This window comes from Pseudomonas neustonica, assembly GCF_003797945.1.
Lineage (GTDB): Bacteria > Pseudomonadota > Gammaproteobacteria > Pseudomonadales > Pseudomonadaceae > Halopseudomonas > Halopseudomonas neustonica.
In genome coordinates this window covers 1-230,686 of sequence record NZ_RKKU01000003.1, presented here as the reverse complement: position 1 = coordinate 230,686, position 230,686 = coordinate 1, and the positions used below count along the sequence as shown (strand labels likewise).

At 57.3% G+C, this 230,686-nt stretch carries 210 protein-coding genes, 4 tRNA genes, 1 other RNA gene, 2 pseudogenes and 2 riboswitches (1 of these 219 cut by a window edge); of the genes and pseudogenes, 117 read left to right on the top strand and 100 right to left on the bottom strand.

All coding sequences use genetic code 11. The annotated features are described in order from the left end of the window. The 6 genes from urtB to EF096_RS04715 all read left to right on the top strand — a co-directional run. Nucleotides 1–1,154: the 3' portion of an urea ABC transporter permease subunit UrtB gene (gene urtB / locus EF096_RS04740; RefSeq protein WP_123888461.1), read on the top strand. The gene continues 514 nt to the left of window position 1, outside the view; only the last 1,154 of its 1,668 coding nucleotides appear in the window; its start codon lies off the left edge, out of view; it ends in the stop codon at nt 1,152–1,154. A gap of 81 nt (nt 1,155–1,235) precedes the next feature. Beyond that, nucleotides 1,236–2,291: an urea ABC transporter permease subunit UrtC gene (urtC, locus tag EF096_RS04735; protein ID WP_235869632.1), complete on the top strand. Its 1,056-nt coding sequence runs from the start codon at nt 1,236–1,238 to the stop codon at nt 2,289–2,291. Then, nucleotides 2,291–3,127: an urea ABC transporter ATP-binding protein UrtD gene (gene urtD, locus EF096_RS04730; protein WP_123888459.1), complete on the top strand. Its 837-nt coding sequence runs from the start codon at nt 2,291–2,293 to the stop codon at nt 3,125–3,127. Before urtC ends, urtD begins: the two co-directional genes overlap by 1 nt. Nucleotides 3,128–3,130: 3 nt before the next feature. Continuing rightward, nucleotides 3,131–3,826 (top strand): urea ABC transporter ATP-binding subunit UrtE, encoded by a 696-nt coding sequence (urtE, locus tag EF096_RS04725; protein ID WP_123888458.1) that lies wholly within the window; start codon nt 3,131–3,133, stop codon nt 3,824–3,826. Between the two features lie 239 nt (nt 3,827–4,065). Continuing rightward, nucleotides 4,066–4,971, top strand: coding sequence for an SDR family oxidoreductase (locus EF096_RS04720; protein ID WP_123888457.1), 906 nt, complete (start codon nt 4,066–4,068; stop codon nt 4,969–4,971). A 115-nt stretch (nt 4,972–5,086) separates the two neighbouring features. Then, the gene (locus tag EF096_RS04715) at nt 5,087–8,287 is read left to right on the top strand and encodes a DUF3427 domain-containing protein (RefSeq protein ID WP_218565701.1); all 3,201 of its coding nucleotides are present in this window, start codon (nt 5,087–5,089) and stop codon (nt 8,285–8,287) included. A gap of 50 nt (nt 8,288–8,337) precedes the next feature. Here the strand turns inward: EF096_RS04715 and EF096_RS04710 are convergent, their stop codons facing one another. The 3 genes from EF096_RS04710 to EF096_RS04700 form a co-directional block, all read right to left on the bottom strand. Then, entirely contained in the window at nt 8,338–8,622 is a 285-nt protein-coding gene (locus tag EF096_RS04710) for a hypothetical protein (RefSeq protein ID WP_123888456.1), read from the bottom strand. Nucleotides 8,623–8,815: 193 nt separating this feature from the next. Beyond that, on the bottom strand, nt 8,816–9,088 hold the full coding sequence (locus EF096_RS04705) for a hypothetical protein (protein ID WP_123888455.1): 273 nt from the start codon (nt 9,086–9,088) through the stop codon (nt 8,816–8,818). A gap of 180 nt (nt 9,089–9,268) precedes the next feature. Next, entirely contained in the window at nt 9,269–10,432 is a 1,164-nt protein-coding gene (locus EF096_RS04700; RefSeq protein ID WP_123888454.1) for a type III PLP-dependent enzyme, read from the bottom strand. Nucleotides 10,433–10,905: 473 nt separating this feature from the next. Here EF096_RS04700 and EF096_RS04695 point away from each other — a divergent pair, with 473 nt between their 5' ends. From EF096_RS04695 to EF096_RS04610, 18 genes are all read left to right on the top strand, one after another. After that, nucleotides 10,906–11,721, top strand: a complete 816-nt coding sequence (locus tag EF096_RS04695) for a MotA/TolQ/ExbB proton channel family protein (RefSeq protein WP_218565702.1) — start codon at nt 10,906–10,908, stop codon at nt 11,719–11,721. Then, nucleotides 11,711–12,106, top strand: a complete 396-nt coding sequence (locus EF096_RS04690; protein ID WP_158611237.1) for an ExbD/TolR family protein — start codon at nt 11,711–11,713, stop codon at nt 12,104–12,106. The genes EF096_RS04695 and EF096_RS04690 overlap by 11 nt, the downstream gene beginning before the upstream one ends. Further along, entirely contained in the window at nt 12,103–12,531 is a 429-nt protein-coding gene (locus EF096_RS04685; RefSeq protein ID WP_123888452.1) for an ExbD/TolR family protein, read from the top strand. Before EF096_RS04690 ends, EF096_RS04685 begins: the two co-directional genes overlap by 4 nt. Next, entirely contained in the window at nt 12,528–13,280 is a 753-nt protein-coding gene (locus EF096_RS04680) for an energy transducer TonB (RefSeq protein WP_123888451.1), read from the top strand. Before EF096_RS04685 ends, EF096_RS04680 begins: the two co-directional genes overlap by 4 nt. A 148-nt stretch (nt 13,281–13,428) precedes the next feature. Beyond that, a complete protein-coding gene (locus EF096_RS04675; protein WP_123888450.1) occupies nt 13,429–15,681 on the top strand; it encodes a TonB-dependent receptor in 2,253 nt (750 codons plus the stop codon). A 70-nt stretch (nt 15,682–15,751) separates the two neighbouring features. Then, on the top strand, nt 15,752–16,435 hold the full coding sequence (locus tag EF096_RS04670) for a Fe2+-dependent dioxygenase (protein ID WP_123888449.1): 684 nt from the start codon (nt 15,752–15,754) through the stop codon (nt 16,433–16,435). Continuing rightward, nucleotides 16,435–17,556, top strand: a complete 1,122-nt coding sequence (locus EF096_RS04665) for an alpha-hydroxy acid oxidase (protein WP_123888448.1) — start codon at nt 16,435–16,437, stop codon at nt 17,554–17,556. Before EF096_RS04670 ends, EF096_RS04665 begins: the two co-directional genes overlap by 1 nt. Nucleotides 17,557–17,782: 226 nt before the next feature. Further along, a riboswitch (guanidine-I (ykkC/yxkD leader) is annotated at nt 17,783–17,884 on the top strand. Between the two features lie 174 nt (nt 17,885–18,058). Next, the gene (locus EF096_RS04660) at nt 18,059–18,877 is read left to right on the top strand and encodes an ABC transporter permease (protein WP_123888447.1); all 819 of its coding nucleotides are present in this window, start codon (nt 18,059–18,061) and stop codon (nt 18,875–18,877) included. Beyond that, nucleotides 18,877–19,659: an ABC transporter ATP-binding protein gene (locus EF096_RS04655; protein WP_123888446.1), complete on the top strand. Its 783-nt coding sequence runs from the start codon at nt 18,877–18,879 to the stop codon at nt 19,657–19,659. The genes EF096_RS04660 and EF096_RS04655 overlap by 1 nt, the downstream gene beginning before the upstream one ends. Nucleotides 19,660–19,687: 28 nt before the next feature. After that, on the top strand, nt 19,688–20,404 hold the full coding sequence (locus tag EF096_RS04650) for an urea amidolyase associated protein UAAP1 (RefSeq protein ID WP_123888445.1): 717 nt from the start codon (nt 19,688–19,690) through the stop codon (nt 20,402–20,404). 11 nt (nt 20,405–20,415) lie between these two features. After that, nucleotides 20,416–21,057 (top strand): urea amidolyase associated protein UAAP2, encoded by a 642-nt coding sequence (locus EF096_RS04645; protein ID WP_123888444.1) that lies wholly within the window; start codon nt 20,416–20,418, stop codon nt 21,055–21,057. Nucleotides 21,058–21,144: 87 nt separating this feature from the next. Further along, nucleotides 21,145–24,759, top strand: coding sequence for an urea carboxylase (gene uca, locus EF096_RS04640; protein WP_123888443.1), 3,615 nt, complete (start codon nt 21,145–21,147; stop codon nt 24,757–24,759). Beyond that, nucleotides 24,756–26,558 (top strand): allophanate hydrolase, encoded by a 1,803-nt coding sequence (gene atzF, locus EF096_RS04635; protein WP_123888442.1) that lies wholly within the window; start codon nt 24,756–24,758, stop codon nt 26,556–26,558. Before uca ends, atzF begins: the two co-directional genes overlap by 4 nt. An 86-nt stretch (nt 26,559–26,644) precedes the next feature. Then, nucleotides 26,645–30,472, top strand: a complete 3,828-nt coding sequence (locus EF096_RS04630; protein ID WP_123888441.1) for a DUF1631 family protein — start codon at nt 26,645–26,647, stop codon at nt 30,470–30,472. A 359-nt stretch (nt 30,473–30,831) separates the two neighbouring features. After that, entirely contained in the window at nt 30,832–32,421 is a 1,590-nt protein-coding gene (locus EF096_RS04625; protein ID WP_123888440.1) for a peptide chain release factor 3, read from the top strand. A gap of 180 nt (nt 32,422–32,601) precedes the next feature. Further along, a complete protein-coding gene (locus EF096_RS04620) occupies nt 32,602–33,396 on the top strand; it encodes a TatD family hydrolase (RefSeq protein WP_123888439.1) in 795 nt (264 codons plus the stop codon). Nucleotides 33,397–33,454: 58 nt separating this feature from the next. Next, nucleotides 33,455–33,919, top strand: a complete 465-nt coding sequence (locus EF096_RS04615; protein WP_123888438.1) for a hypothetical protein — start codon at nt 33,455–33,457, stop codon at nt 33,917–33,919. Between the two features lie 19 nt (nt 33,920–33,938). Continuing rightward, on the top strand, nt 33,939–34,757 hold the full coding sequence (locus EF096_RS04610) for an SDR family oxidoreductase (RefSeq protein WP_123888437.1): 819 nt from the start codon (nt 33,939–33,941) through the stop codon (nt 34,755–34,757). A gap of 23 nt (nt 34,758–34,780) precedes the next feature. On the opposite strand, the gene EF096_RS04605 is transcribed toward EF096_RS04610, so the two are convergent. Beyond that, nucleotides 34,781–35,812, bottom strand: a complete 1,032-nt coding sequence (locus tag EF096_RS04605; RefSeq protein WP_123888436.1) for a Leu/Phe/Val dehydrogenase — start codon at nt 35,810–35,812, stop codon at nt 34,781–34,783. Nucleotides 35,813–35,935: 123 nt separating this feature from the next. Between EF096_RS04605 and EF096_RS04600 the strand changes: the two genes are divergently transcribed. Then, nucleotides 35,936–36,766 (top strand): Tim44 domain-containing protein, encoded by an 831-nt coding sequence (locus EF096_RS04600; RefSeq protein ID WP_235869629.1) that lies wholly within the window; start codon nt 35,936–35,938, stop codon nt 36,764–36,766. Nucleotides 36,767–36,900: 134 nt separating this feature from the next. Here the strand turns inward: EF096_RS04600 and EF096_RS04595 are convergent, their stop codons facing one another. Both EF096_RS04595 and EF096_RS04590 read right to left on the bottom strand, forming a co-directional pair. After that, nucleotides 36,901–37,455, bottom strand: coding sequence for a response regulator transcription factor (locus tag EF096_RS04595; RefSeq protein ID WP_123888434.1), 555 nt, complete (start codon nt 37,453–37,455; stop codon nt 36,901–36,903). Continuing rightward, on the bottom strand, nt 37,445–38,722 hold the full coding sequence (locus EF096_RS04590) for an ATP-binding protein (protein ID WP_123888519.1): 1,278 nt from the start codon (nt 38,720–38,722) through the stop codon (nt 37,445–37,447). Before EF096_RS04590 ends, EF096_RS04595 begins: the two co-directional genes overlap by 11 nt. A gap of 152 nt (nt 38,723–38,874) precedes the next feature. Between EF096_RS04590 and EF096_RS04585 the strand changes: the two genes are divergently transcribed. Then, entirely contained in the window at nt 38,875–39,582 is a 708-nt protein-coding gene (locus tag EF096_RS04585; RefSeq protein WP_123888433.1) for an SIMPL domain-containing protein, read from the top strand. A 72-nt stretch (nt 39,583–39,654) separates the two neighbouring features. Here EF096_RS04585 and EF096_RS04580 read toward each other — a convergent pair whose 3' ends face one another. Both EF096_RS04580 and EF096_RS04575 read right to left on the bottom strand, forming a co-directional pair. After that, entirely contained in the window at nt 39,655–39,870 is a 216-nt protein-coding gene (locus EF096_RS04580; RefSeq protein WP_123888432.1) for a hypothetical protein, read from the bottom strand. 62 nt (nt 39,871–39,932) lie between these two features. After that, the gene (locus EF096_RS04575) at nt 39,933–40,619 is read right to left on the bottom strand and encodes an energy-coupling factor ABC transporter permease (protein ID WP_123888431.1); all 687 of its coding nucleotides are present in this window, start codon (nt 40,617–40,619) and stop codon (nt 39,933–39,935) included. Nucleotides 40,620–40,864: 245 nt separating this feature from the next. Here EF096_RS04575 and EF096_RS04570 point away from each other — a divergent pair, with 245 nt between their 5' ends. Next, nucleotides 40,865–41,041: a DUF3094 family protein gene (locus EF096_RS04570; RefSeq protein ID WP_123888430.1), complete on the top strand. Its 177-nt coding sequence runs from the start codon at nt 40,865–40,867 to the stop codon at nt 41,039–41,041. Nucleotides 41,042–41,218: 177 nt separating this feature from the next. Beyond that, nucleotides 41,219–42,541 (top strand): NAD(P)/FAD-dependent oxidoreductase, encoded by a 1,323-nt coding sequence (locus EF096_RS04565; RefSeq protein ID WP_123888429.1) that lies wholly within the window; start codon nt 41,219–41,221, stop codon nt 42,539–42,541. 241 nt (nt 42,542–42,782) lie between these two features. Here the strand turns inward: EF096_RS04565 and EF096_RS04560 are convergent. The 6 genes from EF096_RS04560 to EF096_RS04535 form a co-directional block, all read right to left on the bottom strand. Beyond that, a tRNA-Lys gene (locus EF096_RS04560) sits at nt 42,783–42,858 on the bottom strand. 15 nt (nt 42,859–42,873) lie between these two features. Next, nucleotides 42,874–42,950: transfer RNA gene (locus tag EF096_RS04555), tRNA-Pro, on the bottom strand. Nucleotides 42,951–42,964: 14 nt separating this feature from the next. Further along, nucleotides 42,965–43,040, bottom strand: a tRNA-Asn gene (locus tag EF096_RS04550). Nucleotides 43,041–43,241: 201 nt separating this feature from the next. After that, a complete protein-coding gene (locus EF096_RS04545; RefSeq protein ID WP_123888428.1) occupies nt 43,242–44,789 on the bottom strand; it encodes a phosphoenolpyruvate carboxykinase in 1,548 nt (515 codons plus the stop codon). 174 nt (nt 44,790–44,963) lie between these two features. After that, nucleotides 44,964–45,845 carry an Hsp33 family molecular chaperone HslO gene (hslO, locus tag EF096_RS04540; RefSeq protein WP_123888427.1) on the bottom strand — a complete coding sequence of 294 codons (882 nt, stop codon included), beginning with the start codon at nt 45,843–45,845 and terminating at the stop codon, nt 44,964–44,966. 35 nt (nt 45,846–45,880) lie between these two features. Continuing rightward, nucleotides 45,881–46,288: an RNA-binding S4 domain-containing protein gene (locus tag EF096_RS04535; RefSeq protein WP_123888426.1), complete on the bottom strand. Its 408-nt coding sequence runs from the start codon at nt 46,286–46,288 to the stop codon at nt 45,881–45,883. 102 nt (nt 46,289–46,390) lie between these two features. Between EF096_RS04535 and rimB the strand changes: the two genes are divergently transcribed. After that, nucleotides 46,391–46,852, top strand: coding sequence for a retropepsin-like aspartic endopeptidase RimB (gene rimB / locus EF096_RS04530; protein WP_123888425.1), 462 nt, complete (start codon nt 46,391–46,393; stop codon nt 46,850–46,852). A gap of 44 nt (nt 46,853–46,896) precedes the next feature. Then, the gene (gene rimK, locus EF096_RS04525) at nt 46,897–47,802 is read left to right on the top strand and encodes a 30S ribosomal protein S6--L-glutamate ligase (RefSeq protein WP_123888424.1); all 906 of its coding nucleotides are present in this window, start codon (nt 46,897–46,899) and stop codon (nt 47,800–47,802) included. A gap of 260 nt (nt 47,803–48,062) precedes the next feature. On the opposite strand, the gene yrfG is transcribed toward rimK, so the two are convergent. Then, the gene (gene yrfG, locus EF096_RS04520; protein WP_123888518.1) at nt 48,063–48,725 is read right to left on the bottom strand and encodes a GMP/IMP nucleotidase; all 663 of its coding nucleotides are present in this window, start codon (nt 48,723–48,725) and stop codon (nt 48,063–48,065) included. A 64-nt stretch (nt 48,726–48,789) separates the two neighbouring features. On the opposite strand from yrfG, the gene nudE reads away from it, so the two are divergent. From nudE to EF096_RS04500, 4 genes are all read left to right on the top strand, one after another. Then, on the top strand, nt 48,790–49,356 hold the full coding sequence (gene nudE, locus EF096_RS04515) for an ADP compounds hydrolase NudE (protein ID WP_123888423.1): 567 nt from the start codon (nt 48,790–48,792) through the stop codon (nt 49,354–49,356). 87 nt (nt 49,357–49,443) lie between these two features. After that, complete coding sequence (msrA, locus tag EF096_RS04510; RefSeq protein WP_123888422.1) at nt 49,444–50,088, top strand: peptide-methionine (S)-S-oxide reductase MsrA; 645 nt, start codon at nt 49,444–49,446, stop codon at nt 50,086–50,088. A gap of 112 nt (nt 50,089–50,200) precedes the next feature. Continuing rightward, nucleotides 50,201–50,977: a helix-turn-helix transcriptional regulator gene (locus tag EF096_RS04505; RefSeq protein ID WP_123888421.1), complete on the top strand. Its 777-nt coding sequence runs from the start codon at nt 50,201–50,203 to the stop codon at nt 50,975–50,977. 56 nt (nt 50,978–51,033) lie between these two features. Beyond that, nucleotides 51,034–51,900 (top strand): DMT family transporter, encoded by an 867-nt coding sequence (locus tag EF096_RS04500; protein ID WP_123888420.1) that lies wholly within the window; start codon nt 51,034–51,036, stop codon nt 51,898–51,900. Between the two features lie 7 nt (nt 51,901–51,907). Here EF096_RS04500 and EF096_RS04495 read toward each other — a convergent pair whose 3' ends face one another. Genes EF096_RS04495 through EF096_RS04480 form a run of 4 tightly spaced genes read right to left on the bottom strand, consistent with a single transcriptional unit; the run spans nt 51,908 to nt 54,120 of the window. Next, a complete protein-coding gene (locus tag EF096_RS04495) occupies nt 51,908–53,113 on the bottom strand; it encodes an AI-2E family transporter (protein WP_218565703.1) in 1,206 nt (401 codons plus the stop codon). Beyond that, nucleotides 53,110–53,382: a hypothetical protein gene (locus EF096_RS04490; RefSeq protein ID WP_123888419.1), complete on the bottom strand. Its 273-nt coding sequence runs from the start codon at nt 53,380–53,382 to the stop codon at nt 53,110–53,112. Before EF096_RS04490 ends, EF096_RS04495 begins: the two co-directional genes overlap by 4 nt. Beyond that, nucleotides 53,360–53,821, bottom strand: coding sequence for a hypothetical protein (locus EF096_RS04485; protein ID WP_123888418.1), 462 nt, complete (start codon nt 53,819–53,821; stop codon nt 53,360–53,362). The genes EF096_RS04490 and EF096_RS04485 overlap by 23 nt, the downstream gene beginning before the upstream one ends. Beyond that, nucleotides 53,818–54,120, bottom strand: coding sequence for a hypothetical protein (locus EF096_RS04480; protein ID WP_123888417.1), 303 nt, complete (start codon nt 54,118–54,120; stop codon nt 53,818–53,820). Before EF096_RS04480 ends, EF096_RS04485 begins: the two co-directional genes overlap by 4 nt. A 360-nt stretch (nt 54,121–54,480) precedes the next feature. Between EF096_RS04480 and EF096_RS04475 the strand changes: the two genes are divergently transcribed. Continuing rightward, nucleotides 54,481–55,659, top strand: a complete 1,179-nt coding sequence (locus EF096_RS04475) for a saccharopine dehydrogenase family protein (protein ID WP_123888416.1) — start codon at nt 54,481–54,483, stop codon at nt 55,657–55,659. A gap of 45 nt (nt 55,660–55,704) precedes the next feature. On the opposite strand, the gene EF096_RS04470 is transcribed toward EF096_RS04475, so the two are convergent. After that, on the bottom strand, nt 55,705–56,547 hold the full coding sequence (locus tag EF096_RS04470; protein WP_123888415.1) for a 23S rRNA (adenine(2030)-N(6))-methyltransferase RlmJ: 843 nt from the start codon (nt 56,545–56,547) through the stop codon (nt 55,705–55,707). A 262-nt stretch (nt 56,548–56,809) separates the two neighbouring features. Here EF096_RS04470 and EF096_RS04465 point away from each other — a divergent pair, with 262 nt between their 5' ends. Continuing rightward, entirely contained in the window at nt 56,810–58,036 is a 1,227-nt protein-coding gene (locus tag EF096_RS04465) for a ubiquitin-like protein (protein WP_123888414.1), read from the top strand. A gap of 27 nt (nt 58,037–58,063) precedes the next feature. Here the strand turns inward: EF096_RS04465 and EF096_RS04460 are convergent, their stop codons facing one another. Next, nucleotides 58,064–59,863, bottom strand: coding sequence for a GspE/PulE family protein (locus tag EF096_RS04460; protein WP_123888413.1), 1,800 nt, complete (start codon nt 59,861–59,863; stop codon nt 58,064–58,066). Between the two features lie 68 nt (nt 59,864–59,931). Beyond that, a complete protein-coding gene (locus tag EF096_RS04455) occupies nt 59,932–61,335 on the bottom strand; it encodes a CYTH domain-containing protein (RefSeq protein ID WP_123888412.1) in 1,404 nt (467 codons plus the stop codon). A 126-nt stretch (nt 61,336–61,461) separates the two neighbouring features. Between EF096_RS04455 and EF096_RS04450 the strand changes: the two genes are divergently transcribed. The 6 genes from EF096_RS04450 (at nt 61,462) to EF096_RS04425 (ending at nt 69,880) form a co-directional block, all read left to right on the top strand. After that, the gene (locus EF096_RS04450; RefSeq protein ID WP_123888411.1) at nt 61,462–62,139 is read left to right on the top strand and encodes a TIGR00153 family protein; all 678 of its coding nucleotides are present in this window, start codon (nt 61,462–61,464) and stop codon (nt 62,137–62,139) included. Between the two features lie 39 nt (nt 62,140–62,178). After that, nucleotides 62,179–63,438 carry an inorganic phosphate transporter gene (locus EF096_RS04445; protein ID WP_123888410.1) on the top strand — a complete coding sequence of 420 codons (1,260 nt, stop codon included), beginning with the start codon at nt 62,179–62,181 and terminating at the stop codon, nt 63,436–63,438. Nucleotides 63,439–63,499: 61 nt separating this feature from the next. Beyond that, nucleotides 63,500–64,648, top strand: a complete 1,149-nt coding sequence (gene argE / locus EF096_RS04440) for an acetylornithine deacetylase (RefSeq protein ID WP_123888409.1) — start codon at nt 63,500–63,502, stop codon at nt 64,646–64,648. A 76-nt stretch (nt 64,649–64,724) separates the two neighbouring features. Beyond that, the gene (argA, locus tag EF096_RS04435) at nt 64,725–66,008 is read left to right on the top strand and encodes an amino-acid N-acetyltransferase (RefSeq protein ID WP_123888516.1); all 1,284 of its coding nucleotides are present in this window, start codon (nt 64,725–64,727) and stop codon (nt 66,006–66,008) included. 128 nt (nt 66,009–66,136) lie between these two features. Further along, nucleotides 66,137–67,975, top strand: coding sequence for a dihydroxy-acid dehydratase (ilvD, locus tag EF096_RS04430; RefSeq protein WP_123888408.1), 1,839 nt, complete (start codon nt 66,137–66,139; stop codon nt 67,973–67,975). A 213-nt stretch (nt 67,976–68,188) separates the two neighbouring features. After that, nucleotides 68,189–69,880, top strand: a complete 1,692-nt coding sequence (locus EF096_RS04425) for an EAL domain-containing protein (RefSeq protein ID WP_123888407.1) — start codon at nt 68,189–68,191, stop codon at nt 69,878–69,880. Nucleotides 69,881–69,931: 51 nt separating this feature from the next. Here EF096_RS04425 and EF096_RS04420 read toward each other — a convergent pair whose 3' ends face one another. Genes EF096_RS04420 through EF096_RS04405 form a run of 4 tightly spaced genes read right to left on the bottom strand, consistent with a single transcriptional unit; the run spans nt 69,932 to nt 72,836 of the window. Further along, entirely contained in the window at nt 69,932–70,495 is a 564-nt protein-coding gene (locus EF096_RS04420; protein ID WP_235869627.1) for a dihydrofolate reductase, read from the bottom strand. Next, complete coding sequence (locus EF096_RS04415) at nt 70,459–71,253, bottom strand: thymidylate synthase (RefSeq protein WP_123888406.1); 795 nt, start codon at nt 71,251–71,253, stop codon at nt 70,459–70,461. The genes EF096_RS04420 and EF096_RS04415 overlap by 37 nt, the downstream gene beginning before the upstream one ends. Further along, entirely contained in the window at nt 71,250–72,044 is a 795-nt protein-coding gene (gene lgt, locus EF096_RS04410; protein WP_123888405.1) for a prolipoprotein diacylglyceryl transferase, read from the bottom strand. The genes EF096_RS04415 and lgt overlap by 4 nt, the downstream gene beginning before the upstream one ends. A 9-nt stretch (nt 72,045–72,053) precedes the next feature. Next, nucleotides 72,054–72,836, bottom strand: a complete 783-nt coding sequence (locus EF096_RS04405; RefSeq protein ID WP_123888404.1) for a sulfite exporter TauE/SafE family protein — start codon at nt 72,834–72,836, stop codon at nt 72,054–72,056. A gap of 166 nt (nt 72,837–73,002) precedes the next feature. On the opposite strand from EF096_RS04405, the gene EF096_RS04400 reads away from it, so the two are divergent. Beyond that, on the top strand, nt 73,003–73,776 hold the full coding sequence (locus tag EF096_RS04400; protein ID WP_123888403.1) for an NRDE family protein: 774 nt from the start codon (nt 73,003–73,005) through the stop codon (nt 73,774–73,776). On the opposite strand, the gene ptsP is transcribed toward EF096_RS04400, so the two are convergent. Both ptsP and rppH read right to left on the bottom strand, forming a co-directional pair. Next, on the bottom strand, nt 73,764–76,031 hold the full coding sequence (ptsP, locus tag EF096_RS04395; RefSeq protein ID WP_123888402.1) for a phosphoenolpyruvate--protein phosphotransferase: 2,268 nt from the start codon (nt 76,029–76,031) through the stop codon (nt 73,764–73,766). The two genes, EF096_RS04400 and ptsP, sit on opposite strands and share 13 nt — an antisense overlap. Before the next feature lie 2 nt (nt 76,032–76,033). Continuing rightward, nucleotides 76,034–76,522, bottom strand: coding sequence for an RNA pyrophosphohydrolase (rppH, locus tag EF096_RS04390; protein ID WP_123888401.1), 489 nt, complete (start codon nt 76,520–76,522; stop codon nt 76,034–76,036). A gap of 168 nt (nt 76,523–76,690) precedes the next feature. Here rppH and EF096_RS04385 point away from each other — a divergent pair, with 168 nt between their 5' ends. Continuing rightward, the gene (locus EF096_RS04385; protein WP_123888400.1) at nt 76,691–77,344 is read left to right on the top strand and encodes a histidinol-phosphatase; all 654 of its coding nucleotides are present in this window, start codon (nt 76,691–76,693) and stop codon (nt 77,342–77,344) included. Between the two features lie 179 nt (nt 77,345–77,523). On the opposite strand, the gene EF096_RS04380 is transcribed toward EF096_RS04385, so the two are convergent. After that, nucleotides 77,524–78,717, bottom strand: a complete 1,194-nt coding sequence (locus EF096_RS04380) for a class I SAM-dependent rRNA methyltransferase (RefSeq protein ID WP_123888399.1) — start codon at nt 78,715–78,717, stop codon at nt 77,524–77,526. Nucleotides 78,718–78,842: 125 nt separating this feature from the next. Between EF096_RS04380 and EF096_RS04375 the strand changes: the two genes are divergently transcribed. Both EF096_RS04375 and EF096_RS04370 read left to right on the top strand, forming a co-directional pair. Then, on the top strand, nt 78,843–79,706 hold the full coding sequence (locus tag EF096_RS04375; RefSeq protein ID WP_123888514.1) for an HDOD domain-containing protein: 864 nt from the start codon (nt 78,843–78,845) through the stop codon (nt 79,704–79,706). 69 nt (nt 79,707–79,775) lie between these two features. Further along, on the top strand, nt 79,776–80,297 hold the full coding sequence (locus EF096_RS04370; RefSeq protein ID WP_123888398.1) for a glycine cleavage system protein R: 522 nt from the start codon (nt 79,776–79,778) through the stop codon (nt 80,295–80,297). A gap of 62 nt (nt 80,298–80,359) precedes the next feature. Here EF096_RS04370 and EF096_RS04365 read toward each other — a convergent pair whose 3' ends face one another. The 11 genes and pseudogenes from EF096_RS04365 to EF096_RS04320 all read right to left on the bottom strand — a co-directional run bounded on the left by EF096_RS04365 (nt 80,360) and on the right by EF096_RS04320 (nt 91,018). After that, nucleotides 80,360–80,647 carry an encapsulin-associated ferritin-like protein gene (locus EF096_RS04365; protein WP_123888397.1) on the bottom strand — a complete coding sequence of 96 codons (288 nt, stop codon included), beginning with the start codon at nt 80,645–80,647 and terminating at the stop codon, nt 80,360–80,362. 87 nt (nt 80,648–80,734) lie between these two features. Next, nucleotides 80,735–82,117 (bottom strand): Trk system potassium transporter TrkA, encoded by a 1,383-nt coding sequence (gene trkA, locus EF096_RS04360; protein WP_123888396.1) that lies wholly within the window; start codon nt 82,115–82,117, stop codon nt 80,735–80,737. Between the two features lie 39 nt (nt 82,118–82,156). Next, nucleotides 82,157–83,605: a TrkH family potassium uptake protein gene (locus EF096_RS04355; protein WP_123888395.1), complete on the bottom strand. Its 1,449-nt coding sequence runs from the start codon at nt 83,603–83,605 to the stop codon at nt 82,157–82,159. 315 nt (nt 83,606–83,920) lie between these two features. Next, nucleotides 83,921–84,676 carry a substrate-binding periplasmic protein gene (locus EF096_RS04350; RefSeq protein WP_123888394.1) on the bottom strand — a complete coding sequence of 252 codons (756 nt, stop codon included), beginning with the start codon at nt 84,674–84,676 and terminating at the stop codon, nt 83,921–83,923. Between the two features lie 279 nt (nt 84,677–84,955). Further along, nucleotides 84,956–85,486 (bottom strand): annotated as a pseudogene (locus EF096_RS20865) (methyl-accepting chemotaxis protein); the annotation flags it as partial. Nucleotides 85,487–85,813: 327 nt separating this feature from the next. Beyond that, a pseudogene (locus EF096_RS20860) lies at nt 85,814–86,896 on the bottom strand (HAMP domain-containing protein); the annotation flags it as partial. A 231-nt stretch (nt 86,897–87,127) separates the two neighbouring features. After that, nucleotides 87,128–87,445: a DUF6482 family protein gene (locus EF096_RS04340; RefSeq protein WP_123888392.1), complete on the bottom strand. Its 318-nt coding sequence runs from the start codon at nt 87,443–87,445 to the stop codon at nt 87,128–87,130. 26 nt (nt 87,446–87,471) lie between these two features. Further along, complete coding sequence (locus EF096_RS04335) at nt 87,472–88,173, bottom strand: SDR family NAD(P)-dependent oxidoreductase (protein ID WP_123888391.1); 702 nt, start codon at nt 88,171–88,173, stop codon at nt 87,472–87,474. Between the two features lie 246 nt (nt 88,174–88,419). After that, complete coding sequence (locus EF096_RS04330; protein ID WP_123888390.1) at nt 88,420–89,457, bottom strand: DUF2955 domain-containing protein; 1,038 nt, start codon at nt 89,455–89,457, stop codon at nt 88,420–88,422. Between the two features lie 8 nt (nt 89,458–89,465). Further along, on the bottom strand, nt 89,466–90,530 hold the full coding sequence (locus EF096_RS04325) for an HlyD family secretion protein (RefSeq protein ID WP_123888389.1): 1,065 nt from the start codon (nt 90,528–90,530) through the stop codon (nt 89,466–89,468). Next, nucleotides 90,527–91,018 (bottom strand): MarR family transcriptional regulator, encoded by a 492-nt coding sequence (locus EF096_RS04320; protein ID WP_123888388.1) that lies wholly within the window; start codon nt 91,016–91,018, stop codon nt 90,527–90,529. Before EF096_RS04320 ends, EF096_RS04325 begins: the two co-directional genes overlap by 4 nt. Nucleotides 91,019–91,291: 273 nt before the next feature. Between EF096_RS04320 and EF096_RS04315 the strand changes: the two genes are divergently transcribed. Continuing rightward, complete coding sequence (locus tag EF096_RS04315) at nt 91,292–91,702, top strand: PH domain-containing protein (protein WP_123888387.1); 411 nt, start codon at nt 91,292–91,294, stop codon at nt 91,700–91,702. A gap of 11 nt (nt 91,703–91,713) precedes the next feature. On the opposite strand, the gene mgtE is transcribed toward EF096_RS04315, so the two are convergent. Next, nucleotides 91,714–93,342: a magnesium transporter gene (gene mgtE, locus EF096_RS04310; RefSeq protein ID WP_123888386.1), complete on the bottom strand. Its 1,629-nt coding sequence runs from the start codon at nt 93,340–93,342 to the stop codon at nt 91,714–91,716. 313 nt (nt 93,343–93,655) lie between these two features. Between mgtE and EF096_RS04305 the strand changes: the two genes are divergently transcribed. The 4 genes from EF096_RS04305 to creC are packed head-to-tail and all read left to right on the top strand — an operon-like array spanning nt 93,656 to nt 98,418. Next, nucleotides 93,656–95,632, top strand: coding sequence for a marine proteobacterial sortase target protein (locus EF096_RS04305; protein ID WP_158611236.1), 1,977 nt, complete (start codon nt 93,656–93,658; stop codon nt 95,630–95,632). After that, complete coding sequence (locus EF096_RS04300; protein WP_123888384.1) at nt 95,625–96,188, top strand: class GN sortase; 564 nt, start codon at nt 95,625–95,627, stop codon at nt 96,186–96,188. The genes EF096_RS04305 and EF096_RS04300 overlap by 8 nt, the downstream gene beginning before the upstream one ends. A gap of 59 nt (nt 96,189–96,247) precedes the next feature. Further along, the gene (creB, locus tag EF096_RS04295; RefSeq protein WP_123888513.1) at nt 96,248–96,943 is read left to right on the top strand and encodes a two-component system response regulator CreB; all 696 of its coding nucleotides are present in this window, start codon (nt 96,248–96,250) and stop codon (nt 96,941–96,943) included. After that, nucleotides 96,940–98,418 (top strand): two-component system sensor histidine kinase CreC, encoded by a 1,479-nt coding sequence (creC, locus tag EF096_RS04290; protein ID WP_123888383.1) that lies wholly within the window; start codon nt 96,940–96,942, stop codon nt 98,416–98,418. The genes creB and creC overlap by 4 nt, the downstream gene beginning before the upstream one ends. Here creC and gcvP read toward each other — a convergent pair. From gcvP to EF096_RS04245, 9 genes are all read right to left on the bottom strand, one after another. Next, complete coding sequence (gene gcvP / locus EF096_RS04285) at nt 98,415–101,300, bottom strand: aminomethyl-transferring glycine dehydrogenase (RefSeq protein ID WP_123888382.1); 2,886 nt, start codon at nt 101,298–101,300, stop codon at nt 98,415–98,417. The genes creC and gcvP overlap by 4 nt on opposite strands. A 96-nt stretch (nt 101,301–101,396) precedes the next feature. After that, nucleotides 101,397–101,777 (bottom strand): glycine cleavage system protein GcvH, encoded by a 381-nt coding sequence (gcvH, locus tag EF096_RS04280; RefSeq protein ID WP_123888381.1) that lies wholly within the window; start codon nt 101,775–101,777, stop codon nt 101,397–101,399. A gap of 29 nt (nt 101,778–101,806) precedes the next feature. After that, entirely contained in the window at nt 101,807–102,892 is a 1,086-nt protein-coding gene (gcvT, locus tag EF096_RS04275) for a glycine cleavage system aminomethyltransferase GcvT (protein ID WP_123888380.1), read from the bottom strand. Nucleotides 102,893–103,032: 140 nt separating this feature from the next. After that, complete coding sequence (locus tag EF096_RS04270; protein ID WP_235869626.1) at nt 103,033–104,661, bottom strand: ABC transporter permease; 1,629 nt, start codon at nt 104,659–104,661, stop codon at nt 103,033–103,035. A 187-nt stretch (nt 104,662–104,848) separates the two neighbouring features. Further along, entirely contained in the window at nt 104,849–105,850 is a 1,002-nt protein-coding gene (locus EF096_RS04265; protein ID WP_123888379.1) for an extracellular solute-binding protein, read from the bottom strand. Between the two features lie 86 nt (nt 105,851–105,936). Further along, nucleotides 105,937–107,190, bottom strand: coding sequence for an FAD-dependent monooxygenase (locus EF096_RS04260; protein ID WP_123888378.1), 1,254 nt, complete (start codon nt 107,188–107,190; stop codon nt 105,937–105,939). After that, complete coding sequence (gene ubiH / locus EF096_RS04255) at nt 107,187–108,377, bottom strand: 2-octaprenyl-6-methoxyphenyl hydroxylase (protein WP_123888377.1); 1,191 nt, start codon at nt 108,375–108,377, stop codon at nt 107,187–107,189. Before ubiH ends, EF096_RS04260 begins: the two co-directional genes overlap by 4 nt. After that, entirely contained in the window at nt 108,374–109,714 is a 1,341-nt protein-coding gene (pepP, locus tag EF096_RS04250) for a Xaa-Pro aminopeptidase (RefSeq protein WP_123888376.1), read from the bottom strand. Before pepP ends, ubiH begins: the two co-directional genes overlap by 4 nt. Nucleotides 109,715–109,725: 11 nt before the next feature. Next, nucleotides 109,726–110,298 (bottom strand): UPF0149 family protein, encoded by a 573-nt coding sequence (locus EF096_RS04245; RefSeq protein WP_218565704.1) that lies wholly within the window; start codon nt 110,296–110,298, stop codon nt 109,726–109,728. 251 nt (nt 110,299–110,549) lie between these two features. On the opposite strand from EF096_RS04245, the gene EF096_RS04240 reads away from it, so the two are divergent. The 4 genes from EF096_RS04240 (at nt 110,550) to EF096_RS04225 (ending at nt 111,998) form a co-directional block, all read left to right on the top strand. Then, nucleotides 110,550–110,768: a TIGR02449 family protein gene (locus EF096_RS04240; RefSeq protein WP_372237842.1), complete on the top strand. Its 219-nt coding sequence runs from the start codon at nt 110,550–110,552 to the stop codon at nt 110,766–110,768. Next, on the top strand, nt 110,765–111,067 hold the full coding sequence (locus EF096_RS04235; RefSeq protein WP_123888375.1) for a cell division protein ZapA: 303 nt from the start codon (nt 110,765–110,767) through the stop codon (nt 111,065–111,067). The genes EF096_RS04240 and EF096_RS04235 overlap by 4 nt, the downstream gene beginning before the upstream one ends. A 118-nt stretch (nt 111,068–111,185) precedes the next feature. Next, nucleotides 111,186–111,364, top strand: a non-coding RNA gene (gene ssrS / locus EF096_RS04230) — 6S RNA. A 4-nt stretch (nt 111,365–111,368) separates the two neighbouring features. Further along, entirely contained in the window at nt 111,369–111,998 is a 630-nt protein-coding gene (locus EF096_RS04225; protein ID WP_123888374.1) for a 5-formyltetrahydrofolate cyclo-ligase, read from the top strand. Here EF096_RS04225 and EF096_RS20725 read toward each other — a convergent pair. Then, nucleotides 111,989–112,117, bottom strand: coding sequence for a hypothetical protein (locus tag EF096_RS20725; RefSeq protein WP_256671245.1), 129 nt, complete (start codon nt 112,115–112,117; stop codon nt 111,989–111,991). The genes EF096_RS04225 and EF096_RS20725 overlap by 10 nt on opposite strands. Before the next feature lie 165 nt (nt 112,118–112,282). On the opposite strand from EF096_RS20725, the gene EF096_RS04220 reads away from it, so the two are divergent. Next, a complete protein-coding gene (locus tag EF096_RS04220; RefSeq protein WP_123888373.1) occupies nt 112,283–112,732 on the top strand; it encodes an EVE domain-containing protein in 450 nt (149 codons plus the stop codon). Between the two features lie 101 nt (nt 112,733–112,833). Then, nucleotides 112,834–114,693 (top strand): diguanylate cyclase, encoded by a 1,860-nt coding sequence (locus EF096_RS04215; RefSeq protein WP_123888372.1) that lies wholly within the window; start codon nt 112,834–112,836, stop codon nt 114,691–114,693. On the opposite strand, the gene ilvA is transcribed toward EF096_RS04215, so the two are convergent. Continuing rightward, nucleotides 114,690–116,204 (bottom strand): threonine ammonia-lyase, biosynthetic, encoded by a 1,515-nt coding sequence (gene ilvA, locus EF096_RS04210; protein WP_123888371.1) that lies wholly within the window; start codon nt 116,202–116,204, stop codon nt 114,690–114,692. The two genes, EF096_RS04215 and ilvA, sit on opposite strands and share 4 nt — an antisense overlap. A 125-nt stretch (nt 116,205–116,329) precedes the next feature. Here ilvA and rpiA point away from each other — a divergent pair, with 125 nt between their 5' ends. Further along, nucleotides 116,330–117,004: a ribose-5-phosphate isomerase RpiA gene (gene rpiA / locus EF096_RS04205; protein WP_123888370.1), complete on the top strand. Its 675-nt coding sequence runs from the start codon at nt 116,330–116,332 to the stop codon at nt 117,002–117,004. A gap of 7 nt (nt 117,005–117,011) precedes the next feature. Here rpiA and EF096_RS04200 read toward each other — a convergent pair whose 3' ends face one another. The 3 genes from EF096_RS04200 to EF096_RS04190 form a co-directional block, all read right to left on the bottom strand. Further along, nucleotides 117,012–117,905, bottom strand: coding sequence for an SdiA-regulated domain-containing protein (locus EF096_RS04200; RefSeq protein ID WP_123888369.1), 894 nt, complete (start codon nt 117,903–117,905; stop codon nt 117,012–117,014). A gap of 62 nt (nt 117,906–117,967) precedes the next feature. Beyond that, nucleotides 117,968–118,636, bottom strand: a complete 669-nt coding sequence (locus tag EF096_RS04195) for a fumarylacetoacetate hydrolase family protein (protein WP_123888368.1) — start codon at nt 118,634–118,636, stop codon at nt 117,968–117,970. 74 nt (nt 118,637–118,710) lie between these two features. Next, a complete protein-coding gene (locus tag EF096_RS04190) occupies nt 118,711–120,102 on the bottom strand; it encodes an FAD-binding oxidoreductase (protein ID WP_123888367.1) in 1,392 nt (463 codons plus the stop codon). Nucleotides 120,103–120,277: 175 nt separating this feature from the next. Between EF096_RS04190 and serA the strand changes: the two genes are divergently transcribed. From serA to EF096_RS04175, 3 genes are all read left to right on the top strand, one after another. Beyond that, nucleotides 120,278–121,507 (top strand): phosphoglycerate dehydrogenase, encoded by a 1,230-nt coding sequence (gene serA / locus EF096_RS04185; RefSeq protein ID WP_123888366.1) that lies wholly within the window; start codon nt 120,278–120,280, stop codon nt 121,505–121,507. A gap of 223 nt (nt 121,508–121,730) precedes the next feature. After that, complete coding sequence (locus EF096_RS04180) at nt 121,731–123,035, top strand: ATP-binding protein (protein WP_123888365.1); 1,305 nt, start codon at nt 121,731–121,733, stop codon at nt 123,033–123,035. Nucleotide 123,036: 1 nt separating this feature from the next. Then, the gene (locus tag EF096_RS04175; RefSeq protein ID WP_123888364.1) at nt 123,037–123,978 is read left to right on the top strand and encodes a response regulator; all 942 of its coding nucleotides are present in this window, start codon (nt 123,037–123,039) and stop codon (nt 123,976–123,978) included. A 6-nt stretch (nt 123,979–123,984) separates the two neighbouring features. Here the strand turns inward: EF096_RS04175 and EF096_RS04170 are convergent, their stop codons facing one another. After that, nucleotides 123,985–124,464 carry a DUF523 domain-containing protein gene (locus EF096_RS04170; protein ID WP_123888363.1) on the bottom strand — a complete coding sequence of 160 codons (480 nt, stop codon included), beginning with the start codon at nt 124,462–124,464 and terminating at the stop codon, nt 123,985–123,987. A 67-nt stretch (nt 124,465–124,531) separates the two neighbouring features. Beyond that, complete coding sequence (locus EF096_RS04165) at nt 124,532–125,317, bottom strand: 2OG-Fe(II) oxygenase (RefSeq protein ID WP_305955052.1); 786 nt, start codon at nt 125,315–125,317, stop codon at nt 124,532–124,534. A gap of 65 nt (nt 125,318–125,382) precedes the next feature. On the opposite strand from EF096_RS04165, the gene EF096_RS04160 reads away from it, so the two are divergent. Beyond that, complete coding sequence (locus tag EF096_RS04160) at nt 125,383–126,129, top strand: DUF2059 domain-containing protein (protein ID WP_158611235.1); 747 nt, start codon at nt 125,383–125,385, stop codon at nt 126,127–126,129. A gap of 65 nt (nt 126,130–126,194) precedes the next feature. Here EF096_RS04160 and EF096_RS04155 read toward each other — a convergent pair whose 3' ends face one another. Further along, complete coding sequence (locus EF096_RS04155; protein ID WP_123888361.1) at nt 126,195–127,127, bottom strand: phospholipase BipL; 933 nt, start codon at nt 127,125–127,127, stop codon at nt 126,195–126,197. A gap of 183 nt (nt 127,128–127,310) precedes the next feature. Here EF096_RS04155 and EF096_RS04150 point away from each other — a divergent pair, with 183 nt between their 5' ends. Beyond that, complete coding sequence (locus EF096_RS04150; RefSeq protein WP_123888360.1) at nt 127,311–129,488, top strand: malate synthase G; 2,178 nt, start codon at nt 127,311–127,313, stop codon at nt 129,486–129,488. A gap of 196 nt (nt 129,489–129,684) precedes the next feature. Further along, a complete protein-coding gene (locus EF096_RS04145) occupies nt 129,685–129,999 on the top strand; it encodes an antibiotic biosynthesis monooxygenase family protein (RefSeq protein ID WP_123888359.1) in 315 nt (104 codons plus the stop codon). 21 nt (nt 130,000–130,020) lie between these two features. On the opposite strand, the gene EF096_RS04140 is transcribed toward EF096_RS04145, so the two are convergent. Further along, nucleotides 130,021–130,560 (bottom strand): DUF3087 family protein, encoded by a 540-nt coding sequence (locus tag EF096_RS04140; RefSeq protein ID WP_123888358.1) that lies wholly within the window; start codon nt 130,558–130,560, stop codon nt 130,021–130,023. A 125-nt stretch (nt 130,561–130,685) separates the two neighbouring features. Here EF096_RS04140 and EF096_RS04135 point away from each other — a divergent pair, with 125 nt between their 5' ends. The 7 genes from EF096_RS04135 (at nt 130,686) to EF096_RS04110 (ending at nt 137,704) form a co-directional block, all read left to right on the top strand. Continuing rightward, nucleotides 130,686–131,366: a hypothetical protein gene (locus EF096_RS04135; protein ID WP_123888357.1), complete on the top strand. Its 681-nt coding sequence runs from the start codon at nt 130,686–130,688 to the stop codon at nt 131,364–131,366. A 142-nt stretch (nt 131,367–131,508) separates the two neighbouring features. After that, nucleotides 131,509–131,667 carry a hypothetical protein gene (locus EF096_RS20250; RefSeq protein WP_158611234.1) on the top strand — a complete coding sequence of 53 codons (159 nt, stop codon included), beginning with the start codon at nt 131,509–131,511 and terminating at the stop codon, nt 131,665–131,667. A 186-nt stretch (nt 131,668–131,853) separates the two neighbouring features. After that, a complete protein-coding gene (locus tag EF096_RS04130) occupies nt 131,854–132,678 on the top strand; it encodes a hypothetical protein (protein ID WP_123888356.1) in 825 nt (274 codons plus the stop codon). A 135-nt stretch (nt 132,679–132,813) separates the two neighbouring features. After that, nucleotides 132,814–134,685: a diguanylate cyclase gene (locus EF096_RS04125; protein WP_123888355.1), complete on the top strand. Its 1,872-nt coding sequence runs from the start codon at nt 132,814–132,816 to the stop codon at nt 134,683–134,685. Continuing rightward, nucleotides 134,663–135,427 carry an esterase/lipase family protein gene (locus EF096_RS04120; protein ID WP_218565705.1) on the top strand — a complete coding sequence of 255 codons (765 nt, stop codon included), beginning with the start codon at nt 134,663–134,665 and terminating at the stop codon, nt 135,425–135,427. The genes EF096_RS04125 and EF096_RS04120 overlap by 23 nt, the downstream gene beginning before the upstream one ends. 38 nt (nt 135,428–135,465) lie before the next feature. After that, nucleotides 135,466–136,233 carry a phosphatase PAP2 family protein gene (locus tag EF096_RS04115; protein WP_123888354.1) on the top strand — a complete coding sequence of 256 codons (768 nt, stop codon included), beginning with the start codon at nt 135,466–135,468 and terminating at the stop codon, nt 136,231–136,233. Between the two features lie 163 nt (nt 136,234–136,396). After that, nucleotides 136,397–137,704 (top strand): sensor domain-containing protein, encoded by a 1,308-nt coding sequence (locus EF096_RS04110; protein ID WP_372237843.1) that lies wholly within the window; start codon nt 136,397–136,399, stop codon nt 137,702–137,704. 27 nt (nt 137,705–137,731) lie between these two features. Here the strand turns inward: EF096_RS04110 and EF096_RS04105 are convergent, their stop codons facing one another. Further along, the gene (locus EF096_RS04105) at nt 137,732–138,271 is read right to left on the bottom strand and encodes a cytochrome b (protein ID WP_123888353.1); all 540 of its coding nucleotides are present in this window, start codon (nt 138,269–138,271) and stop codon (nt 137,732–137,734) included. Between the two features lie 238 nt (nt 138,272–138,509). Here EF096_RS04105 and EF096_RS04100 point away from each other — a divergent pair, with 238 nt between their 5' ends. The 5 genes from EF096_RS04100 (at nt 138,510) to EF096_RS04080 (ending at nt 142,574) form a co-directional block, all read left to right on the top strand. After that, nucleotides 138,510–139,496: a diacylglycerol/lipid kinase family protein gene (locus tag EF096_RS04100; RefSeq protein WP_123888352.1), complete on the top strand. Its 987-nt coding sequence runs from the start codon at nt 138,510–138,512 to the stop codon at nt 139,494–139,496. Then, nucleotides 139,493–140,302, top strand: coding sequence for a metallophosphoesterase family protein (locus tag EF096_RS04095; RefSeq protein WP_123888351.1), 810 nt, complete (start codon nt 139,493–139,495; stop codon nt 140,300–140,302). Before EF096_RS04100 ends, EF096_RS04095 begins: the two co-directional genes overlap by 4 nt. 3 nt (nt 140,303–140,305) lie before the next feature. Then, nucleotides 140,306–141,025 carry an extensin-like domain-containing protein gene (locus EF096_RS04090; protein ID WP_123888350.1) on the top strand — a complete coding sequence of 240 codons (720 nt, stop codon included), beginning with the start codon at nt 140,306–140,308 and terminating at the stop codon, nt 141,023–141,025. 119 nt (nt 141,026–141,144) lie between these two features. Further along, nucleotides 141,145–141,927 (top strand): sulfite exporter TauE/SafE family protein, encoded by a 783-nt coding sequence (locus EF096_RS04085; protein WP_123888349.1) that lies wholly within the window; start codon nt 141,145–141,147, stop codon nt 141,925–141,927. A gap of 41 nt (nt 141,928–141,968) precedes the next feature. Then, on the top strand, nt 141,969–142,574 hold the full coding sequence (locus EF096_RS04080; protein ID WP_123888348.1) for a glutathione S-transferase family protein: 606 nt from the start codon (nt 141,969–141,971) through the stop codon (nt 142,572–142,574). A gap of 22 nt (nt 142,575–142,596) precedes the next feature. Here EF096_RS04080 and gtfA read toward each other — a convergent pair whose 3' ends face one another. Beyond that, a complete protein-coding gene (gene gtfA / locus EF096_RS04075) occupies nt 142,597–144,039 on the bottom strand; it encodes a sucrose phosphorylase (RefSeq protein ID WP_123888347.1) in 1,443 nt (480 codons plus the stop codon). Between the two features lie 105 nt (nt 144,040–144,144). Further along, nucleotides 144,145–145,359 (bottom strand): MFS transporter, encoded by a 1,215-nt coding sequence (locus EF096_RS04070; protein WP_123888346.1) that lies wholly within the window; start codon nt 145,357–145,359, stop codon nt 144,145–144,147. Nucleotides 145,360–145,580: 221 nt separating this feature from the next. On the opposite strand from EF096_RS04070, the gene EF096_RS04065 reads away from it, so the two are divergent. Further along, nucleotides 145,581–146,048: a YqaA family protein gene (locus EF096_RS04065; protein ID WP_123888345.1), complete on the top strand. Its 468-nt coding sequence runs from the start codon at nt 145,581–145,583 to the stop codon at nt 146,046–146,048. On the opposite strand, the gene EF096_RS04060 is transcribed toward EF096_RS04065, so the two are convergent. Next, nucleotides 146,045–146,275, bottom strand: coding sequence for a VF530 family protein (locus EF096_RS04060; RefSeq protein WP_123888344.1), 231 nt, complete (start codon nt 146,273–146,275; stop codon nt 146,045–146,047). The two genes, EF096_RS04065 and EF096_RS04060, sit on opposite strands and share 4 nt — an antisense overlap. Before the next feature lie 134 nt (nt 146,276–146,409). Here EF096_RS04060 and EF096_RS04055 point away from each other — a divergent pair, with 134 nt between their 5' ends. The 3 genes from EF096_RS04055 to EF096_RS04045 all read left to right on the top strand — a co-directional run bounded on the left by EF096_RS04055 (nt 146,410) and on the right by EF096_RS04045 (nt 150,089). Then, nucleotides 146,410–146,937: an RNA methyltransferase gene (locus EF096_RS04055; protein WP_123888343.1), complete on the top strand. Its 528-nt coding sequence runs from the start codon at nt 146,410–146,412 to the stop codon at nt 146,935–146,937. Between the two features lie 9 nt (nt 146,938–146,946). Beyond that, a complete protein-coding gene (locus EF096_RS04050) occupies nt 146,947–148,173 on the top strand; it encodes a BaiN/RdsA family NAD(P)/FAD-dependent oxidoreductase (RefSeq protein ID WP_218565706.1) in 1,227 nt (408 codons plus the stop codon). A gap of 170 nt (nt 148,174–148,343) precedes the next feature. After that, complete coding sequence (locus EF096_RS04045) at nt 148,344–150,089, top strand: amidohydrolase (protein ID WP_123888341.1); 1,746 nt, start codon at nt 148,344–148,346, stop codon at nt 150,087–150,089. Here the strand turns inward: EF096_RS04045 and lnt are convergent. After that, nucleotides 150,086–151,714 carry an apolipoprotein N-acyltransferase gene (gene lnt, locus EF096_RS04040; protein WP_123888340.1) on the bottom strand — a complete coding sequence of 543 codons (1,629 nt, stop codon included), beginning with the start codon at nt 151,712–151,714 and terminating at the stop codon, nt 150,086–150,088. The two genes, EF096_RS04045 and lnt, sit on opposite strands and share 4 nt — an antisense overlap. A 214-nt stretch (nt 151,715–151,928) precedes the next feature. Here lnt and EF096_RS04035 point away from each other — a divergent pair, with 214 nt between their 5' ends. Continuing rightward, nucleotides 151,929–152,819: an acyltransferase gene (locus EF096_RS04035; protein ID WP_123888339.1), complete on the top strand. Its 891-nt coding sequence runs from the start codon at nt 151,929–151,931 to the stop codon at nt 152,817–152,819. A gap of 26 nt (nt 152,820–152,845) precedes the next feature. On the opposite strand, the gene ald is transcribed toward EF096_RS04035, so the two are convergent. Then, on the bottom strand, nt 152,846–153,970 hold the full coding sequence (ald, locus tag EF096_RS04030; protein ID WP_123888338.1) for an alanine dehydrogenase: 1,125 nt from the start codon (nt 153,968–153,970) through the stop codon (nt 152,846–152,848). A 94-nt stretch (nt 153,971–154,064) separates the two neighbouring features. Next, complete coding sequence (locus EF096_RS04025) at nt 154,065–155,114, bottom strand: GGDEF domain-containing protein (RefSeq protein ID WP_123888337.1); 1,050 nt, start codon at nt 155,112–155,114, stop codon at nt 154,065–154,067. Between the two features lie 245 nt (nt 155,115–155,359). Here EF096_RS04025 and EF096_RS04020 point away from each other — a divergent pair, with 245 nt between their 5' ends. The 4 genes from EF096_RS04020 to EF096_RS04005 all read left to right on the top strand — a co-directional run bounded on the left by EF096_RS04020 (nt 155,360) and on the right by EF096_RS04005 (nt 160,783). Further along, entirely contained in the window at nt 155,360–156,364 is a 1,005-nt protein-coding gene (locus EF096_RS04020; RefSeq protein ID WP_123888336.1) for a response regulator, read from the top strand. 14 nt (nt 156,365–156,378) lie between these two features. Then, nucleotides 156,379–157,332 (top strand): sensor domain-containing diguanylate cyclase, encoded by a 954-nt coding sequence (locus tag EF096_RS04015; protein ID WP_123888335.1) that lies wholly within the window; start codon nt 156,379–156,381, stop codon nt 157,330–157,332. Between the two features lie 118 nt (nt 157,333–157,450). Further along, nucleotides 157,451–158,833 (top strand): ATP-dependent RNA helicase DbpA, encoded by a 1,383-nt coding sequence (dbpA, locus tag EF096_RS04010; RefSeq protein ID WP_123888334.1) that lies wholly within the window; start codon nt 157,451–157,453, stop codon nt 158,831–158,833. A 51-nt stretch (nt 158,834–158,884) separates the two neighbouring features. Continuing rightward, nucleotides 158,885–160,783 (top strand): SLC13 family permease, encoded by a 1,899-nt coding sequence (locus tag EF096_RS04005; RefSeq protein WP_123888333.1) that lies wholly within the window; start codon nt 158,885–158,887, stop codon nt 160,781–160,783. On the opposite strand, the gene EF096_RS04000 is transcribed toward EF096_RS04005, so the two are convergent. Next, entirely contained in the window at nt 160,778–160,948 is a 171-nt protein-coding gene (locus EF096_RS04000) for a rubredoxin (RefSeq protein ID WP_123888332.1), read from the bottom strand. The two genes, EF096_RS04005 and EF096_RS04000, sit on opposite strands and share 6 nt — an antisense overlap. After that, nucleotides 160,945–162,147, bottom strand: coding sequence for an alkane 1-monooxygenase (locus EF096_RS03995; RefSeq protein WP_123888331.1), 1,203 nt, complete (start codon nt 162,145–162,147; stop codon nt 160,945–160,947). Before EF096_RS03995 ends, EF096_RS04000 begins: the two co-directional genes overlap by 4 nt. 144 nt (nt 162,148–162,291) lie before the next feature. Between EF096_RS03995 and EF096_RS03990 the strand changes: the two genes are divergently transcribed. Then, entirely contained in the window at nt 162,292–163,338 is a 1,047-nt protein-coding gene (locus EF096_RS03990; RefSeq protein ID WP_123888330.1) for a helix-turn-helix transcriptional regulator, read from the top strand. Between the two features lie 2 nt (nt 163,339–163,340). Here the strand turns inward: EF096_RS03990 and EF096_RS03985 are convergent, their stop codons facing one another. From EF096_RS03985 to tkt, 7 genes are all read right to left on the bottom strand, one after another. Next, nucleotides 163,341–164,441: a PQQ-dependent sugar dehydrogenase gene (locus EF096_RS03985; protein ID WP_123888329.1), complete on the bottom strand. Its 1,101-nt coding sequence runs from the start codon at nt 164,439–164,441 to the stop codon at nt 163,341–163,343. Between the two features lie 26 nt (nt 164,442–164,467). Then, entirely contained in the window at nt 164,468–164,941 is a 474-nt protein-coding gene (locus EF096_RS03980) for a hypothetical protein (protein ID WP_123888328.1), read from the bottom strand. Nucleotides 164,942–164,979: 38 nt separating this feature from the next. Further along, complete coding sequence (locus EF096_RS03975; protein ID WP_123888327.1) at nt 164,980–165,264, bottom strand: hypothetical protein; 285 nt, start codon at nt 165,262–165,264, stop codon at nt 164,980–164,982. Between the two features lie 58 nt (nt 165,265–165,322). Further along, nucleotides 165,323–166,387: a class II fructose-bisphosphate aldolase gene (gene fba / locus EF096_RS03970; protein WP_123888326.1), complete on the bottom strand. Its 1,065-nt coding sequence runs from the start codon at nt 166,385–166,387 to the stop codon at nt 165,323–165,325. A gap of 144 nt (nt 166,388–166,531) precedes the next feature. Continuing rightward, a complete protein-coding gene (locus EF096_RS03965) occupies nt 166,532–167,692 on the bottom strand; it encodes a phosphoglycerate kinase (RefSeq protein WP_123888325.1) in 1,161 nt (386 codons plus the stop codon). A 55-nt stretch (nt 167,693–167,747) separates the two neighbouring features. Then, the gene (gene epd / locus EF096_RS03960; RefSeq protein ID WP_123888324.1) at nt 167,748–168,782 is read right to left on the bottom strand and encodes an erythrose-4-phosphate dehydrogenase; all 1,035 of its coding nucleotides are present in this window, start codon (nt 168,780–168,782) and stop codon (nt 167,748–167,750) included. Between the two features lie 113 nt (nt 168,783–168,895). Further along, on the bottom strand, nt 168,896–170,896 hold the full coding sequence (gene tkt / locus EF096_RS03955; RefSeq protein ID WP_123888323.1) for a transketolase: 2,001 nt from the start codon (nt 170,894–170,896) through the stop codon (nt 168,896–168,898). 224 nt (nt 170,897–171,120) lie between these two features. On the opposite strand from tkt, the gene EF096_RS03950 reads away from it, so the two are divergent. Together EF096_RS03950 and metK are read left to right on the top strand one after the other, a co-directional pair. Continuing rightward, on the top strand, nt 171,121–172,137 hold the full coding sequence (locus tag EF096_RS03950) for an ArsR/SmtB family transcription factor (protein ID WP_123888322.1): 1,017 nt from the start codon (nt 171,121–171,123) through the stop codon (nt 172,135–172,137). Beyond that, a complete protein-coding gene (metK, locus tag EF096_RS03945; RefSeq protein ID WP_123888321.1) occupies nt 172,134–173,318 on the top strand; it encodes a methionine adenosyltransferase in 1,185 nt (394 codons plus the stop codon). Before EF096_RS03950 ends, metK begins: the two co-directional genes overlap by 4 nt. Nucleotides 173,319–173,344: 26 nt before the next feature. Here the strand turns inward: metK and EF096_RS03940 are convergent, their stop codons facing one another. Further along, the gene (locus EF096_RS03940) at nt 173,345–173,806 is read right to left on the bottom strand and encodes a c-type cytochrome (protein ID WP_123888320.1); all 462 of its coding nucleotides are present in this window, start codon (nt 173,804–173,806) and stop codon (nt 173,345–173,347) included. A 102-nt stretch (nt 173,807–173,908) separates the two neighbouring features. Then, nucleotides 173,909–173,991: riboswitch (S-adenosyl-L-homocysteine riboswitch) on the top strand. 20 nt (nt 173,992–174,011) lie between these two features. Between EF096_RS03940 and ahcY the strand changes: the two genes are divergently transcribed. From ahcY to EF096_RS03890, 10 genes are all read left to right on the top strand, one after another. After that, nucleotides 174,012–175,421: an adenosylhomocysteinase gene (gene ahcY / locus EF096_RS03935; protein ID WP_123888319.1), complete on the top strand. Its 1,410-nt coding sequence runs from the start codon at nt 174,012–174,014 to the stop codon at nt 175,419–175,421. A 205-nt stretch (nt 175,422–175,626) separates the two neighbouring features. Beyond that, nucleotides 175,627–176,478 (top strand): methylenetetrahydrofolate reductase [NAD(P)H], encoded by an 852-nt coding sequence (metF, locus tag EF096_RS03930; protein WP_123888318.1) that lies wholly within the window; start codon nt 175,627–175,629, stop codon nt 176,476–176,478. 20 nt (nt 176,479–176,498) lie between these two features. Then, nucleotides 176,499–177,227 carry a substrate-binding periplasmic protein gene (locus tag EF096_RS03925; RefSeq protein WP_123888317.1) on the top strand — a complete coding sequence of 243 codons (729 nt, stop codon included), beginning with the start codon at nt 176,499–176,501 and terminating at the stop codon, nt 177,225–177,227. A gap of 61 nt (nt 177,228–177,288) precedes the next feature. Next, nucleotides 177,289–178,041 (top strand): substrate-binding periplasmic protein, encoded by a 753-nt coding sequence (locus EF096_RS03920; protein ID WP_123888316.1) that lies wholly within the window; start codon nt 177,289–177,291, stop codon nt 178,039–178,041. 213 nt (nt 178,042–178,254) lie between these two features. Next, complete coding sequence (locus EF096_RS03915; protein ID WP_123888315.1) at nt 178,255–179,787, top strand: DEAD/DEAH box helicase; 1,533 nt, start codon at nt 178,255–178,257, stop codon at nt 179,785–179,787. Between the two features lie 90 nt (nt 179,788–179,877). After that, nucleotides 179,878–180,480, top strand: coding sequence for a DUF3617 domain-containing protein (locus EF096_RS03910; protein ID WP_123888314.1), 603 nt, complete (start codon nt 179,878–179,880; stop codon nt 180,478–180,480). A 151-nt stretch (nt 180,481–180,631) separates the two neighbouring features. After that, entirely contained in the window at nt 180,632–181,057 is a 426-nt protein-coding gene (locus tag EF096_RS03905; protein WP_123888313.1) for a hypothetical protein, read from the top strand. Next, the gene (locus tag EF096_RS03900; protein ID WP_123888312.1) at nt 181,050–181,712 is read left to right on the top strand and encodes a CDP-alcohol phosphatidyltransferase family protein; all 663 of its coding nucleotides are present in this window, start codon (nt 181,050–181,052) and stop codon (nt 181,710–181,712) included. The genes EF096_RS03905 and EF096_RS03900 overlap by 8 nt, the downstream gene beginning before the upstream one ends. 1 nt (nt 181,713) lies before the next feature. Continuing rightward, complete coding sequence (locus EF096_RS03895) at nt 181,714–182,670, top strand: phosphatidate cytidylyltransferase (protein WP_218565707.1); 957 nt, start codon at nt 181,714–181,716, stop codon at nt 182,668–182,670. 7 nt (nt 182,671–182,677) lie between these two features. Next, the gene (locus EF096_RS03890) at nt 182,678–183,340 is read left to right on the top strand and encodes a lysophospholipid acyltransferase family protein (RefSeq protein WP_123888311.1); all 663 of its coding nucleotides are present in this window, start codon (nt 182,678–182,680) and stop codon (nt 183,338–183,340) included. A 113-nt stretch (nt 183,341–183,453) separates the two neighbouring features. On the opposite strand, the gene EF096_RS03885 is transcribed toward EF096_RS03890, so the two are convergent. The 7 genes from EF096_RS03885 to EF096_RS03855 all read right to left on the bottom strand — a co-directional run bounded on the left by EF096_RS03885 (nt 183,454) and on the right by EF096_RS03855 (nt 192,837). Beyond that, nucleotides 183,454–184,224: a nuclease-related domain-containing protein gene (locus tag EF096_RS03885; protein WP_123888310.1), complete on the bottom strand. Its 771-nt coding sequence runs from the start codon at nt 184,222–184,224 to the stop codon at nt 183,454–183,456. Nucleotides 184,225–184,359: 135 nt separating this feature from the next. Continuing rightward, nucleotides 184,360–185,511, bottom strand: a complete 1,152-nt coding sequence (locus tag EF096_RS03880; RefSeq protein WP_123888309.1) for a Fic family protein — start codon at nt 185,509–185,511, stop codon at nt 184,360–184,362. A 91-nt stretch (nt 185,512–185,602) separates the two neighbouring features. Beyond that, nucleotides 185,603–185,773, bottom strand: coding sequence for an XRE family transcriptional regulator (locus EF096_RS20535; protein ID WP_235869625.1), 171 nt, complete (start codon nt 185,771–185,773; stop codon nt 185,603–185,605). Between the two features lie 282 nt (nt 185,774–186,055). Continuing rightward, nucleotides 186,056–186,697 (bottom strand): CHAP domain-containing protein, encoded by a 642-nt coding sequence (locus EF096_RS03870; protein ID WP_123888308.1) that lies wholly within the window; start codon nt 186,695–186,697, stop codon nt 186,056–186,058. A gap of 381 nt (nt 186,698–187,078) precedes the next feature. Continuing rightward, on the bottom strand, nt 187,079–189,907 hold the full coding sequence (locus tag EF096_RS03865) for an FAD-binding and (Fe-S)-binding domain-containing protein (RefSeq protein WP_123888307.1): 2,829 nt from the start codon (nt 189,905–189,907) through the stop codon (nt 187,079–187,081). Nucleotides 189,908–189,919: 12 nt separating this feature from the next. Further along, nucleotides 189,920–191,074: an FMN-dependent L-lactate dehydrogenase LldD gene (gene lldD / locus EF096_RS03860; protein WP_123888306.1), complete on the bottom strand. Its 1,155-nt coding sequence runs from the start codon at nt 191,072–191,074 to the stop codon at nt 189,920–189,922. A 68-nt stretch (nt 191,075–191,142) separates the two neighbouring features. Next, on the bottom strand, nt 191,143–192,837 hold the full coding sequence (locus EF096_RS03855) for an L-lactate permease (RefSeq protein ID WP_123888305.1): 1,695 nt from the start codon (nt 192,835–192,837) through the stop codon (nt 191,143–191,145). 206 nt (nt 192,838–193,043) lie between these two features. Here EF096_RS03855 and EF096_RS03850 point away from each other — a divergent pair, with 206 nt between their 5' ends. Next, the gene (locus EF096_RS03850) at nt 193,044–193,820 is read left to right on the top strand and encodes a GntR family transcriptional regulator (RefSeq protein ID WP_123888304.1); all 777 of its coding nucleotides are present in this window, start codon (nt 193,044–193,046) and stop codon (nt 193,818–193,820) included. Here EF096_RS03850 and EF096_RS03845 read toward each other — a convergent pair. Together EF096_RS03845 and EF096_RS03840 are read right to left on the bottom strand one after the other, a co-directional pair. After that, complete coding sequence (locus EF096_RS03845; RefSeq protein ID WP_123888303.1) at nt 193,810–195,012, bottom strand: CaiB/BaiF CoA transferase family protein; 1,203 nt, start codon at nt 195,010–195,012, stop codon at nt 193,810–193,812. The genes EF096_RS03850 and EF096_RS03845 overlap by 11 nt on opposite strands. Nucleotides 195,013–195,171: 159 nt before the next feature. Next, nucleotides 195,172–196,356 carry an acyl-CoA dehydrogenase gene (locus EF096_RS03840; protein ID WP_123888302.1) on the bottom strand — a complete coding sequence of 395 codons (1,185 nt, stop codon included), beginning with the start codon at nt 196,354–196,356 and terminating at the stop codon, nt 195,172–195,174. A 291-nt stretch (nt 196,357–196,647) separates the two neighbouring features. On the opposite strand from EF096_RS03840, the gene EF096_RS03835 reads away from it, so the two are divergent. Next, on the top strand, nt 196,648–197,550 hold the full coding sequence (locus EF096_RS03835) for a LysR family transcriptional regulator (RefSeq protein WP_123888301.1): 903 nt from the start codon (nt 196,648–196,650) through the stop codon (nt 197,548–197,550). Between the two features lie 103 nt (nt 197,551–197,653). Here the strand turns inward: EF096_RS03835 and EF096_RS03830 are convergent, their stop codons facing one another. The 8 genes from EF096_RS03830 to rpe all read right to left on the bottom strand — a co-directional run bounded on the left by EF096_RS03830 (nt 197,654) and on the right by rpe (nt 204,445). Next, nucleotides 197,654–198,229, bottom strand: coding sequence for a YceI family protein (locus tag EF096_RS03830; RefSeq protein ID WP_123888300.1), 576 nt, complete (start codon nt 198,227–198,229; stop codon nt 197,654–197,656). Between the two features lies 1 nt (nt 198,230). Then, nucleotides 198,231–198,800, bottom strand: coding sequence for a cytochrome b (locus EF096_RS03825; RefSeq protein ID WP_123888299.1), 570 nt, complete (start codon nt 198,798–198,800; stop codon nt 198,231–198,233). A 152-nt stretch (nt 198,801–198,952) separates the two neighbouring features. After that, nucleotides 198,953–199,747: an indole-3-glycerol phosphate synthase TrpC gene (trpC, locus tag EF096_RS03820; RefSeq protein ID WP_123888298.1), complete on the bottom strand. Its 795-nt coding sequence runs from the start codon at nt 199,745–199,747 to the stop codon at nt 198,953–198,955. After that, a complete protein-coding gene (trpD, locus tag EF096_RS03815; RefSeq protein WP_123888297.1) occupies nt 199,744–200,790 on the bottom strand; it encodes an anthranilate phosphoribosyltransferase in 1,047 nt (348 codons plus the stop codon). Before trpD ends, trpC begins: the two co-directional genes overlap by 4 nt. 30 nt (nt 200,791–200,820) lie before the next feature. Continuing rightward, a complete protein-coding gene (locus EF096_RS03810) occupies nt 200,821–201,417 on the bottom strand; it encodes an aminodeoxychorismate/anthranilate synthase component II (RefSeq protein ID WP_123888296.1) in 597 nt (198 codons plus the stop codon). A gap of 12 nt (nt 201,418–201,429) precedes the next feature. After that, complete coding sequence (gene trpE / locus EF096_RS03805; RefSeq protein WP_123888295.1) at nt 201,430–202,908, bottom strand: anthranilate synthase component I; 1,479 nt, start codon at nt 202,906–202,908, stop codon at nt 201,430–201,432. 180 nt (nt 202,909–203,088) lie between these two features. Next, nucleotides 203,089–203,769 carry a phosphoglycolate phosphatase gene (locus EF096_RS03800; RefSeq protein WP_123888294.1) on the bottom strand — a complete coding sequence of 227 codons (681 nt, stop codon included), beginning with the start codon at nt 203,767–203,769 and terminating at the stop codon, nt 203,089–203,091. Between the two features lies 1 nt (nt 203,770). Further along, complete coding sequence (gene rpe / locus EF096_RS03795) at nt 203,771–204,445, bottom strand: ribulose-phosphate 3-epimerase (protein ID WP_123888293.1); 675 nt, start codon at nt 204,443–204,445, stop codon at nt 203,771–203,773. 107 nt (nt 204,446–204,552) lie between these two features. Here rpe and EF096_RS03790 point away from each other — a divergent pair, with 107 nt between their 5' ends. After that, nucleotides 204,553–205,533 (top strand): DUF3530 family protein, encoded by a 981-nt coding sequence (locus EF096_RS03790; RefSeq protein WP_123888292.1) that lies wholly within the window; start codon nt 204,553–204,555, stop codon nt 205,531–205,533. On the opposite strand, the gene djlA is transcribed toward EF096_RS03790, so the two are convergent. The 3 genes from djlA to EF096_RS03775 are packed head-to-tail and all read right to left on the bottom strand — an operon-like array spanning nt 205,507 to nt 207,965. Further along, nucleotides 205,507–206,295: a co-chaperone DjlA gene (djlA, locus tag EF096_RS03785; protein WP_123888291.1), complete on the bottom strand. Its 789-nt coding sequence runs from the start codon at nt 206,293–206,295 to the stop codon at nt 205,507–205,509. The genes EF096_RS03790 and djlA overlap by 27 nt on opposite strands. A gap of 3 nt (nt 206,296–206,298) precedes the next feature. After that, entirely contained in the window at nt 206,299–206,964 is a 666-nt protein-coding gene (gene murU / locus EF096_RS03780; protein ID WP_123888290.1) for an N-acetylmuramate alpha-1-phosphate uridylyltransferase MurU, read from the bottom strand. Then, a complete protein-coding gene (locus EF096_RS03775; protein ID WP_158611233.1) occupies nt 206,961–207,965 on the bottom strand; it encodes an aminoglycoside phosphotransferase family protein in 1,005 nt (334 codons plus the stop codon). Before EF096_RS03775 ends, murU begins: the two co-directional genes overlap by 4 nt. A 273-nt stretch (nt 207,966–208,238) precedes the next feature. Here EF096_RS03775 and EF096_RS03770 point away from each other — a divergent pair, with 273 nt between their 5' ends. The 11 genes from EF096_RS03770 (at nt 208,239) to EF096_RS03720 (ending at nt 222,217) form a co-directional block, all read left to right on the top strand. Further along, nucleotides 208,239–210,899 (top strand): LPS-assembly protein LptD, encoded by a 2,661-nt coding sequence (locus tag EF096_RS03770; RefSeq protein WP_123888288.1) that lies wholly within the window; start codon nt 208,239–208,241, stop codon nt 210,897–210,899. Then, nucleotides 210,889–212,178, top strand: coding sequence for a peptidylprolyl isomerase (locus tag EF096_RS03765; RefSeq protein ID WP_123888287.1), 1,290 nt, complete (start codon nt 210,889–210,891; stop codon nt 212,176–212,178). The genes EF096_RS03770 and EF096_RS03765 overlap by 11 nt, the downstream gene beginning before the upstream one ends. Continuing rightward, nucleotides 212,178–213,170 carry a 4-hydroxythreonine-4-phosphate dehydrogenase PdxA gene (gene pdxA / locus EF096_RS03760; protein ID WP_123888505.1) on the top strand — a complete coding sequence of 331 codons (993 nt, stop codon included), beginning with the start codon at nt 212,178–212,180 and terminating at the stop codon, nt 213,168–213,170. Before EF096_RS03765 ends, pdxA begins: the two co-directional genes overlap by 1 nt. After that, nucleotides 213,167–213,976, top strand: a complete 810-nt coding sequence (gene rsmA, locus EF096_RS03755) for a 16S rRNA (adenine(1518)-N(6)/adenine(1519)-N(6))-dimethyltransferase RsmA (protein ID WP_123888286.1) — start codon at nt 213,167–213,169, stop codon at nt 213,974–213,976. Before pdxA ends, rsmA begins: the two co-directional genes overlap by 4 nt. Then, nucleotides 213,973–214,356 carry a Co2+/Mg2+ efflux protein ApaG gene (apaG, locus tag EF096_RS03750; protein WP_123888285.1) on the top strand — a complete coding sequence of 128 codons (384 nt, stop codon included), beginning with the start codon at nt 213,973–213,975 and terminating at the stop codon, nt 214,354–214,356. The genes rsmA and apaG overlap by 4 nt, the downstream gene beginning before the upstream one ends. Before the next feature lie 41 nt (nt 214,357–214,397). After that, a complete protein-coding gene (locus EF096_RS03745) occupies nt 214,398–215,210 on the top strand; it encodes a symmetrical bis(5'-nucleosyl)-tetraphosphatase (RefSeq protein ID WP_123888284.1) in 813 nt (270 codons plus the stop codon). 87 nt (nt 215,211–215,297) lie between these two features. Further along, nucleotides 215,298–215,618, top strand: a complete 321-nt coding sequence (gene glpE, locus EF096_RS03740) for a thiosulfate sulfurtransferase GlpE (protein ID WP_123888283.1) — start codon at nt 215,298–215,300, stop codon at nt 215,616–215,618. A 309-nt stretch (nt 215,619–215,927) separates the two neighbouring features. Continuing rightward, the gene (locus EF096_RS03735) at nt 215,928–217,850 is read left to right on the top strand and encodes a PrkA family serine protein kinase (RefSeq protein WP_123888282.1); all 1,923 of its coding nucleotides are present in this window, start codon (nt 215,928–215,930) and stop codon (nt 217,848–217,850) included. 141 nt (nt 217,851–217,991) lie between these two features. Continuing rightward, nucleotides 217,992–219,266: a YeaH/YhbH family protein gene (locus EF096_RS03730; RefSeq protein WP_123888281.1), complete on the top strand. Its 1,275-nt coding sequence runs from the start codon at nt 217,992–217,994 to the stop codon at nt 219,264–219,266. Beyond that, complete coding sequence (locus tag EF096_RS03725) at nt 219,263–220,816, top strand: SpoVR family protein (RefSeq protein WP_123888280.1); 1,554 nt, start codon at nt 219,263–219,265, stop codon at nt 220,814–220,816. The genes EF096_RS03730 and EF096_RS03725 overlap by 4 nt, the downstream gene beginning before the upstream one ends. Nucleotides 220,817–220,978: 162 nt before the next feature. Beyond that, on the top strand, nt 220,979–222,217 hold the full coding sequence (locus EF096_RS03720) for a multifunctional CCA addition/repair protein (protein WP_123888279.1): 1,239 nt from the start codon (nt 220,979–220,981) through the stop codon (nt 222,215–222,217). Here the strand turns inward: EF096_RS03720 and folK are convergent. Both folK and folB read right to left on the bottom strand, forming a co-directional pair. Then, nucleotides 222,196–222,738, bottom strand: coding sequence for a 2-amino-4-hydroxy-6-hydroxymethyldihydropteridine diphosphokinase (folK, locus tag EF096_RS03715; RefSeq protein WP_123888278.1), 543 nt, complete (start codon nt 222,736–222,738; stop codon nt 222,196–222,198). The two genes, EF096_RS03720 and folK, sit on opposite strands and share 22 nt — an antisense overlap. Beyond that, entirely contained in the window at nt 222,735–223,097 is a 363-nt protein-coding gene (folB, locus tag EF096_RS03710; RefSeq protein WP_123888277.1) for a dihydroneopterin aldolase, read from the bottom strand. The genes folK and folB overlap by 4 nt, the downstream gene beginning before the upstream one ends. Nucleotides 223,098–223,147: 50 nt before the next feature. Here folB and plsY point away from each other — a divergent pair, with 50 nt between their 5' ends. Further along, nucleotides 223,148–223,732, top strand: a complete 585-nt coding sequence (plsY, locus tag EF096_RS03705; protein WP_123888504.1) for a glycerol-3-phosphate 1-O-acyltransferase PlsY — start codon at nt 223,148–223,150, stop codon at nt 223,730–223,732. On the opposite strand, the gene tsaD is transcribed toward plsY, so the two are convergent. Beyond that, a complete protein-coding gene (tsaD, locus tag EF096_RS03700) occupies nt 223,722–224,759 on the bottom strand; it encodes a tRNA (adenosine(37)-N6)-threonylcarbamoyltransferase complex transferase subunit TsaD (RefSeq protein WP_123888276.1) in 1,038 nt (345 codons plus the stop codon). The two genes, plsY and tsaD, sit on opposite strands and share 11 nt — an antisense overlap. Nucleotides 224,760–224,979: 220 nt before the next feature. Here tsaD and rpsU point away from each other — a divergent pair, with 220 nt between their 5' ends. The 4 genes from rpsU to EF096_RS03680 all read left to right on the top strand — a co-directional run bounded on the left by rpsU (nt 224,980) and on the right by EF096_RS03680 (nt 229,589). Then, nucleotides 224,980–225,195: a 30S ribosomal protein S21 gene (rpsU, locus tag EF096_RS03695; protein ID WP_092286121.1), complete on the top strand. Its 216-nt coding sequence runs from the start codon at nt 224,980–224,982 to the stop codon at nt 225,193–225,195. 234 nt (nt 225,196–225,429) lie between these two features. After that, on the top strand, nt 225,430–227,340 hold the full coding sequence (gene dnaG / locus EF096_RS03690; RefSeq protein WP_123888275.1) for a DNA primase: 1,911 nt from the start codon (nt 225,430–225,432) through the stop codon (nt 227,338–227,340). Between the two features lie 87 nt (nt 227,341–227,427). Beyond that, nucleotides 227,428–229,293, top strand: a complete 1,866-nt coding sequence (gene rpoD / locus EF096_RS03685; protein ID WP_123888274.1) for an RNA polymerase sigma factor RpoD — start codon at nt 227,428–227,430, stop codon at nt 229,291–229,293. 219 nt (nt 229,294–229,512) lie between these two features. Beyond that, nucleotides 229,513–229,589: transfer RNA gene (locus tag EF096_RS03680), tRNA-Ile, on the top strand. Between the two features lie 674 nt (nt 229,590–230,263). On the opposite strand, the gene EF096_RS20855 is transcribed toward EF096_RS03680, so the two are convergent. Continuing rightward, nucleotides 230,264–230,425, bottom strand: a complete 162-nt coding sequence (locus tag EF096_RS20855) for an antitoxin Xre/MbcA/ParS toxin-binding domain-containing protein (protein WP_158611232.1) — start codon at nt 230,423–230,425, stop codon at nt 230,264–230,266. Nucleotides 230,426–230,686: the final 261 nt, after the last annotated feature.

Sequence of the window (230,686 nt, the reverse complement as noted above, 5' to 3'; positions counted from 1 at the left end):
ACGAAACCGCCGCGTTACTGCGCGCCCATCAGCAAGTCGAAGATTCCGGCCGGGTGCAGGACGCGATCACTACCGCACTTGCGGTCTACCAGCTGCAATCGGATGACCGCGCCATCCGCCTCGCCGCCATCGATGAACTCAGCGGCTCGCTGGAGCAGGAAGCGCGTAACGCATTGCGCGGCATTGCCGAGAACGATGCCGACGCTGAGCTACGCAGTGCCGCTGCCGAGGCCATCGAGTCGATTCAGAGTCGCATCAGCTTCTACCGCTTTGTCGAGAACCTGTTCTTCGGCCTGAGCCTGGGCTCCGTTCTATTACTCGCCGCTATCGGCCTGGCCATCACCTTCGGCGTGATGGGCGTGATCAACATGGCGCACGGCGAACTCATCATGATTGGCGCCTACACCACCTGGGGCGTGCAGGTGCTCTTCCCGGATCTGATCGAGTGGAGCCTGCTGATTGCCGTACCCGCCGCCTTTCTGATTACCGCGCTGGTGGGCATCGCCATCGAACGCGGGGTGATTCGCTTCCTTTATGGTCGCCCGCTGGAAACCCTGCTCGCTACCTTTGGTTTGAGCCTGGTGTTGCAACAAGCCGTGCGGACCCTGTTCAGCCCACTCAACCGTTCGGTCAGTTCGCCGGAATGGATCAGCGGCACGCTGAGCATCAACCCGGTGCTGTCGATCACCTATACCCGTCTTTACATCCTGATCTTCGGGCTGATGGTGTTCTTTGCGCTGATGCTGGTCATGAAGCGCACAACGCTCGGCCTGAAGGTACGCGCCGTCTCACAGAACCGCGCCATGGCTCGTGCCGTCGGTGTGCGCTCCAGCTGGGTCGACGCCCTCACCTTTGGCCTTGGCTCGGGCGTGGCTGGCGTCGCCGGTGTCGCGCTCTCACAGCTGACCAACGTGGGACCCAATCTCGGCCAGGCCTACATCATCGATTCCTTCATGGTGGTGGTGTTTGGCGGCGTAGGTAACCTCTGGGGCACGCTGGTCAGCGCCATGAGCCTGGGACTGATCAACAACTTTCTTGAGCCCTATGCCGGCGCCATGTTGGCCAAGGTACTGGTGCTGATCATGTTGATCCTGTTCATCCAGAAAAAGCCCAAGGGACTCTTCCCGCAAAAAGGACGGGCGGCGGCTGACTGATCGCCCCGCCTTCCATAAGCAAATAAATTTAACGAGGGAAGTATGCTAACCCAACGACTGTTACTCAGTGATCGGGGCGGAATGCTGGTGCTGGGCCTGGTGGTCCTCATGGCGATTATCGTACCCATATGTAATCTGGCGGTGCCCGGTGATTCACCGCTCCATGTCTCCAACTTTACTGTCGGGCTGCTCGGCAAGTTTCTCTGCTTTGCCCTGCTCGCACTCTCGGTGGACCTGATCTGGGGCTATGCCGGCATCCTGTCGCTCGGCCATGGCGCCTTCTTCACCCTCGGCGGCTACGGCATGGGCATGTACCTGATGCGCCAGATCGGCGACCGTGGTGTCTATGGCCACCCCGAGCTGATGGACTTCATGGTGGTACTCAACTGGCAGGAACTACCCTGGTACTGGCAGGGCTTTGATATGTTCTGGTTTGCCATGCTGATGGTGCTGCTGGTGCCCGGCCTGCTGGCCCTCGCCTTCGGCTGGCTGGCGTTTCGCTCGCGGGTAACCGGGGTGTACTTTGCCATCATCACCCAGGCCCTGACCTATGCGCTGATGCTGGCCTTTTTCCGCAATGAGATGGGCTTTGGCGGCAACAATGGCCTGAACGACTTCAAGGAAATACTGGGCTTTGATCTCGCCGCGCAAGCTACCCGCGTGGGTCTCTTTATCGCCTCAGCCATTGCCTTGGTGCTCGGTTATCTGGCCTGCCGCTATATCGTCACCTCCCGTGCCGGGCGCGTCATCGTCTCGATCCGCGACGCCGAGAGCCGCACACGTTTTTGCGGTTATCAGGTAGAAAGCTACAAGCTCTGGCTGTTCGTTTTCTCCGCCATGCTGGCTGCCGTGGCCGGTGCGCTTTATGTGCCGCAGGTCGGCATCATCAACCCTGGCGAATTTGCGCCACTCAACTCGATCGAAATGGTGGTCTGGGTCGCAACCGGTGGGCGCGGCACCCTGTTTGGCGCCATTGTCGGGGCGTTCAGCGTGAACTACGCCAAGACCTTCTTTACTACCTACTCGCCGGAAACCTGGCTGTTCATCCTCGGCGGCCTGTTCGTACTGGTTACTCTGCTGCTGCCCAAAGGCATTGTCGGCCTGTTTGATCGCTTCCGCCGCAAGGGAGAAAAATAATGAATCCACTAAACCGCCTGCGCGAAACCTGGCGCCCGGACCAGGTATTCGACCTGGTCCAGCCAACGCCGACGTTCGACAAGTCACTGGATACCAAACACGGCCCGATCCTCTACGTTGAGGATGTGAGTGTCAGCTTTGATGGGTTCAAGGCGCTGAACAACCTCAACCTGTACATCGACGATGGTGAGCTGCGCTGCATTATCGGCCCCAATGGCGCCGGTAAAACCACCATGATGGATGTGATTACTGGCAAGACCAAACCCGATAGCGGCAGTGTCTACTTTGGTCAGCGCATCAACCTGCTCAAGCTGTCGGAGCATGCGATAGCGCGCGGTGGTATCGGCCGCAAGTTTCAGAAACCGACCATCTTCGAGGCGCTCTCGGTGTTCGAGAATCTGGAGCTGGCCACTGCCTCCAACAAACACGTCTGGTACACCCTGAATCATCATCTCAGTGGCGAGCAGCGTGACCGCATCGATGAAGTGCTTACCCAGATCGGCCTTACCAACCACTACCAACAGGAAGCCGGCGCACTCTCCCACGGCCAGAAGCAGTGGCTGGAGATCGGCATGCTGCTGGTGCAGAACCCACGCGTGCTGTTGGTGGATGAACCGGTGGCAGGCATGACCGGTGAAGAGGTCGAGCACACGGCGCAGCTGCTTACCTCGCTAAAAGGCCGTCACTCGGTGATCGTGGTGGAACACGACATGGCGTTCGTACGCTCCATCGCCAACAAGGTCACGGTGCTGCACCAGGGCTCTGTGCTAGCCGAGGGCAGCATGGATCAAGTACAGAGCGATCCGCGTGTGGTCGAAGTTTATCTGGGGGAATAAGGCGTGCTGAATATTCAAGGCATCAACCAGTTTTACAACCAGAGCCACATTCTCTGGGATCTTGATCTGGAACTGAAAGAAGGTAGCTGCAGCTGTCTGCTGGGGCGCAACGGCGTGGGCAAAACGACGCTGCTCAAATGCATTACCGGCCTACTACCGGTGCGCGACGGACAGCTTAGCCTCAAGGGGCAGGACATCACCCGCATGAGCACCGAAAACCGCGCCCGCTCGGGCATCGGTTACGTGCCACAGGGGCGTGAGATTTTTCCGCTGCTGACCGTCGAGGAGAACCTGAAAATCTCGCTCGGCGCGCGCCCCGACAAGGCGCGACAGATACCACCGCACATCTACGAACTGTTCCCGGTACTCAAAGAAATGAAGCACCGCCGTGGCGGTGACCTGTCCGGTGGGCAACAGCAGCAGCTGGCGATTGGCCGCGCACTGGTGCTCGATCCCAAGCTGCTGATTCTGGATGAGCCGACTGAAGGCATTCAGCCGAATATCGTGCGCGACATTGGCGAGGTGATCCGCAAGCTCAACAGCGAGCTGGGACTGACCGTCCTGTTGGTCGAGCAAAAGCTGCCCTTCGCCCGTCGCGTAGCCGAGCACTTCTTTATCATGGAGCGTGGCCGGGTGGTCGCTAACGGCGAGATGGAGACGCTGGATGATGAGCTGATTCAGCGTTATCTCACCGTTTAACAGGCTGACGGCTCGGGCGCCTGAATCACGCCTGATCCGTCATTGTTACCGACAATCGATATCTGCATGATAAAGCCCTGCCGCTAATCAACTCACGTAAAACCCGATCAAAGACTCACTTGGTAGACTGAATACGGTTTATATCAAGCTATTCACCCGTCAGGCTGCCCTTGCCTTAATCAAACGACTGTTCGACACTGAGCTCCGATTTTTCATCCGCACACTGAAGGGAACACCCCATGAGCGATATTCGTTTTGACGACAAAGTTGTCATCGTAACCGGCGCTGGCGGCGGTATTGGCCGCGCGCACGCCCTGCTGTTCGCCAAGCATGGCGCCAAAGTCATCGTTAACGATCTGGGTGGCAGCACCCAGGGTGAAGGCTCCAACAGCGATGCAGCACTCAAGGTTGTTGAAGAAATCAAAGCCGCTGGCGGTACTGCGATTGCCAACCCTGACAACGTGATCGACGGCGAGAAAATCGTTCAGTGCGCCATGGACAACTTTGGCCGTGTTGACGTTGTCGTCAATAACGCCGGTATCCTGCGTGACAAGAGCTTCGTCAAGATGAGCGATGCCGACTGGGACCTGGTTTACAAGGTTCACGTTGAAGGCGCTTACAAAGTGACCCACGCTGCCTGGCCGCACATGAAGGACAGCAACTTCGGTCGCGTCATCTTCACCGCGTCCACCTCCGGTATCTACGGTAACTTTGGCCAGGCCAACTACGGCATGGCCAAGCTGGGCCTGTACGGCCTGACTCGCACCCTGGCCATCGAAGGCCGCAAGAACAACATCTTCGTCAACGCCATCGCCCCCACCGGCGGCACGCGCATGACTGAAGGCCTGTTCCCGGAAGGCGCTTTCGAAAAGCTCAAGCCTGAACTGGTCAGCCCACTGGTTGCCTTCCTCTGCTCCGAAGACTGCAAGGAAACCGGCAGCCTGTTCGAAGTCGGCGGCGGCTGGATGGGTAAAGTACGCTGGGAGCGTTCACTGGGCATCGGCTTCAACCCCGACGAAGGCTTCACCCCGGAAGACGTTGCCGCCAACTTCGAGCAACTGTGCAACTTCGAAGGCGCCGTGCATCCGAAGGACAACATCGAAGCACTGCGTGAGTTGATGGCCAACATCCAGAAGTTTGCCTAACGGCGCTTTAAGCTTTAAGCCGCAAACGCTAAGCTGAAGGTCGAAAGCTGGAAACAAGTCTGAAGAGCCCGTCTCCTTGCAAAAGGGGCGGGCTTTTTGTTTGGGTGGATACTGTTTGTGCTCGATCCTACAAACGAAAGCTATTAACCTGGTCGCCGCTGTTAACGACAAGGACGCCTGTATGTCAGACCACTTATTGCCAGGACTCTATGACGCACTAATCACAACCGACATACAGGAAAAACTCGTTGATTCTCCGCTATATCAGCAGACGGAGCCTCTTGCACCAGAGTGGAGCCACGAACGACTTGCAGAGTTACTCACTGAGCTGCTGTCACGTACTCTCGCGGAGACTAGAGTAACCGAGAACAATAAATCACTCGCTCAAGCTGAGCTGATCAATGAGCTAGTCCGCTTCTTGCAGCTACGTGCAATGCATTTGGGTCTGCCCGAAGTTGCGCTACCCCCTTCCTTGCTAAAGGCCGTATCACCCGTCGCGGCAATGCCTGATTTACCGAGTATTGGCTTGGCCCAGCCATGGCTGTTCACCGCAGGCAGGGACTCCCCGCCCCTACTACATGAGCTGCAGGCAGAGCTGGCTTGCTGCGATCAGGTAGACATCTTGGTCAGCTTTATAACCGTCTCCGGCGTTCGCAAGATCATCGACACCTTGAAGCGCATAACCAGCGCAGATGCCCAAGGTAGGTCACAAACCACACTTCGCGTTCTAACTACTACCTACACCGGCGCAACTGAGCAAAAAGCGCTCGACATGCTCGCACAGCTGCCCAATACGGAAGTACGCATATCGCTCGACGGCAGGCGCACTAGACTGCACGCCAAAGCGTGGATTTTTCAGCGAGAGACCGGGTTCGGTTCTGCCTATGTAGGTAGCGCCAATCTATCAGGCGCAGCCCTCATGGGTGGGCTGGAGTGGACAGTAAAGTTCACAGAAAAAGGCCAGAACAATCTATTTCACCGGGCCCAGGCACACTTTGAAACCCTCTGGGAAGACGGCGAATTTCAGCACTACAACCCTGATGACCCTCAACACCGTCAACTCCTGAAGGCCTCTCTCAAGCGAGAGGATAGTCACGGCTTCGGTCCAGCTGTAACCACCTTTCTGGAAGTCACACCTAAGCCTTTCCAACAGGAGATCCTTGAGCAGCTTGAAAGCGAGCGCGCTATGGGAAGATGGCGCAACCTGCTGGTGGCTGCAACCGGTACAGGTAAAACGGTCATGGCTGCATTCGACTACAGGGCAAACTGCAGATCAGTCGGAGGTCGGCCGCGCTTGCTTTTTGTCGCACACCGATCCGAGCTCTTACGGCAAGCCCGTCACGTGTATCGCCAAGTACTCAACGATGCTAATTTTGGCGAGCTCCTAGACGGCAACCATGAGCCTGACAACCACAGCCACTTGTTCGCCAGCATTACCACTGTCAACAATCGCGATTTGATAGCCACACTCGGCCCTGACTATTGGCACACTGTCGTTATTGATGAGTGCCACCACATAGCAGCGGCGAGCTTTCTAAAACTGATTTCAGCAATCCAACCAAAGATTCTGCTCGGCCTTACGGCTACTCCCGAGCGGGCAGACGGACAAAACATCCTCCACCACTTCAATAACCGTCCTGACGGCTCTCCCGCCGCAGAACTGCGCCTTTGGCGCGCGCTAGATTTGCAGTTGTTGTGCCCATTTGAATACTACGCTTGTGATGATGAGACCGACCTGAGTTCCGTACCGTGGCAACGCGCGGAAGAAACAGCTGCACTAGGCATGCTTATTAGCCACAACGTCCAACGCGCCAAATCCGTCGTTAAAGCGTGGAATGAGCTTGTCACCGACCCTCGCGATTGCCGCACCTTGGTATTCTGCGTAAACGTCGCGCATGCAGAGTTTATGAGTCAGTTATTCAACGAACTGGGCATCATTAGCAAAGTGATTACCGCCGGCACATCTCAGCAAGAACGTGCACAGATCCCCAAAGATTTGGAAGCTGGAAGCATTCACGCGATCGTGACCGTGGACATTTTCAACGAAGGTGTCGACCTGCCCTTTGTAGACACCTTGCTATTACTGCGGCCCACGCAAAGCGCCACGGTATTCCAGCAGCAGCTAGGGCGCGGCTTGCGTTTGCACGACCGAAAAAAGAGCTGCTTGGTGCTCGACTTTGTCGGCCAACATGCTGAGCACTATCGCTTTGACCTACTGTATAGCAGTATCACCGGACTAAACAAGCGCGAGCTTCTTGAAGGAGTCGAGAAGGGCTTTGCACGACTGCCTAGCGGCTGCCATATGCAACTGCAGAAGCAAGCCCGAGAGCAAATCCTGCGTAGCCTTCGCAACACACTCAATCAGAATTGGAAAAAGCTACAACGCGAACTAAGCGGCTACGCACAGCTAAATTCAGGCCGCCCCCCAAACCTGGCAGACTTTCTTAAAGACCAACATCTCGATATCAACGATATTTACCGCGATACAAGCAGCGGTAACACAGGTTGGACGAACTTGAAGCGCGCTGCAGGCTTACTCACAGAACCAGTAGACGATGAAGAAAACTATTTCAGCCGCCGCTTCTCCAGCCTTTTGCATGTCAACGACGTCCAACAACTTACGTTATTGCACAAAGTGGGCGAAAAACGAGGGCGGTATAGCCTTAACACCCCCCAAGAACACCTAAGAGCCCAGATGCTCGCGTATCAAATCGATGGGCAACACATGCAGACAGGTACAGGCGCCGAATTCCTAGACCGCCTGCAAAAGACCCCAACAGTATGCCAAGAGCTGGTAGAGCTAAGTGAGTACCTCCTCGCGCATGTAGATCGCCAAACTAAACCCCTCCGTCAAATGGAACACACACCGTTGCAGCTACACGGTGCTTACCAAATACGCGAGATCCTCACCGCAGTCGGCTTTCTGACTGGGGCCCAACGTGCCCCATTCCAAGCAGGGGTTCTAGCGCTAAAGGACATCAATACCGAGCTGCTTTTTGTAACCCTGGACAAGAGCAACGCGTTGCATGAAGGCGTGGCTTATCACGACTATGCAATTAGCAATGACCTATTTCACTGGCAATCACAGAACTCGGCTGGCCCAATGACCAAAACAGGTCAACGCTACCTGCAAAGCCCAGATAACGGTTGGCGTTTTCAGTTGTTCGTCAGAACCAACAAACAGTCGCCTTATATAGCGTGCGGCCCGGCCGTTTTGGAAAAGTCGCATGGCAATAAACCAATGAGCATTACCTGGCGGTTGCAAGAACCGTTGCCTGCGGCAATGTTTAAAGAATTCTCCGTGTTGGTTGGCTAATTTATCAAACCGCGCACCCGGCAGGTGCGCCTGCATTATCAAATCCGTCATCAAGCCTGACCGAGAAGCCTTCGCCGCCGCCACCTCCCCACAGCAGCAAGAATCACCCTCCCCGGCCACACCGACCGCCAGGTCATCGCGAAGGCGCCGTGGAGTGTTAGTGAGCGCTTGCCATTCGTGTCGACCTCAGGTTTCAGCAGCCCTTTGGCCAGCAGCAAATCTGACTCTTCACGCAGGAAGGCGGCGATCTCGGCAAAGCCTTGATCGGCCTGGTAGGCAACGGGTTGCTTGTCGCGCTTCAGGCGGTGCCGCAGTTGAGCATGGCGTGACAACAACTGCCCAACCTCGAGAACATCCGGAAACCGAAAGCTCTGTTTGATCGACAGTTCAGGGTAAGCTTCCGGACTGCTGCTGTTGGAGACGTTCAGCCAGCGGCCATCGGAGAATTTTTGCGAGAGTTCGCAGTAAGTGAAATCCGGCTGGTTGGTGGCAGTGGTACCAACAACCGTCCCAGCCAGTTTTAACTGCTCATGCCAAATAGACCCGAAAGTAAGTTGCGGTGTGCGTGTCGCTCAACGACGAGTTACCTACCACCACAAACCCAGCATCGCCCATCTGCTCATCCAAATAGGGGACAGCTTCTGTGCATTGCACAAAAAACTCGTCATCGGATAGTGGTTCAAACTGGACACTGGTTGGAATTTTTTGCGTGCGCCAAACGATAAAGGGGCCAACAGTATTCATAAACAATGGTCCGATCAGCACCAACCCGAGCAAACCCCACAAAGCAAACTCAAGCATACGACTCCCTATATGCAGTTGTGTCTATCCTGCGCGGACTCTAACAAACTCCAGAGCCGCCTGTTAGGCACAAGCCACACGACCTATCAAAACTGCGACCCATGCCTGCAACAAAAAACCCCGCGCCGTTACCGACGCGGGGTTTCTCTTGCAGCTTAAAGCTTGCCGCTACCTGCTACGTCAGACGTAAAACGCCTCCAACGGCGGAAAGCCATTGAACTCAATGGCGCTGTAGCTGGTGGTGTAAGCACCGGTTGAGAGCCAGTACATGCGGTCGCCGATAGCCAGGTTCAGCGGCAGGCCGTACTTGTAGTTTTCGTACATGATGTCGGCGCTGTCGCAGGTCGGGCCGGCGATCACGGCGTCTTCCAGTTCGCCCTGCTTTTCGGTCCAGATCGGGAACTTGATGGACTCGTCCATCGTTTCGATCAGGCCGGAGAACTTGCCCACGTCGGTATACACCCAGCGCTCAAGCGCGGTGTGCGACTTGCGCGAGACCAGCACCACTTCGCTGACCAGAATACCGGCGTTGGCGATCAGAGAGCGGCCAGGCTCAAGGATGATCTCGGGCAGTTCATCACCAAAATCTTCCTGCAGAAAACGGGTAATTTCTTCCGCGTAGGTCTTCAGGGTATTGGTCTTGGTGATGTAGTTGGCCGGGAAGCCACCGCCCATATTGATCATCTTCAGGGTGATATTGTCTTCTTCCTTCAGGCGCTCGAAGATCACTTTGACCTTGGCGATGGCAGCATCCCAGGCGCCGATATCGCGCTGCTGCGAGCCCACGTGGAAGGAGATACCGTAGGGCTCCAGGCCCAGTTCCTTGGCCAGCACCAGGAGATCCATAGCCATGTCAGTCTGGCAGCCAAATTTGCGCGATAGCGGCCAGTCAGCGGTGGTAGAACCTTCGGTCAAAATCCGTACGTAGATTTTGGAACCCGGTGCGGCCTTGGCAATGTTGCGCAGGTCGGCCTCAGAATCAGTGGCGTACAAACGCACGCCCTTCTCGTAGAAGGCGCGGATGTGGCGTGCTTTCTTGATGGTATTGCCAAAGCTGATCTGCTCGGGCTTGACGCCCAGCGCCATCACTTTTTCCAGCTCGTAGATGGAGGCGATGTCGAAGTTGGAACCCTTGTTCTTCAGCAGCTCAAGCACTTCGTTGGAGGGGTTGGCTTTGACGGCGTAATAGACCTTGCCGAACGGGAAGCCGCTGACCAGTTCGTCGTAGGCGCGGTCAATGGTTTTCAGGTCTACGACCAGAAAGGGGGTTTCGAGTTGCTCAGCACGCTCTTTGATGCGGCTGAAGGTCTCACGGTCGAAATAATCATCAAGCTTGATAGACATGGCGTCGGCTCCAAAGCGTAAGTTCTGGTTGCGGACCGCGTGGGGGCAGGAAGATCAGATGCAGGGCAGGCACGCGTACCAATGCCCCTGCGCAGTGCAGAAACCATACGGCACGCTTTCCGACGGAAGCGACTCTGAACGCTGTTAGCCAACACACAACCCGGGGGTGCGAACGTCTGATCAGTATCCCCACTTTGGTTCGCCTACTTCCCAAGGCGTGCGCCGAAAGCAATAAGCCCGCTATAACCCGCGGCCTTGCTGTCTCGTCGTCAGTACTTGAGCCGTATGGATCGTGCCAGCCTCAACGTTCGGAGCGAACCATAAAACCAAGTGACCTTAGGGTCAATAGTAGCTAATCAAATTGGCCTTACAGAATAGAAACAGGGAAAGCGCGACACAGGTTCAATAAAGGCATTGCCAATGAAAATGCGAACATCTATCATTTGCGCCTCTAATTTTATCTGGAGTCTCCCGTGAGCACTGAAGCCGCTACTACTGACGCCTCAGGCGCAGCCGTCACCAACGCCTCCACTCTTCCTGCAGGGCCGGACACTGCCGCCGCTGTTGCTGATCCCTCGCAGCTGCCTGCTGAACAGATAGTAAACGGGCTGCATGACAATGCCGTTGCGGCGACCACTGTCGCCGAGACGGTTAAGGGCTGGTTAGTCGTTGGCGGTCCCGTGGTGTGGATTCTGCTCGCCATGTCGATAGTCGCGCTGACCATCCTGCTGATCAAATTGTGGCAGTTCAACCTGCCCCGCCCCGAGGGCGCGCGCGCGGTGAACCGCAGTCTCTCGCTGTGGCACAAAGGCGAAACCGAGGCAGCAATCGAACAACTGAACACCCGCCAAACAGTGCCGGCGGTACTTCTGTTGGCGATGCGCGGAATGCGCAAGGGTGCCGATCAGACGCTGCTACGCGAAGAAGTCCAGCGAGTAGCCAGCTATCGGCTGAATCAACTCAAATTACTGCTGCGCCCGCTTGAGGTCATTGCCAATCTGGCGCCCCTATTGGGTTTGCTGGGCACGGTCTTGGGCATGATCGAGGCATTCCAGCAGATGGAGTCTGCCGGCAGTCGGGTCGACCCTTCTATTCTGTCTGGCGGCATCTGGCAAGCACTGCTGACCACCGCAGTTGGCTTGGCTGTAGCCATTCCTGTGGTAGCTATTCACAGCTGGTTGGAACGACGCGTTGAGCGCATCGCCGCTAGCTTGAACGATGCGGTTACCCAGGTATTCACGCACCAGCCCAAGCCACAGCAGAGCGGAAAGATCGCCAATGCTGCTTGAGGCCTTTCCTGGCAAGAAGCGCCGCGGCATCAGCCTGACACCGCTGATTGATGTGGTGTTTATTCTGCTGCTGTTTTTCATGCTGTCTTCGGATTTTATGCACTGGCGGCAAATAAGCCTGTCATCGGCCAATGAGACCGAGAGCAACCCCGACAGCGTCGAGTTGATCCGTATTGAAAGCGATTCGGGTGAGCTCAGCCACGACGGCAAGCGCTTTGCGTTGCAAGACCTTGCTGGCTTGACCGCGCTGGTCGCCGCCGAGCCGGATGCCGTGTACGCGGTTGAGGCAGTCGCCGGAGTAAAAACACAGACGCTGGTTTCCGTGCTGGACCAATTGCATAAAGCCGGTGCCGACAAAGTCTCCATGACCGGAGTGTTGCCATGAACTTCACTGGTCAGGAAGCGCCGCGCAAGGACAACAGCGACGACCAGCTGATTCCGCTGATCAATATCGTGTTTCTCATGCTCATCTTCTTTATGGTCGCCGGCCAGATCAGCGAGCAGGATGCGCAGTACATCGCGCCGCCCGAGTCGATCAGCGAAACCCCCATCGACCCCGACGCACCAAGGGTCTTGATCGACGCCGATGAGGTGCTCTGGCTGAACGATCAGGAAATCACCCTGGAAGCGCTCGAAGCGCCGCTGGTTGCCGCATTTGAGCAGGCCACCGACCCGGAAAGCTTCAGCATTGCCGTCAAGGCCGACGGTGACGTGCCGGTAGAGACGTTGCAGGCGGTGATGCGCAGCATCAAGGCAGCCGGTTTCCGGCGCATTACATTGCTCACCCAGCCCAGCGGGGAGGCATCATGATCCGCCCCCATCACTGGCTGATTGCGCTGTTGATCGCGGCCGGCGCGCACCTGATTACGTTTGCCGTACTGGCTTATACCCAACCCGTGGGCGATGCGGCAGAGGCTGGCTTGCACGGGATCGAGATCGACTTGGGTATGCTCGGTGACCTGGGTGAAGCCCAGGAAACCGAACAGCCCAAAGAGGTCGCACCACCCAAACCGCAGGTCACCCCACCGACGCCACCTCCGCCGCCGCCCGCACCGCCGCGCCAACAGGCCGTAGCCCAGGTGAAAACACCGCCAAAGCCCAAACCGGAACCCGAGCCGGTGCGTGAACCCGTGCAGGAAGAAATCAAACAGGAAGTTAGCGCAGCCGCGGCCGTCGAGACCGGGCAGAGCCAGACCGACACCAGCCAGCTCAAGCAGACCACCGGCTCCGGCAACGCCAGCACCGCCGGCGGCACCAGCAGCGCGACCAAATCCTACTATTCAATGCTGGCGTCCAAGCTCGCGCGCTATAAGCGCTATCCGTCGGCCGCGCGCCGGCGCAACGAGCAAGGCACGCCGGTACTGTTTTTTGTCGTCGCCCGCGACGGCTCGGTCACGCAGGCGAGCATTCGCACCAGCTCGGGTTTTCAGCGTCTCGATGACGCGGTGCTCGATATGCTCAAGCGCGCCACGCCGCTACCTGCCTTCACCGACGAGATGACCGAACAGCAACTGACCATCACCATTCCGGTGGAGTTCAAGCTGACCGACCGCCGCTAGGGCCGTCACTGATAACAACAAGCCTGATAAACAGAAACCGTAAATCGCGGCCCGCCCGCAGGCAAGCCCGACCCCTGACAGCTCCATTAGAGAGCCCGCAGCGGCTACCGTCCGGGCAAGCCAGGACCAACCAGCAAGGAAAGAGAGCATGTCACAGAACACACGTATTGCAGCCGCTGGCACCGCCAGCACTGACTTGACCCTTCGCAAGAGCAACGGCCACCGCGTTATGGCCACCTCACTGGCATTGGCGATTTCCGGCGCCATGGCCGGCCACCTTCAGGCCGCCGATGAAGAGGTGAGCCTGGATACTCTGGTGATCGAAGACTCAGGCATTCAGGCCGAAGCCAACCCCTACGCCGAAGAGGCTGCGCCCTATAAGGCCCGCGTGTTGTCTGACAGCCGCCACACCCGCGAGATTGCCGATACGCCGCAGACCATGACGGTGATCACCAAGAGCGCCATCGAAGACTCCGGCAAGACCGAGCTGAAAGACATTCTGGCCGCGCAGCCCGGCATCACCCTGGGCACTGGCGAAGGTGGCAACTCCTTTGGCGACCGCTACATCATTCGTGGTTATGAGGCGCGCAGCGACATCTACACCGACGGCCTGCGTGACCCGGGCCTGATCACCCGTGAAACCTTCGCACTGGAACAGATCGAAATCGCCAAGGGCCCCAGCTCCACCTTTGCTGGCCGCGGCTCCACCGGCGGCGCCGTCAATAGCGTGACCAAGAAAGCCAACATTTGGGACGACTTCACCACAGTCGAAGGCGGCCTGGGTACCGATGCTTTCCAGCGCTATACCCTCGACACCAACAAGGTGCTTTCTGACGAGGTGGCCATTCGCTTCAACGGCCTGTACACCGAAGCCGAAGTGCCCGACCGCGCCCCTGCGGAAAAGCGCCGTGAAGGCGCCCTGCTGTCCGGCGTGTATCAACCGCTGGACGAGTTCAAGGTGCTGGCTGACTATTACTACGCCCGCAGTGACGACCGTACCGACCCCGGCACCTTCATGAACAACGGCAAGCCCGATGACGACGCCAAGTACGTTGGCCAAAGCGGTCTGGATTTCCAGGAAACCGGCGCCGACATTTTCACCCTGGGCTTCGAGTGGGAGCTGGGTGACGGCGTCAAGCTGGAAAACAAGAGCCGGGTCGGCTCAACCGAGAACAGCTATATCGTGACGGCCTACAGCTCGCGTAGCGGTGGAACGCGCAGCTTTGGTGGCTGGCAGGAAAACGACTACATCGGTAACCAGACCAACCTGACTATCGACAAGATGTGGGGCGACGTACGCCACACCGTAATCGTCGGTGGCGAGTACGCTAACGAGCAAACCGATGCCGGCGGCTATTCCGCTACGCCCAGCAGTGTTGTGGTCGACCCCTACAACCCCGACAACAACGCCTGGAGCGGCACCAAAACTCGCAGTGACAAGCTCAGTGCACTGGAGCTGGAAACCATCTCGGCCTACGTGATGGACACGGTAACCCTCAATGAAGACTGGGAAGTCTTCGGTGGCGTGCGCTACGACCGGTTCGACTACGCACTGGACACCGAAGAGCGCACCGGCCGTGGCGGCGTGATTATTCCTGCGGCAACCTACGAATATGACGATGGCTTCTGGAACGGCCACCTGGGTGTGGTCTACTCGCCTTGGGAGCACGGTAATGTCTACGTCAGCTGGAGCACGTCTTCCAACATCAACGGTGGCGAAGCCGACGCCGGCACCAACTGCGGTTATGGTGGCATCTGTGTCGACGACGCAGGCAATTACGCGTCCGCTGATCCAGAACAGTCGACCAACTGGGAACTGGGTACCAAATGGAACCTGCTGGATCATCGTCTGCTGCTGACTGCAGCCGTGTTCCAGACCACCAAGGATGACGTCATTGAGGGCGGTAACGACTCTTATCAGACCGGCGGCAGCCTGAACACCGGCAAGAACCGCGTCCACGGCGTCGAACTGGGCCTATCCGGTAACATCACCGACAACCTGAGCGGCCAGATCGGGGCGGCGGTAATGAATTCGGATACCCTCAAGTCCTTTGACGAAGAAAACGAGGGCCGCTCCAAAGCCAACTTCGCAGAGAAAAGTGCCAACGCCCAATTGCGTTATCAGTTGACGCCCGCTTTCGCGTTTGGTGGCACCATGACCTACTCCAGCGAAATGCTCGGCGGCCAACCGGATGAGGGCGCCAGCGGCAGCATCAAACTGGACGGTTACACCGTGTACGATCTGTTTGCCAGCTACCAGGTCAACGAGCAGCTCGACCTGCGCGCCAACCTGCAGAACGTCTTTGATAAAGACTATTACACTGCCGTTTATCGCGGCGGCAGCATTGTCTACAAGGGCGAAGCCCGGAATGCTCAGCTGACGGCACGTTACAAGTTCTAGCGCCTAAAGTAGAGTTAACAACAGCGGTGGGGGCAACTCCGCCGCTGTTTTGTTTCAGGGAGAGGAAGACATGATCATCGTTATTCCGGCGGTCTTCTCCGCCAGCGAGGTCAGCAAGATCCGCAGTCATCTGGACGCAGCCGAGTGGCAGGATGGCAGCACTACCGCTGGCAGCCAGGCGCAGCAGGTGAAACACAATCAGCAGTTGGCACTGGACAACAAGATTGCCCAACAACTGGGCGATGTGATCATCAATACCCTGTCGCAACAGCCAACCTTTGTCTCTGCGGCACTGCCGCTCAGAATCTTTCCGCCGATGTTCAATCGTTACCGCACCGGCAACACCTACGGTTTGCACGTGGACAACGCCATTCGCTACGTACCCGGCAACCCCACCCCGATTCGCACCGACCTGTCGGCTACCCTGTTTCTGTGTGATCCGCAGGAGTACGAGGGCGGCGAACTGGTCATTGAAGACAACTTCGGCAGTCAGCGTATCAAGCTGAACGCCGGCGACCTGGTGCTTTATCCGTCCACCAGCCTGCATACCGTCACCCCTGTCAGCGATGGTGCACGTACCTGTGCCGTGTTCTGGCTGCAGAGCATGGTGCGCAGCAACCAGCAACGCGAAACCCTGTTCGAGCTGGATCAGAGCGTGCAATCGTTAACCGCCGAACTAGGCGCGGGCCATGACGACGTGGTGCGGCTATCCGGCGTCTATCACAACCTTATCCGCCAATGGGCCGATACCTGATGTCTGACAGCACCCAGCTCCGTAAGCCACTAAGTAGCATTCCAACCGACCTGGTCAGCGTGGCTGACTACGCGCGCTATGCACCGTCCTTTATCCCGCACGCAATCATGGAATACGTTGCCGGTGGCGGCGCCGATGAAATCAGCCTGCGCCGCAATCGCACGGCACTGGATGCGCTGCACATTCTGCCGCGCGCGCTGGTCGACTGTACCGCTGGCGGTACACAAACCCAAGTACTGGGCGAAACATTGCGCCACCCGTTATTACTCGCGCCCGTTGCCTTTCAGACGCTGGTGCATCCAGAGGGCGAGTTGGCCACAGCCGATGCCGCCAGCGTGCTTGAAACCGGCATGGTTGCCAGTACCCTGTCGAGTTACAGCCTTGAACAGATCGCCACGCGTTGCAGCGCGCCCAAATGGTTTCAGCTCTATATGCAGCAAAGCCGCGACTTCACCCTGAGCCTGGTGCGCCGGGCCGAGGCGGCAGGTTATACGCAACTGATGGTCACCGTGGATGCGCCCCTACATGGCATTCGCAATCGCGCGCAAAGGGCCGGTTATGTGCTACCGCCTGGCGTTGAAGCGGTCAATCTTAAGGATCGCCCGCCACTACCCAGCGCCAGTTTCGATCCCAGTCAGAGCATCGTATTTCAAGGGATGATGAGTGAAGTCCCACACTGGGACGACATCGCCTGGCTGCAGCAGCAAACCCGCCTGCCGATTACCCTGAAAGGGCTACTACATCCGGCCGATGTACAAAAAGCGCAGCAAATGGGCTTGGCTGGCGCGGTTATTTCCAACCACGGCGGCCGCACGCTGGACTGCGTACCCTCACCCATCGATCTGCTGCCATCCATTCGACAGGCAGTTGGGGCGGATTTTGCCCTGTTGATGGATGGCGGTATCGAGCGTGGCACCGATGTATTCAAAGCCATCGCGCTGGGCGCCAATGCTGTGTTGCTTGGGCGACCACAGCTCTACGCACTGGCGGTTGCTGGCAAGCTGGGCGTCGCGCATATGCTGCGCATCCTGCGCGAAGAACTGGAAGTCAGCATGGCGCTGGCGGGCACGCCAACCATCGCCGACATCACTCCCGCCTCCCTCTGGCGAGCCAGCCCGTAGCTGCCGGTTAGCCTGCCCGCACCCGACGGGCAGGCGCTCAGCAGCGCTGAGCACCAATTCAGTGCGCCACACAAAAGCGGGCGCCCCACTAACGAGCACTTACTCTGCTAATCCCGCCGACTACAGCCCTGTAGGGCCTGAATAAACGCATGGTCAGGTTTTTGGTCTGTATATTGCTTTGAGTAATGTGTTCGCACTCCGTTTTATTGCGCGACACCACAATTTGCAAATAGAGCGCTAGGGTTCCGGCTGAGCTGTTCAGTGACTGGTCCAAGAGCACTCGACCTTTCAGACAAAGGTTACACGGCGGGACAAAAGCCCGGGAGACTATTGGCGAAAACGCCAGGAGTGCTCCGCGTGTCACTGACTGAGAGGTTCAAGATGAAGAAGCTATCCGCGCTATCCCACCTGCTTTGCACCATCGCAACGTTAATGACCGGCGAGCGGCTTTAATTCGTCCCGCTGAACCCTTTGGGGCACTACCCCACCGCAAGGAAACACCATGAAGCGACTGATCAATCTGTCCCCCACGCCAGTCACCCGAGTCTTTATCGGATTGCTGCCGTTCGTGCTCCTGTTGCTGGTTTACATCGTGGCCTCCGACGCGCGCCTGGAGGCCAACCCCAACGACAAGCTGCTGCCAGCCTTCAGTCAAATGGGCGCGGCCATTGATCGCATGGCACTGGAGCCCAGTAAGCGCAGCGGCGATTACATCTTTTGGGTGGATACCGCCAGCAGCCTGAAACGGCTCGGCATGGGTGTTGCCATTGCCGCCAGTATCGGCCTGGCAATCGGCCTGCTAACGGGCGCGCTGCCCGTGATCAACGCCAGCATGAGCCCGCTACTGACGGTGGTTTCGCTTATCCCTCCGCTGGCGATCCTGCCGGTGCTGTTCATCATCTTCGGGCTGGGCGAGCTATCCAAGGTGATGTTGATCGTGCTCGGCATTACCCCCTTCATCGCCCGCGATCTGCTGCGGCGCACGCAGGAGATACCGAGTGAGCAACTGGTCAAGGCACAGACGCTGGGCGCCAACACCAGCCAGATCATGGTCAGAGTATTACTGCCACAGTTGATGCCCAAGCTGATCGATGCCGTTCGTCTGTCGCTGGGCGCTGGCTGGCTGTTTCTGATCGCCGCTGAAGCCATTGCCTCTACCGATGGTCTCGGCTATCGCATCTTTTTGGTCCGCCGCTATATGTCGATGGACGTCATCCTGCCCTATGTCGCCTGGATCACCCTGCTGGCCTTTCTCTTCGACTGGCTGCTGGCGACCCTGAGCCGCCGACTGTTCCCCTGGAACGTACAAGGAGGCAACTAATGATTGAAGTGAACAACCTGGGCAAGAGCTACGACGGCAACCCGGTGCTTGAGCGCTTGAACGTCAAGGTCAAGGAAGGCGAGTTCGTCACCTTGGTCGGCGCCTCCGGCTGCGGCAAGAGTACCTTTCTGAAAATGCTGTTGGGCACCGAATCACCGACCAGCGGCGAGTTGCTACTCGACGGCAAGCCTATCGCCGACGAGCCAGGCCCGGATCGCGGCATCGTATTTCAGCAGTATTCAGTATTCCCGCACATGACCGTTCTGGACAACGTCATGTCCGCCGTTGGCTTTGCCCAACGAGGCCTGACTGGTTACCTGTTCGGCGCCAAGCGCAAACAGGCGCGGCTGGACGCCGAGGCAATACTTGACGAGGTCGGCCTGGGGCATGCACTGAAAAAGTACCCGCACGAGCTATCAGGCGGCATGAAACAACGCTTGGCGATTGCCCAGGCGCTGCTCGGCAAACCGCGCATTCTGCTGCTCGACGAACCCTTTGGTGCCCTCGACCCCGGCATACGCGCCGATATGCACGAACTGGTGCTGCGCCTGTGGAAAGAACACAAACTGACCATCTTCATGGTGACCCACGACATCAAGGAAGGCTTTTACCTCGGCACCCGTCTCTGGGTATTCGACAAGGTGCGGCAGGACCCACACGCCCCGCAGGCGTTTGGCGCCACCATCACATACGACCTGCCGGTCGATAGCAGCGCGCGGCAACCGGCAGCTAAAACCACTGCAGAAGCCATAGCGCCGCTGCTGGCCCACAGTGCCAGCTGAGCGCTAAACAGCCACGGAGACAAGGGTAATGAGCATGACTCACTACAACACAGAAATTCCCGGCGCCAGCCACTGGTCCCTGCGCGTGCGCAAGGGAGTGCAGATGCGCCTGACCGATATCAACGGCGGCGCCAACGTTGGCATGCTGTTCTACAACCCGGAGAACCTGCTGGAGCGCTACAACGCACCGGATACGCTCAAGGGCCAGCACACCTTCAAGCTGAGCAAGGGCAACTGCCTGTACTCCGATATGGGGCGGGTGTTTGCCTCCATCGTTGAAGACAGCCTCGGCTGGCACGAAACCGTGTGCGGCAACAGCAATGCCGAGCAGGTCAAGGCGCGCTGGGGCCAACGTGATTATCAGCACGACCGCAACGACTGGCATCAGAATGGCTATGACGCCTTCCTGGTCGAGCTGGCCAAATACGGGCTGGGCCGTGCCGACATGGCCGCCAACCTCAACCTGTTCAGCAAGATCGCTACCGACGACGACGGCAACATGACGCTCGACGGACAGCACAGCAAACCGGGCAGCGAGGTCGTGTTGCGCTTCGAGATGGACACTCTGGTGCTGCTGCACACCTGCCCACACCCACTGAACAATGCCGCAAGCTATCCCTACACGCCGGTGCAGATTGATCTGACACCCGCCGACCCGGTGGACGATGACGACTACTGCCGCAACTTCCGCCCGGAAAACCAGCGCGGCTTCATGAACAACGCCCTGTATCACCTGGGCAAGTAAGCGAGGACACCATGATCAAGACCAGCTCACGCCAACCCGAGACGGCCTCGCAACGCAGCACCATCGGCGCCGGCGATTACTACATCGGTACCGTCAAGGCCGGACAGACCCTGCGCCTGCTCGACCTGGAAGGCAATCAGGCCGCCGACACCCTGTTCTTCAGCGCCGCCAACCCGGTCGAGCGTTACAGCGTGACCGACACCCTGCGCGAACAGGGCAATGTCTACCTCACCGCTGGTTCGGTGATCCGCTCCAATGAAAACAACCCCATGCTGGAGATCGTCGCCGACACCTGTGGCCGCCACGACACCCTGGGCGGCGCCTGCGCCAGCGAAAGCAACACTATCCGTTACGACCTGGAAAAACGCTGCATGCACTCCTGCCGCGACAGCTGGATGCTGGCAGTAGCCGAGCATCCCGAATACGGCATCAGCAAGCGCGACATTACCCACAACATCAACTTCTTCATGAACGTTCCGGTTACCAGCGACGGCGGTCTGACCTTTGAAGACGGTATTTCCGGCGCCGGCAAGTACGTTGAGCTGACCGCCCTGATGGATGTGGTCGTGCTGATTTCCAACTGCCCGCAGTTGAACAACCCGTGCAACGGTTACAACCCGACGCCGGTTGAGCTGCTGGTCTGGGATAACTGATTCGCCGCGAACACCAAGATTCACCTGCTTCAGTGGACGACCACTGTCGTACTTTATGTCTGGGACGGCCCGGCAAAGGCTAGAGTGATGTTCAATAAAGTATTGATTGCCAACCGTGGCGCCATCGCCACGCGCATTATTCGCACCCTGCGCCATATGGGCATTGGTTCGGTCGCGGTCTACGCCGAGTGCGACGCTGAAAGCCTGCACGTGCGGCTGGCCGATGAAGCCTTTTGCCTGGGTGACGGCGCCGCAGCCGATACCTACCTGAAGGTCGATAAGCTGCTGGCGATTGCGGCCGAGTCCGGCGCTCAGGCCATCCATCCCGGTTACGGCTTTCTCAGTGAAAATGCCGACTTCGTGCGCCGCTGCGAGGCGGCCGGCATTGCCTTTATTGGACCCACACCGGAACAGATGGTGGAGTTTGGCCTCAAGCACCGTGCCCGCGAGCTGGCCGAACAGGCCGGCGTGCCTCTGCTGCCGGGTACCGATCTGCTGCAAGACCTGAGTGCCGCGCAAGCAGCCGCCGAGCGTATTGGCTACCCGGTGATGCTGAAAAGCACCGCCGGTGGTGGTGGCATCGGTATGCAGCTGTGCCACAGTCTGGAAGAGCTGAACGGTGCGTTCGATAGCGTCAAGCGGCTTGGCGCCAGCAACTTCGCCGATGATGGCGTGTTCCTGGAAAAATTTATCGCTCGCGCCCGGCATATTGAAGTGCAGATGTTCGGTGACGGCGCAGGCAAGGCGTTGGCGCTGGGCGAGCGCGACTGCTCCAGCCAGCGCCGTAATCAGAAAGTGGTGGAGGAATGCCCTGCGCCCAACCTGACTGACGCGATTCGCGCCGAGCTGCATAGCACCGCCGAGAAGCTGCTCTGCAGCATCGGCTACCGCAACGCCGGAACCGTAGAATTCATCTACGACGCCGACAGCCACGAATTTTACTTTCTTGAAGTGAATACCCGCCTGCAGGTTGAGCACGGCGTGACCGAAGAGGTTTACGGTGTTGATCTGGTCGAGTGGATGATTCGCCTGGCCGCTGGCGATGCGCCGGATCTGGATGCCCAACGCGCCAACCTGCAAGCCCAAGGCCATGCCATCCAGGTGCGTCTGTATGCCGAAGATCCTTACCGCGACTTTCAGCCCTGCGCGGGTTTGCTGAGCGAGGTTGTCTTTCCGTCAGGTGACGGCATTCGCATCGACCATTGGGTCGAATCCGGGCTGGAAGTACCCGCTTACTTTGATCCCATGCTGGCCAAGGTGATTGTGCATGCTGAAACTCGCGAGCAGGCACTGAGCAAGCTGCAAAGCACGCTGGACGCCACCCGCCTGTATGGCAGCGAAACCAACCTCGATTATCTGCGTGCGCTGAGTCGCGACCCGGTGCTGGCTGCCGGTGAAGTGACCACACGCTACCTGAACAGCTTTCGCTACAGCCCGGCACGCATCGACGTGCTGGCCGGCGGCACCCAGACCACCATTCAGGATTTTCCCGGCCGCGCCGGTAGCTGGGATGTGGGCGTGCCGCCCTCCGGCCCGTTCGACAGCTACGCCTTCCGGCTCGGCAATCGTCTGCTGAACAACACCAAAGACGCTGCGGGCCTGGAAATCACCCTGCAAGGCCCGACCCTGCGGTTCGCCCAGGCGACCCAGATCGTGCTCAGCGGTGCGCCGCTGGACGCACGACTGGATGATCAGGCCGTTGCCCTGTGGCAGGTCATCGATGTTGCCGCTGGCCAAACCCTGACCCTGGGCCGCATCAAGGAATCCGGCACCCGCGCCTACCTGAGCGTGCTCGGTGGCGTGCAATGCCCGGACTACCTGGGTTCCAAGTCGACCTTTACCCTCGGTAAATTCGGCGGGCACAACGGCCGCGCCTTGCGTACCGGCGACGTCTTGCATCTGGACAGCAGTGCCAGCACTGTGGCGAGCGCCAGTGTGCCGGACGCCCTGCGCCCGAACCTCGACAACCAGTGGGAAGTACGCGTCATTTACGGACCGCACGGTGCGCCAGACTTTTTCACGGACGAGGATGTAGCGACCTTCTTCAATACCGATTGGGAAATTCACTACAACTCCAGCCGCACCGGCGTGCGCCTGATCGGCCCCAAACCCGACTGGGCGCGCAAAGACGGCGGCGAGGCGGGTTTGCACCCTTCCAACATTCACGACAATGCTTATGCCTTCGGCACCGTGGATTTCACCGGCGACATGCCGGTCATTCTGGGTCCGGATGGTCCTTCGCTGGGCGGCTTTGTCTGCCCCGCTACGGTGATCACCGCTGACCTATGGAAGCTGGGCCAACTGCGCGCCGGTGACACCGTGCGCTTCGTTCCAATCAGCATCGAGCAGGCGGTCGCACTGGAGGCGGCCCAAATCAGCGCTATCGATAATTTGCAGGCGCAACCGCTGGAGTGGCAGCCCGTCGCGCCCCAAACGCCTATTATCAAGCGCTTGCCCGCTGAGCAATTTGGCGACGAGATCGTCTATCGCGCCGCCGGCGATCATTTCCTGCTGGTCGAGTATGGCGAGCAGATGCTGGATATTCGCTTGCGCTTCCGTGCGCACGCGCTGATGCAGTGGCTGCAGCAAAACCCGCTACCCGGCATGCGCGAGCTGACGCCGGGGATACGCTCTTTGCAACTGCATTTTGACAGCCAGCAGTTGAGCCATACAGCGCTGCTGGAGCATCTACTCAAGGGCGAGCAGGCGCTGTCCGAGCGGCTAAACGAGCTGTCCGTGCCTTCGCGCATCGTGCATATTCCGCTGTCCTGGGATGATGAGGCTTGCCAGCAGGCCATTGAGAAATATACCCAATCGGTACGCAGCAACGCGCCCTGGTGCCCGAGCAACCTGGAGTTCATCCGCCGAATCAACGGGCTGGATAGCATCGACGACGTCAAGCAGGTGCTGTTCGACGCCTCCTACCTGGTCATGGGCCTGGGTGATGTGTACCTCGGCGCGCCGGTCGCCACGCCAACCGATCCACGGCACCGCCTGGTAACCACCAAGTACAATCCCGCGCGCACCTGGACAGCAGAGAACTCGGTCGGTATCGGCGGTTCCTACCTGTGTGTTTACGGCATGGAAGGCCCCGGCGGCTACCAATTCGTCGGCCGCACCTTGCAGATGTGGAACCGCTACCGCAAGACCTGCGAATTCAGCAAGCCCTGGCTGCTGCGCTTCTTCGATCAGATCCGGTTTTATGAAGTCAGCCACGACGAACTGCAGCAGATTCGCCGCGACTTCCCGCAGGGCAGGTATCCGCTGCGCATTGAAGAAAGCCACTTCAGCCTGGCCGAGCACGAGGCCTTCATTGCCGATAACGCCGACGAAATCGACACCTTCAAGCAACAGCGTAACGCCGCGTTTGCCGAGGAGCTGCGCCAATGGCACGCCAACGGCCAGTTCAACTTCGCAAGCGAGGAGCTGGAAGACGCCGCTGATGACATTAGTTGGCCCAAGGATAGCGTGGGCGTCGATAGCCCCGTATCCGGCAGCCTGTGGCAAGCAGCGGTCAAGGTCGGCGATCAGGTCAAGGCGGGCCAGGTGTTGTTGATTCTTGAATCCATGAAAATGGAAATCCCTTTACAGGCGCCGTGCGACGGCGTCGTCACCCACGTATTGCAGCAGGCCGGTGGCCGCGTACACGCCGGCCAGCCGCTGGTGGTATTGCAGGACGCTGCGCAGGAGAACCCAGCATGAAAATTGATATGAGCATCAGCGGCCTGAAGCAGGCCTACCTAGAAGGCAGCCTTACCCCGGCCAAACTGCTGGCCAGTATTCGTGAGCAAGCCGTCACTTTATCCGACCACAACATCTGGATTTACCTGCTGACCGAAACCGAGCATCAGCCTTATCTCGATGCGCTGGCAACCAAGGACCCGGCTACCACGCCGCTCTGGGGTGTACCCTTTGCCATCAAGGACAATATCGACCTGGCGGGTGTTGCTACCACCAACGGCTGCGACGCCTTTGCTTATACGCCTGCCGAGTCATCGCAGGTAGTGCAGCAGCTGATCGACGCAGGCGCCATCCCGATCGGCAAGACCAACCTGGACCAGTTTGCCACCGGTTTGAACGGCACGCGTTCACCGCACGGCCCCTGTCACAATGCCTTTGATTTTGACTACATCAGCGGCGGCTCCAGCGCCGGCTCCTCGGTTTCTGTCGCCAAGGGCCTGGCCACCTTCAGCCTGGGTACCGATACCGCCGGCTCAGGCCGAGTACCCGCGTGCTTTAATAACCTGGTAGGACTGAAACCCACACGTGGTCTACTGTCGGCCAGCGGGCTGGTACCGGCGTGCCGCAGCCTGGATTGCATCAGCATCTTTGCGCTGAACAGTGATGACGCCAACAGCGTTCTGGCCTGCGCCGAAGGTTTCGATAGCCGCGACGGTTATAGCCGCGCTAATCCGTTCAACAATCAGAACCGCCAATACGGTCGCCGTGGTGGTGCGCTAAAAATCGGTGTACTGACCGAGGAGCATTTACAGTTCTTTGGTGACCAGGCCTACGCCGCCACCTATGCCGCGACCCTGGAAAAGCTCGCCGCTACCGGTATCGAGCTGGTCACCATCGACTACACACCCTTCAACGAAGCCGCCCTGCTGCTGTACGAAGGCCCTTGGGTCACCGAACGTTACCTGGCTGCACAACCGCTGATCGATGACAACCCCGAGGCCATCTTCCCGGTAGTTCGCGAGATCATAGCGCCCGGTGGCAAGCCACCCGCTACCGCGCTGTTCAAGGCGCAGTACCGACTGGAGGAGTTGAAAAAGGCCTGTCATGATCAGCTCAAGGGGCTCGACTGCCTGCTGACGCCTACCGCTGGCCGCCTGTTTACCATCGCCGAAATGCTCGAAGAGCCGATTCTGCGCAACAGCCAGTTGGGCTACTACACCAATTACATGAACCTGGTCGACATGACCTCGGTCGCGGTACCCACGGCATTCACCGAAGCCGGCCTGCCCTTCGGCATCACCCTGGTCGGCCCGGCGTTCAGCGACCGTGCGCTGCTGTCCATCGCCAACCGCATACAGCAGACGCTACCCTTGCCCCAGGGTGCGCTGGATCTGCCACAACCGGCCCTTAGCGGCCAGGCAGTCGGCAACCCCGACAGCATCGACGTACTGGTCTGTGGTGCGCACCTTGAAGGGCTGCCGCTGAACTGGCAACTGATCGAGCGCGGTGCAGTACTCAAACAACACACCCAAACATCGGCGCACTATCTGATGTACGCGCTGGCCGGTGGTCCACCGTTCCGCCCCGGATTGATTCGCGATGAAGCAGCAGGCGTGGCCATTGAGGTGGAAATATGGTCTATGCCGAAGAGCGAGTTCGGCAGCTTTGTCGCTGGCATTCCGGCACCGCTGGGCATTGGCAAGGTGCAGATTGCCGACGGTAGCTGGGTCTGCGGCTTTATCTGTGAACCCTACGGACTCGAAGGCAGCAGCGATATTTCTGCCCTGGGTGGCTGGCGCGCTTATATGGCACAACGCTGAACAAGGGATAAAAAGGGGAAACGAGACTTTTACCAACACAGCACATAAACTGATTTCAGACCAAGTAGTCGATCTGGGTGCAGTTTATGGAAAAGCGGAAGTTCCCTCGCCAGATATGTAACGTTGATGCCGTGCTCTCGGTGGCGGAAGGAGACAGTCACCACTGCACCATCGTCGAGTACAGTCAAGGCGGCCTGCAAGTTAGCTTTGATGCCGCCATCGCCGGCGGCATCATCAACAGTCTCAGGCGCGTGACGGCAGACCATAGTAATGCCAGCATCAGTTTCCGCCAGGCGCAACAATATCTGCGCTTACCCGTTGCTATTGTTCGCCTGACCCCACAAGGCGCTGGTCTGCACGTTCCCAACCCCGACCCCGCCGTCTACCGAGTGTTGCAGCATCTCTCGGTCGCGCAGGCGCAAGAGAACAAACAATCCACCAGACTGGCCAGCAGTCAGCCGGCACTCAGCGAGCGACACAAAAAGAGCCTAATGCAGTCCGCCTGTCGGGTGCTGCACGACTTTTTGCGGCAACAGTACGCAGGGTTTTGCCATCAACTCGAGCATGAACTCTTCGCCGCCGCAGACCAGCAACACGACACCAGTGCGCAGCAGCACTTTCTTATTGCCACCAGACAGTTTCGCAAGGACCGCCAGCGCATTTTTGCCAGCCTTAGCCAATGCATCATTGCTGACGCCATGGCACTCAGCAAAGGCATTTACCCGCTAGCGGGCATATCCGCGGCTGACCAAAGCAAGAGAGCTTCGCCACTGGAGCTGATCACCAAGGACGACTTTGAAGACTGGCTACTGGTGAGGGTTGCCATCTCCAAGGCTGAATTGAAACAACGTGACGCACTGATAGAGCTGCAGGTTCGTATCGATGCAGCCTTTGGCAAACGCGATGGTCAGCGCCCGCCCAACCCTTTTTCCCCGGCGGCGCTATGTAACGGTTTTTTTGAACAAATTCACCACCTGCAGTTGCCGCACGCCCAGTTACAGGTGGTTTATGCCGTATTGCAGAAAACCCTGCTCGGCGAACTCCAGGCTTTCTACCAGCAACTGAATCAAGTGTTTATTGATGCCGACATTCTGCCGGACATTGACATAGCTCAGTATCTGGCCGAACAGGCGCTGCTGAATCGCCCCGAGTCAGCAGCTGAGGCCGAAGAAAGCAGCAAGGCTACCGCGCCGCCCAGCAAATCACTGGCGGCAGAAGAAAACGTCACCGGCACGCTGGAGAAAGAGTCGGATACAGCGGCGTCTGCCGAGCCGCCTTCAGCCTACGGCACTGTTAGTCAGCTGATGGGCCTGCGCCGCCAAGCGACAGGTGAAACGGTCGCTGCCAGCGATAGCGATGGACACCACAGCCAAGCCACCGCACAACAACTTGGCCAATTGCAGGAAAGCCTGATTAGAGGTGATGTGCAGCTAGTGCAGACTGGCGCACTGAAAGAACTACTGCGGCAAGCCAAGGGCAGCGCTCAACCGCTATCCGAGCAGGAACAGGACGCCGCCGATACCATCGAAGGTTTATTCGACAGTATCCTGCAGAGCGACCGCATCAACGCCGATCTGCGTGATGAATTCCGCAAACTGCAGGTGCCGCTGCTGCGCGCCATTTTGCAGGACCCTGAGCTGTTTTCAGCCGAAGCTCATCCCGCCCGTCAGGCACTGAATTACATTGCCCTGCTGGCCGATAAAGGCAGCAGCAATCTAGCCGCGAATACCCCTGCTATTCGCGAGGCCATCGGCGGGATTCTGGCGGACAAAACCGACGGTAAAGGCTTCAGCCAAAGCATCGACAGACTGGATCAACTGGTCGGCCGCGAAAAACGCCTGATCGAACGTAACCTGCAGCGCATTCGTCAGGGCTGCGATGGGCAGCAACGGCTGCGCCATGCCAATAGGCAGATTCAATGCGAGCTGGAGCGCGTCCTGACTGCCCCCATACCGCAAACGGTTATCTCGCTTCTGGAAAATGGCTGGCGCGACCTGATGCGTCTGAGTTACCTGCGTGAAGGGATGTCCAGCCGCTCCTGGGAAATAACGCTGCAGGTCATTGAGCAACTGGCGGCCAACCGCGATAGCACCCGTTTAACCTCAATGGAAAAACCGCTCAACGAAGCGGACTTGCTGCTGCTGGTCGAAAGAGGGCTTTCCAAGATACCGGAAGGCCAGTTGAGCCACCGCGAACTGGTGGCGCAGGTCAGGCAGATGCTGGATACCGACCCCAACGACATCAGCATCGGCACCTATCAGGCCCCCCTGGGGGCAGAACCTAGCCTACAAGACCGCCTGGATGCCTTGCCCGATGGCGGGCTATCACTGCAACGCTGGATCAAACGCGCGCGTGGCCTGAAAGTATCCCAGTGGTTTGAACTGAGTCACGGCCAACTACAGGAAAAACTGGTGCAACTGGCCTGGACTGCCGATGACCACAGCCACTATGTATTTGCCAATCACCAGGGCACACAAAAACTCGAACTGCCGCTGGAGCGAGTGGCCACCCTGCTGCGCGACGGTAACCTGGTACTGCTCAGTGATGCGGCACTGCCCGCCGTTGAGCAAGGGTTCGATGCGCTGGTGCAGAAAGTCTACGACAAGCTGGCCTTCGACTCCTGTCACGATCCTCTTACCGGATTTCTAACCCGCAAAGAATTCTGCCGAACACTGGCACAAACTGTAGCTGGCGCTAACGAGGAGACCGAGCGGTTCAGCCTTATTTTTATCGACATAATGCAGTTCAAGGTGATCAACAACACCTGCGGCTACGAAGCCGGGGATCGCTTTCTCAGCACGCTTGCACAGCGCCTGCGCAGCTTTCTCAAGCAGGGTAGTCTGGTTGGTCGCATGGGGGCTGACCAGTTCGCCATATTACTGCAGGAAGATGCCGAAACCCTTGGCTACAGCAGCGCACGCGAACTCAAGGGCGTCGTCGAAGAAAAGCGTTTTGAGTACGAAGAGCATAGTTTTGTTATCAAGACCGCGCTGGCACTGGTCGGCTTGAACCGCAGCAACCACAAGGTCATGGAGTTATTACGTGCAGTCGAGTCGGCGACCAGCCTGTCCAAGAAAACCGGTTATAAAGACGTGCAGGTAGTGCGGCCGGGCGACCAGCGGCTGGAAGCTCTGGACGAGGTAATGGCCTGGGTCACCCGCATCAATCGTGCACTGGACAACGATAACCTGAAGCTACGCTGCCAGAAGATCGCGCCGATCAACGGCAGCGCGCGCACCCTAGCGCACTACGAAGTACTGCTCACCGTGCTGGATGAACATGGTGAAGACTCGCCACCCGCCGAGTTCATCAAGTTTGCCGAGGAGTACAACCGCATGGCCGCGGTAGATCGCTGGGTGATCGAGCATGTATTGCAGTGGATGTACGACCACCTGGACGAACTGCACCTGTTTGGTGGCTTTTCGGTCAACCTGTCGGGCCACAGCATGAACGATGAAACCTTCCTGGATTTCATTTTTGACGCACTGGTGCGCTACCCGGTCCCGCGCAACAAGCTGGTATTCGAGATAACCGAAACCACAGCGGTCACCAACCTCGACGACGCTGCTGATTTCATCAAGGAAATGCGCAGCATCGGTTGTCGCTTCTCGCTCGACGACTTTGGTGTAGGCCAATCGTCCTACTCTTACTTAAAGCGCCTGCCAGTGGACTTCATCAAGATCGACGGTGCATTTGTGCGCGATATCAATACCAACGATGTCGACTACGCTCTGGTCAAATCCATCACCGAGATGGGCCATTACCTGAAGAAAAAGGTTATCGCCGAGTATGTCAGCAGTGAAGCGATTCTCAACACCGTGACGCATATCGGCGTGGATTATGCGCAAGGCTACCAGTTTGGTATGCCAGTAATGCTTGATCAACTGGATCTGCGCAGCAATCCACGCTTCTGAGAAACCGCCTAAATAATCCGCCCAACGCTAAGGGTCCCTGACACATCCCCGAGTGCGCAGGTCACTGCCGGAATCAGCTATCGCCCGGTGGATTAGCAGCAACGGCACAGCAGGCGCAGATTATTACCCGGATCGTCGCGCATAAAGCCTTGTCGACTTGCGTCATACCGGAGACAGAATAGGCGCTTAAAAAGCTGAAGATGCCCGAGCTTCGGGGGGGGCTACAGCCGATGCATTTGTGTCCTGTCGATTGTGTATACCGCGCGGATCAGGGAAAATGACCACCACTTTTCGCTTAAAGCCGCCCGCCACGCCAATCAGGCTGCGCCGGCAGCAAAAAATCTGGAATACCTCTGCTGATGTCGAACGCTCCAATCGCACAGGAAGTCGGTAAACGCCGCACTTTCGCCATTATCTCTCACCCTGACGCTGGTAAGACCACCATCACCGAGCGCTTGCTGCTGATGGGGCAAGCGATCAGCGTAGCCGGCACCGTCAAGTCGCGGAAATCCGACCGCCATGCTACGTCCGACTGGATGGCAATGGAGAAGGAACGGGGTATCTCGGTGACCACCTCGGTGATGCAGTTCCCTTATCGTGACGGCATGATCAACCTGCTCGATACCCCCGGCCACGAAGACTTCTCGGAAGATACCTACCGCACCCTGACCGCCGTCGACTCGGCGCTCATGGTACTCGACGGCGGTAAAGGGGTTGAGCCACGCACCATCGCCCTGATGGACGTATGCCGTCTGCGCGATACGCCCATCGTCAGTTTCGTCAACAAGCTCGACCGCGATATACGCGACCCGATTGAGCTGCTGGATGAAATCGAAGACGTGCTCAACATCAAGGCCGCGCCCATCACCTGGCCGATCGGTTGCTACCGCGACTTCAAGGGTGTGTATCACCTCAAGCGCGACTGCATCATCGTTTATGAGGCAGGGCATGGCCACGAGCGCACGGAAACCAAAACCATCGACCGGCTCGACTCGGACGAAGCGCGCGCTCACCTGGGCGACCTCTACGACGACTTTGTCGAGCAGCTGGAACTGGTGCAGGGCGCCTGCCACGAGTTTGACGAGCAAGCGTTTCTCAAAGGCGAAATGACCCCCGTATTCTTCGGCACCGCACTGGGTAACTTTGGCGTCGACCAGGTACTCGATGCCATCGTCGACTGGGCTCCACGACCACAACCTCGCGATAGCCACGAGCGTACAGTTCAGCCGACTGAAGCCTCGTTCAGCGGTTTCGTGTTCAAGATTCAAGCGAATATGGATCCCAAACACCGCGACCGTATCGCGTTTCTGCGTATCTGTTCCGGCCGTTACGAAAAAGGCATGAAGCTGCATCACGTGCGCACCGGCAAGGATGTACGTATCGCCGACGCCCTGACCTTCTTCGCTGCCGAGCGCGAGCATCTGGAAGAGGCTTGGGCTGGCGACATCATCGGCTTGCACAACCACGGCACCATTCAGATTGGTGACACCTTCACCGAGGGCGAGAAGATCGGGTTCACCGGCATCCCGCACTTCGCACCTGAGCTGTTTCGCCGCGTGCGCCTGAAGGACCCGCTGAAATCCAAGCAGTTGCGTCAGGGCCTGCAGGAGCTGGCTGAGGAAGGCGCCACCCAGGTATTCTTCCCGGAGCGCAACAACGACATCATCCTTGGCGCCGTTGGTGTGCTTCAGTTCGATGTAGTTGCCTCACGGTTGCAACAGGAATACAAGGTCGAGTGTATTTATGAGCCGATCAATGTCTGGTCAGCGCGTTGGGTCGAGTCCAGTGATCGCAAGAAACTGGAAGAATTCAGCAACAAGGCCACCGACAACCTGGCGATTGACGGCGGCGGCCACCTGACCTATCTGGCCCCTACCCGCGTTAACCTCAGCCTGACCGAAGAACGCTGGCCCGACATCGCCTTCCGCGCAACCCGCGAGCATCACTGACGCGCTACGCTAAGCGCAGCTGCAAGCTGCAAGCTGCAAGCAATTAGAAGCCCGTTCCAGTGTTTTGGTTCGGGCTTTTCGCTTGAAGCTTGAAGCTTGAGGCTTGAGGCTTGAGGCTTGAGGCTTGAGGCTCGAAGTCTGCGGCTTGCGGCTTGCGGCTTGCCAGCGTAGCGTTAACCAATGCGCTACATAGATACCCATACCCACCTGGACTTCGCCGCCTTTGACCCCGACCGTGACGCGGTGCTGGATGATTGCTTGCAGCTGGGTGTCGAACGACTGGTAGTACTGGGGGTGGCCGTCAGCAACTGGCAAAAAGTATGGCAACTGACTCAGCAGCAGCCCATGTTGCACGCAGCCTTCGGCCTGCACCCGATGTTCTGTGCCGAGCATCAGCCGCAGCACCTGGATCAACTGCGCCAACAACTGCAGAACTGCAGCGGCCACCGCCAACTCTGTGCCGTAGGCGAGTTTGGTCTGGACTTCTACCTCGACAATACCGACCGCGACGCCCAACAACAGCTGTTTGAACAGCAGTTGGCACTGGCGGCCGACTTCTCGCTACCCGTGCTGCTGCACGTGCGTCGCGCACATGCGCAATGTATTGCTACCTTAAAGCGATTCAAACTCCAGCGCAGCGGCATCATCCACGCCTTTTCTGGCAGCCTGGAAGAAGCGCAGGAGTATCTCAAGCTGGGCTTCAAACTCGGTATTGGCGGAGCCGCAACATGGCCCCAGGCCAAACGAATGCATCGCACTATCGCCCAACTGCCTGCCAATAGCATCGTATTGGAAACCGACTCACCCGATATGCCGCCCAGCTTCGCGGTGTCGCAACGTAATAGCCCGCAAAATATTCCTGCGATCGCCAGGCACTTGGCTGAGCTGCGCAAACAACCAGTGCAGCAGTTCGCCGAGCAGTGCTGGCATAACAGCTGTGAATTATTCGACTGGGCCACCACGCCAGTGTCTTGAGCAGGGCGGTCTGTTACAGTCGAGAGTCTTTCCAAGTGGCAAACCGAGGAGAAACCCCATGCCTTTTCTAGGCGTTGCCATTTTTCTGGTCTGGCTGGTTCTACTGTTGCGCTTCCCCAGGGTGATGCTGCCGGTAAGCGGCGTGCTGGCGGGTCTGGGCCTGCTGCTGGGCCTGGTCATGGGCCTGCTGCAGTGGCAACAAGCCCAGCGAGTAGAGCAACTGGCTTTCGACCTCGCCTACCAGCCTGAGCAATGTGAGTTTGGCAAACCACTGGTGGTGCGTATAAGCAACCAGAGTGACTCAGCGGTGCAGCACATTCACTGGCAGCTGGTGGCTAGCCAACCGGGCTACAACACCAATTTGCTGGATGCTGGCGTGGCGCTGGACTTCAGCAGCCCTACTCGCCTGGCACCCGGTGAGCAGGTAAAGCTGTGTTTCAGCGTGCCGCGCCTGCGACGCGGCTACCGCGAAGCCGAGCTGGACTACCAGGCCGATGAGGTCAGCGCAGAATTCATCAACTAACCAACAAGGATAATAAAAGATGCCACAAGAAGTCGCGTTGATCACAGGCTGTTCCACCGGTATCGGTCAAGCACTGGCCCATTGCTGCCTGGATGCCGGTTATCAGGTCTGGGCCACGGCCCGCAATCCGGAAACACTGGCACCGCTGGTCGCTCGGGGCGCCATTGCCGTGCAGTTGGATGTGAATAACGCAGAGCAGCGGCAAGCCTGCGCAGAGCGCCTGCGCACCGAGGCCGGCCGCCTGGACCTGCTGATCAATAACGCTGGCTACGGTGCCATGGGACCGATCATGGATGCGGATCGCGACACCCTGCTCAAGCAATTCGACACCAATGTCTTTGCGCCGCTGCAACTGGTGCGCGACACCGCACACTTACTACGCGACAGCAAAGGCCTGATCGTCAATATCGGTAGCGTTTCTGGCGTAACCACGACGCCGTTTTCCGGCGTGTACTGCGCCTCCAAGGCCGCGCTGCACGCGATTTCCGATGCCCTGCGGATGGAGCTGCACCCCTTTGGTGTTCAGGTACTGACGGTGCTGCCGGGCGCTATTGCTTCGGACTTCGGTAATAACGCCAGCGCCGCCATCACCATGGCAGAAACATCCTGGTTCAAGCCTTGGGAAAAAGCCGTGCAAGCACGCGCCAAGGCGTCGCAGAACGCCCAATCCACCAGTGCTGCAGACTTTGCCAAGGAGTTGCTGGGTTACGTGAAGAATCCGGTCCGCCCGGAACAGGCGCTGATTGGCCACAGCGCACGCAGCATGGTGCGCCTGAAGCGTTGGTTACCGCTGTCCATGCTCGACAAACGCATGCGCAAACGCTTCAAGCTGGAATAATGCGCTGTTACTGAGCTGAAGCCTTAACCCGAGGCGTCAGGATAGATTATGCGCTCTGCCTGGCGATCAGCGACTTCTGCCGGCGAGCGCCCTTCGCTTTGACTCTGCGTAAAGATGCTATCCAGCCGCTCACCTATGGCCTTGACCCGTGCCGCTATTTCGCCGTGCGCCACACCTCGATGCGTCAACGCCACATGTAACAAGCCGCCGGCATTGATCACATAATCCGGCGCATAGAGAATGCCACGCGCATCCAGTTGATCGGCCATATCAATGTCTATCAGCTGATTGTTGGCTGCGCCCGCCACCGCAGCGCAGCGCAATAACGAGATGCTGCGCTGATTGATCGCACCACCGAGTCCACAGGGTGAAAAGATATCGCAAGGCGCTTCGTATACCGCATCCAGTGCCAGCGGCTGCGCATCCAGTTCCTCTTCAGCCAAGCGTACCTTACCCTGATCCAGGTCACTGACCATCAACTCGGCTCCCTCAGCGTGCAGTAGCTGGGCCAGCGCATAACCCACATTGCCCAGTCCCTGCACAGTTATACGAACGCCACTGAGGCTTTCCTGCCCCAGGCGCGCCCGCACGGCAGCCCTTATGCCAGCCAATACACCCAGGGCGGTGTGGGGTGAGGGATCACCCGCTTCGGTAGTACTGGTTACATGGCCCGTTTGCTGGGCAATGCAGTCCATATCAGCGCTGCTGGTACCGCTGTCCATGGCGGTGATATAGCCACCGCGCAAGGATTCGATACAGCGGCCAAAGGCCTCAAAGAGAGCCGCGCGATTGGCAACGTGGGGCTGTCGCAAGATGACGGCTTTGCCCCCGCCCTGTTCAAGCCCAGCAAGCGCGGCTTTGTAACTCATACCACGTGCCAAACGCATGGCGTCGGCAACCGCCTCATCAAGGCTATTGTAAGGAAGGTAACGGCAGCCACCCAGCGCCGGCCCAAGGTGAGTATTGTGGATAGCAACGATAGCCTCCAGCCCGCTTGCCTGGTCTGAAAAGAAATGCAGCCCCTGCATACGCTCCGCCCGCATTGCTGTGAACATTTAGGCCTCTCCTGCTTTGCTGGTTGTCTGAAACAACAATACACACTAATCCTATTCGTTACCCGTGACGCTTTGGCAAACTGGTAGTCCTTTTATTCGGAGAAGTAAAACATGCGCTGGCTAATGCCGTTTCTAACTGTTTTGTTGATGATCACCGTTAGCGTTCCCGACGCCGAAGCCCGTCGCATGGGCGGTGGTAAAAGCTTCGGCAGCACCCCAAGCCATCAAAGCCAGCCAGCTCAGCGCCAGCAGGCTCCGCGCGATCAGCAAGCCGCACCAGGCAAACAACCGGGCGCGGCCGCAGCCAGCTCCGGTGCCAACCGCTGGCTCGGCCCCCTGGCCGGTATTGCTGCCGGCGGATTATTAGCATCCATGTTTTTCGGCGATGGCTTCGAAGGCTTTCAGCTATTCGACATTCTGATCCTCGGATTGATTGCTTTCATGTTGTTCAAATTGTTCAGCCGCCGCCCGCAGCCACAGTTACAGCCGGCCGGTGGCGCACCCGTGCAGCGCGAGGCAACGCCGCAGTACAAGGCAGCGTCAGCCGCCAGCACTCAGTTTCGTGCTGACCCCGCCCAACAGGACGCGCCGGCCTGGTTTGACGCGGAGCTGTTTCTGCGTGCAGCCACAGAGCACTTTTACACCCTGCAGCGTCATTGGCGCGATGGCGACACTGCCGGCATGGCCGAATATCTCAACCCGCAGCTGCTGACACAACTGATGCAGGCACGCGAGGAGCAACCACCTACCGCGAACGGCTTTGTCGACGACCTCGACGTTCGCTTGGATGGGATTACCCAGACCCAGGGCCGCACACTGGTCACGGTTAGCTTTACCGGCCTGGACCGCGATAGTGCTGAAGACCCCGGACATCGGTTTGACGAAAGCTGGGCGCTAGAACGCGCCGACGGTGAAGGTCAACCATGGATCATTACCGGGATCAGGCAGAACTGAGCGCGCAGCGGGCGCGTTCGTATCAAGCTAGAAGCTAGAAGCTAGAAGCTAGAAGCTAGAAACAGTGAGAAGCCCGTGCCGGAGATCGGTTCGGGCTTTTTTTATTGCTTGAAGCTTCAAGCCTGGAAAGCTTATCAGCGCCTGACAGGCCGCTTCTGCAACTTGCGCTGTAGCGTTCGACGGTGCATACCCAGGGCTCTGGCTGTGGCAGAAATATTGCCATCGTGCTCTGCCAATACGCGCTGGATGTGCTCCCACTGCAACCGGTCAACCGACATGGGGTGTTCCGGCACCAGGGTGTCGGGGTCGGCCTGTTCGGACAGTAACGCAGTTAATACGTCATCCGCGTCGGCAGGCTTGCACAGATAGTTACAGGCCCCCCGCTTGATCGCTTCAACAGCGGTCGCAATACTGGAATACCCGGTCAGTATGACAATTTTTAGATCGGGATAGAGTTCCAGCAAGCGTGGCATCAGCACCAAACCGGAGTCACCCTCCATCTTCAGATCGAGTACGGCGAAGTCCGGCTGACGCTCACGGGCGATCTGCATTGCTTCCTCGGCACCACCGGCGGTATCTACCCTCAGGCCGCGACGACTCAGTGCACGCGCCAGTACCCGCGTAAAAGTGGGGTCATCATCTACCAACAACAACAGTGGCTGCTCTTCCGGGCTTAATTCATCGCTCATGCCTGATCTCCTGTGCAATCGGCAATATCACTTCAGTCAAGGTACCACCCTCATCCTGATTGAACAGTCTTACCGTGCCACCGATGCGCTCAACGGCGGCCTGGCTCAAAAACAAGCCAAGACCAAAGCCCTTCTTGCCCTTGGTCGTCAAAAAAGCAGTGCCCAGTTGTTCAGCGATATGCAGCGGTACACCCGGTCCACGGTCAAGTATGCGCAGGGTAATAAAGCGCTGGTCCCACTCAAGACTGATACGGATACCCTCAGCACAGGCATCCGCCGCGTTATTCAGCAAATTAAGCATGGCCTGCCCCAACTCCGGACTGGCCTGCAAACTGGGTACGTCACCGGCAGGCAGTGGCTGCCATTGCCAAGAGACCTCGGGACGCATCAACTGCCAGCGCGCCAGCATGGCTCGCAACCAGCTGTCCGCAGGCTCAATCCGCTCTGGCTGACGCCGATTGTCTTCCGCGCTACGCACCATGTGCTGCAAGCTCTCCTTGCACAGTCTGACCTGCTCTTGGAGTACAGCCAGGTCCTCCTGTAACTCTGGCTCGGGATAGTCCTTGCTCAGATCCTTGAGTAGCACACTCATGGTCGATAACGGCGTTGACAGCTCGTGTGCGGCACCTGCTGCCACACTGGCGATGCCCAGCAGTTGAGCGTCGCGGATGCTTTGCTCACGACGCTCAGCCAACCGTTCAGCGTGCTGGCGCAGCGCGTCGGCCATACGCACAACAAACAGGCTGATCAGACCGGCGCTCATGGCAAAATTAAGCCACATACCAATAACATGCAGGCTAACCAGGCCACCGCCCAAGGGAATATCAAATGCCGTCAGCGGCTCATACCAGACCAGCAACGCACTGTAGGAAGTGACCGCGACCACCGCCAGTACCGCAGTAAAGAACCAGGGCAAAGTGGCCGCCGCAATGGTCAGGGGCACGAGATAATAGGATACGAAGGGATTGGTTGGTCCGCCTGAGTAGTAGAGCAGCACGCTGTGGATAAACATGTCGAACAGCAACTGCAGGCCGTACTCCAGACTCGTTACCGGCCAACCTCGTCCCAGCCGCAACAGCGTTAGGATACTAACCAGCGCAGAGCCGCCGAGCGCTAACAGCAAGGGCCCCCAGGGCAAAGGGAACCAGCCGCTGAGGTACGCGGCCAGGACCGACACACTCTGCGCCAGCAATACCAATAAACGGATAAGGATCAAGCGCCACAAATTCTGACGCGAGGGCGATAACGCCAATGTATTAGGGCTCATGAATGATCGCGTGGACATACCAAACTCCAGTATAGGCGGGCGAGGCTAGCGCCTCGCGCGACACAGGGTCGCACAAAGCACGGATTCTTGGGAGAGCGGAACCTGTGCGCTAGTATCGGGTCAGATTACGCAAGATCAAGGAGACCTACTTTATGCGTTCACTTCACCTTCCCCTGTCCGGCCTGTTTCTGGGTATGAGTCTACTCGCCGCTGGTGCTCAGGCAGAGCCCCTGCGCTACAACCAGGTTTCTCTGCACGCGCAGGTCGAGCAGTCGGTTAACCATGACACCATGAGCGTGACCCTGTTCACCGAAGCACAGGACGAGGATCCGGCCAAACTGGCAGAGAAGATCACTCGAACCCTGAACGCAGCGCTGCAAACCGCACGCGCTGAAGACAAAGTCAGTGTCAGCAGCGGTAACCGCAGCAGCCAACCGGTTTATGACGAGAAGCGTGAGAACATCATCGGCTGGCGCGAACGTGGCGAGATGGTTATCGAAGGTAGCGACTTCGCCGCGATTTCTGCCCTTACCGGCGAGCTGCTGGGCGATCTGAGCCTGGCCGACATGCAGTTCAGCCTATCTGCTGATAGCCGCAGCAAAACCGAAGATACTCTGGTCGCCGATGCCATTGAGGCGTTCAAGTCACGCGCCAACATTGCTACGCGCAGCCTTGGCGGCGCTGGCTATAAAATCGTCAACCTGAACCTGAACACCCAGTACATGCAGCCCATGCGCTACCGCGGTCAACAGAAAATGATGATGTCCGCCGATATGGAAATGAGCACACCTGAAGTGGCTGGCGGTCAGTCTGACGTTACCGTGAGCGCCGATGGCACCATCGAAGTTCAAGGCCTGTAAGCACGCTTCCCAGCCACGCCCTTTTCAATCCTGAATCGGGCGTGGACTACCCCGCCAGCAGACACTTCATCATCATGGCCGCATGAAGGCGTAATCTTCGTCATCGTTGAGGTTGTCAGCAAGAAAAGCCAACTCGCTGGCGATATCCGCATGGCTACGCCCGCGCTTGTAAACATTGATCACTTCAGTCATTAATCCCCGCGCCAGCGCCTGCTCGTCATAACCAGCCGCTGCAGCCTGTTCAATTGCCTGCGCCATCACTTCCTTCGCTATTTTGTATGCGGACATTTACGCTCTCCTGTGTAAAACACCAATTATGCATAATCCGGTATCGCGGGCATTGATCTGTCTCAGGATTTTCCGTCGTGATCGAATGGCTCCTGAAGATAACGGTCGGTATCAAAAGTATCGACCCAATCCGGATGAAACACGATCAGCGCAGTCACTGCCGTGCCATTGATGAAGCCCTCCGGGAACATCACCAGCAGCAGATAACCACACAATTCGAGAAAACTGGCGGGCGGCTGCAGGGCACCCGACCAATGCAACAGCCCCATGCCCACCAGCACTGTGGCCGCTGCCGCCAGGCCGGCTGCAAAAAAACCGCTGACAAATATGTAGAGGAAAAGATTGCGTGGCTGAAAAGACTCCAAAGCGCGGCTGAGCAATAGCGTGATACCAACGGGCACCAGAATGCGCAGCAGCCCATTGGCGCCCAACGCGGCGAGGTCATCCAGCCCCAACAGGCACAAAGCCAGCTGCGCCAGGCTGCCGGCGACAATTGCCAGCGGCCAGTCGAGCATCAGCATTACCGCAGTCAGGCCAATGAAGTGCACCGTTAGCCCGTTATCGAACTCGCGTCGCACCAACCAAAGCACGAAAAGAGCAAAAACACTGCCGAAGAACAGGTGATGACGTCGCGTATCGGCTATCAATTCAACCCAACGCACGCGCATCAATGCCCACAGCAACGCCACTGCGTAAAGCAGCGCACAGATAACAAGCTGACCGGGTGTCAGCAAATCGGCAGAGAGCATGCGCAACCTCCTGATCAACAGCTGGACATAATAGCAGCCAGCGACGCGAATCTCAGCCTTGGCAACAGCGCAGAATTCTGCCGGCCGTGACTCAATTTCAGTGCAGCTCCGGCAATGTCACCAGTTTACCCGCCCACTAGCAGCGACTGATGCAATAACCGCAACAGAGGGCTAGAATGATGAAAAAGTCAGTCAAGCCCCCCGCGCAGCAATGTACTGCGCCGCCGACAAAAAAAGGTCATCGCATGTCCAGTCGCCTGAACCCGCAAGATCAGCAACGGGTCGACAAGTACCTCGAGTCACCCATACACCAGGTGCCACGCAGACCGTTCAAGGTCTGGATTCTGCTCGCATTGGTCGCCGGATCGGTTGTGGTCCTGGGTCTGCTCTCGCGCATGCTCGGGCAGTTAGTGGTCGCCTAGCGCAGACTGGTTCGCCAGCGCATAACGCGCAAGACAAGGACATGCATAGCAACAGGACGTAGCGTTGCAGCGACGGTTTCAAAGCCGCCATGACACGTCAGATCGTCCCGATACCGATCTTTGGCCCTGCAGAGCCTGACTGACGCCGGTTTCCTATACTTCCGTGAGTAAACACCTATGTCAGATGCATCACAGGCTAGCCCGCAACCCCGAATCCTGATCGTCGGCGGCGGCGCAGGCGGCCTTGAACTAGCCACCACGCTGGGCCGCAAGCTGGGCAAGAAAGGCAAGGCCAGTGTCACCCTGGTCGACACCAACATGACCCATATCTGGAAGCCACTGCTGCACGAGGTAGCAGCTGGCTCGCTGAACTCCACCGATGACGAGCTTAACTATGTTGCCCAAGCCAAGTGGAACCATTTCCGCTTTCAACTGGGCGCCATGACCGAGCTTGACCGGGAACAGCGCAACATTACCCTGGCGCCCATTCTCGATGAAAAGGGCAACGAGCTGATCGCCAGTCGACAACTGGACTACGATTACCTGGTCATTTCGGTCGGCAGTACCACCAACGACTTCAACACCGCCGGCGCTGCTGATCACTGCCTCTTTCTGGACACCCGTGCGCAGGCTGAGCGCTTTCACCGCGCACTGCTAAACCAGTACATGAAAACCCAAACAACGGACTTACAAGGCCCTGGTCAGCCGATCAACGTCGCCATTATCGGCGCCGGCGCGACCGGTGTTGAATTGGCTGCCGAACTGCACCACGCGGCGCAGATGCTCAAGGCCTATGGTTTCGACCGTATCAACCCGGAAGATCTCAACATCAACATCATCGAGGCCAGCGAACGCCTGCTGCCCGCACTACCCGAGCGCATCAGCGGCCCGGTCACGCAGGTGCTCAAGGACCTGGGCGTCAAACTGCACACCGGCTCGGCAGTGAAAGAGGTGAAGGAAGACCGTCTGGTGCTGGCCAATGGCGAGGAGATTCCGGCGACGCTCAAGGTGTGGGCGGCAGGCATCCGCGCACCGGCCTTTCTGACTCAGCTGGGCCTTCCGGTAAACCGCATCAATCAACTTGAGGTTGAACGCACTTTGTTAGTGAAAGGCGAAGATCGGATATTCGCCTTTGGCGACTGCGCTGCTTGCCCTATGGGAGATGAAGGTCGCTTTGTGCCGCCACGCGCGCAAGCGGCTCATCAACAGGCCAGCCTGCTCGCCAAGAACCTGCGCAAGCTGCTTGAGGGCAAACCACAGGAAGAGTACCGCTATCGTGACTACGGCTCACTGATCTCACTGTCGAGCTTCAGTGCGGTAGGCAATCTGATGGGTAACCTGACTGGCAATGTCATGCTGGAAGGTCGGCTGGCTCGCATGTTCTACGTCTCGCTGTACCGTCTGCACCAGATAGCCCTGTATGGCCTGCCAAGGACCATGATGCTGATGCTCAGCGATAGGTTCGGTCGCTCCACAGAGCCACGCCTGAAGCTGCACTAAGGCTTTGCAAAAGGAAGGGCTACACTGCCCTTCCTTTAACGCTTCAAACTCGCCTGAAAGCCCACATGCACCCTTGCACGAAGAATAGGGGCCTGGGTCATGCCTGGACGCTCAAGACAACGATGAAGCCTATCAATCAGACACGAAGAAGCCCCGACGAATCAGGTCGAGAAGCAAAAGCATAAACAGAAGGGTAATTACGGAGACTAGCGAAATACGGAGGGTCTTGCGAGGGATTGAGTGGTGGGTCGTGTAGGATTCGAACCTACGACCAATTGGTTAAAAGCCAACTGCTCTACCAACTGAGCTAACGACCCAATGCTCAAAAAAAATGGTCGGGGTAGAGGGATTCGAACTCTCGACATCCTGCTCCCAAAGCAGGCGCGCTACCAGGCTGCGCTATACCCCGAACTTGCTTAGAAGTGGCTCCGCGACCAGGACTCGAACCTGGGACCCAATGATTAACAGTCATTTGCTCTACCAACTGAGCTATCGCGGAATTACCTTCAAAACATCTCAGCCTGGGTAGTGGTTGGTGCTACATATCCCCTGCTGAGGCGCGCCATTTTACCTGCCAGCGCAAAGCTGTCAACCTTTTTTATGTCTTTTATTTCAATGTGCTATGTAAACACCCATACAGTCACCCAGAAACACAAAACCCGCCGTGCGGCGGGTTTTGTCAAGCGCTACAGCACAGGCTTCAGCTCAGCTGAGGACCCGCTGCAACGATGCTGTCAGCAACGTCGAACTTCTTGAAGTTCTCAACAAACAGCGCGGCCAAATCGGTTGCAGCCTTGTCGTAAGCAGCTGAGTCTGCCCAAGTGTTACGTGGGTTCAACAACTTGGTCTCAACGCCAGGTACGGCCTTTGGCACGTCCAGGTTGATACCTGGCAGGTGCTCAGTCTCGGTACCGATCAGCGCGCCCGACTGAATGGCAGAAATGATGCCACGGGTAGTCGGAATACTGAAGCGCGTACCTTCGCCGTAAGAACCGCCAGTCCAGCCGGTATTGACCAGATAAACCTTGCTGCCGAATGCATTGATACGTTTGATCAGCAACTCAGCGTACTCGCCCGCCGGACGCGGGAAGAAAGGCGCACCAAAGCAGGTAGAAAAGGTGGACTTGATACCGCTGCCCGATCCCATCTCGGTAGAGCCAACCAGTGCGGTGTAACCCGACAGGAAGTGATAGGCAGCCTGCTCGTTATTCAGAATGGATACCGGAGGCAATACGCCGGTCAAATCACACGTCAGGAAAATGATGGCGTTAGGCTCGCCGGCACGGTTGGCTTCAACGCGCTTCTCGACGTGCACCAGCGGATAAGCCGCGCGGGTGTTCTGCGTCAGGCTAACATCGGCGTAATCTGCGGTACGAGTGACGGGATCAATCACCACGTTCTCAACAATGGAGCCAAACTTGATGGCATTCCAGATCACCGGCTCATTCTTCTGCGACAGATCGATACACTTGGCGTAGCAGCCACCTTCAATATTGAAGACGCTACCTTCGGCCCAGCCGTGCTCATCATCGCCAATCAAATTGCGCGACTCATCGGCAGACAAGGTGGTCTTGCCAGTACCGGACAAACCGAAGAACAAGGTGGTATCACCGTCATCGCCAACGTTGGCGGCGCAGTGCATTGGCAATACATCCTTGGCTGGCAGCAGGAAGTTCTGCACGGAGAACATCGCCTTCTTCATTTCACCTGCGTACTGCATACCCGCAATCAACACCTTGCGCTCGGCAAAGTTGAGGATCACACAACCATCGCTGTTGGTACCGTCTCGCTCTGGCTCACACTCAAAGTGAGGCGCATTGAGGATCTGCCACTGGCCCTTCGCAGACGGGTTATAGCTTTGCGGATTGATAAACAGAGTACGGCCAAAGAGGTTATGCCATGCTGTCTCGGTTTCCATCACTACCGGCAGGTAATGCTCAGGGTCAGCGCCGACGTGCACATGTGACACAAAACTTTCACAGTTGCCGAGGTAGGCTGCAACACGATCCCACAGGGCAGCAAACTTGTCGGCCGGGAACGGACGATTGATTGGGCCCCAAGCGACGGCATCCTGAGTGGAAGGCTCTTCAACAATGAAACGATCCATTGGCGAGCGGCCTGTACGTGCGCCGGTCTTGACTACCAATGCGCCGTTGTCAGCCAACTGGCCTTCCTTGCGCTGAATAGCCAGCTCAATAAGCTGAGCGATGCTCAGATCGGTGTACACAGTATTGGTAGCTTGTGTCATCAAACATAGTCCTCTTCGACTTAGACCGAATATTCCAGAAAGACCGACAATTCGGCCTCAGCGCGTGGGGGTATAGGGTTTATTGATCATCCATTGATACAGCGCTGACTCAGCGCGCAGGCGCGCCATTATGCCAAAAAAATACCTGCAGCGCTAAATCTGATCGTTCATCTGTCAGTGCAGCTGGCGCGCATGCTCGTCTACGGCACTAAAAAGTGCCTCAATTGCATCAGCATCGTACTCGTAGCGAGCGTTACAGAACTGGCAATCAACTTCGATGCGACCACCCTGTTCCTGCAGCAACGCGAGCAAATCGTCTTTACCCAGACTGACCAGCGCATTACTGGAGCGCTCTGCCGAGCAACTGCATTCAAAGCGCACAACCTGTGCGTCAAAAAGCCGCAGATCTTCCTGGTGAAACAGACGATGCAGCACAGTCGCATTGTCCAGCCCGATCAGCTCTTCCGCGGTGAGGGTGTCTGCCAGCACATTGAGGTGCTGCCAGGTAGCAGCGCGATCCTCGGGGTCGAGCTGGCGATCGGCCGGCAACGCCTGCAGCAGAAAGCCACGCGCTATGCGGCCATCGGCCTGCAGCCGGAAACGGGTGGGCAGTTGCTCGGAGTTGGCAAAGTAGCCGTCCAAAGCTGCCGCCAGCGAGCCGCCTTCAAGGGACACTATGCCCTGGTAGCGCTGCCCGTTGGCAGGATCAATGGTAATCGCCAGCACGCCATCGGGCATGAGCTCCGTCAGGTTGCCTTCTTGCAAGTCATCGGCGTAACGGGCGATGCCGCGAACCGCCTGGTCGCTGGAGCACTCAACCATCAGCGTAGAGAGCGGTCCCTCGGACTTTGCCTGCAGAATCAGCAAGCCGTCGAACTTGATCGTGGTGGACAGCAGCACCGCTGCTGCGAGCATTTCGCCCAACAGCGCCTTTACCGGCTCGGGATAGTCGTGTTTGGCAAGGATCTCGCGATAGCTCTGATCTGCCGATACCATTTCGCCGCGCACGTCGGCGTTCTCGAACAGAAAGCGCTGGGTAATGTCTTGCGACGCCATGCTGGACTCCTCGCAAAAGGCGGAATTATACCCAATCAATCATCACTAGGTGCATTACGTTCATCGCGAAAGCGATGAATTTGCCGGCGCTGCTTCTTATTTGGCCGATGCTCGCTGATCAAACCACCCGCACCCAGGGCTTTGCGCTGAGCGATAGCCGCTTCGCGGCGACTGATACTGTCATCCGTCTCGGCATATAACGCTTGCGCTTCCGGCGCGCCCCGGCGCTGCTCGCTAAGCACCAGCACATCCACGTCGCGCACATCGAAGCCCTGGCGAACCTGTAGCCGATCACCGACACGAATCTCCTTGCTCGGCTTGCAGCGCTCGCCCTGGCACTGCACTTTGCCGCCCTCGATAGCGGCCTTGGCTAGCCCTCGCGTCTTGAAGAAACGCGCGGCCCAGAGCCATTTATCCAAGCGTAACTTGCCATCCTGCTGCATAACGTCTGTACTCCCCTTTCGCCCTGCAGTTTAACAGGCTTGTCGAAAACCTTGCGTTAACGCATGATGCGCGCAATTGGCCCAAGGTCTGGAGAACAAAGTGTGAAAACCTTTGACCATTTAACCGTTATCGGTCTGCGTGAATGGGTGGGTTTGCCTGCTCTTGGCATTGATCAGATTCTGGCAAAAATCGACAGCGGCGCCAAAACCTCTTCCCTGCATGCCAGCGACATCGAGACATTTGAACGCGATGGTGAAACCTGGGTCCGCTTCAATGCGCACACGGGCAGCCGCAACAAGCAGCGAACCACAAAATGCGAAGCACAACTAATAGAACTCAAACGCGTTAAAAGTTCGAACGGCCATCTGCAGGAGCGACACACCATTCGCACGCAAATGGTCCTCGGCGATCGAAGCTGGCCTGTCGAGTTTACGCTGACCTGTCGCAAGTCCATGCGCTATCGCATGCTGATGGGCTGCACTGCCATGCTGGATGGCAACCTGGTCATAAACCCTGGGTTACGTTTCGTGCAAGACAAGCCACAAACCAAAGAATTTGCCTGAACTATCGGCACCCCAACACCGCACCAATGCTTTAAGGAAACACCATGAAAATTGCGGTTCTGTCACGCAACGCAAACCTCTATTCCACCCGTCGCCTGGTGGAGGCTGCGACCGAGCGCGGCCATGAGATACGAGTCATCGATACGCTGCGTGCCTATATGAATATCGCCAGCCACAAGCCGTCAATTCATTACAAAGGGCAAGAGCTCGAAGGCTTTGACGCCATCATTCCGCGTATCGGGGCCTCAATTACTTTTTACGGTGCGGCGGTACTTCGCCAATTCGAGATGATGGGCGTCTACCCCCTCAATGAATCAGTGGCCATCAGCCGCTCGCGCGACAAGCTAAGGTCCTTGCAGTTGCTGTCACGTCGCGGTGTTGGCCTGCCGGTAACCGGCTTCGCGCATTCGCCGGACGACATTCCCGACCTGATCAACATGGTCGGCGGCGCTCCTCTGGTGATCAAACTGCTGGAAGGCACCCAGGGTATAGGGGTCGTCATGTGCGAAACCGAAAAGGCGGCCGAGTCCGTCCTGGAAGCCTTTATGGGCTTAAAAGCCAACATCATGGTGCAGGAATACATCAAGGAAGCAGGCGGTGCCGATATCCGCTGCCTGGTCGTTGGCGATAAGGTGATCGCGGCGATGAAGCGCCAGGCCAAAGCCGGCGAGTTTCGCTCTAACCTGCATCGCGGCGGTAGCGCCAGCCTGATCAAGATCACGCCGGAAGAACGCATGACCGCAGTGCGGGCCGCCAAGGTGATGGGGCTGAATGTAGCCGGGGTCGACATCCTGCGCTCCAACCATGGTCCTGTGGTAATGGAAGTCAACTCCTCGCCCGGCCTCGAAGGCATCGAGTCGACCACCGGTAAGGACGTTGCAGGCCTGATCATCCAGCATATAGAAAAGAACTGGCGCCCAAACAAGACCAGCACCAAGGGCACCGGCTAAGTCGGCGCCAGCTCAAAGCTAGAAGCGGCAAGCGGCAAGCGGCAAGCGGCAAGCGGCATCAGTGTAAACCGATCAACCGCAAGCATCGCAACCCGCTCCAAACACCTAAAATAAGCTGCCCACGCTTCTAGCTTCTAGCTTCTAGCTTCTAGCTTCTAGCTCTAAGCCTGCCCCAACACCCGACACCCGCAACCCACACCCATCAGCTTTTAGCTTTTAGCTTGCGGCTTGCAGCTTGGCTGCTTGCGACTTAGCGAAACTCAAAGCCCCGCGATCAAGGCCGCGTAGTCTTCAACAGCGTCAAACTCTTCAGTATCGCGCGCGCTGCCGCGACTATCTGGTTCGCGTACTGCCAATAGATGACCAATGCCGTAATCACGCGCGGCGCGCAGCACGTTGAGGCTATCGTCAATAAAGAGCGAGCGCTCGGGATCAAAGGGCATATCTGAACGCAGCGCCTGCCAGAAGCTTGGGGTTTCCTTTGGGTAACCGTAATCATGCGAGCTGATCATCCGTTGAAAATACGTCCGCAGCTCGATGCGCTCCATTTTGAGTGATAGCGAGTCGCGGTGTGCGTTAGTAATCAGCACCACCTGCTTGCCGCTGCGCTGCAATGCCTGCAAAAACAGGTCGGCTCCGGGGCGCAGGCTGATCAGGTGCGCAATCTCGCGCTTCAGTTCGATGATCGGCATACCCAGTTCACGCGTCCAGTAATCCAGGCAGTACCAGTCAAGCTGGCCCTGGATAGTGCGCATCATGGGATAAACCTCAGCTTTGGCCCACTCCAGCGACTGGTCATGATGACGCGCGTAACGGGCAGGCATGTGCTCAAGCCAGAAATGATTATCGAAGTGCAAATCCAGCAAAGTGCCGTCCATATCGAGCAGGACGGTATCAATATTGTTCCAATTAAGCATGGGCAGTTGGGCTTGGGCTAAAGGTGCGGCTATGATACCCAAGCACCAGGCCAATCACCACGGAGTCCGCATGCCGCAAAAGCCAGAAACCCTCGAAGCCAGCATTGTCGCCAAGAGTCGCCTATTTACCGTTGAACGCGTGCAGTTACGCTTTAGCAATGGCGTCGAACGCACTTACGAGCGCTTGGTCAACAAGGGCCAGGGCTATGGCGCTGTGATGGTTGTTGCCATGCAGGATGAACGCACTGCTGTGTTGATTGAGGAATACTGTGGTGGCATGGACAACTACCAATTGTCGCTACCCAAAGGATTGGTCGAGCCAGGAGAAGACGTCCTAGAAGCGGCCAACCGCGAGCTGATGGAAGAAGCAGGCTATGGCGCTGAGCAGCTAGAGCTGTTAACTAAACTCTCACTGTCGCCAGGGTATATGAGCCAGGAAATCAGCGTAGTATTGGCTCGCGGGCTCTACGCCAAGCGACTGCCCGGCGACGAGCCAGAGCCAATTCGCATCGACAGTGTCGACTTGTATCAGCTAAGTGAGCTAACCCAGCGCGACAACTTCACTGAAGGTCGCGCCCTGGCAGCGCTCTATCTGGTGCGTGATCTGCTGGAGCAGCGCGGCGAGCTGACGCGCTGAGCCTGTAACAAACCAGTCTCGAACTGGTCCAAGCAATACCTGCGGCGCCCTGAGCGCTGCTGCCCATTTCCGCAACGGGAGCCGACTATGTTCTTCCACAGCACACCCGAATACAAAGCACGTATGCCCAGCGCAGAACAGGCGCTGCCCGGCCGCTCTGAGCCTATGGAAACCAGCTCGGTACATACCGTGCTGGGTACACCGATCAAGCCGCCCTTCCCTGAGGGTATGCAACAACTGATTATCGGCATGGGCTGTTTCTGGGGCGCCGAGCGCCTGTTTTGGCGCGTGCCCGGCGTTTACAGCACAGCCGTCGGGTACATCGCAGGCATGACGCCCAACCCAACCTATGACGAGGTCTGTTCAGGTCGCACAGGGCATACTGAAGCCGTACTGGTGGTGTTTGATCCTGAGCAAGTCAGCCTGGAGCAATTACTCAAGATATTCTGGGAATCCCACGACCCGACGCAGGGCATGCAACAGGGCAATGACCGCGGTACCCAGTACCGATCAGGCATCTACGTCAGTGATATGGCTCAACGCGCCAAAGCCGAAGTAAGCAGACTGAACTTTGCCAACGCCCTGGACGAAGCCGGCAAGGGCGGCATCACCACCGAAATAATGGAGGCACCGACCTTCTACTACGCTGAGTCCTACCATCAGCAGTACCTCGATAAAAATCCGAACGGCTATTGCGGCCTAGGCGGCACCGGCGTTTGCATGCCGGGATAAATAAGCTGTTGCCCATGAACGCGGGTATAGCAGCAAAACCAACCGGGGCTTGGCCTGATGGACCAGTCCAGCCTACAAAAACGGTCACTGCGGCCTTATACCAGATAGCCAGATGAATCCGACTCAATTAAACATTCACCACTATGCCAGCGCCGCAGCCAGCCACGCGCACGCGGATCACAGCCAGCTAGTGTTTGGATTACATGGCAGCCTGGAACTGGAGATCGAAGGACGCGGAGCACTGGTTGATAGTGCTGCGGTTGTCATCATAGCGCCCGGTGACGATCATACCTTCCTCAGCCGAGACAACGGCCGCTGCCTGGTACTGGATATTCCCCCGCAGCAGGCACTCGCCGGACTGGAACTGACCGCTGGTACGCAAGAACGCCTGCTTGAAAGCACTCAGCTGCGCTCACTGACGCCCCAGCAGATGGGGCTGGTGGGTAGCCTCGCCAACACCATAAGCATACAACCGGGCCTTGCCGAGGCTGGTGCCAGCCTACTGCTGGCCAGCCTGCTGCATCACCCAGCAGAAACCAGCCGACTACCAATGGCTGCACTCGATGCCTACATAGATGCGCACCTGGCCTATCCGATCGAAATAAGTGACCTGGCCAAGCTGGCACACACGTCTAACTCGCGCCTGCGTCACTGGTTTGCTCTGGAGTTGGGCTGCAGCCCAGGTGAGTATGTGCGCCGCAGGCGGCTATGCTTTGCACGTCAGCAACTTGAGCAAAATCGAGACCCCATTGCCTTGATTGCCGAGCGCGCAGGCTACAGCAGTCAAAGCGCCTTCGCGCAGGCATTCAAGCAGCGCTGGGGCGTATCGCCGCGTGACGCCAGACGGCAGGCAAAACACGACAATATCCGCGCAACAAACAACACTTAACACAGCTGCTGATCGTTACACTGGGTGCCCACGCCAACGCACCCAGCAGAGTTGAAATGTCAGTGTTAACCCACCAACGCGCCCTGATCTACATGCATATCGCCGCATTGCTGTTCGGCCTTACCGGTATTTTCGGCAAGCTGGCCAGTGCGGCACCCGACGTTATTGTATTGGGCCGTGCGCTGTTCGCCGTGTTGGCTCTACTGGTATTCGCGCGCTTCTATCGCCGTTCGCTCATCAAGGGGCTCAACAGCCAACGATTGATTCAATTGGGCGTCTGCGGCCTGCTCTTGGGCGCGCACTGGATCACCTTCTTCCATGCCATCGACCTGTCAGGCGTAGGTATCGCTACCCTGGGCTTTGCCAGCTTTCCCGCGTTTGTAGTGTTACTGGAGTGGGTACTCTGGCAGGAAAAACCCAGCCGCCTGGACCTGCTCAAGGTGGGACTGGTCTGTATCGGTTTGATGCTGGTACCGCCCAGTTTCGACTTACAGCAGAGCGGTGCCGAGGGGTTGATCTGGGCGCTGGCATCCGGCTTTTGCTTTGCCGCGGTATCGGTTGGCAATCGACTCACCAGTGGCAAGCTCAACCCGATACAAATCGCCTGCTGGCAGAATGTGGTGATTGCCCTTTGCCTACTCCCCATTAGTAGCAAAGCCATGCTGCAGATGCCCGCGCTTGACTGGCTGTGGATTGCCCTGCTGGGCATGCTCTGCACCGGTGTCGCGCACGGCCTTTTCGTTACCAGTCTAACCGTACTCAAGGCGCGGGTAGCGTCACTGTTCTTTGCGCTCGAACCCGTATACGGCATTCTGTTTGCGTGGTACCTGTTCGGCGAAGAGCCCAGCCTGCGCATGCTATTGGGCGGCATTCTTATCGTCAGCGCGCTGATGCTGGTGCAGCGCGCACCCAAGCCTGCCTAGTGTATTGTCAGCCTGGGGTCTCGATCAGCTTGACCCAGTGCGGCAGCACCTTGAGCCGCGCTGCAGTCAACTTGAGACACACCAGCAAGGGCACTGCGATCAGTACACCTACAACGCCCCACACCCAGCCCCAACCAATAAGCCACAGCATGAGGATGAGCGGATTCAGGCGCATATGCCGACCAAGCACCATAGGCGTAACAAATTGCGCTTCGAGCAAATTGATGGCAAAAAAGATGACCACTGGCAGCAGCGCCATCAGAGCCGGCCCGTATTGCACCACACCAGCCAAACAGAGCACCGCCATCGCAATGATAGGGCCGATATAGGGCGCAAAGTTTAATAGCGCGACCATGACGCCCCATAGCAAGGCATCCTCAACGCCGGCCGCCCAAAGTGCAAGCCCGGTTATCACGCCTAGCGCCGTGTTGATGACGCTCACTGTCAGAATGTAGCGCGACAGCTCATGCTGAACGTCTGCCAATAGCTCATTTGCCGCTTCCTGATCCCGAATCTGTGGAAAGACGGTAATGAAATTGCTGTAAAGCAATGGCCCAAACACCAGCATAAAAATGACCAGGATAATAAAGGTCACGAACTGGGCCAGTACTACAGGTGTAGCACCCAATAACTGCACCATCAGCTCGACCCCACCCTGCATTACGCGATCGGAAACCGCGCTATCGGAGGACCGCTCTGGAGCCGGCGCGGGTACGCGTGCAGTCGGTTGTTCGTCCTGCTCATCGTTACGAAACCAACCGAACAACCTGAAGCTTTCTTTCTCCTGCACTTCGATTGCCTGCGGACGATGAGCCTCTACTTTGGATGGCGACAGTTTCTCGCTGAACTCATCCAGCTCGTCCGTTAACTGCGCAGACAACTCTGGTATCCGCGTCGCCCATTTCTCCGCGGGCTCAGCCAGTTGCACGCCCAGCAGGGTAAAGGGTACGCCAATCAACGCCAGCAGGAGCAACGCCGAGAGCACACGAGGAACGTGAAATCGTTTAAACACGCCAACCAACGGGCTCAACAGCAACGCGAATAACGCTGCCACCACCACCGGCAGGAACAAGGTTTTGGCAAAATACATGGTGTACATAACAGCCAGCGCCAGCAGCCAATAGAGCGCCATCTGGATGGGCGGCACTTTCTTGCGTGGCCCGGTTATTTCTTCAATTTCATTTTGCGGAGCATCCTGCTCCAGTCCGCTCATTCGCCGGCCCCAAAGTTACGCCCAAGATTGAACGCGTTTTGCGCCAGCGGGAATAAGCGAACACCCGTCATGCCCAGAGTGTAGGTACTGCCGATGCCCAGCCGATTAGCGAGCACACCAGCCAGAGCACCGCTACCCAGCAGCCAGGCAGGATTGATGCATCCCAGCGTGTGCTGCGCGTGTTGCGATACCAGGCTAATGACTTCAGCGCGCAGACCGAGCTGTCGGTCGAGGCTATCAATTTTCTCAATCAGTTGTCGGCGGCTCACCTTGCACTCCTTGCAACAAACGTTTCGCGTGCGCTTGGGTTCGACGGAAGCCAAGCTGCCGACGATAGCGCGTTGCCATGAATGAGAGAGCTCCGGCCAACAGCAGCTGTAATAGCGTAAAGGTGACCAGACCCCAGGTTACGGAAGCAGAGGCGTCGTAAACCAGCCACGCCGCCAATACGCCCAGTGATACCCAGGAAAGCAGTAGCACCGGAAGTAAGGCAATACTTACCAACAAAAGACGCCGGGCATCGCCCAGCGTCAATTGCAGTTCCAGCTTGAACAAGTTTGCAAGCTCACCGCCAGCCGCCATCGAGTGCTTGAACATCGCTGTCAGCTGCTGCAGGAGTTCCTGCAACGATGCGTCCTGCATATGATCCTGGCTGGCAGTTTTATCCTGCGCTTCTTGCTGCTCTTCAGCGGCTGGTTCTGCGCTCATTTGCGCGACATTACCTGTGAGATAACAAAGCCTGCAACAAAGGCGATGCCCAAGGTAGCCAGCGGCTTCTCACGCATGTAAGAGGTTGCCTGGCTGCCGAGCATTTCGGCTTTCTCACGACCTTTCAGCATTTGCTCTACAGCATCATGCTTCAGATCTACGCCAGCGGATTCAGCGGCCGATTTAAAGTGGCTCTTTGCTTCCAACAGCTTCTCATAAGCCTCGGCTACAGCCTCCTTGCTTGCCGCGAGTTCCTTTTCCTTGCTGGTGGTAGTCGCTGCGGTATTTGAAGTCGCCATGGTCGTTCTCCTTGTTAGTACAAACTGGAATTGGATAACCCTGTTAAGACCATCCGCTGACATCCAGACTCAGCCTGATACAACAGTTCAGCATGCACCATAGACCGACCCGAAGCCAGTCATGCACACACCTTATCAGCTACCATTCGCAGCGGCGAAATCCGCGCTTTGGCCTTTACCCGCCACTGATAAAAAATCAACCTGAGGCTAGATGTACATGCACGGGTGACAAGCTGTGCCAGACTATCTGACGAACAACTTGATCACCGCACAGAGAATATGACCGGATACCGGCAGACGAGTTCAGCTTTTAACTTGGCGGCCGGGTTCGACACAGCCAAAGAAACACAGGACACAAGTATGAAAACCGCTACTGAGTTTGACATCATCGTTTACGGAGCCACCGGCTATACCGGGCGACTGGTCGCAGAATATCTGAGCCAGGAATACGCCAATGATGGCCAGTTACGCTGGGCCATGGCCGGTCGCAGCCAAGCCAAACTCGAAGCCGTGCGTGATGAGATTGGCGCACCGGCGAATACGCCGCTGGTAGTAGCGGACACCGAAGATGCCGCCAGCCTGAAAGCAATGGCAGAGCGTACCAAGGTAATTCTCACTACCGTCGGCCCGTATCAGCTATACGGCTCCGAACTGGTTGCCGTTTGCGCCGCTACCGGGACTGATTATGTTGACCTCTGCGGTGAGCCGGCGTGGATGCGCCAGATGATCGATGCGCATGGCGAAGCAGCCAAGCAGAGCGGCGCACGCATCGTCTTTTCCTGCGGCTTCGACTCCATCCCCTTCGATCTGGGTGTCTACTTCCTGCAACAGGCCGCAAAGAAACAACTGGGTAAGGCCCTCCCTCGCGTCAAGGGACGCGTCCGCAAGATGAAGGGCACTTTTTCTGGCGGCACTGCAGCCAGTCTGAAAGCCACCCTGATCGCCGCCAAGCAGAATCCGGAAATATACCAACTGCTCGGTAATCACTTTGCCTTGACACCTGGCTTCACCGGTCCAGCGCAACCACCAGCGGCCAAGCCCGAATTTGACGAGTCGCTGGGCAGTTGGGCTGCGCCTTTCATCATGGCCGCGATCAATACCCGCAATGTGCACCGCTCCAACGCCCTGCTAGGCCACGCCTATGGCGAAGACTTTGTGTATGACGAAATGCTGCTGACCGGCCCAGGCGAGCAAGGTGAGCAAATCGCCAATGCCGTCGCTGGCGACAAGTCCCTATCCGGCGATTCCGCGCCCAAGCCCGGTGAAGGCCCAAGCAAGGAAGAGCGTGAGAACGGTTTTTACGATGTACTGTTCATCGGCGAAGACGGTGCGGGTAAAACCTTGCTGGCCAGCGTTTCCGGTAAGCGCGACCCAGGTTATGGCTCTACCTCACGCATGATTGCAGAAAGTGCCATCTGCCTGGTACGCGATGCAACCGATACCGCCGGCGGTATCTGGACGACCGCACCGGCAATGGGCGACAAGTTGATCAAGCGCCTGCAGGAGCACGCTGGCCTGACCTTCAAACTGGAATCCTGATCCAGCCGAGCGGAGGATTCCTTCAGGGAGCCCTCCGCTCACACCTCAAGGCTCGCCAGCCAACCAATCCAGCCGATAACTCCCCTCCCCCGACTGCGCTAACGTCCGCGCCAGCCAAGGCAGCACCTGCTCAAGCTCCTCCCATATCGGCCAGGGCGGATTGACCAGAATAAGTCCTGACCCATTCAACCCCATCTGGTTATCGGCCGGTCGAATATTCAACTCAACTCGCAACGCCTTGGGCAAACCGGCATCAGCGATTTGCTGGTAGAAGTCGCGCAACAGTCGTTGATCCTTGATGGGATACCAAAGCGCGATAATCGTTTGTCGCATCCGTTGAATAGCAATTTGCAGAGCACTGATGCACCGCTGCAATTCATCAGGCTGCTCGAACGGCGGATCAAGTAGCCAGAGCGCGCGTTTCTCGGCCACCGGCAGAAATGCCTTGGGCAACTGATAGCCATCACGCTGATGCACGGCCACCTGCTCCTGATCCGCAAAATACTGTTTGAGCGTCTCCGCATCCACCGGATGCAGTTCGCTAAGAATCATCCGGTCTTGCGGGCGCAGCAGGTCGGCAATTAACTGGGGAGAACCGGGGTAGTAACGCAGCTCATCAGCAGTGTTATGACCTGCTACGGCAGCACGAAAATCATTCAGCCACAGGGGCAAGTCATCACGCTGCCAAAGCCGCCCGATGCCATCCTGATACTCGCCCGTCTTACCGGCGGTTTCACCCTGTAAGTCATAAAAGGCGGTACCCGCGTGACTATCCAGGTAGCACAGCGGCGTGTCCTTGCGCTGCATAAGCTCGAGCAGTCGGCGCAGGAGCGCGTGCTTGAGGACATCGGCGTGGTTACCGGCGTGGTAGCTGTGACGGTAGTTCATGGGTATTCCCGCGTAAGAGCATAATGTAAAGCGCGCATTCTAACAGGCTGACCGCCTTTTTTGCCCAGCGACTCTCTGCACCGAGCTGCCGAGGCCGAGCTGATGACGAGAGTGTTTTTATCGCTGCAACTAGCCTATGGCTGGGCTGGATTCACCAACCATAAATAAAAAAAGTATCAAGGTGGCTAAAATAGGCTTTAACATCTCTCGTACAACATCAATAACGCTGTCACCGCCAGCCCCTACCTGAGTCAATCTCTCCGTGAAACAACCCCTTAAGCTTGTAAGCCTGGTGTTACTGCTGTCTTTTTCCCTGCCTAGCTACGCGTTGCAGATTTTCGTTAAAACACTGACCGACAAGATCATCTCGCTGGAAGTAGAGGCGAACGACACTATCGAAAACGTCAAAGCCAAGATCCAGGACAAGGAGGGAATCGACCCGGCTGATCAGAACCTGGTCTTTGCGGGCAAGCTGCTGGAGGACGGTAAGACGCTGGCCGACTACAACATCCAGAAAGAGGTGACGCTATTTTTGCGCCGAGCAACGCTGCTTACCCCAACGACGCTGCAAAGTCTGACCGAGCAAACGCGATTATTGCAGGCAGCAGTCACCCGAGCGGGACTGGTACTGCACGGCAGCCATGGCAACCCACTGGATATGCGTGCCGAGCCTGGCAGCGACTCCTGCCTATGGGCGTCAGGCGATTGGGCTGCGGACAACCATGAGCAGCGGGACGGCTCGATCAAACTCGCAGAAATCGGCGGTTGCTGGGTTATCGACGATAACCGCACGCAAGTCGGTTTGGGGCTGGGCAAGTCCTGGAGCGATCAGAGTACCGTCTTCAATGGATCACAGGAACAGACGGGACAATACGCGGTGCTGGAACTGATTACGCCCGCACCCGCCCTTGGCGCCAATGCATGGGGCACAGTAACCGCTTATTACAGCGACGCTGACCTCAAGATCAAGCGCGGTTATCTGACCGCTGACGAACGCGACCGCTCGCTGGGTAAAACCGATGCTGCAACTTGGGCGCTGCGCGTGCGCACCGACTGGGAGCGCGCAGGCGTAATAGCGGGCGCAGCGATCTCCCCTTTTGTTGACCTGTCGCATATCAAGAGCGAGATGGACGGCTACACGGAGCACTCAGGCGCCGCACCCGCCGCCTTTGATGATAGCGACCTTTCTACCTCGGAAGGCCGTGTTGGGGTCAATGCGCTCAAGCCGATCAGCACGGTCTTCAGTCTGACGTCAGGACTGGAAGCAGTGCACCGATTCAACCAATCGAGCTCGACTATAACCGGCGCATTGAACGGCAGCGAGCAATTCAGCGTCAAGGCTAATAGCGAAAAACGCAGCTGGCTGAAGGCATCCGTGGGCGGTATCTGGACCTTGTCACCGCTCAAATTTATTGTCAGCGCCAGCGCCACCAGCGAAGGGCAGGAACCGGATGCCTGGCTGGCGGCGCATGTTGTAGGCTCATTTTAACGGTCTGCCAACGAGAGTCAGCGGCGCTCAGCTCTGCTGACTCTGAGGCGTAACCCGTAACACTTCCTCGATGGTCGTCAAGCCGGACGCTACTTTCTGCGCCCCCGACAACCGCAGACTGTGCATACCTTCTTTATAAGCCTGACGACGCAAAGCGCCCAGATCGGTATCAGCGTGAATCAATGATTTGATGCCCTCACTAATGGGCATCAGTTCATATACGCCCGCGCGTCCACGGTAGCCTGTCTCCCGGCACTCCACACAGCCTACAGGCTGCTGGGCCTGGGTCGGGACGGGGGCATTCCAGGGCTTGGTGAGATCGACCCAGCCCTCTTCGTCCACCGTGATGGGAGCCTTGCAGTGCGGGCAAAGTGTGCGCACCAAGCGCTGCGCCATCACTCCCAGCACCGTCGCCTTGATCAGATAGGCAGGCACACCCAGCTCAATCAAACGGCTTACCGCGCTGGGCGCATCGTTGGTGTGCAGGGTAGACAGCACCAGGTGCCCGGTCAGTGCTGCCTGAATTGCCATCTCGGCGGTTTCCAGGTCGCGAATCTCACCGATCATGATGATGTCCGGGTCCTGGCGCATCAGCGCCCGCACTGCGTTGGCAAAGTTCAGATCAATATTGTGCTGTACCTGCATCTGGTTGAAGCTGTCCTCAACCATTTCAATCGGGTCTTCCACGGTACAGACGTTGACTTCGGGTGTGGCCAACTGTTTGAGGGTGGTATAGAGCGTTGTCGTCTTGCCCGAGCCGGTGGGACCGGTCACCAACACAATACCGTTGGGCTGCGACACCATACTCTGCCAACGACGTTGATCTTCGCTGGAAAACCCCAACTGATCAAAGGTGCGCAGCAAAACGTCCGGGTCGAAGATACGCATCACCATCTTCTCGCCAAAGGCGGTAGGCAAGGTTGATAGGCGTAGCTCAATCTCGTTGCCCTTAGGCGACTTGGTCTTGATACGGCCGTCTTGCGGCTTACGCTTCTCGGCCACATTCATTCGGCCCAGAGTTTTCAGGCGACTAACCACAGCAACCGTCACTTGAATAGGGAACTGATACACCGTGTGCAGCACACCATCAATGCGCAGACGAACACTGCCAGTATCTCGGCGCGGCTCGACATGAATATCACTGGCGCGCTGCTCGAACGCATACTGAAATAGCCAGTCGACAATATTCACCACGTGGGCATCATTGGCGTCCGGCTCCTGACTCATGCTGCCCAGATTCAGCAGCTGTTCAAAGTTACCGATGCCGCTTATTTTCTGATCGCCCGCATTAGCGCCGGTGACCGAACGAGCCAGCCGATAAAACTCTACCGTATAGCGTTGCAGATCCGCAGGATTGGCCACCACGCGCTTGATGTCGCGGCGCAGCACATGACGCAGATTGTCCTCCCAGGCGCTGACAAAAGGCTGCGCACTGGCAATAACGGCTTCTTTCTCGTTTACATCCACCGCAAGAATCTTGTGCCGCTGGGCGAACGCAAACGACATCAGCGGCGTTACCGCCGATACATTGATCTTGAGCGGGTCAATGCGAAAGAAAGGCTGATCGGTTTCAACCGCCAACCAGCGACTCAGCGTATCCAGATCCAGCTTCTTACCGGGGCGCGTAAGATCAGCCACCTCTTGCGCCGCGATAAACTGCAGCGGATGTAGCTTGGCGGTATCACCGGAACCTGAGCGCCTGAGCGTCACCAGGTGGTCAACCGTTTCAGGGTCGATCTTCCCTTGCGCCGCCAATACGTTGAGGAAATCACCCAAATCCAATGGGCGATCACTACCAGGTATCGCCAGATCCGCCAAACGCTTCATACCGCCTCTCCCTTGTTACTGGGCTGTCCCTGCCCCGTCCGACCTAGCGGCCAGTCCTGTTATGACTTTTACTGATTCAGCTCACGCCAGGCATTCAACTTGCGGACCCGCTGTCCCTGCTTGCGCAGCGCTGCCAGCAATAGCTCGCGTTGCTCATCATCTATCTGCGGATATTGCTCCAACAAGGCCTGCAGCTTGTTCAACTCGCCAAACAAACGGTCCGGTTCGGAGACATCGAGAAAGGAGCGGAAGTTGCCCAGCATCAGCTGCAAGCGACCTAGTCGTGGCAGTTGATCCAGCCACTCATGGACCTGATGGTCGGTATCATTATGATGCGGCACCCGCAGCTCTTGAATCTCCTTGCCGACCGCGCCAAGCATCCAGCGAGACAGCGGCAGCGCGGCAATACGGTCACCGCGTGGTGGCCGCTTGGTCTGCCAGCGTTTATCCAGCAGCCAGAGCGCCAGCTCGACAAACAACTGCCCCCAGGCAGGGTCTGCCAACTGCTTGTCAAACACTTCGCTGGCTTGCTTGCGCGCAGCTTCACCTTCAACATCGTCAGCCCAGCCCGCGAGCACCAGCGGCTGAAACCTCTCGAGAAGTTGGTCCAGCGGCACAATGAAAGGCTGTGCAGATGAGCGTGGCAAGGCGAGATCGAACACGCCGAAACAGGCACGCAAGGCAGCCAGGTTGGTCGTCATCTCGCGGAACAACTTCCACTGACGGGCAAAGCGGTATTGCTCGGCCAGCCGCTGCACGCGTCCCAATAGTTGAGTAATCAAGCCTTCAATCACAGCATCGACGCTCGAGTCGGGCTGCCATTTTGGCGCGTCCAGGCGCAGCGCGTAACTGCTCTGGTCAAACAGCCGATAGCCACGCTCAGCCTTGCTGATATCGCATGGCATCAGCACCTGATCGCGACACAGCTCCAGTGCCAGTTCCAGCAGCGCCTGCGGCGAACCGGAGCGCACCTCGAGCTCAAGCTCACTTATCGGCTCTACGCTGTCGCCAGCGGAAACCTCACCCTGATCCAGCGCCGCCTCGATTTCCACCTGTTCGCCATCACGCTCCCAGCGCAGCAGTGCGCGGGTACGCTGAAAGTCTGTGGTGAAAACCGGCTGTAACGCAGATTTGTCGAGCTCTGCCAGCGAGGCCGGCCAGCAACTGTCATCCAGCAGCGTAAAGTCCAGCTCCAGCTTTTGCAGGTTCCAGTCCCACTCGTTGCGCTCGGACAATCCCGCTACGCTCTGGCCGCGGCTTTTCAGCGTCTGGATGATGGCATCACCGTCACGCCGCAGGCGCAGCGCCACCTTGGCCGCAGCCAGATCCCGGTTCTCGGTATCGTAATACTGGTTATAGAGCGTGCCGGTTTGCCAGTCATCAACCAGACGACTTTTTACCAGCGGGTGTTCACGTAAAGCGGTCAGTACGTCGGCACTGGCGCGCAATTTGATTTCGGTTTCTTTACCCATCGGATTTCTCTGCCATACCACTGCTTCAGGAGCAAGCGGTAAAAATGTGTTCTTTTCATGTCAATCAGATGACGATCAGGCATGCAGGACCTATACTTTGCGGCCTAAACTCCCGCTGGAGGCGCTATGCCTAACAACCCATTTCTCAGCCTGTTCGGTCGCTCCCCCATAAAGCCGATGCAGCAGCACATTGCCAAGGCACATGAGTGTGCAGCGCAGCTACTGCCGTTTATTGAGGCAGTCATTGCCAACGACTGGACCGAAGCCGAGCGCATACAGCAACACATCGCTCAGCTCGAACGGGACGCCGACAAACTCAAAAAGGATGTCCGCGTCAATCTGCCCAAAAGCCTGTTCCTGCCGGTGCCTCGTTCGGACCTGCTGGAACTGCTCAGTGTACAGGACAAAGTCGCCAACCGCGCCAAGGATATCGCCGGCCTGATGCTGGGTCGCAAGATGATGATTCCGGTCCCGCTAAGCGGTTCATTCAAAGCCTTCGTTCAACGCTCTATCGATGCTGCAGCTCAGGCATTAACGGCCATGAACGAACTTGACGAACTGCTGGAAACCGGATTTTCAGGCCGTGAAGTTACGCTGGTAGAACGTATGATCGAGGAACTCGACAGCATCGAGCACGACACCGACAACATGCAGATCAAGCTGCGCTCGGAGCTGTACAAACTGGAAAAGGACCTGTCACCAGTAGACGTGATGTTTTTGTATCAGATCATCGAATGGATTGGTGATGTCGCCGACCGTGCTCAGCGCGTAGGCAACCGCCTGGAATTGCTGATGGCCCGCTAAGGGCCGGCTGAACCATGCACCCAATAGAGTATTAAGAATATGACGCTGATTGCAGAGTACGGCACTGTCCTGCTCATTCTGGCCTGCCTCTTCGGCTTTTTTATGGCCTGGGGGGTAGGCGCTAACGACGTGGCTAACGCCATGGGCACTTCGGTTGGTTCCCGCGCGCTAACCATCAAACAGGCGATTGTGATCGCCATGGTATTCGAGTTTCTTGGCGCTTATCTGGCCGGCGGCTCGGTTACCCAAACTATTCGCAGCGGCATCCTTGATGCTGACCTGATCAGCCCGGACCAGATGATCTTCGGCATGCTGGCCGCTCTGCTCGCAGCCGGAACCTGGCTGCTGATCGCATCCATCAAGGGCTGGCCAGTTTCCACCACCCACTCCATCATTGGTGCCGTTATCGGTTTTGGTGCAGTCGGTGTATCCATGGACGCAGTCCATTGGGGCGGCGTAATCCCCATTGTGTCCAGCTGGGTAATTTCTCCCCTGCTGTCCGGGACAGTTGCATTCCTTATCTTCATGAGCGTTCACAAGCTGATCCTGGACACTGAAGACCCCTTCACCAACGCCAAGCGTTACGTCCCTTACTACATGTTTGCGGTCGGTTTTATCGTCACTATTGTCACCCTGACCAAAGGCCTCAAGCACGTTGGCCTGCATCTGAGTGGCTGGCAAAGTCTGGGCCTGGCACTACTGTTTGGTGCCATCATCTGCGCCATCGGCATCATGCTGCTCAGACGCATCAAGCCTGACCCTGTCGCGGACAAGAGCTTTCACTTCGCCAGCGTGGAAAAGGTCTTTGCCATCCTGATGATCTTTACCGCCTGCGCCATGGCCTTTGCCCACGGCTCCAATGACGTCGCCAATGCAGTAGGTCCGCTGGCCGCTATCGTTGGCGTGCTTAGCTCAGGCGGCGATATCGTGGATAAATCAGTCGTGCCTGGCTGGGTATTGCTGCTCGGCGGCGTCGGCATAGTAGTCGGCCTGGCCACCTACGGTTATCGTGTGATTGCGACCATCGGCCAGCACATCACCGAGCTGACCCCCAGCCGCGGCTTCGCTGCCGAACTGGCGACGGCTACCACTGTAGTAGGTGCCTCCAGCATTGGCCTGCCGATCTCCACCACTCACACCCTGGTGGGCGCGGTACTTGGCGTAGGTATGGCGCGCGGCATCGGTGCGTTGAACCTGCGCGTGATCGGTACCATCTTCAGCTCCTGGGTAGTCACCCTGCCTGCTGGCGCCGTACTTTCCATCATCTACTTCTTTACCCTTTCCGCCATTTTCAGCTGACGAACGGCTATGGGCGGCGTAAGCTGAACACCACTGTTCGCATACGCCGCCCGGAGTTTCCATGGCTTTGCCCTCGCTGAAAGCGCAATTCGACGCCCTGCTCAAACTACCTTCTATCAGCTGCACCCAGGACGATATGGATCAATCCAATCTGCCCGTGGTGCATTTACTGGCCAGTTGGCTCGGCGACCTGGGCTTTGCCTGCGAAATCCAACCAATTCCGGGGGAAGCTGGCAAGGCTAACCTGATTGCCACCCTCGGCAGTGGTCCCGGCGGCCTGGTAATGGCTGGTCATACCGATACCGTGCCCTGCAACCCGGAACGCTGGCAGCACGACCCGTTCAAGCTGACCGAGCAGGATGGCCGCTGGTACGGGCTGGGCAGCTGTGACATGAAGGGCTTTTTTCCGCTGATTATTGAAGCGGTACGTAGCTATGTGGATCAGCCTTTCAAGCAGCCACTGATCGTACTCGCGACCGCCGACGAGGAGAGCTCCATGAGCGGCGCCCGCGCGCTGGTCGCCAGCGGCCTGCCAAAAGCTCGGCACGCGGTGATTGGCGAGCCTACCGGTCTCAAGCCAATCCGTGTACACAAGGGCATCATGATGGAGCGGATCGACATTACCGGTCAGGCTGGCCACTCCTCGGACCCGGCGCTGGGCAACAATGCAATGGAAGCCATGCACAACGTCATCAGCGAACTGATGACGCTGCGCAGTGGCTGGCAGAAGCGCTGGAACAACCCGCTGTTCGGCGTACCGACGCCTACATTGAATCTTGGCTGCATTCATGGTGGCGACAACCCCAACCGCATTTGCGCCAAATGCGCCCTGGAGTTTGATATCCGCCCGTTGCCGGGTATGGACCCGGATGCCCTGCGCGCCGACATCCAGGCCCGGCTGGACCTGATTGCCGCCGAGCGTCAGGTCGAGATTGTCTACTCACCGCTGTTTCCGGGCGTGCCGCCCATGGACACCGCCGCCGACGCGCCACTGGTCAAAGCATGCGAAGCGCTTACCGGACACAGTGCCGGCAGCGTGGCCTTTGCCACCGAGGGGCCGTACCTAAATCAAATTGGCATGCAGACACTGATTCTCGGCCCAGGCGATATTGATCAGGCGCATCAACCAGACGAGTTTCTGGCTATGGACCGCCTCAATCCGACCGTGGATATTCTGCGCCAGTTGATCAAACAATTTTGCCTGCAGTAGCCGGACCGGCGACAGAGGACTTGAAGCTGGCAGCGTAAAACCCTTTTAATAGATCTTTTGCATGGAAATGCCGCGAATGCACGATTACGTCAATTGGTTCCGCCACTCGACGCCCTACATCAACTTGCACCGGGACTGCACTTTCGTGCTCATGCTGCCCGGCGAAGGCCTGGCGCACCCCAACTTCAGCAATATCGTCCACGACATCATGCTGCTCAACAGCCTGGACGTGCGACTCGTGCTGGTACATGGTTCGCGCCCACAGATTGAAGAACGCTTGAGCGCTCGCGGCATCACTTCGCGCTATCACAATGACCTGCGCATCACCGACATAGATACCCTGACCTGTGTAACCGAAGCGGTTGGAGCGCTGCGCATCGCAATCGAGGCACAACTGTGCACGCAGCAACAGGGCGCGCATCTGCGAGTGACCGGCGGCAACATGGTGACCGCCAAGCCGATTGGCGTGGTCGATGGCGTCGACTTTCATCACACCGGCGAAGTACGCCGCATAGATCGCAAAGCCATCAGCCGCCACCTGGATGAGCACGACATAGTGCTGCTCTCCAGCCTCGGCTACTCGCCCACTGGCGAGGTGTTCAACCTGGCCTGTGAAGATGTCGCCACCAGCGTGGCCGCCGCGCTGGGCGCCGACAAGCTGATTCTGTTTGGCGAAGACGCTGGCATCAAGGACGAAAACGGGCTACTACTGCGCGAGCTGAAGCCGACCCGCGCAGCACCACTGCTCAATAGTCTGGGCAATTCGCTACCGGGCAACCTGCTGCGCGCAGCCTGTAAGGCATGCAACGCCGGCGTACGGCGCTCGCATATTGTCAGCTTTGCCGAAGATGGCGCGATGCTGAATGAGCTATTCACCCGCGACGGCAGCGGTACGCTGGTGGCGCAGGAAGCCTTTGAGCAGATCCGCTCGGCCACCATTGAAGATGTTGGCGGCCTGATCGACCTGCTGCGCCCACTGGAAGACGCCGGTATTTTGGTACGCCGCTCGCGCGAAGTACTGGAAACCGAAATCAGCCAGTTTGCTCTGGTTGAACGTGATGGCACCATCATCGGCTGCGCGGCGCTTTATCCACTGGAAGGATCAACGTCAGCCGAGTTGGCCTGCGTAGCCATTGACCCCAACTATCGTCAGGGTGGCCGTGGCGACCAGTTACTGCAGCACATTGAATCGCAGGCCCGCAGCCTGAAGATCGACACCCTGTTCGTGCTCACCACGCGCACTGCGCACTGGTTCCGCGAGCGGGGCTTTGTGCCCAGCAGCGTGGAGCGTTTGCCCGCCAAAAGAGCAGAGCTGTACAACTACCAACGCAACTCCAAGGTGTTTGAGAAAGCACTTTAGCGCAGCCAGCACAAGACAAAACCCCAGGCCACCCAGGCAGGGAGACAACACACTGACGCCGCACGGCTGCAAGCCGAGCGGCGAATTGGTATGCTTGCCCGATTGCAACACATCACGAGAGTACCCTCATGCCAGATTATCGCTCAAAAACCTCCACCTTCGGTCGCAACATGGCCGGCGCTCGCGCCCTGTGGCGCGCCACCGGCATGAAGGACGAAGACTTCAAGAAGCCCATCATCGCCGTTGCGAACTCATTCACCCAGTTCGTTCCGGGGCACGTACACCTGAAAGACATGGGCCAACTCGTCGCCCGTGAAATCGAAAAGGCCGGCGGCGTAGCCAAGGAATTCAACACCATCGCAGTCGATGACGGCATCGCCATGGGTCACGATGGCATGCTGTACTCACTACCCAGCCGCGAGATCATCGCTGATTCGGTCGAGTACATGGTCAACGCCCACTGCGCTGATGCCATCGTCTGCATCTCCAACTGCGACAAGATCACCCCCGGCATGCTGATGGCCGCACTGCGTCTCAACGTACCTGTGGTTTTTGTCTCTGGCGGCCCGATGGAAGCCGGTAAGACCAAGCTGGCCAGCCATGGCCTGGATCTGGTCGATGCCATGGTAATCGCCGCCGACGAGAGCAGTTCAGACGAAAAAGTCGCCGAGTATGAACGTTCCGCCTGCCCAACCTGCGGCTCCTGCTCAGGCATGTTTACCGCCAACTCGATGAACTGTCTAACCGAAGCGCTGGGCCTGGCACTGCCGGGCAACGGTTCGCTTCTGGCCACCCACAGCGACCGTGAAGAGCTATTCCTGCGCGCGGGACGTACGATTGTTGATCTGTGCAAAACCTATTATGCCGACGGCGACGATAGCGTCCTGCCCCGCAGCATTGCCAACTTCAAGGCATTCGAAAATGCCATGACGCTGGACATCGCCATGGGCGGCTCAACCAATACCATTTTGCATTTGCTCGCTGCCGCTCAGGAAGGCGAGATCGAATTTGATCTGCGCGATATCGACCGCCTGTCACGCTCCGTCCCGCAGCTGTGCAAGGTCGCGCCAAATATTCAGAAGTACCACATGGAAGACGTGCACCGCGCCGGCGGCATCTTCAGCATCCTCGGCTCATTGGCGCGCGGCGGTTTGCTACACACCGACCTGCCCACCGTACACAGCCCGAGCATGGCGCAGGCGATCGCCGAATGGGATATCACCCAGACTGACGATGAAGCCGTTCATACCTTCTTCAAGGCAGGTCCGGCAGGCATCCCCACCCAGACCGCGTTCAGCCAATCCACACGCTGGGATACGCTGGACGACGATCGCGAAAACGGCTGCATCCGCAGCGTCGAGCACGCCTACTCCGCCGAGGGCGGCCTGGCGGTGCTTTATGGCAACATCGCAATGGACGGCTGCGTCGTGAAAACCGCTGGGGTAGACGAGTCTATCCACGTATTTGAAGGTCGCGCAAAAATCTTCGAGAGCCAGGACACCGCGGTCAAAGGCATTCTCGCCGATGAAGTCAAAGCCGGCGATATTGTCATCATTCGCTATGAAGGCCCCAAGGGCGGCCCAGGCATGCAGGAAATGCTTTACCCAACCAGCTACTTGAAATCCAAGGGACTGGGTAAGGACTGCGCGCTACTGACCGACGGCCGCTTTTCTGGCGGCACGTCAGGGCTGTCTATCGGCCACGCTTCACCCGAGGCAGCGGCTGGCGGCGCCATTGGCCTGGTGCGCGACGGCGACAAAATACTGATCGATATCCCCAATCGCAGCATCAACCTGCTGGTCAGCGATGAAGAGCTCTCCCATCGCCGTATTGAGCAGGACAAACTGGGTTGGAAGCCAGCCGAAAAGCGCCCGCGCAAAGTCACTACAGCACTCAAGGCTTATGCCTTGCTGGCTACCAGCGCCGACAAGGGTGCAGTGCGCGACAAGGCCATGCTTGAAGGATGAAATCGTCGTGGAGCGGGCAACCCGCTCCACGCCAAAATACGGTCAAAATGCAAAAAAAGACGGTAAAACGACATAATTACGCCACTAAAGGCGTTGTGCCATACCACTGGTCGGGGATTATCCCCACTTCCTACATCAAAATGATGTAAGCAGTCTGTGATGGCGTTAACATCGGGTCGTCATTGAATTGTGCATGGACGACCACTAACGCAGATGCCTGGCACGGATCCGATCGAAACAACCACATTTAAGTTGCTGCTGGTTGAAACAGACCCCGCGAAGCGCGAGCGACTGCTCGAGCTGTGTCGTGCCCATTCCCCCGCCGAACTGCAAGTCGAAGTCTGCACTCGACCCAACGAGGCCATAGCGCGCCTGGCCAAAGGCAGCTTCCAGGCGAGCCTGCTGCCCAATGACATCGACCTGCTGCAAACCGCGCGCCGTGCGGCGCCCGATACGCTATATCTACTCATCAGCGATGGAACTACGCCAGAGCAAGACAGTAAAGCCATCCACGAAGGCGCTGACGACGTCCTGGCCTATGCCAATCTGGATACCGAGCAATTACAGCGTGCACTCATACACGCAGCACTAAGGCGAAGCAGCGGCGAGAAGCTGGCGCAACTCGCACGCCAGGACCCACTAACCGGACTAGGCAATCGGGCACTGCTAGAAGATGAGCTCGAGCGCATGATCATTCGCGGTCAGCGCAGCCCTACCGGCTTTGCACTGCTCTACATCGACCTGGACTATTTCAAGCAGATCAACGATAGCTTTGGCCATGGCCTTGGCGACCTGCTTCTGGCGGTTATAGCCAATCGACTAAGGCGCACCATGCGTCAAGACGACCTGATTGCGCGCATTGGCGGCGATGAATTCGTTGCTTTGCTCAATGACCTGCACGATCCAAATGACGCCGCGCTGATTGCCAGCAAGATAATACACACGCTCAGCGAGCCTATTACCCTCAGCGGTCATCATCTACTCATTTCAGCCAGCATCGGCATAGCTACCTTCCCCTCGCATGGCGCTTCCGCCGCAGAGCTTTTGCAGCACGCCGACCAGGCCCTGTACCGGGCCAAGGCGAATGGTCGCAACGCCTACGCGTTCTACAACCCCGAGGAAAAGGCCCACACCCGCCACAATATTGATGTTGAGCAGGGGCTACGCCATGGCCTGCTGGAAGGTCAGTTCCGCCTGCACTACCAACCCATAGTCGATACCCAGCATGGCGATACTGTGGCGTGGGAAGCACTGCTACGCTGGCAACATCCGACCTTGGGACTGCTATCGCCGGATGCCTTCTTGAAATTGGCGGAGCATAGTGGCCTGATTCTGCCCATGGGGCACTGGGTGATAGGCCAGGCACTGGAGGCTGTGCGCGAGTGGCAGGAGGCAGGCGTCAATTGCCGGCTGTCAATCAACCTGAGTGATCGCGAACTGAAACAACCTCGTTTTGCCGATCAACTCCAACAGCTGCTGATCAAAAGCAAGGTGCCTCCTCAATTGCTACAACTTGAACTGCGTGAGGATGCGTTGTTAAAACACGCCAGTCAGGCCGCCAAGCTATGCAATGCCGTAGCCGCGCTTGGCGTTGATATATGGCTGGACCATTTTGGCACCGAGTACGGCGCCTTTGGCTACTTGAACCGACTCCCCATCAAAGGCGTCAAGATCAATACCAATGATCTTGATCCGCAGCGCGACCCGGAGCAGGCCGCGTACGTAAAGAATCTGATCAAACTCACGCGCAGCATGGACAAACATGTTACCGCTAATTGCGTCGAGGATGCTCACAGTGCTGAACAGCTTTCAAGCTGGGGTGGTAACTTCCTGCAAGGTTATTGGATTGGCAAGCCGCGCCCGCTAGAGTCGATCATTGCTGGCGCCAATAACAAGGGCCAGTAAAGCGCCCTTTCATTGCGTCATAGCAAGCCATCCCGGAAAATCGGCAATCAATCAGGCTGCAGTGCAGCGCTCCAGCACCTGATAGCAATGCGCCGGATACTCCTCCCCCGCAGCGACCGCGCGCTCGCTTACCAGGCGCCACTGAGCGTCAACAACCTCAGGAAACCAGGCATCACCATCGGGCTCAAGCTCAACGCGAGTCAAATACAGCCGATCAGCCAGGTCGAGACACTGCTCGTATAGATTGCCGCCGCCTATAATCATGATTTCATCGACCGCGTCCAGCTCAGCCTGATGATGCGCCAACGCCAGCGCCTGATCGATATCACCCACTACCTGCACCCCAGGAATGAGAAGACCGGGCTGACGACTGATCACAATGTTGGCTCGCCCAGGTAAGGGCCGACCCAGCGAATCAAAGGTCTTTCGGCCCATGATGATTGGCTTGCCCCAAGTGGTCGCACGGAAATACTTGAGATCTTCCGGCAAGTGCCAAGGCATCTTGTTATCCCGACCAATAATCCGATTACGCGCCATAGCCGCAATCATGGCGACCTTTACGCTCCGCTCCGCCACACTCATACCGCCACCGGTGCCTTGATATGCGGATGACATTGATAGCCTTCCAGGGTGAAGTCATCAAAGGTAAAGGCAAACAGATCCTTGATCGCCGGATTCAAGCGCATCGTTGGCAGCGGCAGCGGTTCACGCGACAACTGCAGGTCCGTCTGCTCAATGTGATTGGAGTACAGGTGGCAATCGCCACCGGTCCAGACAAAGTCGCCGGGCTCCAGCTCACAGACCTGAGCAACCATAAGCGTCAGCAATGCATAGCTGGCAATATTGAAAGGCACACCAAGAAAGATGTCGGCTGAGCGCTGATACAGCTGGCAACTCAGTTTTCCATCGGCCACATAGAACTGGAACAGCGCATGACAGGGCGGCAGGGCCATCTCATCAACCAGGGCGGGATTCCAGGCTGACACAATCAGCCGCCGCGAGTCAGGGCTGGACTTGATCATCTGAATCAACTTGCTGATCTGGTCGATGGACTCCCCATTCGGCGCCGGCCATGACCGCCACTGATAGCCGTAAACCGGCCCCAGATCACCATTCTCATCAGCCCATTCATCCCAGATGGAGACGCCATTTTCCTTCAAATAGCGGATATTGGTGTCGCCCTGCAGGAACCACAACAACTCATGAACAATAGACTTGAGATGGCACTTCTTGGTGGTCACCATGGGGAACCCGGCAGCCAGATCAAAGCGCATCTGATGACCAAAAACGCTGTAAGTACCGGTACCGGTGCGATCACTCTTGTAGGTGCCGGTTTCGCGCACCAGGCGCATCAGATCGAGATACTGTTTCATAGTTGGCGCCCCTCACGACGGTAAGCCAGGCCCATCATCAGGGCTCCAAGAAGAATCATGGGTATACATAGCAGCTGCCCCATGGTCAGCCAGCCAAAGGCCAGATAACCCAGCTGGGCATCCGGTACTCGAACGAACTCGACCGCAAAGCGGAAAATGCCGTAACAGATGGCAAACAACCCACTGACCGACATGGTCGGACGCGGCTTGCTGGAGTAAATCCAGAGGATGGTAAAGAGCGCCACGCCCTCCAAAGCAAACTGATACAACTGCGAGGGATGACGTGCCAGTTGCGCCGGGTCATTGGGAAACACCATAGCCCAAGGCAGATCGGTCGCTTTGCCCCATAGTTCGGAATTAATGAAATTACCGATACGACCTGTTCCCAAACCTATGGGCACCAAGGGGGCAACGAAGTCCATCAGGCGAAAGAAAGGCGCCTTCTGCTTATACGAAAACCATAGTACCGCCAGCAACACACCCAGCAACCCACCATGGAAAGACATACCCCCTTTCCAGATTTCCAGAATCAGCAACGGGTTGTCGATATAGGCCGACAAATCATAAAACAACACATAACCCAGCCGCCCCCCGGCAATCACACCGAGCGCCACCCAAAACACCAGGTCAGATAGCGTCTCTTTAGTCCACTCAGGAAAGTGTTCAGGTAGCCTGCGTTTGGCTAGCCACCAGGCTCCACCGATGCCGATCAGATACATCAGTCCGTACCAGTGGATCTGCAACGGACCCAGCGAAACCGCAACCGGGTCGATATTCGGGTAGGTCAACATAAGGACTCTCTAGACAAGGAAATTGATACCCACACACAACAGCAGGAGTGCGAATAATCGTTTCAACAACGTCTGTGACAGGCGATGCGCCAAGCGCGCACCAAAGCCTGCAAACAGCATACTGGTTGCCGCGATGCCAATCATCGCCGGCAGGTAAATATACCCAATACTCCACTCCGGCAAGGGCGCAGCAGACCAGCCAGTCCAGACAAAGCTTGCTGCACCCGCCAGCGCGATAGGCATGCCGCACGCAGATGAGGTGGCTACCGCCTGCTGCATCGGCACACTGCGCCAGACCAGAAAGGGCACGGTCAACGAACCGCCGCCAATACCGAAAATAGCCGAGGCCCAACCAATAAAGCCGCCGGCTAACGTCAGCGTCGGCTTGCCCGGCACATCAAGCGCGGCCTTGGGCTGCAACTTGAAGGCCATCTGGGCCGCCACCAGAATGGCGAACACACCAATAATTTTCTGCAACGCGGGACCAGAAATATAGGCTGCAGTCAGCGCTCCCAACACGCTACCCACCACAATGCCCAGGGTCATCCAGACAAACAGTGGCCAGCGCACGGCGCCGAGGCGATGGTGAGCACGTACGGCGTTGATTGACGTAAAGACAATAGTCGCCAGCGAGGTACCCACAGCCATGTGGGTCAATACCTCAGGCGAAAACCCCTGCAGGGCAAAACTGTAGACCAGCACCGGCACTATGATCATGCCGCCGCCCACGCCAAACAGCCCGGCGAGGGTACCAGCGAAGCCGCCCAGTATCAGGTAGATCAAAAATTCCACAGAGCCCCCAGCCAAAACCGATTCGGATGCGCTGCCGGCATCCGTCGAGTGCGCTAGTTTAGCGGAAAACACGTCGCCACCATAACCACGCATAGCCAACAACTAATGTCCCACCCACCTAATGGCGACAACGGGTAGACTAATCAGATTCAAATAGGAGAACCGCATGTGTTTGCTCGCCCTGGCCTGGCAGGTGGCCGCTGACTATCCGCTGACCCTGATCGGCAATCGCGATGAATTTCACCACAGACCTACCCGCCCGGCACAGCCATGGCAGGAGGAAGGCATGCCCGAGCTGCTGGCCGGCAAAGACTTGGAGGCTGGTGGAACCTGGCTCGGTGTCACGCGTAGCGGGCGCTTTGCAGCACTAACCAATATTCGTTCCCCCGGTGCCATACGTGGTCCTCTGTCACGAGGGAAGTTGGTGCTCGACTACCTGGCAGGAACCGACACTGCGGCAGACTACCTTAGCCAATTAAGCGAGAAGTCCGCTGACTTTGCCGGCTTCAACCTACTGGTGGGGGATCGGCATAGGCTATGGTATTTAAACAGCCAGGAGGGCCAACCACGTGAGCTGCTGCCAGGCGTCTATGGGCTCTCCAACGCCGCGCTAAACACCCCATGGCCAAAGCTGACGCAATTGCGCGAGCAGCTCACAGCCATGCCGCAGGCAGCACCCGAACAGCTTCTGCACCTGCTGCATGATGAGCATATTTATGCTGATGAACTGCTGCCGCAGACCGGCGTGAATTCTGATCTGGAACGCATGCTCTCAGCCTGCTTTATTATTGGCAACCAGGACTATGGTACCCGCGCCAGCAGCTTGCTGCGCCTGCATGCCAATCATGACGTGGAGTTGATAGAACAGCGCTTCGGCCCACTGGGCCAGAAGGAAGGAGAGAACCGCTGGCTACTGCCAGCGCAAACTCAACGAGCCTGACTGAGCACTTTGCCAAGCCCCATGCGGCGCAGTGCCAGGTGCAGGGTACTGAGCACTAAATGCGGGTTATCCAGCTCGATAACCTCATCCAGCAGCGCCTTAGCGTCGCTCAGCTTGATCTGCCTGAGCAACCATTTAACTTTGGGCAGATTGGTCGCATTCATCGATAGCACATCACAGCCCATGGCCATCAAAAGTACAGCTGCTGCGGGGTCGCCGGCCATCTCACCGCAGACACTCATCGGCTTGCCCGCTTCACGGCAAGCGGTAGCAACCTTGATCAGCGCCTGTAATACCGCTGGGTGCAACGAGTGATAGAGATCGGCCACCCTCGGATTGTTGCGATCCACCGCCAGCAAATACTGCGTTAGGTCGTTGGTGCCAACGGAGAGAAAGTCGACCATCTGAATCATTTCACGTGCCTGATAGACCGCTGCCGGCACTTCAATCATGACGCCAATCGGCGGCATCGGCACATCAACGCCCTCGTCCAGCACCTCACCATAGGCACGATGAATAAGATGCAGAGCTTCTTCAACCTCAAACACACTGCTGATCATCGGCAACATGATGCGCAGGTTATTTAGCCCCTCGCTGGCCTTGAGCATGGCACGGGTCTGAACCAGGAAAATTTCCGGGTGATCGAGAGTAACTCGAATCCCTCGCCACCCGAGGAAGGGGTTGTCTTCCTTGATCGGAAAATAGGTTAACGCCTTGTCACCGCCAATATCCAGGGAACGCATGGTCACTGGCAGTGGGTGGAATGCCTCAAGCTGCTCACGATAAGTTGCCTGCTGTTCTTTCTCGCTGGGAAAGCGATCCTGAATCATGAAGGGCACTTCAGTGCGATAGAGCCCTACCCCCTCGGCACCGCGATCCAGCGAACGGGCAACGTCGGCCAACAGGCCAGTATTGACCAACAAAGGCATACGGTGGCCGTCCAGGGTGACACAGGGCACATCACGCAGCTTCTCCAGCCCCTGTACCAGCTCACGCTCTTCGCGCACCAGCTCAAGATACTGACGCCTCAGTTCCGGCGACGGATTGGTGTATACCTCGCCACGGTTACCGTCGACGATCAACTCCATACCGTCTACCCGGGTGTAGGGCAGATCAACCGCACCCATCACTGTGGGTATCCCCATGGCCCGGGCCAAAATAGCGACGTGAGAGCTACCGGAGCCCAGCACCGAGACCAAACCGACCAGCTTTTCCTTGGGTACCTGGCCGAGCATCACCGGTGACAGCTCTTCACTCACCAGAATCGTATGCTCAGGAAACACTAGCTCCTGCTGACCAACCGCCTGAAGGTAGGCCAGAATACGACGCCCGAGATCCTTGACGTCTGCCGCACGCTCGCGCAAATAGGGGTCATCCATTAGCTCGAAACGACCCACGTGCGCACTCACCACCTCACGCAGCGCACCCTGCGCCCACTGGCCAGCGCGAATAGCCTTGCTCACCTCATTACCCAGAGCCGCGTCGTCGAGCATCATCATGTACACGTCGAACAACGCGAGTTCTTCCGGACGTAGCTGACTTGAGAGCTTGGCAGATAGCGCCTGCATATCGGCACGCACACTATCCAGCGCGCCACGGAACAGGCGGATCTCCGCTTCAATGTCTTTCGCCGGTTTGTCCGGAACTGCCTTTAAATCGGCTGGCGGCAGGATAACCACGGCATGGCCGATGGCGACGCCGGGAGCACCAGCAACCGCGTCAAAGCGCGTGTCCTGAACGACCTCACCGCCCCAGCCAAGGCCGCCAATAGCACCAGTAGCTTCTGCGTGGGCAATAACACCTGAGAGCTGAGCGCTCATAGTCACCAGAAAGGCTTCTTCGCCTTCGTCGAACTGACGGCGCTCTTTCTGCTGAATAACCAGAACACCCATCACCCGCCTGTGGTGAATGATCGGCACACCCAGAAAGGAGGCGTAACGCTCTTCGCCTGTTTCGGCAAAGTAGCGGAAACGCGGGTGGGAGGCAGCATCTTCAAGGTTAACGGGCTCTTCACGGGTGCCAACGTAGCCAATCAAACCCTCGTTGGTAGCGAGCGTAACCGTGCGCACGGCGTCCTTGTTCAAACCCTCGGTAGCCATCAGCACGTAGCGGCCAATATCGGGATTCAGCAAGTACACCGAGCAGACCTCGGTGCCCATCGCCTCGCGTACACGCTGCACGATAATGTCCAGAGCCGCTGCCAGATCCCTGGCAGAGTTCACCTCTTGGACAATTCGGCGCAACGTGTTGAGCATATTCAACAACCTGGAAGACTGGTGAGTAGACGCGGCGCCAGCTCTTTCATGGCACGCCGGTAAACATCACGCTTGAATGGAACTACCTGTCCCAGAGGATACCAATAACTGACCCAGCGCCAGCCATCGAATTCAGGTTTTGCGGTCTTGGTCATACATACCTGCCGTTCTTCAGCCTTAAGGCGCAACAGAAACCACTTCTGCTTCTGACCAACGCAGACCGGCTGCGAGTGATTACGGATCAAGCGCTGTGGCAAGCGATAACGCAACCAGCCACGCGTACAGGCAAGAATTTCGACATCTTCCGGCAACAGGCCAACCTCCTCGTGAAGTTCGCGATACAGTGCCTGCTCGGGGCTTTCGTTACGCTGAATGCCCCCCTGTGGAAACTGCCAGGAATCCTGCCCGATACGTCTGGCCCAAAGCACCTGTCCCAACTCATTAGTCAGGATGATGCCAACATTGGGTCTAAAACCATCGAGGTCAATCACAGCCAGTATCCTTCTTTTTATATCGTCTGCATTGTTCCACAAAGACAGCTGAAGCGGCAATTATAGAAACAGGCAATACTGCCAGCGCAGCTCGGGAGCGCATTTCTCCCTTCAGTGCATTATCCTAACAGCTGTTTTTAACCATATCCGACTTTCCAGGAGCCTCTTTTGAGCCTTGCCATTTTTGATCTCGATAACACTCTGCTCGGCGGCGATAGCGATCACGCCTGGGGCGAATTCATTGTTGCCCATCAGATTGTCGATCCCGAGGCCTATCAGGCCCAAAACGACAGGTTCTTTAATGACTATCTGGCCGGCAAGCTGGATATTCAGGTTTATCTGAATTTCTGCCTGCAGCTACTTGGCGAGCATGAGACGGCCCAGCTGAATGCCTGGCACGAAGCGTTTATGGCCGAGAAGATTACGCCCATTATACTGCCCAAAGCCCTGGCCTTGATCGAAAAGCACAGTGCCGCAGGCGATACCCTGATGATCATCACCGCAACCAACCGGTTTATCACTGCGCCTATCGCACGCAAACTCGGGATTGATATCCTGCTGGCGACCGAGTGTGAACGCGATGACAAAGGTTTCACCGGCCGCACCACCGACGTGCCCTGCTTCCGCGAAGGCAAGGTAACTCGACTGCAACGCTGGCTGCTGGAAAACAATCGAACACTGAACGGCAGCTACTTCTACAGCGACTCGCACAACGACCTGCCACTGCTAAGCATGGTCGAGCACCCGGTCGCGGTTGATCCGGACGAGACACTGAAGGCACATGCCGAAGCGCAGGGTTGGCCCGTCGTCAGTCTCCGCTGACACCACAGCCGCAAGCTTCAAGCCCCAAGCTTCAAGCTACAAGCTACAAGCAGCCCAGGTTGGCCTATGGGTTGGGCCTCAAGTAAAACAGCCAGCGGCCCGAGACAAAGCTCCCATCACACCACTCGGACCGCTTCCAGCTTCTAGCTTGCCGCTTGCAGCTCGCAGCTCGCTGCTGATCAGACCGGCGTGACACGGCAGAAAAGTGCCTTGATATAAGCGGTTTCTGGAATCGCCGGATGCACCGGATGATCCGCGCCTTGATAGCCGCGCTCGGTAATCACCAGATTGCGATCCAGGTGTCGACTGGCACCCAGGAGCGCTTCTTTCAGCTTATCTTCTTCCAGATGCATCGAGCAGGACGCCGAGACCAGAATGCCGTCTTTGTTAAGCAAGCGCATGGCCTGTTCGTTCAGACGACGGTACGCCGCTTCGCCGTTACGAATATCCTTGCGCTTCTTGATAAAGGCTGGCGGATCAGCAATCACCACATCAAAACGCTCACCCGCGTTCTTCAACTCTTTAAGGGCCGTCATCACGTCGCCCTCGACCACGACCATTTTTTCCGCTACGCCATTAAGCTCGGCATTGGCTTCTACCCGATCGAGCGCCGGCGCGGAACTATCCACACACATAACCTCGGTCGCGCCAAAAGCCGCGGCCTGCACGCCCCAGCCACCAATATAGCTATACAGATCCAGGACGCGCTTGCCCTCTACATAAGGCGCAAGGCGTGCACGATTGTTGCGGTGGTCATAGAACCAGCCGGTTTTCTGTCCATCACGGACCGGTGCCTGAAAAGCGACGCCATTCTCTTCCAAAGCTACCAACTCGGGCATGGTGCCAAAGGCGTCTTCAACATAGGAAGGCAGCCCTTCCAGCTTGCGCGCCCCGCTGTCATTCTTGAATAGCACCGCCTGCGGTTTAAATACCTGAACCAGAGCCGCAACGATGTCATCGCGCACACGCTCCATCCCGGGCGTGCCAATCTGTACGACAAAGTAGTCACCAAAGCGATCTATCACCAGTCCCGGCAACAGATCAGATTCACCGTAAACGAGACGATAGAAAGGCTTGCCGAACAGACGTTCGCGCAGGCTCAACGCAATCTTGAAACGATGTACCAGCAATGATTTGTCCAGCAAATGGCTGGTATCGCGGCTGTGCAAACGCGCGCAGATCAGGTTGTTGGGACTAACGCAGGCGAGACCCAGCGGCTTGCCCGTCGATGTCTCAAGCTGCACTTCCTGGCCCAATTGCAACTCGGTCAAGGGGGTCTGAGCGGTATCGACTTCATTACTGAAGACCCACAGATGGCCTCCGCGAATGCGTCTTTCGGAATTATGTTTGAGACGCAGGCTTGGCAGTGTCATGGGGTACTCCGGGTAGGATTCAGCTGAAAAATATAGCAGCATACAATTATACAGGGTGCCAAGCGCACTAGTCTCCGGCTAAACTCAGCAGTCAGACAATCGAGACAGTAATGGATCAGAAAACCATGACCCCGGACCTTACGGATGAGCAAATAGCCAGAGCCCTGCAGGGCATCAGTGTGCCGCCGCAGCCGCAAATCATGGTTGACCTGCAAATGGAACAGGTCATGCCAGACCCTGATCTTAAATCCATCGCACGGCTGATAAGCCAGGACCCAGGGCTCTCGGGTAGCCTGCTGAAAATTGTTAATTCACCGTTCTTTGGCCTAGCCAACCGAATTACCTCCATCCAGCAGGCAGTGAACCTGCTGGGTGTCAGCCGCGTCATCAACATCGTCAATGCGCAGTCAATTCGTGGCGAACTGACGGATGAGAATATCGTCAACCTGAACCGATTTTGGGACAGCGCGCAGGACATCGCCATGACCTGCATGACACTCGCCAAACGCATCGGCTGCGTTGAGCCCGATGAGGCCTACGCCTTGGGTCTGTTTCACAACTGTGGCATTCCCTTAATGCTCAGTCGTTTTCCCTACTACATCGAAGTGATGGAAGAGTCCTACGCACAGGACCAGACCCGCATAGTCGATGTGGAAAACCAGCGAATGAATACCAACCACGCCGTCATTGGTTACTACACAGCAAAATCCTGGTTACTGCCCAAACACCTCTGTGAGGCTATCGCCAGCCACCACAATGCTCAACAGCTGTTTCTCACACCAGACAACGTTGATGCCGTACAGAAAAACCTGCTGGCGATTCTGAAAATGGCCGAGCACATCTGTAAAGCCTACCGGGTGCTGGGTAATCAACAAATTGACCATGAGTGGAATGCGGTTGGCGGCGCCATCCTCGAATATGTTGGCCTATCCGAGTACGATTTTGAAAATCTGGAAGCCGTTTGCCAGGAACTGACAACCACCAGTTAAGGTTGCTATCTTCACGCTTGAGCAAACAACTTCAGCAGCTGCTATCTGCAGACTCACAGGAGATAACGCATGACCACCCCGCTCGTGATCACCGTAATGTCAGCCGACAAGCCAGGCTTGGTAGAAAGTCTGGCCAACGTCATCAGCAACCAGGGCGGTAACTGGCTGGAGAGCCGCATGGCGCGCATGGCGGGACAATTCGCCGGTATTCTGCGTGTGGATATTGCCAGCGATCAGGTTGAGGCACTGCGCATTGAACTCGACAACCTGACGCATCTTGGTATTAATGTGCAGGTAGCTATCAGCGGTCTCGCCGCTGAACCAGAGCAGCAGACGCTACTGCTTAACCTGGTGGGCAATGATCGCCCAGGCATCGTACATGAGGTTTCTCAGGTACTGGCCAGCCACGGCGTCAATGTGGAGTCACTGGAAACAGAATGCTCACCTGCACCGATGAGCGCAGACCTGCTGTTCAAGGCGCAGGCGCAACTTGGCGTGTATCCACAAACCGACCTGGATGCTCTGCGTGACGCGCTGGAAAATCTTGCTGACGACCTGATGGTCGAATTGCAGGCGCTACCGGAAAGCTGAGACGAGGCCTGAGCGCCACTGCACCGAAGCCCGGGGCAGTGGCAAAAGAGCGCAACAAAACCTCAGTGCTTGCCGAGTTTCTTTTCGGTAAACAAATATTCGCGCAGTTGCTCATCGAAAACAGGATCACGGCGTCGAATCCACTCGATCGTCATTGCCGCGTGCTCCTTCTCTTCATCACGGTTGTGGACCAGAACCGCTTTCAGCTCTTCATCCTTGCAGGCGTCAACCCGCTGGTTGTACCAATCGACCGCCTCCAACTCCTCCATCAACGACACCACGGCACGATGCATGTCACGGGTTTCGTCGCTCAGCTCCGCGACGGGTTCATGGTAGCCTTCACTCGACATATCGATTTCTCCTCAGAATTAACACTTCAATACATACTCACGGGAAAAGTCGGCCCTTCTTGTTGAGGGCCTGTTTACTTCTCTGCACTACAGCAAAAAGGTTAGTCCAACCTGGAATAGACGCTCCACCGCCGGAACATCCCGCTGATCCGGGACAAACACAATGATGTGATCGCCATCCTCAATGACCGTGCTGTCGTGCGCGATAATCACATTCTCACCACGCACCACTGCGCCCACTACCGTTCCTGAAGGCAGAGCCAACTCGTCCAGACGCCGCCCCACGACCTGGGAGCTCTGCGCATCACCATGAGCCACTGCCTCCATAGCCTCGGCAGCGCCGCGCCGCAGCGAATGCACAGCGACGACGTCGCCTTTACGCACATGCGTCAGCAACGCGCCTATGGTCGCTTGTTGCGGCGAAATCGCGATATCAATATCACCACCCTGCACCAATTCGGCGTAGGCCGGATTGCTGATCAAGGTGATAACGGTACGCGCACCCATACGTTTGGCCAGCATGGACGCCATGATATTAGCCTCGTCATCATTGGTCACCGCCAGGAAAACATCGATACTCTCAATACTTTCCTCGATCAGCAGTTCGCGATCCGAGGCGCTGCCATGCAGCACCGTTGTGTGCAGCAGCTGTTGCGACAACCATTGGCAGCGCGGCAAGTCATGCTCAATCAATTTAACCCGATAAGCACTTTCAAGCGATTGCGCCAGACGCGCACCAACACTGCCGCCACCGGCAATCATGATGCGCTTGTAAGGCTTTTCGCGCCGCCGCAGCTCGGTTAGTACCGCACGAATATCCGACTTGGCAGCTACGAAAAAGAGCTCATCACCCTCCTCGATCACCGTATCGCCCTGCGGAGTTACCGAGCGATCACGGCGAAAGATCGCAGCCACACGAATTTCGACAGAGGGCAATAAATCTCGCAGCGAGGAAATCTCATGACCAATCAGCGCGCCCCCTTTGAGCGCGCGTACCGCAACTAGCTGCGCACGGCCGTCAGCAAAGTTGATGACCTGCAGTGCGCCGGGGTAACGAATCAGCTTCTTCAGGTTACGGGTAACCAGCGCCTCCGGATTGATCAACACATCAACCGGTACCGACGCCTTGGCGAATAGCGCCTGCCCCTGCTCCATATAGCCGGGCTCTCGCACACGGGCGATTTTGCGCGGCACATTGAATAGCGATTGCGCGACCTGACAGGCGATCATATTGATCTCATCGCTATTGGTCACCGCGACCAGCATATCGGCATCCTCGGCACCCGCTCGTGACAGCGTTACCGGGTGCGAGCCGGGGGCACAAATTACCTTGATGGATGGGAAGCGCTCTTGCAGGAGCTGCAGGCGCTGTTTATCGATGTCCACCACAGTGATGTCTTTGGCCTCACCGACCAGATTTTCTACCAGGCTGCGGCCAACCTGCCCCGCGCCCAGTACTATGATTCGCATCAACTATCTCCGACCATTTTACTGCGCGTCTGAAAGTCCTCAGCCGCGCCAGAACATGGGGGTAAAGAGTACCATCAAGGTCAACAGTTCCAAGCGTCCCATCAACATCGCCAGTGACAGCAACCATTTGGCAGCGTCAGGCAAGCTGGCAAAGTTGCCGGCAGGCCCAATAATCTCACCCAGCCCTGGCCCCACGTTGGTCAGCGCGGTCGCTGCTGCCGTCAGACTCGTCAGCAAATCCAACCCCATCATCGCCAGTAGCAAGGTAACTATCGCCAGCGTCAGGAAAAATAGAAAAGAAAAAGCGATAGCCGACAGTATGATGTCGTCTTGCACCGGTTTGCCGTTGTACTGAGTGACAAAGATACCGTTAGGGTGCACCAATTTACGAATTTGTGTACGCAGGAACAGGTAACTGAGCTGGAAGCGAAATACCTTCATACCGCCGCTGGTCGAGCCGGAGCACCCGCCGATGAAGGTCACGACAAAGAACAGCGCAATACCGAAGGTTCCCCACTGGGTGTAGTCGTCAGCGGCAAAGCCGGTGGTGGTGATCACCGAAACCAGATTGAAGGCCGCCTTGGTGACGGCCTCATAGGGGGTAAACAGGTTAAGGTTGATCAAATCAACGGTCAGCAGCAAGGTCACCGCGACAATAATGCCGAAAAAGCCCAGCACCTGCTGATTATTAAGCAATGCTAACGATGGCCGACGAGCAAAGCCAATCAGGAGCGTAAACGGCAAAGCGCTAAGGATCATGAACAAAATAGAGACCCAGAGTATCGGCGCATCAAAGCGGCCCATCGAGCGGTCATCCGTTGCAAACCCGCCGGTAGAAACCGTCGCCATGGCGTGGTTCACGGCATCGAAAAACGTCATGCCAACCAACCAATAACTGGTAATGCAGGCGACCGTCAGCGTCAGATAGGTGAGTACAAGCAGACGGGCCAACGACTGAATTCGCGGAATTGACTTATCCGACCAGTCAGACGACTCGGTATGGAACAAGCGCATGCCACCAATACGCAAAAACGGCAGGATGGATACCGCCATGCCAATGACCCCCAGACCACCCAACCATTGCAGCAGCGAGCGCCACAGTAGCAGACTGGGAGAGAGATTTTCGATGCCACTGAGGACAGTAGAGCCTGTAGTGGTAATACCTGAGACAGCCTCGAATACCGCGTCTACCGCGCTAAGCTGAAAGTGGCTGAAGAACAGAGGTAGCGCGCCGACCAAAGACATCATTACCCAACTGAGACTGGTCAGCAGATACAGCTGCCGCGAGATCAGATGAAACCCACTAGCGCGACAACCAAGGACCAGCATCAATCCAAAGGCCAGCGTAATACCACAGGAGATCAGAAAGACCTCCATTTCAGGATCCTGGCGAACCCATGCAAACAGGGCGACACAAGCCATAAGCCCCGACATGATCAAAACGAGAATGCCACAGACAAACAATACCGGACGCAAAAACCGGAACATGTAAAGGCCCCTAACTACCCTATTAAGTCGACACATGATACCCAAACACACAGGTGTTCGCCGAAAATCTCTGCTGCCCAAGCTCACTAAACAGACAACAGCCGAATGGCAACCTGCCAGATGAGCAATGGATTCAACAACCCCATAGTGGAGCACTCCGACTACCTTCTGCATAAGCGTCAGATACCACGCTTGCAAGAGTAACCAGAACACCTGACTTGTTGCTATTGCTCGCCGTATTACTCGCTTTGGAAGAATGGCAGCAGCTAAATCGGCGCTAACCCTCTCCAGGGCCGCAGACTGATAGGGAGTCGCTTAAGGTGCTGGTGATGACACCATCTCATAACGACGCTTTATGCGTTCCACCTCACCCGACTGACGCAATTGCTCCAAAGCGCTAGCCCATGCGGCGACCACCTCACCCTCAGAGTCCAGGCTAAAGGCGATATAAAGCGATGAGCGATAGATTTCGATAGGTATCTGCCGCAATGTGCCAGGCGCTATACTCAATTTGCGGCTGTAGTGAGCCACCCCTGCAGCTGTATCGCCGACAATAATCCCGGTGCGCCCAGCCAGCAGCATCCGGTAAAGCTGACGATTGTGTGTAGCGCTTGTATCGAGATTGGTGAATCCCAGCGACCGCAATAAATCCGGCATCAGGCCAGCATGACGCGTCGTGATCCGCGGAGCGCTAAGTAACTGCTGCAAGGTATTGACCGGCTCTTGAGCAAAGGCAAGCTGATAGGGGTAAATAGACTCTTCCACTATGGGGCCGACCCACTTGTAGAGGGCTTCACGCTCCTGCGTGCGAAACATCGAATAAAAGATCGTTTTGGGTCGCACGCTCAAGGTGCGACTGCCTCGCATGCTCGGTAGGAGCACCAGGTCGAAGTTATCACCGGTAACGGCCATGATGGCGCGCACTATTTCAGTCGTCATACCGGTAATTTGATTGTTCTCCTCATAATTATAAGGAGCCCATTCTTCGGTCACGATCTGATATTGCTCTGCCCTAAGAGACGTACTTAGGAGCAGAAAGGCCAGCGTTGAAATAACGGTTGAATATTTCAAGTATTCTGCCTGATAGGCTGAACGGTGAATGCAAAGGATCTGGCTAAAGTGCCACTATTCAGTATAGCCTTTGCTCAAGATAACGCTCGACGTACCAAGGCAGAGAGTACAGAGCCCTCCACGCCGTGGAGTGCGCATCCTGGCGCGAAACATCGCCAGCGCAATCAGCACCGCGCCGGCGTCAGTACCTGAACACGAAGGCTAATAGCCTCGCTGTTCCAGACCATGAGGCAACCTCCAACAAGGCACGCCTCCTGCAAGAGCGCTACCCCAGCTAAGTCAGGCCTTAAAGCGACTCACCAGCCCATGTAGTTGCTCGGAGAGCTGAGCCAGCTCCTGCGAATCACCGTGAGCGGACTGCGCCAGCGTTTCTACCAGCAAAGCGTCGCTCTGAATCTGCACGATATGCCGATTGATATCCTCCGCGACCGAATGCTGCTCCTCGGCAGCAGCAGCTATCTGAGTGTTTTGATCTCGAATATGGTCCACGGAACTACGAATTTTCTCAAAGCTTTCGCTGGCCAGACTAATACGCTCGACGCTGGACTGGGACATATCAAGACTGCTTTGCATCTGCTTGGAAACCTCCTGAGTGCGTCGCGCTAGAGCACCCAGCAAGCTATCGATCTCGCCGGTTGATTCAGCAGTGCGCTTAGCTAGCGCCCGCACTTCGTCGGCGACAACAGCAAAGCCGCGTCCCTGATCACCAGCACGGGCTGCCTCGATGGCCGCATTAAGCGCAAGCAGATTTGTCTGCTCGGCAATCGAGCTGATGGTACTCAGAATGGCGTAGATATTCTGGCTGTCTTTCTCTAACGCCTGGAGCGCAGTAGCGGATTGCTGAAGATTACCGCTCAGCCGAGATACGCTGTCAGTGGCATCAACAATTTGCGTCTGCCCGGTGTGCACTTGACGCTGCCCATCATCAGCAGAAGTGGCGGCTTCACTGCACGACCTGGCCACTTCGTTCGCTGTAGCGACCATTTCATTAAAGGCAGTCGATACCATTTCCACCGCTCCACGCTGTCGCTCAGCCACATCCGTCATGTCTTGTGCCACACGAGTCGAATCCTTGGAGGTCTTCTGCAGCGCTACCGATGCATCAATAATGCTCTGCACCAAGTTGCGAATAGTGCCGAGAAACTGATTAAACCAGCGCGCTAGCGTCGCCGTTTCGTCCTTACCCTGTACATTGAGGCTATGGGTCAAATCACCTTCGCCTTGGGCGATATCCTCGAGGCCGTTGGCGACACTGCGGATGGGGTCTACGATCAACTTGGCAAACACCGCACCTACGACGGCGAATACAACGGCCAGTATCAGCACGATAGTGCCAATCTGCCAAGCCAGTGAATTTGCTTCGGCCATCACCTCGCTACGCTCGATCAAACCAATAAACCGCCAGCCCAACTCTGGCGATGGCATGATATTGGCCATGTAGCGTGTGCCGTTCAGCTCGACTTCAAGCAACCCGTTACTGCCCACCATTTTGGCAAAGTCACCGCCAAGATCAGTGAGCGACTTGAAGTTATGCTCTGCGTTACTCGGATCGACCAAGACATTGCCGCTATCTTCGACCAGCATGAGATAACCAGTCTCACCAATCTTGATCTGCTTTACCAGATCGGTGAGCTGCTTGAGCGAAACATCAAGCCCAACCACCCCCGCCAGATTTCCGCGCGCGTCTTCGACCGTCCGCACCGTACCAATCAGTACTGCATCATCGGGTGCCCAATAATAGGCAGAGGTGCGCTGGGTAACACCCGGATTGCCCATGGCAGTCTTGTACCAGGGCCGCACTCTGGGGTCATAGCTCTTGAGGCCAGGATCACTCGGCCAAATGGCATAACCGCCATCGACTCGCCCATAAGAAAGATAAGCGGTGGTAGGATGCGCCTTGGCAAAGCGATCGAAGATACTCTCCAATGCCTGGTTACTCTGCGGCAGAGGTTCACTCGGCGCATCCGCCGATGAGTAGTTTTTCAGGATAGGCGCAGCAACCACTTCCGGGAGGCTCGCTATATACTCGACATTTTCACTAATGCCTTTGAAAAACATGCCCATCGCATTATCAATCTGGCGGATCTCTCTGGCGCTGCCATGCAAAAAATCCGTTTCTGCCTGAGCACGCAGGTTGTAGATAACAAGCGCGGCAACCAGCAAAATAGGAATACAGGCGATAGCCGCAAAGGCCCAGGTCAGCTTCTGCTTGATATTCATACCAAATAACCTCAAAGGTTTAAGCTAAACCGCGCTTGCGGGAGCGGCGTGACGCGTCTCTAACTGATGATATCGACAGTTGAACACCTCTCTTTAGTAACGCTTCGCTATAAAGAGCCAAAGAAAACGGTAGCAGGCGAGATGTTTAAGCTGACCATTTCAGCTTAGAACATAAATGGGGAGCAGGGCATCAAGAGCCTTGATACGGGTTCAAGCAGTTAATAGCACAAATCACCAGGTAGAGGTCAGCGAAAAGGGCATACGTAGCGGCTCAATGGGGCCTTCACGGGCACCACACATTTCATCATGTACAACGTGCTGCACCAACACGCAAGACAGTGGCGGCGCGGATGCCGGAAGGTCACTCAACAGATCTCGCAGATGCGTAGTCGAGCGCAGCTGCATGGTTTGCCCCTTGTTATCCAGCAAGGTGCAGCATGTCTCCTGTAGCTGCGCACGCAAAATATAAAAGCCACCTTCCAGTGACAACAACTCCAGCTCACAAATCTTGCCTTCGGTAGCCAGCTTTATCATGTCCTGCAGGGTCATAAAGACCTCCTGTGTAGCGCCTTTCATCACCAAGGCAGTCGATCGCCGTTGTAGGAAAGGAAACCACCACTGTCGTGCGCAGTGCTTTCATCAACCACCGCCAGCAGCTCGGCCGCGGCCTGAGCCGCTGGCCGAGCATTGGCAGCACCGCGAAAGGGTTGCGATAAGGGGGAAACCACGGTTCCCGGATGCAGACTGAGCAGGCGCGCCTTGGGCCACTGACGCCTCAGCTCGATAGCTGCCGTCTTGATCAGCATATTCAGCGCCGCTTTCGACGAACGATAGGCATACCACCCACCCAATCGATTATCGCCGATACTGCCGACCTTGGCCGATAACACAGCCATGGCACCGTCAGCAGACAACAAGGGCAAAAAATGCCGCAACACCAGCGCCGGGCCCAAGGTATTGATCTGGAAAACGCGCCGCAGAGCCTCCGCCTCTATCGCAGCCAACGACTTCTCCGGCTGCACCGCTGGACCATGCAAAATACCGGTGGCCAGCAGGATTAACTGAAACGGGCCCTGCTGCGCCAAAGTGTCGGCTGATTCAGCAATACTGACCGGGTCTTCCAGATCAAGCCGCGGCGTCGTGTTTCGGCCTAACTCGGTTACCTGCGCACAGGCCGAATCGCTCCGCAGAGCAGCACAAAACGCCTGTCCGAGCGCACCGCTACCGCCAATCACCAATACGCGGTAATTGTCTCCCAGAGAGTGCATACGCAGCATCAGCGTAGCCCTGACAGCGTTAAGTTCAGCATTTTAAACCTGTTCATTTCTTAGCCATTCACTGCGTTCAGTTCCGCTAATAAAAGCAGCAAAATAATTGTACAAAGCAAACTATACACAACGGCAGGCGACTGACCATTACGCTTGGCAGCCGCTGCCTGCATAACTTAACGCCATACGCGCAAACAATCTATACACAACTTATACACAAAGCGAACAACCTGCTCACCTAACGCCCTGTTAGCTCTAGATCTGAAAACGAGTAGCAGCAAAGCGGTTGAGCAGCAGATGCATAAGGTAGACCGCAGTCAGTGACAACGTCACCGCGATAGATAACGAGAAGAAGCGATAAAGATCGCTATAGAAGAGGTCCTGGCGTGGCGACAGGTACTGGCCAAACAGGATGGCCATGGTGGTTAGCGCGGCGAAACCGGCACCAGAGCCACCTTCCAGAAGATGTATCCGGGCAAACAGCATGAGGCAGATCCATAGCCCTGCGGCGATAAATGGCAGCACATCAAAGTGATCCATCAGTACAAGCTGTACAACCAGCCCCACGTTGCAACCAACCAGCGTGCCAAGTGCGCGGTTCCAGCCTGCCGGACCAGCTCCTCTCCAGTTCAACGGAAAGAGCACCAGAATACTGGCAACCTGAGCAGACAAGCCGCTCTGCAGGTTAAAAACCTGAAATACGACAAACGACAATGTTGCCACTGTCGTTGCGAGTATCACCTCATGACGCTGGTTGGTCAGCGGTTTGCTTGGCATCTGGCGTGGCTGACGCGGCTCAACGTCGGCAAACAGTACGTGCATCAGCATGGCAATGAACAGCGTTGTCAGTACCGAAACGATATTGGAAGCCACGATGTCGCCGATATCTGCAGTCGGGTAACTGGCAAAGTGCAGCTGCATGGACATGTTGACTATCGACATGGCACCAAACAGAAAGTTAGGCCCGCGACTCATCTCACGAAACAGCAGCGCAAACATGGCCATCACCATGATCGTCATAGGCACTGGCTTATCACCAAACATGCCCTGAATGATCAATACCGAAAAGCTGACCACCAGCATATTGCCCACAAACTGACGCATGACGTGGGAATTCAGTGTCGGAACCATGCCCAACAAGAGAATGGGCTGCACCACAAAAAAAGCGCCATAGTTCCAGCCAGCCAGTTTGCAAATAATAAAACCCAGCACTCCGCCAAACGCGATACGCAGGCACTGGCGTACATCGTTGGGTTCGAGCTGTCGCTTGCTGGTCAGTAGTATGGGTCGCATGGCAAGCCTCAGTATATGTAATGCATGAGGCTGACCAGACGGATCTGCAGGCCACCGAATAATCTGGCCAGGCCACCAACGGGGTACAACTGCACGGTAGCCCGTGAACCTGAGGGTAACTGCGCCAGCAAGTCATGCTCGTCTTGCAGGATCAAATGAATACGCTGGCGCTGCGCATCCCGCACCCAGCGATCAGAGGTCTCGGGCGCCGCAAGGCTGCCATCAGGCAAGAGCTGGCCCTGTGAGGTACCTGCATCGACCGCCGTTACCTGAGCCGCAAACACCTTGCCGGGCAAGGCATCAAATACAATCGCTGCGTCTTCACCCTCATCCATGTGAACCAGGGATTTTTCACGGAAGTCGGCGATGACATCAGCCTCATCACTGACCAGTGCGGCTAGCGAATTACCTACTGCCGCATAGGTGCCTGGCTTGATCTGCAAGTTGGAGACCACGCCGTTTTCTTCGGCACGTACCTCGGTATAACTCAGATTCAGCTCGGCGCGTTCCAGGTCGTTGCGCGCCTGGCGCAAACGCAGATTGTCATCATCAGTCATGCCGCGTTGCACGCGCAATTGCTCTGCGCGCGCCTTGGCACTGGCAAGACTCGACTGCGCCGCGTGATACTTGGCCTGGGTCTGATCATATAGCTGCTGCGCGACATTGCCGCTGCTCAACAATGTTGCCAGACGCTTGTGTTCACGCGACAACTCATTGACCTGAACCTGCGCCGAACGAACCTCGCCTTCCGCTGCAGCCAGGGATGCGTCGTATCCAGAGTTATCACGCTCGGCCGCCTCCAGCGCCAACCTAGCCTGATTGACCGCCAGCTCATAGGGACGTGAATCGATGCTGAATAGCAGATCACCGGCGCGAACGTGCTGATTATCCGTGACCCGCACCTCGACGATCTGGCCGCTGACCTGCGGTGCAACGCGAATAACGGGATGCATGACCCGCGACTGCGGGGTCAGGGGCATCCACAAATCAGCGGCAAGAAAGTAAATAAAGACCACCGCAAAGACGATGAGCGCAGCGCGCACCCAGCGCGCAAAAACCTGATCGGGTGTCATGCGCCCTCCTCCGTATGTTTATCGAGCAGGGTCCGCACATTACCTTCCATGCTCAGTAACACGCTGGCAAAAGCGTCAAGCTGCTGGTGCGATAGTCCGTGATAGATTTCCTCACGGACCTTTGCAATGTGCTCTTCCAACGTCTGCACCCGCTGACGTCCCTGTGCGGTAAACCACAAACAATGCACTCGCCGATCAGTGGCGTGGCTACGTCGCTCAATCAGCTTTTGCTGCTGCAGCTGATTCAGTGTGCGTGTCAGTGAAGGCATCTCTATTGCCAGCTCGGTCGCCAGCGCCTGTTGCGTACAGCCCTCACCTACTTTATCCAGGTGCATCATCACCGCCCAGCGCGCCTCGGTCATTCCCAAATCGCCCACCGCCTGGTTGATTGCGTTACGCCATAGGCGATGTACACGCCCCAAGGCAGAACCCATGGACGGTTTGAGGGTCTGATACAGGAACAGATCGGGGGCAGCGGGCGTGGTCATCAATATCTCCGGGTATGCCTGGCGGAAAAACTAGTTAGCTTGCTAATTAATAGTCTAACTTCGTGCATTTATTTAGCAAGCTAAGTTAATAGGCATTACGGAAACACTGCGTATCCCATCAGAAACAATGCTGCCGACGCATCAGCTCGGCTAAAGCGCCAGAGAAAAACAGATGACACCGCTGTCGTCACACCATGCTTTTGGTTAGAGTTCCGTTAACACGCGAAAGATAGAAGTCTGTCTCTTCGCGCCATCATCCTTAATGAGTGAATCATGTCTTATATCGAAGAATCGCTGTCCACCGGTGAAGTAGTCCACAAGGTCTTTCAACTGCACTGGTTCGCCAAAGTGCCCATGTACTGCTGGATTGTGCTGGGCATTCCGACCTTGGGTATTACCTGGTTGGTCGCGATCTACGAGTACTTTCGCCTGCGCTCGATTGAGCAGGGCGTGACTAACAAGCGGGTTATTCTCAAGAAGGGCATCATCAGCCGGCAGACAGAGGAAATGAAACTGACCTCGATCGAAACCGTGGAGATCGAGCAGAGTGTCTGGGGCCGCATGTTCGGTTATGGCACAGTCAAGCTCACCGGCCGCGGCATCAGCGATGTGACCTTCAAGAACATTGATGAGCCAATGGCGGTCAAACGAGAGATCGAGAGCATCAGCAACCCGATCGCTTGAGCAGCCAAGCGTTAGAGCAAAAAGACGGTCGCAAGCCCCAGGAAGGCAAGAAAGCCAATCACGTCGGTTACTGTGGTCAGTATCACACTGCCTGCCAGTGCCGGATCAATGCCCAGACGGCGCAGCAAGAGCGGAATAAGCAGACCAGCAAAGGCTGCACACAGCAGGTTGAGCAGAATGGCGGCGCCGATGATGGCGCCGATCTGCCAACTACCAAACCAGAGAATCGCTAGTGCAGCAACTACGCCTGCCCACAACAGGCCATTGAGAAATCCAATCCCCAACTCCTTGGCCAGCAGCAGGCGCGCGTTACCACCTTCTACCTGCCCAAGCGCCAATCCGCGAATCACCAGTGTCAGAGTCTGACTGCCAGCAATCCCGCCCATACTGGCAACAATCGGCATCAGCACCGCCAGCGCCACAATCTGCTCCAAAGTGCCCTGAAACAGACCGATAACCCAGGCGGCAAGAAACGCGGTTACCAGATTGATCCCTAGCCAGACAGCCCGGCGACGCGCGCTGGTCAGTACCGGGGCAAACATATCCGCCTCATCATTAAGACCCGCCATGTTCATCATCGCGCGCTCTGAGTCTTCGCGAATGATGTCCATCACGTCATCCACCGTGATACGCCCGAGCAGAATATTATTCTCATCTACAACGCCGGCAGAAAGAATGTCGAGATCTTCAAAGCGACGAGCGACTTCACTACTGGACAGGGTTACATCAAGCGCTTTGAATTCTGCATCCATCACATCGCCGACATGAGCCTCAGGCAAACTGGTGAGCAAGCGACTGAGGCGCAGAACGCCCTGATAGCGGTTTTTACGATCAACCACCATCACCTTGTCGGTATGGTCAGGCAGGTCTTCCAGCAAGCGCAAATAGCGCAGCACCGAGCCAACCCGCACGTCTGCTCGCACCGACAGATGGTCAGTATTCATCAAGCCGCCAGCGGAGTCCTCCGGGTAGGACAGCATCGAGAGCAGCTGCTGACGCTTACGCACGTCCATGGTCTGCAGCAATTCGCGGCCGGTATTTGACGGCAGGTCCTGAATCAGGTCGACCAGGTCATCCAGATCCAGATTCTGCGCAGCGGCTGCCAGCTCCTCCTCTTCCATTTCCAGCGCCAGCCGAGCACGTACCTCATCGTGCAGATGCACCAGAATCTTGCCCGCACGCTCGGCGTCCAGCATATCCCACACGCTGGTCCGCTCTTCCGGCGGCAGTGCTTCCAACAGACCTGCAGCCTTGGCCGGGTGCATTTGCCGAAACGCCTTGCCCACCCGCTTGAACTTGCCCGCTTCCAACGCGTCACGCACACGGGCAATCTGAGTCGTAGCACCGTGTTCGTCATCCTCATCCAGCTCGTCGGATAACGCATCATCCAGCGGGTCGCGCAGCAAGGCCGCAGCCATCAGCGCATCCAGATGGCGTAAGACCTGCTCTTCTGTGTTGTCATCCACCTGCTGCCAGACAGCTTGCCGCTGCTCTGGATCGAGTGCTTCCAGAACGCTGGCCACTTTGCCCGGATGCATGGTCCGCAGCATTTTACGCACACGCTTGCGCTTGCCCTTGGACAGAGCTTCGGCAATGGCATCAAGTTCAGTATGAATGGCGCGGCTACCGTTTTCACTCATGGGCGGGTACTACTCCTGTGGCTGAATAGGACAACGGACAGTCAAGGCCCCGCACAACATCCAACGCAGTGAAAGCCTGCGCTCAAATAAGGTGGTGACGGCCAAAGCCGTCTGGTGGCAGGTGCTGTTGCAGACAGGTTCTAATGTACTCTTGGCAGACGCTCTGCACCAGAACACAGTCACGCCTCTGACTGCTCTCGGCTGGCTTCGCAGGTCGCCAGAAGCAGAAAATAGCCGACCACACACAAACCACATCATGCTCACAAAGAAGCTCTCGATACTGGCACTCGTTAATCAACCAGGGAGACTCAGCATGAAACGCATGATTGGATGGCTACTCATCATAAGCAGTCTGTTTGGCCAGCAGACCTTGGCCAACGCAGCCGATCCGGACCAACCACAGACCGGACTGCTGTTAATGCGCAACGGCGCTGAATCAGAATGGCAGGCCGCTCTGCTACTCAACACCGACATTGACGTGCAGATCAATGGCCCCGTTGCCGAAGTGCGCATACGCCAACGTTTCACCAACCCAGGCGAGCATTTCAGCGAAGGCGAGTACGTACTACCGATGAGCGAAAACGCCGCTGTGCATGCGATGACGCTGGATATCGGCGAGCGTCATATCGTCGGTGAAATTCATGAGAAAGCCGAGGCCAAAGCCATTTATGAGAGAGCCAAAGCCAATGGTCAGCAGACCGGTTTGACCGAGCAGCGACGCCCCAACCTGTTCAGCACCTCGGTCGCCAACATTGCCGCAGGCGAGACCATCAGCGTCACTCTGCAATACACCGAGCTACTCATCCCCGATGCCAACCAGTTCAGCCTGCGCCTGCCGCTGACCATGACACCGCGCTATACCGCGGCGCAACCGCTGGAATTTGGCGAAGCACCCGCACCGGCGGTGGAAGGCCGCATTGTGCAGCAGCAGTGGACCGACGCACCTTCGCATCAGGCACGACTAAACATCTACCTGGATGGCGGCATGGAACTGCAACAGATTCACAGCCCCAGCCATCCACTTACTGCCAACTACGACGGCCGTGGTTATCAAGTGGAGCTGGCTAACAACACGGTGATCATGGAGCGCGATTTTATTCTTGAGTGGCAACTACCCACTAACGCCGGCAATCAGGCATCGATATTTACCGAAACAGTCAACGGCGAGCAGTACGCCATGCTGATGCTCTCCCCCGCTGCGCGCGAGGCGATCAGCCAGCGACAGCCACGCGAGGTAATACTGATCATCGACACCTCCGGCTCCATGCAGGGTTCACGCATGCGTCAGGCCAGAGAAAGCCTGCTATACGCTATCCAGCGCCTGGAGCCGGAAGATCGCTTTAACGTACTGGAATTCAATAGCGATTACAGCGAGCTATTCCAGGAGCCCCGCCAGGCCAGCAAGGCAAATCGCGATACCGCTACTGAATGGGTGGCGCAACTGGAGGCCAGCGGCGGTACCGAAATGCTGCCTGTGGTCGCCAACGCGCTGGGCCAACAAGGCGAGCAGGGGTATCTGCGCCAGCTCATTTTCATTACCGATGGCTCGGTCAGTAATGAGCAGGAAGTCCTGACGCTGATCGACCTCCGCTTGGACACATCACGGCTGTTCACCGTGGGTATCGGCGCGGCGCCCAACAATTACCTGCTGCGCAAAGCGGCGGATATTGGCCGTGGCCAATTTACCTCGGTCAATGATGGGCAAGGCGTCAGCGCGGCGATGAACCAACTGTTCAGCAAGCTGGAAGCACCGGTGCTGACCAACCTGCGCATTGCAATGGATGAAGGCGTCAGCGCTGAAATCTGGCCGGAAAAACTGCCCGACCTCTACGCTGACCAACCGCTGGTGGTCGCTATGAAACTCAACCGCTTGCCGCGCAGCATCATCCTCTACGGCAACCAGCCCGAGCCCTGGCAGCAAGAATTAGATGTGCCACAGGCACAACAGCACAAGGGCGTATCCACACTCTGGGCGCGCAGCAAAATAGAGTCACTCATGGATCGTATAACCCAAGGTGAGCCAGAACCCATCATCCGTGAAGCGGTACTTGAGGTCGCCTTGCGCCATCAACTGCTAAGCCGTTACACCAGCTTCGTGGCGGTCGATAAAACACCGGTACGTCAAGCGCAGGAGCCGCTGAACAGCCAGCAGATACCCAACCTCAACCCGATTGACCACCAGGCCTACCCGCAAACCTCGCTCGGTCTGCTGCAGATCTGGCTGCTGGCAGCAATGCTGCTGATGGCTGGACTGGCTATGCTGTATTGGCAACGGCCACGTCATGCGTAAATTGATCGCGGTAGCTCTCTTGCTGGGTGCCCTCGGCTTTGCTGGGCAAGGCACCTGGCTGCAGGGCAAAGCCATAGTGGCCCAGTGGCTGATTGCACAGGCCTGGGAGCAGCAACTCAGTAGTGGCGAGCAGGTGCGTCCATGGTCCTGGGCCGATACCTGGCCGGTGGCCAAACTAACCGCGCCCGATGGCAGCATCAGCTATGTGCTGTCCGGCGTCAGCGGGCAGGCACTGGCTTTTGGTCCTGGCAAGCTCGACAACGGGGTGGGTCCCGGCGATATCGGCACCTTGGTGTTAGCCGGCCACCAGGACAGTCATTTCGCCTTTATGCAGCGCCTGAAAACCGGTGACCGGCTGCGCATACAAGCTGCCAACGGCGAGGAGTATCAATACCGTATCGACAGCCAGCGCGTGGTCGACAGTCGCGAGGAACGTATCGAGCTACAGCACAGGCGCGCTGAATTGCGCCTGGTCACCTGTTATCCGTTTGCCTCGCTTACTAGCGGCGGGCCGATGCGTTATGTGGTCAGCGCCTCACTTGAACCATACCTATGATTGCGCTGCCGGTGCCTGAGCAGCCACAATCAGCGCTCGATGGTGAGTGCGAACAGGTCATGGCTGACAACATACTGATAATTGAAGACGAGCCGGCAATTGCCGATGCGCTGCTCTATGCGCTGGGTACCGAAGGCTTCGCCACCCAATGGTGCGCACTGGCAGGTGATGGCATGCAGTGGCTACAGAACAATCCCGTAGATTTCGTGATACTGGATGTCGGCCTGCCGGACGAGAGCGGCTTTGAACTATGCCGCCGGATTCGCCAATTCTCATCAGTGCCCATCATGTTTCTGACCGCGCGCAAGGAAGAAGTGGATCGTATTGTCGGCCTGGAAATCGGTGCCGACGACTACGTGGTAAAGCCCTTTAGTCCGCGCGAGATATCGGCCCGGGTGCGCGCCATCCTGCGGCGGGCGCGCCCGGAACCAGCCAACACTGAAACCGCGTCGCTGTTTGTCGACGATTCGGCACGGCGACGCATACGTTATCAGCAAGAGTGGCTGGACCTGACCCGCTATGAGTACCTGATACTCAGCACCCTGCTGCAGCATCCTGAGCACGTACGCAGCCGCGATCAATTAATGGACGCCGCCTGGGATGACCCCGCTGCCAGCCTGGACCGCGTAGTCGATACCCATATAAAGGGGATTCGCACCAAGCTGAAACGCATATTGCCAGGTCACGATCCCATCATCACTCACCGCGGGTTGGGCTACAGCATCAAGGTGCGACCACCCGGTGACCACGCGTGACCCTGAGTACCCGGTTACTGGTCGCCTGGTTTCTGATTGCCGGGCTGGCCACGGTGCTGTTTCTCAGCAGCATCCTTAATCAGGTTCCTTCCTCGGTGCGTCAGGCCAGCGAGGAGGTCATGGTCGATAGTGCCAACCTGCTCGCAGGTATAGCTGAGCTGCACTGGAACGACGGCTTTACCAGCGACAGCCCATTCAGTAACGCGGTCAAACGGTACCTGGCAAGGCCTCTGGACGCCCAGATCTGGTCACGCCACAAAACCCAAAACGAGCTAGTGTTGTACCTGACAGACACCCAAGGCAAGGTCCTCTTCCACACAGACGCAAGCCAGATCGGCGCGGACTACTCAAAATGGCGCGACGTATCCATGACTCTGCGTGGTGAATACGGCGCGCGCACGACGCGCAATGATCCGGAGGATGAAACAACCAGCTTCATGTATGTCGCAGCACCGGTGTATCAGGGCGATGAATTGGCTGGTGTGCTCACCCTGGGCAAGCCAAACGCCAGCCTGCACCCCTTCATCACCCTGGCACACGGCTATTTTTGGCAGCGTGGCGGCATTATTCTGCTGGGCGCACTGTTGCTGGGTGCGGGCATGGCCTATTGGCTTACGCGCTCGGTGCGGCAGTTGGTTGATTATGTCGAGCGGGCGCGCAACGGCGAACGGGTCAGCCCACCGGAGCTGGCGGACCGCGAGCTGGCCCGATTGGCCAGCGCGACCGAAGCCATGCGTCAGGAAATTGATGGTAAGGCCTATGTCGAGCAATACGTGCACACGCTGACACACGAGATGAAGTCGCCGCTGTCCGCCATTCGCGGTGCCGCCGAGCTACTGCAGGAAGACGATGTGCCCGCACCCATGCGCAGCCGCTTCCTGGCCAATATCGACAACGAGTCAGAACGCCTGCAGCGTCTTATCGACCGCCTGCTGTCACTCGCCAGCGTGGAGAAACTAAAACATCTGGAACACCCCGAAATCATCGACCTGGCTGAAATTGCAGGCAAGGAGCTGGAAGCCAAGGGTCCGCTGGCGCAAAAGAAATTCCTCCGTCTATCGCTGACCTGCGCAGCAGCCAGCCAACTGCAGGGCGACGCCTTCCTGATTGAGCAGGCGATCAGCAATCTACTGGACAACGCCATCGAGTTCAGCCCGCCAGAGGGCGAGGTAACGGTCAGCATTGAGGAACAGGACGCGAACCTGCTGGTACGCATCGGCAATCAAGGACCGTCAGTACCGGAGTACGCGCTGGATAGGGTATTCGAGCGTTTCTATTCCTTGCCGCGCCCGGACAGTCAGCGCAAGAGCACCGGGCTCGGGCTGAGCTTTGTCAGTGAAGTTGCCAAGCTACATCATGGTCACATTGAACTGCACAACTGCAATATCGGCGTCGAGGCCGTACTGACCCTGGCTCGCGGCCAGCGCCCGGCAATCGAAGGCAACGCCTCGACCACCGGGCGCACGCGCGCTTAATCCTCGTAGGACTCGATCGGCGGGCAGGCGCAGAACAGGTTGCGGTCGCCGTAGACGTTATCGATACGGTTCACACTCGGCCAGAACTTGTTGGCGGCAACCCACGCCTGCGGGAACACAGCCTCTTCACGGCTATAAGCGCGCTGCCAGTCACCAGTGATATCCGCGAGGGTATGCGGCGCGTTGTGCAGCGGGTTGTCCTCTGCCGTCCACTCGCCCTGCTCGACCTTGCGGATTTCGGCACGGATGGTCAGCATCGCATCAACAAAACGATCCAGCTCCGCTTTGGATTCGCTTTCGGTCGGCTCGATCATCAGCGTACCCGCCACCGGGAAGGACATAGTCGGTGCGTGGAAGCCAAAGTCCATTAGCCGCTTGGCCACGTCTTCCTCGGTAATACCGGACGCCGCCTTGAGCGGGCGAATGTCGATGATGCACTCGTGCGCGACGCGGCCATTGCGGCCGCTGTAGAGCACCGGATAAGCATCACCCAGGCGCTTGGCCAGATAATTGGCATTGAGAATGGCCACGGCGGTGGCCTGGCGCAGACCGATAGCGCCCATCAGTGCGATATAGGTCCAACTGATCGGCAGGATGCTGGCACTACCCCAGGGCGCAGCGCTAACTGCGCCGTTCTGCGGGTTCGGGCCATCCAGCGGTACTACCGGGTGATTAGCAACGAAGGGCGCCAGGTGCGCCTTGACGCCGATCGGGCCCATGCCGGGGCCACCACCGCCGTGCGGAATACAGAAGGTCTTGTGCAGGTTCATGTGCGACACGTCAGCCCCAATATCGGCCGGACGGGTCAGACCCACCTGCGCATTCAGGTTGGCGCCATCCATGTAAACCTGGCCGCCGTGCTGGTGAACGATCTCGCAAATCTCGCGAATACCCTCTTCGTAAACACCATGGGTCGACGGATAGGTAATCATCAGGCAGGACAGCTTCTCGGCGTTGTCTTCAGCCTTCTGGCGCAGATCGGCTACGTCTACGTTGCCCTGATCATCACAGGCGACCAGTACCACGCGCATGCTGGCCATCATCGCTGAGGCTGGGTTGGTGCCGTGCGCCGAGGTAGGGATCAGGCAGACATCGCGATGCGCATCGCCATTAGCTTCATGGAACTTGCGGATCGCCAGCAGACCGGCGTACTCACCCTGCGCGCCCGAGTTGGGCTGCATGCAGATAGCATCAAACCCGGTAATGCCGCGCAACATGGCTTCCAGCTCGTCAATCATCTGCTTGTAGCCCTCGGCTTGCGCCAGAGGAACAAAGGGATGCAGCTGACCGAACTCCGGCCAGGTGATGGGAATCATCTCAGTCGTTGCGTTCAGCTTCATGGTGCAGGAGCCGAGCGGGATCATCGAATGGTTAAGCGCCAGGTCCTTGTTCTCCAGCGACTTGATGTAACGCAGCATCTCGGTTTCCGAGTGGTAGCTGTTGAACACTGGATGGGTCAGAAAATCGGAAGTACGACGCAGCTCGGCGGGGATACCCGGCTCAGTGCCGATAATTTGTGCGTCCAGCGCGGACAAATTCTGCCCATGCGCCTCACCGACAATTACGGCCAGCAGCGTTTCAACCGTAGCACGGGTAGTGGTTTCATCCAGGCTGACACCCACCGCATCACCGTCGATCATACGCAGGTTTACACGCGCGGCGCGTGCGCGTCCGACAATCTCGCCAGCCTTACCCGGCACATTCAGGGTCAGGGTGTCGAAGAAGCTCTGATTACGCAGAGTGACACCCGCCGCCTGCAGGCCTGCAGCCAGAATGGCAGTCAGGCGATGTACCCGGTCGGCAATGACCTTGAGGCCCTGCGGACCATGATAGACCGCGTAAAAGCTGGCTATGTTGGCCAATAGAACCTGAGCGGTACAGATGTTGGAGTTGGCCTTCTCGCGGCGAATATGCTGCTCGCGGGTCTGCAGCGCCATACGCAGTGCGCGGTTGCCACGGGCGTCGACCGACACGCCAATAATGCGGCCAGGCATGGCGCGTTTGTAGGCATCACGCGTTGCAAAGAAGGCCGCGTGCGGTCCACCGTAGCCCATAGGCACACCGAAACGCTGGGCAGAACCAAAGACCACATCGGCGCCCAGCTCACCCGGCGAGGTCAATTTCACCAGCGCTAACAGGTCAGCGGACACACACGCCAGACCCTTTTGCGCCTGAACCCGCTCGATCAGTGGCTTGAGATCGCGAATCTCACCCCAGGTAGTCGGGTACTGGAACAAGGCACCGAACACCTCATGCTCGCCCAGCGTCGACACATCATCCACCACCACGTCAAAGCCAAAAGCTTCGGCACGAGTGAGTACGACTGAAATCGTCTGTGGATGGCAGTCCTCATCGACAAAGAACAGGTTGCTCTTGCTCTTGGCCACCCGCTTGGCCAACGCCATGGCCTCCGCTGCGGCAGTAGCCTCATCCAGCAGCGAGGCACTGGCCAGCTCCATACCGGTCAGATCGATAGTCAGCTGCTGGAAGTTCAACAAGGACTCCAGGCGGCCCTGGGCAATCTCCGGCTGGTAAGGTGTGTAGGCGGTATACCAGCCCGGATTCTCCAGCACATTGCGCAGAATCACCGTCGGCGTCAGGGTGCCGTGGTAGCCCATACCGATACAGGAGGTAAACACCTGATTGCGCGCGGCGACCTGCTTCAGGTAGCTCAGCACTTCGGCTTCGCTACGCGGCGCGCCCAGCTCCAGCAGCTCATTACGCAGAATACTCTGCGGCACGGTCTGACCAACCAGATCCTCCAGCGAGTTGGCGCCGAGGGCGTCGAGCATGGCTTGCTGCTCGGCGGCATCGGGGCCGATATGTCGGCGGATGAAGTCGTCGGTCTGTTCCAGATCAGTGAGGCTGAACGCGTTACTCATGAGTGGTTACCTGCAAAAGACAAATGAAGCAAAAGAAGGAAAGCAAAAAGCCCTGAGGCGACTCAGGGCTTTTACTGCAACAGGACAGACCGCAGATCAGATGGCAGCGCCATAGGCGTCAGCATCCAGCAGTTTGTCCAGCTCGCTAACGTCGCTGGGCTTGATCTTGAAGAACCATGCCGCACCGTATGGCTCGCTGTTGACCAGCTCGGGAGAATCGGTCAGCGCTTCGTTGACCGCAATGACTTCACCGCTGATAGGTGCGTAGATGTCGGATGCAGCCTTGACTGACTCAACCACTGCACACTCTTCACCGGCACTGACCTGGCGGCCCACATCGGGACATTCGACAAAAACCACGTCACCCAGCAAGTCCTGGGCATGGTCGGTAATGCCCACGGTGACAGTGCCGTCAGACTCAAGACGGGTCCATTCGTGGCTGGAGGCGTAACGCAATTCAGCGGGAATATTGCTCATTGATAGGTCCTCAAAATTGAAACGTAATCTTATTCAACAACGGCCTGGCCGTTGCGCACGAAGCTGGGCTTGACCACTCGTACATCGAGTAACTTGCCGCGAATCTCGACTTTGGCCGTGCTGCCTGTACCGCGCGGCACTCGGGCCAGAGCGATCGAGTAGCCAAGCGTTGGCGAGAAGGTGCCGCTGGTGATCTCACCTTCACCCACCCCCTCGACAATAACTTTCTGGTGACCACGCAAGACCGCACGCTCGGACAGGACCAGCCCAACCAGCTTGGGTTGATCGCCGGCTTCTTTCTGCTCGGTCAGGGCCGCGCGACCGATAAACTCGCGGTCGGCTGGCTCCCAGGCAATGGTCCAGGCCATATTGGCGGCCAATGGCGAGATATTTTCGTCCATATCCGAGCCGTACAAATTCATCCCGGCCTCCAGTCGCAGCGTGTCGCGTGCGCCCAGGCCACAGGGCTTGCAGCCAGCAGCCAGCAGCGCATCCCAGAACGCCGCAGCTTCGGTACCGGGCAGCATGATTTCCAGACCATCCTCGCCGGTATAACCGGTCCGGCCGATGAACCAATCGCCGTCAGGCAGGCCCTGAAAGGGTTTGAGATCGACAATAAGTGCTGCACGGGCGTCGGTGACCACTTGCTTGGCAACCTCGATAGCGCGAGGCCCCTGCACGGCGATCATCGCCAAGTCGGGGCGTTCAGTCAGCGTTACGGCAAAGGACTCAGCCTGGCGATTCATCCACTCCAGGTCCTTAACACGCGTCGCGGCATTGACCACTACACGATAGCCATTCACGGTCAGATAGACGATCAAATCATCAATCACGCCGCCCTGCTCGTTCAGCATGCCGCTATACAGCGCCTTGCCAGAGGACTTGAGACGGGCAACATCGTTGGCCAGCAAAAACTGCAGGTAGTTCTGCGCTTCGGTGCCGGTCACGTCGACCACTGTCATGTGCGACACATCGAACATGCCGACGTCACGTCGCACTTGATGGTGCTCTTCCAGCTGAGAACCGTAGTTGAGAGGCATGTCCCAGCCACCAAAATCGACGATTTTGGCGCCAGCGGCAAGATGCTGTTCGTACAGGGGAGTCCGCGAGGCCATGCAGCAGTCCTTCATTCTGTAGGATTTCAAAGCCCGGATTGTAGCCCCAAACCGCATCACTTTGCAGTACTTCACCCAAAGGTAAGATCTGCAGGCGATTTAAAACGGCTTCAGGCTGGCAATGCCGCCTGAAACCGGGCCTAACCCGGGCGCCCTGCCGAACGCCGAATCAACACAATGACCGGTAGTAGCCCTGCCAGCACCAGGCTCAAAGCGGGCAAGGCGGCACGCGCCCAATCACCTTCTGCGGTCAGGCTGTGGATACGCACAGCCAGCGTGTCCCAACCAAAGGGACGCATCAACAGCGTAGCAGGCATTTCTTTCAGTACATCGACAAAAACCAGTAGCGCAGCACTGAAAATACCGGGCAGCAGCAAAGGCAGATAAATACGCCACAGCACGCTGATGCCGTTATGCCCGAGACTATGCGCAGCCTCAGGCAGCGCCGGCCTGATCCGCGCCAGCGAGGAGTCGAGCGGACCACTGGCAACCGCCATGAAACGTATCAGGTACGCCAGTAACAGGGCGAAAAGACTGCCGAGAAGCAATGGCGCAGGATCCTCGGCGCCCCACCACTGCCGCAGCGGAATAATCAGTTGATTATCGGCAAAGCTGAAAGCAAACATGATACCGACGGCCAGCACCGATCCCGGCAGCGCATAGCCCAAGTTAGCCAACGCGACGGCAGAGCGTACCCGGCGCAGCGGCTGCAATCTGCGCGCCAGCACCAGCAGCAAAGCAACCGTCACTGTCACCAGAGCAGCAATCGCGCCCAGCAGCAGCGTGTTGCGAATAAGCGTCCAGTACCGGCTATCGAAGTCACTCTTGCCGCTGCTGACCAGCCAATACAGCAACTGCATTACCGGAATGATGAAGGCAATAGCCAGCACCAGCAGGCAAAAGCCGAAGGCCAGCCAGCCACGCACACCTTGCAGCCGGTAAAGCGCGCCCTGGCGGGGGCGCTCAGCGCCGGGGAAGCGCTTGCTGCCTTGCGCGCGGCGCTCGGCGTAAAGCGCGAGCAACACAAATAACAGCAACAAACTGGCCAGCTGCGTCGCCGTCTGCAAGCTGAAAAAGCCATACCAGGTCTTGTAGATCGCGGTAGTAAAGGTGTCGTAGTTGAACACCGAGACAGCCCCGAAATCTGCCAGCGTCTCCATCACCGCCAAGGCAGCACCAGCACCGATGGCCGGACGCGCCATGGGCAAGGCTACACGCCAGAAGGCTTGCCACGGGGTATGCCCCAGCACCCGCGCCGCATCCATCAAGCCGCGACCCTGAGCCAGAAACGCCCCGCGCGCCAGCATGTAAACGTAGGGATAAAAAACCAGTACCAGCACCAGAATCACGCCGCTGGTAGAGCGAATCGACCACATACGAAAGTCGTTACCCAACCAATCTCGCAGCAGAGTCTGCAAAGGACCAGCAAAATCCAGCAGACCGATCATCACAAAAGCGAGCACATAAGCAGGAATAGCAAAGGGCAGCATCAGTGCCCAATCGAACCAACGGCGGCCAGGAAACTCGCAGAGACTGGTCAACCAGGCCAGACTCACGCCTAACATCACCACCCCGGTGGCGACACCGATAATGAGTATTAACGTATTACTCAGCAGTCGCCCCATCTGCGTTTGTAGCAGGTGCGTCCAGATATCTACATCCAGGCTATTCCAGCTGAGCACCAGCACCACGAGCGGCAAAAGCACCAACACAGCGGCGGCATAGGCAACCAGACGCCAACGGCGTTTATCGGCAATGGAAGGGCGCACTACAACAACTCCTGCCAGCAGGCTGTTGAAAAATAAAGGCGAAGCAGCCAAGACAAGGGCCAGTTCAAACACAGCATTGGCCAGACAACTAGTCTTTCAACCGGCTGCCCACCCAGATACAACAACGCCCGGTCTAGCGACCGGGCGTGCAGTATATCGACAAATAGCGCTCAGAGCTGCGCCAGGATCAATGCCAGCCAACGCGATCCATCATCATGATGGCTTCCGCCTGACGACGACCAGCAACCTCAACATTGACGTTGTCAGCCTTGAAGTCGCCCCAGGACGCCACTTCGGCAGAGGGTGCGACCGACTCATTCGCCGGAAACTCCTGATTCACATCAGCAAAAACTCGTTGCGCTTCCTCGGTGGTAAGCCACTCAAGGAACTCGATCGCGCCCTTGCGGTGCTTGGCGTAATGCGTCACACCGGCACCAGAGATATTGACGTGCACACCACGGTCATCCTGATTCGGCCAGAACAGCTTGACCGGCAAGTCGGGATTGGCCACTTCAAGGCGCCCGAAATAGTAGCTATTGACGATACCCACGTCGCACTGACCCGCTGCGATGGACTGCAGCAACGCCGTATCATCCGGGAATACTGGAGTCGCCAGGTTATTGACCCAGCCCTGCAACACCTCGGAAGTCCGCTCCGCCCCCAGGGTCTCGATCATCGTGCCGGTTAGAGACTGGTTGTACACCTTTTTCGCGGTACGCAGGCACAAGCGACCCTGCCACTCACTGTCAGCCAGCGCCTCATAGGTACTCAACGTCTCGGGATCAACTCGTTCGGTTGAGTAGGCAATGGTACGCGCACGCAGCGAAAGACCGGTCCAGTAGCCGTTGGCCGAACGATACTGAGCGGGGATATTGGCTTCAATTACGTCGGATTTAACCTCACGCAGCACACCCTGTTGCTCTGCCTGCCAGAGGTTGCCAGCATCAACCGTAATCAGCAGGTCTGCCGGCGTGTTGGCGCCCTCTGCCTTCAGTCGCGCCAGCAGCGGCGCTTCGCTGTCAGTAATAAACTGGATATTGGTGCCGGTCTTTTCGGTGTACAGATCGAACACCGGCTTGATCAGGTGATCTTGACGGGAGGAATAGACAACCAGCTCCTTGGCTTGGGCCAGGTTGCCCAGTGTGCTCAGCGCGAGCCCGATGACGGCTGCATTGCGAATCACTGACATGGAAACGCCTCTTGGTCGAGAAATTGAAGGCAGATGATAATGATTAGAGTTTAGCTTATCAAACTATTAGTGCTGACTGCCCAGTCTTATGGCCGGGCCAGTGAGGGCAACTCACCACTCACGCCCATAGCGCGTCGCATCACTTCTGCCTTGATCAACGGAGCCTGATCAAAGATCGTCATACCCGCATTGCGCAACCAGCGCAGCGGCAAGGCCTGCGCATGAAACAGTCGTTCAAAGCCTTCCATCGCCGCCATGACCGCCAAATTACTACCCATGCGTGCACGCTCATAGCGCTGCAGTACCGCGAGCTCGGCCAGGCTTTCTCCGCGCGCTAACGCCTCATGCAATACATCACTAAGCGCAGCCGCATCGAGAAAACCCAGGTTCACGCCCTGCCCCGCCAGCGGATGAATGCTGTGCGCAGCATCACCAACCAATACCAATCCCGGCATCGCATAATGCTTGGCATGGCGTTGGCGCAGCGGGATGCTGACTCTTTGATCAACTGACAGGACCGGCCCCAGGCGCGCTTCCAGCGCCTCGGTGATGGCTGCGCAGAACGCCGTATCATCCAGCGCCATCACCTCTGCGGCCGCGTCTGGCAAAAGCGACCATACAATGGAGCAGTAGTGTTTTGCGTCCTGAGAGGGCAAAGGCAGAAACGCCAGGGGGCCGCTCGGCAAAAAGCGCTGCCAGGCCGTGTGCTGATGTGGCTCAGACAGTTCAACCGTAGTAACCACCGCATGATGCAGATAATCCCACTCGCGCATGGCAAAGCCAGCCAACTCGCGCAGTCGAGAGCGCGCACCATCGGCGGCCACGACCAAAGGTGCCTGCAGGCGCTGGCCATCATTGCCGTCAATTCGCCAGCCGCTATCTTCACGCACCAGACCGCGAACCTTTACGCCCGGCAACAAGGTTACCTGGCTGGCGTGCAGTTGCTGCAGCAAGCCATTCTGCACCCGGTAATTCTCAACAATATGACCCAGCCGCGACTCACCCAGCGCTTGCGCGTCAAAATGCACCTCACCAGTGCCTTCTGCGTCCCACACGCACATACTGCGGTAGGCCACGCCCGCATCAGAAGCAAACCGCTGCCAGGCACCCAAGCCCTTGAGTATTTGTTCCGAGGCCGCACTCAAGGCGCTGACGCGGGGATCAAAGCCCGAACCGGTAACCGGAGCCGGAATTAGCTCCAGCGCCTGGCTGTCGAGCAAGCCGATGCGCAGCCGAGTATCAGCCAGGGCGCAGGCAAGTGCCGAACCCACCATACCGGCACCGACAATCAGTACATCGAAGTGCTGTGTTGAATCCGTCTGCTGCGCTGCTGTGCTCATCCCTTCAACCCCATGGCCTGACGCGCAAAAACCGTTTTCAGTGGCGAGACTATATCCATTCCCAGCAACCCCAGATTGCGACCAGCCGCCAGGACCGGCCGTTGATTACTGAACAAGCGTGTCAGCCAGTCGCTAACTGCAATGGTCTGCCGTTGATCGGCTTGCTGCCGTTGCAGGTAATGCTGCAGCAAGCGCAAGTCGCCCGGCGACTGCGCCTGACCGGCACCAACAAGGGTATCCGCCAGCGCCATGGCATCGCGCAGCGACAGATTAAACCCCTGCCCCGCAATAGGATGCAGACTGTGCGCAGCATTACCCAGCACGACCAACCCGGAGCGCACCTGCTCCTCGGACTCGGTCAGGCTAAGCGGATAACTGTGTCTTGAACCCACCTTCTTCAGCGCGCCCATGCGAAAGCCAAAAGCGTCCTGCAATCGTGCCAGAAAGGCAGCATCCGACAACTCAGCGACCGCAGCCGCTTCGTCTGCAGGCAACGTCCAGACCAGGGCGCTGCGCTTCTCTGACATCGGCAGCAAGGCCAACGGGCCGCTTTCGGTAAAGCGCTCGTAAGCCACACCCGCGTGTCCGTCAGCGCTGGTAATGTTGGCAATGATCGCCGTCTGCCCATAAGGCCGACTCTGGCGATGAATACCTAGCTGCTCTAGCAAGCCAGAGCGTCCGCCATCGGCGATCACCAGCAAATCAGATTGCTGCTGATGCTCGCCCTGTTCTGCCGCCACTGTCAGTTGGTAGCCTTGCGGCGCAGCGGCCACCCGAGTAACCCGCGCTGGTGCTTGCCAGCTCACCACCGAATGATCCAGCGCGCCAAGCAAGGCCTCGCCGAGCACCGCGTTCTCAACGACATAACCGAGAGCTGGCACGCCTTCGCGCTGCGCCGCTAAACGAGTCACCCCAGGATGGCCGCGATCCGAGACGTGAATATGCGCAATAGGCTCAACCCGCTGCGCCAAAGCAGGCCATAGGCCTAGTCGCTCAAGCAACAAGCGGCTGCCATGGGACAGTGCAGTGGAACGCGCATCGTAGCTGGGTTGATCATCAACAGCGCCGGGCGGGTGACTTTCAATCAACTGCAGCTGCCAGTCATGCTGCTGCGCATGCGATTGCAGTGCCAGCGCCAGACTGGCGCCAACCATGCCACCACCGACAATGCTGATCACCTTGCTCACGCGGGCTCCGCCTCCGTCTGGCGTGCGGCTGCCATCAGTGCTTCTATCTCGTCCGGCTCCTTAACGACATTGCCGGTCAGCACCTGACAACCCGTTTTGGTGACCACCACATCATCTTCAATACGAATGCCGATACCGCGCCACTTACGGGGCACGCTGTCATCGTCTGGCGAGATGTAAATACCTGGTTCAACGGTCATTACCATCCCCGGCTCGAGTGCGCGCCAGACGCCGCCGACGCGGTACTCACCCACGTCATGCACGTCCATACCCAACCAGTGACCAACTCGGTGCATGTAAAAGCGGCGATAGGCTTCAGCGGCAATCAGCTCGTCCACATCGCCCTTGAGCAGCCCCAATTCCACCAGCCCTGCGGTAATGACTCGCAGACTGGCATCGTGCGACTCGTTCCAACTACGATCCGGCCCAATCGCCTCGATTGATGCGTACTGCGCGGCCAGCACAATGTCATAAATAGCGCGTTGTTCAGGGCTGAAGCGACCGTTGGCTGGAAAGGTGCGGGTAATATCACTGGCATAGCAGTCAAGCTCGCAACCAGCATCAATCAGAATCAGGTCGCCGTCGCGAATCTGCGAGGTGTTTTCGGTGTAGTGCAGAATACAGCCGTTGCGGCCCGCAGCCACAATCGAGGAGTAAGCGGGCGAACGGCTGCCATGGCGCATGAAAGTATGCTGCAACTCGGCTTCCAGCTGATACTCATACATGCCTGGACGGCAGACTTGCATGGCACGGGTATGCGCCTCACAGGAAATATCGGCTGCACGCTGCATGACCTTGAGTTCACCAGCGCTCTTGTACAGCCGCATATCATGCAGCAAGTGATCCAGCGCAACGAACTCGCTGGGCGGCTGCGCACCCAGGCGCGCCTTGCTGCGAATCTGATTGATCCAGTTGGTCAAACGACGATCAAACTCAGGATTGGCGCCCATCGCGTAGTAGACACGCGTGCGCCCTTCGATCAGCCCCGGCAGAATGTCATCGATATCCGTAATCGGGAACGCATCACTGGCACCATACTCACTGACAGCGCCATCCTGCCCGGCACGATAACCATCCCACAGCTCGCGTTCCTTGTCCTTCTCCCGGCAAAAAAGCACGTAATCGCCATGCTCACGGCCCGGCACCAGGACGGCAACCGCTTCCGGCTCGGGAAAGCCTGTGAGGTACTGGAAATCGCTATCCTGTCGGTAATTATGTTCTACATCACGGTTGCGCACATAAACTGGCGCGGCCGGCAAAATCGCAATGCTGTTGGGTTCCATCTGATTCATCAGCGCCTTACGGCGGCGGGCGTAATCCTGCTTGCTGATTTGCATGAAGACCTCGATCAATGCAGTGATGCGGGTGGGGTGTCCTGCTCGCTGGTAGCTGGCTGGCACTCACTAAAGACCATGAGCACAGCCATACGCACGTACTCCATGACTTCCATAAAGTCGACCTCATTGGCCTCCGACTCATCCAGATCGGTTTGCACCTGCGAGATCGCCACAAAGTCACGTAGCACGCTATCCGCCTCTTCGCTCAGCTCGCCGCTGCGCTCGACCAGACCAAAGCCCGCCAGAAAACCTTCACACCAATGCCCGAGAGCTTCGGTGCGGTGATCAATAGTAGCGCTATCGTCGGGCAGCACCAGACTGAGATCAAAACCGCTGCCGGTGAGTTCCGCCAAACTGGCGTCGTAGAGCTGAATCAGTGCGACCTTGCCGGCCTCGGGCAAACTACCGGAACCATCCAGCAGCTCGTTGGCAACGGCAAGCCAGGTAGTATGATCAAGGCGCGCACCTGCAGACAGGCGGCCGACCAGATGGCCGTGCAACTCGGCCGGGTGAGCAACGGCCCCCACATCGCTGCAGATCTGGGCGTAGCGGTCATAGTCAAAAACGGCGGGCATCAAAGCCATAGTGGTTTCCGGGCCTCTTGGAAGTGAGAAACAGGCACTGCCGCGAGTCGTGAATACAGGTATGCTATGGCCTGCACGCGGACGCTCGAAGCAGATGAACTAATGTGGGTCTATTGTGCCTGCCCAGCAAGGGGTAAATCTACCGCCCTGCTAGCGGCAAGCCCAATCCGGACACCGGTCAATAGTGCATTGCGCGAGGTTTGACCACCTTGCGGGCCGCCTCTATAGTGGCTCAACACCGGGAAGACAGAATGGCAACAATGGACGCACCCGATATCGACGCACTCACACAACGCATTACCCAACTGATTGACCTCTGCGACCAACTTAAACTGCAGAATCAGCACCTGCTTGCGCAGGAGCGTTTGTGGCGAGATGAACGCGTACAGTTAATTGAAAAGAACGATTTGGCCCGTCAGAAGGTCGAAGCCATGATATTGCGACTCAAATCCCTGGAGCACGACTCATGAGCCAACCCCTGACAGTCACCCTGCACATACTCGACAAAGAGTATCGTGTCAGCTGCCCGGCAGAAGAACGAAGCAACCTGGAGCAGGCCGCGCGCCATCTTGATACCACCATGCGCGACATCCGCAATAGCGGTAAGGTGATCGGCGTTGAACGCATTGCGGTCATGGCTGCGCTCAATATCAGCCACGAAATGCTGACCGGCAGTCACGATCAAAGCGGCGCACTGAACGAACAGCAAGCACAGATCAGCGATTTGGTTAAACGCCTCGATCAAGCGCTGGAAAACCACCAAAGCTGAACTGGTGCCCGCTGCTTTAAATGCTTATACCAGCCAGCTCAACGCTTAAAACCAAGCCTTTTGAAAGACAAACTGCGACTGACATCGAACTCGCATCGGGTTTTCTGTATAGTGGCAAACATCCCTGGGGTGTTTGCCAGTCGGAGATGTCCCTGAGCCGATACTCCTGTACCAGGAGGCCACGCGTTGTTGCCAGTGTGCATGTCCGCATGACGGAAAGCCTGAGGCAGCGCCGTGTCCCCCACCTTGAACTTTCGGGTTCAAGGGCTAACCCGACAGCGGCACTCTGGGGACCTTTTCCATGACGCCCGACTCCCGCAAGCAATTACGCAAGCAACTGCGCAATGCTCGCCGCGGCTTGAGCCGGGCTGAACAAAAAAACGCCAGCAAACGCCTTGCGCGCCGACTCGGCCAAAGCGCGCTTTTTCTGCGCAGTCGTCATATTGCCTTTTACCTGGCGGCCGACGGCGAGATAGATCCGGCACCGTTAATGTCTCGCTGCCGTCGCCTGCGCAAGCAGTGCTATCTACCCGTATTGAATCGCTGGCCAAGCACTCGCATGAGTTTCCAACGATTGCTGCCGGGGCAGCGCTGGACACGGAATCGCTATGGCATACGCGAACCCCTACTCAACCGCCGTTTGCAGGTAAAGCCTTGGCGTTTGGGCCTGGTATTAATGCCGCTCGTTGGATTTGATGCGCAGGGTAATCGCCTCGGGATGGGCGGAGGCTTCTATGATCGCGCCTTTGCGTACAGGCACAGAAGGAATACCTGGCGGTCGCCGGCACTCATCGGACTTGCTCATGACTGCCAAAAGACCCGTTCACTACCCACTGCCAGCTGGGATATCCCGCTGGACGGCATTGTGACTGACCAAGAGCAGCTGATGCTGCGCCCACACCTGAAGTGTTGGGCCGAATATCAGGGGTAACTGGCGTCCACTTCACGTTCCGAGGATTTATCCAGATAACTCTGCGTGTACCCGGTAGTGACCACCCCCAAACCAAAGACAATAACCAATACCCACAACAAATCTGGCTTACGTCGCACGCGTTGCCTCCTTCTCTATCCGGCAATCTATATTATTATTCAGTACCCAACCCCTGCCGAAATCCAACCTGATGGATTCCGAGACACTTCAAGCTGGCGTATCAGTTTATCTCATATAATATTTATAAAACCCAATGTCAATATTCGAGACAAAAGGACCTATTGATGAACTACTGGCTAATGAAGTCAGAACCAGACAGTTTTTCCATCGACGATCTAGCCTGTAACAGCCCGTCCCCATGGGATGGCGTTCGTAACTATCAAGCTCGCAACTTCATCCGCAACATGCAAGCAGGAGACAGTTTTCTGTTCTATCACTCCAGCTGCAAACCACCGGGCATCGCAGGCATAGGCACTATTGTCAGTAACCCTTATCCAGACCGCGCAGCACTGGACCCAAGCAGCCCGTACCACGACCTTAAAGCCAGCGCAGAAAACCTGCCTTGGCTGGCGGTTGACGTCGCCCTGTCAAGAAAGTTCCACAAGCTTCTATCGTTGGCGGAAATAAGGCTGATGGACGGCCTTGCGGAGCTGCCTCTCCTGCACAAAGGCAACCGCTTGTCGGTCATGCCTATCACCGAAAAACAGTGGGCAATACTGACAAGCGTCGACTAGAACGATTAATCCGAAGGGGCTACCCCCCCAAAGCGGCAAAACCGGCTACTACAAAAGCCAGCAATGTGCTATCAGTAAGGCAACATCAGTAGAGTGCAGCCATGCTACTTAGCTCAGCCACCCACAATGCGAAAAAAACCTTTGCCCTGATCATAGCTTTGTTCGCACTGCTGTTAATTGCTGTTTTCTATGCCTGGCAGGCCCTACTCACTGCCGAACAGGAACAAGCGCGCGCGCGCTTGCAGTTAGAGTCCAATAGTCTCGCCAAACAGATCGAGTCCCGTTTTCAGCAACAGGCAACGACGTTAGTGCGTATGGCGCAACGCTGGGAATTTCAGCACGGCAAGCCAGACTTGTGGCAAAGCGACGCAAAAAGATTGCTGCGCGACTTCGAGAACTTCCAGGCCATCGAATGGCTCGACGCTGACTACCACATGCGCTGGATTGAGCCACTGGCGGGAAATGAAGCAGCGGCGAACTTCGCCTATCCGAAGGCGCACCCCAATTACCCACTACTGGTCAAAGCACAAGCTACAGGCCAGCCGCAACTTAGCAACTCATTCAAGTTGATACAGGGTGGCCAGGGCCTGGCTTACTACGTACCTATTTATCGGGATGGCGAGACCAAAACCCAATTTGACGGCTTTCTTCTGGGTATCTTTCGCGTTGAAGTGCTCATGGCAGACCTACTCAGAGACCTCCAGGCCAACCGCTTAAGCATCGAACTGAAAGAACTCGGCCAGACACTGATAAACCGGCCTACCACTGACCAAATCGCCAACAGCTGGCGCGTTACCAGCCCGGTTATGCTCGGTGAAAATCGTAATTTTGTTCTGGTTGTTCATCCCACCCAGCATCTGATGAACAACACCAGTACCCGCCTACCCCTGATCGTCATGCTCAGCGGGACGCTAACGGCGCTATTACTGTGCTGTTCCCTATACCTGGCGCTGCTGGGCGCTCGCCGCAACACCATCCTGAGAAAGACCAATCATCAACTACAGGCAGAGGTAGTCAGGCGCCAGACTATTGAACAGAGCCTGAAACGAACTCAGGCTCGTACCAAGCTGATTATCGACATGACCGATCACAGTCACGACGCGCTTTTCATTATTGGCCTGGAGCCGCAGGAATTGGTGTATCTCAACCGCACATGCTGGCAAAGCCTGGGCTATAGCGAAGAAGAGTTGCGCAAGCTGATCAGCACCGCACCGCAAAAGATCATGCCGGACGCCAGCACCTGGATAGGTGCAGTCAAAAGCCTTATTAACAATCAGGGTAACGCCATTTTTCAGCAACACGTGGTCAACCGTGAAGGAAAGTCCACGCCACTGGAGATCAGTGTACGACACCTCCAACGCATGGGCCGCGACTACCTGATCTGCGTCGGCCGCAACAACAGCGAGCAGCTGGATATCGCTGATCGCCTGAAAAGACTATCCAACCAGGATGGCTTGACCGGCCTCTACAATCGGCGCTATTTCGACAAGACGTTACAGGGAGAGTGGCGCAGATTACGACGCGACAAACTTGCGCTAGGACTTTTAATGCTGGACGTTGACCACTTCAAGGATTTCAACGATCGGCTCGGGCACCAGGCCGGAGATGATGCCTTGCAACGCCTGGCCAGAGCGCTGACTGGCTGCCTCACCCGAGAGGGAGACAGTGTCTGTCGCTATGGTGGGGAGGAGTTCGCTGTGATTTTGCCGGGCGCAGACCTGAAGCAGTGCCTGCAAGCGGCCGAACGTATCCACGAATCGGTCGCCAGCATGGGCTTACCACACCCGCAAACCAGCAATCCCAGCGGCTTACTCAGCGTCAGTATCGGCGCAGCAAGCAAGCAACCAGCGCCGGAGTGGCGCCCTCACGACCTGATTAAATTGGCCGATGCGGCGCTCTACCGCGCCAAAGAGCAGGGCCGGAACCGCACATGCAGCGCCGACGAGAACACTGCGCTCTAACCTAAATACAGACGGTAGGCTGGGTTATCGCTTTCATCCCAGTACTGATAGCCAATAGCATCCAGTGCTTGCGAGACGAGGTGCCGCTCACTCTTTGGCACTTGCAGCCCCGCCACCACTCGACCGTAAGCTGCGCCATGGTTACGGTAGTGGAACATCGAAATATTCCAGCGCCCACCCAACTTGTTTAGAAAGTTAAACAGCGCGCCCGGCCGCTCGGGAAACTCGAAGCGGAACACAACTTCATCAGTGACGTGCTCGGCATGGCCGCCCACCATATGGCGCACATGCAGCTTGGCCAGCTCATTGTCTGTCAGGTCCAGTACCGGAAAGCCTTCCTTTTCCAGCTGAGCTACCAACACGTCTCTTGGGTCCAGCTCTGGATGCGTTTGCACACCGACGAAAATATGCGCCTCGCTGCCACTGTGATAACGATAATTGAATTCAGTGATGGCGCGCTTACCAATAGCCTCACAGAAATTCTTGAAGCTGCCGGGCTTCTCCGGAATGGTTACTGCCAGCAAGGCTTCACGCTTCTCGCCAAGCTCCGCTCGCTCAGCAACATGCCGCAAACGATCAAAGTTCACATTGGCGCCCGAATCGATCGCTACCAGCACCTGGCCGGTACAGCCTTCGCGCGCTACGTACTTCTTGATACCCGCTACGCCCAGACACCCAGCCGGCTCACAGATCGAACGCGTATCGTCATAGATATCCTTGATCGCCGCACACATTTCGTCGGTCGTCACCGTCACGACCTCATCGACGTAGTGACGGCAAACCTCAAACGTATGCTCACCAATCTGGGCTACCGCGACGCCATCGGCAAACAACCCCACCTGACTCAGCACCACCCGCTCATCAGCGGCCATGGCCGCCTTCAGGCAGGCGGAGTCTTCCGGCTCAACGCCGATCACCTTGATATCCGGACGCAGGTACTTCACGTAAGCCGCAATACCGGCAATCAGCCCACCGCCGCCCACTGGTACAAAAATAGCGTTCAACGGCCCCTGGACCTGGCGCAGTACCTCCATCGCCACAGTACCCTGACCAGCAATGGTGTCGGGATCATCATAGGGGTGGATGTAAACGAAGCCCTTTTCCTTGACCAGCTTCTGCGAATAGGCCAGCGCCTCATCAAAGGCATCACCGTGCAATATTACCTTGCCGCCACGTGCACGCACCGCCTTGACCTTGATCTCGGGCGTCGTGCGGGGCATTACGATAGTCGCCTTGACGCCCATATGCCGGGCGGCGTAGGCCAGCCCTTGCGCATGGTTGCCGGCAGAGGCAGCCACCACACCACAGGCACGTTGCTCATCAGTCAACTGCGCCAGCTTGTTATAGGCCCCACGAATCTTGAAGGAAAAAACCGGCTGAAGATCCTCGCGCTTTAGCAGCACGGTGTTACCCAGTCGCTCAGACAAAAAAGGCGCGGCGTGCACAGGGGTTTCAACGGCCACATCGTACACGCGTGAGGAGAGGATTTTCTTGACGTAGGTTTCCAGCATGGGCGAGGTCAGCTTGTTCCGGGTGAAAAGCCGCCAGTCTAGCGAATCCCTGCCTGCGCGACTACACGTGAGCCACCGCAAGCCCGTATAATCGGTATTTCACTAGCGCCCCAAAGGAGCCGACCATGACCCAGGACGAACTGAAACAGGCCGTAGGCCAAGCTGCCGTAGACCGCCTGCTGCCACACCTGGACGCCCAAAGCATCATTGGCGTAGGCACCGGCTCTACCGCCAACTGCTTTATTGATGCGCTGGCCAAGCACAAACTGGCCTTTGAGGGCGCCGTCGCCAGCTCAGAAGCGACGGCTGAACGGCTAAAAAGCCACGGTATTGCTGTGTATGAACTCAACAGCGTTGCCCACCTGGACTTTTATGTCGATGGTGCCGACGAGAGCAACGAACGTCTTGAGCTGATCAAGGGCGGCGGCGCAGCCCTGACCCGCGAGAAAATTGTCGCCGCGGTCGCCAAAACCTTTATCTGCATCGCCGACGCCAGCAAACTGGTGCCGGTGCTAGGCAATTTCCCGCTGCCGGTCGAGGTCATTCCCATGGCGCGCAGCCACGTGGCCCGTGAAATCGTCAAACTCGGCGGTGACCCGGTGTATCGAGAGGGCTGTGTCACCGATAACGGCAACGTGATTATCGACATCTACAACATGTCTATCGTCGATCCGCAGCAGCTGGAAAGCGACCTGAATGCCATTGTCGGCGTGGTATGTAATGGGCTGTTTGCCGCTCGTCCAGCAGATGTTCTGCTGCTCGGCACCAAGGATGGGGTAAAGACGCTGGAACGTGACTGAACCCGGTTCAGCGCCCCGGCACAAAGCGATAGAACAAATTAGGCTCGCTGACCAGGTATAGCCTCCGCTGGTCATCCATCGCCAGCCCCTCGGCCTGCGGAACCGTCTTCTGCAGGCCGCTCATGCCACGCCAGAGCCCCAACAGACTGAGCGGTTCACCGCTCTCCGCATACTCCACCACCATATGTGACTCGTCGCTCAGCAATAGCAGATGACCGGTCTCATCATGCAGGCTCAACGAAGACAAATCGTGCATAAAAAGGCGAGGCGAACCTGGGGACGTTAACTCCTGAATCTGCACCGCCATCGGCCCACCAGCCAATGCATCAACAAAGCCGGTAACCGACAGCACCCGCAGCGGATCACGCTCCTTGACCACCAAGAGGCGCTTGTCCTTATCATCCCAGGACAAACCCTCAAACCCCTTGTTGCCGTTCAGATCCAGCCCGATGACCAGACTCGGCACATTCGATACGTCGATCCGCTCAGCTTGCGGCGGCACGTCAATAACCAAAAGGCGCTGACTGCGCTCTTCCGCAACCACATAGCGGTTGCCGCTGACATGGGTCAGCCCTTCCATATCCTGCACACCATCGATCCGCAGCTTACGCAGCAGAGCGCCCTCTAAACTCAACTCGACCAACAAGGGTTCGCCATTGAGCACGGCAAACAAGGTATTGGTTTCGTTGTTATAGGTCAGCGCAGAGACATCGTCACGGAGCCCTTCAATCGCTCTCTCCTCTACATCAACGCGGTAGTCGTTAAGCAAAAGCCCACCGTGCTGGTGAGCTTCACCATTCAGACGCCAGGCATGCCAGAGCAGCGCATCCAAGTGCAGATAATGCAAAACGGCCGTGCCCAGAAGGAGCAGAAACAGAAAGCAAGCAATCACTTTTTTCATTAGAGCCGCCAGCAATTAGTGGCATCTGGGGCATCTAGAGCGCTGCCTTGTCGCACTGCGCCTCAGCCAGCGATACGCGTAGTGACCTGCAGCTTACCCGGTATCGACAGCGTCAGGGTGTCACCCGCATGCAGCACCCCCACACCAGCCGGCGTGCCGGTAATGACGACATCACCCGGCAACAGGGTGAACTGGGTAGCGATATGCTTTATCAGCGCCAGGATAGGCGTAATCATGTCAGCCGCCTTGCCCTGCTGACGAAGCTCACCATTGATATCCAGCTGCAATGCCAGAGCATCCAGTTCGCCGATGTCGGCGCCCGGCACAAAATGCGAAAGCGGGCAAGCGCCATCAAAGCTCTTGGCACGCTCCCACGGATGCGACTTGGCCTTGAGCTCATCCTGCAGCTCACGCAAGGTTAAATCCAGCGCCAGGCCAACCCCGAAGATAGCCTCTTCGACTTCGCCGTCGCTTACCTCACCGGAAAGCACCTCACCGATCAATAGCGCAATCTCGGTCTCGTAATGCACCGGGCCACGGCCTTGCACCAACTCGATCTCGCCTGCCATGCCAACCACAGAGGTTGCCGGCTTGATAAACAGAAGCGGCTCAGTCGGCACCGGATTATTCAGTTCGCGCGCATGCTCGGCGTAATTACGACCGACGCAGACCACCTTGCCCATGGGCAGGTTTGCCGCTGAGCCATCCAGATAACGATGGTGATAGATCATGCCATTCCTCCAGATTCAAGAGTGGGTAACGCGGTTGCAACAAGTATGCACATTCACAGGCAGACGTTCTCGACTCAGGCAAAGATCTTGCCCGGGTTCATGATGCCGTTCGGATCAAACACCGCCTTGATCGACTTCATCACGGCAATTTCAGCCGGACTGCGGCTGTAGGTGAGATAATCACGTTTGGTCATCCCAACACCATGTTCAGCGGAAATCGAGCCGTTGTACTTCTCAACCACCTCGAATACCCACTTGTTGACGGTCGCGCACTTGTCAAAGAACTCGTCCTTGGACAACGCTTCCGGCTTGAGAATATTCAGATGCAGATTGCCATCACCGATATGCCCAAACCAGACAATTTCAAAGTCGGGATAATGTTCGCCTACGATAGTGTCAATTTCATGTAAGAAAGCTGGCACTTTGCCCACCGTTACCGAAATATCGTTCTTGTAGGGCGTCCAGTGAGAAATGGTTTCGGAAATAAACTCGCGCAGCTTCCATAGATTCTGCAATTGCTGCTCGCTCTGACTCATCACACCATCGACCACCCACCCCTGCTCCACGCAGTGCTCAAAGGTAGCCAACGCATCGTTGGCTATGTCTTCACTGATCGCCTCAAACTCCAGCAGAGCGTAAAACGGACAGTCCGTTTCAAAGGGCGCAGGCACATCGCCACGGCCCATAATTTTGGCCATGGCTTTATCGGAGAAGAATTCAAAGGCAGTCAGGTCGAGCTTATCCTGAAAAGCATGCAATACCGGCATGATGGAGTCGAAGTCCGGCGTACCCAGCACCATGGCGGTCAGGTTCTTGGGTGCGCGTTCCAGCCGCATGGTCGCCTCGACGACGAACCCGAGCGTACCTTCGGCACCGATGAACAACTGACGCAGATCGTAGCCTGTGGCGTTCTTGATCAGGTCTTTGTTCAACTCCAGCAGCTCGCCAGTACCGGTCACTACCTTCAGGCCAGCCACCCAGTTACGTGTCATGCCGTAGCGAATAACCTTGATACCGCCGGCATTGGTACCGATATTGCCGCCAATTTGGCTAGAGCCGGCAGAAGCAAAGTCAACCGGATAATACAGCCCCTGCTCCTCGGCAAACGACTGCAGCTGCGCCGTCACCACACCAGGCTGACACACGACCGTGCGATCAAACTGATTAAAGTCACTGATCTGATTCATGTAGTCGAAGGACACCACGATCTCGCCATTGGCAGCAACAGCCGCCGCCGACAGGCCGGTACGACCACCGGAGGGCACCAGCGCCAAGGTGTGCTCATTGGCAAAGCGCACCACGGCCTGCACCTGCTCCACTGTCTTGGGGAAAACGATGGCGAGAGGGGCTGGCTCAAAGTGTTTGGTCCAGTCCTTGCCCCACGTATTGAGCGACTCGGCGTCAACCCGAACCTTGTCCGGTTCAACCAGGGTTTTTAGGGTTTCGATCACGGCTTCTGGGGTCATGGCGGGCTCTCAAACAGAATTCATGCAAGCCTGAGTACATTTCATGCAGTGACAGGCATCAAAAAAGGCAGATTATGCTAGCATACGCGGCTTCCGAAACAGGACACTTCTGTCGGACTAAATCGCAGAAGGTTTTGCTCGGCTCATCTCAAACAGCATTCGGGTAACTGACACCATGGCCAAAACCTCGCTGGACAAAAGCAAAATCAAGTTTCTGCTCCTCGAGGGCGTACACCAGACTGCCGTCGACACACTGAAGGCAGCCGGTTACACCAATATCGAGTATCACTCTGGCTCACTGCCAGAAGAGCAACTAAAAGAAGCCGTTGCCGACGCACATTTCATCGGCTTGCGCTCGCGCACCCAGCTCACTGCTGAGGTATTCAGCCACGCCCACAAACTGGTCGCGGTCGGCTGTTTCTGCATCGGCACCAACCAGGTTGATCTCGATGCCGCTATGGAAATGGGCGTTGCCGTATTCAACGCGCCTTATTCCAACACCCGTTCGGTAGCCGAGCTGGTGCTGGCCGAGGCGATCCTGCTGCTGCGCGGCATTCCTGAAAAGAACGCAGCCTGCCATGAAGGCGGCTGGATGAAGAGCGCAAACAACTCCTACGAAATTCGTGGCAAGAAGCTGGGCATCATCGGCTACGGCTCAATCGGCACGCAGCTGTCGGTTCTGGCCGAAAGCCTGGGCATGCAAGTTTACTTCTACGACGTAGTCACCAAGCTACCGCTAGGCAATGCCACTCAGGTTGGCTCACTGACTGAGCTGCTGGGCATGGCTGACATCGTCACCCTGCACGTACCGGAAACCGCCGCCACCAAGTGGATGATGGGCGAGAAGGAAATCCGCGCAATCAAGCAAGGCGGCATTCTGATTAACGCCGCGCGCGGCACCGTAGTTGATATCGACGCCCTGGCCGCCGCCCTGCGCGACAAGCACCTGAACGGCGCCGCCATTGATGTGTTCCCGGTTGAGCCACGGGCCAACGGTGATGAGTTTGTCAGCCCGCTGCGCGAGTTCCAGAACTGCATCCTGACCCCGCACGTTGGCGGCTCCACCATGGAGGCTCAGGCCAATATCGGTCTGGAAGTGGCCGAGAAGCTGGTGCGTTACAGCGACAACGGTACTTCCATCACCTCGGTCAACTTCCCGGAAGTGGCGCTGCCTTCGCATCCGGGCAAGCACCGTTTGCTGCACATTCACCAGAACGTGCCCGGCGTCATGAGCGAAATCAACAGCGTGTTTGCCGCCAATGGCATCAACATCTGTGGTCAGTTCCTGCAGACCAACGAGAAAGTCGGTTACGTCGTAGTCGACGTTGACGCCGACAACTCTGATCTGGCGTTTGAAAAGATCCTGCAGGTCAAGGGCACTATTCGCGTCCGCGTATTGTTCTAAGCGAAGCCTATAGCCGGGCTTGCCTGGCTATGCTTGAAAAGGGGTGCGACTTCGGTCGCGCCCCTTTTTTATGGCGCAAGAGCGGGGCTGGCCCGCAGGCAGTAGCGCGCTGAAAGTTAATCCATTGATACCCCGGATTCCCAAAACAGAGCCCTTCACTGTCATACGCTGGAAACCTCGCGCTGGTTGAATGACGCTTCAACCCGGCAACCGAAGCCAGACCATGTCCAGCATCCAGTCCCTCGCCGCCCTGATCAAACCCGTAGGCTCATTGAGCCCCGAGATGACCATCAGCGATGTAGCCGACCAACTGCTGCAACCTAGCCACAAGGCATTTCTCTCCTTGCCGGTGGTAAACAGGCAAGGTCGGCCGCTAGGTCTGATCAGCCGCTACCGCCTGCAGGATATTTTTATGCAGCGCTTTGGCCGTGACCTCTGGGGTAAGCGCTCGGTCACCGAGGCGGTCAATACCGAATCCCTGGTGATCGCGCTCGACACCTCACTCGATGAAGCAGCACGTATTGTCACCGCGCAGCTGCAATACCCCATTACCGAAGACTTTATCCTGGTCGATAAGCACGGCTGTTATCAGGGACTGGGGACGGTACTGGACCTGCTCAAGGCGATGGAAAGCCGAATAGACCAGCGCAACCAGGCACTCAGCCGCGCCCTGCAGGAGCTGAAAAATTCACAGGCACACTTGATCCAATCGGAAAAAATGGCCTCGCTGGGCCAGATGGTAGCGGGTGTTGCACATGAACTGAATACGCCGCTGGGCTATGTGAAAAACAATGTCCAGCTGCTGCGCGACCTGGTTCAGCCACTGCTGGAGCTAGCCGCGGCGCAAGCGCAATTAAGCCAGTGTTTGCAAGACCCGGCGACTCCGACCGACACCGTCGAGGCGATATTTTCTCGGGTACAGCAGGCGACTGATCAAGCCTCACCCGCCACGTTTGAAGAAGACTTCACTCCGCTGCTGGAAGACACTCTGTACGGGCTTGAGCAGATCGGCGAGCTGGCGGTCAGCCTGAAGGACTTTGCCCGCCTCGACCGCGCCATGAGCGAGGATATCGACCTGAACGACTGCGTGCGCAGCGCGCTGGTCATTGCACGCAACGCGCTCAAAGACAAGGCACTGGTGACAACCCGGCTAGGTGAGCTGCCGCTACTGACCTGCACGCCATCCCAGATCAATCAGGTATTGCTGAACATTCTCAACAACGCCGCGCAGGCCATGACCAACAGCGGTCAGATTTTAATCAAAAGCTGGGCCGATACGCGCTGCGCCTATCTATCCATTCAGGACAACGGTGCAGGCATCCCGAACGACATCCAGCAGCGTATTTTCGACCCCTTTTTTACCACCAAGGCGGTGGGCGAAGGCACCGGGTTAGGGCTGGCGATCAGCTACAAAATAGTACAGCAGCACGGCGGCACTATTCGCTTTGCCTCTGAACCTGGTCGCGGTACCCGTTTTGTCATCAGCCTGCCACTGAGCCAACCGTCCCCTCTGCAACGGAGCGCCTGAAATGAACGACAATGACGCAGTACGCATTTTGTTTGTGGACGATGAAGAACGCATATTGCGCAGCCTGGCACTGCAGTTTCGGCGCCAGTATCAGGTCGCCACCGAGACCAATCCGGCAAAGGTAATGGAGCGTCTGGCGGGTGACACGTTCGACATCATCGTCAGCGATCAGCGCATGCAGCAGATGACCGGTAGCCAACTGCTCAGCCAGATACAACACGCCCACCCCGATAGCCTGCGCATTCTGCTGACCGGCTACTCTGACCTGGACGCCGCCGTCGACGCCCTCAACAGTGGCGGCATTTTCCGCTACCTGACCAAGCCGTGGGACCAGCAGGATCTTGCCAACACCCTGGCACAAGCGGCAGAAATAGTGCGCCATCGCCGACGTTACCTGAAGCGCAACCCCGTCGCTGCGCCAGAACCTGCAAGCTTAGTGGAGGAAAAACGGATACGCCTGCTGCTGATCGATGACGACAGCGAAACCCTGCAACTAAGCCGGGACATCTGTGCGAGACTGGGTGTTGGGCTGCAGGCGGTCAGCAGCCTGGACGGCGCAATGGCCAGACTTAACGAAGACGAAATCGACATTTTACTTAGCGATATTCGCTTGGGTGACGACGACTTGCGGCCACTGCTAATGAGCCTGGCGCAGGCTCACCCGCAACTACTCACTGTCGTGGTAACCCCTTTCCAGGACACCCAACTGCTGCTAAAGCTGATCAACCAGGCACAAATATTTCGCTATTTACCCAAGCCGGTTCGCCGCGGCATGCTGGAGCGTGCGATCAAGACCGCAGTGACCCAGGTGGCTGAGTCAAGACGGCAACCCCACGCGCCATCGCTGCGCCAAGCCGAGGCGCCACGCGCTGAAGAAGAACAGAGCCGGGTGAACAACTTTATGGGCATGCTCGGGCGTTTGCGGCAACGCCTGACAGCCTAAGCACCCCTATTCGCCGAGCAGCGTGGCCAACTGCTCTATTTCACTCTCATTGAAGACCCTCACACCCGCTCGGCGCAGCGCGGCGGCAGTAACGCCCTCTCCCCTCACGCGGGTACCGGTAAAGCTGCCATCGTAATTTTCGTGATTACCACAGGAAGGGCTGCGCGCCTTGAGCAGCGCGAAGCGAATAGCCTGGCTATCGGCCAGTTGCACAGCTTGTTCAGCGCCGCTGACAAAAGCGCGGCTAACGTCCTGGCCTTCAATTGTCCGCACGGGTAACAGACCGTCGAGTACCATCGCGCCTTGCCCACCCAGAATCTCTGCAGGCGGCCTTGGGGTCGGGAGCCCACCTGCCACTTCAGGACAGACCGCCACCACCCGCCCCTCGTCCTGCCAACGCAGCAACTGCGCCTGCGGATCAAACCCACCACCGTCATAACGCACCGGATGGCCAAGCAGACAGCGACTGACCAGAATCTTCTCCATTAAAGCCCCCTGAATTCAACGCACATCAACGCCAAAGTGCAGTCGGCGCGGGGTCGCAGCAAAACCGTCAACGCAGCAGCGGGTTGTCGGGCCGACGGCGGAACCAGCCCGCCAGACTTGCCCGCTCCTTCGCAGCCGCCAGCACTTCATGCTCAATATCGGCACTGGTAAATATAGCGACCGTGCCAGCCCGCGGTGCGAAATCTTGCATACCTGCGTCCAGATGCAGGCGCAGCTCACCGCCGTCGCCCGGTTGCCAGGCGTGGTTCAGGTAGGAGACTACAGAGATGGTGCGGAGCGGGCTATCAGCAAAACGATCCAGGTGCCGCTGATAACCGGCACCTGGCGGGTAAAGCGCGTAATGGGTTTCAAAGCTGTCGAGCCCGAGAAACAGGCTACGATTCAATACACTACGCAATTCAGCCATCAGTGCCAGGTAAGCCGTATTGGCCGCACAGGGGGGGCAATCATCCAACCAGCGCGTGTAATCACCCCGAATACGCGGAACCACTACTTGCTCGGCACCCCGGCCGATCGCAGCGGGAGTGAGGTCTGCCTGCTGCCATAGTGCCCGGCACTCACGCCCCAGGGCCTGGGCCAAAGCCTCGGGCAGCAATTGCTCCTGTACGGACCAGCCGCGTTCAGCCAACTCGTCTGCTATCCGCTCAAAGCGGCTGACCGGCACCTCGGGGAACTCGAACATGGCTGTGACACTCGAACTGGATACGACGGCTTGCCGCGAGCCCGCACCGAAGAGTGCAAACGCCCAACCAACACCACCGCCAGCATTCCATTGCGCGCTGCCGGACGGCGACGCGCCCCAACAAAAATGGGCGCGGGCATTGTATGTCATGGTTACACTCTGGCAAGATTTTTTCCGCGCGGGCAGACGCCCGCTCGTCATCACAAGAGGCTTCTATGCGTCACACCCTGTTCTCCGCCGCTCGAACAACCCTAATGAGCGGCCTGTTGGCACTCAGCATTCCGGCCTTCGCCAACACCAACGAGCTGTATCAGCTCTCCGGCATGCAAACGCATCAGGAGCACTTTCAACAGGCATTGAAAAAAGCCCAGCAGCGTTACGCTTCGCAGCTACCCGCCGCTGTGGCCGACAACCTCATGCGCCAAAGCACCGCGCGCTTCGAGCCAGACCGGATGCACGCGCGCGCTGCTGCCACCATGCAGGTCAACCTCAGCGACAACGAGTTGGAACAGGCGCTGACGTTTTACCGGAGCGAGATAGGCCAGCAAGTCGTCGCTGCCGAAACGCGCGCAACCTCCCCCGCAGAAGTCAGCGCCATGCAAAATGGGGTACCCCTGCAGAAGGTCAGTGCCGAGCGCCAAGCCATGATAGATCGACTGGCCAGCCAGCTACCCGCACTGGACATGGGCGAAGAGGTGTCCATGGCCTTAGCCAACATGGCGACGCAAAGCGCCAACCAGATACTGGGCGGCCTGTTCCAGATTCCTGATGGACTGGCGACACAGCAACGCGGCGCACTGCGCGCGCAGATGGAGCCAAACCTGCCGCAAACGCTGCTTTACGTTTATCGTGACCTGGATGACAACCAGTTAAAAAGCTACGCAGACTGGAGCGAATCCGACAACGGCCGCGCCTTTTTCAAGGCCGCCAACGCAGCGGCGCATGATGCTCTGAATCCCTGATTGTCAGCATTTAGACCACAAGAAAAGGGGCGCAAAGCGCCCCTTTTTCTTTTTCGAGCCAGCCCCTAGCCGCCTAAGCGCGGCGCTAGCCAGGCCAGATATGTCTCACGGAGTTTTAAATCTTCATTGGCCAAATGATGCCTTGCGGTAGGCAGATAAAGCGTATCGGGTTCAGCAAATTTGCTTTCCAGTATGCGGATATTGTGCTGCCAGTCTACCGTACCGTCGTCCTGCCCCTGAATGATCAAGGGCCGATGCCCCACTGCCTCGGCCGACTCGATACGCGGAATCCAGCGCTCAAGTGCCTGCACCCAGGCCACCGGCAACACCTGCGGCTGCAACGGATCATGTGTGCGAATAAAATCCAGGAACGCCTGATCACTGGAATTATCGGTGAATTTACGCCCCAACTGTTGCACAAAGCCGCCCAGCAGGCGCAGCCCCATCTGCGAAAAACCCCACTGCCTGGGGCGAACCAGCGGCGCCATTAGAATGGTTTGGCCCAACTCCTGCGGTAAAGGCCCGTGCAACAGGCGATCAATCAGAATAGCCCCACCCGTACTCTGACCGAGCATGTGCCAGGGCGCTGGCAGCTCCCACAACATCGCCTGTTCGAGCACGCCATCAAGCACTTTCTGATAGCGCAGAAAGCAATCGATACTGGCGCGTTCGCCGCTGGACAAGCCGTGACCGGGCAGATCAAAGGCCAACACGGCAAACCGTTGTTCCAGCGCCCACTCGATCAAATGCCGATACAGCCCCATGTGGTCATAGTACCCATGCAGAATAAGCAGGGTGCCGCGCGCCACCGGCGGTTTCCAGACCTGCACTGCAACGCTGAAACCGTCCACCTCAATAAGGCCGAGATGCTGTGCCGAACGCTCGCTGAAATCGATACCGTAGTAACCGGCATAACGTCGCGCAGCCGCGTCCACCGCCCGCCCCGGCTCAAGGCCTGGCAGTTGGTCGACAAAGGAAGTAATAAAAGCCTGGTCCATTAAGTGTCCAGTCAGAAAAAGGGATACGCGCCCGCACCAGCGATCTTGACGCCGCGCGGCCACACAGAATTCCACGTTATGAGCATGATTTGCAACCGATCATCGTGTAACATGCTGCCTCTCCAAATTCCACGTCCTGATGCGCAAAGCGCGCAGGTTGTTAGCAGAGTGAGGGTTTTCAAAATGACAGAGCGCGTCCAAGTTGGCGGTTTGCAAGTTGCCAAGGTTCTCCACGACTTCATTAACCAGCAAGCTATCCCCGGCACCGGCGTTGACGCCACTGCCTTCTGGGCTGGCTTTGAAGCCCTGATCAACGACCTGGCACCCAAAAACAAGGCCCTGCTGGCCAAGCGCGATGACTTTCAGGCGCAAATTGACGCTTGGCATCACGCGCACAAGGGGCAACACCACGACGCTTCTGCCTACAAAACCTTCCTGCAACAGATCGGTTACCTGTTACCCGAGCCTGCAGACTTCCATGCCACCACAGAGAACGTAGACGACGAAATCGCCATCATGGCAGGTCCGCAACTCGTGGTACCGGTCATGAATGCACGTTTCGCGCTGAACGCTGCCAACGCTCGCTGGGGCTCGCTGTATGACGCGCTCTACGGTACCGATGCCATCTCCGAAGAAGGCGGCGCAACCAAAGGGCCGGGATACAACGAAATCCGTGGCAACAAAGTCATCGCTTTCGCTCGTAGCTTCCTCGATCAGGCAGCGCCGCTGGCAAAAGGTTCCCATGTCGATTCAACGGCTTACGCCATCAAGGATGGCCAGCTCACTGTTGCCCTGAAAGATGGCAGCAGCACTGGCCTGAAGACGCCAGCTCAGTTTGTCGGCTTCCACGGCGCCGAAGACGCACCTACCGCGGTGTTGCTCAAGCACAACGGCCTGCACTTTGAAATCCAGATCGACGCGACCAGCAACGTTGGCCAAACCGACGCTGCGGGCGTAAAAGACGTACTGATGGAGTCCGCGCTGACCACCATCATGGACTGCGAAGACTCTATTGCCGCTGTCGACGCTGACGACAAAACCGTGGTCTACAGCAACTGGCTCGGCCTGATGAAAGGCGACCTGGCTGAAACAGTCAGCAAGGGTGGCAGCAATTTTACCCGCACCATGAACCCCGATCGTGAGTACACCCAGGCCGACGGCTCCAGCCTTACCCTGCACGGGCGCTCTCTGCTGTTCATTCGTAACGTTGGTCATCTCATGACCAACAACGCCATCCTCGACAAGGAAGGCAATGAAATACCAGAAGGGATCATGGACGGCGTTGTCACCAGCCTGATTGCCATGCATAACCTGAACGGCAACACCAGCCGCAAGAACACCCGCACCGGCTCGGTCTATATCGTTAAGCCGAAGATGCACGGACCAGAGGAAGTGGCCTTCACCACCGAAATCTTCGGTCGCGTGGAAGACCTGCTGGGCCTGACCCGCAACACGCTGAAAGTCGGCATCATGGACGAAGAGCGCCGCACTACGGTCAACCTGAAAGCCTGCATCAAGGCAGCCAGCGAGCGCGTTGTATTTATCAACACCGGCTTCCTGGATCGTACCGGCGACGAAATCCATACTTCTATGGAAGCTGGCGCCTTCATTCGCAAGGGTGAAATCAAAGGTGCGGTGTGGATCGGCGCCTATGAAAACAACAACGTTGATATCGGCCTGGCCACTGGCCTCAAGGGCCGTGCCCAAATCGGTAAAGGCATGTGGGCCATGCCCGATCTGATGGCGGCCATGTTGGAGCAGAAAATCGGCCACCCGATGGCCGGTGCCAACACTGCCTGGGTACCTTCACCGACTGCAGCTACCCTGCACGCACTGCACTACCATCAGGTTAACGTTGCCGAGCGTCAGGACGAACTGGCCAAGCGCACGCCGGCTTCTGTCGATGACATCCTGACCATTCCGCTGGCCGCCAGCACCGACTGGTCCAAGGAAGATATTCAGCAGGAGCTGGACAACAACGCCCAGGGCATCCTCGGTTACGTTGTGCGCTGGATCGACCAGGGCGTAGGCTGCTCCAAGGTGCCGGACATCAACGATGTGGGCCTGATGGAAGACCGCGCTACTCTGCGTATCTCCAGCCAGCATATCGCCAACTGGTTGCGCCACGGCATCTGCAGTGAAGAGCAGGTGATGGAAACCATGCAGCGCATGGCGGCGGTTGTTGATCGTCAGAATGAAAGCGATCCGGCCTACAAGCCGATGGCACCCAACTTTGATGACAGCGTAGCTTTCCAAGCAGCGGTTGAACTCTGTGTTGAAGGGACCAAGCAGCCAAACGGCTACACCGAGCCGGTTCTGCATCGCCGTCGCCGTGAGTTCAAGGCGAAGTTCGGCCTGTAAGCACAGCGCAGCGATAAAAAGAACCCGGCCTTGAGCCGGGTTCTTTTGGTTTGGGACAGGCAATAAAGAACAGCAAAAGGCTATTGGCCGCGACAAAGAAAAACGTCGCTGCTACGGTGGTGCGCAATAGGGGTGTTGTTAACACAACGCAAAATGCCAGGTTCACTAGCGCCCTACTGCAACAGGAGGCACTCGCATGAAATTTATTTTCGAGGTAACGATCAAGGAGGGCTACCGGGCTGAGGATTACGCCGAGGCCTGGGTTCGCGCCAGCCAGCTGATTCAGCAGGCGCCGGGTGCGCGGGGCACAGAGCTTCATCGCAAGATAGGGGATCCGCGCACATTGATCGCCATTGCCCACTGGGACAGCAAGGCCAATCGCGACGCTATGGAGGGCAAGCCGAACCCGGAGATCGCCAGCATCATCAAAGGCGCTTCGCGTTACTGCGATATCCGGCTGATTGGCGAATTTGAAGATCCAGAATGGCGGGTCATACCACCCGCCTCTTGAGCTTGCACTAACTTGGCTAGCTCAAGCGCGCGCTGACGCCTTGACTGACTCCAGCCACTCGCTGTGCAATTGATAACAGTCGCTGGCCAACCCCTGCGTCTGCATGGCCTGGGCCAGTTGCTCACGCTCCGCCACCAGATCTTCCAGCGCGCTGGTGTTGCCGTCCAGGCGATGCATCTCCAGCAGCCCAAGATGATAGAAACGCAGTAACTGCATAGCAGCTGGATGATTACTTGCCACACCATCTTTGACCTGATGCATGATATTGGTAATCCGCATCAGACTGCGCTTCAAACCCCAGCCATAGGCAGCTGGCCGCATCAGCTCAAGATGCCACAGCCCATAGCGCACAATCAGCGCAGTCAACGTCAGGCCCAAAATCACCCCGGTCAGATTCCACTTGAAATTACTCACCTCTGGCTGCCCAAACAAAGCCACCAACAGAGCGGATAATGACATCGCCAGCAAGACAAACAGGCAAATGACCACCAGCGTGCTTTTACGCGTCTGCTGGCGATAAACCACCGGATCGCGCTGTTCAATTTCAAATAGAATCGCCATGCTATACCTCTATGCTTTATCACTGCGCTGCAGTGTACGCAGTCCGAATGCAAAAGGCAGCTGCGCGCCCGCTATACTGTACTCTGAACTTAGCCCTCCAACCCAAACTACAACATGGTCTGCTCATGCCTATTTATCGCCTCCGCTCATTCAGCTTGCGCTTGCTGACGACCACCTGCCTGGCCTTTTTGCTAAGCGCCTGCGCAATACAGCAAGCAGATCAAAGCGAAACCGAGCAGATGGTCAACAGCGTGATAACCGGCAAGCTGCACAATGGGCACTACCGCGCAGCGGACAACAGCTTCCAGGCTGACGCGCCCTTCCGACCCGGTACTGGCAGCTATCGCAGCATGCACATTGCCGAGTCCTTCGATATCAGCGAAAGCCAAGTACAATTCACCTCCTCGGCAGCCCCTGTCGAGGTTTACCGCGTGCACCTGTTCAAGGGCAATATACCCGCGGAGGGCGAGCTTTACCGCCAGGCTACCGCCCAGTATTTTGAGTTGTTTGAGGAACGCTACAATACAACGCTGGAGCCTATCACCCTGCAGGACCAGCAAATCAGTGGTGTAACAGCGACCAGCGCGACCTTCGGCCAACACATCCCGCAGCGCAGCGCGCTGGGTATGACGGCCGATGAAGTGGATATCTGGCACAGCTATTACTACCTGGAACGCGGCGATAACGCGGCTTTTATCTGGATCAACCGCCCACAACCTGATCAGGCAGGCGCCACGCCAGGGGCAGAGCAACGCATCCGCGACTTTATCGACTCGTTTCAACTAAACGCCAAAGCGCTGCGTTAAATATCTGCCGGGCTGATCTCAGAGCGACTTGCCATTAATCGCTTACTGCCACGCCGCCAAACCAAGGAATCACGGATGTCAGTCAGGAGCGCAAGGAAAACAGGCCGCAAAGCAGCCAGATCAACTGGCACTCCAAAGCAGCATGAGCAGCACCGACCACAAGGGTCGAGTGATCCAGCTCTTCAGGCTGCAGCTCAGCCAGGAAGGTAAACCCCTGATCCTCGCTGAAGGCATCGCAGGGAAAAGCGCTCCCGAGCAGCTGCGAGAAGATCTGATCGAGAAATTGTTTGCCCCCAATTAAGTTATCTGGCCCTTGGTAGCCGGGGGGCAACAGGATAAGATTCGCCTACGAATATTCGCGTAGCGAACCAGGATCGCGCCGCGAATGTGCCGTGCGCCCTTGCACACTCTTTATTGCTCATCATCCAGCTCACGCCACTCCTATAGACGCGAGCTGGATTAGTCATATTCAATCAGGACTACCATCATGTTTCGCCAGTTGCCCGCCCTCGCCCTGACGCTTTGCCTTGCCGTTATCCAAGGCTGCGCCACCTATACAACGCCTGCTGGCGGGGTCAATATTCCATCGCTTGGCGATGGTGACATCGCCGAACTCATGGCGATCGAGCCTGCCGCCAGGTTCCCTGCTCGCCTTGCCGTAGCGCGAGTGCAATCTCCCGGCTACAGCTCACGAACTACCGACAGCTATGGTATCGGCCGCTACAGCGTCGTAACCACCCGCGACATTGAAGACGAAGCCGACTTCAGCACGCTGGCGAGCATGGATAGAATTGCCGGTGTAGCCCCAATAGGCCGACTACTGCTACCCGAGCAACTGGATAGCATCAAGGATCTGCGACTGTCAGCGGCGCGCTTGAAGGCCGATATGCTGCTGATTTACTCGATCGATACCGCCTTCCACGTTGAAGGCAAGGCATTGGGGCCTCTCACTGCCATCACACTGGGCTTCCTGCCCAGCAAGAAAGCCTTTGTATCTTCAACCACCTCGGGCCTGCTGGTCGACGTGCGGACTGGTTATATCTATGGCGTAGCCGAGGCGACCGAACGCAATGAGCAACGCACCAGCGTGTGGGATAGCGCCGACGCCGTGGACCGGGCCCGAGTCGAATCAGAAGCCGCCAGTTTCGATCACTTCGTGGGCGAAGTGGGGACGCTATGGAGCAATACGCTCCGCCAGTACGCCGTCAGCGCGCCAGCGCCGCAGTCGGTATCACCACCCCCGAGTAAGCCGACACCCACCGCGCCCGCCATACTGGAACCCACCAAGGCGCACGAAACCTACACCTTTTAGCGCAATAACCCGTTTGCTATAAGTCACGCCAGTCACTGACGGAGGACTCGCAGCTAATTTCGCCAGTCTGCTCAAGCTCCGTTACACTGAAGGTCAACGCACTCTGCTGCCACAAGGCAAACTGGGTGCCTATGCATGGATGACAAAAAAAGCACCAAACGGACTCTTATGCCCAACCGTTATCGCAGCCTGCCCACATTTTGCCTGATGCTGACTTGCTGTCTGTTGGCACTGCTGCTCAGTACCGGCGCAAAAGCCTATGAGCTGGAATCAAAGCCACATATCAATCTGTCACCGCAACTGTCGGTATATCAGCATCAAGGCTCCCCCACCGATCTGCATGGCGCCCAACTCGCCTACTCCCGACAGGCTTTCGCTCCCGCCAGCAGTAGCGCCAAAGCCAGTAACTTTGGCCTGACCCAGGCACAAATCTGGTTACGCACAGAGCTGGACACACCCAGCGATACGCCAACCACCTGGCTGCTGGAAGTAGCTCATGCCTCACTGGACGATGTTGACCTCTACCTGGCCCGCGAAGGAGAACCTTTTCAACACCAGCACTCTGGCGACCATATCGCCTTTAGCGCCAAACCCATCCAGCACCGCAATCATGTATTCGAGTTACAACTACAACCGAACAGCCACTACATCCTGTACCTGAGTGTCGACTCAGAAGGCACGCTGGCTGCGCCGGTCAGCCTATGGCAACCCTATGCGCTCTGGCACCAGGACCAATTAACCTACTCAATGCTGAGCGTCTACTACGGCCTGCTGCTTGCTCTACTGGTCTACAACCTGTTTCTTTACCTCTCACTGCGCGACCCGCTATACCTGATCTATGTCGCCTTTATCAGCTGCCTGGCAATCGGCCAGGCCGGGCTTTCAGGACTGGTTGGGCAGTTCATCTGGCCAGATAATGCGTGGCTTACCAATCTGACCCCTACCACTGCCGTTGCTGCGGCCGGTTTTTTTGGCGCCATGTTTGTGCAGCGCTTTTTAGCACAAACGCCTCGGCGTATTCATTTGCAGTGGCTGATGCCATCGATCAGCTGCGCCTACGCGGCGACCGCTATCTGCGCGATATTCTGGTCTTACCATCTGGCCGCCGTTGCGGTGAATCTGATTTCCCTGCTATTCGCGGCTAGCGCCTTTCTTCTGGGCGCAGTAAGTCTTTACTTCAAAGAGCCGGGGGCGCGCTTTTTCGTCCTTGCCTGGGTATCCTTTTTGTCCGGCGTAGCCGTTATTTCACTGCACAATCTCGGCATATTGCCGTCTAATGCACTAACTGCGAACGCGCTAGCTATTGGCTCTGGACTCGAGATGTTGCTGCTATCGCTGGCACTCGCCGATCGGATCAGTGACATTCAGCACTCACGCGACCAAGCGCAAGCATTAAGCCTGCACATTCGTCAGCAGATGCTGGAGAACGTCCGCGAAAGCGAGCGCCTGCTGGAAGCACGAGTAACCGAGCGCACACTCGAACTCGAGCAGGCCAACAAGCAATTACAACAAAGCCAGCAACTACTGGAACAGCAAGCCAAATATGATCCTCTTACCGGGCTTGGCAATCGCTCGCTGCTGGCTGAGCGACTGCAGGAGGCACAAGCTCGTGCTGATCGACGCCAGACACGCTTCGCGCTATTGGTTGCAGATCTGGACAGGTTCAAAAATATCAATGACAGACTCGGTCATGCGGCCGGCGATGAAGTGCTGGTCGAAATAGCAAGGCGGCTAAACGCATCAGTGCGCGCCACTGACGTGGTAGCGCGCATGGGTGGCGACGAGTTCATACTGGTGCTTGAGTCGGTTGGCGATCACGCTGACTTGCCAAAACTGCATACCAAGATACGAGAAGCGATCTGCACCCCGATTGTGCTGAGCGGTGGAGAGACAGTGAGCGTGGGCGTCAGTATTGGGTCCGCCTTTTATCCAGACGATGCAGCCAACGCAACGCTGCTGTTCAACCATGCCGATAGAGCCATGTATGACGAAAAGCCAACTATCTGAGCTGCAAATGCCTACCTTGCGATTCGGATTGCGCTTGCTGGTCATCATCGTGCTGTGCACTGTTGCCGTCGCGCAGGCGCGCGCCAGCGAATGTGTTGTTCTCCTGCATGGACTCGCGCGTACCAGTAACTCCATGAACGATATGCAAGAGGCGCTCAATAAGGCGGGCTATCAGGTGGTCAACCTCAACTACCCGTCACGCGACTTTGCCGTAGCCAGGTTAGCCGAGATAGCCATACCACCCGCATTGCAAGCCTGCGCACCGGACGTCACCGTGCACTTCGTTACCCATTCGCTGGGAGGTATTCTGGTACGTTATTATCTGGCGCAGCACGAGCTTGGCCAGCTGGGCCACGTGGTGATGCTGGCACCGCCAAATCAGGGCAGTGAGGTGGTTGATAATCTTGCCGATGTAGCCGGTTTCAGTTGGTTAAATGGTCCTGCCGGACTAGAACTGGGCACCGGAGCTGAAGACGTACCCAAGCAACTGGGACAACCGAACTTCAGTCTGGGCATTATTGCCGGCACCCAAAGTATCAACCTGATTCTTTCAACCATGCTGCCCGACCCGGATGATGGCAAGGTTTCAGTACAAAGTACCAAACTCGAAGGTATGACCGACCACATCAGCTTGCCTGTCACCCATACCTTCATTATGCAAGCACCCGACGTCATCGCGCAGACGCTGCACTTTCTCGCCAACGGCAAATTCAACCATTCAGAACACGCCTCGGTACGTTAATATCACGTCGCAACATCATTCAAACAACAAGGCCCAGCATGCTGACAGACAGCCTAATCGACTTCGGCGGGGTGCTCCTGAGCATCGCACTGCTTTACTTCAGCTTGTTGAGCTACGCGCGCTGGCGGCGACCCCATTGGCACACCCGCTTACAGGAAAGGCGAGCGGTAACGCTGTTGCTGCTGTCCTTATCGGTGATCGCAATCCAGGTCAGCCAAGAGGTGCTAGGCGGTGAAACCAGTGAGCTGGATATTGCGATCCTCGAGTTTCTTCACCAGCACGCCTCTGCCACGACCGTCACCTTCTTCCAATGGGTCACCCTGGCGGGGTCTTCGCACTTCCTGACACCGCTCGGCGCAGTACTTACCGCCGTATTGCTCGTTGCTCGTCACCGCCGCGAAGCGCTTTTATTGGCGACCTCAATGATCAGTAGTGGATTACTGATCTACCTGATCAAGATGGCAGTCGCGCGCGAGCGGCCGGCACTCTGGGATACCGCGTGGTATTGGGGCTACAGCTTTCCCAGCGGTCATACCATGGGGACCGCAGCCTGCGCCACCGCGCTGGCTCTGTGCGCGACTAGCTTTTGGCCAGCGGCGCGCCTGCCAGCAATCATATTGGCAGGCCTATGGATAGCGCTGGTGGCGTTATCACGCCTGGTGCTGGGCGTACACTGGCCAACCGACGTACTGGTTGCAGCTTGCCTCGGCACGGTTGTGCCCATACTGCTGCAACTCACGTTTAATGCCATAAGGCCCGCAGAAAGACGCATCCCCGGGGTGAACGAGCAAAGTCAGGAGAATTGATCTTGCGTTCACAATGCGCGCCAAGAGCGCGCCACTTCAGTGTAAAGTTGAGCGACTAACCGTCGTAACATGACTATAATGCCATCATAACATCAGGATACGGACGTCCTTCCAAACACCAGTCCATAGGCCTTATTTCATGCACAATGCGTAAGCCGCACCCATGAGCTCAACGATTCCGATGTCACCTGCGACCCATCTTGTCGACATGTTGCTTGATGCCGTTTGCATGGTCGACGAACATGGCACATTCGTTTACGTCAGCGCCGCGTGCGAGCGCATTTTTGGTTATACCCAGGATGAGTTGATCGGACGCCACATACTCGGTCTGCTTCACCCCGATGATATTGATGCCACCCTGCTGGCGGCGCAGCGCGTGCGTAACGGTGAGTTGATCCCGCACTTCGAAAATCGCTACCTGCGCAAGGATGGCAGCGTCGTCCATATCATGTGGTCGTCGCGCTGGTCCGAAGAAGACCAATTACGTATCGCCGTCGCGCGCGACATCACTGAACGCAAACAATACGAAGTCATGCAGTCGGCGGTATACGCCATTTCAGAAGCAGCCAACAACGCTGAGGATCTGAATACGCTGTGCAGTCACGTCCATCAGATTGTTGACCGGCTACTCCCCGTCAGTATTTTCAGCCTGGCGCTGCACGACCCCGGTAGTGGCGAGATTCATTTTCGCTATCACGGCAGTGACAGCAATCTAACCCCAACAGAGCTGGCTTCAAGAACCATCGCGGATGGCAAACAACAGCTATTTACCGCTGGCGACGAAACCGACACAACCGAGGCCAACTGGCTAGGCGTGCCACTGCTGGCCAGAGAAACCGCCTTTGGTGCACTGGTTCTGCATCGTCAAGCGGGCGGCGCTACTTTTAGCGAAGAGGACCGCGCACTGCTGCAATATGTCTCCACGCAGATAGCCACCGCCGTTCAGCGTGTGCAGATGCAGTCCAGGCTACAATTTCTGTCACATCACGACCAGTTGACCGGCCTCCCCAATCGAGCACTGTTAAACGATCGACTGGTAATGGCGCGCAGCCGCGCAGAGCGCGAGGGCAGCGGAATCGCACTCCTTTTTCTCGACCTGGACCGCTTCAAGGAGATCAACGACAGCATGGGCCATGCGATTGGCGACTTGCTACTACAGGAAGTCGCAAGCAGGCTGCGCAGCGTCGTGCGCGCAGCCGACACGGTCGCGCGCATGGGCGGCGATGAGTTTGTGCTGCTGCTGGAAAGTATTACGCACGAAGAAGACGCCTGCCAGGTCGCCGAAAAAGTCTGCAATAAGCTAAACGCTGCCTATCATCTGGACGGCCACGAGGTACAGTGCGGAACCAGCATCGGCATCGCGGTAAACCTGACCCCCACCGAAGGCTCGGAACACCTGCTCAAGCGCGCAGACCAGGCAATGTACCGCGCCAAACAGCAGGGCGGTAACCGCTATGCACTGGCAGAGTAAGCCGCTCACTCTGCCAGCAACCCTTGTCTACTTGCCTGGCAACATTCGCGTCAGAGTGTTATCACGCCAGAAATAGTGATGGGCAACGCCTGCCGCTGCATGCAAACCAATCAGCCAGTAGCCCGCCACGCCACCCCACTCATGAATTTCCTTCAAGTCGCCAGCCAATGCCTTGTTAGGCGCCAACAACGAAGGCAAGGTCAGCCAGTCGAAAATCTGCGTTTTGCCACTCGCGCTTAGTATCAGCCAGCCGAGCAAAGGTAGTCCGATCATCAGCGCGTACAACGCCAGATGCATCAGCCCGGCAACACGAGTCTGCCATTGCGGCGGCACTGGCTGGATTGCCGGAGCCTTGAACAGGGCACGCCCAAGTAGTCGCAGCCAGACCAGCACAAACACCGACATACCCAGCGCAAAATGCAGGTGTTTTAGCAAGTCACGGGTATCGCTACCGCGTGGAAAATTCCCCCTTAGCTCGATGCAGGCATAAACCGCAGCGATCAATAACAACATCAGCCAGTGCAGGCTGATATTCAAGCGGTGATAACGGGCTGGAGCGGGTGTCATGATCAGAAATTCCCTGTCTTGGTTTAATGTGCTGCCAAGCCTATGCTCAGCAGCTTAACTTCTGCTTAAGGTTCCGCTAATCGCTCAAAAGCGATTGCTCACATCCCCCGCCCCTCACACTCAGCCAAGCGGCAAGGGAACCATCAGCTGCTTGACTGACCTAAGCAACACTAGCGACTCAATTTCTTTGGCGCCGACAGGCAAGACTGTCTGGCGTCCACCACCTCAGGGTAATGGAATGCCGCGGAACTTTACCGACTCACGCCCTGCTGCGCCCCAGCCCCAACTGCGCGGTGACGAAACCTTTTATATCGTGCTCAATACCGGCTCGGGCAAACATCAGGGCAGCGAAGTACAGGACTGCATCAGACAAGTACTGAATGCCGCTGGTCGGCAATTCGAGCTGATAGAAGTAAAGGGTGGCGCCAACCTGGCAGTAGCAGCCAAGCAAGCAGTTGAATTGGCGCGCGCCAATAAGGGGGTAGTGGTTGCTGCCGGCGGTGACGGAACACTGAATGCCGTCAGCAACGCGGTACTGGGTACTGGCTTACCCTTTGGCATTCTGCCGCAGGGCACTTTCAATTACTTCGGACGTACCTACGGTATATCACAGGATACTGAAACCGCCACTCGAAACCTGCTTGATTCGGTAATTGAGCCAGTACAGGTTGGCATGCTGAACGGCAAAGTATTCCTGGTGAACGCTAGCCTGGGGCTGTATCCAACCTTGCTGGAAGATCGTGAGGCCTATAAACAGCGCTATGGCCGCAGCCGCTGGGTTGCCTTGTGGTCAGCTCTGGTCACCTTGTTCCGCGCGCATCGCCAGCTCTCGGTGCAGCTCGATTTCGAAGGCAGTACACGCTCCCTGCAAACGCAGACCATCGTCATTGGCAACAACGCACTACAGTTAGAACACATAGGAGTTGATCAGCAAGTTGAGCTACAGCGCGATCACCTGGTGGCCATGACGGCAAAACCGCTGAGCACCCTGGCTCTTTACGGCCTGGTAGCGCGCGGCCTTATCAGCCGCATGGGCGAAGCGGACAACCTGATCAGCTTCGGATTCAGCAAAATGACAGTCCGCCTGGGGCCAACACGGCGACGAATCAAGGTGGCAATGGACGGTGAGATATTTCGCTTGCGCGCCCCCCTGGAATTTCATGTGCCCAAGGACTATCTACCCCTGCTGGTGCCACGCAATGAGTTACTGCGGGAGCGCGTATGACCTGCCTACTGCATATCTCTGACCCGCACTTTGGTACCGAACAAAACAGCGTCCCGGACGCACTGCTGCGCTTGGCCAGGCAACAGGCGCCGGACCACGTACTACTCAGTGGCGACATTACCCAGCGAGCACGGCCAGGCCAATTTGCTGCCGCCAAGGCGTTCACCGACCAGTTACCGGCGCCCGTTTTGACCGTGCCCGGTAATCACGACATCCCGCTGATCCTCAATGTAGTGGCACGCCTTTTTTATCCATATCGCAACTATCAAGCGGCATTCGGCAAAGAACTGGAACCCGTACTCGACACCGAGCACCTGCTGGTGATCAGCGTCAACTCAACCAAACCATCCCGGCACAAGAACGGCGAAGTGAGCGCGGAGCAGATAGCGCGCGTCGCCAAGCGGCTAAGGCAGGCTAATCCGGGACAGTTACGCGTCGTGATGCAGCACCATCCCGTGAGCGCCATCGAAGCGTCCGACCAGGCCAACCTGCTGATTGGTCGCGCGCAAGCAGTACCCGAATGGATTGATGCTGGCATGGACCTGCTGTTGGCCGGGCATATTCACCTGCCTTACATACGCCCCCTCAGCGGGCAGGAAACGCAGCGTACCGGCTGGACAGCACAGGCCGGCACCGCCGTATCGCAACGCGTGCGCGGCAGCATCCCCAACTCGGTCAATCTGATCAGGCACGAGTGCCATGAGGGACGCCACCAGTGCAGCGTTGAGCGCTGGGATTATGCTGAGCAAGAGGACGAGTTCCAGTTATTCAGCGAAACTGATCTGGCTTTGTACCGGAGCCGTTAACACGTGCGTTTATTCAAATCCGGCTTTGCAGCCCTGTTCTGCCTGCTCTTACTTTTGACTCTGTTCGCGCTACTGCAACCCTGGTGGACGCTGCCATCAGCCTGGAACCCGCGTACGCCGCTGAGCCTGGATGATGCCATCACCCCGGTTACCCGCTGGAAAATGCACCAACTGCAAAGTGCGCCCCAGCACTGTCTGGCGCTGCTCAACAGCGCCGAGCCTGACGCCCTGCAGCATATGCCGCTTGAGGACTACACGCCGGTCGCCGGCTGCCCACTGAGCAACGTAGTGCGCGTGCAGCGCACGGGCGTTCGCTTTAGTGCACCTTTCACCCTGACCTGTCCGGTCGCCGTCAGTTGGCTTATGTTCGAGCGCCAGCGCCTGCAGCCACTGGCAGAGCAACATTTTGGTGAGTCCATCAGCCGCATCCAGCACTTCGGCACCTTTGCTTGCCGCAACATTTATCACCGCAAAAACGCCCGCCGTAGTCAGCACGCTAGCGCGGCAGCCTTCGATGTCGCCGGCTTTACTACCCAAAGTGGCGTGCGGGTCAGCGTCCTCAAGGACTGGAATAATCAAAGCGCAGCAAACAAGTCAGCATTCCTGCATGACGTACATGACGCCGCCTGTGATTATTTCGGCACTGTCCTCGGGCCGGACTACAATGCCCCGCATGCCAATCATTTCCACCTCGACAACAGTAACTTTGGTTACTGTCGCTGACCGCTTTGCGAAGCTCACCGCAGGCGAGCTGGATCAGTCTGTTGCGGTAGCTACAATTGTTTCAGCGGATGCCTAACCGCTAAACTGAGCGCCCTTCTCGCCTGCCTCAGCGGAGCACCATGTCTGACCTGTCGCTATCCCAGCTCGCCCTGATTGGCCTCATATTTGTCTGGAGTGGTTTTGTTCGCTCGGGGTTAGGATTTGGCGGCGCGGTGCTATCACTGCCCTTTCTGCTGCTGGTCGATAACGATCCGTTGGTTTTTTTGCCGCTGATTGCCGCACACCTGCTGCTGTTCTCCTCGCTCACCATCTTCTTGAACAACCGCAAGCGTGCCCCCAAAGCCGATGGCGAGGTGCGCGAGAGCACCGTCGACTGGCGCTATTTGTGGCGTATGTTGGGGATCATGATAGTGCCGAAGATGATTGGCGTGCTGGGTCTACTGACGCTGCCGGCCAGCGTAATGAGCATCATCATTTTCTGCATCGTCGGCACCTATTCGGTGTCCTACATTCTCAACCGCCCCTTTCGCAGTAACAGCAAACTGGTGGACACCGTGTTCCTGATGCTGGGCGGTTACGTCAGTGGTACCTCGTTAATTGGCGCACCCTTGATCATCGCCGTAGCGGCACAGCATGTAGCCAAGGAAAAATTGCGCGACACCCTGTTTGCCCTCTGGTTTATTCTGGTTGCAATCAAGATGGCCGCGTTCATCTACGCTGGCGTCGATCTGCAACTGATACACCACCTATGGTTACTGCCCTGCGTCACCCTGGGCCATTTTATTGGCCTACGCTTTCACGACCACATGCTTAAAGGCGAAACCAGCAAATTCTTCCGCATTCTTGGTATCACCCTGTTAGCCATCAGTTGTATTGGCCTTTGGGAGATTCTGGCTGCCTAGCCCACGCAAGCTCAAGAACCAGCTCTTACAGGAGCCATTAGATGACCGAATTGAAGCTCTATTCCAATGCACAATCACGCGGCCGCATCGCGCACTGGATGCTGGAGGAAACCGGCACTCCTTATGAGACGGTGTGGATCGAGTATGGCGAGCAGATGAAGAGCCCCGAGTACCTGGCGATCAACCCAATGGGCAAGGTCCCGGCAATGGTGCATGGGTCCATGATCGTTACCGAGTGCGCGGCCATTTGTGCCTATCTGGCTGATCGCTTTCCGACGAATAATCTAGCACCGGCAATAGATGATCCGCGCCGAGCTATTTACCTGCGCTGGCTGTTTTTTGCCGCAGGCCCGCTGGAGACAGCGGTAACTGCTCGTACTCTGGGCTGGGAAGTGCCTGAAGGGCAAAGCCGCATGGCAGGATTCGGTAGTTACGCGGATACGATCAATGCGCTGGAAACGGCCTTGCAGGACGGCCCGTGGCTGTGCGGCGCGCAATTTACCGGTGCAGACGTCTACATCGCATCTCAGTTAGGTTGGGGCATGATGCTCGGCACTATAGAAAAACGCCCGACCTTTGCACGCTATGTGGAACGCGCCTATGCCCGACCGGCCCACGTGGCAGCAGATCGACTAAACGGCGGCTGACTTACCCGCGACGCGCTTTCGGTCAGCAAGTGAAGTGCTGCTCACTCAGGTCCTGCTCATCCAGATAGAGAACACGCGCTGTTTTGAACCGCAGGTCGACCGTGAGATGACAATAGTGCTCGCCATGCCGCCAAGCCATGGCGACGCTGCTGTCATTGGAATAGTTCAACTCGAAACGGCCATCAAAAGCCGGGTAATTACTGCGAAAGCGCATCAATTTCAGTAGCCGCTGCACCACCGGCTGCTCAATCGCCTCGTCCACCTCCCCCAGGCTGTAGTAATGCCGGTTGATGTCGCGCAGCTCGCCGGTCTGCTGCATCAGATCCTCGTCGTTACAGCCAGCGAGCAGACCAACATAGTAAACCTGAGGAATGCCAGGACAGAAAAACTGGATGGCGCGCGCCGCGATGTAGGCGTCATCGTTCTGCATCAACGCATCGTAAAAGGTACAGGTCAGCTGGTAGATCGCGCCGACACTGTTAACCCGGGCAGCAGAGCGCCTCAGTATGGGGTCGGCGCTGCGCTCGTTGATGTTATCAATCAGCTCCTTGATCTTGTCATCCGGCAGCACACCTTCAACATCAGGAATACAAATGCCATCGTGCGTATCCAGTACGGTGATCATATTGCGCGGGCACATACGCAACCAGTTTTTCAAATAGACGCTATTAGCATCCAGCAGTGAATACAGCATCAAGGGCGGTAGAGCAAAACCGTAGGGATGCATATTTCGGCGTGAAATCGCGTACTGGTAGCTGGTGTGGTCATGCACTTCAGGCAAGCATTGCGCACCGTGGCGCAACGCGACGTCATTGATCCACTCGAGAATGCGATAAACATCAGGCTCAACCAGAAAACAGCTGGTGCCGATGCGCTTGGTGGTATAACCAAAGGCGTCCAATCGCAGCAGCTTTACCCCCCGCGCGGTCAGGAAGCGGATGTATTCTTCCATCAACGCATAGGTCAGCGGAGACTCGTAGTTAAGGTCGATCTGCCGTTCGGTAAAGGTACACCAAACCCGCCCGCGGCTGCCGTCGGCAAAGGTCACGTCGCGAAAAGGCTCCTTCTCCTTGCGGATATGGATTTTGGCGAGATCATCCGGTGTAATCTCGCCGAAGCGCTCAACGTGCACAAAAAGCTCGGCATGCGGCGAGTCATATCCTTTATCGAGAAAGTCGAGAAACTCAACCGACTCGTCAGAGATATGGTTGACGGTGAGATCGCAACACAGATCATAGTCAGCGGCCAGTCGCTCAATATCCCCCCAGTCGCCGAACTCAGGGTCCACTTCCTTATGCGTCAGGGGAGAAAAACCGCCATCGGCATTGGAGGGGAAAAACGGCAGTATATGCACACCACCAATAGCGTCAGCTAAATGCTTATCCAGCGTGGCATGCAGGTCTTTAAGATTGCTGCCAAGGCGATTGGGATAGCAGATGAGTTGGACGGCATTGCGCAGCGACATAGGCGGTATCCTTGCAGAGAGGAAAAAGACTGGCTGCCTACTACCTTAGCCGGGCAACCAGACTGCTGCAAAAAACACCGTTTTGATCTGACTAGCTGAAGGCTATCAGGCAGGCAATGGATGGCGACGCTCATGACGCCGCGCCAACCAATAGAGCCCCAGCCCACCCAGTGCAGTAAAAGCCCCCACGTATCCGGTGGACGTCCAGCCAAACCCGGCAACAATCGCCATGCCGCCCAGCCAAGGCCCCAAGGCATTAGCAATGTTAAAGGCCGCATGATGAGCAGAGGCAGCCAGCGTCTGCGCATCAGCCGCCACATCCATCAGGCGGGTCTGCAATGGCGGTGACAAGGCCACCATACTGCCCACCGCAACGGACGCCAGCAGGATGCTCCACATGGCTTGGGCCGCAAGCGGAAACAGCAGCAATACCAGCGTGCTCCAGACCAGCACTACACCTACCGCGCGGAACTGCAAGCGCTCAAACAACCAGCCACCTGCCAGGTTACCGATAATGGCGCCAACACCAAACGCCGCCATAGCCAGCGGCACCAGCGCGCGGTCGACCTTGGTTACGTCCAGCAGCGTCATCGCCAGATAGCTGAAAACACAAAACATACCGGCAAAACCGATGGCGCCGATGCCAAGCGCGAACCAGACCTGAGGCCGACGAAAGGCCTGCAGTTCGGTTAATGGATTGCTGGGTTTATGCCGCGCATCGAGCGGCAAAAACAGGGCAATCATCGCAACCGTGATTAACGCGATAACCGCTACCGCAACGAAAGCGTAACGCCAACTGATGGACTGTCCCAGCATGGTAGCTAAAGGATTACCAATCAGAATGGCCAGCGTAAGCCCCAACATCACCTGGCTGACGGCAGCAGCTCGTTTATTAGGCGCAACCAGCGAGGCTGCAACCAGCGCGGCAACACCAAAATAGGCACCGTGCGGCAAACCCGCGATAAAGCGCGCCAGCATCAAGCTCTGATATCCCGGTGCCAGCGCGCTACCCATATTGCCTGCAGCAAAAAACAGCATCAGCAGCAGCAACAGATGCCGTCGCCGCAGCCGCGCGCCAAAGATTGCCAAAACAGGCGCCCCCACCATCACGCCAACTGCGTAGCTGCTGATCACGTGACCAACCTGAGGCTCACTCACGTTAAGGTCAGCCGCCATGTCAGGCATCAGGCCCATAATCACAAATTCCCCGGTGCCAATGGCAAAACCACCGACCGCGAGCGCCAGCAAAATCAGCCAGGAAGCAACTTTGGCCGGCACTTCGGCTGCGGACGGGAGGGCTTCCAGCGATGAATCAGACATGCAGATTCCTGTCGTGTAGTAGAAAAAAGGGGCGATTATTCGCCCTTTGCCTACAGAGGTGAACCCTTGCCGCAGTGATTCCGCAATAATTTACGGAAATAGGCAGAAAACCCATTATTTCGCCGCAATACATCCGCGAAAACAGCGCTTAATACTGCGTCAAATCGAGCTAAGGTCAGTAATCCGGTATGCTGGCCACCCCGGAATCAGGAAAAAGCTGCATGTGGGATATGACAAGTTACGCAGGACTCTTTCTGATCGCGTTTGGTGCCGCCACGGTACTACCCGCGCAATCAGAATTTGCGTTGGTCGCCCTGCTCCTGCAGAACCTTCACCCCGTATCCCTGCTGTTGCTGGTAGCCACTGCCGGCAACGTACTCGGCGCCATGCTCAACTGGGTTTTGGGGCGCTATCTTGAACAGTTGCAACACAAGCGCTGGTTTCCTCTAAAGCCTAAACAACTTCATCGCGCGCAGGCTACTTATCACCGCTGGGGTTATTGGTCGCTGCTGATGAGTTGGGCGCCCTTCATTGGCGACCCGCTGACCATCGTTGCCGGCTTGATGCGCGAACCCCTGTGGCGCTTCATGCTGATCGTCACGCTAGCCAAGGGCGGGCGTTACCTGCTGCTGGCCGCCGCTACCCTTGGCTGGGTTCCGGCAGAAGCGCCGGCGCAAGGTGCCACTTAGCGCTGCGACTGAATATATAAAGCCTCAACCTTGGTCCGCGCCCAGGGTGTCTTGCGCAAGAATTTGAGGCTCGAGTTGATGCTCGGCTGACTGAGAAAACAGTTGATCGGAATGCGCCTGCCCAACTCCTCCCAGCCATACTGCTCAACCAGATCGCCAACAATCGTCTTTAGCGTTACCCCATGCAGCGGGTCTGCGTGCTTGATCTCGCTGGGCTCTTGCGGCATATCGGTATCCTGATTGATCTGTTTACCGCCAAGGCTCTGCTGAGCTAAGCGGCGAAAGTCTGTATTCTACCCGCAGCGGGCTGCTTGCCCAGCCCCGACCCGCGAATTCAGCCTCGGTAGAAATGGAATAGCAGATGAATGATCCCCAGGTTCTGATCGGCCTGAGTAATCCCAAGAGCCCGACCAACGTGGGTGCCATACTGCGCGCTGCGGGTTGTTTCAACGCGAATGCAGTGCGCTATACCGGCACACGACATGATCGAGCGGCGCAATTCAATACCGATACCCAGAAGGTTAATCAGCGTATTCCTGCCACACGTGTGGAGTCTCTGCTGGAGCCACTGCCCGCTGGCACGCAGATCGTTTGCATTGAGCTGGTTGAAGGCGCGGTTGCACTGCCGGAGTTCGTCCATCCGCAGCGTGCGCTCTATGTGTTTGGCCCAGAGGACGGCACTCTGGAGCAGGCGCTCATCGACCGCGCTGACGCGGTGGTATATATCCCTACCCAAGGCTGCCTCAACCTGGCTGCGACCGTCAATCTGGTGCTCTACGACCGTTTATGCAAAGACCCTCAGTATGCTCGCGGCGACGAACTGATTCGTCGCAGCCGGGATACCAACAACAATGTTAGAATCCGCGGCAAACCTGCCAGCCAACGATAAGTGCCCGCCGTGACTCACACCTCCGCAGACTTCGACGTTATAGTGCTTGGTGCCGGCGCCTCCGGGCTGTTCTGCGCCTTTACCGCGGCCCAACGTGGGAGACGGGTATTGGTGCTGGAGCGCGCCAACAAGATCGGCAAAAAGATCCTGATGTCCGGTGGCGGACGCTGCAACTTCACCAATCAAATGGTCGAGCCAAACAATTTCCTGTCGCGCAACCCACACTTTTGCAAATCTGCCCTCCAGCGCTACAACCAATGGGAGTTCATATCCCTGGTCGAGCAGCACGGCATTGCCTATGAAGAGCGCAAGCACAGCCAGCTGTTTTGCCAGGACTCAGCCAAACAGATCGTCGCCATGCTGGAAGATGAGTGTATACAGGCTGGCGTCGAGATCCGCACTCAGTGCGAACTGGAGCGGCTGGAAGCGCTAAACGAGACCGGCAATGCTGCGCGCTATCGCTTGCATCTGCAGCAAAGCGGGCGGCCCCAGAAGCTGACCTGCACCACCGTGGTGGTTGCCACCGGCGCGCTGTCGGTACCCACATTAGGTGGTTCAGGCATCGGCTACCAACTGGCCGAACAGTTTGGCCTGAAACTCATACCCAGGCAGGCCGGGTTGGTGCCCTTCATGTTCAGCGACACCATGAAGCCACTGTGCGAGCGACTGTCCGGGCTCGCACTGGATATTGAAGTCAGCTGCAATGGCCAGTCGTTCAGCGAGGCCATGCTGTTTACCCATCGCGGCATCAGCGGCCCGGCAATATTGCAGATATCCAACTACTGGGCACCTGGCGATGAAATCAGTATTGATTTACTCCCCGGCATTGATGCCCTTGAATGGCTACTGCAGGCCAAGCGAGAACAGCCACGTAGCAGACTGAAAACGCTATTGGGCAAACGCTTGGCCAAGGGGCTGGTCAGCGAGCTGCAGCAACTTTGGTGGCCGCAGCAGGACGATACGGCATTGGCCGAATTCAGCGATCGACTGCTGAGCGACATCGGCCAGCGACTGAATGCGTGGTGCCTGAAGCCCTCCGGCACTGAGGGCTACCGCACCGCCGAAGTCACGCTCGGCGGCGTCGATACCGACGACGTAAGCTCCAAGACCATGGAAGCCAAGCATCAAGCAGGCCTGTATTTCATTGGCGAGGTGCTGGACGTTACCGGGCATCTTGGCGGATTCAACTTCCAGTGGGCCTGGTCATCTGGCTATACCGCGGGCCAGTTTGTCTAACTGCCAGGCTGAGATGACTATTTCAGCCGCACAATGAGCATATCTGGCCGCGCATTAAACTCCCTGACTTATCAACCTTGTCTACACTGTCACGACGATAGCAATGCGTGCGTGTGCTGGACAGCAGGGTTCACCGCATTCGGGTGTAACGTTTTGGACAAGGAGTACACATGACGGTCATTCCTCGAGGTTTCCACCTGCCTATAGCAGCGTTGATAGGAACCCTCGCCCTGCCCAGTGCAGCGCAGGCAGCGGTCATAAACCCAGCGGACGCGTTTTTTTTCGGCGGCCCTATCCTGACCATGGACGATGCCCAGCCAAACGTGGAAGCCGTCGCAGTTGATGATGGCATCATCGTCGGTGTCGGCAGCCGCGCCGAACTGGAAGCCGATTTTCTCGGACCAGAAACCCAACTGCACGACCTGAAAGGTCGCACTCTGATTCCTGGCTTTGTCGACGCTCATAGCCACTTTTCCTTTGTTGGCATCCAAGCCATCGCTGCCAATCTGTTGCCGCCTCCAGACGGCCCCGGCAGCTCGATCGCCGAGCTGCAGGCAGCACTGAGGGAGTACCTGAACAGCAGTTCGCGCGCGCAGGACTACGGCATACTGATCGGCTTCAACTACGATGATTCGCAGTTGCTGGAGCAGCGCCACCCCACCCGACAGGAGCTGGATGCGGTATCTACCAGCCTGCCCATCATGGCCATTCACCAGTCAGGTCATCTGGGGGTTTACAACAGCAAGGCGCTGGAAGTATTAGGAATCAATGCCGATACAGCCAATCCAGAGGGCGGTACCATTTACCGTGAGAAAGACGGCGTCACTCCTAACGGCTTGCTGGCAGAGAACGCGCATATTGGCGCCTTGCTTAAGCTGATACCCAGGTTTACGCCACAACAGAGCATCGACATGCTCATGCAGGCGCAAGACATTTACCTGGCCAACGGCTTCACCACTATTCAGGACGGCCGCACCTCACCCGATACCTTGCAAGGCCTTGCGCAGGCTGCCAAGGCGGGATACTTCAAGATCGACGTAGTTGCTTATCCGGACCTGGTCAGCAATCTACAGAACCCTATGCTTAAAGGGCCGCTGATGTCTCGTGACTATGCCGATCACTTTCGTATCGGCGGCGTCAAACTAACCTTCGACGGCTCGCCACAAGGCAAGACAGCCTGGTTTACCCACCCTTACTTCCAGCCACCCGAGCACGAGGATGCCAACTATAGCGGTCATCCGCTATTCGCTGACGAGGCCGAAGCACGCAGGATAATGAAGCAGGCCTATGACCATGACTGGCAGGTACTGGTGCATGCAAACGGCGACGCGGCTATTGATCAACTGATCCGCCTGACCGATGCAGTGCAACAAGATATACCCGATACCAGGGATCCTCGCACCGTGCTTATTCACGGACAGTATCTGCGAGCGGATCAAATACCCGAACTGGTCAGACTCGGCATTTTCCCTTCGCTGTATCCCATGCACACCTTTTATTGGGGCGACTGGCATAGTTCATCGGTAGCCGGGCCGGAGCTGGCTAAATTTATCTCGCCGACAGGTACACTGCACCGCGCAGGAATCAAGTTCAGCATCCATTCTGATGCGCCCGTCACCTTCCCCAGCGCCATGCGCATCTTGCACAGTGCGACCAATCGAGTCACCCGTAGCGGCGTCATCCTGGGGCCGGAAGAGCGATTGGATGCGCTGACGGCACTCAAGGCAATGACCATCTGGCCGGCCTACCAGCACTTCGAGGAAAACAGCAAAGGCTCTATTGAAAAGGGCAAGGTTGCTGACTTGGTTGTACTGTCGCAAAACCCGATCACGCTGCCGCGTGAGCAGCTGCTGGAGCTGAAGGTCATGGAAACAATTAAGGACGGGGAAAGCGTATACCGTGCAGACGCCCTCTAACTGCGCCGCGAGCGGCGCCCAGCCATAAGCGCGCCAAGCAATAGCAAGGCCAGGGCGGCGTAGAGACAACGCTGCACCAACACAGCATGACGGCTGTAAAAGCTGCCACCCGACTGTGCCGAGAAGGGTATATCGACCAGCAACTCCGCCCTTGAGAATGCCTGTGTGCTAGCAATAATTCGCCCGCTGGGAGAGGTTGCAACCGAGGGACCGTTATTGATCAGGTGCACCATAGGCACGCGGTTTTCCACGCCCCGTACGATGGACATATCGCGATGCTGGAAAGGTTGCGAAGTTTCACCAAACCAGTTGTCCTGGGAGAGAAACAGCAGCAGCTTGCCGGCCGCGTCAGCGCCGATGGAGTCCGCTACAAACTCGGGAAAGGCCGTCTCATAACATACCTTGGGGATCACCCGCATAGTACCGGCATTGAACTGCATATGCTCTGTACCGGCTCCCAGCGGCCGCAGATAGTCACCCATAAAAAGTTTGGTAACCTGGACAACGCCCGGAAGCTCAAAAAACGCCGGCAGGTATTCACCAAACGGCATGCGCTTGACCTTGCGATACTGCCCCGCGAGCACGCCATCGGAGGCCAACCAGGCAACGGTGTTATAGCTCACCCGCTGAGACTTCAACCAACGCGTTTCAACATCGTGAAAAAACAACGGCACGCCCCACCGCCTGACCTCTTTGGCGTAACCATCACGAACGGTGAACAGATCGTAATACCCTTTATAGCGTGCTTCAGGCCAAGCTATCCATTGTGCTCCCGCCCTCGCCAGTCGGCGGCTAGCCAGCATTTCTTCCGGCGCCTCTCGGGTAAACCCCGCACGCGGCTCAGGGATACGCCGACGCGGCGGGTCATTGGGCTGCACCAATCCAATGCGGGTCGTCTCCCAATGACGCGCCTGGGTATCCCAGTAATTCAAGGCGTATACGCCGTAGCCAAACCACAGCAGTAATACACCTGCGGCCGTCAGCATAGCGCAACCAGCCGCGCGGTCGCCGCGGTGAGCAGCCTGCAAAAAATGAAACACAAGCGTACTGAAGATCAGCATTATGATATTCAGGCCCTTGGCACCAAACAGATCTACGCCTTGCAACGCAACCAGAAAGCGAACCTGGCCTTCGGCAAAATCGGTAACGAAAAGCTGCGGAAAAACAGCCATCACGGCGGTCACTACGAGAGGAAAGGTGAGCAGGTCGAGACGCGGCAAACGCTCAGCCACCCAGCGATACAGCAGACAAGCAAAGCCCACGGCAAGCCCTGTATACAACCAGAACAGCATCGCCAGACAGGCACTAGCCAGCCATGAGAGCCCCTTGAGATGGATCATAAAGTCGATCATCCAATGGCTGGCTCCGGCAAAGCAGAGAGCACCAGCCACCCAACCAAGTAAAAAGGCTGCCGGCAGCCGGGTCCCACGCACGGCAAAGAGCAGTGGCAGACCGGCCAGCCAACCGGTCCAGAACAACGCCGGGTTAACCCAGGGAGCAAACATCATCACACCGCTGATCGCCGCCAGCAGAAAACGAGTACTCCAAGGCATGGTCAGGGTAGGCTGACCCACAGCCGGGGCATCATCCAGAAAGGTCGTGGATGGAGCATCAGACGACGACATGTAACCTCTTGTTATTATTCAGCGGTGCCCCACCAGCTTGGCACCTTGCTGCCAAGCCTCAGGATCTGTCGGTTATAGCGATGCCATGACAATAGAAGCGCCACCGCCAACGCAACATCACCCGTTAGGGTGAGTTAACCGCCAAGAGCAGGCTGGCGTGGCACGAGCGAAACCCGGTATTCTTGTTCCTTTGCTCGAAAAGGGATACTTACCCATGCCCCATTGGTTGACGGGTTTGCTGACCTGCCTGTTGATTCTGCTGAACACCCTGATTGGTATCGGCCCGATGCTGATACTGGGTATCATCAAGGTCGCTATTCCCAATACTGACCTGCGACGCCATTGCTCCAAGGGCGTCATGTGGATCGCAGAAACCTGGGCAGAGGTCAACAAGGGTATTTTTCACCTTCTGCTGCCGACCAAATGGGATGTGCGCTGCGATACTCCACTCAAAGCAGATCAATCCTACCTGGTCATCAGCAATCATCAATCCTGGGTCGATATCCCCGCGCTGGTTAACGCATTCAATCGTAAAACGCCCTACTTCAAGTTCTTCCTCAAGCGCGAGCTAATCTGGGTTCCCTTCCTGGGCCTGGCTTTCTGGGCGCTCGACTACCCCTTCATGAAGCGCTATAGCAAAGCCCATTTGGCGAAGCATCCGGAGGATCAAGGCAAGGATCTGGAGATTACCCGCCGGGCCTGCGAGAAATTTCAGAAACTACCGGTGACGGTCGTCAATTATCTGGAGGGCACACGCTTCACACCGGCCAAACATCGCCAACAACAATCGCCCTATCGCTATCTGCTCAAACCCAAGGCGGGTGGCATTGCCTTTGTCGTCGCCACGCTCGGCGCGCAAATGAGTTCAGTGCTGGACGTCACGATTCTTTACCCGGGTGACCGTCCGCCAGGCTTTTGGCGGTTGGTCAGCGGCCAAGTATCGCGCATTACCGTCGACATTCGTGGCCGCGCGCTACCCGCTGAACTGGTGGCGGGTGACTACAGTCTGGACCCGGAGTATCGCGCGCGTTTCCAGCAGTGGGTCAGCCAGCTCTGGACAGAAAAAGACCAGCTCATTGCCGAGCTGCGCCAGGAAAACGCTTAGCGGCGCAAAGCTGGGCAACAATATAGTTAGTCCGGTAACCCGGCAATCACCTCACTGAGTACCTGACACGGCATATCCAATGCTTCGGCGACTTCCGCATTGCACAGCGCACCGCCGCTAACATTCAACCCATGGGCCAAATGCGCGTCATCAGCCAGTGCGCGCTTCACGCCTTTGTTGGCCAGCGCCAGCACAAAAGGCAAGGTTGCGTTATTCAGCGCCTGGGTCGAGGTACGTGCTAACGCGCCCGGCATATTTGCCACGCAGTAATGCACCACTTCGTCGACGATATACGTCGGCTGATCATGGGTCGTGGGGGCGGACGTTTCCGCACAACCGCCCTGGTCAATAGCCACATCTACCAGCACAGCCCCAGGCTGCATGCGTGCGACCAACTCTGCACTGATGAGTTTAGGCGCCGCCGCACCAGGAATGAGCACAGCGCCAATAACCAGATCGGCACCCAACAACTGTTCCTCCAGCGTCGCACCCGTTGAGTACAAGGTGTTGATGCGGTTGCCATACAGGGCATCCAGACGTCGCAAGGCGTCCGGATTCTTATCCAGCACAGTGACATCTGCACCCAGGCCAACAGCCATGGCCAAGGCATTACTCCCCACCACACCGCCGCCAAGAATAACTACCTTGCCACGCGGCACACCCGGCACCCCACCCAGCAGTACGCCGCGACCGCCTCTCGCTTTCTCCAGGCAGCCAGCGCCAGCTTGAATAGCCATACGCCCGGCCACCTCTGACATGGGTGCCAACAACGGTAACCGCCCGTGCGCATCGGTCACCGTTTCATAGGCAATACAGATAGCGCCGCTGGCCAGCAGCTCCTCAGTCTGAACGCGATCCGGCGCCAAATGCAGATAAGTAAACAACACCTGTCCCGGCCGCAACCGGGCGCGCTCCTCGGCTTGTGGCTCCTTGACCTTAACCAGCAAGTCAGCCTGCGAAAACAGGTCATCAACTGATACCAGCTCGGCTCCCGCCTGACGGTAAAGAGCGTCGTTGTAGCCGATGGCCGTGCCCGCGTCATACTCGATGAACACCTGGTGCCCCTGCCGTACCAGTTCGCGTACCGACTGCGGCGTCAGACCCACGCGGTACTCGTGATTCTTGATCTCTTTTGGAACGCCAATCTGCATGGCTCTGCCCTCCTGACTAATCAGACCTTCAGTTACCAGTGTAGCTGGAGATAAGAGAGAAACGCCGAGAACCAAACACAACGAAAGCCGATGATCAGCTGCTGACCAAGGATTCTGGAACAGGGTTATGCGCAGAAACGATCCGGTTACGCCCGGAGCTCTTGGCCTCGTACATGCGTTGGTCAGCCACTTTCAACAACGTACTGAGGTCATCGCCATCATCTGACAAGGTGGCGACCCCCCCGCTGAAACTGATCTGCAGCTCGGTACCGTTCAACTTCAACGGCGTTGCAAAGACCTGCTGACGCAAATGATCAGCCAACTTTGCCGCCTGCTGATGATCCGCGCCCAGCAACAAAAGAGCGAACTCTTCGCCACCCAATCGACAGACCATATCAGAACCGCGCAAACGCTCTGAGAGTTTGCCCGCAATATGCTGCAACGCCCTGTCACCTGTCTCGTGTCCATATTGATCATTGACGTGCTTGAACTTGTCGACGTCCAGCACCACCAGAGACAACGCCATTGCGCTGCGCTCGGCCTGGCTGCGTAAGCGAGTGAATTCCTCACCCATACGCATCCGATTGGCAATGCCGGTCAAACTGTCGGTACCGGCAAGCTCAATCAACCGGGCTTCATTACGCGTTCGACTACGCTCATAAATATGCGAAAAAAGCATAACGGCCAAACTGCTGAACGCCAGGTTGGTAACAATGAGCGCATTCATCGCATTTTCACCCGTTATATAGCGCACGTTGAAGGCAACAATCGCGGCTGAAATAAAGATGCATGACATCCACAGCCCACCGCGCTGCCCCAATAGCAGGTAAGAAATAATGGGGATAGTCTGAATCCAGGCAAAGACGGTGAAGGACGTATTGGGCAGCACCAAAGCGAACACCATGATGCAGAAAAAAGGAACCAGAAACGCGATTGTCCAAGCATCAAGATGCTTTGTCTTGGGAATGATGGGCAACAAACTGAAGCTGAATAAAGCATAGGCCACCTCAATGGCAGCCAAAAGATATAGCCCTCGATAGATATTTAAACCTGCAAAGGTAAAACCAAAGAGGAGCGTAAGCCACAACAGCGCGCGCAACACGGAGCGGCGATGGCTTTGATCTTGCTCAAGTTGCTCGGCCATTCTTTTCCTCTTGAAATACTCTTTTCTTGGAGCGAGGCAACAGACTTCAGAACAAAGGAGAGGACAATAGTATCCACATAACCGGAAGTAGTGCGAATAATGATCAAAAAAACGCTAACTTTTACCTCAATCGCTTCTCAATGGGCCAAGATGTTGTCATGCTGCAACACAAATCAGGTGATGGCCATCTGCCCAGAGACTAGATAGTAGCAGCGATAACCGACAATAGTGCCAAGGATCTCAAAGTGACCGCAATTTCCCTGCTGGTATGTGACGACTCCAATATGGCTCGCAAGCAGCTGATTCGGGCGCTGCCAGCAAATTGGCCATTCCGGATCACGCAAGCTACAAATGGCCTTGAGGGACTTGCAGCCATTCGTGCCGGAGCTGGGCAGGTAGTACTCCTGGATCTGACGATGCCTGAGCTGGATGGCTTCGGCGTCCTTGCGGCGCTGCGCGAAGAGGCGCTGACACCGGACGTCATCGTTGTATCCGGCGATGTGCAGGAAGAAGCCGTACGGCGGGCAAAGGCACTGGGAGCCAAGGCGTTCCTGAAAAAGCCGGCCGATCCATTACAACTTGCCGAAGCCCTAAATTCGCTCGGTGTTGAGATCCCTTTGACAGAGGCACCTGCAGAGAGCAGAGAAAGCGATCTGCATCTGCCTACCGTGTCTTTCCGAGATGCCTTTCGCGAGGTCTCGAACGTCGCGATGGGCCGCGCCGCAGAGCTGTTGGGCCGGGTACTCGGTATTTTTATCAAGTTACCTATTCCCAACGTCAACATCCTGGAAGTCGGCGAGCTGCATATGGCGTTAGCCGACGCACAGCGCGGTCAGCGCCTTTCTGCGATCTGTCAGGGCTTTATTGGCGCCGGGGTGGCCGGCGAGGCATTGCTGATATTTCATGATTCAGAGATCGGCGACGTTGCACACCTCCTGAACACGCGGGAAGATGAGAGCGCTCAGCTTGAGATGCTGCTCGATCTAGCCAGCATCATCATTGGAGCCTGCCTCAACGGCCTGTCTGAACAGCTCAATATTTCCCTTTCACAGGGCCACCCAATGGTGCTTGGGCAACATTGCCCCATTGAAGATTTGATACGCATTAATCAGCGTCGCTGGAAGCGCACCCTGGCTGTAGAGATCAGCTACGGGTTGGAAGACCTGGAGATTCATTTCGACCTGTTGCTGCTGTTCACCGAAGATTCCGTGCCTCGGCTGCGGGAAACTCTAGACTTTATGATCAACTGAAAAAGGCAAGGTGCATGGCTGCTCAGTTTGACATCAATGAACTTCACTGGCTGCTCGATATTGTGCAAAGTATCGATGTAGGCCTGGTAGTCATGGATCGCGACTACAAGATAGAAGTATGGAACAGCTTTATGGAGAACCATTCCGGCTTCGGCTCGGACAAGGTAAACCAGCAATCGCTGTTCGAGCTATTCCCGGAAATTGACCAGGCCTGGTTCACACAGAAAGTTGAAACCTCGGTGATGCTGGGTACCCGTGCCTTTACCATCTGGGAGCAGCGCCCCAACCTGTTTCGTTTCAAAAGCTACCAGCCCATCACCGGGCTGGCCGACGAGATGTACCAGAACGTTACTATCCTGCCGCTGAGCAGCATTACCGGCAAAACCGACCGCGTATGTCTGATTATCTATGACGTGACCGGCGTTGCCGTGAATAAGCGTCAGCTGGAGTCGGCCAACACCAAGCTGCAGGAATTGGCACTGCGCGATGGTTTAACCGGGCTACTCAACCGCCGCTACTGGGAAAGCTGTCTTGAGCACGAGTTCGCTCGCTACCAGCGCTACGACAATCAGGTCAGCCTGGTAATGATGGATATCGATCAGTTCAAAAAAATCAATGATAGCTTTGGCCACCAGGCTGGCGACGAAGTCATCCGCACAGCAGCAAGACTGACCGAACAGTTGGCCAGAGAGACCGACTTCTGCGGGCGCTACGGTGGTGAAGAGTTTGCCATACTGCTGCCGGATACCTCGCTGGAAGGTGCCGAGCAGTTTGCCGAGCGTCTCAGGGAGAGTATTGAGCGGCAACAGATTGAGCATCAGGGCACACCGCTGAAGTTCACTGTCAGCGTCGGCGTTGCGGGAATAACGCCCGATATTGAAAAGTATCAGGATCTGATCGAGCGCGCAGACAAAGCGCTCTATCGCTCCAAAGCAGAGGGGCGAAACCGCACGACTGTATGGCAATAAACGGCGAGCTCTCTCTCCATCCGACTTGATTGCCAGGCCCGCCAAGCGCTGACCTGCTGCTAGTAGAGAGCTGCGATCTGATACACTGCAGGCCCTTTCTTTGCGCCAGGCTTGCCCCGTGACCCAGACTTCCTTCGACTCGCTAACACTTCCTCAGGCCATGCTCGAAACCCTGCAACAAATGGGCTATGCGAGCATGACGCCGATTCAAGCAGAAGCGCTGCCGCTGATTCTGCAGGGTGATGACCTGTTAGCCCAATCACGCACCGGCAGTGGCAAGACCGCTGCATTCGGTATTGGGCTGCTTACACCGCTGAATCCTCAGTTCTTTGGTTGCCAGGCACTGGTGCTGAGCCCAACCCGTGAACTGGCAACGCAAACCGCCACAGCGCTGCGCAACCTCGCTCGGGGACTGCCCAATATCAAGATCATCACGCTCTGTGGTGGCACGCCCTTTGGGCCGCAAGCGGCCTCTCTGGAACAAGGTGCGCACGTTATCGTTGGGACCCCAGGGCGCATCCAGGACCACCTGGCCCGCGGCACCCTCAAGCTCGATAGCCTTAACTGCCTGGTACTGGACGAAGCTGATCGCATGCTCGATATGGGCTTCGTCGATCCCATACGCGAGATTATCGGCCACACGCCCAAGCGGCGGCAGACGCTGATGTTCTCCGCGACCTACCCGGCAGGGCTGAAATCCTTGGCCAGTGACTTCATGCGCAACCCCAAACAAGTCACCATCAATGACGCGAGCCCGAGCAACCCCATAACCCAGCGTTTCTACGAAATCGAAGACGCTCAACGCTTTGACGCCGTTTTGCGACTGCTGGCGGCCAATCGTCCGCAGCCATGCATCGCCTTCTGCCACACGCGCCAGCAGTGCCAGGAGCTGGCAGACTTCCTGAATGCCAACAGCATCAGTGCGCAGGCCATTCACGGCGATATGGAGCAACGTGATCGAGATCAGGTGCTGGCACTATTTGCCAACCAAAGCTGCAGTGTCCTGACCGCCACCGATGTCGCTGCGCGCGGTATCGATATTGAAGGCGTGGAAGCGGTCATCAACGTTGAACTTTCTGGCGATCCTTCGGCGCATACTCATCGCATCGGCCGCAGTGGTCGTGCCGGGCAGTCAGGCCTGGCACTCAGTCTGGTCGCACCACGTGAGCTAAAGCGCGCGCGCGCAATCGAAGACAATAGTAAAGAGCCCCTGGACTGGCAGGAGCTGGATAGCTTGCCGACCACACTCACCGAACCCCTGGTAGCACCAATGCTTACACTGGCTATCGCAGGCGGTCGCAAGGACAAGCTGCGTCCCGGCGACTTGTTGGGGGCGCTGACCGGTGAAGCCGGATTAGCGAGCGATGCTATTGGCAAAATCAGCATCAGCGACTATCAAGCATTGGTCGCTATTCGCCGGGATCAGGCCAAAAAAGCGTTAGCTCGACTGAGTGAAGGCAAGATCAAAGGCCGTCGCTTTAAAGTTCGCTTACTGTCGTAAGCGCACACGCAACGCACCTTCAGCGTAACCGGGCCGAAACGAGGGCTGTTCATGGATGCCAGTCAGCAACTGATTCTGTTGATTCTGGGTTGTACTATTGCCCTGTTCCTCTGGGGGCGCTGGCGACACGATGTGGTCGCCCTGGCCGCGCTGATGGCCTGCGTAGTAAGCGGGTTGACGCCAGCGGCTGACGCCTTTGTCGGCTTCGGCCATCCTGCAGTCATCACCGTGGCAGCAGTGTTGATTCTCAGCAAAGGCTTGCAGACCACCGGCGCTGTTGAGGCGCTGGCGCAGCGCGTCCTGCCCAAGCGCGGCGGCGCCTTGCTCAGCCTGATAGTGCTGACTCTGCTTGGCGCTTTCCTCTCCGCCTTCATGAATAACGTAGGTGCCATGGCGCTATTGATGCCACTGGCCCTGCAACTCGCTGCGCGCGAAGGGCTACCACCCGGCAAAGTGCTCATGCCCTTGGCCTTCGGCACCATTCTCGGCGGCATGACTACGCTGATTGGCACCCCACCCAACTTGATCGTAGCGGGCTTTCGCGCGCAACAGGAGCTGGGCAGCTTTGGCATGTTTGATTTCACTCCCGTGGGCCTGTCAGTTGCGGCAGCAGGGATTGTCTTTGTCGTGCTGACCAGCCGCTGGCTGGTGCCGCATCGCACGCAACCCGATGTCGGAAGTTTCGATACCGGCACCTATCTGACCGAAGTGCATATCGACGCTGACAGCAAGGCCGACGGCAAGACCCTCGCGGAAGTGGAGAAACTGCTGGACGAGAGCGATGCCCAGATTGTCGGTATGGTCCGCAACGACTTCCGCGTCACCGCCCCTATGCCCAGCCGAATACTGCATGCCGGTGACATCCTGGTTATTGAGGCAGAACCAGAGGGACTTGGCGCTTCGTTGACACGCCTTGGCTTAAAACTGGAAGAAGCGGTACCTACCAGTACGACAGAAAAACACAGCGAGTCGGAAGATGGCGACGAACACGCCGAGCAGGATGCCAACGTAAGCGATGCTAGCCGCCCGCAGGAAGATCCGGACGCGAGCGAAGAGACGAGCAAAGAAAAAAACAGCAAACCCGATCAGTCCGATGAAATAACCCTGCGCGAGTTGGCCGTTCAGCCCAGCGCAGACATTCTGGGTCGAAGCGCATCGGACATTCAACTACGCACCCGGTTTGGTATCAATTTGCTGGCGATATCGCGGCAGGGCCACAGGTCCATTCGTCGCCTGCGCTGGACCGCGATTGAAGCCGGTGACGTACTCCTGATGCAGGGACCACCAGAGGCCATCTCCGGCTTTGCCAGTGAGTATGGCTGTGTGCCGTTGGCGGCACGCAGCATTCTGATCCCTGACCGCCGCAAGGCTCTATACGCCATCAGTATTATGCTGGGGGCCATCGGTCTTGCCGCCTTTGGCATACTCCCGGCAGCCGTTGCTTTTATCGCCGGCGTGCTGGGGTACATGCTGACACGCGTCATTCCGTTACGCCGAATCTACGAGGCAGTGGATTGGCCGATTGTCGTATTGCTGGCTGCGTTAATGCCGCTGGCCGCCGCCATGGCGAGTACCGGCGCTGCTGACCTGCTGGCCAAAACGCTGCTGGAACATCTGGCTCAGGGCAATGCGATCATTGCCCTGGCGTTAATCCTGATCGTCACCATGACGCTATCCGACTTCATGAACAACGCGGCTACCGCCGCCGTCATGTGCCCCATCGCCTTGAGCGTGGCCGGGCAGTTACACGTCAATGCCGACAGCTTTCTGATGGCCGTGGCGATAGGCGCCTCCTGCGCCTTTCTGACACCTATTGGCCATCAGAACAATACCCTGATCCTCGGTCCCGGTGGCTTTCGCTTCGGAGATTACTGGCGCCTCGGTTTGCCGCTGGAGCTGCTGGTCGTTACCGTCAGCATACCCATGCTGCTGTGGGTGTGGCCGCTATGAATCCTCGACCAGCGTAAAGTCCTCCTTGAAGCGCACCGCGCAATCCGGACAGGTAAAACTGTCCGGCAACGCCTCCCAGGGCGTACCCGGCGCGAATCCCTGATGGGGATCACCCTGCGCTTCGGCATACTCGTAGTCACATTCCGGGCAACGGTATCGCGTCATGCCAAAACCTCCTCTGGCACCTGTTCTTGCGGCCCCAGATTGTAGCGGCGCATCAACATCTCTTTCTTCGCCGGCAAGAAATTGATGCGCTCCGGATCACGATCAACCGCAGCTAGCAGGCGTTTATCCATCACCTTAGCCCAGAGCTGCGGGAAGTAGGCCAGCAGGTACATACCAAAGTAGCCATTCGGTAAACGTGGCAGATCGGGGAAGTCACGCAGCGACTGATATCGCCGTGTTGGGTGAGCGTGATGATCAGAGTGACGCTGAAGATGAAAAAGCGCCCAATTGGAAAACAGGTGATTGCTGTTCCACGAATGGTGCGGCTGACAACGCTCGTAGCGCCCATTCGCCTGCTTGGCACGCAGCAGGCCGTAATGTTCGATGTAATTGGCCTGAGTCAATTGGAAAGCGCCCCAAAAGGCAATCAGCAGCATGATTGGCAGCATCTCGATACCCAGCCAGGCAATTAGCCCACCATAGAGCACAGCACTGATCAGCGCAGGCTGCAGAATCTCGTTTTCCAGACTCCATACCGACTTGCCGCAGCGATCCAGCCGCTGAGCTTCAAGATCCCAGGCACGAAAGAAGGCGCCGGGCATCTCGCGAAACACAAAACGGTAAATACTCTCGCCCATGCGAGCTGAAGCGGGATCCTCCGGAGTAGCCACATCGCGATGATGACCGCGGTTATGCTCTACAAAAAAGTGCCCATAACAGCCCAAAGCCAGAGTAATCTTTGCCAACCATCGCTCCAGCGTGGTCTTCTTGTGCCCCATCTCATGCCCGAGATTCAGGCCAAAACCGAGCGAGCCGCCGGTCGCCAGAATGACAGCCAGAGTTCCATACCAGGGCAGATCGTGGGTACCGAGAAAAATGATATTGACCAGAAAGCTGATCCACAGAATGGGCACCAGAGCGTAGGTCACGTAACGGTAGTAGCTATCAGCTTCAAGGGCGGGAACCGCCTCTTCCGGCGGATTACTCAGATCTTCTCCCAGCACGCCGTCCAGCATGGGGATTACGACGTAGCCGAACAGGGTCGACAACCACAGCCAGATGATCTGCGGCGACACCAGCATATAAAGCAACGGACCGACCAGTGCCAGCCCTGGCACCATCAACGAAAACAGCCAAAGGCGGCGTTTGCGGTCCACGTAGCCTGAAAGGCCATTATCTTGCGCAGCAGTTGCAGTCATGCAGTCATCCTCTTGTTGTTATGGCTATGACCGTCCTATCTTCTGCTCAGCCGTTAACCGCAACACCCGTTGCAACCGGCAAATTATCGTCATATTGTGACAACAGCTACTGCCGCCAACTCATAAAACACAACAAGGTTCAGTATGCAGTCCAACCAATTCTGGCTCAGCCCGGCTGTTCATCCCGTATACGCTCGATTGGTCTACGCCGAGTTGTTACGTCAGGGGCTGAGTAGCGAACAGATACAGGCCGACAGCCCGCTAGACTGGGACGCGCTACTGCACAGCAATCACTTCCTTAACATGAGCAGCCTGCAAAGCCTGTTAGCTAGCGCCATCAGGCTTAGCGGCTGTCCCTGGCTGGGCTTTGCGGTAGGCATGCACACCGACGTTAGCGCGCATGGCCCAGCGGGCTACGCCGCGGTCACCGCCAACACCATTGGCGAAGCCATCGGCCTCACCGAACACTACAGCAGCCTGCGCCAGCACTTGGGCGCTTTCCGATGGGAGCGCAAGCAGCCACCCGTACTGGTGCTGGACGAGTCGCGGATGCCCGCAGCCATTCGCGAGTACCTGTTGGGCCACTTCACTACTGCCCTGCTACGCCTACTGGAAACCCTTGGCGGCCAGCCGCTGCATGACGTCATCCGCATTGACTGGCCGCTGCCAGAACCGGACTGGTCGAAAGAGATTAGAGGTTACGCGCGCGACTGGCGCTTCGATGCAGATGCCCTGCGCATCCACCTACCAGCGGGGCTAATGGAGGAGCCGTGCCTTGGCGCGGATAGCGAGGCTTGCCAGCACGCTGTACGTGATTGCGAAAATCAACTTCAGCGCCAGCAACGTGGCGGCGCACTAAGTGAACGCATAAAGCAGCGGTTGCTGGAATGTGAGCAAGACTACCCCACGCTGGCGCAAATGGCCGAACAGGAACACGTCACCGCGCGAACCCTGATTCGCCATTTGCACAGCGAGGGGAGTAGCTATCAGCAGATTATGGATAGGTTGCGCAGTGAGCAAGCGGGTTGGCTGCTCGCCCATACCGAACTAAGCGTAGAGCGCGTAGCAGAAAAGCTGGGTTACCAGGACACCAGCAACTTCAGCCGCACGTTTCGCCGCTGGTACGGCGCGACACCAAAAACGTATCGCGCCCAATTTCAGCGGGACAAAACACAGCGGCCAAGCGACTGATTTCAATTACCGGGAGTGACCCGTAACACGCTGCCATTGGCGCTATCCGTCAACAGATAGACAGCCCCATCCGGCCCGGTGCGTACATCACGAAAACGAGCACCCAACTCCTTGAATAGACTTTCCTGCTCAACCACTTCGGTACCATCGAGCACTACCCGGCGGACTTCCCGTCCGGCCAATGCAGACACCAGCAGATTACCTTGCCACTGCGGAAACAGTTCGCCGCGGTACAGGGTCATACCCGAGGGCGCGATGGACGGAGTCCAGTACAGCAGCGGCTGCTCAAGCCCTGGCAGCTCGGTATAGGGCGATATCTGCGCACCATCGTAATCGATACCATAGGTGATTTTTGGCCAACCGTAGTTCTTGCCCGCTTCGATCAGGTTGACTTCGTCACCACCGCGCGGCCCATGCTCATTACTGAAAATACGTTGCGTCTGCGCGTCGTAAAGAATCGCCTGCACACTGCGGTGGCCAATACTGAACAGCTCTGGCTGTGCGCCATCCTGAGCGACAAAAGGGTTATCCTCAGGCGCCGAGCCATCGCGGTTCAGGCGCACAATACTGCCCAGATGGTTAGCCGTATTCTGCGCCTGTTCGCGGTAATCGAAACCATCACCCAGGGTTAGCAGCAGGGTGTCGTCCGGCAGAAAAGCCATGCGCCCGCCGTAATGTGCGCTGCCCTTCTTGGCTGGCTGCACGCGAAAGATTTCCTGGGTATTTTCCAGCGAAGTGCCATTAAAACGCGCCGACGCGAGGCAGGTATGGTTGGCTTCGATGGTGCCGCAGGCATAACTCATGAACAGCTCACCCGACTGCGCAAAATCCGGGGCCAGGGCCAACCCCATCAGCCCCGCCTGACTGTTGACGAACGCTTCCGGCACGCCGGCAATGGGTTCAGCCTGCAACTCACCCTCGGCATTGATCAAACGCAGACGACCCGCGCGCTCTGTGACCAGCATGCCGCCATCCGGCAGAAACGCCAACGCCCAGGGGAAGGACAGACCCTCGGCAACGGTTTCGATCTGGTAGTCTGCGGCCTGAACACCCGAGCCAGCCGCCAGCAAGAGCGCTGCGCCAAAAACAGATTTACTCAACATTGTTGTATTCTCCTCGGGCCAGCAAGTCAGCCCAGCACCCGCAGCCCGCGCCGCGCTTTAGGTTTAGTCAGGCGACCGAATAGCCAGCTAGCAATCCCCACCGCCAACATCATGCATAGCAAGCCGGCGGTACCGCGCGTAGCAGCAATAAATGTGGGCATCGGCAACAGGTAATTGGCCAGGGTAAAGGCGACCCAAATACCGCCGCCACCAGCCAGCAGGTACAGCAGGCCGCGCCACGGCTTGAAGATACGCCCCAGGCCCTCTGCTACCGGTAACGCCAGCAGCAGAGTCGCGGCCACCATCACGGAAAACAAGGGCGTAAAATGCATCAGGTCATGCCAACTGGTAGCGAAGCGCGTTGGCAATTCAACCGGCACGCCCATTTCCTGCAGAAAAAACAGGTTGAACTGGGTTTGCACCAAGCTGCCAAGCACTGTGCCCAGTGCCACGCTCAGCAGATAGCAAAAGAGGATCCGCAAGACGGATGCTAGCTTCATTCTTATTGTTCCTGATCAGTCAGTAATGGGGTGTCACTTCAATCTTCAGCAGGGCCTTCAGGCAGTTCTGGTAGGTTGCGCAGTCCCTGCTCATAGGCCTGATTGTCAAAAGGCTGATCCGTATCCAGCATGACCCCGATACAGTGCGCCAGTACCTGCGCCATCAGCTCCAGGCTTTCATCATGGCCATACCCTACCAGCGTCAACTTGTTCAGCGTGGCTTGGGCCGCGGCCGGCTCGCCACTGGCAAGTTGGTTTTCAACGGCCTCGATCAGTTTGCTCTGGGCAAACTCCTCATCCGGTTCTTCATCAATTGGCTGCATGTCATTTTCTCCGAGCCACAAGGTAACAAGGCGGCCGAAGCCGCCTTGCTGAAAGCGCTTAGTTGATCTTGGGATCAAGCTCGCCGCGGGCGTAACGCTCAAACATGTCATCCAGGCAGATCGGTTTGATCTTGGATGCATTACCGGCAGTACCAAAGGCCTCGTAACGAGCGATGCAGACATCACGCATAGCGTCGACTGTCTTCGCCAAGAACTTGCGCGGGTCAAACTCGCTCGGGTGCTCAGCCAGGAAGCGGCGGACAGCGCCAGTCGAGGCCAGACGCAGGTCGGTATCAATATTCACCTTGCGCACGCCAAACTTGATGCCTTCCACGATTTCTTCTACCGGCACACCATAAGTCTCGGGGATTTCACCGCCAAACTCGTTGATGATTTTCAGCCACTCCTGTGGCACGGAAGAAGAGCCGTGCATCACCAGGTGCGTATCCGGAATACGCTTGTGGATCGCCTTGATCTGCTCAATTGCCAGAATATCGCCTGTCGGCGGACGGGTGAACTTATAGGCGCCATGGCTGGTACCAATCGCAATGGCCAGCGCATCAACCCCGGTCTGCTTGACGAAATCAGCCGCTTCTTCCGGATCGGTCAGCATCTGGCTGTGGTCCAGAATACCTTCGGCACCAATACCATCTTCTTCGCCGGCCTGACCGGTTTCCAGGCTACCCAAGCAACCCAGCTCGCCTTCAACCGAAACACCGCAGGCGTGAGCCATTTCAACGGTGCGACGAGTCACATCGACGTTGTACTCATAATCCATTGGGGTCTTGCCGTCGGTACCCAGGGAGCCGTCCATCATCACCGAAGAAAAACCCAACTGAATGGAACGTTGACAAACGCCCGGGCTGGTGCCGTGATCCTGGTGCATACAAACCGGGATGTGCGGAAACTCTTCAATCGCAGCCAGAATGAGGTGGCGCAGGAAAGGCGCACCCGCATATTTACGCGCACCAGCAGAGGCTTGCACGATCACCGGAGAGTCGGTTTTATCCGCCGCTTCCATGATGGCACGCATCTGTTCCAGATTGTTGACGTTGAAGGCAGGTACGCCGTAGCCGTACTCGGCAGCGTGGTCGAGCATCTGGCGCAAACTGATGAGGGCCATAATTAATCTCTCCGTAAAAGTTATCTAGAGCGGCAAACTGCCAACGAATCTGCTGACAGTTTACTCATCTCACTCAAGCTTGGTCACCCCTTTGCTGGCGACGCCGGCAAGGGGGCTAATTGATCTGGGTTTGCTGCTACCCGCTCAGCGGGCGCGCTCTTCGAGTATTTCGACCGCTGGCAAGGCCTTACCCTCAACAAATTCGAGGAAAGCACCGCCGCCAGTGGATATGTAAGAAATCTGTTCGGCCACGCCGTACTTGTCGATTGCGGCAAGGGTGTCACCCCCGCCAGCAATCGAGAATGCAGGGCTCGCCGCAATAGCCAATGCCAGCGCCTTGGTGCCCTCACCAAACTGATCGAACTCAAACACGCCGACCGGACCATTCCACAGAATAGTACCGGACGACTTGAGTAATTCAGCGAACTGCGCCGCCGTCTGCGGGCCAATATCCAGAATCATGTCGTCTTCGGCGACATCTGCCACCGCCTTGACCGTGGCTTCGGCATCTTCTGCAAAAGCCTTGGCAACCACCACATCGACCGGCAGCGGCACGCTGACCTTGGCGGCGATCGCCTTGGCCGTTTCAACCAGGTCAGCTTCATAAAGCGACTTGCCAACCGGCAAACCGGCAGCGGCCAGGAAAGTATTGGCGATCCCGCCACCGACGATCAGTTGATCGCATTTCTCCGACAACGAGTTGAGCACGTCGAGCTTGGTCGACACCTTGGAGCCAGCAACGATCGCGGCCATCGGCCGCGCGGGCTTATCCAATGCCTTGCCCAACGCATCGAGTTCAGCAGCCAACAAAGGGCCGGCGCAGGCAATGCGGGCAAACTTGGCGACGCCATGGGTCGAACCCTGAGCGCGATGCGCGGTACCAAAGGCATCCATAACAAAGATATCGCAGAGCGCGGCATATTCTTGCGCCAGGGTATCGGTATTTTTCTTTTCGCCGCTGTTGAAACGGACGTTCTCAAGCAAAACCACCTTGCCGGGCTCAACGCTAACGCCACCCAGGTAATCGCGCACCAACGGCACCTCACAGCCCAGGGCCTTGCTCAAATAAGCGGCTACCGGCGCCAGGCTGTTCTCTTCACTGAACACGCCTTCTTCCGGACGGCCCAGATGCGAGCAGACCATCACGGCCGCGCCCTGTTCCAGCGCCAGCTTGATGGTCGGCAAGGCGGCAAGAATGCGTGCGTCGCTCGCGACCTGCCCGTTCTTCACCGGCACGTTGAGATCTTCACGAATGAGTACACGCTGGCCCTTGAGGTCCAGCTCCTGCATGGTGAGTACGGTCATAGCCCGCTCCTTGTAATTAACTAAGAATTTTTGCAGATCAACGCGCTAAAAGCCGTCAGTCTTCGCGCCGCAACCAATAGCGCGCAACATCCAGCATGCGATTGGCAAAGCCCCACTCGTTATCAAACCAGACCAGCAAATTAACCAGCCGGGGACCGGACACCCGAGTCTGGCTGGCATCTATCACCGCGGAATGGGGATCATGATTGAAATCGCAACTGGCGTGCGGTAATTCGGTGTAATCCAACAACCCGGCGAGCGGCCCTTCAGCGGCCTCACGGAGCAGCCGGTTAACCTCGGCAGCACTGGTATCGCGGGTGGTCTGCAGGGTTATGTCCAACGCTGAGACGTTCACGGTGGGCACGCGCACCGCTTTGGCCTGGATACGACCTGCCAACTCAGGCAGCAGACGCTCAATGCCGCGAGCCAGGCCGGTGGATACCGGAATAATCGACTGGAAGGCAGAGCGCGTGCGACGCAGATCGGTATGGTGATAAGCATCGATCACCGGCTGATCGTTCATCGCCGAATGGATAGTAGTGATGGACACATAATCCAGCCCCAGCTGTTCGTTCAGCAACTTGAGTAGCGGCACACCACAGTTGGTCGTGCAGGAGGCATTGGAGACCAAGCGCGCATCGCTGGGCAACTGATGCTGATTGACACCGTAGACCAGAGTCGCATCCACCGCCTGCTCGTTGGCCATTGGCTGAGAGAAGAGCACTTTTGGCACGCCAGCATGGATAAAACGCAGGCCCTGTTCGCGCGTAGTGTACTGCCCCGAGCACTCCAGCAGCAGATCGACACCTAGTCCGTGCCAGTCGATGCCCTCGGGCTCGGCTTGGCGCAGCACGCGAATCGGACTGCCGTTGATCAGCAGGTCATCCCCGGCGAGTTTTACGTCACCGGGAAAACGTCCATGGGTCGAATCAAAGCGCGTCAAATATTCAATGCTCTCGCGATCAGCAAGATCGTTCAGCGCGACTATCTGCAGGTGTTCGTCGCCGCGCTCATGCAACGCACGCAGCACGCAGCGACCAATGCGGCCGTAACCGTTCAGGGCGATTCGATAAAGGGGACGAGCAGACATTCAGCGACTCCAGTCAGCTGAAAGCCAGAAGCTGGAAGCTGGAAGCAACCCCTAACTCCGCAGTAAGCTGCGGATGGTTTTAACTTCCAGCTGACAACTTCGAGCTTCAGGCTCTAATCTTCCAACAACTCTTCAGCCGCCAGCAGCACGTTCTGCAGAGTAAATCCAAACTCTTCGAACAGCGCGTTGGCTGGGCCAGACTCACCGAACGTCTGCATGCCGATAACACGACCATCCAGACCAACGTACTTGTACCAGAAGTCAGCGTGGGCCGCTTCGATGGCAATGCGCGCACCGACTTCCAACGGCAGTACGGCCTGCTTGTACTCGGCGTCCTGCTGATCAAACACACTGGTAGACGGCATGGATACGACGCGCACGTTCTTGCCCTGCTCTGTCAGTGATTCCCAAGCCTGAACCGCGAGACCGACTTCGGAACCGGTGGCGATCAGGATCAGCTCGGGCTCACCATGACAGTCCTTGAGTACATAGCCACCACGGGCAACATCGGCCAACTGAGCCGCGTCCCGCTCCTGATGCTGCAAATTCTGCCGTGAGAACACCAGGGCACTGGGACCGTCGGCACGCTCAATTGCGTACTTCCAGGCAACCGCAGACTCGACCGCATCGGCCGGACGCCAGGTATCCAGGTTCGGCGTGGTACGCAGGCTGGCCAGTTGCTCGATCGGCTGGTGCGTAGGGCCGTCCTCGCCCAGACCAATAGAGTCGTGGGTGAATACATAAATCACCCGCTGACGCATCAGCGCCGACATGCGCACGGCATTGCGTGCGTACTCCATAAAGATCAGGAAGGTCGCGCCGTAGGGCACAAAACCGCCGTGCAGGGCGATACCATTCATGATGGCGCTCATACCGAACTCGCGCACACCGTAGAACAGATAATTGCCAGAGGCATCATCGGCACTAACACCCTTGCAGTCTTTCCACAGGGTCAGGTTGGAACCGGCCAAGTCAGCCGAGCCGCCGAGCAGCTCAGGCAACATCGGGCCAAAGGCGTTCAAGCTGTTCTGACTGGCTTTACGGCTGGCAATGGTTTCGCCCTTGTTGGCAACGTCCGCGACATAGGCTGCAGCCTGCTCACTGAAGTTGGCTGGCAACTCACCGGCCATACGGCGCAACAACTCTGCGGCCAACTCGGGGTAAGCGTTCTGATAAGCAGCAAAGCGGTCATTCCAGGCCGCCTCGGCCTTGGCGCCAGCCTCGTGGGCATCCCACTCCGCCTTGATATCGGCCGGAATGTCGAAAGCAGCGTGCGGCCAGTTCAGCGCCTCTCGGGTCGCCACGATCTCGGCGTCACCCAGGGCGGCACCATGGCAGTCTTCCTTGCCCTGCTTGTTTGGTGAGCCGAACCCAATGATGGTCTTGCAGCAGATCAGCGTCGGCTGGTCGGTGTTTTTGCGCGCGGTTTCGATGGCGGTCTTGATTTCGTCGGCATCGTGACCGTCAACATTGCGAATCACCTGCCAACCGTATGCCTCAAAGCGCTTGGGCGTATCGTCGGTGAACCAGCCTTCTACTTCACCATCGATCGAAATACCGTTGTCATCGTAGAAAGCAACCAGCTTGCCCAAGCCCAGGGTCCCTGCCAGCGAGCTGACTTCGTGCGAGATCCCCTCCATCAGGCAGCCGTCACCCATAAATACATAGGTATGGTGATCGACTACTTTGTGACCATCGCGGTTGAACTGCGCAGCAAGCACCTTCTCTGCAATAGCCATACCCACCGCGTTCGCCAACCCCTGACCCAGCGGGCCGGTAGTGGTTTCAACGCCAGGCGTATAGCCATATTCCGGATGCCCCGGTGTTTTACTGTGCAGTTGGCGAAAGCTTTTGATGTCGTCGATGCTGACGTCATAGCCAGTCAGGTGCAGCAACGAGTAAATCAGCATCGAGCCATGACCGTTGGACAGCACAAAGCGGTCACGGTCGGCAAACTTGGGATTGGCGGGGTTGTGCTTGAGGAAGTCACGCCACAGAACTTCGGCGATATCCGCCATGCCCATGGGCGCTCCGGGATGGCCGCTATTGGCTTTCTGCACAGCATCCATACTGAGGGCTCGAATGGCATTGGCTCGGTCACGACGGCTGGGCATGGAAAACTCCTGAGGCTGACAAGGCTTAGGCAAGCAACCGCAATAAGCGGCTGGCCATAAAATGAGGCGGGCATTTTCGCGCAAACGACGCCAGCGGGCAATGAAAACCCCGTAAACCGCTGTGCAAAGGCCAGAACAGGCAGACGAATGGCGATCAATACCTATATCAAAACATTTTGATATAGCGCTTGCAGGCACCCAGCATCAGAACTACACTGCTTCGCATGAACCAAATCGCGCACATCGATGCCGCCTTACCCAACCCAACCGACGCGCTGGCTGCTTTCTGCAAGGCCATCGGCGACGCCTTGCGGCTGGATATTTTGCGCGTCCTGCGTAACGACTCCTTCGGCGTGCTCGAGCTAGCGCAGATCTTTGCCATGCGCCAATCCGGCATGAGCCACCACCTCAAGGTGCTGGCCAACGCGGGACTGGTCAGCACGCGCCGCGAGGGCAACTCAATTTTTTATCGCCGCAGCCTGCCTGCAGCCGACATCAGCTGGCATCAACTACATGCACAGCTGCTCATCGAACTGGATGCCCTGCCCCTTGAGCCGCCGCTGCAGGCGTCGATTGGCCTGGTCCATAGCCAGCGCGCAGAGTTGTCGCGTCAGTTCTTTGCTCGCTTTGCCGATGGCACACCGGCGCAGCAGGATCTGATTGCGCACTTTGGCCTGTATCGCGAGCCACTGCTGGCATTGATCGATACCCTGGCGTTACCAGCGCGGGCAGTGGCGATTGAGGTAGGTCCTGGCGAGGGCGGTTTTCTGCCTAGCCTGGCTGCAAAATTTGCGCAGGTCATTGCACTGGATAATGCCGAGTCCATGCTGGAACGCGCACGCCAGCACTGCAGCGATGCAGGATTAAGCAATGTGGCGTTCTTCCTGACCGATGCGTTAGCACCACAACAGCTACCCTTAGCTGACTGCCTGGTGTGCAATATGGTGTTGCACCACATGCCCGCTCCGGCTGAAGCACTGAAACGTTTTGCTGATTTACTCAAACCAGGCGGCAGCCTGGTATTGACCGAACTCTGCAGCCACGATCAAAGCTGGGTGCGCGATAGCTGCGGCGATCTCTGGCTGGGCTTCGATCAGGACGATATTGCCCGCTGGGCACAGGACGCCGGACTCATCTCCGGCCTCAGCCAATACATTGGCCTACGCAACGGCTTTCAATTACAGCTGTTGCAACTGGCCAAACCCGAACCATCCCCTTCCGAGGAAAGGATACACGCATGAGCGACTACTCGATTTTCACCTCTGAGTCGGTTTCCGAGGGTCATCCCGATAAGCTGGCCGACCAGATCTCCGATGCCGTACTGGATGCCATTCTCGCTGAGGACAAGTTCGCCCGCGTGGCGTGCGAAACCATGGTGAAAACCGGTGTCGCCATCGTTGGCGGTGAAATCACTACTACCGCCTGGGTCGACCTGGAAGACCTGGTTCGCAGCGTCATCAAGGACATCGGCTACACCTCTTCCGACGTCGGCTACGACGCTGATACCTGCGGCGTCATCAATATCATCGGCAAGCAGTCACCCGATATTGCCCAGGGCGTTGATCGGCAGAAGCCGGAAGACCAGGGCGCCGGTGACCAGGGCCTGATGTTTGGCTACGCCAGTAACGAAACCGATGTGCTGATGCCCGCGCCTATTACCTTTGCCCATCGCCTGGTCGAACGCCAGGCTGAAGCGCGCAAGAACGGCACGCTCGACTGGCTGCGTCCGGATGCCAAATCACAGGTGACCTGCCGCTATGAAAACGGCATTGTTACCGGCATCGACGCTATCGTGCTGTCCACCCAGCACAACCCCGAAATCAGCCAGGCTGATTTGCGCGAAGCCGTGATGGAAGAGATCGTCAAGAAGGTACTCCCGGCTGAGCTACTGCACGCAGACACCCAGTACCACATCAACCCGACCGGCAAGTTCGTGATTGGCGGTCCGGTAGGCGACTGCGGCCTGACCGGTCGCAAGATCATCGTTGATACCTACGGCGGCATGGCCCGTCACGGCGGCGGCGCCTTCTCTGGCAAAGACCCGTCCAAGGTTGACCGCAGCGCCGCCTATGCCGGCCGCTATGTCGCCAAAAACATCGTTGCCGCCGGCCTGGCCGACAAGTGCGAGATTCAGGTGTCCTACGCCATCGGCGTAGCACAGCCGACCTCGGTATCCATCAATACGTTCGGTACTGGCAAGATCAGCGACGACAAGATCATCAAATTGATTCGTGATCACTTCGACCTGCGTCCGCATGCCATTACCCGCATGCTCGACCTGCTACACCCGATGTATCGTGCCACCGCAGCTTACGGCCACTTTGGTCGCACGCCGGTAGAGATGACAGTCAAAGGCGACACCTTTACTGCCTTCCCATGGGAGAAGACAGATAAGGCGGCCGACCTTCGCGCTGACGCTTGAAGCTTGCCGCTGACGATTACCGCCGCTCAGCGCCGATAATCGTCATGGCACGCTTTGCAGGCCTGCTGCACCGCACGCAGCTGATCTGAAACCTGCCCTGGGCCACGGACGCCGCCTTGGGTAGCAGCGGTAAGGTCAGCAACACTCGATTTAAAGTTGTTGATGGCCAGCTCAAAACCCTCAGGGTCGGACCAGATATCCGCCTTGGCGCGATTGGGCTCAGGCTCTTCGCCAGGCTTGGGGAAATAAGCCCAGGGCTGGTCAGCCAGTTCGGCCAGTTGTTTTGCATGCTCGGCAAAGGCCGGGCCAGCAAAGGGCAAACGATCAGACAGCATGCCGCCCATAGGCTCGCTCTGCTTGATCATCAATTTGAACAGCGCCTGGCGCTTGCCTTCAGGTGAATTAGGGTCAGCTTCGTTATTACAGCCGACCAATGCCGCGCCCAAGAGCGCGACTACAACAAGTTTTCGGTATGGAACAGCGATCATGTTTCATCCAGACAGCTAAATGAGGGGCGACATTATCCTCCCTCGATCAGTTCCGGCCAAGGCTATACGCTCACTGAGCTAGCCTTACGGAAGAATTCGACCCTCTGCGAGGGGCGCTGCAGCAGCCATTTCAGGGGCTGCCAGGCTCGCACGGGGCATGTGACATTTAACCGCGCCCATTCGAATTAACGAATGGAGAAACCACATGAGTGCTGTTATGAACACTGCCGATTTTACCGACTTTAAAGTCGCTGACATTTCCCTGGCCGATTGGGGCCGCCGTGAAATCATCATTGCCGAATCAGAAATGCCGGCGCTGATGGCCATGCGTCGCAAGTATGCCGACGAACAACCACTGAAAAACGCCAAGATTCTTGGCTGCATTCACATGACTATTCAGACTGCCGTACTGATCGAAACCCTGGTCGCACTGGGCGCCGAAGTACGCTGGTCCAGCTGCAACATTTTCTCTACCCAGGATCAGGCCGCTGCAGCCATCGCTGCTGCCGGTGTGCCCGTATTCGCCTGGAAGGGTGAGACTGATGCCGAATATGAATGGTGTATCGAGCAGACTATCCTCAAGGATGGCCAGCCGTGGGAAGCCAACATGGTGCTGGACGACGGTGGCGACCTGACCGAAATCCTGCATAACAAATATCCCGCTATGCTGGACAAGATCCACGGCGTCACCGAAGAGACCACCACCGGTGTTCACCGTCTGCTCGACATGCTGAAAAAAGGCACCTTGAAAGTACCGGCGATCAACGTCAATGACTCGGTCACCAAGAGCAAGAACGACAACAAGTATGGCTGCCGTCACAGCCTGAACGACGCCATCAAGCGCGCCACCGACCACTTGCTGTCTGGCAAGCAGGCGCTGGTAATCGGCTACGGTGACGTCGGCAAAGGCTCCGCTCAGTCCCTGCGTCAGGAAGGCATGATCGTCAAGGTTTCCGAAGTCGATCCGATCTGCGCCATGCAGGCTTGCATGGACGGCTTTGAGCTGGCCTCGCCCTACATCAACGGTCTGAACGACGGTAGCGAAGGCAGTATCGACCGCGCCCTGCTGGGCAAGATTGATCTGCTGGTCACCACCACCGGCAACGTTAACGTCTGTGACGCCAACATGCTCAAGGCACTGAAAAAACGCGCTGTGGTCTGCAACATTGGTCACTTCGACAACGAAATCGACACGGCCTTTACCCGCGCAAACTGGCACTGGGAAGAGGTCAAGCCACAGGTACACAAGCTGCATCGTACTGGCAAAGACAACTTCGATGCCGCCAACGATGACTACCTGATCCTGCTGGCCGAGGGTCGTCTGGTTAACCTGGGTAACGCAACCGGTCACCCCAGCCGCATCATGGATGGCTCTTTCGCCAACCAGGTACTGGCGCAAATCCACCTGTTCAAGCAGGGCTTCGCCAACCTCAGTGACGCGGACAAAGCCGCTCACCTGCGTGTTGAAGTGCTGCCCAAGCAGCTGGACGAAGAAGTCGCACTGGAGATGGTCAAAGGCTTTGGTGGTGTTATTACCAAGCTGACCCAGACCCAGGCCGATTACATCGGAGTCACCGTCGAAGGCCCGTTCAAGCCGGACAGCTACCGTTACTGATTAGCTGCAAGCTGCAAGCTGCAAGCTGCAAGCTGCAAGCTGCAAGCTGCAAGCTAAATCAGGGTGGGTTTTACGTTTTGCCAGTCAAGCTCTCGCTGGCGGCAATAACGTAAAACTTACCGGCACACATTGCCTTTACGCTTGAAGCTTGCGGCTTGAAGCTTGAAGCTAAAAACCTCCCTGTAAGACAAAGGGCAGTACCCGAATGAACCAAACCATTATCAACAAACCAATCAGCTTCGAGTTTTTCCCGACCAAGACCGACGCCGGTCATGCGAAGCTGATTGCTGCTGGCCACGCGCTGGCCGCAGAAAAACCCGAGTTTTTCTCGGTCACCTACGGCGCTGGCGGCTCAACCCGCGATCGCACGCGTAAAACCGTATTGCAACTCGATAGCGAAGTAAAGGTTGCTACTGCGCCGCATCTGTCCTGCGTTGGCGACTCACTGGAAGACTTGCGTACTCTACTTGGCGAATACCGCGAAGCAGGTATCAAACGCATCGTCGCCCTGCGCGGCGACCTGCCCTCCGGCATGGGCCAGGCATCGGGTGAATTGCGCTACGCCAACGAGCTGGTCGAATTCATTCGCCAGGAAACCGGGGATCACTTCACCATCGAGGTTGCAGCCTACCCGGAAGCACACCCCCAGGCGCCGCACTTCGAGGCCGATCTCAAGAATTTTGTACGCAAGGTACAGGCGGGGGCTGATAGCGCCATTACCCAGTACTTCTTCAACGCTGACTGCTACTTTCACTTTGTTGAGCGTGCGCGCAAGGCGGGTGTTGAAGTCCCTATCGTGCCCGGCATCATGCCCATCACCAACTACAGCAAGCTGGCGCGTTTCTCTGACGCCTGTGGCGCCGAAATTCCGCGCTGGATTCGCAAGCAGTTGGAGTCCTATGGTGACGACAGCCAGAGTATTAGCTCGTTCGGTACCGAAGTGATCAGTCAGATGTGCGAACGTCTGCTCGAAGGCGGAGCACCCGGCCTGCACTTCTATACACTCAACCAGGCAGAACCCAGTCTAGACATCCTGCGCAACCTGCAGACTGGCTAATCAGCAGCTACAATAGAGCGATGCTATACCGTCGCCTATTACTGTCATTGCTTCTCATACCCGGCCTGTCGCTGGCAGCCAACCTGAAGGTTGTCAGCGAACCCTGGGTGCCCTACATTTTTGAGCAGGATGGGGAGCTGCAGGGCGTAGACTATGAGATAGTGCAAGCGGTCTTTCGACGCATGGGGTACAGCGCCGATTGGGAGCTAATGCCCTGGAAGCGCGCGATACTCAGCGTCAGAAGCGGACGCGCCGACGCCATCCTGGACATACTCGCCACCAGAGAAAGGCGCGATTATCTGATATTTCCCTCTGAGCATTTATCAAACAATGTCTCGGTGCTCTTTTATGCCCGCAAACACCCTCACCCCTACGCCAACCTGCACAGCCTGACGGGTCTTACTGTCGGCGTAGCGCCTGCCTACACCTATGGCAACCCCGCGTTCATCGCTGCCCGCTTTTTCACCCGCGAACCAGCGCCAACAGTCGAAGCCAACCTGCTAAAACTACTCAACCAACGCATCGATCTAGCCGTGATAGACAAGCGCGCCGGACTTTACACCCTGCGGCGACTCGGCCTGGAAGCGGACATTGGCTTCGACCCACAACCCATAGGCAGCGGCAAACTCTACCTGGCATTTCACCGCAATACGGCCAATCTTGAGCTAAGCAACGCCTTCAACACCGAGCTTGAGCGCTTCAAACAAAGCGATGAATACCGTCAAATCCTGGACAAATACGCTCCGTAGCAGCAAATCTCTCGCAACGAGCGGCTATTACTCTGCGCGAAAAACAGGCTAGACTTGCGCGATGACGTCAAGATCATGCCTCCCCCTACTTCTACTACTCGCTCTGCTCTGCGGACAAGCCCAGGCGGCAACGCTGAACATAGTCAGCGAGTCTTGGCCGCCCTACATCTATGAAGAGCACGGTCAGCTGAAAGGCATCGATTACGATGTCACCACGCGGGTGCTAAGCCAACTGGGCTATAAAACACATTGGCAGCTTATGCCATGGCGCAGAGCACTGCACGACACTGCCAGTGGCAATTTCGATGCAATCCTGGACATCTCGCCGACGCCCGAGCGGCAACAGCAATACCTATTCCCCACAGAGCCGCTCTCCAGTAGCGATTCCGTGCTTTTCTACAACAAGCTCCATCCGCACCCGTTCAATGGGTTAGAGGACTTACGCGGTTTAAACATTGGCGTATCGGCAGGCTACCTATACAGCAACCCAGCCTTCCTGGAGGCAGACTTCTTTAGCCGCATACCCGCCACATCCAACGAAACCTCGCTGCTGATGTTGATGCGCGAGCGGGTCGACATGGTGATAATGAACAGGCACGTCGGCCAGTTCATTATCAACAAGCTCGGACTGGAGCAGCAAATCGACCATCATCCGCTCGTCGTGAGCAGCGGCCCACTGTTTCTAGCCTTTCACCGACGACCAGAACTCGCCGAGCTGGCCAAACACTTTGCAGTCGCTTTGCACCGCTTTAAAAACAGCAGCGAGTATCTAAAAATCCTTGAGCGCTATGACCTGAGCGACTTCAACTCCTGACGCCGCTGCACGCCTGTTAAGGCATGAAAGCAGCCATTGCTCACCGGGATGCGCCCGCACGCTCCTTCTGTTATACTCGTCCCCCTTCATTCTAGGCCGCACGGACAAGCGGCAGGTAAGCAACCCCTTAGCGGGCAGTGTCACCCCGACACCAGCTCGCAGGAATCAGGTTGTTACCTGCATGTTCGCAACGGCCATCACAGGGTTATCTGAATGTCCTTTGCTTCCTTGGGCCTGTCCGACGCGCTCGTGCGCGCTGTTGCAGCCACCGGTTATACCAGTCCTACGCCTGTTCAGGCGCAAGCAGTTCCCGCCGTACTCGAAGGCCGCGACCTTATGGTTGCCGCTCAGACCGGCACCGGCAAGACCGCCGGCTTTGCGCTTCCTGTTCTTGAGCGCCTTTTCCCCGCCGGCCAGCCGGATGCCAACTACAAGCGCGTCGGCAAGCAGGTTCGCGTTCTGGTACTAACACCAACCCGCGAGCTGGCAGCCCAAGTGCACGACAGCATTCGCGCCTACGCAGCAGAGCTGCCGCTGAAATCCGCCTGCGTATTCGGCGGTGTCGGCGCCAACCCGCAGATGAAAGCCATTGCTCCCGGCCTGGACGTATTGGTCGCGTGTCCCGGCCGTCTGCTGGATCTGGTTGGCCAGCGCGCTGTTGATCTATCTAAAGTAGAAGTACTGATTCTTGACGAAGCCGACCGCATGCTCGACATGGGCTTTGTACACGACGTCAAGAAAGTCATTGCCAAGCTGCCAAGCAAGCGTCAAACGCTGCTGTTCTCGGCTACCTTCTCCAAAGACATCACTGATCTCGCCAACAAGCTGCTGAACAACCCGGCCCGTATTGAAGTGACGCCACCGAACTCCACGGTCGAGCGCATCAATCAGAAGGTCTACCGCGTAGCCGCAGGGCACAAGCGCGCACTGGCTGCCCACCTGATTACCCAGGGCGCCTGGGAACAGGTGCTGATCTTTACCCGCACCAAGCATGGCGCTAACCGCCTGGCTGAGTACCTCGACAAAAACGGCCTGCCGTCAGCTGCCATCCACGGCAACAAGAGCCAAAGCGCCCGTACCAAGGCACTGGCGGACTTCAAAGCCAACAAGCTACGCATTCTGGTCGCGACTGACATCGCAGCCCGCGGTCTGGATATTGACCAGTTACCGCACGTGATCAACTTCGAGCTGCCCAACGTGTCGGAAGACTACGTACACCGTATTGGTCGTACTGGCCGGGCCGGCCGCAGCGGCGAAGCCGTATCACTGGTTAGCCCTGACGAAGACAAGCTGCTGCGCGCCATTGAGCGCATGACCAAGCAGCGTATCGACGAAGGCACGCTTGCCGGCTTTGAGCCACCAGCGCAAGCCGAGCTCAATAGTGATCGCCCTGAACGTGCACGCGGCGGCGCCGGTGGTGGTGGTGGCGGTCGTAACCAGCAGCGCAGCAATAGTGGCGGCGGTGGCAGTAACGGTCGTGGCCAAGGTGCCGGCCAGAGCGCTGGACCAGGGCGCGGCCAGGGTCGCAACGATAAGCCACAGACCGATCGCCCACGCGGGCCAAGGCGCCCGGTTCACGTGATCAAGGAACCGGAAGACGCCGTCACACTGGAGCGTCGCCGCCAGGCGAACGGCAACCGCGCCGATCCGGTAACGTCAGATAAGCCAGCGCGCAAACCAAACAGCCGTCGCCCGAACAATCGCGGGCCACAGCGCGAGAAACCAGCCCTGCTTGGGCCACGGTGAAGTAAAAAAAGGGGCTTAGGCCCCTTTTTTATGCGGTACGCTAGCAGCCCGAGTGCGCCACCAAACCGTTATGCTGCTAAGGAATAGCCCATGCAACCACACAAACTCCTGCTGGCCGCCCTGCTGCTGGCACTGCCCTGCCTCAGTTCAGCCGCGAACTTGCAGCCCAACCCCAAACCAGGGCTGTGGCTGAGCGAAGAGAACACGCTGGTCAACGGACGCGACATCCTGCAAGAGCTGAAAGAAATGCGCCAAGCGATGATGAAGAGCCTGCCTAAAGATCAGCGCGCACACGCCATGGCCATTCTCGGCGACGACGACCCGAGCAGCCAGCACAAATGTTTTACTCCAGAGATGGCCGCCGCCTTGACCACACCCGAGGCAATATTGGCCGAAGCCAATCAGCAAATGCCGGAGTGTGAGTTCACCACCCAGCAAACCAGTGGCAATAGTCTGCAGTTTTCTGGCCAGTGCAACGACCCTGAAGGTTTTATCGGCGACATGCATGGAGCGGTTGAAATAGTGTCCAGCACCGAAATCAAATCCACTTTCCAGGGTACTGGCAGCTATAAGCCACCCACTGGAATGCTCAGAGACGGCAAAGATCGCAGCGACATAACGATGGAGAATACGTCGGTCTCGCATTGGGTAGCTGACGATTGCGGCACGGTGGAGCCACAAACAGCCAGGTAAAAGTCTGGTGCAGCAGAAAACAGCTGCGCACCTGAATATGATGCTTGTCACAACCTGATCTACGCAAATCACCAAGCGCAGGTCAGACAAGCTATCATGCTCGGCTGGACGCCAAGCCCTGACGCTGACGTGACGCAACCAAAGGACTGATATGCGACGCTCCGAGTTACCCCCATCCAATATACGTGGCCGCTTACTGGCTGCCGCCTTTGCGTTCCTGCTGTGGGGTGGCTGGGCCCTGATCGCTAACTGGCACGCGGGCCAGCATCATGCCTTGATTGCGGGTCTACTGCAGGGCAGCGCCAGCGCCATCATCACGCTGTTAATGGCTATCTGTGCGACGGCGCTATTCGCGCGCCTTCCCGGCCCAATAATGCGAATCGCGCTGCCACCGCTGCTGATTGTTTCCATCAGCTTCAGCGGGCTCTGGCTGGCGCACACCGCTAATGCCACCCCTTCACTCTGGACGACCATACTGCCACCCAGCTGTATGGCCTTTGCATACTGCCTGTACCTTACCCTTTCGCTGGCGCGCGACGCCGGCGCTCGTTCCCCGGAGCAGCAACCCAATGACTGATCTCAGTAATCGCCGTCCCCTCAAAATCCGTGATCAGCAGCTGATGCGCCGCTTTGCTGCCTGGCTAAGCCGACGCAGTGTGACCCCTAACCAGATCTCGGTTCTCAGTGTCATTTTCGCCCTCGGTGGCGGCGCAGCACTGGTGCTGGCGGGTCAATCAGTCGCCATTGAGCGATCAATCTGCTTCATCGCCGCTGCGCTATTCATTCAGCTGCGCCTGCTGTGCAACCTGTTTGACGGCATGGTGGCGATGGAAGGCGGCAAACAAACACCCGCTGGTGAGCTATTCAATGACGTACCCGACCGTATTGCCGATCCGCTGCTGATTGTTGCCTGCGGCTTCGCCCTGCCGGATTACCCCAGTGCCATGTGGCTAGCGTGGCTGGGCGCACTGCTGGCGGTAATGACGGCTTATATCCGTGTGCTGGGTGTATCTCTCGGGTTACCAGCGGACTTTCGGGGCCCTATGGCCAAACAGCAGCGCATGGCACTCATCACAATAGCCTCGGTGCTGTCGGCACTTGAGATTTTCTGGGGCTATCAGGGCATGGTGCTGTGGATCAGCCTTATCGTTTTGGTGGTAGGCAGCGCAGCAACCGCGCTGCGCCGCTTGATTGGCGCCTACCTGCGCCTGCAACAACGTGGAGCCAACTGACATGGATATCGGCCTAGCCTTTATGCTCGACCTCACCCCCAACGCGCTTGGGGCCATGCTGGTAGTACTGGCCATGCTGGTGGTGGCCTCCATCACCCAGTGGCGGCTTAGCTCGCGCCTCAGCCCGGAAGCACACCTGGAACTCAAGCAGCGCATTAACTCTTGGTGGGTCATGGTGGCGGTGGTGTTTACCGCGCTGATGATCGGCCAAGTGGCCTCGCTGATATTCTTCGCCGTCCTGAGCTTTATTGCGCTGCGTGAAATATTCTCGATCCTGCCCGTGCGTATCACTGATCGCCGACTGATCCTCGCGCTCTACCTGATGGTGCCGCTGCAGTATTACTGGATCGCCACCGACTGGTACGGCATGTTCATCGTGTTTATTCCGGTCTACCTGTTCCTGCTGATCCCTTTCGGCCTGCTGATGCTGGGCGAAACCAAGGGTTTTATCCGTGCGGTGGGGTCTTACCAGTGGGCAATCATGACCACGGTCTTCGCCATCAGCCATGTCGCCTACCTGCTCATGCTGCCAGCGGATCAAAATGCCGCCGGCGGCGGCGTCGGCCTGGTGCTGTATCTGGTGTTCCTCACTCAGTTCAACGACGTAGCGCAGTACATCTGGGGCAAGAAGTTTGGCGAGCGCAAGATAGTGCCAACCATCAGCCCGAACAAAACCTGGGCGGGCTTTCTGGGCGGCGTAGCCACCACCACCCTGCTCGGCGGCGCACTGGCCACTTTGCTGACTCCCTTGAGTTTCTGGCAAGGCCTGGCCGCCGGTTTGCTGATTGGTATTGCGGGCTTTATCGGCGACCTGACCATTTCCGCGGTCAAGCGCGACCTGCGCATCAAGGACACCAGCCAGCTGATCCCCGGCCACGGCGGCATCCTCGATCGCATCGACAGCCTGATGTACACCGCGCCGCTGTTCTTCCACTTCCTCATCTACACCAGTTACTGAGGCACACATGACCTTTTTCCAACGCCTGCCCAAACGCTTGTTCTTTCTGCTGGTGGTCAAGCCGGTGGTGTACCTGCTGCTGGGCTTGAACATTTACTCGGCCCAGCGCCTGCCCGCACGCGGCCCGGCGATCCTGGCGGCCAACCACAACAGCCACCTGGATACCCTGGTACTGATGGCGCTCTACCCGCTCAGCCAACTGCACCGCGTACGTCCGGTTGCCGCCGCCGATTACTTTCTGCGCAACCGCTTTACCAGCTGGCTGTCGCTCAACGTGATCGGCATCATCCCGCTCGACCGAGAGGGGCAGGTAGACAAGGAAAAGGTATTTGATCTGTGCCAACAGGCGCTCGCCAACGACGAGATACTGCTGCTCTTCCCCGAAGGCAGCCGCGGCGAAGCAGAGAAACTGCAGCCACTGCGCAAAGGCATCTACCACCTCGCCCGCAGCCACCCCGGCACAAAAGTAGTCCCCATCGCCATGCACGGCCTCGGCCGCGCACTACCCAAGGGCGGCTCCATGGTAGTGCCCTTTAACTGCGACGTCGCCATTGGTGAGGCGTTACTGCCGGGTGACGACAGCAACGTATTTATGCAGGAATTGCAGACGTCGCTGGAGGGGTTGTTGGCTGCGTGTATTACCCGGCGGGATGAGCGGTGGGAGGATTGAGGGGGGATGCAACGCGGAGCCACTCGGCGCGCTCTGGACCAGTAGCGAAAAATCGCTCAATAAACTGGGCCGACGTTGCGAGTCAAAGCACAGGGTTGATGGTTTGACCGAGACTATAAACTTTGCATAGTTCGGCACTTAGGAAACGCCGAACACCCCCAAAACTGCTGCCCAGCCTTCGCCCCTGATTTCACAGTGCGAATCAACAACGCACTGCCACACTTCGGGCATTGCCGCTCGGCGGTCGGATCACTTCGACGTTTTAGGTTTTGCACATGCTCGCGGTGAGTGGCGAGGGTCGGTGCGCGGCGGCCGGTTTGCAGAGCTTTGAGCATGGCGGCGACCTCCGACTCGCTGAACACACGTTGCTGGAATGATTTGATATAGCGGATAAAGCCGATGCCCTGGGTCACGTTGGCGGGCAGTTCGGTTTTGAAGGTGCTGCCGCCAACAAAAGTGATCACCGAGTGCAGGTGCTGGGGGTTAAGGCCGAGCGTGGCTTCGATTGCTTTGAGGTGTTTGTAGTTCTGCCGCAGCGGGTTCTGGAATTTGAAGCTGCGCTTGTAAAGCTTCTGCGTCCACTGCGCTTGTTTTTCGCTGCCGAAAATCCAGCCGCTCATGTTCTTCGTTTCCAGTACGAAGATGCCATAGGGCGAGAGGAAAACGTGGTCGATCTGGGTGGTGCCATCTGGAGTATTCAGGGTGACGTTGTGTAAGCGCTGGTATACGCGCTTATCCAACTGCCAATGCGCGAATAGCCGCACCAGCAGCTCACCGATATAGCCCTTGAACCACGGCGTCTTGAGCAGGCTGATGAGCAGCACCGCTGGGATAAACCAGCCGAGCATGCCCCATAGCTGCGCGATGATGGGAGAGAAATCCATTTCCTATCCTTCCGTTATTCTGAGTCAACTGGCCTGAGCTGCATGGCCTGATTTAATGAACCCGGTTTAACTGGATAGTACCTAAATTTAGTTTGATAGCACGATAATATTGCAGCCATTAGCCATGAGGCTACGTCATGGAGCACTTTTGGTTTGAACATTGCCTGCGCTGTTTACCTCATAGCGTGTGCTGCGCCCACCGCCAGGCAGCCGAATAATGCAGCCTTTCGCTACAAGGTCGCTGAGGTGGCGAGTGGCCGTTGCCTTAGACACCTTGGCTACCGCTTGGTATTGGGCCGCGCTGATGCCTGCCTCGAAACCACGGTCGCCACCATCGAGCAGGCGGTTCAGCACTTTAGTCTGCTCAACGCTAAAGGCTTGGCCGCGATACGTCTGCCAGAAGCGCGTCTTGGTCAGCACGCGGTCAATACGCGCCAGTGCTTGCTCCAGGCTGTTGAGCAGCGTGGCGAGAAACCATTGCAGCCAAGCGGTGATATCCAGTGGGCCTTTCTGGCTGGCTTCCAGGATGCGGTAATACCCGGCTCGGTCGTCGAGAATGCTGGCAGAAATCGCGTAAAAACGGATGGTTTGATGCTCGCCTTGGGCCAGTGCCAAGTCGGTTATGGCACGGGTAAGGCGGCCGTTACCGTCATCGAAGGGATGCAGGGTTACGAACCAGAAATGGGCGATTCCAGCGCGTAGCAAAGGGTCGAGGCTGGCATCGCTACGGCTGCTCTCGAACCAAACCAGAAAATCGGCCAGTTGTTGTTCAAGCACGGCGCGTGGCGGCGCTTCAAAGTGCACGGTGGGGCGGTCGAGACGCCCGGAAACAACCTGCATGGGCTCATCGCCACGCAGCGCGCCAATGAGCAGCGGACGTGCCATAAGACTGTCGTCGTTTGGGAATAACCAGCGGTGCCAAGCGTATAGCCGCTCCAGGTCTAATGGCTGCTGATGTGCCTGCGTGGCATCGAGCAGCAATTGCGCCAAGCCTTCTGAACGCGCAGTGGTGCGGCCCTCCTCGCTTACCCCTAAGCGTTTCGCCAAAGAAGAACGAACTGAGCCGATATTCAGCTGTTCGCCTTCGATAGCAGATGAGGTAATGATGTTCTGCAGCATGGCATCGAGGCTGCTCTGCGCTTCTGTGTCATTGCCGACAGCACCGAGCATGCCGATCAGCCGACCCTGCGCTTGAGTACAGGCGCGCAGCAGCGGAGCAAGCGGTTCAGCTTGCCAGGTGAAGCGCGGCCAGTCAGGTTGCTGCCAGATCCACATTGGGTCGGTCATCAGCTTGCTCGTCTGTGAGCCGATTAGCGGATCTATTCGGCTCATTTAATGAGCTGATAATGCCAATTATTCGGCTCTCTGTCTAATTGGCTTAGCTTTGCCCAGCTCGTTGCTCTTCAAGGATGTCTTCAACCGTACGTTGATGACCGATCTTAATAAGCTTCAGCTCATATCCGGCCGCTTCCAGCAAACGAACCAACGCAGAAACACTCATGTCGCCTTTAGCCAATGTTTCCATGCGCGCCACTGTTGAACGTGACACGCCCGCCCGCCCGGCTGGCTATTGCTTCCTGGCTTAGGTTCGCGTCGCGTCGAGCCTGCTTGAGCATTTCGGAGACATCGTACAAGGAGCTCATTTGTAGCCCTCGGGGATCAAAAAAGAAGGATATACCGGAAAATGTAGCCCCTAAGCTACAATCCCGCGAGTAACCTAGCTCTCACGGCAGAGCGGCGCAGAAGGAAGCGGCAGCCGGTTTGCAGGGCTCCGAGCGTGGCGTTGACTTGCACCTCGCTGAAGACGCGTGCTCATCACGTCCACGTTGCGTTAATGGGTGGGGCTTTGCTGGGAGTCAGGCAGTTCGGTCGTCGGCTCCACTCTGAGCCACCCCAATACCCGTGATTCATCGATATACCAGTTGCCGTCTTTCCGGCTAAGCCCGAGATCTTCTCGGGAGCTGCCAAAGGGGCCGGGATTTTGTTGGGCGATCTGTAAAGAGACATTGCCGACGCTGGCAATAATCGCTACATGACCGTAGCGGTTGAGCAGCGACGGCGCGAATACCAGCAGATCGTCTGCCTTGGGTGGCTCGGGACTGCCGTTGCGAAACTGCAGCATCGCGCGCTGGGCATTCAAGTTGCCATCACTCAGGCTGGCATCAAAGAAGTCTTTGGCGTGCCCATAGGAGTCGGGCATGCGGTGGCCATAACGCTCGAAGTAGTAGCGTTTTACAAACTCCACACACTGATAACGCAGGCCCAGGTTGTATCCGTCTTCGCTCAGGTTACGGCCCTGCACTGTATTCACCCCGCCGTTATAGTAGATCGCTACACCATTGAGCTCATCAAGTTGCTCACCAACGGCGTGCTGGCTGTTGGGATCTACCCGCGTGGCGCCGTAGTAAGCCGCCAGCGCGATCAATGGCAATAGTGCGCAGGTGACCAGCAAGATCAGTCGTGTTTTCTTCATGGTGAGGGGCTTTTACAGTCGAAGGGATGGTGTTGCTTTACGCGTGGGACGTAGCAGGGCAACACAAATGGAAGCGAATTATGCACTGCAGAGAAGCACGCCACCAATGCTGGCCTAAAGGCACCGGTATAGCGCGCAATTGATTGTTTAATGTGGCGCTGCCAGAACGGGTTGCGTTAGCCCGCAGACCTAGAGCAACCGTGCGAGCGAACTAGCCAGGGCAGCTCAGTACCGGCATGTAACCAAGCTCGGCAAGGCGCTTGTACCAAGAAGCCGATCGCGTTGATCGGCACCTTAGCCGTGCCCCATACCAGCCTGATCTTCGGTGTTCTGCGTATGAAACACCACTAGGCCTGATTAACGCATTAGCTCAAATAGCGCTCAGTTGAACCACGTCTGGACAGCCGCATCAATCGGCCGCGTCACCCGATCCACCAAATACACCAACCCGTGATAATCAATACCACTGTGGCTACTCAAGCCAATCTCACAGGTACGGCTGGTGGATACCCCTTCACTGCAATACTGAACGACCGGTTTCAAGGTCCGCAGCGCGTGGTCGTTGAGTTCAGGCAGGTTGAAGCCCTTGTCGCCGGCAAAACCACAACAGTGAATCCCCTCTGGCACCACGACATTAGAGCTACAGCGACGAGCAATCTCCAATAGCCCGTCACTTTCACCCAAATGCTGGGTGCTACAAGTCACATGTACCGCCACCGATTCGGGCTGTGGCGTGAAATGCAGTCGGTCGTATAGATGGCTGCGGATGAACCTGACCGGATCGTAAATATCCAGTCCTTCAACGTTCGCCTGCACCAAGCTAAGCGTGCAGGGGCTGGTATCACAATAGATGGGATCCTCGCCGTCACGACTGGCCAGACGTAATGCGTCCAGCAGCTCACTGCGCTTGGCCTCAGCCTGCTCGGGGTAGCCTTTGGAAGCAAAGGGCTGACCACAACACAGTGAGTCCATCAGTTCCGGGAAAACCACCTCGAAGCCGGCTTTTTCCAGCAGCGCGCGGGTCTTGTCAATCAAGGGCTCCTGCTCGCTATCCGAACGTGCCGGCCCCATGGTGCGAGAGATACAGGCTGGCAAATAGACGACGCGCGGCTTGGCACTAGCGGCCTTCGGCAAGGATTGGATCAGGCGCACCGGCTGTGGCAGTGAAGGGTCCCACACCGGCAGCCGTCCGCCACTGAGACGTCGAGTAGCCTGGCTCATGCGCTGCAGACGCGGAGCGCCCAGCAAGCAATGGGCCGTATCGGCGACTCGCAGCGCAAAGCGCACGCCCTTGAGTGCGCCGGCAAAATGCCCGGCCAACCAGTCAGCCCGACCCGCCTGATCTGCCTGATCCGCCCGGATAGCTCTGATCAGGTCGCCGGTATTGATGCCTACCGGGCAACGCTGGGCACACAATCCGGTAGCAGCGCAGCTGTCGACGCCCTGGTATTGATAGGCCTCCTCCAACTCGCGCGTATCAACGCCCGCGCGTTTCTTGGCCTGAATGTCACGCCAGATAACGATGCGCTGGCGTGGCGTCAGCGTCAGACCGTTACTCGGGCAAACCGGCTCGCAGAAGCCGCACTCAATACACTTGTCGACAATTTCATTGGCTGCCGGCAGGGGCTTCAAGTTTTTAAGATGGATAGTTGGGTCTTCGGACAGCACGACATCCGGATTCAGAATTCCCTGCGGGTCGAGCAGTCGCTTGATTCGCCACATCAGCTGATAGGCATCACTGCCCCACTCCATCTCGACGAAGGGGGCCATGTTGCGGCCCGTGCCGTGCTCGGCTTTCAATGAACCGCCAAACTCGACCGCAACCAGCTGCGCTACATCACCCATGAAGGCTTCGTAACGAGCAATCTGCGCGGGCTCGTCAAAACCTTGAGTGAAGACAAAGTGGAGATTGCCTTCCAGCGCATGCCCAAAGATGATCGCCTCGTCGTAGCCGTGTTTTTCAAACAGCTCGATCAGGCGATTGACGCCCGCAGCCAATTGCTCGACCGGGAAAGTGACATCCTCAATAATCACCGTTGTACCGGTCGCACGCACTGCGCCTACGGCCGGAAAAGTACCCTTGCGAATTGCCCAGAGCTGACCGGAGACCTTAGCATCCTCGGTAAAGTCGACTTGCCGCTCCACGGCAAAGGGCACCAACGCCTCATTAATCCGTGCCAACTGCTCGTGCAACAAGCTCTGGCTGGCCGCGCGCGACTCAATCAGCAAGGCACAGGCGCCCTCCGATAACCCGGCGACCCATTCGGGCAAGCCGGACTGATCCTGTACCGAACGCAAGCTGCGCCTATCCAGCAGCTCGACCGCGGCTACTGGTTGCTGCTTGAGGATGGGAACGGCGCGACAGCAGGTATCGACATCCGGGAACACAATCAGCGCGCTGGCCTTGTGCGGATACTCTGGCACCGTGTTGTAGGTGACCGAGCTGATGAAACCGAGCGTACCCTCGGAGCCGACCATGAGGTGAGTCAGAATATCCAGCGGCTCATCAAAGTCGACCAAGGCGTTGAGCGACAAGCCGGTGGTATTTTTTAGTCGATACTTGTGCCGAATCCGCTCGGCCAATGCCGTATTGGCACGCGTCTCACGACCGAGCTCAGCCAACTGAGCCAACAGCTCTGCGTGACTCTGCCGAAAGGCCGACAGACCTGACTCATCCTCGGTATCCACAACCTGACCGTCGGCCAGTACCAGACGCATACCGGCCAGGGTCTGGTAGCTGTTCTGTGCAGTACCACAGCACATACCACTGGCGTTGTTGGCAACAATGCCGCCTATCTTGCAGGCATTGATCGAGGCCGGATCAGGGCCTATCTTGCGCCCCAAAGGCGCCAATGCTGCATTCGCCTGTGCGCCGATAACACCCGGCTGCAACCGGATCTGTGCTCCGTTATTACGCACTTGCCGACCACTCCAGTAGTCACCCAGCACAATCAGCACCGAGTCACTGATCGCTTGCCCGGACAAACTGGTGCCGGCGGCCCGAAAGGTGACCGATACCTGATGGCGCCCTGCCAGATGCAGCAGGCAGACCACTTCGTTCTCCGATTCGACCCGCACCACCAGCTTGGGCACCAGCCGATAGAAACTCGCATCAGTGCCAAAGGCCATCGTCGACAGCGGATCATCAAATAGGCGCTCAGCAGGAATCAGACGGCGCGCGCCGGACAGAAATTCAGCAGACAGGCTCATGGTGGCTCCGGTTTACTTGGTCAGTTCCTGCAGTTCCCGCACCAACAGATCGGCGCTGATGTCGGCTATCGACTTGGCCCCTGTCAACACCATGGCAACCCGCATTTCCTTCTCTATCAACTCCAGAAGATTACTGACGCCAGCCTCACCGTCGGCCGCCAGCGCATAGATAAAGGCACGGCCCAGCATGGTGCAGTCAGCCCCCAGCGCCAGCATACGCACCACATCCAGCCCGGTGCGAATACCGGAATCAACCAGAATTTTGATCTCGCCCTTCACCGCATCGGCGATGGGCGGCAAGGCGCGCGCACTTGATAGCACGCCATCGAGCTGACGACCGCCGTGATTGGAGACCACAATGCCATCAGCACCAAAGTTCACCGCATCACGCGCATCAGCCGCATCCAGAATACCCTTGATTACCATGGGGCCATCCCAGAACTCGCGAATCCACTCTAGGTCCTTCCAGGAAATAGAGGGATCAAAATTGTTACCCAGCCAGCCGATATAGTCTTCCAGCCCGGTCGGGTTGCCGCGATACGCAGAAATGTTGCCCAGGTCGTGCGGCTTGCCCAGCAAGCCGACATCCAGCGCCCAACGCGGATGTGTTGCGGCCTGCAGCATCCGACGCATAGCGGCATTCGGGCCACTCATGCCGGAATGTGCATCACGGTAGCGCGCACCGGGCACCGGCATATCCACGGTAAATACCAGCGTGGTCACCCCGGCCGCCTTCGCGCGCTCCAGGGCGTTCTTCATAAAGCCACGGTCTTTCAACACATAGAGCTGGAACCACATGGGCCGCTTAATGGCCGGGGCGACCTCTTCAATCGGACAGACCGATACCGTAGACAGGGTAAACGGAATACCTTTGGCGTCCGCAGCGCGCGCTGCCTGCACCTCGCCCCGGCGCGCATACATACCCGTCAAGCCAACCGGTGACAACGCGACCGGCATGGCCAGCGTCTCGCTAAACAATTGCGTCTCCAGGCTCAACTCGGACATGTTGTTCAGCACCCGCTGACGCAGGGCAATATCCGCCAGATCCGCCACATTGCGCTTGAGCGTATGTTCAGCGTAGGCACCGCCGTCAATGTAATGGAACAGGAAAGGTGGCAAACGGCGCTTGGCAGCAGCGCGGTAATCGGTAGAGGCAGAGATGATCATGTGGGTGTCCCGTGTTCACTTATACGGCAAACGCCCCGGTCACGGCCGGGGCGCGTTCAAACCTGGCTTCAGCTGGCCAGCAGCGGATCGCTGACGTTGAGCACATAAACCGCAAACAGCGCGATCAGGCCCGTAGCCAGCACATAGTAAAGCGTTGGCCAGATGGTGCGGCGCAGGGTAGTACCTTCGCGCCCCAGCAGGCCGACAGTAGCCGATGCGGCTACCACGTTGTGAATCGCAATCATGTTACCCGCTGCGGCGCCGATGGCCTGGCCTGCGACCACCAGGGCAGTCGATAGCCCCAGATTGCTGGCAACGCCGAACTGAAACTGGCTGAACATCATGTTGGACACCGTATTGGAGCCAGCAAGGAACGCGCCCAGCGCACCGATAGCGGGCGCAAACAGCGGATAGATACCGCCCACGCTGTCTGCTACATAGCGCGCCATGACAATGGGCATGCTCGGCAGATCGGCTGCGTTAACGCCGGAATTGATCAGGATACGTACCATAGGCACAGTAAACAGCAGCACAAAACCGGCACTCAGTAATACACCACCCGACTCCTTGGCCGCATTGCCCAGGTCACGCAGCTGCATACGGTGCAAGAAGAAGGTCATCAGCACGACCATCACCAGAATACCGCCCGGCAAATAGAGTGGCTGCACGGCTGCGCTAATGCCCACTTCACCGAGCAAATCGCTGGCACCAAACGAGATCGATTTGAACAGTGCGGTGACCTCGGGGAACACACGACTGATCACCAGAATCACGCCAACCAGCAGGTAGGGTAGCCATGCCCGAAAGCTGCCCATGGGGCGCGCAGTCAGCTCATCGAGCTTCATTTCAATGGTGCCTATCCACTCGGCAGGCCAATCCTTGCGATCAGCAAACGACCAGACATTTTTGGGTACCAAAAAGCCTGCACGCGCAGCCGTCGTGACCACTGCCAGTCCGACCAGACCACCAACCAATGACGGAAACTCTGGGCCTAGCCAGATACCGGTGAGCACATAGGGAATGGTCATCGCCAGACCTGCAAAGAGGGCAAAAGGCAGCACTTCAAACACCGCACGCCAGCTCTTCTCACGGCCGAAGAAACGCACCAGCATGATGACCATGATCAGCGGCATGATAGTGCCCACGATGGCATGGATAATGGCGACCTGACTGGTGATCAGCTGCAGGTAGGCCTCCCAGCTGGAGCCATTAGCCGTTAGCTGCTGGCTGATAGCAGCAGTATCCAGCCCGGTGGTAATGCCCACCACAATCGGTGTACCCACCGCACCAAAGGACACCGGCGTGCTTTGCACCAACATGCCCATCAGCACCGCAGCCATGGCCGGGAAGCCAATAGCGACCAGCAGCGGCGCAGCGATAGCGGCCGTAGTACCGAAACCGGACGCCCCTTCGATAAAGCAACCAAACAACCAGGCAATGATGATCGCCTGAATCCGCGGATCAGGGCTGATGGTGGTAAAACCGGCCCGAATCACGGCGATGCCACCGGAGTGTTTAAGCGTATTGAGCAGCAGGATGGCGCCAAAGATGATCCACAAAAGCCCCAGGGTAACAATCAGCCCCTGGAGGGTTGAGGCCATTACTCGGTTGAAACTCATATCCCAGCCGTAGAGCGCAATCAACGCACTGACCAAATACACCAGGGGCATGGCGCGCCGGGCTGGCCAGCGCAACCCGACCAGCAAAATACTGGCCAGCAAAATAGGGGTGAAGGCCAATAGGGCCAGTAATCCGGATGACATGAAGCGCTCCTATACTTGTTTTTTAGCGGAACCCGCGCTAATTGGTAATACCAATTTACAAAAAACTCGACTCAGAGTATGAAAGCGGCAACCTCATGTCAAATTTGGCAATGTAGACTTTGGTATACAAAGGCCTCATCCGGTTGATCGGCCGTCAGCGCACGAGTACCCTTGACCGAAAATTGGTAAGACCAAAAGGAATAGCAATGGAAGTAGGACACATCCGCCAAAGGAGGTTGTCCGACAACATCGTCGAACAGCTGGAAACCATGATTCTGGAGGGCACGCTGCAGCCTGGTGAACGCTTGCCGCCCGAGCGCGCGCTGGCAGAGCAGTTCGGCGTGTCACGGCCGTCATTGCGCGAGGCAGTGCAAAAGCTGGTCGCCAAAGGTTTGCTGATCAGTCGTCAGGGTGGCGGCAATTATGTAAGCGAAACACTGGGCTCCAGTTTTAGCGACCCGCTGCTGGGCCTGCTGGAGGGGCGTCCGGAAGCGCAACGCGACTTACTGGAATTTCGTCATACGCTGGAAGCCGACTGCGCCTATTACGCCGCTCTACGTGCTACCGAGGTAGACCGCCAGCACTTGCAGACCGCGTTCGATGAATTACAGCGCTGCTACGCCAAGGAAGGAAAGGCAACACGCGCCGAGGAAGGCGCAGCAGACGCGCGCTTCCACCTGGCGATTGCCGAGGCCAGTCACAACATGGTGCTACTGCATACCATCCGCGGACTGTTCGACCTGCTCAAACGCAATGTAGTAACCAATATCGGCGGCATGTACGCGCTGCGCAGCGAGACGCGGCTGATGCTGGTTGAACAACATCAGGCATTGTTTGCTGCGATCATGCAGGGACGCGCAGAAGATGCCCGCAAGATTGCCAGCGAGCACATCAGCTACGTGCAGGACGTATTGGCGCAAAGCCAGGAAGAAAATCGAAGAATGGCGCGAGCGCAGCGTCGCGAGCGCTCGCCTACGCGCTAGGATCAGCTTTTTTCTGATTTTCCAGCCAGTCTGCCAGCACCTCGGCGCTATGCTCGCCTAACATCGGCGGCGCAGTGCGATACTCCACTGGCGTACGCGACAAGCGTATCGGGTTGGCTACCAGCGCCACCTCGCCAGACAGCGCGTGCGGCAGAGTTATCTGCACGCCGCGCGCCTTGATCTGCTCATCGGCAAACACCTGCGCCAGATCGTTGATTGGCCCGCAAGGCACACCGGCTCGCTCCAGCGCAATAATCCACTCGGCGGTAGTGCGAAATACGGTGGCCTGACGGATCAACGGAATAAGCTCGGCGCGGTGCGCGACGCGCTGTGCATTGCTGGCGAAACGCGCATCGCTGGCCCATTCGCGATGTCCCGCCACATCACAGAAGCGTCGGAACTGCCCGTCGTTACCCACGGTAAGAATGAAATCGCCATCGGCCGTCGGAAAATCCTGATAAGGCACGATGTTGGGATGCGCGTTACCCAGCCGCTGGGGTGGCACGCCGGTGGTCAGGTAGTTAAGTGCCTGGTTACCCAGGCAGGCCACCTGCACGTCCAGCAACGCCAGATCGATATATTGCCCCTGACCGCTGCGCTCTCGCTCGGCCAGCGCGGCCAATACCGCGTTACTGGCATACAAACCGGTGAGAATATCGGTTAGCGCCACACCGACCTTGACCGGCCCTGCGCCCTCTTCTCCGGCAGCTTTGCCCGTCACACTCATAAGGCCACCCATGGCCTGAATCATAAAGTCATAGCCTGCTCGCTTGGCGTACGGCCCAGTCTGACCAAAACCGGTAATCGAACAGTAGATCAGACGCGGATTGAGTTGCTGCAGACTGACGTAATCCAGCCCGTAAGCCGCCAAGCCGCCGACCTTGAAGTTCTCGATCAGTACATCCGCCTCGGCCACCAATTCACGCACCTGCTGCTGACCTTCGGCCTGGGTAAAGTCGATGGTAATGGAGCGCTTGTTACGGTTGGCGGACAAGAAATAGGCTGCTTCCGAGGTGTCGCGGCCATCGGCGTCACGCAGATAAGGCGGCCCCCAGGCACGGGTGTCATCACCCACCTCAGGCCGCTCGACCTTAACCACATCTGCCCCCAGATCAGCCAGCATCTGGCCAGCCCAAGGGCCGGCTAATACGCGGGAAAGATCGAGCACTTTAAGACCGGTAAGTGCACCCATAGAGACAGCTCCAAGCGGCAAGCTTCAAGCGCCAAGCTAGCCGTGCAGTTTTAAGGTGAATTCGAAGGAGGCAGCTCTAAGCTTGCAGTACTAACGCAGCAAGCAGGCCCTACTCAGGCCAACTTGCCGCTTGTAGCTTGTAGCTGCTGCCGTACGGCGTTAGAAAAACGCCTGAAGGCCGGTCTGCGCGCGACCCAGAATCAGCGCGTGCACGTCGTGGGTACCTTCGTAGGTGTTGACCACTTCCAGGTTAACCACGTGGCGAATCACACCGTACTCATCGGAGATACCGTTACCACCGAGCATGTCGCGGGCAACGCGGGCGATGTCCAGCGACTTGCCGCAGGAGTTACGCTTCATGATCGAGGTAATCTCTACTGCAGCAGTACCTTCGTCTTTCATGCGGCCCAGGCGCAGGCAGCCTTGCAGCGCCAGCGTGATTTCGGTCTGCATATCAGCCAGCTTCTTCTGTACCAGCTGGGTTTGCGCCAGCGGACGGCCAAACTGCAGACGATCCATGGTGTACTGGCGGGCGGTGTGCCAGCAGAACTCGGCAGCGCCCAGAGCGCCCCAGGAAATACCGTAACGGGCTGAGTTCAGGCAGGTGAACGGACCTTTCAGACCGGTAACGTGTGGCAGCATGTTCTCTTCTGGTACGAATACATCTTCCATCACGATTTCGCCGGTGATAGAGGTACGCAGGCCAACCTTGCCCTTGATCGCCGGAGCGCTCAGGCCTTTCCAGCCTTTTTCCAGGATGAAGCCACGAATCACGTCGTCGTCGGTTTTAGCCCAGACCACAAAGACGTCGGCGATGGGGCTGTTGGTGATCCACATCTTGGCGCCTTTCAGCAGGTAACCGCCTTCAGTTGAGCGCGCACGGGTGATCATGGAGCCCGGATCGGAACCATGGTTTGGCTCAGTCAGACCAAAGCAGCCGATAAACTCGCCAGAGGCCAGCTTGGGCAGGTACTTCTGCTTCTGCTCTTCACTACCAAATTCGTTGATCGGCACCATCACCAGAGAAGACTGCACGCTCATCATTGAGCGGTAACCGGAATCCACACGCTCCACTTCGCGGGCGATCAGGCCGTAACAAACGTAGTTCAGGCCGCTTCCGCCGTACTCCTCCGGAATGGTCGCGCCCAGCAGGCCCAGCTCACCCATCTCACGGAAGATCTCGACATCGGTCTGCTCGTTGCGGAAGGAGTTGAGCACCCGTGGCATCAACTTGTCCTGGCAGTACTGACGTGCGCTGTCACGCACCATGCGCTCTTCTTCAGTCAACTGCTGGTCCAGCAACAACGGATCTTCCCAATTGAAACTTGCTTTGGATGCGGCCATGAGCACTCCGGTAGTCAGATGTTGGTACAAAGCCCCCTGCGGGAGCATTAGATGACAATAACTGTACGCACAGGGGAACGGGCTAACAAGCGTATTTTGCGCAGGTATTTGTGCTAAATTGGAACTCCGAAAAAACACAGCTGGAAGCTTGGAGCTGAAGGCTGGAAGCTTGAGAACTGCGTGAGTAGCTACTTTTACTGAGCATAGCCTAACCTCGCAGCCGACAACCTCCGCAAGAGGTGGACTTCCAGCCTTCAGCTTCAAGCTTATAGCTGCTCAGAAGGAGCCCCAATGCGCCGCAAAATTCCGCCGACTCAGGCGCTAATCTGCTTTGAATCCTCTGCCCGCCACGAGAGCTTCACCAAGGCGGCAGAGGAACTGTCGCTGACTCAGAGCGCGGTGTGTCGGCAGATCGCGAACCTGGAAGAGTTTCTTGATATCCAACTGTTTCGTCGCACCCGTCGCGGGGTCAAGCTGACCGATGCTGGCCAGACCTATAGCCGACGCATCGCCAGCCGACTGGATGCGGTCGAGCGCGACACGCTCTCGGTGATGGGTAATCAGGGCACAGCCACACTGGAACTGGCGCTGGTGCCAACCTTCGGCACGCAGTGGCTACTGCCGCGCCTCGGCGACTTTCTCAAACAACATCCGCAAATCACCATCAACCTGACCAACCGCACGCGCCCGTTTCTATTTGCCGATACCGAGTTCGACGCGGCCATCTACTTTGGCGACGGTGAATGGTCAGGTACCCAAACGCACTTTTTGATGAAGGAATCGCCGATACCCGTCTGCAGCCCGGGGCTGATTGCGCCAGCACAGCAACTAAGTGCCGAGCAGATTGCCAGCCTGCCGTTGTTGCAACAGACCACCCGACCGTATGCCTGGCGACAATGGTTTGCTGCGCTCGACATGCGCGTAGAACATGACCTGAACGGCACGCGACTGGAACTGTTTTCAATGCTCGCCCAGGCCGCCATGCATGGCATGGGCGTTGCGCTGATACCGCCCTTTCTGATCCGCCAGGAGCTAGCCGACGGCCGGCTTATCAGCCCCTGCCCTCAGAGCTTCGACAGCACCAACAGTTACTTTCTGGTGATACCTGAGCGTAAAGCAGAGTCTGCCGCACTAATGGCCTTTGCCACGTGGCTGACAGCAGAAGCTGAGCGCTACCGTGCCCAGACAGAATGAAAGGATAAGCCCGCATAGGGCGCAGTATCCCAGCGCGGATTTCGCTCAAAAAAAAGGGCCTCCGAAGAGACCCTGAGCACAACTTTCTATCGAGCGGATGCGCTTACTGACGCACGCCCTCAACAGTGATGATCAACTCAACATCTTGCGCTGCCGGACCCAGATCGCGAGAGATATCAAAGTCCTTCAAGGTCAGCGTCGTGGTGCCAGAGAAACCAGCGCGATAGCCGCCCCATGGATCATCACCTTCGCCAATAAACTTGGCATCCAGTACCACCGGCTTGGTTACGCCATTGAGCGTAAGGTTGCCGGTGACGTTGGCGGTATCGTCGCCCGTCATCTCAACCCCAGTGGACTCGAAGGTCGCGGTAGGATGCTCGGCAACATTCAGGAAATCATCGCTACGCAAATGCTTGTCGCGCTCGGCGTGATTCGAGTCAACGCTGTCAGTGTTGATGCTGACATTAACAGCGCTGCTCTCGGGCTTGTCTGCGTCCCAGCTGAAGTTACCGCTGAAGTCATTGAAGCGACCGTATACAAAGCTATAGCCCAGGTGGCTGATCTTGAAATTGATGGAGGCATGCTGCCCCTCTTTATCAATCACGTAGTCGGCCGCCTGCAACGCACCCGACAGCGCCATCAAGCTACCCAGTGCCAATCCCGCAAATGTCTTTTTCATGCTAACTCTCCTTGCCTTGTTTAAGCCGCATACCAAGCATACGGCGCAATGTGTCATCCCGATCCAGCAGGTGATGCTTTAGTGCGCCCAAAGCGTGCAGGGCCGCCAAACCAATTACGCTGACTGCCAACCAGTAGTGCACAGCGCCAGCGCGGTCGGCCTGATCGGGCAGGTTGGTGACCAGCGCTGGCACTTCAAGCCAGCCGAACAGACTAATGCCCTGGCCCTTTGCAGTCGAAATCAGATAACCGCTCAGCACGATAATACCGAGCAGTAAGTAAAGCAGAAGGTGCACCAGAGCCGACAAACTGATCTCCCAGCCCCGATGACCGGCAAGGGGATCAGGCTTGGGATTAGCCAAGCGCCAAACGAGACGCAGCACCAGCAAGACCGCCAAGACCAGACCTATGCTTTTGTGCCAAAAGGGCGCGCTGGTGTAATACGGACTGTAGTAGCCAAGATCCGTCATCCACAGCCCCAACGAGAAAAGCCCGATCACACCCAATGCCATGAGCCAATGCAAAACAACGCTGATCAAACCGTACCGTTGGGCTGTGTTTCGCAAGGACATGTCGTGCTCCATTCAATTGGTGCTTATGATCCCATCGAGCGATTAAGACATAAAGCGCAATATTTGGTTCTAAAACATCAAGTTTCCTAATGTTTCAGCCATAAAAAACCTCCCGACGCTTAACGAGGGGAGGTTTTTAAACCTGCAATTAACTAGAAAAAGAGTCTTTTCAGCTCATGCCCCGGATCACTAGCACGCATGAACGCCTCACCCACTAGAAAACTATAAACCTCATGGGCCAGCATTAGCTCAACATCGGTGCGATGAAGTATGCCGCTTTCAGTCACCAGGGTCTTACCCTTGGGAATTTGCGGTAATAGCTCCAGAGTCGTATCCAGGGTCACTTCAAAGGTATGCAGGTTACGGTTATTGATACCGATCAAGGGGGTTTCCAGCACAAGCCCACGCTCAAGCTCAGCGGCATCATGTACTTCAACCAGCACATCCAGCCCCTGCTCTTTTGCCGTTGCCGCCAGCTCGCCCATCTGCGCGTCATCCAGACAAGCGGCAATCAGCAAGATGCAGTCGGCACCCAGAGCGCGCGCTTCAACCACTTGATAAGGGTCGACAATGAAATCCTTGCGGATCACCGGCAAGGCGCAGGCGTTGCGTGCCTGCTGCAGATAATCGTCATGCCCCTGAAAGAAATCGACATCCGTCAGCACTGATAGACAGGCCGCACCACCCTCGGCATAGCTAAGTGCGATCGCAGCCGGATCAAAATGCTCACGTAGCACGCCTTTACTTGGCGACGCTTTTTTTATTTCTGCGATGACCGCCGGCTTACGCGCCTTGGCGCGGCTCTGCAGGGCGGCAGCAAAACCGCGTGTCGCTGAAGCCGCTGAGGCCATCTGCTCCAGCGTCTGGATAGCAACGCGCGCGCTGCGCTCGGCTACCTCTTCATGCTTGCGGGCAACAATATTTTGCAGAATGGTCGGCACACTCATTGCTCAGCTTCCTCTCTGAACACCTCGGTGAAGGCGATCAACTCGTTGAGTTTTTCTCGGGCCAGACCGGAATACAGAGCATCCGAGGCCAATTTAACCCCTTCTTGCAGCGAGGTTGCATGGTCCGCCGCATATAGGGCTGCGCCCGCATTCAGGATAATGATATCGGCTGCCTTCTCACCCGCCTCTGTAGTGCGCTTACCCAGCGCATCGCGAATCAGCGCGAGAGACGCCAGCGGGTCCTCTACCGTCAGACCAATCAGGCTGCGGCTTTTGATGCCAAGTTCTTCCGGGCTGACATCGTACTCGCTAACCTCACCGTTTTTCAGTTCGGCGATATGGCTGGTCGACGCCAGGCTCAGCTCATCCAATCCATCCTTGGAATGCACGACCAATACATGTTCGCTACCCAGGCGCTTGAGCACTTCGGCAATCGGGCGGCACAGGCTCGGGGTAAAGACACCAATGACCTGATGTTTAACGCCTGCCGGGTTAGTCATCGGGCCAAGCATATTAAAGATGGTGCGCAGACCAAGCTCACGACGGGGGCCAATGGCGTGCTTCATGGCGCCGTGATGGGCGGGAGCAAACATGAAACCAACGCCCACAGTCTCAACGCAACGCGCTACTTGATCGGGTGTAAGATCCAGATTGACGCCTGCCGCCTCGAGCAAATCAGCACTACCGCTCTTGCCAGAGACCGCGCGGTTGCCGTGCTTGGCAACCTTGCCACCCGCCGCCGCAACAACCAGCGCGGCAGCGGTAGAAACATTAAAGATATTCGCGCCATCACCGCCGGTACCACAGGTGTCGACCAGGCGCTCGGCGTCGATGGTGACGGTAGACGCCAGTTCACGCATGACCATGGCAGCGCCGGTGATCTCGTCCAGCGTCTCACTCTTCATGCGTAGTGCGACCAGAAAACCACCCACCTGTGCATCGGTGCACTGGCCGGTCATGATCTGGCGCATAACGTCCTGCATTTCTTCGGTGCTCAGATCCAGCTGATCAACTGCCTTGCTGAGGGCTGCCTTAATATCCATAGATTCTCCTTTGCTCGCCTTTGCTTGCGTTCAGCCGCGCAGGCCGCCCTGCTGCTTGAGAAAATTATCCAGTAGCTCGTGGCCCTGATCCGAGAGAATGGATTCAGGATGGAACTGTACCCCCTCGATCATGAACTCGCGGTGACGCACGCCCATGATCTCGTCCACATTACCCTGCTCATCCTGCGTCCAGCCCGTCAACTCCAGGCACTCGGGCAGGGTTTCGCGGCTGATTACCAGCGAATGATAACGGGTGACAGTCAACGGATTATTCAGCCCGGCAAAGACCCCAAGCCCTTGATGGTAGACCGGACTAGTCTTGCCATGCATCACATGACGCGCGCGCACTACGTCGCCGCCAAATGCCTGGCCGATACTTTGATGGCCCAGACAGATACCCAAAATCGGCAGCTTGCCAGCAAAATGTTTAAGTACCGCAACGGAAACACCCGCCTCGTTAGGAGTGCAAGGCCCGGGCGAGACCACGATGCGTTCGGGGTTGAGCGCTTCGATTTCGGCAACGGTCAGCTCATCGTTACGAACAACCTTAACGTCGGCACCCAGCTCGCCCAGGTACTGCACCACGTTGTAGGTAAAGGAGTCGTAGTTATCAATCATTAACAGCATGGTATTGCTCCTTTACCGGGCGGCTTGTTCAGCCAGGGCGATGGCGCGAAACATGGCGCGGCGCTTGTTGATGGTTTCTTCCCACTCCAGCGCAGGCACCGAGTCAGCGACGATGCCGCCACCGGCCTGCACATGCAGCTCACCGTCTTTGATCACCGCAGTACGGATCGCAATCGCGGTATCCATATTGCCGTTCCACGCCCAGTAACCTACTGCGCCGCCGTAAACACCGCGTTTGACCGGCTCCAACTCATCAATGATTTCCATAGCACGAATCTTGGGCGCACCGGACAAGGTGCCAGCCGGCAAAATAGCGCGCAGCGCGTCCATCGCGTTCAACTCCGGCTTGAGCTGGCCCTGTACGTTGGAAACGATATGCATGACGTTGGAATAGCGCTCGATGACCATCTTCTCGGTCAGCTGCACCTTGCCAATTTCCGCTACCCGTCCGACGTCGTTGCGGCCCAGATCGATCAGCATCAAATGCTCGGCGATCTCCTTGGCGTCCGCGAGCAGGTCCTGCTCCAGCGCCAAGTCCTCTTCTTCGGTTGCACCGCGCGGACGAGTACCGGCGATCGGACGCACGGTCACTTCACCCTCTTCTACGCGCACCAAAACCTCGGGCGAACTGCCGACCACATGGAAGTCGCCGAAGTTGAAGAAGTACATATAAGGTGTCGGATTCTGGCTGCGTAGCGCGCGATACAGATCGATAGGCTCCGCTTTGAAGTCGATGCTCATGCGCTGCGATGGCACCACCTGCATACAGTCGCCGGCCAGGATGTACTCTTTTACCGTATCCACCGCACGCTCGTAATCTTCGCGGGTAAAGCTGGCGCGGTAATCCAGATCCATATCCACCGACGCGCTCAAATCGAGCAACTTGCGCGGCTGCATGGGCTGCCGCAGCTGTTCCAGCAACTGATCCAGACGCGCATTGGCGTGGGCAAAGGCATCGGCTTGCTCGGGATCAGCCAGCACTATGGCGTGCAGTTTGCCCGCCAGATTGTCGAACACCACCACCTCGTCCGACACCATCAGCAGGATATCCGGCGTTCCCAAAGTGTCCGGATTGACGCTGTTGGCCAGACGCGGCTCGACATAGCGCACGCAGTCGTAACCAAAATAGCCTACCAGGCCGCCATTGAAGCGATGCAGCCCCGGAATCGAAGGCACCCTATAACGGGCCTTGAATTCCTCAACAAAGGCGAGCGGATCGGCGCACTCGTGGCGCTCCTGCTCTACGCCATCTGTCAGCACGGTCGCGGTATGACCATCGACCCGCAGCACAGTGCGTGCAGGCAGCCCGATAATGGAATAACGACCCCATTTTTCGCCGCCCTGCACTGACTCCAGCAGATAGGAGTAGGCACCATCGGCCAGTTTCAGATAGGTAGAAAGCGGGGTTTCGAGGTCGGCCAGCACTTCGCGCACTACGGGTACGCGATTACAGTCCTGAGCGGCCAGGCGAAGAAATTCGTCTTGAGTCATGATCAGCCTCATGGGCAAAAATTGTCGTCACACACAAACCAGAAATGCCTGCGAATCACGCAGGCGAGCGCACATCAGACACGCCAACGCCAGCGGGCGAGCGCCTTGATAACTCTCATCAGTTTGCGGTTGCTGACAAACACGGCTGATCCATCCAGCAGAAGGGGTAACGCAGCAAGACTATATGAGCGCATCAAGTGAATCAACCAGCAAGTCAGGGTTTTCCGCCGCAATCGGCTCACCATGGTTATAACCGTAGCTAACCGCCACAACCGGCACCTTTGCGGCCTTGGCCGCCCGCACATCATTGCGCGAGTCACCCACAAAAAGGGACTGCCCAGCACTAACCCCGGCCTGCTGCATAACCCATAGCAGCGCGCCAGGATCAGGCTTCTGGGTTGGCAGCGTATCGCCACCCACCAGCCAATCAAAACGACCGGCCAGGCCTTTCTCTGTCAGCAGCTCAGGAAGAAAGCGCTCCGGCTTGTTGGTCACCAGAGCCAGCTTTACCCCATTCGCCTGCAGCGCGGCCAGAAACTCGGCAGCGCCCGAATACAACTGCGTGCGGGAGTGATCACCAGCGTAACAACGTAAAAAATCGGCCAACGCCGACTGAGCTTCGGTGTCGTTCACATCCGCATGCTGCATATCACCAGCCAGCGCACGACGCACCAACACCGCGGCGCCGTTACCAACCCAGTCACGTACGCGCTCAATACCCGCTGGCGGCCTGTTGCGCAGCGCCAGCATCTGGTCGACGGCTGCCGCCAGATCAGGCACTGAGTCCATCAGCGTGCCATCCAGATCAAACATCACCAGCCGGGGCAGATCACCAGCAAACAACTGTCGCAGCGCCTGCATATCAGCGCGCGACCTGAGCCAGCTCGCTGCGCATGCGGTCGATAACGGCCTTATAGTCTGGCGTATTGAAGATCGCAGAACCGGCAACAAAGGTATCTGCGCCCGCCTCGGCGATGGCGCGGATATTATCCACATTCACGCCGCCATCGATTTCCAAGCGGATATCACGACCGCTGGCATCGATCAGCGCCCGCGCTTCGCGCAATTTATCCAGCGTGCCAGGGATAAACTTCTGACCACCAAAGCCGGGGTTGACGCTCATCAGGAGCACCATATCGACCTTATCCATCACGTATTTAAGCGCATCCAGTGAGGTTGCCGGATTAAATACCAGACCGGCCTTGGCGCCACCCTGCTTGATCAGCTGCAGCGAGCGATCCACATGCTCGGAGGCTTCTGGATGGAAGGTGATATAGGACGCACCCGCCTCAAGAAAATCGCCGATGATACGGTCTACCGGCTTGACCATCAGATGCACATCAATCGGCGCAGTAATGCCGTATTTACGCAGCGCTGCACACACCATGGGCCCGATGGTCAGGTTGGGCACGTAGTGGTTGTCCATTACGTCGAAATGCACGATATCGGCGCCGTCAGCCAGCACTTTGTCGACTTCTTCGCCCAAACGGGCAAAATCAGCAGACAGGATGGAAGGGGCAATAGCGTAATCTGGCATAGCAAACCTCAGCGGCGGTAACGATAGGAAATACCGGCCAGTTTACCTCAAGCGAGCCGCAGCTGCGCTGTTATACTCAGACCGAAGTCGCCAAAGGACCCCGTCAAATGCGCGCCATGCTGTTGTTATCCATACTATTGCTGCCTCTATGTGCATTAGCTCAAGAACCAGCGAGCACTGCAGACGCAACCGCAGAGATAGCGGAGCCAGGCACACGAATCGAGTCGCCCTCGCGCAGCGCCCTGTATGAACAGGCACTGGAACGCAAACTACCTACGCAAGAACAACGCAAACTGGACTTCAACGGCGAGTCGCAGCTTGGCCTATATATGCCGGCAGCGAGGCCTGAAGGCCTTGGTGGTGTGCTATTGATTGCGGGGCCCGGCGAGCATGCGGACTGGCCTAATCTGATTGCACCACTGCGCCGCCAGCTGAGCGACGCAGGCTGGAACACCCTCTCAATCGGCCTGCCCGACTCACCACCACTGCCCGACAGTGCGCTGAACGACACCCCAACCGACAACACCGACCCACAAGACGGTGCGGTCGAGCAGGGACTGCAAGCAGCTGACAACCAGCCAGATCAGGCGCCACCAGCAGAGGATGCCGCGGCCGACTACGCCACTCGCTGCACGCAGTTGATCCAGGCGGCCTGGAAGGTGCTGTCTGCAGAGGGAAATGAATATATCACCGTGATCGCGCGCGACGCGTCTGGATACTGGGCACTGCGCGCAGCGAGCCCGCCTGTCAGCGGCCAGCCACCACAGGCGCTGATCCTGTTCCAGCCAAGAGAGCCCGAGCTGGCGGACCAGCCCACCTTCCAACTGCTACTGGAACAGTGGGACAAGCCGCTGCTCGAGCTGATCAATAGCGGTAGCGCTCAGGGAGAGATTCAGGCCAGGGAGCATCAACGCATAGCCCAGCGGGCAGGTCACGATCAGTACAAACAGTGGGACACTGATTATCTGCAGGACTCGATGCTGGCTGAAGACATGCTGCAAAAACGCATTGAGGGCTGGCTGGAACGGCTGGTGGAAACCCAGGCGGCAGGCTCGACCGCATCAGCGAAAGCCGCGATGACGCCTTAAAGTCTCGTAGGCTTCCTGGATACGATGAATCTGCTCACCCGCACCCGACATATTCGGCTCAACCACCCCGCGAGCAATCAGCTTGTCCGGATGATGCAGGCTTAACTGCCTGCGGTAGGCACGTTTAATCTCTTCCGGTGACGCACTCAAATCGACCCGAAGCAAAGCCGCCGCTTGCTGCACAGCATCCTGACTCGCCAGCGGGGCCCGCGCAGAGCTGCGCTGATGACGTTGATGTTTCTGGTGCATGCGCTGCTGCTCGGCACTGCCGACCCCGGCCTTGTTCGACCAGGCATCGAGCAAAACACGAGCATCACTACTGAGCTGCCCTGACAGTACTGCCATGCGCCAGGAGCAATCCAGCAACTCGGCGGCCCGACCTGGTTCGCGGCGGCATAACTGATGCACCAGGGATGTCAATTCCGGCCCCGCACCCTTGCCCGCATTGAAGTCGTGCATAGCCGCCAGCCGGGCCGTCTCGTCCAGGCGATATTGCTGCATTAGATCCCGGGCCAGTTGCAGGTGCGCTGCGGTCACCCGGCCGTTGGCTCGTGCCAACCGCCCCATGCATAGAAACAACACGCGTTCAAAACGCGAGCGTCTGCCACGAATATCACGCAACTTGGTAGACAGATCACGCCAGCGGCGCAGCCGCCAGTGACGGTCCAGCGCATGCCCCAGGACCGCGCCCAACAGCACACCGGGCACGCCGCCGCCAGCAGCGCCGAGCAGCGCACCGATAACCGTCACTGGCCAGAGCATGCGCTAACCCACCGCTCGCGCGCCAGCATCGGCCAGGCGCTGCGGCGTGCCAACATCAATCCAGTCACCGGTAAAATACTCACCACTGACCAACCCCTTATCTGCCGCCTTACGCAGCAAGGGCGCCAACTTGAACGAGCTTACTGGCTGATCCGCTAACAAGTCCGGATGCAATACGGCGATGCCGCTATAGGTCAGTCCAGACTCGCCCGGTTGCGGGTTACTCACTCGCCCTTGCGCAAGTACAAAGTCGCCGTTGACGTTATGCTCAGGATTGGCGATCAGCACCAGGTGCGCCAGCATGCCAGGCGGCATACTCAGGGCAGAAAAGTCATAATTGGTCCAGATATCGCCATTCACCAAGATGAAAGGAGCCTCGCCGAGTAACGGCAACGCCTTGCGAATGCCTCCTCCTGTCTCTAGCGCTTCGCCCTCGGCAGACCACTTGATATCCACTCCGAAGGCAGCGCCATCGGCAAAGTACTGCTGCAACTGCTCGCCCAGCCAGGCATGATTTATCACCAGCTCACTCACACCGGCAGCCGCCAGGGCATCCATATGCCACTGAATCAGGGGCTTGCCTGCTACCGGTAACAGCGGCTTGGGCGTGTGCAGCGTCAACGGGCGCATACGCTCACCTTTGCCAGCAGCCAGAATCATGGCTTTCATGCCGCCAGCCCAAGACTGTCCAGCAGTCGCTGCAAGGGTTGCAGGCGCACGTCGTCTGCACAGGCGTCACGCAGGTAGCGGACGAAACGCGGTGCATCGCGAAGATAATGCGACTTACCGTCACGATGGCAAATACGCGCAAAAATCCCCAGCACCTTTAGATGGCGCTGAACACCCATCAGCCGCGCCTGGTCAAGAAACACCTCTAGCTCACGTGGTAACGGCACGCCAGCCGCCAGGGCCTGAGTCCAGTAACGCGTCAGCCAGCTTTTGCGCTCTGCTGGCGTCCAGCTGAAGAAGGCATCGGCAAACAACGAGGTCGCGTCGTAGCTGGCCGGGCCATAGAGTGCATCCTGAAAGTCCAATACACCGGGCGCAGCTTCTGCGGTCATCAGGTTGCGCGGCATGTAATCACGATGCACAAACACCTGAGCCTCGCCCAGATTACTCTCCAGCAACAGCGCCTGCAGCTGATCCCAGTCGGCCTGCTCGTGAGCATTGAACGAACGCCCCAGCTCCCGTGCCACATACCAATCAGGAAACAAGGCCAACTCACGCCGAAGCACCGCTTCATCGTAGGGCGGCAGCACGCCAGGCTGACTAGCCAACTGCCACAGCACCAGGGTATCGATTGCGCTGCTGAACATCTGCTCCAGCTGTGCGGCGGTAACGCCAGATTCGATACTCTGCAGGAAGGTTTTAGCCCCCATATCCTCAAGCAGCAGAAAGCCTTGCTGTAGATCACTGGCTAAAATGCGCGGCACTCGCACGCCAGCGGCTTCTAACAAGGCAGCAATACGGACAAAAGGTGTACTGTCTTCGTGCTCGGGCGGCGCATCCATCACAATCAGGCTGCGCTCTGCTGACTGCCACCGGAAGTAGCGCCGGAAGCTGGCGTCGGCACTGGCTGGCGCCAGCTGTCCAGAGGGTATTCCCTGCCATCCCATGCGGGTAAAGCCTTCTGCGAGAGCAGCCGGCAGCCAACCCTCCAACTGGGTCATTCTTGTATCCATTTTGCTCTTTCTCGTTGCTGCTGTCGGACCGCATCCAACAGCCAGCGTATCTAGTAAGTAATCGCACTATTGTCATCTATAGCGCCGTCAAGTCCAACGCTGTTGCACAGACTCTGGACTTTTTCCGCGCTTTCCTAGCTCTGGCAGCACCCTATGCTTTATTATCCGGTATCTTGCTGAACAGACACAGCATGCAGAATGCTATCTCCTCGCACACGGCGTCGCGAGCACGCACCGACTGGAAGCCCGGATAATTACATAATGGCCTACCGAACTCCTCCGTTTCGCTCTTCATTTCCCATGTTGCTGGCTAGCTCTTTGCTGCTTGCTCAGCCAATCAGCTCCTTCGCAGCCAGCCAGGTACAGTGTACTCCTAGCGGCAACAGCTGGAGCTGCGAACCTATTCAGGCGCGCGGTGAACTGCCGCCCAGGCCAGTGCAGGCGACACCACCACCGCCTCCCGTCAGCAACGAACCGGTCGGCATAGCAGCTTCCGCTGTTGCCGCTAACGATGCTGGCAACAACGACTACAGCCGTCTGGACTGGGTGCCCCGTGAGCAATTGAGTGCAGAGCAGCAAGCGGCTATTGCGCCTTACTGCGGCGGCACTTACGTCGAGCCTGAGCGCAGTGGCCGCGATGACGAGACGCCTTTCGATCAGCTACCGGTTTACGCCTCGGCTGAATCCAGCCGATTCGAGCAAGGTAGCCAGACCGGCGTACTGGAAGGCGATGTACTGATGCGCCAGGGCCGACTGCAGGCCCGAGCCGATCAGGCCAGCTTCGATCAGGCCAACAGCAGCGCCCGCCTGGAGGGCAATGTACGGCTTCGCGACCAGGGCGTTCTGGTGCTGGGCGACCAGGCCAGCATGCGCATTGATAATGGCGAAACGCGGATTGATAACGTCGACTACGTGATTCATGACGCTCGCGCTCGCGGCACCGCCGACAAGCTTATGCGCCGGGACGACGGCATCATCGTCATGACCGATGGCAGCTACACCACCTGTGAGCCAGGTGAAAACACCTGGTCTTTGCACAGCAAGGATATTGAACTGGACCGTGATAAGGGCTGGGGCGAAGCCAAACACGTAGTCCTGAAAGTCAAAGACGTGCCGGTTTTCTATACCCCGTACATCTACTTTCCGCTTGATGATCGCCGTCAGACCGGCCTGCTGACGCCTTCGTTCAGCCAGTCCACTGACAATGGCACCGAGATCGAGACGCCTTACTACATCAACATCGCACCAGACTATGACGCCACGCTGTACCCGCGTTATATGTCCGAGCGCGGCCTGCAGATGGAAGGTGAGTTCCGCTACCTCAAGCCAGACAACGAAGGCAGCCTCAGTGCGGCCTATCTGAACGACAGCAAGTTCAACGAGAATCGTTGGCTGTATGGCTGGCAGCATGAAGGCGGCATGAGCAGCCGCTGGGCCACAGAGGTCGATTTCACCGACATCAGCGATCCTTTCTACTTCCAGGATCTCAATTCGGCGCTCGACGTGACCAGCGATACCTATGTTAACCAGCGCGCCGCCGTGACCTACCGCGGTGATGGCTGGCGCTTCCAGGCGGCAGTTCATGGCTACGAGTTGGCAACCATCACCTCGCTGACGCCTTACCAGCGTCTGCCACAACTGCGCCTTGATGGTGCCGACTGGCTTGGCGACACGGGCCTGCGCTTTGGCTACAACGCCGAGTACACCTACTTTGACCGCGACCTCGACAGCGGCTTTATCACCGGTGAAAACGGCATCCAGTTCGACAGCGCTGGCAACGCCATTCTGACGCCCGATGAGAACCTGATTGGCCTGCAGCGCGCCACCGGTCATCGCGTCAGTGTCAGCCCGAGCTTGAGCTACCCTTGGCGTAACAGCTTTGCCTTCGTCACGCCAAGCGTGCGAGTTCAGTCGACTTACTATGATCTGGACTTCGACGCCCGTTCCGGCGATGGCTTCAACTATGGCAACGCCAACACTACGCCTTCGAGCACCATTCCGATCACCAGCCTCGATAGCGGCTTGTACTTCGATCGTGAGACCAGTTGGTTCGGCAATAACCTGCGCCAGACCCTCGAGCCGCGCGCCTTTTATCTCTACGCGCCAGACGAAGATCAGAACGACCAGCCATTGTTTGACACCAACGAGAACACCTTTAGCTACAACTCGCTGTTCCGCGATGATCGCTTCAGCGGTAACGACCGTGTTGGGGACGCCAACCAGCTAGCACTTGGCGTGACCAGCCGCGCTCTGGAAGAAGACGGCACCGAGCGCGCACGCGGCAGCCTGGGCCAGGTGTTCTATTTCCGTGATCGCAACGTACAGCTGCTTGAAGCAGACGGCACAGAGCCGGACGCCGACACCTCGTCATCCTCAGCCTACGCCGCCGAACTGATGTACCGTGTCAGCGACGCCTGGCGCCTGAATGCCGACATGTTGTGGGACCCGGATAACAGCGGCAGTGATGCTGGCAGCTTTATGGCTAACTACCAGCCTGAGCCCCGCAAAATCCTTAATATGGGCTACCGCTATCGCAACAACATCAACACCTTTAATGCGTTGACCGGTAGCTTCGACCGTGACGTTGATCGCCGCATTGATCAATCCGACATGTCCTTCATGTGGCCACTCAACCCCCAATGGAGTTTGATCGGCCGCTGGCAGCACGATTTTGCCGACGATCGAACCCTGGAAGCGCTGGGTGGTCTGGAGTACGACAGTTGCTGCTGGAAGCTACGCGTCGTCAACCGCTACTGGGTCGACTACAACGAGTTTGAATCGGTCGCTAGAGATGAAGCTAACCGCGGCATTTTCCTGCAAATCGTCCTCAAGGGCCTTGGTAGCGTGACCGGCAACGATGTCGACAGCCTCCTCGGCGATGGAATCCCAGGCTATAGAGAGCGTGAAAAAAATGCATTGTAAGTTTATTCCGGCCATTTTCAGCCTGTGCGCAGCCCTGCTGCTGAGCACCACTGCTCAGGCAGACGTAGTGCCGCTGGACCGTGTGGCCGCCATTGTCGACAACGATGTTGTCATGGTCAGTCAGGTGAACGAGCGTATGCAGGCAGTGCGCCAGCAACTAAGCCAAAATGGCACTGAACTGCCACCAGAAGATCAGCTGCAGTCCCAGGTCGTGGACCGCTTGGTGCTCGAAAGTATCCAGTTGCAAATGGGCGAGCGTGCCGGCATTCGCATCGACGATGCTGCCCTCAACCAGGCCATGCAGCAGATCGCCGCCCGCAACAATGTCACACTGGATCAATTCCGCGCGGCGCTTGAGCGCGATGGCATCAGCTACAATCAGGCGCGCGAGCAAATTCGCCGCGAGATGATCATCAACCGGGTACGTCAACGTCGGGTGCGCGACACCATCCAGGTGAGCGATCAGGAAGTTCGCAACTTTTTGAGCTCTGAAGTTGGCCAATACCAGACCTCTGCCGATTTTCGCCTGGCGATGATCGTGCTGCCGCTGTCCGAAAGCGCCAGCCAAGCCGAGGTCGAGAAGGCAGCCAAAGCGGCTACTGATATCTATAACCAGCTCAACCAGGGCGCAGACTTCAACACCCTCGCTGCGAGCCGTTCTGCTGGCGAGACCGCCCTGGAAGGTGGTGAGTTGGGCTGGCGTAAGGCGGCACAACTGCCAGGCCCCTTCGCCAATGCGGTGAACCAACTGGACATCGGTGGCATCACGCAACCTATGCGCTCTCCGGCTGGCTTCCATATCCTCAAGCTGCTTGAAAAACGCGGTGGCGAAGGCCAGCTGGTGCAGGAATACAAGGTTCGCCACATCCTGATCAAGCCGAGCGAAATTCGCTCCGAAGGCGAAGCCGCACAGCTGACCCAGCGTCTATATGACCGTATCGCAGCAGGAGAGTCTTTTGCCGAGCTGGCCAAGGCCTACTCGGAAGACCCGGGCAGCGCGCTCAATGGTGGCGATCTGAATTGGGTTACCGCCGACAGCCTCGCACCCGAATTCGCCGACGTCATGACCACCACACCGCAAGGCAAGGTGTCGGTGCCATTCCAGAGTCAGTACGGTTGGCATATTCTGCAGGTGCAAGGCGAGCGCGAAGTCGATATGACCGATGACATGCGTGAACGTCAGGCGATTAATCTGATTCAGAGCCGCAAGTACGAGGAAGAGCTGCAGTCATGGCTGCTGCAGATCCGCGACGAAGCCTACGTCGAGATCAAGATCTAGTGAGTTTGCCCTGTATTGCGATAACCGCCGGCGAGCCGGCGGGTATCGGTCCAGATCTTTGTATCCAGATAGCCCAACAGCCCAGCGCCTTTCAGCGCGTCATCATTGCCGACCCGGAATTACTACGCAGCCGTGCGCAGCTTCTTGGGCTACCACTTGAACTATCTACCTACGATCCTGATGCCCTGGCCACTCCCCAGGCAGCCGGGCAGCTTTGTGTGTTACCAGTCCCACTGGCAGCCCCCTGCCAGCCAGGCACACTGGATCAGCGCAATGCCAGCTATGTACTGGATACCTTGCGTCTGGCTGGCGAAGGCTGTCTCGCAGGGCATTTTTCCGCCGTGGTCACCGCACCGGTTCACAAAGGCATTATCAATGATGCGGGCGTCCCCTTCTCTGGCCATACCGAGTTTTTCGCTGAACTGACCCACACCGAGCAAGTGGTGATGATGCTCGCCTGCCCCGGCCTGCGAGTCGCGCTGGCGACCACGCATTTGCCCTTGCGCGCCGTGGCCGACGCCATAACCCCCAGCCTGTTGGAGCGGGTGATTGGTATTCTGCAAGCCGACCTGATCAGCAAGTTTGGTATTACCGCTCCTCGTATTCTGGTTTGTGGTTTAAACCCGCATGCGGGCGAAGATGGCCATCTTGGGCGCGAAGAGCTGGATATTATTATCCCAACCCTTAACAGACTGCGTGCGCAGGGTATGAATCTGATTGGCCCATTGCCCGCTGACACCCTGTTTACCCCCAAGCACCTTGATCAGGCTGATGCAGTGCTCGCCATGTATCACGACCAGGGTCTGCCGGTGCTTAAACACAAAGGTTTTGGGCAGGCAGTCAACATTACACTCGGCATGCCGATCATTCGCACCTCGGTTGATCACGGCACGGCGCTGGATCTGGCTGGTAAAGGCACGGCGAACGCCGGCAGCCTGATGGTCGCTATGGATACCGCTGCGCAAATGATCGCCGCCCGGAGAGCACTATGAATCAGTTCCCGCAACACAAGGCGCGTAAGCGCTTTGGTCAGAACTTCCTGCATGATGCTGGCGTGATAGATCGCATTATCCGTGCCGTCGCGCCACGCGAAGGTGATCACCTGGTCGAGATTGGTCCAGGCCAGGGCGCTATTACCTCCGGCCTGCTGGCCAGCGGTGCCAGGCTGGACGTGGTGGAGCTCGACCATGACCTTCATCCCATTCTGATGGGGCAGTTCGGTTTTAATGATCGTTTTCAGCTACACAAAGGCGACGCGCTCAAGTTCGATTTCAGCCAGTTGGCCGATGACGAGCGCAAACTGCGTGTGGTCGGCAACCTGCCGTACAATATTTCCACGCCACTGATGTTTCACCTGCTGGCCCAATCACACTGCATCAGCGACATGCACTTTATGCTGCAGAAGGAAGTAGTGCAGCGCCTGGCAGCGACAGCCGGGATGAACCACTACGGCCGCCTGGGCATCATGGTGCAGTACCATTGCACTGTCGAGCACCTGTTCGACGTCGGTTCCGGTGCTTTCAAGCCAGCCCCCAAGGTAGACTCAGCAATAGTGCGCCTTACGCCACACGCTACCTTGCCGCACCCGGCAGATGATGTTCGCACCCTGGAAAACCTGGTACGCGAAGCGTTCAACCAGCGCCGCAAAACCTTGCGCAACACATTGAAACCGCTCTTGAGCGCCGAACAGATCGAGTCCGAAGGACTAGACCCCGGCATTCGGCCTGAGCAGGTCGACTTGGCCGGTTTCGTGCGGCTGGCAAACCACCTGGCCCGCCTGGAGGCATCCGCATCATGAGTAATGCTGAAACCTACGCCATCGACGTCAGCGTACAAACTCGTTACCTGCGCGAGCAGTCCGATCCGGACGCCCAGCGTTTCGCCTTCGCCTACACCATCACTATTGCCAATCTGGGTGCCTTGCCTGCACAGTTGCTCAGCCGTAGCTGGCTAATCACCGATGGCAACAGTAAGGTGCAGGAGGTTCAGGGCCCGGGCGTTGTGGGTGAACAACCGACCATTGCACCTGGCGCCAGCCACACCTACACCAGTGGCTGCCTACTGGAAACCCCAGTCGGAACCATGGAAGGCAGCTACGATATGCGTGCCAGCGATGGCCACCAGTTTGTCGCTGAGATAAACCGGTTTCGCCTCGCCAAACCCAACGCATTGAATTGAATTGAATTGAATCACACCACATTGGGCAAATAGATAACGGTATGACGACTTACGCTGTTGGCGACATTCAAGGCTGCCTGAAGCCACTCAAATGCCTGCTGGCCGAAGTCGACTTTAACCCGTCCAGAGATGTGCTCTGGTCCGTCGGCGACATGGTTAACCGTGGGCCCGAATCGCTGGAAACCCTGCGCTACCTGAATAGCCTGGATAACGCCTGTGTTGCGGTACTGGGTAACCATGATCTGCACCTGCTGGCGGCAGCCTATGACAGCCGGCGCCTGAAAAAATCCGATACGCTGAGAACCCTGCTCAAGGCAGACGACCGTAAAAAATTGATCGCCAGTCTGCGCCAACGACCACTTGCCCATCACGATGCAGCATTGGGCTATGTCATGTGTCACGCGGGCATACCGCCGATCTGGAGCATAAAGCAGGCGCTGGATTTGGCAGCTGAAGTCGAAGCCGTGCTGCGCTCGGACAAACGCCTGCCTGACTTCCTGGACGAAATGTACGGTAACGAGCCGGCCCGCTGGAAAGATAACCTCAAGGGCATAGCGCGCCTGCGCGCGATCACCAACTACTTGACCCGCATGCGCTTCTGCAAGCCCGATGGTACGCTGGACCTGAAATCGAAAGAGGGACTGGAAACCACACCCAACGGCTATGAGCCATGGTTTCGCTACCCGCGCAAGGACCCAGAGGTGCAGATACTATTCGGTCACTGGGCAGCGATTGAGGGGCGTACCGGCACCCAGGGCGTACACGCGCTGGACACCGGTTGTGTGTGGGGCGGACGTATGACACTGATGAACCTCGACAGCCAGGAACTGCATAGCTGCAACTGTTCCGCATAGGCTCTGTCACTCTTTCGGCAGCGCCAGCGTTGCCTGGTAAAACCCTGTTAAGTAGCCAACCCTGAAGCCTATTGCGGAGCCGTCAACATGAGCGACTTTCAACGTATTGATCCTAACCAGGCCAACAACCTGCTGCTGGACGGCGCACAGCTGGCCGATATTCGCGACCCGCAAAGCTACCAGCAGGGCCATATCCCCGGCGCAGTAAGGCTGGACAATGACAACTTGGCGCAGTTCGTCGAAGCCGCAGACAAGCAGCAACCGCTATTGATCTGTTGCTACCACGGTAACTCAAGCCAATCAGCCGCCGCCTATCTGGCCAGCCTCGGCTTTAGCGCGGTCTACAGCCTGGACGGTGGTTTTGAGCTATGGCAACAACACTTCCCCGACCAGGTTAGCCGCGACTAAATTATCAGTAACGAAAAAAACCCGGCTTAATTCTTCCCATGGATCGCGGTATGCATCTATCCTGAATTCAGGAGATTCATAAAGAGCAAGTCGGTCTGCCGGCTTCCGATAACGACGGGAGCCTGCCGGATCCGTCGTCCGGCCAGCCGATCTGGTCGCCCGGTGCCTCCGACAGACTCCCTGACCATGCCCGTCTTAGCGTTTTAGGGGAATCACGCATCAGGATATGCCGTCGCCCGGTAAAGCGCGTCAGGCGGGCTGTTGCCCGGAAGTTGCAGACCTCATCCCTGGTAACAGCGAGGTCGTGTCATGAGCATATTCAGTCATTTCCAGAACCGCTTCGAAGCCACCCGACAAGAAGAATATAGCCTTCAGGAATACCTGGAGCTCTGCAAAACCGACCCTACCGCCTATGCTTCTGCCGCTGAGCGCCTGTTGATGGCTATCGGCAAACCTGAGCTGGTCGACACCTCACTCGATCAGCGCTACTCCCGTATTTTTTCCAACAAGATCATCAAGCGCTATCCAGCCTTTGCCGACTTTCATGGCATGGAAGACGCCATTGAGCATATCGTTTCCTTCTTTCGCCATGCCGCACAGGGGCTTGAAGAACGTAAACAGATTCTCTACTTGCTGGGTCCGGTGGGTGGCGGCAAGTCGTCTCTGGCCGAAAAGCTCAAGTCATTGATGCAGCAAGTCCCGTTTTACGCAATCAAAGGGTCACCCGTATTCGAGTCGCCACTGGGGCTATTCAATGCCGAGGAAGACGGCGATATTCTCGAAGAAGATTTCGGCATCCCCCGACGCTATCTCAACAGCATTATTTCGCCTTGGGCAGTCAAGCGTCTGCACGAATTCAACGGCGACATTTCGCAGTTCCGCGTAGTTAAAATCTATCCTTCAATCCTGCAGCAGATAGCGGTAGCCAAAACCGAGCCAGGCGACGAAAACAATCAGGATATTTCCTCACTGGTCGGCAAGGTGGATATACGCAAGCTAGAGGAGTTTCCGCAGAACGACCCTGATGCCTATAGCTATTCAGGCGGCCTGTGCCGCGCCAACCAGGGCTTGCTGGAATTCGTCGAGATGTTCAAGGCCCCCATCAAGGTGCTGCACCCCTTGCTGACCGCAACCCAGGAAGGCAACTACAACAGTACCGAAGGCATGGGTGCAATTCCCTTCAACGGCGTGATTCTGGCCCACTCCAACGAATCCGAGTGGCACAGCTTCCGCAACAACAAGAACAACGAAGCCTTTATCGACCGTATTTATATCGTCAAGGTGCCCTACTGCCTGCGCGTCAGCGACGAAATACAGATTTACGCAAAACTGCTCAGCAACAGCTCACTAGCCAACGCCCACTGCGCGCCGGATACGCTGAAAATGCTGGCCCAATTCACTACCCTGTCGCGCCTCAAGGAGCCGGAAAACTCCAGCGTCTACTCCAAAATGCGCATCTATGACGGCGAGAACCTGAAAGACACCGACCCCAAGGCCAAGTCGATCCAGGAATACCGCGATACCGCAGGCGTCGACGAAGGCATGAACGGCCTCTCGACCCGCTTTGCCTTCAAGATTCTGTCCAAGGTATTTAACTTCGACACCACCGAAGTCGCCGCCAACCCGGTGCATTTGCTTTACGTGCTGGAGCAGCAGATCGAGCAGGAGCAATTCCCCAATGAGGTCAGTGAGCGCTATCTGCGCTTTCTCAAGGAGTACCTGGCGCCACGCTACGTCGAGTTCATTGGCAAGGAAATTCAGACCGCCTACCTGGAGTCCTACAGTGAGTACGGTCAGAACATCTTCGACCGCTATGTGCTCTACGCCGACTTCTGGATTCAGGACCAGGAGTACCGCGACCCGGAAACCGGCGAAATACTCAACCGCGCCTCACTCAACGAAGAGCTGGAGAAAATCGAAAAACCTGCAGGCATCAGTAACCCCAAGGATTTCCGTAACGAAATAGTCAACTTCGTGCTGCGCGCCCGCGCCCACAACAACGGCAAGAACCCAAGCTGGCTGTCCTACGAAAAACTGCGGGTGGTGATCGAGAAGAAAATGTTCTCCAACACCGAAGACCTGCTGCCGGTGATCAGCTTTAACGCCAAGGCCTCCAACGAGGACCAGAAGAAGCATAACGACTTTGTCACTCGCATGATCGAGCGCGGCTACACCGAGAAACAGGTAAGGCTGCTGTCGGAATGGTACTTGCGCGTGCGTAAAGCACAGTAACGGCCATAGGGCAGCTACAAGCCGCAAGCGTCAAGCGGCAAGCAGAGCGGCGCCGCCTGAAACTAACTGCGACGCCTCAAAGCAGCACGGCCAGCTTCAAGCTTGCAGTTTATAGCTTGCGGCTGGCCCGGAGGGCCTTGAATGAGCTATGTGATTGATCGACGTCTAAATGGCAAGAACAAGAGCACCGTAAACCGGCAACGGTTTTTGCGGCGCTACAAGTCGCACATCAAAAAGGCCGTGGAGGAAGCAGTAGGCCACCGCTCGATCACTGATATCGAGCATGGCGAGAACATCAGTATCCCCGGCAGGGACATTGATGAGCCGATTTTTCACCACGGTCAGGGCGGCCGCCAGACGCAGGTTCATCCCGGCAATAAGGAGTTTTCCACTGGCGACCGTTTCGCCCGTCCGCAGGGCGGCGGTGGCAGCGGGCCGGGGGGCAACCAGGCCGGCGATAGCGGTGAAGGCATGGACGAGTTCGTCTTCCAGATCACGCAAGACGAATTTCTCGAATTCATGTTTGAAGACCTGGCGCTACCCAACCTGATCAAACGCCAACTGACTGGGACCGACACCTTCAAACCAGTGCGCGCGGGAATCAGTCAACAGGGCAATCCCTCGCGCATCAATATCGTACGCTCAATGCGCGCCGCCCACGCTAGGCGCATCGCCCTCAGCGGCGGCAGCCGCAAGCGCTTGCGGGCTGCCCGCGATGAATTGGAGGCACTACGCCGGGAGAGCCCGGACGACCTGATCAGTATCCAACGCCTGCAGGAAGAGATCTCCGCACTACGTACCCGCGTCGAGCGCATCCCCTTTCTGGATACCTTTGATCTGCGCTACAACCTGATCGTCAAGCAGCCCAACCCCTCGTCGAAAGCCGTCATGTTCTGCCTGATGGACGTATCCGGCTCCATGACGCAAGCAACCAAAGACCTGGCCAAACGCTTCTATATTCTGCTCTACCTCTTTTTGCGCCGGAACTACGAACGTATAGACGTGGTATTCATTCGTCATCACACCAGCGCCAAGGAGGTCGAAGAGGAGGAATTCTTCTACTCCCGTGAAACCGGCGGCACTATTGTGTCCAGCGCCCTAAGGCTGATGCAGCAGATCATCGAAGAGCGTTATCCGGTCAATGAGTGGAATATTTACTGCGCCCAGGCTTCCGATGGCGACAATTGGAACGACGACTCGCCGATCTGCCGCGAACTGCTGATCAAGCAGATCATGCCGGCCATGCAGTACTACTGCTACGTCGAAATAACGCCGCGCGAGCACCAGACCCTATGGCAAGAATATGAGGCCGTAGCTGAGCATTTTGCCGACAGTTTTGCACAGCAGCAGATTACCGACGCCGCCGATATATATCCGGTATTTCGCCAGCTATTCCAGAAAAGGATGGCCACATGACGCGAACTCCCATCTCTACCGGCTCGGAATGGACCTTCGAGCTGATCCGCGAGTACGACCAGGAAATCGGCCGTATCGCCCATGATATTTATGGACTGGATACCTACCCTAACCAGATCGAGGTCATCACCGCCGAGCAGATGATGGACGCCTACGCCTCGGTCGGTATGCCGCTGGGTTATCACCACTGGTCCTACGGCAAACATTTTCTGGCGACCGAGAAGGGCTACAAACGCGGCCAGATGGGGCTTGCGTACGAGATCGTGATTAACTCCGATCCCTGCATAGCCTATCTGATGGAAGAAAACACCATGACCATGCAGGCACTGGTCATCGCCCATGCCTGCTACGGCCATAATTCGTTCTTCAAGGGTAACTACCTGTTCCGCAGCTGGACCGACGCCGGTGCGATCATTGATTATCTGGTGTTTGCCAAGCAGTACATCAGCGAGTGTGAGGAGCGCTACGGCATTGATGCGGTCGAGGATCTGCTGGATTCCTGTCACGCGCTGATGAACTATGGCGTAGACCGCTACAAGCGGCCCTACCCTATCTCCGCTGCCGAGGAACGACAACGCCAGCAGGAGCGCGAGGAGCACCTGCAACGCCAGGTCAACGAGCTGTGGAAAACCATACCGGTAGCCAACAGTGAGCGGCATAGCGACGAAGAGCAGAGCCGCTTCCCCTCCGAGCCGCAGGAGAACCTGCTGTACTTTATCGAGAAAAACGCACCGCTGCTGGAGCCCTGGCAGCGTGAAATAGTGCGAATTGTGCGCAAGGTCGCCCAGTACTTTTATCCTCAGCGCCAGACCCAAGTCATGAACGAGGGCTGGGCCACCTTTTGGCACTACACCCTACTGAACCACCTGTATGACGAGGGCAAGGTTACCGACGGCTTCATCATGGAGTTTCTGCAATCGCATACCAGCGTGATCTACCAGCCGTCGTTCGACAGCGACTGGTACAGCGGCATCAACCCCTACGCACTCGGATTCGCGATGATGCAGGACATTCGGCGCATCTGCGAACATCCAACCGAAGAAGACCGCCACTGGTTCCCCGACGTTGCAGGCAGTGATTGGCTGAAAACCATCAAGTTCGCCATGCGCAGCTTCAAGGACGAGAGCTTTATTCTCCAATACCTGTCACCCAAGGTGATCCGTGATTTCAAGCTGTTTGCGATTATCGATGACGAGGTAGACGATCACCTAGAGGTGGCTGCGATTCATGATGACAGCGGCTACCGGGCGGTGCGCGAGTTACTCGCGGCCCAGTACAACCTGGGCAACCGCGAACCGAACATTCAGGTCTGGTCGGTTGATCGCCGCGGCGACCGATCTATCACCCTGCATCACCAACGCCACCAGGGTAAGCCCCTGGGCAAGTCAACCGATGAGATGCTCAAGCACCTGCACCGCCTCTGGGGCTTTGATGTGCACCTGGAAAGTCGCGACGGCACTCGCCTGGTGAGTGAAGCGCACATCCCACCGCGCCCGGAGCCGGAGGAAGATAAATTTCCGCGCTTCGACCTGAATATCCCGCCGATTTAGACGATATACGAAAGCATGAGCTGGTTTCAGGTCTCAAGCAGTGGGCGCGCAAGCCGAGCCAAGTGATACAAACAAAACAGAGAGGCTGGTTCGGCTTGCGGCTTGCGGCCTGGCGCGTCAAGCTTGCAGTTCACAAGATCAAGGCTTGCCAACCGAGGCTCCATGTCATCCACATCTTCCATCTATCTGGTCGGCGGCGCCGTCCGCGATCAACTCCTGGACCGCCCGGTTACCGACCGTGACTGGGTGGTGGTCGGCAGCACCCCCGAAGCCATGCTCGCACAGGGTTACCAGCCCGTCGGGCAGGACTTCCCGGTATTTATCAAGCCGCAAACAGGCGAGGAATATGCCCTTGCCCGGACTGAGCGCAAGAGTGGAAAAGGCTACGGTGGCTTTACTTTCCACACCAGCGCGGATGTGACCCTGGAGGACGACTTGATTAGGCGCGACCTGACCATCAACGCGATGGCGCAGGCGCCGGATGGCAGCATCATTGACCCTTACGGCGGCCAACAAGATTTGCACAGGCGCCTGCTGCGCCACGTCTCTCCAGCTTTCGCCGAAGACCCTCTGCGCGTGCTGCGCGTGGCGCGCTTTGCCGCGCGCTTCGCCGATCTGGGTTTCCAGGTCGCCCCGGAAACGCTTGGTTTGATGCGTCAACTGGCAGAGTCTGGCGAACTGCAAACCCTTACCGCTGAGCGTAGCTGGCAGGAAATTAGTCGCGCACTGATGGAACCGCACCCTGAGGTCTTTATCCAGGTGCTGCGCGACTGCGGCGCACTGGCGGAGTTACTGCCCGAGATAGATGCCCTGTTCGGCGTACCGCAACCGCAAGCCCACCATCCAGAAATCGACACCGGTGAACACATTCTGCAAGTGCTACAGATCGCTGCGCGCGAGCAGTTACCACTCCCGGCACGCTGGGCTTGTCTGCTGCATGACCTGGGCAAGGCCCTGACGCCGCAGGCGCAATGGCCGAAACACCACGGCCATGAGCAAAAGGGGCTCAAGGCGGTAAAAGCGATCAATCAACGCTGCAAGGCGCCAAAGGACTGCCAGGAGTTAGCCCTGCTGTGCTGCGAATATCACACCCACAGCCACCGCGCACTGGAACTGCGACCACAAACGCTGATCAAGCTGTTCAAAGCACTGGATATCTACCGCCGCGCCGAGCGGTTCGAGTATTTTCTGGCGGTGTGCCGCGCCGATGCGCAGGGCCGCACTGGACGTGAAGAGGCGCCATACCCGCAAGCCGATTACCTGCGCGGCGCAGCAGAGGCAGCGCGCGCTGTGGCCGTTCAGCCGTTATTGGCTGCTGGGTTACAAGGGGCGGAGCTAGGCAAGGCACTTGAGCAAAGCCGCCAACAGGCCATCGCCGATTACAAGGCCGCGTGGACCTGACTGCTCGATAGCAGGTCGGGAGGCGTCAAGGCACGATCATGCCAGACAAAAGGCACAGCCCAGAGTTGCTGGGTACCCTGCCATTGAGACCAATGCTGGGCATAGCTCAACTCAGTGCCAGGTAATAGAACGTCAGGAGCCAGCAGCGCCAGCGGCCAAAGCACAAAGGCATTGCGCAGTACCTCCGGGCGTGGCAACACCAGGCCAGCATGCACGCCGCTCAGCTCGCCATAGGTAAGAATATCAATATCCAGGGTGATGCGACCCGGAACCTTGGTCTCTCGCCGCCCACAGGCGGCCTCAATGGCCTTGAGCGCAGCGTTCAGGTCAGCAAGCGATAACCTGGTATCAAACACCACTACCAGGTTGTAGAAGCGCTTACCCAGCATCCCCACTGCGTCACTCTCAAATACCGGTGACACCTGCAGGTTAGCGCCCAACTCACACAGCGCATCCAAGCCACGCTGCAAGTGGTAGTCGCGCGCAGCATTACTGCCCAGACCAAGATAAGCCCTGTTCACGACGGCAATACTCCGCGCTCGATCAAAACGCCAACGCCGCCGGCGGCCTGCTTCACTGCGTCAGGCTTGGTCACCCGTAAACGCAGCCAGGGAATATCAAACTCCTTGCGCAGCTTGGCCGCCAGCTTCTCGGCCAGCGTCTCAACCAGTAAAAATTCGCTGGCCTGCACAAAGGTGATAATGAACTCACTGATTGCCGCGTAATTCAGCGTGGCGTCGATATTTTCATGGGCAGCTGCAGGACGAATATCCCAGGCCATATCCAGATCGAAGATCAGGGGCTGACGAATGGTGCGCTCCCAGTCGTAGATACCGATAACGGCATCCGTTGTTAACCCTTTGATAAAAACCTGATCCACGCATTGCTCCCATGTCGACTACAATCGTCGTTTTAATTACGGTCAGCACTATGCCCGCCAACCTGCTGCTATGGTCCTGCATTGCCTATCTACTCGGCTCAGTCTCCTTTGCCGTGCTGATCAGCCGTCTGCGTCACCTGCCAGACCCACGCCGACTCGGCTCGGGCAATCCAGGTGCCAGCAATATGTTACGCCTAGGCAACCGCTCACTGGCACTGGCAACTCTGATCGGCGATCTCGGCAAAGGCCTGCTGGCAGTTTGGCTGGCCCGCCATGCCGAACTATCTCTGGCGTACCAGGGCTGGGTAGGCCTGGCCGCCGTCTGTGGCCACGTACTCCCCATCTTTCACCGCCTGCAAGGTGGCAAGGGCGTTGCCACTGCCGCGGGCGTTATGCTGATTCTGGCGTGGCCTGCCGCACTGCTGGCAGCGCTCGTCTGGTTATTGGCTTTTTACTGGCAACGCATGGCATCACTCGCCTCACTATTGGCCAGCCTGTCTTTACTCCCCTGGCTAGCCTGGCAAGCGCCACAATTACTGATACCCGTAGCCTTGATGGTCAGCCTGATACTGCTGCGCCACCGGGTCAACATTGGCCGCCTGATCAACGGCCAGGAAACGCGCTTCAAGCCTTGACCGCCAACGCAGGCAACTGATCCATCGGCCAGCGCGCGCGCGCCTCGATACCAGATATGTCGTGCTGCCCAGCCATCAGCCGCTGACAGCCAGCGTAGGCAATCATGGCGCCATTGTCCGTGCAGAAGGCGGGACGTGCATAAAACACCTCGCCTTTCAGACCAGCGGTCATTTTTTCCAGGTTAGCGCGCAGGCGCTGGTTGGCACTGACACCGCCAGCAATCACCAGCCGCTTGAGCCCCGTCTGCTTGAGTGCGCGCTTACACTTGATGGTCAGCGTTTCCACTACAGCAGTTTCAAACCCCAGCGCCAGATCGGCCTGCACCTGATGACTGACCTCCCCTTGCTGCTGGCAGCGCTGCCAGGCATTCAGCACCGATGTTTTCAAACCACTGAAACTAAAATCCAGACCGGGGCGGTCCGTCATGGGGCGCGGGAAAACAAAGACGCCGGCTTCGCCCTCTTCGGCCAGGCGAGCGATCTCGGGGCCACCGGGGTAAGGCAGCCCCATCAGCTTGGCGGTCTTGTCAAAGGCTTCACCGGCGGCATCGTCCAACGATTCACCCAAGAGTTGATACTCACCAATGCCGTCCACCCGGACCAGTTGGGTATGACCACCCGACACCAGCAGCGCGACAAAAGGGAACGCAGGAGGAGACGCTTCCAGCATGGGGGCCAACAGATGACCTTCCATGTGATGCACGCCCAGCGCCGGCACGCCCCAGGCAAAGGCCAGTGCACGCGCACAGGCGCCACCGACTAATAGCGCCCCAACCAGACCCGGGCCAGCGGTATAAACCACGCCATCGACCTCGCCTGGCTGCAGAGCAGCCTGATCAAACACCTCACGCATCAACGGCACCAACCGTTTGACATGGTCGCGCGAAGCCAGCTCCGGCACTACACCACCGTATACCCGGTGCAGATCAATCTGACTGAAGAGCGCATCCGCGAGCAGCCCTCGCTCGCTGTCGTATATCGCAACGCCGGTTTCATCACAGGAGGTTTCTATACCCAGAACACGCATGCTTTGCCTTTGTGTGGTTGAGTGCGAACTCGCTCGCATTAATCCAGTAAGTCGCGCATCATAATCAGCCCGGCGCCCACAGGCCAGTTTTTTGCCTTTATGGGTGTCATAGGCTTTGCATTTTCCAAAGGGAGGCGGTAACATCCGCGTCCCTTGAAATGCAATCGCCGTAGGCAATATCGCCTTCGGCTACGACTACAACGTTTGAGAAAGGTACGAAATGCCTAACGTCAAAGTTAAAGAGAATGAACCCTTCGACGTGGCCCTGCGTCGTTTCAAACGCTCCTGCGAAAAAGCAGGCGTTCTGGCTGAAGTGCGCCGTCGTGAGTTTTATGAAAAGCCCACTACCGAGCGCAAGCGCAAGGCTGCTGCCGCTGTTAAGCGTCACGCTAAAAAGATTCAACGCGAACAGCGTCGTCGCGAACGTCTGTACTGAGTTCCGACTTTCAGCTCTGTAGGGCCTGATCGCAGGCCCAACCGTTCTTGCCTTACAAGGCTTGATAAGTAGCTGAAAAAATCTGATATACGCACTTTTCCGGCCTTCCAATTTTTGGAACGGGCTGGATTTTTGCGTCTCCGTGCCTATCGGATATTATAGTGCGCCAAACCGATCAAGCGTCCGGCCTAGCCGTTCGCTCGCGGTTTCCTTTTGCTGGTGCAAGGCAGATACATGGCCGGGCTTATTCCTCAGGGCTTTATCGATGACCTTCTCGGACGGACCGATATCGTCGAGGTGGTTGGTGCGCGCCTGAAACTCAAGAAAACCGGCAAGAACTACTCGGCACTGTGCCCTTTTCATAACGAAAAATCACCGTCCTTCAGCGTCAGTCCGGACAAGCAATTCTATTATTGCTTCGGCTGCGGCGCGGGCGGCAATGCGCTTAGTTTTGTCATGGACTTTGAGCGGCTGGACTTTCCCGAGGCAGTCGAAGACCTGGCCAAACAGGCTGGCGTCGCCGTACCCCGCGAAGAGCGCAGCGACCGCAAGCAACAAAACACACCGCGCAAAGACAGCCCGTTATATGCACTGCTTGAGCAAGCGGCAGCCTACTATCGTCAGCAATTGCGCCACCACCCAAAGAAACAACGTGCAGTCAGCTACCTCAAGCAGCGCGGACTCACCGGACATATCGCCAAAACCTACGATCTAGGCTTGGCGCCGCCCGGCTGGGATAACCTGATGTCGCACCTTAGTCGCGACACCTCAGAGCAGAAGGCGCTGATCGAAGCGGGCCTGGTGGTTGAGAACGAAGACAGCGGAAAACGTTACGACCGCTTTCGTGATCGCATCATGTTCCCCATTCGTGACAGCCGGGGCCGCGTGATTGGCTTTGGTGGCCGGGTTCTGGGTGACGACAAACCCAAATACCTGAACTCGCCGGAGACGCCAGTCTTCCACAAGGGCCAAGAACTCTATGGCCTATACGAGGCGAAGCAGCAGAACCGGCAACTAGACGACGTTATTGTGGTCGAAGGTTACATGGACGTGATTGCCCTGGCTCAGCACGGCGTCACCAACGCCGTAGCGACACTTGGCACCGCGACCAGCGAAGATCACTTGAAGCGCCTGTTCCGTCTGGTGCATAGCGTGACCTTCTGCTTTGACGGCGACAAGGCAGGCAAACAGGCTGCTTGGCGGGCACTGAACTCTGCCCTACCCGTGCTGGAAGACGGCAGGCACGTGCGTTTTTTGTTTCTGCCTGACGGACAAGATCCGGATAGCATGGTGCGCGAAGAAGGCCAGCAAGCGTTTCAGCAGCGCGTCAACGAGCAGGCAGAACCGCTCACCGAGTACCTGTTTCGGCATTTGAGCATAGAGGCCAACCCTGTCAGCCTCGAAGGCAAAGCGCATCTGGCGGCACTGGCACTACCATTGATCGATAAAGTACCCGGCAGTCTGCTGCGTCGCCTACTGCGCCAGTCGCTGGCCCAGATTACCGGCATGGACCTGAACCGCGTCGAGACCGAAGCTAAGCAGCCAGTAGCCAGCCTTAGCGAACCGGCTACCATCGCAGCGCCAGAGCAACAGGATGCGCCGCCCAACTGGGACGACGACTGGCAACCGCCGATGGATGACTATGCGCCGAGCTATGAACCGAGCGAGCGCAACGAGCGACCCGCCCCGCGAAAGCCTCAGCGCAGCGGAAAGAAAGGCGTAGATAGCCCGCTACTGCAAGCTACTCGCACCCTGTTGCACCACCCGCACCTGGCAGGCATGGCGCAGCAGGCCAATGAACTGGCTGACGAAGACAAGGATGAGGCAAGACTATTGGTAGCACTGCTGGATGCAGCACAAAAAAACCCAGGATTAAGCACCATAGAATTGCTCGCCAGGTGGCATGGTACGGCGCTTGGCGAGCAACTGAGTCACTTGGCTGAACAGGAATGGTTGCTGAATAATCCTGATCACAACCTTGAACAACAGTTTTTCGACACTATAAATAGATTATCCGCCGAACAAACCGAACGGCACATCGACAAACTCCTGGCAAAGTCGGCTAACCAGCCGCTTAGCGCCGAGGAGAAGCAGCAACTGCTCGATCTTTTTGGACGCCAACGCGCACCAAAAACCGACAGCTAACGCCGCCTCAACTGGCGCGGAGCCCTAAATTCAGGGTATAATCCGCAGCTTACTTTTTTGCACACCAATGCGTCCACAAGGGTTGTTATGTCCGGAAAAGCGCAACAGCAATCCCGTCTCAAAGAGCTCATTGCCCGCGGTCGCGAGCAGGGCTATCTGACCTATGCGGAAGTCAACGACCACCTGCCCGAGGATATCTCCGATCCGGAACAGGTAGAAGACATCATCCGCATGATCAACGACATGGGCATCACCGTGTTCGAGGTTGCACCGGATGCTGATGCTCTGTTGCTCGCCGACAACGATGCCGATGAATCTGCCGCCGAAGAGGCTGCTGCTGCATTAGCCGCGGTTGAGACGGATATCGGTCGCACCACCGACCCCGTGCGCATGTACATGCGTGAAATGGGTACGGTCGAGCTGCTGACCCGTGAAGGCGAGATTGAAATCGCCAAGCGCATCGAGGAAGGCATCCGCGAAGTCATGGCGGCCATCTCTATGTTCCCGGGGACAGTCGAGAGCATTCTTGCCGACTACGCTCGCGTCACCGAGGAAGGCGGACGTCTGTCTGACATCTTCAGTGGTTATATAGACCCTGACGATGACGGCCTGTCTGGCACCGACAACGCTCAAATTCCCAGCGCGGCCTCGAAGGACGACAAGAAAAAGTCCGACGACGACAGCGATGATGATGACGACGACAGCGATGACGACGACAGCTCGGATGACGAAGGCGATGGCGGCCCGGATCCAGAGATCGCTCGCATGCGCTTCACCGCGATCGGTGATCAGCTCGAGAAAGTCAAAAAGGTCCTGAAGAAGAACCCACGCAACAGCAGCAAAGTTATTGCCGAGCTGGATGCGTTGGCGTTGCTCTTCATGCCGATCAAACTGATACCCAAGCAGTATGAAGCCTTGGTTGTGCGTGTCCGCAGTGCGCAGGATCAGATCCGCAAGCAAGAGCGCGCGATCATGCAATTGTGCGTACGTGATGCACGTATGCCGCGTAACGAGTTCCTGCGCAGCTTCCCGGGCAACGAAGTCAACGATGGCTGGGTTGACGAACTGCTGGCCGGAAAACCACGCTACGCCGAAGCACTGGAAGCGGTTAAACCCGACATCCTTCGTGCGCAGAAGAAGCTGACCATACTGGAACAGGAAGCTGAGCTGACTGTATCCGAGGTCAAGGACATTAACCGTCGCATGTCGATTGGTGAAGCCCGTGCTCGTCGCGCCAAGAAAGAGATGGTCGAGGCCAACTTGCGTCTGGTTATCTCTATTGCCAAGAAGTACACCAACCGTGGCTTGCAATTCCTTGATCTGATCCAGGAAGGCAACATCGGTCTGATGAAGGCAGTAGACAAGTTCGAATACCGCCGCGGCTATAAGTTCTCGACTTATGCCACCTGGTGGATTCGTCAGGCAATCACGCGCTCCATTGCGGACCAGGCTCGTACCATTCGTATTCCGGTACACATGATCGAAACGATCAACAAGCTGAACCGTATCTCTCGTCAGATGCTGCAGGAAATGGGTCGTGAACCCACACCTGAAGAGCTGGGCGAGCGCATGGAAATGCCGGAAGACAAGATTCGTAAAGTGCTGAAAATCGCCAAGGAGCCCATCTCGATGGAAACTCCAATCGGCGACGACGAAGACTCCCATCTGGGCGACTTCATCGAAGACGGCACCATGGAATCGCCAATCGACTCGGCCACCGTGGAGAACCTCAAAGAGGCCACTCGCGATGTATTGGGCGGGTTGACTGCACGCGAGGCCAAGGTACTGCGCATGCGTTTTGGTATCGACATGAACACCGATCACACCCTGGAAGAAGTCGGCAAGCAGTTCGACGTCACCCGTGAACGGATTCGTCAGATCGAAGCCAAAGCACTGCGTAAACTGCGCCACCCTACCCGCAGCGATCACTTGCGCAGCTTCCTCGACGAGTAAGCTCATGTGAACCGCAGTGCATCAATGCCCAGCTATGCTGGGCATTTTTGTCTCCGCTCGCGAACCGTTCCGCACGAACAACATCCCAACATAACGGGGCCTTGAGAGCCTAAAACGCGCCTGCCGCAACCAAGCGACGCAATTTCGTTAGCTTCCTGCAACGCATGCCTAGTCAGAGGCCATCTCAGCCCGTATAATTCCGCCCTGCTATAAGCACGTGGGCCTATAGCTCAGTTGGTCAGAGCAGGCGACTCATAATCGCTTGGTCGTAGGTTCAAGTCCTACTGGGCCCACCATTTCTTTGCTGTGCGCTTCAAGTGTGTTCTTGCACCCATAGTTTGGCCGGTTTGGCCACACTATGGTAACAATTGCGACCTCATTTGGCCGGCCTCGAGTGCTTCCCGTCGCGCTGCCCATCTGGCTAGATGAATAGCTTCATCCAGCCCCCTCAACTCATCGTCAATTTTGCGTCCTACTCTTGGCGCTAAAAAGTGCGACTCTCCCGCACCTGCTGCATACGAGGCAAATTTCGAACTGACTCAACACCTTATCGACCGCAGGTATGGCGCAGAAGTCGCATTAATCTGATTCTTGATAATCGGCTCACAACACCCGTATGCTGACTGAACATGAAGTCACTAAGGCTGACCGGGCTATGATTATTGACTCCCAACCTGACAGCGCAGGCCAAAGCGATGTGGCACTCGACTCCCGGATTGCGGAGCAAGCGGCCATGGCAACAAACATGGCCTATAAAAGAGCAAAAAAGTTGTCATGCACCGTTGTAGTGTCAAAAAATGGATACATTATTGCAGAGCTCCCTGACGGCACAGAGAAAAGGCTTGGTGTTTCTCGGCGCAGGAGAGTCGTGGCGGGTGTACCTATAAGAATTCACGGGATTCAACCCGATCTATAGCTCCAAAAAGCCCCACAATGTTCATTTAGATGTATCTGGGTAAGGTTGCAGAGCTCAGCAAAACATACCCATCTCTAGTCGTCCGATAAGATCCCTGACCGCCTCACATTCAACTCCAGTACGAAAAAACTCCATCGGTGCCTGGCCATTCAGCTCGTTTTGTGACGCTCTTACCCATCGACGGGCAAGGCCCTGATCATCCTCGAACAACCTCACAACATCGCTAAATAAAATAGCTGCCCTAACGATCCTGTCGCTTTCATCAGAACTAAACCGGCCACATTTTAGTCTGCGATAAAACGTCGATCAGGACATCCCCAGACAACGGGGAAAGCTCTAAAGGATCTAACTGCATATTCCGGCCCATCGTGACCGCCCATTCCGTTTGAACGTGACCGCCTGTTCCGGGCTAACGTGACCGCTCATTCCGTTTTATCGTGACCGATTTTGGGTGATATCCCGGAATCACCGGTCACG

Excerpts from the sequence above, each read along its gene's own strand:
- urtC (WP_235869632.1), top strand. The coding sequence starts at position 1,236 with ATGCTGGTGCTGGGCCTGGTGGTCCTCATGGCGATTATCGTACCCATA.
- urtD (WP_123888459.1), top strand. The coding sequence starts at position 2,291 with ATGAATCCACTAAACCGCCTGCGCGAAACCTGGCGCCCGGACCAGGTA.
- EF096_RS04720 (WP_123888457.1), top strand. The coding sequence starts at position 4,066 with ATGAGCGATATTCGTTTTGACGACAAAGTTGTCATCGTAACCGGCGCT.
- EF096_RS04705 (WP_123888455.1), bottom strand. The coding sequence starts at position 9,088 with ATGCTTGAGTTTGCTTTGTGGGGTTTGCTCGGGTTGGTGCTGATCGGA.
- EF096_RS04700 (WP_123888454.1), bottom strand. The coding sequence starts at position 10,432 with ATGTCTATCAAGCTTGATGATTATTTCGACCGTGAGACCTTCAGCCGC.
- EF096_RS04690 (WP_158611237.1), top strand. The coding sequence starts at position 11,711 with ATGCTGCTTGAGGCCTTTCCTGGCAAGAAGCGCCGCGGCATCAGCCTG.
- EF096_RS04685 (WP_123888452.1), top strand. The coding sequence starts at position 12,103 with ATGAACTTCACTGGTCAGGAAGCGCCGCGCAAGGACAACAGCGACGAC.
- EF096_RS04680 (WP_123888451.1), top strand. The coding sequence starts at position 12,528 with ATGATCCGCCCCCATCACTGGCTGATTGCGCTGTTGATCGCGGCCGGC.
- EF096_RS04675 (WP_123888450.1), top strand. The coding sequence starts at position 13,429 with ATGTCACAGAACACACGTATTGCAGCCGCTGGCACCGCCAGCACTGAC.
- EF096_RS04670 (WP_123888449.1), top strand. The coding sequence starts at position 15,752 with ATGATCATCGTTATTCCGGCGGTCTTCTCCGCCAGCGAGGTCAGCAAG.
- EF096_RS04665 (WP_123888448.1), top strand. The coding sequence starts at position 16,435 with ATGTCTGACAGCACCCAGCTCCGTAAGCCACTAAGTAGCATTCCAACC.
- EF096_RS04660 (WP_123888447.1), top strand. The coding sequence starts at position 18,059 with ATGAAGCGACTGATCAATCTGTCCCCCACGCCAGTCACCCGAGTCTTT.
- EF096_RS04655 (WP_123888446.1), top strand. The coding sequence starts at position 18,877 with ATGATTGAAGTGAACAACCTGGGCAAGAGCTACGACGGCAACCCGGTG.
- EF096_RS04650 (WP_123888445.1), top strand. The coding sequence starts at position 19,688 with ATGAGCATGACTCACTACAACACAGAAATTCCCGGCGCCAGCCACTGG.
- EF096_RS04645 (WP_123888444.1), top strand. The coding sequence starts at position 20,416 with ATGATCAAGACCAGCTCACGCCAACCCGAGACGGCCTCGCAACGCAGC.
- uca (WP_123888443.1), top strand. The coding sequence starts at position 21,145 with ATGTTCAATAAAGTATTGATTGCCAACCGTGGCGCCATCGCCACGCGC.
- atzF (WP_123888442.1), top strand. The coding sequence starts at position 24,756 with ATGAAAATTGATATGAGCATCAGCGGCCTGAAGCAGGCCTACCTAGAA.
- EF096_RS04630 (WP_123888441.1), top strand. The coding sequence starts at position 26,645 with ATGGAAAAGCGGAAGTTCCCTCGCCAGATATGTAACGTTGATGCCGTG.
- EF096_RS04625 (WP_123888440.1), top strand. The coding sequence starts at position 30,832 with ATGTCGAACGCTCCAATCGCACAGGAAGTCGGTAAACGCCGCACTTTC.
- EF096_RS04620 (WP_123888439.1), top strand. The coding sequence starts at position 32,602 with ATGCGCTACATAGATACCCATACCCACCTGGACTTCGCCGCCTTTGAC.
- EF096_RS04615 (WP_123888438.1), top strand. The coding sequence starts at position 33,455 with ATGCCTTTTCTAGGCGTTGCCATTTTTCTGGTCTGGCTGGTTCTACTG.
- EF096_RS04610 (WP_123888437.1), top strand. The coding sequence starts at position 33,939 with ATGCCACAAGAAGTCGCGTTGATCACAGGCTGTTCCACCGGTATCGGT.
- EF096_RS04605 (WP_123888436.1), bottom strand. The coding sequence starts at position 35,812 with ATGTTCACAGCAATGCGGGCGGAGCGTATGCAGGGGCTGCATTTCTTT.
- EF096_RS04600 (WP_235869629.1), top strand. The coding sequence starts at position 35,936 with ATGCCGTTTCTAACTGTTTTGTTGATGATCACCGTTAGCGTTCCCGAC.
- EF096_RS04595 (WP_123888434.1), bottom strand. The coding sequence starts at position 37,455 with ATGAGCGATGAATTAAGCCCGGAAGAGCAGCCACTGTTGTTGTTGGTA.
- EF096_RS04590 (WP_123888519.1), bottom strand. The coding sequence starts at position 38,722 with ATGAGCCCTAATACATTGGCGTTATCGCCCTCGCGTCAGAATTTGTGG.
- EF096_RS04585 (WP_123888433.1), top strand. The coding sequence starts at position 38,875 with ATGCGTTCACTTCACCTTCCCCTGTCCGGCCTGTTTCTGGGTATGAGT.
- EF096_RS04580 (WP_123888432.1), bottom strand. The coding sequence starts at position 39,870 with ATGTCCGCATACAAAATAGCGAAGGAAGTGATGGCGCAGGCAATTGAA.
- EF096_RS04575 (WP_123888431.1), bottom strand. The coding sequence starts at position 40,619 with ATGCTCTCTGCCGATTTGCTGACACCCGGTCAGCTTGTTATCTGTGCG.
- EF096_RS04570 (WP_123888430.1), top strand. The coding sequence starts at position 40,865 with ATGTCCAGTCGCCTGAACCCGCAAGATCAGCAACGGGTCGACAAGTAC.
- EF096_RS04565 (WP_123888429.1), top strand. The coding sequence starts at position 41,219 with ATGTCAGATGCATCACAGGCTAGCCCGCAACCCCGAATCCTGATCGTC.
- EF096_RS04545 (WP_123888428.1), bottom strand. The coding sequence starts at position 44,789 with ATGACACAAGCTACCAATACTGTGTACACCGATCTGAGCATCGCTCAG.
- hslO (WP_123888427.1), bottom strand. The coding sequence starts at position 45,845 with ATGGCGTCGCAAGACATTACCCAGCGCTTTCTGTTCGAGAACGCCGAC.
- EF096_RS04535 (WP_123888426.1), bottom strand. The coding sequence starts at position 46,288 with ATGCAGCAGGATGGCAAGTTACGCTTGGATAAATGGCTCTGGGCCGCG.
- rimK (WP_123888424.1), top strand. The coding sequence starts at position 46,897 with ATGAAAATTGCGGTTCTGTCACGCAACGCAAACCTCTATTCCACCCGT.
- nudE (WP_123888423.1), top strand. The coding sequence starts at position 48,790 with ATGCCGCAAAAGCCAGAAACCCTCGAAGCCAGCATTGTCGCCAAGAGT.
- msrA (WP_123888422.1), top strand. The coding sequence starts at position 49,444 with ATGTTCTTCCACAGCACACCCGAATACAAAGCACGTATGCCCAGCGCA.
- EF096_RS04505 (WP_123888421.1), top strand. The coding sequence starts at position 50,201 with ATGAATCCGACTCAATTAAACATTCACCACTATGCCAGCGCCGCAGCC.
- EF096_RS04500 (WP_123888420.1), top strand. The coding sequence starts at position 51,034 with ATGTCAGTGTTAACCCACCAACGCGCCCTGATCTACATGCATATCGCC.
- EF096_RS04495 (WP_218565703.1), bottom strand. The coding sequence starts at position 53,113 with ATGAGCGGACTGGAGCAGGATGCTCCGCAAAATGAAATTGAAGAAATA.
- EF096_RS04485 (WP_123888418.1), bottom strand. The coding sequence starts at position 53,821 with ATGAGCGCAGAACCAGCCGCTGAAGAGCAGCAAGAAGCGCAGGATAAA.
- EF096_RS04480 (WP_123888417.1), bottom strand. The coding sequence starts at position 54,120 with ATGGCGACTTCAAATACCGCAGCGACTACCACCAGCAAGGAAAAGGAA.
- EF096_RS04475 (WP_123888416.1), top strand. The coding sequence starts at position 54,481 with ATGAAAACCGCTACTGAGTTTGACATCATCGTTTACGGAGCCACCGGC.
- EF096_RS04470 (WP_123888415.1), bottom strand. The coding sequence starts at position 56,547 with ATGAACTACCGTCACAGCTACCACGCCGGTAACCACGCCGATGTCCTC.
- EF096_RS04460 (WP_123888413.1), bottom strand. The coding sequence starts at position 59,863 with ATGAAGCGTTTGGCGGATCTGGCGATACCTGGTAGTGATCGCCCATTG.
- EF096_RS04455 (WP_123888412.1), bottom strand. The coding sequence starts at position 61,335 with ATGGGTAAAGAAACCGAAATCAAATTGCGCGCCAGTGCCGACGTACTG.
- EF096_RS04450 (WP_123888411.1), top strand. The coding sequence starts at position 61,462 with ATGCCTAACAACCCATTTCTCAGCCTGTTCGGTCGCTCCCCCATAAAG.
- EF096_RS04445 (WP_123888410.1), top strand. The coding sequence starts at position 62,179 with ATGACGCTGATTGCAGAGTACGGCACTGTCCTGCTCATTCTGGCCTGC.
- argE (WP_123888409.1), top strand. The coding sequence starts at position 63,500 with ATGGCTTTGCCCTCGCTGAAAGCGCAATTCGACGCCCTGCTCAAACTA.
- argA (WP_123888516.1), top strand. The coding sequence starts at position 64,725 with ATGCACGATTACGTCAATTGGTTCCGCCACTCGACGCCCTACATCAAC.
- ilvD (WP_123888408.1), top strand. The coding sequence starts at position 66,137 with ATGCCAGATTATCGCTCAAAAACCTCCACCTTCGGTCGCAACATGGCC.
- EF096_RS04425 (WP_123888407.1), top strand. The coding sequence starts at position 68,189 with ATGCCTGGCACGGATCCGATCGAAACAACCACATTTAAGTTGCTGCTG.
- EF096_RS04420 (WP_235869627.1), bottom strand. The coding sequence starts at position 70,495 with ATGTCATCCGCATATCAAGGCACCGGTGGCGGTATGAGTGTGGCGGAG.
- EF096_RS04415 (WP_123888406.1), bottom strand. The coding sequence starts at position 71,253 with ATGAAACAGTATCTCGATCTGATGCGCCTGGTGCGCGAAACCGGCACC.
- lgt (WP_123888405.1), bottom strand. The coding sequence starts at position 72,044 with ATGTTGACCTACCCGAATATCGACCCGGTTGCGGTTTCGCTGGGTCCG.
- EF096_RS04400 (WP_123888403.1), top strand. The coding sequence starts at position 73,003 with ATGTGTTTGCTCGCCCTGGCCTGGCAGGTGGCCGCTGACTATCCGCTG.
- ptsP (WP_123888402.1), bottom strand. The coding sequence starts at position 76,031 with ATGCTCAACACGTTGCGCCGAATTGTCCAAGAGGTGAACTCTGCCAGG.
- EF096_RS04380 (WP_123888399.1), bottom strand. The coding sequence starts at position 78,717 with ATGACACTGCCAAGCCTGCGTCTCAAACATAATTCCGAAAGACGCATT.
- EF096_RS04375 (WP_123888514.1), top strand. The coding sequence starts at position 78,843 with ATGACCCCGGACCTTACGGATGAGCAAATAGCCAGAGCCCTGCAGGGC.
- EF096_RS04370 (WP_123888398.1), top strand. The coding sequence starts at position 79,776 with ATGACCACCCCGCTCGTGATCACCGTAATGTCAGCCGACAAGCCAGGC.
- EF096_RS04365 (WP_123888397.1), bottom strand. The coding sequence starts at position 80,647 with ATGTCGAGTGAAGGCTACCATGAACCCGTCGCGGAGCTGAGCGACGAA.
- trkA (WP_123888396.1), bottom strand. The coding sequence starts at position 82,117 with ATGCGAATCATAGTACTGGGCGCGGGGCAGGTTGGCCGCAGCCTGGTA.
- EF096_RS04355 (WP_123888395.1), bottom strand. The coding sequence starts at position 83,605 with ATGTTCCGGTTTTTGCGTCCGGTATTGTTTGTCTGTGGCATTCTCGTT.
- EF096_RS04340 (WP_123888392.1), bottom strand. The coding sequence starts at position 87,445 with ATGACCCTGCAGGACATGATAAAGCTGGCTACCGAAGGCAAGATTTGT.
- EF096_RS04335 (WP_123888391.1), bottom strand. The coding sequence starts at position 88,173 with ATGCTGCGTATGCACTCTCTGGGAGACAATTACCGCGTATTGGTGATT.
- EF096_RS04330 (WP_123888390.1), bottom strand. The coding sequence starts at position 89,457 with ATGCGACCCATACTACTGACCAGCAAGCGACAGCTCGAACCCAACGAT.
- EF096_RS04325 (WP_123888389.1), bottom strand. The coding sequence starts at position 90,530 with ATGACACCCGATCAGGTTTTTGCGCGCTGGGTGCGCGCTGCGCTCATC.
- EF096_RS04320 (WP_123888388.1), bottom strand. The coding sequence starts at position 91,018 with ATGACCACGCCCGCTGCCCCCGATCTGTTCCTGTATCAGACCCTCAAA.
- EF096_RS04315 (WP_123888387.1), top strand. The coding sequence starts at position 91,292 with ATGTCTTATATCGAAGAATCGCTGTCCACCGGTGAAGTAGTCCACAAG.
- mgtE (WP_123888386.1), bottom strand. The coding sequence starts at position 93,342 with ATGAGTGAAAACGGTAGCCGCGCCATTCATACTGAACTTGATGCCATT.
- EF096_RS04305 (WP_158611236.1), top strand. The coding sequence starts at position 93,656 with ATGAAACGCATGATTGGATGGCTACTCATCATAAGCAGTCTGTTTGGC.
- EF096_RS04300 (WP_123888384.1), top strand. The coding sequence starts at position 95,625 with ATGCGTAAATTGATCGCGGTAGCTCTCTTGCTGGGTGCCCTCGGCTTT.
- creB (WP_123888513.1), top strand. The coding sequence starts at position 96,248 with ATGGCTGACAACATACTGATAATTGAAGACGAGCCGGCAATTGCCGAT.
- gcvP (WP_123888382.1), bottom strand. The coding sequence starts at position 101,300 with ATGAGTAACGCGTTCAGCCTCACTGATCTGGAACAGACCGACGACTTC.
- gcvH (WP_123888381.1), bottom strand. The coding sequence starts at position 101,777 with ATGAGCAATATTCCCGCTGAATTGCGTTACGCCTCCAGCCACGAATGG.
- gcvT (WP_123888380.1), bottom strand. The coding sequence starts at position 102,892 with ATGGCCTCGCGGACTCCCCTGTACGAACAGCATCTTGCCGCTGGCGCC.
- EF096_RS04265 (WP_123888379.1), bottom strand. The coding sequence starts at position 105,850 with ATGTCAGTGATTCGCAATGCAGCCGTCATCGGGCTCGCGCTGAGCACA.
- EF096_RS04260 (WP_123888378.1), bottom strand. The coding sequence starts at position 107,190 with ATGAGCACAGCAGCGCAGCAGACGGATTCAACACAGCACTTCGATGTA.
- pepP (WP_123888376.1), bottom strand. The coding sequence starts at position 109,714 with ATGCAAATCAGCAAGCAGGATTACGCCCGCCGCCGTAAGGCGCTGATG.
- EF096_RS04245 (WP_218565704.1), bottom strand. The coding sequence starts at position 110,298 with ATGGCTTTGATGCCCGCCGTTTTTGACTATGACCGCTACGCCCAGATC.
- EF096_RS04240 (WP_372237842.1), top strand. The coding sequence starts at position 110,550 with ATGGCAACAATGGACGCACCCGATATCGACGCACTCACACAACGCATT.
- EF096_RS04235 (WP_123888375.1), top strand. The coding sequence starts at position 110,765 with ATGAGCCAACCCCTGACAGTCACCCTGCACATACTCGACAAAGAGTAT.
- EF096_RS04225 (WP_123888374.1), top strand. The coding sequence starts at position 111,369 with ATGACGCCCGACTCCCGCAAGCAATTACGCAAGCAACTGCGCAATGCT.
- EF096_RS04220 (WP_123888373.1), top strand. The coding sequence starts at position 112,283 with ATGAACTACTGGCTAATGAAGTCAGAACCAGACAGTTTTTCCATCGAC.
- EF096_RS04215 (WP_123888372.1), top strand. The coding sequence starts at position 112,834 with ATGCTACTTAGCTCAGCCACCCACAATGCGAAAAAAACCTTTGCCCTG.
- ilvA (WP_123888371.1), bottom strand. The coding sequence starts at position 116,204 with ATGCTGGAAACCTACGTCAAGAAAATCCTCTCCTCACGCGTGTACGAT.
- rpiA (WP_123888370.1), top strand. The coding sequence starts at position 116,330 with ATGACCCAGGACGAACTGAAACAGGCCGTAGGCCAAGCTGCCGTAGAC.
- EF096_RS04200 (WP_123888369.1), bottom strand. The coding sequence starts at position 117,905 with ATGAAAAAAGTGATTGCTTGCTTTCTGTTTCTGCTCCTTCTGGGCACG.
- EF096_RS04195 (WP_123888368.1), bottom strand. The coding sequence starts at position 118,636 with ATGATCTATCACCATCGTTATCTGGATGGCTCAGCGGCAAACCTGCCC.
- EF096_RS04190 (WP_123888367.1), bottom strand. The coding sequence starts at position 120,102 with ATGACCCCAGAAGCCGTGATCGAAACCCTAAAAACCCTGGTTGAACCG.
- serA (WP_123888366.1), top strand. The coding sequence starts at position 120,278 with ATGGCCAAAACCTCGCTGGACAAAAGCAAAATCAAGTTTCTGCTCCTC.
- EF096_RS04180 (WP_123888365.1), top strand. The coding sequence starts at position 121,731 with ATGTCCAGCATCCAGTCCCTCGCCGCCCTGATCAAACCCGTAGGCTCA.
- EF096_RS04175 (WP_123888364.1), top strand. The coding sequence starts at position 123,037 with ATGAACGACAATGACGCAGTACGCATTTTGTTTGTGGACGATGAAGAA.
- EF096_RS04170 (WP_123888363.1), bottom strand. The coding sequence starts at position 124,464 with ATGGAGAAGATTCTGGTCAGTCGCTGTCTGCTTGGCCATCCGGTGCGT.
- EF096_RS04165 (WP_305955052.1), bottom strand. The coding sequence starts at position 125,317 with ATGACATACAATGCCCGCGCCCATTTTTGTTGGGGCGCGTCGCCGTCC.
- EF096_RS04160 (WP_158611235.1), top strand. The coding sequence starts at position 125,383 with ATGCGTCACACCCTGTTCTCCGCCGCTCGAACAACCCTAATGAGCGGC.
- EF096_RS04155 (WP_123888361.1), bottom strand. The coding sequence starts at position 127,127 with ATGGACCAGGCTTTTATTACTTCCTTTGTCGACCAACTGCCAGGCCTT.
- EF096_RS04150 (WP_123888360.1), top strand. The coding sequence starts at position 127,311 with ATGACAGAGCGCGTCCAAGTTGGCGGTTTGCAAGTTGCCAAGGTTCTC.
- EF096_RS04145 (WP_123888359.1), top strand. The coding sequence starts at position 129,685 with ATGAAATTTATTTTCGAGGTAACGATCAAGGAGGGCTACCGGGCTGAG.
- EF096_RS04140 (WP_123888358.1), bottom strand. The coding sequence starts at position 130,560 with ATGGCGATTCTATTTGAAATTGAACAGCGCGATCCGGTGGTTTATCGC.
- EF096_RS04135 (WP_123888357.1), top strand. The coding sequence starts at position 130,686 with ATGCCTATTTATCGCCTCCGCTCATTCAGCTTGCGCTTGCTGACGACC.
- EF096_RS20250 (WP_158611234.1), top strand. The coding sequence starts at position 131,509 with ATGAGCAGCACCGACCACAAGGGTCGAGTGATCCAGCTCTTCAGGCTG.
- EF096_RS04130 (WP_123888356.1), top strand. The coding sequence starts at position 131,854 with ATGTTTCGCCAGTTGCCCGCCCTCGCCCTGACGCTTTGCCTTGCCGTT.
- EF096_RS04125 (WP_123888355.1), top strand. The coding sequence starts at position 132,814 with ATGGATGACAAAAAAAGCACCAAACGGACTCTTATGCCCAACCGTTAT.
- EF096_RS04120 (WP_218565705.1), top strand. The coding sequence starts at position 134,663 with ATGACGAAAAGCCAACTATCTGAGCTGCAAATGCCTACCTTGCGATTC.
- EF096_RS04115 (WP_123888354.1), top strand. The coding sequence starts at position 135,466 with ATGCTGACAGACAGCCTAATCGACTTCGGCGGGGTGCTCCTGAGCATC.
- EF096_RS04110 (WP_372237843.1), top strand. The coding sequence starts at position 136,397 with ATGAGCTCAACGATTCCGATGTCACCTGCGACCCATCTTGTCGACATG.
- EF096_RS04105 (WP_123888353.1), bottom strand. The coding sequence starts at position 138,271 with ATGACACCCGCTCCAGCCCGTTATCACCGCTTGAATATCAGCCTGCAC.
- EF096_RS04100 (WP_123888352.1), top strand. The coding sequence starts at position 138,510 with ATGCCGCGGAACTTTACCGACTCACGCCCTGCTGCGCCCCAGCCCCAA.
- EF096_RS04095 (WP_123888351.1), top strand. The coding sequence starts at position 139,493 with ATGACCTGCCTACTGCATATCTCTGACCCGCACTTTGGTACCGAACAA.
- EF096_RS04085 (WP_123888349.1), top strand. The coding sequence starts at position 141,145 with ATGTCTGACCTGTCGCTATCCCAGCTCGCCCTGATTGGCCTCATATTT.
- EF096_RS04080 (WP_123888348.1), top strand. The coding sequence starts at position 141,969 with ATGACCGAATTGAAGCTCTATTCCAATGCACAATCACGCGGCCGCATC.
- gtfA (WP_123888347.1), bottom strand. The coding sequence starts at position 144,039 with ATGTCGCTGCGCAATGCCGTCCAACTCATCTGCTATCCCAATCGCCTT.
- EF096_RS04070 (WP_123888346.1), bottom strand. The coding sequence starts at position 145,359 with ATGTCTGATTCATCGCTGGAAGCCCTCCCGTCCGCAGCCGAAGTGCCG.
- EF096_RS04065 (WP_123888345.1), top strand. The coding sequence starts at position 145,581 with ATGTGGGATATGACAAGTTACGCAGGACTCTTTCTGATCGCGTTTGGT.
- EF096_RS04060 (WP_123888344.1), bottom strand. The coding sequence starts at position 146,275 with ATGCCGCAAGAGCCCAGCGAGATCAAGCACGCAGACCCGCTGCATGGG.
- EF096_RS04055 (WP_123888343.1), top strand. The coding sequence starts at position 146,410 with ATGAATGATCCCCAGGTTCTGATCGGCCTGAGTAATCCCAAGAGCCCG.
- EF096_RS04045 (WP_123888341.1), top strand. The coding sequence starts at position 148,344 with ATGACGGTCATTCCTCGAGGTTTCCACCTGCCTATAGCAGCGTTGATA.
- lnt (WP_123888340.1), bottom strand. The coding sequence starts at position 151,714 with ATGTCGTCGTCTGATGCTCCATCCACGACCTTTCTGGATGATGCCCCG.
- EF096_RS04035 (WP_123888339.1), top strand. The coding sequence starts at position 151,929 with ATGCCCCATTGGTTGACGGGTTTGCTGACCTGCCTGTTGATTCTGCTG.
- ald (WP_123888338.1), bottom strand. The coding sequence starts at position 153,970 with ATGCAGATTGGCGTTCCAAAAGAGATCAAGAATCACGAGTACCGCGTG.
- EF096_RS04025 (WP_123888337.1), bottom strand. The coding sequence starts at position 155,114 with ATGGCCGAGCAACTTGAGCAAGATCAAAGCCATCGCCGCTCCGTGTTG.
- EF096_RS04015 (WP_123888335.1), top strand. The coding sequence starts at position 156,379 with ATGGCTGCTCAGTTTGACATCAATGAACTTCACTGGCTGCTCGATATT.
- EF096_RS04005 (WP_123888333.1), top strand. The coding sequence starts at position 158,885 with ATGGATGCCAGTCAGCAACTGATTCTGTTGATTCTGGGTTGTACTATT.
- EF096_RS04000 (WP_123888332.1), bottom strand. The coding sequence starts at position 160,948 with ATGACGCGATACCGTTGCCCGGAATGTGACTACGAGTATGCCGAAGCG.
- EF096_RS03995 (WP_123888331.1), bottom strand. The coding sequence starts at position 162,147 with ATGACTGCAACTGCTGCGCAAGATAATGGCCTTTCAGGCTACGTGGAC.
- EF096_RS03990 (WP_123888330.1), top strand. The coding sequence starts at position 162,292 with ATGCAGTCCAACCAATTCTGGCTCAGCCCGGCTGTTCATCCCGTATAC.
- EF096_RS03985 (WP_123888329.1), bottom strand. The coding sequence starts at position 164,441 with ATGTTGAGTAAATCTGTTTTTGGCGCAGCGCTCTTGCTGGCGGCTGGC.
- EF096_RS03980 (WP_123888328.1), bottom strand. The coding sequence starts at position 164,941 with ATGAAGCTAGCATCCGTCTTGCGGATCCTCTTTTGCTATCTGCTGAGC.
- EF096_RS03975 (WP_123888327.1), bottom strand. The coding sequence starts at position 165,264 with ATGCAGCCAATTGATGAAGAACCGGATGAGGAGTTTGCCCAGAGCAAA.
- fba (WP_123888326.1), bottom strand. The coding sequence starts at position 166,387 with ATGGCCCTCATCAGTTTGCGCCAGATGCTCGACCACGCTGCCGAGTAC.
- EF096_RS03965 (WP_123888325.1), bottom strand. The coding sequence starts at position 167,692 with ATGACCGTACTCACCATGCAGGAGCTGGACCTCAAGGGCCAGCGTGTA.
- epd (WP_123888324.1), bottom strand. The coding sequence starts at position 168,782 with ATGTCTGCTCGTCCCCTTTATCGAATCGCCCTGAACGGTTACGGCCGC.
- tkt (WP_123888323.1), bottom strand. The coding sequence starts at position 170,896 with ATGCCCAGCCGTCGTGACCGAGCCAATGCCATTCGAGCCCTCAGTATG.
- EF096_RS03950 (WP_123888322.1), top strand. The coding sequence starts at position 171,121 with ATGAACCAAATCGCGCACATCGATGCCGCCTTACCCAACCCAACCGAC.
- metK (WP_123888321.1), top strand. The coding sequence starts at position 172,134 with ATGAGCGACTACTCGATTTTCACCTCTGAGTCGGTTTCCGAGGGTCAT.
- EF096_RS03940 (WP_123888320.1), bottom strand. The coding sequence starts at position 173,806 with ATGATCGCTGTTCCATACCGAAAACTTGTTGTAGTCGCGCTCTTGGGC.
- ahcY (WP_123888319.1), top strand. The coding sequence starts at position 174,012 with ATGAGTGCTGTTATGAACACTGCCGATTTTACCGACTTTAAAGTCGCT.
- metF (WP_123888318.1), top strand. The coding sequence starts at position 175,627 with ATGAACCAAACCATTATCAACAAACCAATCAGCTTCGAGTTTTTCCCG.
- EF096_RS03925 (WP_123888317.1), top strand. The coding sequence starts at position 176,499 with ATGCTATACCGTCGCCTATTACTGTCATTGCTTCTCATACCCGGCCTG.
- EF096_RS03920 (WP_123888316.1), top strand. The coding sequence starts at position 177,289 with ATGACGTCAAGATCATGCCTCCCCCTACTTCTACTACTCGCTCTGCTC.
- EF096_RS03915 (WP_123888315.1), top strand. The coding sequence starts at position 178,255 with ATGTCCTTTGCTTCCTTGGGCCTGTCCGACGCGCTCGTGCGCGCTGTT.
- EF096_RS03910 (WP_123888314.1), top strand. The coding sequence starts at position 179,878 with ATGCAACCACACAAACTCCTGCTGGCCGCCCTGCTGCTGGCACTGCCC.
- EF096_RS03905 (WP_123888313.1), top strand. The coding sequence starts at position 180,632 with ATGCGACGCTCCGAGTTACCCCCATCCAATATACGTGGCCGCTTACTG.
- EF096_RS03900 (WP_123888312.1), top strand. The coding sequence starts at position 181,050 with ATGACTGATCTCAGTAATCGCCGTCCCCTCAAAATCCGTGATCAGCAG.
- EF096_RS03895 (WP_218565707.1), top strand. The coding sequence starts at position 181,714 with ATGGATATCGGCCTAGCCTTTATGCTCGACCTCACCCCCAACGCGCTT.
- EF096_RS03890 (WP_123888311.1), top strand. The coding sequence starts at position 182,678 with ATGACCTTTTTCCAACGCCTGCCCAAACGCTTGTTCTTTCTGCTGGTG.
- EF096_RS03885 (WP_123888310.1), bottom strand. The coding sequence starts at position 184,224 with ATGGATTTCTCTCCCATCATCGCGCAGCTATGGGGCATGCTCGGCTGG.
- EF096_RS03880 (WP_123888309.1), bottom strand. The coding sequence starts at position 185,511 with ATGACCGACCCAATGTGGATCTGGCAGCAACCTGACTGGCCGCGCTTC.
- EF096_RS03870 (WP_123888308.1), bottom strand. The coding sequence starts at position 186,697 with ATGAAGAAAACACGACTGATCTTGCTGGTCACCTGCGCACTATTGCCA.
- EF096_RS03865 (WP_123888307.1), bottom strand. The coding sequence starts at position 189,907 with ATGAGCCTGTCTGCTGAATTTCTGTCCGGCGCGCGCCGTCTGATTCCT.
- lldD (WP_123888306.1), bottom strand. The coding sequence starts at position 191,074 with ATGATCATCTCTGCCTCTACCGATTACCGCGCTGCTGCCAAGCGCCGT.
- EF096_RS03855 (WP_123888305.1), bottom strand. The coding sequence starts at position 192,837 with ATGTCATCCGGATTACTGGCCCTATTGGCCTTCACCCCTATTTTGCTG.
- EF096_RS03850 (WP_123888304.1), top strand. The coding sequence starts at position 193,044 with ATGGAAGTAGGACACATCCGCCAAAGGAGGTTGTCCGACAACATCGTC.
- EF096_RS03845 (WP_123888303.1), bottom strand. The coding sequence starts at position 195,012 with ATGGGTGCACTTACCGGTCTTAAAGTGCTCGATCTTTCCCGCGTATTA.
- EF096_RS03840 (WP_123888302.1), bottom strand. The coding sequence starts at position 196,356 with ATGGCCGCATCCAAAGCAAGTTTCAATTGGGAAGATCCGTTGTTGCTG.
- EF096_RS03835 (WP_123888301.1), top strand. The coding sequence starts at position 196,648 with ATGCGCCGCAAAATTCCGCCGACTCAGGCGCTAATCTGCTTTGAATCC.
- EF096_RS03830 (WP_123888300.1), bottom strand. The coding sequence starts at position 198,229 with ATGAAAAAGACATTTGCGGGATTGGCACTGGGTAGCTTGATGGCGCTG.
- EF096_RS03825 (WP_123888299.1), bottom strand. The coding sequence starts at position 198,800 with ATGTCCTTGCGAAACACAGCCCAACGGTACGGTTTGATCAGCGTTGTT.
- trpC (WP_123888298.1), bottom strand. The coding sequence starts at position 199,747 with ATGAGTGTGCCGACCATTCTGCAAAATATTGTTGCCCGCAAGCATGAA.
- trpD (WP_123888297.1), bottom strand. The coding sequence starts at position 200,790 with ATGGATATTAAGGCAGCCCTCAGCAAGGCAGTTGATCAGCTGGATCTG.
- EF096_RS03810 (WP_123888296.1), bottom strand. The coding sequence starts at position 201,417 with ATGCTGTTAATGATTGATAACTACGACTCCTTTACCTACAACGTGGTG.
- trpE (WP_123888295.1), bottom strand. The coding sequence starts at position 202,908 with ATGACTCAAGACGAATTTCTTCGCCTGGCCGCTCAGGACTGTAATCGC.
- EF096_RS03800 (WP_123888294.1), bottom strand. The coding sequence starts at position 203,769 with ATGCAGGCGCTGCGACAGTTGTTTGCTGGTGATCTGCCCCGGCTGGTG.
- rpe (WP_123888293.1), bottom strand. The coding sequence starts at position 204,445 with ATGCCAGATTACGCTATTGCCCCTTCCATCCTGTCTGCTGATTTTGCC.
- EF096_RS03790 (WP_123888292.1), top strand. The coding sequence starts at position 204,553 with ATGCGCGCCATGCTGTTGTTATCCATACTATTGCTGCCTCTATGTGCA.
- djlA (WP_123888291.1), bottom strand. The coding sequence starts at position 206,295 with ATGCTCTGGCCAGTGACGGTTATCGGTGCGCTGCTCGGCGCTGCTGGC.
- murU (WP_123888290.1), bottom strand. The coding sequence starts at position 206,964 with ATGAAAGCCATGATTCTGGCTGCTGGCAAAGGTGAGCGTATGCGCCCG.
- EF096_RS03775 (WP_158611233.1), bottom strand. The coding sequence starts at position 207,965 with ATGACCCAGTTGGAGGGTTGGCTGCCGGCTGCTCTCGCAGAAGGCTTT.
- EF096_RS03770 (WP_123888288.1), top strand. The coding sequence starts at position 208,239 with ATGGCCTACCGAACTCCTCCGTTTCGCTCTTCATTTCCCATGTTGCTG.
- EF096_RS03765 (WP_123888287.1), top strand. The coding sequence starts at position 210,889 with ATGCATTGTAAGTTTATTCCGGCCATTTTCAGCCTGTGCGCAGCCCTG.
- rsmA (WP_123888286.1), top strand. The coding sequence starts at position 213,167 with ATGAATCAGTTCCCGCAACACAAGGCGCGTAAGCGCTTTGGTCAGAAC.
- apaG (WP_123888285.1), top strand. The coding sequence starts at position 213,973 with ATGAGTAATGCTGAAACCTACGCCATCGACGTCAGCGTACAAACTCGT.
- EF096_RS03745 (WP_123888284.1), top strand. The coding sequence starts at position 214,398 with ATGACGACTTACGCTGTTGGCGACATTCAAGGCTGCCTGAAGCCACTC.
- glpE (WP_123888283.1), top strand. The coding sequence starts at position 215,298 with ATGAGCGACTTTCAACGTATTGATCCTAACCAGGCCAACAACCTGCTG.
- EF096_RS03735 (WP_123888282.1), top strand. The coding sequence starts at position 215,928 with ATGAGCATATTCAGTCATTTCCAGAACCGCTTCGAAGCCACCCGACAA.
- EF096_RS03730 (WP_123888281.1), top strand. The coding sequence starts at position 217,992 with ATGAGCTATGTGATTGATCGACGTCTAAATGGCAAGAACAAGAGCACC.
- EF096_RS03725 (WP_123888280.1), top strand. The coding sequence starts at position 219,263 with ATGACGCGAACTCCCATCTCTACCGGCTCGGAATGGACCTTCGAGCTG.
- EF096_RS03720 (WP_123888279.1), top strand. The coding sequence starts at position 220,979 with ATGTCATCCACATCTTCCATCTATCTGGTCGGCGGCGCCGTCCGCGAT.
- plsY (WP_123888504.1), top strand. The coding sequence starts at position 223,148 with ATGCCCGCCAACCTGCTGCTATGGTCCTGCATTGCCTATCTACTCGGC.
- tsaD (WP_123888276.1), bottom strand. The coding sequence starts at position 224,759 with ATGCGTGTTCTGGGTATAGAAACCTCCTGTGATGAAACCGGCGTTGCG.
- rpsU (WP_092286121.1), top strand. The coding sequence starts at position 224,980 with ATGCCTAACGTCAAAGTTAAAGAGAATGAACCCTTCGACGTGGCCCTG.
- dnaG (WP_123888275.1), top strand. The coding sequence starts at position 225,430 with ATGGCCGGGCTTATTCCTCAGGGCTTTATCGATGACCTTCTCGGACGG.
- rpoD (WP_123888274.1), top strand. The coding sequence starts at position 227,428 with ATGTCCGGAAAAGCGCAACAGCAATCCCGTCTCAAAGAGCTCATTGCC.